This window comes from Solidesulfovibrio magneticus RS-1 (assembly GCF_000010665.1).
GTDB lineage: Bacteria > Desulfobacterota > Desulfovibrionia > Desulfovibrionales > Desulfovibrionaceae > Solidesulfovibrio > Solidesulfovibrio magneticus.
The window spans coordinates 4,986,170-5,211,679 of sequence record NC_012796.1 but is presented as its reverse complement, the minus strand read 5'-3'; the positions used below and the strand labels follow the sequence as shown (position 1 = coordinate 5,211,679).

Genomic DNA, 225,510 nt, shown 5'->3' with positions numbered 1-225,510 from the left:
ACGGGCAGTCCCGTCAGGTCTTCGGCCAGCTGCCCGGGATTGCCGATGGTGGCCGAGGAGAAGACGTAGGCCGGGTCGGTCCCGAACCGGCGGCACACGCGGGTCAGGCGGCGGAACACGTGGGCCATGTGCGAGCCCATCACGCCCCGGTAGGTGTGCATTTCGTCCACCACGACATGGGACAGGCCGGCGAAAAGGGTGCTCCAGTTCTCGTGGTTGGGCAGAAGCGACAGGTGGAGCATCTCGGGGTTGGTGATGAGGATGTGCGGCGGATTGTCGCGGATCTTGCGGCGAAAATGCGGGGACGTGTCGCCGTCGTAGATGGCCGTGGTCGGCCGGGCCGATTCGGGCAGGCTGGCGGCCAGTTCGCGGATGGCCTTTTGCTGGTCCTGGGCCAGGGCTTTTAAGGGATAGAGGAAGATGGCCCGGGAATCGGGGTTGCGGATGACTTCCTCCAGCACGGGCAGCAGATAGGTCATGGTCTTGCCGCTGGCCGTGGGGGTGGCCACGGCCACGTGGCGGCCGGCCCGGGCCAGATCGGTGGCCTTGGCCTGGTGGCTGTAGAGGGCGGGGATGCCCTTGGCGGTCAGAAGGCCGGCGACGGCCCGGGAAAAGGGCCGGGTAGGCTCGGCGAAAACGGCCGGCCTGGCCGGCAGCACGCGGTGGTGGACGACGAGGTGGCCCAGACGCTCGGAAGCGATCAGCGCGGCCACGTAGGCGGCCACATCGCGGCCGTCTTGGTCGTCGTCGGGTATCGGGGGGGGAGGGGTCTCGGACTGCATGGCCTTGCCTGCAACGGTCATGGTCGAAAATCCGGGTTTGCGCAAGGCGGGCGCATTGCCGGACCGGCCGGTTTGGGCTAGACTAGCCGGATTGATTCACTTCATTGGGCCACGACGCTCCTTGTGGGATACAGCGTCGTCCGGCAGGAGTCATGCGACTGAAACGTTGGCTTGGTCTCGACACCCTTCGCGGACTGCTGCGTTTTTATACGCTGCTGTGCGTTTCGTTGCCGCTGCTTTTGGCGGCCGGTTTCTTTTATTTCTTTCAGCGCGGTCAAATCATTGACGATACGCTGTCCGGCATGGCCGAGACGTTGGCCACGGAGCGCAGCGTCTTGCGCTCCTGGATCGACGAGCGGTTCGACGATGCGCGGTTTCTGGCCCTGCTCGACGGGACGCGCACGGGCAACACGGACCTGATGCGCCAGGCTTTCGCCAAGTACGTGCGGACCCATCCCTCGGTTTCGGCCGTGGTTGCCGTGAACCAGGACGGGCACACCCAGGTCGATTCGTCTGGATCGCCCAGCGTCTATGTCGGCGACCGATCCTATTTTCTGGAAGCGCGTCAAGGTCGCGACTCCTTGGTGGCCGGCATCATCGGCCGCGCTTCGGGCAAGCCGATCTGCCTGTTCGCCACGCCTGTGGCGCGCCTGGACGGCACGTTCGGCGGTCTTGTCTTTGCTTCGGTGCAGCTCGACGCCTTGGACGTCTGGCTGCGGCAAACCACGATCCTGGGCCAGGGCAAGGCCGTGCTGTGCGACGCCGAGGGGCGCATCCTGGCCCCCAGCGCGGCGGTGCGCGTCGCCAGCGGCCAGTTGACCGGCCGGATCGCGCCCCAGGCCCTGGGGGCCGGGGAGCGGGGGGCGGTCTACCGCGATGCGGACGGCCGGGAAATGCTGGCCGTGTCGGTGGCCGTGGACCGTGGGGGCCTCAAGCTTGTGCGCCAGGAACCGGCCGCCGTCGCCCTGGTCGGCTACCGCAGCCAGGCCTTATGGGTCGCGGCCGGCGCCCTGGCCGCCATCATCCTCATTTCCCCGCTGGTGTTGCGGTTTTGCCGCAAACTGGAACAGCCTTTGGAGACCCTGTCGCGACATGCCCGGGAGCTGCGTTCCAAGGAGTACGACGAGACATGCCCCCTGGCCGCGCCGCCGGATCTGCCCCGGGAGGTGGAGGAACTGTTCGTCGCCTTTTCGGCAATGGCCTGCGACGTGCGCGGCCATATCGACGCCATCGAACAGTTAAGCGTCCAGGACGAGCTGACCGGCCTGTACAACCGACGATTCTTGTTCTCCAGCGGCCTCAAGCTCGTGGCCGCCGCCCTGCGGGCCGGCCAGCCCTGCTGCTGCCTCATGTTCGACGTGGACCATTTCAAGCGGGTCAACGACACCTTCGGCCATCAGGCCGGGGACCACGTGCTGGCCCACATTGGGACTTTGCTGACCGGGGCCGTACGGCGTTCCGATCTGGCGGCCCGCTACGGCGGCGAGGAATTCGCCGTGCTGCTCGTGGGCGCTGACCTAGCCCAGGGCCTGGAACAGGCCGAGCGCATCCGCCGGGCCATGGCCGAAAAACCGTGTGAAGCGGCCGGCCGCAGCCTGTCGGTGACGGTAAGCGTGGGCGTGGCGGCCGTGCACGACAGCCAGGAATTTGGCGAAGCCGCCTTCGACGACCTGCTGGCCCGGGCCGACGCCGCGCTGTATGCGGCCAAGGCGGCCGGCCGCAACCGGGTGATGGCGGAGTGACGGGATAAAAGAAAAGCTGCCTCCGGCGGCCGGGGGGATGATCCCCCCGGACCCCTGCAACGGGAAACAGTTGCAGGGGGTTGCGGCGCTGGCGGCTTAGTGGCCGGTGAGTTTGTATTTTTTGAGCTTGTATTGCAGCAGGCTCTTGGAAATTTCCAGCATCTCCGCCGCCTTGACCTGGACGAAGTTGGAGCGGGCCAAGGCCCGGCGAATGAGCGCCACTTCGATTTTTTCCAGGGTGTCATTTAAGTTGATGGTCACCGGCAGCAGATCCACGGCGGATTTGTACTGGCTCTCCTCGTCCCGGATTTCCGTGGGCAGATCCTCCACCTGCACCACGTCCGAGGCGGCCAGCACCACGCAGCGTTCCACCACGTTTTGCAGTTGCCGCACGTTGCCGGGCCATTCGTAGGCCGTCAGGTACTCCATGGCTTCCGGGGAAAACCCCTTGAAGACCTTGTTGTTTTCCCCGGAGTAGCGGGTGAGGAAATGGGCGGCCAGGATGGGGATGTCCTCGCGGCGTTCGCGCAAGGGCGGCGTTTCGATGTGGACGACGTTTAAGCGGTAATACAGGTCCTCACGGAAGGTTCCGGCGGCCACGGCCTCGGCCAGATTGCGGTTGGTGGCGGCCAGGATGCGGATGTCCACCTCGATGGGGTCCGAGCCGCCCACCCGCTCGAACTTGCGTTCCTGGAGCACGCGCAAGAGCTTGACCTGGAGCTCGGGCGAGAGTTCGCCGATCTCGTCGAGAAAGATGGTGCCCTGATGGGCCATTTCAAAACGGCCGCGCTTGCGGGCCACCGCGCCGGTAAACGACCCTTTCTCGTGGCCGAACAGTTCCGATTCCAGCACTCCCGAGGCCAAGGCCATGCAGTTGACCGAGATAAAGGCCGCGTCCTTGCGGGGCGAGGCGTAGTGGATGGCCTTGGCGAAAAGCTCCTTGCCGGTGCCGGATTCGCCGGTGATGAGCACGGTCGATTTGGTGGGCGCGGCCTTGGCGATCATCTCCAGCACCCGCTGCATGGCCTTGCCCCGGCCGATGATGTTCTCCGAGGAGAACTTGTCTTCCAGGGACTGGCGCAGCAGCATGTTCTCGCGCTGGGCGGCGGCGAAACGGCTGGCCTTTTCCACGGTCAGCAGCAGCTCGTCGTTGGCGAAGGGCTTGGCGATGTAGTCAAAGGCCCCGATGCGCATGGCCTCCACCGCGCCTTCGATGCTGCCGAACGCGGTCATGATGATGACCGGGATATAGGGATAGTTGCGCTTGACGTGCTCCAGCACCTGCTGGCCCGTGACCTTGGGCATCTTCATGTCCGTGATGACCACGTCCACTTCCGATTCGTCCAGGAAGGCCAGGCCGGTCTCCGGGTCGTCCAGGGCGGTGACGGCATAGCCGGCGTCGCCGAGCATGGTCTCCAGGATGAGGAGATAGTTCTTCTCGTCGTCTAAAATCAAAATCTGGCTGGGCATGGTGGCTCTTCTCGTTGGATGGGGGGTCTGGGGGCCTCAGGCCCCCAGACGCCGGAGGCATCTTCTCTTCAAAACCTAAGCCGCCGTAAACGTCATCGTCACCCGGGCGCCGCCTTCGGGGGCATTGTCCAGGGCCAGGGCGGCATTGTGGCTTTCCACGATGGTGCGCACGATGGCCAGTCCCAGGCCTGTGCCGGCGTCCTTGGTGGTGAAAAACGGGTCCAGCACGCGGTCCTTGTTGTCCGGGCAAAAGCCGGGGCCGGTGTCGGCGATGGTCAGCGTCAGCTCGTCGCCGTCGCGGGTCGCGGCCACGGCCAGGGCCGGGTCGCGAACTTTCTCCTTGTCCTCGGCCATGGCGTCCAGGGCGTTGGAAAGCACGTTGTAGACGGCCCGGTAGAGGAGATCCTTGTCGCCGCGAACGGTGAGCCCCGGGGCGTAGTCGCGGCTGACGACGATGCCGAGTTCCTCGCACTTGGCTTCGAGGAAGGTCAGCGCCTGGTCGCAGATAAGGGCCAGATCGACCTCGTCCTGGCGCGGGTTTTTCGGCCGGGCGTAGTCCAGGAAGTCGCCCACGGTCTTGGACAGGCGCTTGGATTCGTCGAAGATGGCTGAGAGCAGCCGGGCGTTGGCCGGGTCGGCGTCCTTGGCCCGCTTGAGGAGCAGTTCGGCTGTGGAGCGGATGATGCCCAGGGGGTTTCGGATTTCGTGGGCGATGCCGGCCACCATGCGGCCCATGCCGGCGAGCTTTTCCTGTTGCTGGAGTTCGCGTTCCAGGCGCTCCCGGTCGGCGATGCGCTGGGCGTTGATGCGTCCGGCCCGGCTGATGATGATGCGCAGCATGACGAAAAGCAAAAACGAGGACATAAGCGAGGTGGCGATGATGATGCGCTGGAAATCGACGACTTTTTGGTAGTCGTCGGTGATGTCCTGGGTGAATTCCAGCACGCCCATGATGAACCCTTGGGGGTTGCCGGGCACCAGCGACCGTTCGGTGCGCAGGGGATAGATGGTTTTCAGCGTCACCGTGTCGGGCTTGGGCGAAAAATCGAAGATGCCGCCGAACATGCCGGCCCGGGTCACCACCTGGAAGCTCGAGGTGCCCTGTTCCAGGGCTTCGAGGATGGCCGCGCCGGCATAGCCGGACTGGCCGACCAGCTCCTTGTCGGTGGAATAGGACACGCGCTTGTCGTGGTCGTAGATGCGCACTTCGCTGACGTGGAAGCTGTGGATGGTGGACAGCACCGTCTTGTCCAGGCGGTCGTACTGGGCCGGCTGGGACAGTTCCACCCGGCCAAAGCCGATGACCGTGGGCAGGGTGAAGCGCTGGTAGATCTGGTGGTTGAGGTTTTCGGCCAGAAGCAGGGCGAATTCCTTCTGCTTGGCCAGCACGTCCTGGCGGGCGTAGTTGGAAAGAAAGATGGACAGGAACAAGTTGACGAGCAGGATCAGCGCCAGGGAGCTCCAGGACAGGAACTTGACGAACCCCAGGGATTGATCATCGTCTTTACGCAGCTTTGTGGTCACGCCTTGCTCGCGGCGGCCGGTCGCGGGACCGGCCGCCGTCGGGGTTTCGGGCTTGTGCGCCCGGCTAACCGAGGTTTTTGAGGAAATCGCCCATCTTGGTCAGGGCTTTTTCCAGGGTTTCGTCGCTGGTGGCGTAGGACAGACGCACGCAGCGGTCCTCGCCAAAGGCCACGCCCGGGACGGTGGCGATGCCGGCTTCGGTCAAAAGCGCTTCGGACAGGGCCGTGGAATTGGGCACGGCCTCGTTGTAGTAGGCCGAAAGGCTCGGGAACAGGTAGAACGCGCCGGCCGGAACGGGGCAAAAGGCCTTGTCCCAGGTCCTTATGATGGACAGGCACAGGTCGCGGCGGCGGGCAAAGGCCTGGCGCATCTCCTCCACGCAGTCCAGGGGGCCGGTCAGCGCCGCGATGGCCGCCTTTTGCACGATGGAGCAGATGTTGGAGGTGGACTGGCTTTGCAGGGTGGACATGGCCCGGATGACGTCGGGATGGGCAATGCAGTAGCCCATGCGCCAGCCGGTCATGGCGAAGCTCTTGGCCAGGCCGCCGACCACGGCCACGTTGTCCGGGTACATGGCGAAGCAGCCGGCCATGGAGGCGGGCTTGGCCGGCTCGTAGACAAGGCGGTCGTAGATCTCGTCGGAGACGATGTAGATGCCCCGGGAAACGGCCCACGCCATGATGGCGTCGAGTTGTTCGGCGGTGTAATGGGCCCCGGTGGGGTTGGAGGGCGAGTTGAGGACCATGGCCCTGGTGGCCGGGGTGGCCGCCCGGTCAAGGTCTTCCACGGTAACGAGGAAGCCGTTTTCCGGGCTGCTCGGCACGGCCACGGGTTCGCCGCCGGCCAGACGGATCATGTCCGGGTAGCTGACCCAGTAGGGGGCCGGCACCAGCACTTCGTCGCCGGGGTTGAGCACGGCCAGGAAGAGATTATACAGGGCCTGCTTGCCGCCGTTGGTGGCGATGACCGCCTCCTTGGGCACGGGCACGCCGTAGATTTTCTTGTAATACCCGGTGACCGCCTCGCGTAGGGTCGGTATGCCCGGCACCGGCGTATAGCGGGTGAAATTGTCGTCAATGGCCTTTTTGGCGGCGTCCTTGATGTGCTGGGGCGTGTTGAAGTCGGGTTCGCCAGCCGAGAGGTCGAGGATGGCCTTGCCCTGACGGCGCAGATCGGCGGCCTTGGCGGCCATGCCGAGGGTGGCGGACGGGGCGACGAGACGCATACGGAGCGCGGTGCGCATGGCCCGAAATCCTTGGCTTGGGGGTTGATGGCGGGGACCGCGTCGGACGCGGCCGGGTCGGAACTCTAAAGCATAATGCCTGGAAGGTAAATCATGGAGCGAGAACCGACCCGAGTCGTTTTGCCCCACCCCGGCCCCATTCTCGAAGCCCGGTTCGTGCGGCGCTACAAACGGTTTCTCGTCGATGCCGAAGGCCCGGACGGCCCCATCACCGCCCACGCCAACAACACCGGCTCCATGCTGGGGCTGCTGCGCCCGGGCGCGACCATCGGCCTGTCCACGTCCGACAATCCCAAACGGCGGCTGCCCTACACCCTGGAAATGACGAAAGTGCCGGATTTCGCCGGCGATTTCTGGGTCGGGGTCAATACGCTCACCCCCAACCGGCTGCTGCGCCGGGCCGTGGCCGCCCGGGCCATCCCGGAGCTTATAGGCTACGACGCGGCCCGCCCCGAACCGCCCTTTGCCGACGGCCGCCTCGATTTCCTCCTCACCGGCCCGGCCGGACGCTGCTTCGTGGAATGCAAAAACGTGACAATGGTCGAGGACGACGCGGCCATGTTCCCGGACGCCGCCACCGAACGCGGGCGCAAACATCTTATTGAACTCACCCGGCTGGCCCGGGAAGGCCGCGACAAGGCCGCCATCTTCTACTGCGTCCAGCGCCCCGACGGCCGTTGCTTCGCCCCGGCCGCCGTCATCGATCCCGAATACGCCGATCTGCTAGCCGAAGCCGCCGCCGCCGGCGTCCTCGTCCTGCCCTACCGCGCCGCCGTCAGCGCCGCCGGCGTGGCGCTTGGCGAGCGGTTGCCGCTGGCGGCCTGGTAGGGGGCCGCGACGACAGGGCCGGCGACACGGCCGTTTTCGGGTTCCAAGCCTGCCGGTGCGCGCGGCGACAACCGCAATCGGCGGCGCGCAATGCAACACCCCCCCTGCGGCATTGCCGCAGGGGGGGTGCAGTGGATCGACAAATCTTCCGCCGAGGCAGGGCTTTGTCGGCTCCTGGCGGTCCGCCGAAACTAGTTGGCGGGGGTGGTCTTTTTGGTGTTCTTCTTCTTGTCCTTCATGATCTCGACCACGGAGTAGCTGCCGTCCTTGGTAGGCTTCTTGGCCTTTTTCTTGGTGCCGGCGAAAGCCATGGAGGTGGCGAGCAGGCAGGACACGACGGTGAAGATGACGATCTTTTTCATGGTATGGACTCCTTGTAAAAAGGGTAAGCGGTTTCTGGCATCCCCCAACCGACCGGGACGATTCCCTCGGCGCGGGCCCTCCCGTATCGACCGGGGCCGCAGCCGCCGTGTCGATGGCAACGGTCTAGGCCCGTCTTCCTTTCCCGGCGCTTACCCGTTCATTACAGGAGTGAAATTTAAAGTACGATTTCAGTACGTTACATGATCCTTACAGGGCGATTACAGATCTGAAAAAAGCTGGAAAACCGTAGCCCGGCCGGGCGCTGGTCATTATGGGGAGTTCTATGTATACCCCGATGCATCCAGAGCGGCGGCCGGGCAGCCTCGCCCAGGCCGCCAACACCGCAAAGGACGTTCCTGTCATGCGCATCCTCCTCGTCGAGGACGACGAGAAAATCGCCTCCTTCATCCTTGGCGGCCTGCGCCAGAGCGGGTTTGCCGTGGACCATGCGGCAAACGGCCCCGACGGCCTGCATCTGGCCGCCACCGAGCCCTACTGCGTGGCCATCATCGACGTCATGCTGCCCGGCCTGGACGGCTTGCAGGTCATTGAAGAACTGCGCCGCCGCAAAATCATGACCCCCATCATCATCCTTTCGGCCAAGCGGTCGGTGGAGGACCGGGTGCGGGGCCTTGAAACCGGCGGCGACGATTATCTGTCCAAGCCCTTTTCCTTTGCCGAACTCCTGGCCCGGGTCCAGGCGCTGATCCGCCGTTCCACCAGCGCTTCGGAGCCCACCCGCCTGACCGTGGGCGAGCTGTCCATGAACCTGCTCACCCGGGAGGTGTCCCGGGGCGAGACGGCCGTGCAGCTCCAGCCCAGGGAGTTCGCCCTGCTTGAATACTTCATGCGCAATCCCGGCAAGGTGCTGTCCAAGACCATGATCATGGAGCACGTCTGGGACTACCACTTCGATCCCCAGACCAATCTCGTGGACGTCCTCGTCTGCCGACTGCGCAACAAGATCGACCGGGACTACGACCGGAAGATGCTCCATACCCTGCGCGGGGTCGGCTATGTTCTCAAGGAATAGCCGGCCGCTATTGCGCTCCACCACCCTGCGCCTGACGGCGCTGTACTCCTGCATCTTCATCTGCAGCGCCCTGACCCTGTTCGTCCTGGCCTACTCCCTGCTCTCGGGAGCCGTGCGCGAGGGCGACCGGGTGGCCATGGCCCAGAAACTGCGGGAATACGTGTCCGTGAGCCAGAAAAAAGGCCTGGCCGGTCTGCTCGATTTCCTGCGCCTGGAGCAGGAAAACATTGATGTCGAGGAGTATCTGCTACGGGTGGCCGGCCCGGACGGGGCCACCCTGTTCAGCCAGTCGCCCGAGGACTCCGTGCCCCTGCCGGAGGTCCTGCCCCTGGTCCCGGGGCCGTCGGTGCAGTGGGCCTTTGTGCCGGGTCCCGATCCCGACGGGGGACTTACGGAAATCGGCTGCCGGGCGCTTCCCGGCGGGGGGTCGGTGACCATCGGCAAGGATGCCAGCGACCGCGAGGGCTTGCTGGCCCGGTTTCGGGTCATTTTCGCCGGCATCATGCTGCCGGTGGCGCTTTTGGGCCTGGCCGCCGGTTTCGTCCTGGCCCGGCGGGTGCTCACGCCCTTAAAAGACCTCATCGACACGGTGCGGGCCATCGACACCGGCCGCATGGACGCCCGGGTGCCCGAGGTCGGGGCCGGCGACGAACTGAGCGAACTGGCCCGGCTTTTCAACGCCATGCTCGACAAGATCCGCACGCTCATCACCGGGATGCGCGAGGCGCTCGACAACGTGGCCCACGACCTGCGCACCCCGGCCACGCGGACCCTGGCCGCCGTGGAAATGGCCGTGGCCTCAAAAAACGATCCGGCCGAGCTGCGCGAGGCCCTGCTCGACTGCGCCGAGGAAACCCGACGCATGGTCGCCATGCTCGGGGCGCTCATGGACATCTCCGAGGCCGAGACCGGAGCCATGCGCCTGCGTCTGGAAGTGGCCGACATGGCCCGGCTGGCAGCCGAGGCGGCCGAACTCTACGAATACGTGGCCGAGGAAAAGGGCGTGGCCCTTTCCGTGGCCGCCGCCGGCCCCCTGCCCGTTCTGGCCGACCCCAACCGCCTGCGCCAGGTGCTGGCCAACCTCATCGACAACGCCGTCAAGTACACCCCGCCCGGCGGCCGGGTGACGGTGGCCGCCGCCCGGGAAGACCGCTTCGTGGCCGTGCGGGTGGCCGACACCGGCCAGGGCATCGCCGCCGAAGACCAGCCCCGCATTTTCGACCGCCTCTACCGGGCCGACCGCAGCCGCTCCGAACGGGGCCTGGGCCTGGGGCTTTCCCTGGTGCGGGCCGTGCTTTTCGCCCACGGCGTGGCCATAGAGGTGGAAAGCGAGCCGGGACGGGGCTCGGCCTTCGCCTTCCGCCTGCCCCTGGCCGGTGAGGACGTCTGACGCGTTTTCCGCAACGTCGCACCCGCCCCACTGGCGCAACCGAATCCGGCGACGCAGTATTATCCCCTGTTTCTGAAATACGGCCTGGGCAACCCGGCAACGAGCGCGAAAGCCGTTGTCAAACGGCCCAGGCTGGGGCATGTTCGGCAAAAGTCTCGCCATGTCTTGCCGCCCTCCAACCGAGTAACCGCATTGGGGTCGACCATGAGCGACAACGGCCAATCCGGCGCCAGCCCGTTTTTCTTCACCAAGCAGGCCCTGTTCGACGTCAAACGCAAGCTGTGGGGCTACGAGATCCAGGGCGGCGCGGACGCCTGCTCGGCCCTGGCCTGCTTCGCCGACCAGGAGCATCTGGCCGGCTCCCTGGCCTCCACCTCCTATATGGGCGTGCAAAGCGCCGTGGAGCGCGGCAAGAAAGTGGCCGTGCCCTTTGATGAGGTCGGCTTCCTGGCCCAGGCCCCCTATGCCCTGCCGCCGGCCCACGGCGTGGTGAAATTCGTGGGCCAGGCCTCGCGGCCCAGGGAGGTCGTCGAGCTGGCCGCCCGGCTTCGAGCCGACGGCTACAGCCTGGCCGTGGACGTGGGCGCCGGCCAGCCCGATCTGGCCGAACTGGCCGCCCTGGCCGACGTGTGGTGCTTCGATGCGGGCGGCGCCGACGACCCGACCCCCATCGCCGCCCGCAATAAGGGCGGCAAGGCCCTGCTGTGGGCCTCCCGGGTGGGCAGCCTCGATACCTTTGAAAAACTCAAGGCCGCCGGATTCGCCGTGTTCCAGGGCCGTTTTTTCAAGGAACCGGAGCTGGTGTCCGAGCGCAAGCTCACCTCCCACCAGATGAGCCGCTTCCAGCTTTTGCGACTCATCGAATCCGAGGACCCGGACGTGGACGCCCTGGCCGAGGCCATTTCCGCCGACGTGTCCGTGAGCTTTCGGCTGCTGTCCTACCTCAACAGCGCCGCCTTCGGCCTGCCGCAAAAAATCCAGTCCATCAAGCAGGCCATCATGATCCTTGGCAGCATCAAGATCCGCAACTGGCTGCGGGCGGTGCTTTTGGCCGACATGGCCCAGGGCGGCGACATGCCGCGCGAGCTGGCCGAGCTGTCCTTGCAGCGGGCCAGACTCCTGGAGCTTGTCACCACCCGCTACGATTTCTGGGACTTCAACCCGGGAACGCTCTTTCTGCTCGGGCTTTTTTCCCTGCTTGACGCCATCCTGGGCCTGCCCATGCGGCAGGTGGCCGAGCATCTGCCGCTGGATGAAAAGCTCAAGTCGGCCCTACGCCGCGACGCCCAGAACGAATACCAGCCCCTGCTCGACTTGGCCGAGTGCATTGAGGACGCGGATTGGCCGCGCCTGGCCGACCTGACCCGGCAACTTGGGCTGGAACTCGACGCGGTCAAGGTCTGCGCCAGCGAGGCCATGGCCTACAGCAGCGGCTTTTTCGCCACCCAGACCGACGCGCCGCCGCCGACCGGCAAAAAGGCCCGGCAGTAGGCACAGGCCTCACGGAAGCGGGCGGCTCAGGCGAGGCGTCCGGAAGCCTCAGGCCCAGGACGCGAAGCCGGCCCGTCCCCTCCACGCCCGCTTTGGCCGTCCGGCCGACAGCGCGCCACTCCCTGCCAAGCACAATGCCATACGGGCGTCCGGGGGCCTTAGGCCCCCGGACGCTGCGGACGCTTCGCCAGTATCCGCCGCGCCGCGGGATGTTCGATGCAGCGTGCGACAACCAGACCGACGCAAAGGGTGGCGAGAAGGCCGGCGGCCAGGCGGAGCAGGGCTTCGGGCCAGCCTGTTTCCGGCGGGCCGGCAAAGACGCCCAGCGTCCAGGTCTGGACGAGGTAGATCGACAAGCTCGCGGCGCTGACCGCGTCCAGGCGGCGGGCGGACAGAAAGGCCCGGGGCCGGGCGGCCAAGGCCAGGAGCAGGGCGGTCAAAAAAGGCGCGTAGAGCACGTTTTGGGCCACGATCTGGAGAAAGAAGCTGTCCTGGGGCAGGGGCACGACCAGCAGGCCGGCCAGGCTCAGGGCGGCGACGATGTCGAGGTTTGCCGGGGCCTGCGGCTTCAAGAGAAAAAAGCGGGCCGCCGCCGCGCCCATGAGCCACTCGAAAATCCGCAGATACGGACTCGAATAGAAGAGCCACTGAAAGAGCAGGGCGGCCAGTTCGCCGGGCGTGCCGGCCCATTCGGGGTGGCGGGCGGCGTAGGCGGTGAAGAGCTGGGGCCACAGGCGCGCGCCGAGCCCGTCCAGGGCCAGGGCCAGGGCCAAGGCGGCCAGGATAAGGCCCAGGGCCGCCCGGGGCGTGCGCGCCCGGGCTAAGAGCCAAGCCGTGGCCGGGAAAGCCAGGTAGAAAAAGACTTCCACGCTCACGGCCCAGGCCAGGGGAAAAATCTGAGGCCAGCCCGGCACGAGAAACCAGGTCTGGGTGAGGCTGGCAAAGGCCAGCAAATGGCCCGGCCCGCCAAAGGAGCCTGGGCCGTGCTTGAGCAGGGCCAGCCCGGCCGCCAGCCCCAGCGTCAGCAGATAGACCGGATAGAGCCGGGCCAGCCGGGCTATGGCGAAGCGCCCAAAGGGCAGCTCCCCGGCGGCCATGGCCGCGCTGTGGTTGTAGGCCAGCACAAATCCCGACAGCACGAAAAAGGCCGACAGTCCGCACCGGGTGAGTCGGGCGAAGGGTTCATAGAGGTCGGGAGTTTGCGGCAGCGGCGTGAGCCAGGCCACGCCGTGGCCCACCAGCACAGCCAGGGCGGCCAGCCCGCGCAGTCCGCCAAGGCCCGGGAGAAAGGGCGGTCGCCCCGGCGTATTTGACATCGCGCCCCCTACCATGGCCGCTTGCGCCTGGAAAGCGTCGCCGGCCGGCCCTGAACCGGAAGATTCTCGCTTGCCTCATCGAAAGAATCTTGACTTTGTAACAGATGTATCTAGATGAAAGCCATGTGTAACAAAACATGGTTGGTCTTTTCCTTTTCCCAACCGGCCAGCCGGCAGTCCGGCCGGGTGCGGACCCTGCGGCGACTGGCCGGGCTCGGGGCGGCCTCGCTCAAGGGGGGGCTGTACGTGCTGCCCTGGTCGCCGGAACTTCATGAGCAGCTGACCTGGCTGGCCGGCGAAGTGGAGCAGGGCGGCGGCGAAGCGGTGTTTTTCGCCTGTCCCGACATTGCCAACATGGCCCACGAGGCGGTTGTGGCGGTTTTTCGCAAGGCCCGCGACGAGGCCTACGCCCAGCTTGCCGCCGAGGCCCGGGCCGCCCTGGCCGCCGAAACCTTGGACGACAAGGAAACGGCTGCCAAGCTGCGTCGCCTGACCCGGCGGCATGAGGCCGAGCGGGCCATCGACTTTTTCGACGCGCCCGGCGGGCCGGTGGTGGCCGGCTTGCTGGGCGCTCTGGCCGCCCGGCTGGCCGGCGCGGCGGGGTCCGCCTCCGAGGAGACGGCCATCGCGCCTTGCGATCCCGCCGCCTACCGGGGCCGGCTGTGGGTCACCCGGCCGGGGCTGTACGTGGATCGGCTGGCCTCGTTTTGGCTGGTGCGGCGCGGCATCGACCCCGAGGCGGCCATCGCCTACGCCGACACCCTGGACGACCTCCCGCCCCAGGCCGTGGCCTTCGACATGGCCGGCGCGCCCTTCACCCATGTCGGGCCGCGCATCACCTTCGAGGTCATGCGCCAGGCGTTTGGCCTGGAGGCCGTGGCCTGCGACCGGCTGGCCGCCGTCATCCGGGCCGTGGACCTGGGCGACTTCGAGACCGCTCCCCCCGAAACCGCCGGAGTGCGCCGGCTGCTGGACGGCCTGTGCGCCGTTTGCCGCGACGACGCCGAGCGCCTGCGCCGGGGCCTGGACCTGTTCGACGCCCTGGCCGCTTCCTATGCAATCGAAACCCAAGGAGCTTCATGATGGACATGCGTGACGCCGTGCATCAGGCCGCCGGCCTCATGGCCGCCGCCGCCCGCACCGCCCCCAAGGCCGGAGGCAAGGATCATCTGGAAATCGTGGTGGTCACCGACGCGGCCGACCTGGCCCGCATCGCCACGGCCATGCGGACCTATGCCCCACAAAGCACCAACGAGGCCTTCTGGCGGCGCGACGCGGCCAACATCGAACAGGCCCAGGCCCTGCTCCTGGTCGGGCTCAAGACCTCGGCCGCTGCCGGCTACGACTGCGGGGCCTGCGGCTTCGAGACGTGTTCCGCCTTTGCCAAGGGGCGGACCATGACCGACAAGGCCATGGGCTACAGCGGCCCCCACTGCGTCATGCGCATGATGGACATCGGCGTGGCCCTGTCCTCGGCGGCCAAGACGGCCGGGCTGTTGTCCATCGACAACCGGGTGCAGCAGCGCGTGGGCGCGGCGGCCCGGGCCCTGGGCTACATTGACGCCGGCGTGGCCATGGGCATTCCGGTGGGCGTCTACGGCAAGTCGATCTTCTACGACCGCTCGGCCCCCAAGGCCCACTAAGGGCGTCGCCCCCCCTCAAGATCACCAGGCCGGGGCGGCCGTCCGTCCCGGCAGTGAGGCTTTCATGTCCGTTTTCGCCAATCTGTGCCTGGTCAATTTCCTGGCCCGCTTCTCCTACGCCCTGGCCCGCAACCCGGTGCTGCCGCTTTTCGCCTTGTCCCTGGGGGCCGGCCCGGAAGCCGTGGGCTGGGCGGTTGGCGTGTCCACGGTGACGGGCATCTTTTTCAAGCTGCCCTCGGGGTCGCTGTCCGACGTCATCGGCCGACGGCGGGCCATGCTGGCCGGCCTGTTCTTTTTCGGGCTCATGCCCTACGCCTACCTGTGCATCGACAGCTACGCCGCCCTGATCGCCGTGCGTTTCGTCCATGGCTTGGCCACGGCCATCTACGCTCCGGTGGCCATGGCCGTGGTGGCGTCCCTGGCCGGGGAGCGCAAGGGCGAGCTGCTGTCGCTTTTTTCCTCCGTCGCCATCATCGGCACGCTGCTCGGAGCGCCCATGGGCGGCCTGATCCTGCACAACCCCTTCACCGCCGGCGAACCGGGGCTGACGCTGTTCCGGCTGGTCTACCTCCTAAGCGGGCTGACCGGCACGGCCGCCCTGGTCCTGGGGCTGCGCTCCCTGGGGTTTGGCGAGGAAGCTCCGTCCGGGGCCGGCCAAAGCCTGGCCGAGCGGGGCCGGCTGTTCGTCCGGGGACTGCGGGAAGTGGCCGGCGACGGCCGGGTGCTGGCCGCCTCGTCCATGGAGGCGGTGCAAAATTTGGCCATGGGCGCGCTGGAAGCGTTTTTGCCCATCTACGCCGTCACCGTGGCCGGGCTGACCGAGTTCGAGGCCGGCCTGCTGTGGGGTGCGCAGGTGACGGTCATCATGGCGGCCAAGCCGCTCATGGGCCGGGTGTCGGACCGCCGGGGCCGGCGGCCCCTCATTGTGGCCGGCATGGCCCTGTGCGCCGTGCCCCTGGCCGTGGTGCCGCATCTGGCCGGCTTCTGGAGCCTGCTTGCCGTCTGTCTGGCCTTTGGCCTGGGCGAGGCCCTGGTCACCTCGTCCTCGGCGGCCCTGGTGGCCGACGTCAGCCGCTCGCGCCACCTGGGCTCGGCCATGGGCGTGTTCGGGACCATCGCCGACGTGGGCCATGCCGCCGGCCCCATCCTGGCCGGGGCGCTGGTAGGGGGGCTCGGCTACGGCCCGGGCTTCGTCGTCCTGGCCGTGGTCCTTGTCGCGGCCATTCCCTGGTATGTCCGGGTCGCGCCGCGCCAAGGATGACAAACGGCCCGGAAGGCCGTATCTCTCCGGATGGCCGGCGCGCGCCGGCCCTATCCCCAAACGCCCTTCCCAGACGGATTCCATGACCAGAAATCTGACGCCCACGGACCTTCGCGCCTGCTGCGATCCCGCCGCCCTGCCTTTTGCCGACAGCCGGGACATTCCCGACGATCCCGGGGCGCTCGCCCGCACCCAGCCCCGGGCCATGGCCGCCCTGGACCTGGCTTTGGCCATCGGCGGCCGGGAGTACAACGTCTATCTTGCCGGCGAGCCGGCCATGGGGCGCACCCATTTCGCCCGGGCCTTTCTCGATCCGGCCGCCAAGGCCGGGGCCACGCCGCCGGACTGGCTCTATGTCCACAATTTCGACGACCCGGACCGGCCCAGGGTCGTGTCGCTGCCGGCCGGCCAGGGGCGGGGCTTCAAGACCGCCCTGGCCAAGGCCGTCACCGACATGCGCGAGGAGATCCCGGCCCGGTTCGAGCGCGAGGCCTACCTGGCCCAGAAGCAGACCCTCATGCGCGGCTACAACGCCGACCGCGAGACCATGCTCGACGAGATGGAGGAGCGGGCCAAGACCGAGGGCTACAACCTCCTGGTCGACGACCAGGGGGCTTTTACCCTCTATCCGCTGCTCGAAGGCAAGGTGGTCAGCGACGAGGAGTTCGAGCGCCTGGAGCCGGAACTCAAGAAATCCCTCAAGGCCAAGGGCGACCTGCTCCTGGAGGAAATGAGCTCGGCCCTGCGCAAGCTCTCCAAGGAGGAGCGCGGCTACCGCGACCGCGAAAAAGACCTGGAACGCGACGCCGCCGGCGAGGTCTGCGACGCCGCCCTGGCTCCCTTCGCCGATCTGCGCGCCGCCTCCCCGGCCATCGACCAGTTCCTCACGGCCATGCGGGCCGACATCCTGGACAACATCGACGCCTTCATGCCCCAGGCCCAGCCGGCCCCGCCCTCGCCCCACGGCGACCTGAATCTCCCCGAGGACATTTTCTACCGCTACGAGGCCAACCTCTTCGTGGACAACGGCCAGCTCTCGGGCGCGCCGGTGGTGGCCGAGGACCATCCGACCTATTTCAACCTCATGGGCTGCATCGAGCGCGAATCCGAGATGGGCGCGCTCTACACCGACTTCACGCTGATCAAGTCCGGCTCCCTGCACCGGGCCAACGGCGGCTTCCTCATCATCCGGGTGGACGATCTGGCCGCCAATCCCGGGGCCTGGGAGAGCCTGCTTCGGGCCCTGCGTTCGGGCCAGGCCCGGGTGGAGGACCCGGCCGAGGGCGGCGAGCACGTGCGCACCCGCACCATCGAGCCCGAACCCATTCCGTTGGACCTCAAGATCGTGTTGGTCGGGCCGGACGAGGCCTACGAGGCCCTGCTCTACAGCGACGAGCGCTTTGGCAAGCTGTTCAAGCTCAAGGCCCATCTCCAGGAGAACATGGCCCGCAACCCGGAAAACGTCGGCCTCTACCTGACCCTGGCCGGCCAGGCCATCCGTCAGGCGAATTTGCTGCCCTTTGACCGGGCCGCCCTGGCCGCCCTGGTGGACTACGCCTCGGTGCTGGCCGAGGACCAGACCCGGTTGTCGCTGAAAATTCCCTTTGCCCGGGAACTCATGATCGAGGCCGATGCCCTGGCCCGCCGCCAGGAGGCCGAGGCCGTCACCGCCGCCCATCTGGCCCTGGCCCGCAAGGCCCGGGAATTTCGCGTCAATCTCTACGAAGAGGAATATCTTGAAGAGTACGACCGCGAGATGATCAAGGTGGCCACCTCCGGCGAGGCCGTGGGCAAGGCCAACGGGCTGTCCGTGCGCATGTTCGGCGACTACGCCTTCGGCCTGCCCCACCAGATCTCCTGCACCGTGGGCGTGGGCCACGGCGGCATCCTCGACCTGGAGCGCGAGGCTGAGCTTGGCGGCCCCATCCACACCAAGGGCATGATGATCCTCAAAAGCTATCTGGTCAGCCGCTTCGCCCAGGACAAGGGGCTGGTCATGACCGGGTCGCTGTGTTTCGAGCAGAACTACGCCGGCGTCGAGGGCGATTCGGCCTCGGGCGCGGAGTTGGCGGCCCTGCTTTCGGCTCTGGCCGAAGCCCCCATCCGCCTGCGCTACGCCATGACCGGGGCGGTGTCCCAGTCCGGCGAGATCATGGCCGTGGGCGGGGTCAACGAGAAGATTCGCGGCTTTTTCGCGGTTTGCCGCCGCCGGGGCTTGGCCGGCGACCAGGGCGTGCTCCTGCCGGCCGACAACGTGGTCAACCTCATGCTCGACGACGAGGTGATCCAGGCCGTGGCCCAGGGCCGTTTCCACATCCATCCCGTGGCCACCGTCGAGGAGGCCATGGAAATCCTGACCGGCCTGCCGGCGGGCGTGCGCGGGCCGGACGGGACGTTCCCTGAGGGCAGCCTCTACGCCCGGGTCGACGCGCGCCTGGCCCGGCTGGCCCAGCTCGCCCCCCTGGGCGGCGGCTGGCAGGGCTGCGGGCGGGGGTAGAGGCCATGTCGCATACCTGGTTCGAGGAAAAGCGCGACGAATTCTGCCGCGACCTGCTGCGGGACTATTGCCTGTCCGTGGAGACCCTGGAGCGGCTGTTCCAGGACTTCGACCGCTCGGGCAAGGTGGTGTTCGAGGAGCTGCGCGACCTTTTGGGTGAAGAGATGAACAAGGGCCTTTTGTGGCGCTTAAAGGACACGGCCCACCATCTGTTCCGCGAAGGCGGCGCGACCAGCCCGGTGGGGCAGTTTCTCGACTGGTGCATCGGCTACATCTTTCACGAATCCATGAAGCTCAAGGAAGACGCCTACCAGCAGCAAAACTACGCCCCGTGGTTTCGCTCCATGCAGGAGCGCGAGCTGCCCGAACAAGATCTCATCATCAGCCGGGAGCTGTTTCAACTGCTCATGCAGACCGCCGAGAGCATGCAGCGCGAGATACGGCGCATCCGGTTTCTGTTTGGCGAATGCCGCAAGCTGTTTCCCATGTACCTGTCCGACCAGGGCGACAACCATTGGCTGGCCCGGTTCCTGTTCAAGCGCAACGAACTCGTGCGCGAGGTCTTCGGCCAGGGCTACCGGGAGCTGTTGCGCGGCATCTACGGGGCCGCGCCGGAATCCATGTACGTCATGGCCTCGCGCAGCCTGCGCGAGGGCGGCTGGATGCAGCAGGCCGCCGAAGCGGCGGCCAAGGCTTGCGACCTGAACCCGGACAGCGAACCGGCCCGCCGCGAAAAAGAGATCGTCGACACCTGGCGCACGCGGCTGCGGGCGTAATAGTGAACGATATGAGAGAAGAGAGGGGATGCCTCCGGCGGCTGGGGGCCTGAGTCCCCCAGACCCCCCGAAGGGAAGGCAGGTTTCTGCAGACGGCCCCGGGCGAGTGTTCGCCCGGGGCCGTTTGGTTTTTGGGCTACTGGAGAAGTAGCTCCTGCCAGGGCAGCCCCGTTGAGGGCGGGGGCAGGGTCGAAGGCTGGATAAGCAGCGCGTTGGCCGCGCCAAGGTCCGGCAGGCCGTTTCGCAGCCCCAGCAGCATGGACGCGGCCGTGCCCGCCGCGACGCCGATGGTCTTGTCGCGCCCGGCCACCCGCGAGGTGTGCTGGTTGCCGGCCCCGTAAAAAAACCGCACCGCCCCGGACGGATAGAGCCGGGCCGCCACGTTGACCGGCCGGGCGTCGGCCACGGTCTTGGCCTTCCAGACGACGGTCACGGATTGGGCGCTTGAGGATACCGCGATGTCGTCGCCATCGCCGGCCGTGGTCAGCCGGTCCCACAGCGGCGCTACGGCCACGCTGGCGGCCAGGCCGTTGATCGTGTTTTCGCCGCTGGCCGATGGATTGGCGAAATGGATGATGCCGTGGCTCGACACCGAGGCCGAGGTGTAGCTCTGGCCGCCCAGGGGAAAGGCGAAGGGCAGGCTCAGCGGCCAGTACTGGTCCGTTCCCTTCCAGTTCTGGGCCGTGGCCCCGGTGGGGAAGGCGTCGCCGGTCTGGTACTGGGCATAGCCGCCGTAGGTCGGCGCTTTGGCCGTGGGATAGCGCCCTCCAAGGGCGAGTTGTCGGCCCAGATACCAGGGATTGCTGTAGTAGCTTGGATGCTCGCCGTTATTGTCGCCGCCCAGGTCCAGGGTTTCGGCCTGGACGCTGTCCTTGGCCAGCCCGTAGCTGTAGGCCTCTTCCAAGGTCACGACCCCGTCGCCGTTGCTGTCGCCCTTGGTCGGGTCGGCCAGGGCCTGGGTGACGTAGAAGGAAAATTCGTCATAGGTGTAGTCCGGCCCCATGGCATAGGACAACTCCCAGTAACGGGCGGCGGACATGAGCACCCGGTTGGGGGCCTTCAGCGGTTCGATCATGCCCCCGGAAAAGCACTGCTCGAAAATGGCGGCCACCGCCCCGGCCTGGACTTTGTTCACCTCGGCGGCGAATTCGGCGTTGGTGATGTCCTCGCCCCAGAGGTTGAGGACCACGTTGGCGGCGGCGTAGGGCGCGGTGTTGCCGTCAGCCGGGCCGCCGTGGTCGGTGGTGAAGATGTAGAGGATGTCCTGGCTGCCGAGCTTGCCGGCCAGCTCGTTAAAAACGGTGGTGATGTTGGCCTTGGTGGCGCTGTATTTGATGTCCTGGATGGTGTCGTTGTTGAGGTCGGTGTTGGAATTGAGCCCCAGGGAGTTGTCGATGGCCGGGTCCGTGCCGTCGGCGAAAAGCACGTAGATGTTGTTCTGCAGGAAACCGGCGGCTTTCAGCGTGGTGAAGAAATAGGAACAGTCGTTCCAGTAGCGGACGTGGTTGTTTTGTTGGTTGTAGCCGCCGGAGAGGATGACGGCGTAGCGATGGCTGGCGTCGGTGGCGGCCGGAACGTCGATGGCGGCTTTGGCGGCGGCGGCTTTGGCCGTCTCGACGGACGCCGTCGGCAGGGCCGAGGTCTGGGCCGGCTGGGCCGGCGGCCAGACCGTCAGTTCCGTGAAGCCGGCGAGGTCGGCCGGCGGCAGCATGGCCGGGACGACGTGCAGCGTGCCGTCCGTCGCAGCCAGCACGAAGCGGCAGCCGTGTGACCAGTTGGCCTGGGGGACGTCGTCGATGAAAAAGAGCCAGCCCGGCCCGCCGGACAAGCTGACCGAACCCCGCAGCAGCGGCACGGTGATGTCGTCGCTGACGGGGTCGTTGGCGACGTAGACCCGCCGGCCTTGCAGGGAGTGGCCCAGCAGCCGGTCGGTGACGGCGGCGACGGCGGTTTGCCGGTCGGCGATGGGGCCGGTGTCGGCGGCGGCATCGGGCAGGCTGATGGGGGACAGCCCGGCCGGGAGTTCGGTGGTCGGCGCGAAATGGCTGGAGCCGTCGGCGGCCACGAAGGCCACGCGTTTTTCGCCGTCGGGCAGGGTCAGGCCGAAAAGCCAGCCCGGCCCCTGGCCCAGGCGCACGGCCCGGGCGTCCAGGGTGAGGACCACCTCGCCCTGGCGCGGCTCGGCTTCGCCGGAGACGGCGGCCGTGGTCCGCGCGGATGGCGGCATCTGGGCCAGCAGCCGGTCCAGGGCCTTGGCGGCGGTGTCGATGTCGGCGGCCAGGGCCGGCCTGGCGGCGCAAAAAAGGACAAGGCAGGTCAGGACGATCAGGCTGGGGAAGCGGCAACGTGGCATGGCGGCTCCGGGAAGGGGCTGGCACATGTCGGGGGGACCGGCGTGCGGCGCGCGCCGGCTGAAAGAGCCGTTCCGGGCGTGTGCTGCGGCCCGGATACGGGGCCGGGGAGAGACCCCGGCGGACTTACTTCGCAGGCCCGTCAACCGTCGCCGGACAGCGACGCTGAACAGGCGATCAGCCCATGCGCCGAGCGTAGAGCAGGATGTCGGGCTGGGTGAGCACGCCGGCCAGGCGGCCGTCGGCTTCGGTGACGGCCAGACGGCGCACGCCCTTTTGGCGCATGTAGAGTATCACTTTGTAGACCATGGCCTCGGCCGGCACGCTGACCACCGGCCGGCTCATGTAGGCCGAGACGGGATCGGCGAGCCGTTCGGGCTGGCCCATGATGGCCCGCAAGGCGTCGCGTTCGGTGAAGATGCCGGCGGCCTTGCCGTCCGTTACCGCCAGCACCGAGCCGACGCCGGCTTCGCGCATCCGGTCCAGGGCCGCCTGCACGGGCGCTTCCGGGGGCAGGCAGATCGGCTCGGGCCGCATGACGGCCCGGCAATCGACATTTTCCACCATGAAGTCCACGGCCAGGGCGTCCACGAGCTCCTTGTCCGTGACCACGCCAATGAGCGAGCCGCCCACGTCGATGACCGGCAGATGGCGCTCCTTGCGCTCCAGCATGGTCTTGATGGCTTCGTTGGCCGACAGGTCCTTGAGGATGCCGCCGCCCACGGTACGCGACAGGGTTTCGCGCACCGGCGAGGCCGGGTCGAGATCGACGTCCAGGCGACGCACCAGTTCGCGCTCGGTGACAAACCCCACGACCTTGGCCCCGGTGACGGCAGCCAGGCAGCTGACGTCGGCGCGCACCATAAGATCGGCCGCCTGGGTCACGGTGGCGTCCGCCGGCACGATAAGGGGCCTTTTGGCCAGTTCGCCGACCCTGCGTTTGAACATGGGGATTCCTGGTGAGAATGCTCTACAAAATTTATGGTCCGCTGGAGAATGAAAGTCAAGGCTTGCACGGTGTCGTTGCCTGGCCGGCTTGCCGGGGCCAGATGATTGCGCTAGACCGGAAATGAATCCGTTTCCGGGAGCAACCGGCATGACCGTCGACAGCGCCTTTTTCCCCACCGGCGACGCGCCGCCGTTCGTGACGCGGCTGCTAGAGATCGGCGCCGCCCGGCGCGAGGCCCTGCCCGCGCCGCCGCCGGGAGCCGCTCCGGCCGCCTCCCTGGCCCCGGGCAAACGCCGTTCCCTGGCCGACATCAATCCGCCGCCCCTGCCCGAAGCCTATCTGGCCCTGCGCCGCACGGCCGAGAACCCCATGAGTGGCGTGGCCGACGTGGCCAAGGCCGTGTCCCTGGACCCGAGCTTGGCCGCCTACGTGCTGCGCCTGGCCAACAGCCCCATCTACGCTCCAAGGGTCCGGGTGGAGACCGTCAGCCGGGCCGTGGGCCTTATCGGCCTCACTGAGATCGTCAATCTGGCCGCCGGCGCGGTGCTGTCCCGGCTGTTCGACAAGCCGCCCCGGGCCGATCTGCTGTCCATGCCCGATTTCTGGCGTCACGCCGTGGCCGTGGGCATGTTGGCCCGGGGGCTGGCCCGGCGACGCGACGAGGCGGCGGCGGAGCGCTTTTTCGTGGCCGGTCTGCTCCACGACATGGGCCGGCTGGTCCTGGCCGTGGCCGAACCCGATCTGGCCCAGGCGGTGCTGGCCCGGGTGGCCGAGGGGCGCATCCCGTCCGACGCGGCCGAGCGGTTGGAGCTGGGCTTCGACCATGCCGCCCTGGGCGGGCGCATCAGTGACAAGTGGCGGCTGGCCGACACGCTCATCGAAGGCGTGGCCGCTCACCACGATCCGGCCCAATGCCCGGAATCGGTGGTGGCCGCCGCCGTGCATGTGGCCGATTTCATGGCCAATGCCCTGGGCTACCGCGTAACGCCCTGCGGGGCGCTGCCCCGGCTCGACCTGCGCGCCCTGGCCATGTTCCGTCTGGCCGAGGCCGATCCGGCGGAATTTTGCGAACTCCTTGACGAGGGCCTCGCCGCCCTGGCCACCCTGTTCACGCCATGAACGCCGTCGCCGCTTGCCATTCCCCCGGCGCGGCGCTACAGCTCGAAAAAAGGGAGCATCACGCCATGGGCGGTCCGACCATCACCCTCACGCCGCTGACAGGATCGGCCATCAACGACATGGTCCTGGATTACATGGCCCTGTCCGGCGACCGTCGCCGGGCCGAGCTGGCCCATTTTCTGGAAAGCGGCCGCTCCGTGCAAAGCGACATCATGGCCGTGACCCTGCGCGGCATGATCCTGCGCACTTCGGCCTAAAACCTTCTCCCCCCCCTTTCCCCGCATGAAAAAAACGCTGTCTCTGCTGCTGGTCTGTTGTCTTGCCCTGGCCGCCACGCCCGCCCTGGCCAAAAAGGCTCCGCCCGAAAAACACGAAACCAAAAAGGCCGCCGCGCCCCACGAGCCGTCCGGCCCGGCCGAGACCGTGGACACGCCGGGCAAGGTCATCAAGGAGCCCAATGCCTTCAACGGCATCAAATGGGGCACGGCCATGGCCGCCATCCCGGACCTGACCGTGGCCGAACGCGACGGCCAGGCCGCCTACGCCACGGCCGAGGGCGTGGTCTACCGCATCGGCGACGCGTTCCTCTCCGGCGTGGTCTACGGCTTTTGCCAGGACAAGTTCGCGGCCGTGATGGTGGAATACAAGGGCCGCAAAAACCACGAGAGCATCAAGAACTTCCTGGCCGGCAAGTACAGCAAGCCCATCGATCTGGAGGGCAAGGGCGTCGAGCTGGGCTGGCCCGTGGGCAACGTGCTCATCCGGATGCAGTACGCGCCCGAACGTGACGCCGGTACGCTCAGTTATTTCTATGAGCCGCTCTACGCCCCGTGCGGCCAGGCCAAGGCGGCCCAGTGATCCCGGCCCGGCGAACCGTGCTGTTGGCGGCTCTGGCCGCGTTTTGCCTGTGGCCGGCCCTGGCCGCCATGGCCGCCGAGGGCGGACGCAGCCTGGCGTTTAACAAGCAAAACGTGTTCATGTATTTCAAGCAGGTGGAAGACGCCAAGAACAAGCTGCCCGAGAACCTGCATCCCCAGGAGCTGCACGACCGGGAGTGCATGGTCTACGCCACGGTGCTCAAGCAGGGCGGCTACGACTTCGAGGCCACGGTGTTAAGCGCCCTGAGCTTTGCGGAAAAGGGCGGCAACCGCCTGGACGACCCGCGTTTCATGTTCCTGGCCGGCGTGTTCCAGTTCCATCCCGACGAGTTCGTACGCTTAAAACTCATCTCCCAGACCACCCGCGACGCCGTGGTGCGCTACTTCGGCGGCTGATCCCCGGCCGGCGGCGGCTCAGCCGTCGGCGTCGCTTCCCGTCTGCCGCTCCAGGGTCAGCTGACAGACTTCCCGCCACGTGTCCAGGCGGCGCTCGCCCAGCGCCGACGCCTCGCCGTTTTCCCCAAGAGGATGCACGGCATAGTCCGGATGCAGCCTGACCAGTTCATGGTCGAAGCGGTTGGCGGCGGCCACCGCCGCCGCCGGCGAAAACGCTTCCTCGGAAAGGACCTCCGGGTCGTGGTGCCGGCACACCGCCTCCAGCACCGGCTGGGCAAATCCCCACAGGTTGAGCAGATAGCCGCCGATTGCGGCATGGCTGGCGGCCAGGGCGGTTTGCTCGGCCATAAAAAGGGGCAGCCCGTCGGCGCGCACCCGGGCCACCACGGCGGCGTATTCCTGGGTCAGGCCGGTAAGCAGCACAAGCTTGCCCACGTCGTGGAGCATCCCGGCGATGAAACAGTCCTCGCGGGTTTCCTGCCCGGCCCCCTCGGCCTGGGCGATGGCCTTGGCCAGACAGCCGACCCGGAAGCTGTGCTCCCACAGCAGCGGCACGGAAAAGTTCGGGAAATGGCCGGGGTCCAGGGTCGTGAACAGGTGGACGGTCAGAACCAGGGCGCGCAGGGTCTGTTCGCCGAGCAGGTTGACGGCGTGGTGGAGGCTGGCCACGCGTTGGGGCAGCCCGAAAAAAGCCGAGTTGACCAGCCGCAGGATGGTGGCCGCCATGCCGGCGTCCTGACTGATGATGTCGGCGATGCGCGACAGGGGCACGTCTTCCCGGCCCAGGGCTTCTTGCAGCTCCATGTAGCATCGGGGCAGGGCCGGCAGGGATTCCAGCCGGGCCACCATGCGGCGCAGGGCCGTGTCCCCGAGCAGTTCGTCCAGCCTGAGGGCCTTTTCCCGAGTTTCCACGAGTACTTCGCTGCGGCAGGGCTTGCTCAGGTACAGATGGGCCGGCTTGACCGCCTTGAGCACGTTTTCGCTGTCCGCGTAGCCCGACAGGATGACCCTCACGCAATGGGGCTGGAGGCGCTTGGCCTCGCCCAACACCTGGGCCCCGTCCAGGCCCGGCATGCGCATGTCGGTCACGACCACGTTGTAGGTGGTTTTTCCCAGGGATTCCAAGGCGTCCTTGCCCCCCAGGGCGAAATCCATGTTCCACTGTCCGCGCTTGGCGCGCAGGGCCAGGCGCAGGCCGTTTAAAATGCCCTGCTCGTCATCGACGAAAAGGATGTTCGGCTTCATGGGTCAGCCCTTGTGGCCGTTGTCGTCGCCGTCGATGGGCAGGCGCACGAAAAACGTCGTTCCCCGGCCAGGTTCGGAGGTAAAGGTCAGCGAGCCGCCGTGCTTGGCCACCACGATGTCGTAGGCGATGGCCAGCCCCTGGCCCGTGCCCTTGCCCACGTCCTTGGTGGTGAAAAACATGTTGAAGACCTTGTCCCGGATGGCCTCGGGGATGCCCGCCCCGGTGTCGCTGATCGCGATTTCCGCCATGTCGCCGACCCGGCGCAGGCGCAGGCTTATGCGGCCGGGCGCGCCGCCTTCCTGGGTCGCCTCGGCCACGGCGTGGGCGGCGTTGATGACGATGTTGAGCAGCACCTGGCTGATCTCGTCGGCCTGGCAGCGGACCTCGGGCAGGTCGGGATCGCTGTCGAGGTCCGCCTCGGCCACGTACTTCCATTCGTTGCGGGAAATTTCCAGGGTGGCCCTGGCTAGGTCGGCCAGATTGACGGCCTGGGTGCGGTCGCCGGAGGAGTGGGAGAAGCGGCGCATGGCCGCCACGATGGAGGTGATGCGGCTTATGCCGTCAAAGATGTTGTCGATGGCGTCCGGGATCTCGGCGCGCAGGAAGGCGGCGTCGATGTCTTCCAGCAGTTCCCTCATGGCCCGGGCCGGCGCTTCGCCCACGGCCTCGGGCCGGCCGGCGTAGTCCTCGACCAGGGCCAGGACCCGGCGCAAATCCTCAAAGGCGTTTCGCAGGAAGGTCACGCCGTCGCCCACGTACTGGGTCGGGGTGTTGATCTCGTGGGCGATGCCGGCGGCCAGCTGGCCGATGGCCTCCAGCTTGCCCACCCGGGCCAGTTTGATTTCCATCTGCCGCCGCTCGGTGAGGTCCACGTAGATGCAAAGGCCGCCGATGCAGGCGTTGTTGATGTCATACAGGGGCGAGATGTTGGCCAGGATGACCTTGTCGCGGCCCTTGTGGCTTTTGGTGTTGACCTCCACGCCCTGGAAGATCACGCCTTCGGCGATGCTCTTGCCGGCCATGGTCTCATGGGCCGGGTCGCGGTAGTAGACCTCGGCCAGGTGCTTGCCGGTCAGGCCTTCCACCGGGCCGTCGATGTCGAGCATTTCCAGGAAACGCTGGTTGGTCTGGAGCACGCGCTGGCCGGCGTCCACCAGCAGATAGGGGGCCGGAAAGTTGCCGAGGATGCCCTGGAGCAGGTCGGATTCGTGCTGGCGGGTGCGCTCCAGCAGCTCGACGCCGGCCCGGGCCGCGAGCAGGGCCCGGATGATGACGAAAAGAAGCAGGGTGATGGCCAGGCCCGAGGCGGTGATGAAATAGGGCAGCCGGCGGTCCAGGGCGGCTTCGAAGGCGGGCAGGGCGGCGAAGCGGATGGTCCAGGTCCGGCCCAGGATATCCAGGCGTTGGGTGTCGGCGAAAAGGGGCGGGCCGGGCTTGTCGGCGTCGTCGGCCAAGCCTTCGCTGCGGTACAGGAGCGCCGCCTCGGACGGCGCGTCGCCGTCGAAGATCTCGAAGCCCACGTCCTGATGGTCTCCCTGGAGGATGCCGCGCATGAGATTGTACAGGCGAAAGGGCGCGTTGACGTAGCCCTTGATGAGCCGGCGGCGCAGCTCGACGGTGGGCGGCGGGGCCGGGGTGTCGTAGACCGGCATGAACATGATGAAGCCGGGCTGGACGTTGGTGGTTCCTTCCTGGACCAGGGTGATCTTGCCGGTGATGGACGGCTTGGCCGAGTCCCGGGCGCGTTCGATGGCGGCCCGGCGCACGGCTTCGCTGAAGGTGTCGAAGCCGAAGGCCTTCTTGTTGAGGACGGTGTCGGGTTCGAGGTAGACGACCGGCGTGTAGGCGTCGCGGTCGCCGGGTGGGCGGATGGCGTAGTCCGGGAAGCCCTGGGCGCGCATGGCCGCTATGTGGGCTTCCCGGGTGTCCTGGAAGATGGCCGGGGAATAGCCCAGGCCCTGGATGCCGGGATAGTTGGCGTTGAGGTCCATGGTGGCGGCGAAGGCTTGCCACTGTTCCCGGCTGACGTCGCCCACGGCGTTGAACAGGGCCAGCCCGCCGCCCAGGGCCAGTTCGTAGGCCGTGACCCGGTCGCGCAGGGCGGTGAGGATCTCCGAGACCCGGAAGTCGAAGCGCGCCCGGGCATGGGCCGTGACGTCGCCCTGGACCAGCACCCAAGCGTAGCCTGTCAGGGCCAGGCCAAAGGCCAGCTGGCACCAGGCCAGGGTCTTCCACAGGGCCATGCGCCGGTCCGGGGACCAGCCGGGACGCCCCGTCGTCGCCACAGAGGCGGGAGGTGGCTGCATCGGACGCTCCTTGGGATTCCAACTTCCCTATAGGTCAAAGGAGCGGCAAAAGGCAACGCGGACGGGAAGCCTCAGGCGGGAACGCGGAACGCTTTCGGCAGGACGCGGCGGCAATGCGGCGCGGGGGCACGCCCAGCCGTCGAACAGCAAATCGTTGGGGATGAAATAGTCAGCGTCGCGCCGTGTCGCCGTCGGTTCATGCGGCGGCGGAGAACCTGCGCGGGGAGCTTTAGCCCGTAAAGCTCAGGTAGTTCTTGCCCACCCGGTCCATGAGCGCCAGATGGCGGTATTCGCCCTTGATCTGGCCGGCCTCGTAGATGCGATAGGCTTCATCCACACAGTGTTCGCAGGCCCCGATGGGCGCTTCCACGCCCAGGCACAGCGGGTTTCGCGTGGATTCCGTCTCATACTTCACCACGCCCCGGCAGTGGTCGCACAGGCGCACCGACTCGGTCTGGTATTCCGTGATGGCGTCGGTGTCGTAGTAGAGCGTCTTGCGGCGCGAAAACCAGCCGTTCACCGTCTCGCCCTTGCCCGGACCGCGCGGGTGGCGGGCTTCCTTCACGATGTCGCGGCACACGTCCTCGATGTAGCCGGTCACCTTGTCGCTTTGGCGCACCGCCGCCGGGTCGAAGCCGGGTTCGCGCACGTGGCTGTAATCCAGCCCCGCCATGGACAGCACCAGCCCCAGATTGACGTAGGGCAGCGCGCCCTGGATGGCGTAGCCGCCTTCCAGCACGGCGATGTCCGCCCCGAGCAGTTCGGTCAATTGGGCATAGCCCTGGGCCGAGAAGGCCATGTCCGTGATGGGGTCGGAGAAGTGGTTGTCCTGGCCGGCGGAGTTGATGACCAGATCGGGCTTGAAGTCCTCGATGAGCGGCATGACCACTTCGCGCATGGCGAAAAGGAAGCCCTGGTCCGAGGTGCCGGGCGGCAGGGGCACGTTGACCGTGGTCCCAAGCGCTCTTGGCCCGCCGAGTTCCAGGGGAAAGCCGGTGCCGGGATAGAGCGTGCGGCCGTCCTGGTGCAGGGAAATAAAGAGCGTGTCCGGGTCGTTCCAGTAGACGTCCTGGGTGCCGTCGCCATGATGGCAGTCGGTGTCCACGATGGCCACGCGCAGGGGGCCGTAGCGCTCCCGCAGCCATTCCACCATCACCGCTTCGATGTTGATGTTGCAAAACCCGCGCGAGCCGTGGACCACCTTCATGGCGTGGTGTCCGGGCGGCCGCACCAGGGCAAAGGCGCGCTCGGCTTCCTTTTCCATGACCGTGCGGGCGGCCCGGATGGCCCCGCCGGCGGAAATGAGGTGGGAGGTGGTGGTGACGGCCGGCACGTCGGGAAAGCAGAAATGCACCCGGGCCACGTCTTCGGCGGTGGCCAGGTCGGGCTTGAGTTCGGTTATGCCCGGGATGTCGAAGACGCCTTCCTCGCGCAACTGGTCCTGGGTGTAGAGCAGGCGTTCCTGGCGCTCGGGGTGGGTGGGCGAGATGGCCCAGTCGTAGGCCGGGAAAAAGACGATCCCGAGCGGATGGCGGGCTTTCAGCATTGCTTGGACACCGCCTGTTTGTAGGCCCCCGAAACGCCCGGGCGCACCTGGCAGGCCACGCGGATGTTGTGGCCGGCCAGCTCCTGGCCCTCGACCATGGGAAACGACGACAGCTCCACGGTTTCGATGGGCGCGTCGTCGACGTCGGCCCCGATGGAGGCGAGATAGTCGCGCAGGCTGGCCCCGGCCTCGCCCTCGGCCGCCGCCTGGCTGTAGTTGCCGGACACGGACCGGGCCACGCCCAGCGAGGGAATGGTCAGGCGTCCGGCGGCGGTATCGGCGAAAAGCTCCACGGAAAAGGTCGGCCGGGCCAAGGCCGCGCCGATGGCGTTGGCCACGGCAAAGCTCTCGGGCACGATGACTTCCTCGGAAAAGGCGTCCTGGAGCAGGGCGGAAAGGGCGAGGGCCGGCCCGCCCATGACGTAGACCCGGGTGGGGCGTACCTGCCGGCCTTCCAGCAGCTCGAAGATGGTGTAGACCGGGCGGTCGTTAATTTCGCGCACAACGGCCGCCACTTCCGAGCGGATCTGGTTGACGGCATTGAGGATGGCGGCCTCGGCCACTTCCTCGGGATCGAAGCCATGGGGCGTGGCGGCGTCGAGCAGCCCCTGGTAGGAGGCCCGGGGATCGCCCACGGCGATGACGTTTTGGACGTTTAGCGCATCTATAAGCGTCGGAACCTTGCCGCCCAGGGCCATGGGCGGGCCGAAGCGGCGCGGGCCGACCTCGATGGCCAGCCTGGAGACGGTGACGGCCGAATCGCCGCCAACGCCGATGGAGCGGGTGCGCAGGGCGCGCACCAGGGTCGGGCGGCCGTCGATGGCGATGCCTTCGTTTTCGATAAGCGGCGCGCCGGCGGCGAACACGGCGATGTCGGTGGTGGTGCCGCCGATGTCGAGGATGACCGAATCCTCGGCGATGTCGCACACGGCGATGATGCCCATGACCGAGGCGGCCGGGCCGGACAGGATGGACTGCACGGGCTGGGTGCGGGAGACCGACAGCGGCATGGTGCCGCCGTCGGCCTTGAGCACGCTTATGGCGGCGGTCATGCCCAGGTCGGCCACGGACTGTTCCACGGCGTCGCAAAAGCGGTTGTAAACGCGCCACACGGCGCTGTTGAGGCAGGCCGTGGCGATGCGCCGGCCAAAGCCCAGGCGGCCGGAAAATTCGTGCCCCAGCGACACGCAGTCGGCCCGGCCGGCCAGCAAGTCGCGTAGGGCCAGCTCCTGGTCCGGGCAGCGGGTGGAAAATTTGGTGACCGCGGCAAAGGCGCGCAGCCCCTCGGCCAGCCAGGCGTCCACGGCGGCCTTGGCCGCGTCGAGGTCCACGGCGGCGGTTTCGCGGCCCCGGTGGTCGATGGCCCCGGCCAGGACATGGTAATGCCCGCCCTGGCGGTAGGCCTCGGGATCGATGCCTGGGCCGCCGGAGACGAGGACGCCCACGGCGTCGGCCGTGCCTTCGATGATGGCGTTGGTGGTGAGCGTGGTGGACAGCGTCAGGCGATCAATGGCGGCCGGCCCGGCCACGGCCACGATGCTGGAAAGCGCCTCGCGTATGGAGGCGAGGAGATCGTCATGGTTGGTGGGCAGCTTGGCGCAAGCAACGACCCCTTCCGGGCCGATGAGGACCGCGTCCGTGTGCGTGCCGCCGACGTCGATGCCGCAAAGCATTGGATAGCCTTAGCAGCAAGGGCGGCGGCCGTCGAGCCGGGAGTGGGGGGCGGGGGCGGGAGAGGGCGAGGTGAGCGCAAGGCGTCGACGCCCTTGCGGTCCACCACGTCGAGCAGCCGCGGGGATGGGCCGCTGGGTTTTTTGAGGCCCCGTTCCCAGTGCTCGACCGTGGACGGGCCTCTGCGCCTGGGCTGTCAGTATCCGGCTTCTTTTTGGTGGCGCACGGCCAGCACCAGGATAATTTCGGCGTGAACCTCGTAGATCAGCACATACCCGGACGCGCCGAACGGAATAAGCAATTCTCGGTGTTCGGGGTCTAGATCATCAGCCGGACGGCCGGCGTTTGGAAATTTTTCCAGAAGAGCAGCGTATTTCCTGATGGTCCCCACGGCGGCCTGCGCTGCGGCCCTGTCCTTTGCGGCAAGGAAACGGTAGGCCCGCTGAACGCCCAGGAGCGCGGAAGGTGTCCACACCAGTTTTAAATGTGGCATTGAGGCGGCTCGACATCGTTCCCTGCTTCCAGTTCGGCGAGCCAATCGTCCGCTTCTTTGGCCGACACATGCAGACCCGTCAGCATGAATGCCTCATGCGCGGCCAGGGCTTCCTGGCGCAAGGCTTCCCACTGTTCTTCCCTGGTCACATACGTTTCCAGTGCTTGAAGCATGAGGGCGTGAGGCGTGCGTTTTCGAGCCTTTGCGAGATTTTGAAGCCGATCTCGCAATTCGCCGGGAAGTTTAATACTCGTCGGTGTTATGTGCGTTTGCGCCGGCATGATGACGCCCTCCGTTATAGTCCTTCTAACTACCAAGAACTACCGGGTCAAGGCAGAGATTGGCGCCGTGTGCCGCTTGGTGTCGGAGGGGCCTCAGGACTTGATGTCCAGGGCGAGCAGGTTGGCGACGGCCTCGGGCGTGCCGGCCTTGAGCAGTTCCATGAAGGAGACAGGAGCGGTCGGGTTGGCGGAAATGGTGAGCTGGCGCGGGTTTTCCACAAACTGCTTGAGAGCGTTGATAAAGGCCTGGGGCAGGGGCTTTGACGAACGCTGCAATGACGTGTCGAGCTGATCGGCCAATTGCTTCTTGTAGGCCGGCAGATCCAGGCCTTGTTTCGCGGCGTTTTGCTTGAAGATACGCTCGACAAGGGAAGCGTCGGTATAGGCCATTTCCGCCTGCTTCAAGGCGCAGTTGAACAGGCCGGCCATGACCGCCTCGGGCTTGGCGGCGGCAAAGTCCAGATTGCCGAGCACGAAGTCGAGGCGCAAGGAGCCGACGTTCTTGGCCGCATAGACCATGTGGCTCTTGAGTTCCCGCTTTTCAACCAGGCTGTCCATGTCGACGGTCACATCGCACGACCACGGCCCGGCGTAGCCCAGGGCGGCCAGCTCGGCGGCCGCCTCCCTGCCCAGGGCGGACGGCTCCAGTTCGATACCCAGGATATCCATGGAGACGGACGTCGGTTTGGGAGAATCCATCTCCAGGCGGCGCACAATAATTTCCTTGGCAAAGATCGGCGCGGCCATCTTCGGACCCTTGAACGAGACGGCACGGATGACGGTGTTTTGCGTGAAGATGTTGTACGAGACGTTTCCGTAAAGAATTTGTACGAAGGGCCCTTTCTTGGCGATGGCGGCCTCAAGGCGTGTCTTGGCGACGTGGGAGGCGTATTGCGTCAGGCCAAAGTATGCTATGGCGAGGAAAACGATGACGCCGACGGCGATGCCCTGTTTCTTGCTCATGGCTGGTCGATTTTCCTTTGCATTATTGGCGATAAAACGGACGCTCCTGGCAATTGCGCGATTGCCGGGCGCGGTCCTGCCAAGCGAAACGGACCGCAAGACTACCGGTCGCCATATAGTTGATGCCCTTGGACGGCGTCAAGCAAGGGAAATGCTAGACAAGGCCCGTCGCCAACAGCCCGGCCAGGACCAGCAGCATCCAGCCGACCAGCCTGTTTACGCCGTCGAGGGTCATCTTGCCCAGGATGCGTGCCCCGGCGAAGGCTCCGGCAAAGGCGCAGGCCGAGGCGGCCAGGAGTAGGGGGAGGTTGTCGGCCACGCCCGGCGCGGACAGGTGGCCGGCGTAGACGGCCAGCCGGGCGGCGTCCACCAGACAGGCCACGACCACGCCGGTGGCGCAAACCGCGAGAAGGACGGACATGGGGTGAAGCTCCGATGTCTCTGGGCGTTATTGGTGCGTCGTTATGGCGACGTGTTCTTTTTGCAAAGTATCTGGCAAAAATGTTGCCTCGGTTTGTTCTCCATGGTTGCAGCCGGTTCCGTCCACTCCGCAAAATTGATCAATCCATAGGGCCCAAATTCTCGTTTCGCGGATTCTTCATCGTAGAAGAACAGCGTCACGCCATGCGCTGTCTCGAAGGTGTCTTTGCGTAGTTCTTTTCCCTTCCCGTATCTGGCGTCAAGTTTTGATATGGTCAGAAAAATCATGAGTCCATTGGGCGCAAGTTGCTCGTAGCAATTTCTTATCAGATTTGATCGTTCTTTGGCGTCTAATAGGTGTATTAAGGCATAGCAAAATATTCCATCGTACAATTCGGAGTCAAAAGGCATAGCGTCAACGGCGCCGTGGTGAATCTTGAAGCTGTTGCCGTAGTGTTCTTTTGCCAAGCGGATAGCGGTTTCCGAAATCTCAATGCCGGTGACGTCTAGTCCGTTGTCCAGGAATACTTTGGCGTTCCTGCCGTATCCGAAGCCCGGTATTAAGATCTTTTGTGATCCGTTGTGCTTGAATAACTCCAGCGCGACGAGGGCGGAATCCGCAGGCTCCATTCCCCACATTTCTTGCTTGTCTCTGAAGCTTGATTCCCAGAATTCCACGGTGTCGTTCCCTCTGGCGGCGTGCGATTCCGACGTTGTTTACGTTGTCCTGTTGCAGTATTGTCGCTACGCGTCATGCTGCAAAGACGTCGGGCCGCCCCTCCCGGAACGGCCCGCCTTTCTTGTCGTCGTGAGCTTTCCCCGCCTAGCGTCGCGGTTAACAGGCTCATATTGTGATTTTTCTTAAAAAATACTGCCGTATTTTTTAAGGGACATTTCCTACGCCCCCTGGGCCCAGCGAATCAGCCCCAGGCTGTGGGAGTCGAGCAGCAGCGGATGGTGCGGCAACACCCGCACCGTGAAGCCGAAACGCCCGGCCTCGGAGGGCTGCACTTCGCCCATATAGACATGCCAGCCGTCGGCCGTCGTCTCCACCGGCCGCATGTCCACCGTCTCGCGCTGGGCGAACTTGCCTTCCACGTCCAGCCGGCCGGCGTAGATCTGCACCGACACGTCTTGGGGGCGGATGCCGTTTAGATGCACCTCGCAGGTCACCCGCACCGGGTCGCCCACGTGCAGCTGCTCGGGGTCGCCGGCCCGCACGTTGCGGACATCAAGGCCGCCCCACTTGGTCATGATGTCCATGCGCCAGGAGGCCAGGTCCTTGGCCGGGGCGCATTCCTCGCGCGTCAGGCGGGTGTAGTTCTCCAGGGCCGGGATGTAGGCGATGCGGGCGTAGTCCTCCACCATGCGGTGGGAGTTGTAGACCGGTGTGAGCTCGCAAATGGAATCCTTCATCTTGCGAATCCAGTTGCGCGGCAGATTGCCGTGGCCCCGCTCGTAAAAGGTCGGGATGATCTCGTTTTCCAGGATGTTGTAGAGCGTTTGGCTCTCCACGAAGTCCTGGTAGCCGGCGTCCTCGTATTCCTCGCCCATGCCCACGGCCCAGCCCACGCTGTTGTCGGGTTTCCAGGCCTCGGCCCACCAGCCGTCCAGGGTCGAGAAGTTGAGCACGCCGTTGCACATGGCCTTCATGCCGCTGGTGCCGCAGGCCTCCAGCGGCCGGCGCGGCGTGTTGAGCCACACGTCCACGCCCTGGACGAGGTAGCTGGCGATCTCCATGTCGTAGTCTTCGAGAAAAACCATGTTGTAGCGGCAGGTTGGGCTGGTGCACAGCTGCACCAGTTCCTGAATGAGCCGCTTGCCCTCGTTGTCGTGGGGATGGGCCTTGTCGGCGAAAATGAACTGCACCGGACGCTTGGCGTCGGACATGATGCGGATGAGCCGCTCCTTGTCCTGGAGCAGCATGCCGGCCCGCTTGTAGGTGGCGAACCGCCGGGCGAAGCCGATGGTCAGCGCCTGGGGATCGAGGACCTCCTCGGCGGTCTGCAGTTCCTTGCGCTTGGCCCCGCGCGCCAGCAACTGGTCCCGTAAACGCTCGCGCACGTAGCCGATGAGCCGTTCGCGCAGCCGTTCGTGGGTGCGCCACAGCTCGGCGTCGGAGATGAGGTGGGCCTGGGAAAAGACGCGGGTGGTGTCCGGGTCCTCGCGCCAGTTGGCCCCGAGGTAGCGGTCGTAGAGGGCGGCCAGGTCCTGGGCCACCCAGGTCGGCACGTGGACGCCGTTGGTGATGGCCCCGATGGGCACGTCTTCCATGGGATACTGGGTCCAGACCCGGTTCCACATCTTGCGCGAGACCTCGCCGTGGAGCTGGGACACGCCGTTATTAAAGCGCGAGAGCTTGAGCGCCAGCACGGTCATGCAGAAATGCTCGGTGTCGTTTCGCGGGTCCTCGCGGCCAAGGGCCAAGAGCACCTTGAAGGCCAGACCCAGGCGCTTGGCGTAGTCCTCGAAATAGGCCTGGATGAGTTCCGGCGGAAACCGGTCGTTGCCGGCCGGCACCGGGGTGTGGGTGGTGAAGATGGAGCTGGAAGCCACCAGCTCCATGGCCGCCTCGAAGGACAGCTGGTGCTTGTCCATGAAGTTGGCGATGCGCTCCAGGCCGGCGAAGGCCGAATGGCCCTCGTTCATGTGGATGACCTTGGGCTTGAGGCCAAGGACCTCCAGGGCGCGGATGCCGCCGATGCCGAGCAGGTATTCCTGGCGCACCCGGGTTTCCAGGTCGCCGCCGTAGAGGCGGTTGGTGAGCTGGCGCGTGCCGGGCTGATTTTCCGGCACGTTAGTGTCCATGAGATAGAGCGAAACGCGCCCGACTTGCGCCTTCCACAGCTGGGCCGCCACCCGCTCGCCCTTGAGGTCCACATGGACGAGCAACGGATTGCCGGCCTCGTCCTTGCACAAGGTCAGTGGCATCTGCTCGAAGTCGTAGATGGGGTAGCGTTCCTGCTGCCAGCCGTCCGGGGTGAGGTACTGGCGGAAATAGCCCTGCTGGTAGCACAGCCCGATGCCGACCAGGGGCACGCACAGGTCGCTGGCCGATTTGAGATGGTCGCCGGCCAGAATCCCCAGGCCGCCGGAATAGACCGGCAGGCACTGGCTGATGCCGTACTCCAGGCTGAAATAAGCGATGACCGGCGTGCCGTCGCGGTCCGGGAAGGGAATGGACGAGTTCTTGCGGGCCAGATAGGTGGCCAGGCTTTGGCGCAGATCGGCCACGCGCTCCACGAAAAAGTCGTCCTCGGCCAGGGCTTCCAGGGTCTTTTGCGGCAGGCGGTTGAGGAAGCAGACCGGATTGCCGTAGCACTCGCGCCAGATTTTACGATCGACCTGGGCGAAAAGCGACACGATGTCGTCGTTCCAGGAAAAGAGCAGATTATAGGCCAGATCCCAAAGCGGCCGCAGCTTCTCCGGAAGTTTCGGCACCACGCTGTAGACACGTAACGGCTGCATAGGTTCCCCTTGAGTAAGTCCTTGCGGTCGCACGGCGTCGCCGCTGTGCGCCGTCATGCCGGCATCTATCCATAAGGTTCCGCAAAAGGCAAGGCCGCCCCGAAAACGTCGCCGAGATGACGCCGGACGCCGACCGAGCCGGAGACAAAAGCCCGGCCGGGGATTGTGCTTGATCGTCGCCGTCCTTTCGGCGCATACCCGGGAACGCGCGGCCCGGGCCGCCGCCAAGGCGGCCTGCGCCTTGGCCGGGGAGAGCGCTCATGAGCAAGCTGCATCTGAAATTCACCGACCGCGTCGGCGTCGTGGCCGACATTTCCGCCCTGCTGGCCAGCCGGGGCCATAACATCCTGTCCATGGAAGTGGCCCAGGAGCACGGCTGCGCCCATGTCTTCCTGGAGATCGACCACGAACGCGGCGACTGCCCGCGCAAGGACTTGATGTCCATGCTGGCCGCCTGCCCGGGGCTGCTGCGCATCAGCTGCATCGAGGCCATGCCCCACGAAAAGCAGGCCAACCTGCTGCGCACGGTCCTGGACAACGTGGACGAGTCCGTGGTCGCCATCGACGCCAGCGGCTGCGTGACGCTTATCAACAACGTGGCCCGGGAGAACTTCAAATGCGGCCGCGCCGATCCCGTCGGCCGCCACGTGCGGGAACTGCCCCTGCCCGACCACGCCATCCTGGGCTGCCTGGAAGGCCGGCGCTACAACAACGTTCGCAAGAACGTGACGGTTGGGCGCAAGCGCCTGCAATACTTCGCCACCGGCCGCCCCATCCTCGACGCCGAAGGCGGCGTGACCGGGGCCGTGGAGATCGCCAAGGACGCCCAGGAGATCCGCGACCTGGCCAAGTCCATCTACGAGCCGGCCGACGTGGGCTTCAGCGACATCATCGGGGCCAGCGCGGCCATGCGGCAAGTGGTGGCCATGGCCGAAAAAATCGCCTCCTCCGAGGCCATCGTGACCATCCGGGGCGAATCCGGCACCGGCAAGGACATGCTGGCCCAGGCCATGCACGCCGCCAGCGGCCTGCCCGGCCAGTTCGTGGCCATCAACTGCGCGGCCGTGCCCGAAACGCTCATGGAAAGCGAACTGTTCGGCTACGTGGGGGGCGCGTTTTCCGGAGCCCGGCGCGAGGGCAAGCCCGGGCTTTTCGAGCTGGCCAAGGACGGCACCGTGTTTTTCGACGAGATCGCCGAAATGCCCCTGGCCGCCCAGGCCAAGATCCTGCGCCTGATCCAGAACGGCCGCCTGCGCCGCCTGGGCGACAGCCGGGAAACCCAGGCCAACGCCCGCATCATCACGGCCACCAACCGCAATCTGGAGCAGTTCGTGGAAAAGGGGCTTTTCCGCGAGGACCTCTACTACCGCATAAACGTCCTGCCCCTGCACATCCCGCCCCTGCGCGAGCGTCCCGAGGACATTTGCGCCCTGGCCGACCATTTTCTGTTCCAGCTCTCGGCCCGGCTGGGCAAGGAACTGACGGGCTTTGACCCGGCCGCCAGGGACAAGCTTGTGCGCCACGGCTGGCCGGGCAACGTGCGGGAACTCAAAAACGTGGTCGAACGCGCCGCCATCCTGTGCGACCAGCCCGTCATCGGCGAGCGCCACGTGTTGCTGGTCCACGAGCTTGGCCGCGACCCCCTGGCCGGCGGGGGCGCAGTCTCCGACGTCGGCGGCCGGTTGTCCCTGCGAGCGGCCATGGAGCGTTACGAGCGTGACCTGCTGGAAAGCGCGCTCAAAGGGCGCAAGAGCCTGCGCCAGGCCGCCCGGGAACTGGGCCTGTCCCATACGGCCCTCCTGCAGAAGGTCAAGAAGCATCGCTTGGCATGAAATCGGACCGCTGGTCCGTTTTCATGCCATTATTTTTTATCTTTGATTTCAGCTCAATGGTGTGAAGAAGAGGCTTTTTGGAATTTTTTCGTTCCAAGCGGCGGCGGCCGGACCATTTACCCCCGGCCTCGCCGACAGGATTTCTGCCGGGTGCGCCCCGAGAGAGGCGGGCAGGCGTCGCCTCATTGTTTTCTAATGTGCCGCAATTTTACATTTTTTGCATATTTCGCAAAAACGCCGCCTCTGGGCGGCGTTTTTTTCGGCTCCCTGCGGAACCCTGGCAAGGGACTTGCTAACCAAGGGGGACGGCAAGAGAAATTCCCCGACGGCAACCCGTAAACCGGAGTTCGAAATGATCGTTGGCATCCTCAAAGAGATCAAGTCCGAAGAGAATCGCGTGTGCATGACCCCGGCCGGCGTGGAAGTGATGCGCCAAAATGGTCATACCATGCTGGTCGAGAAAAACGCCGGCGCGGGAAGCGGGTTCGATGACGACGCCTACATCGCCGCCGGCGCGGAGATGGTGGCCACGCCCAAGGAAATCTTCGAGCGCGCCGACATGGTCATGCACGTCAAGGAGCCCCTGCCGGCCGAGTACGACCTCATCCGCGAAGGCCAGATCGTCTTCACCTACCTGCATCTGGCCGCCGACGAGCGCCAGACCCATGCGCTGATTAAGAGCAAGTGCGTCGGCATCGCCTACGAAACCATCCAGAAGGCCGACGGTTCCCTGCCCCTGCTGACCCCCATGAGCGAAGTCGCCGGCCGCATGGCTATCCAGCAGGGCGCGAAATATCTCGAAATGGAACACGGCGGCCTGGGCGTGCTGCTCGGTGGCGTCACCGGCGTCGATCCGGCCACGGTGGTGGTCATCGGCGGCGGCGAAGTCGGGGCCAACGCGGCCAAGATGGCCTGCGGCCTGGGTGCCAAGGTCTACATCCTCGACCTCAACCTGGACCGGCTGCGTTACCTCAGCGACATCATGCCCAAGAACTGCTTCCCGCTCATGTCCAGCCCGGCCCTTCTGCGCGACCTGCTCACCCGGGCCGACGTGGTCGTGGGCGCGGTGCTCATCCCCGGCGCCAAGGCCCCCAAGCTCATCACCCGGGAAATGCTCGCCACCATGAAAAAGGGCGCGGTCCTCGTGGACGTGGCCATCGACCAGGGCGGCTGCTTCGAAACCTCCCGCCCCACCACCCACGGCGACCCCATCTACACCGTTGACGGCGTGATCCACTACTGCGTGGCCAACATGCCCGGCGCGGTGGCCAAGACCTCCACCATGGCCCTGACCAACGCCACCTTGCCCTACGCCCTGCAGATCGCCGGCAAGGGCTGGAAAGAGGCTATGAAGGATAGCGCCGAAATCAAGGCCGGGGCCAACGTCGTCCACGGCAAGGTCACCTACAAGGGCGTCTCCGACGCCTTCGGCCTGGAATACACCCCGGTGGACAGCCTGCTGTAGGACCCACGACAGCGGGACGGCCGGATACGGGCCGTCCCGCGCCTGACGCGGACTCTCTCCGCGCGCCATGCCGACGGACGCGGCCGCTGCCGGAAAACCCCTCCCGGCAGCGGCCGTCTCCGGGCGCGTGACCGATAGCCCCCGCCCCGACGCCTCTCCGCTGCTCCCCACGCCTTCCGGTCGCCTTCCTGCCGCGCTCGCGCTTCTTCAGCGACGTCGTTTTCTGATTCGCATCGTTGTTCCGGTCGCCCGGCCATGCCTGCCCATCGGCCCCGTCGTCTTCCGCCCCTCCCGTCCGCCTGGCTCACCCCGCGCCGAAACGCCCTCAAGCGCCGTCTAAAAAATGTAGTATTTCAGTAAATTAAAAAGCGTTTACAAATCCCGTCAAAGGGGTACTTTTACGCCCCTGATTTCCCGACCCGGAGGCGACCATCATGACCGGCCCGACATCCATCCTGCGCGTCAAATTCCTGCGCGACTCCAGCCGCGACAATCCGCCCAGCGTCGGCACCGCCGGCTCGGCCGGACTGGACCTGCGCGCCGACATCGAGGCCGCATCGCTGACCATCGCCCCGGGCCATCGCGCCGCCGTGCCCACCGGCATTGCCATCGCCATCGACATGCCCGGCGTGGCCGGCTTCATCTATTCCCGCTCGGGGCTGGGGGCCAAGCACGGCCTCACCGTGGCCCAGGGCGTGGGCGTTATTGACCCGGACTACCGGGGCGAAATCATCGTCTGGCTGCTCAACACGTCCACCGAGCCCCTGACCATCAATCGCCACGACCGCATCGCCCAGCTCGTGCTGGCCCCCTTTATCCGGCCCATCATCACGCCCGTCGACGACCTCGACGCCACCGCCCGCGGCGCGGGCGGGTTTGGCCATACGGGGAGAGAATAAGAAGGATAAGAGGAAGATGCCTCCGGCGGCCGGGGGGATGATCCCCCCGGACCCCCTCACTAGGGGCAGCGAATCGCCCGGTTTTGGACCGGGGCGCGCCCCGGTCCAAAACCGGGCGATTCGCTGCCCCCAATAAGGGGACCAGAAGGCAGGCTTTACGGTGACCGCAACCCGTTGAAAGTTTTTGGGGGAGGGTGGGGGTCCGGGGGAGGGAACCCCCTTTTTGCAAAAAGGGGGTTCCCTCCCCCGGGAATTCACGTCCCGTAAGGAGGATCGCGATGAGTGAAGCGTTTGACGCGCTGAAAGCGCGGGAGCAGGCGTCCGTCATGAGCACCTATGGCCGGTATCCGTTGGCCGTGGCCTCGGCCGGCGGTTGCCGTATGCGCGATCTCGACGGCCGCGAGTATGTGGACTTGCTGGCCGGCATCGCGGTGTGCAACCTGGGGCATTGTCATCCCGAGGTGGCCGACGTGGTGGCGCAAAAGGCCAGGGAACTCGTGCATGTGAGCAACGTGTTCTACCAGCGCGAGCAGGTCGAGCTGGCCGAGGCCCTCAAGGCCACCTGCCACATGGGCAAGGTGTTTTTCTGCAATTCCGGAGCCGAAGCCAACGAAGGGGCCATCAAGCTGGCCCGGCGCTATATGCGCACGGTGAAAAACCGCGACGCCTACGAGATCATCACCCTGACCAAGTCCTTTCACGGCCGGACGCTGGCGACCCTGACCGCCACCGGCCAGGATAAGATCAAGTTCGGTTTCGATCCCCTGCCCGAGGGTTTCACCACCGTGGAGGCCGGCGACATCGACGCCTTGGGCGCGGCCGTCAGCGACAAGACGGCGGCGGTGCTGCTGGAGTGCATCCAGGGCGAGGGCGGCGTGAAGCCGTTTCCCCGGGAGTATCTGGAGGCGGTCCAGGCCCTGTGCCGCCAGCGCGACATCCTGTTCATGATCGACGAGGTGCAGACCGGCATGTGCCGCACCGGCAGGTTCTGGGCCTTCCAGAACTACGGCCTGACCCCGGATGTCTTCACCTGCTCCAAGGCCCTGGCCAATGGCCTGCCCATGGGCGCGGTGCTGGCCACGGACGAGGTGGCGGCCGGGTTCGTGCCCGGTTCCCACGCCACGACCTTCGGCGGCGGCGCTCTGGTGTCGGCGGCGGCGTCCAAGACCATCGAGATCATGAACCGCGACAAGCTGGCCGAGCGGGCGCAGCGCCTGGGCGATTTCGCCAAGGCCCTGTTTGCCGAGGTGGCCGAGCGCCGGCCGGGCAAGATCGCCGAGATCCGGGGCCTGGGGCTGATGCTCGGCATTGAGCTGACCTTCCCGGGCGCGGACGTCTGGAAGGCGCTTATGGACAAGGGCTTCGTGTGCAACCTGACCCAGGACACGGTGCTGCGTCTGCTGCCGCCGCTGGTGGTCGAGCAGGACGACCTCAAGGCCTTTGCCGAGGCTCTGGAGGCCATCCTGGCCTGAAACGGGCAGGGAACGGACAGATGATTGTTTTGCGAAATTAGCAAAAAACCAAATATCGGCCGGCGGCGAAGCATTTTTTTCGTCGCCTGATCCGCCGTCCGTCCAGGGGGCAAAGGCCTCCCGGGGGGGCGGCGGATTGTTGTTTTTTAGACTTTTTTGTTAAGGATTTCCGAGCGCTTTTTATTCTTGACCACGGTTTGGGGGCATTGCCGGCCCAAGCGGTAACCCAACGGACTCCCTGAAAATTTCCCCTTTTTTTTCTTGTGATTTTTTCGTATAGAGTCAATCCCATGGCCCACCTGTGTCTAACCGATGTCAGTGTCCACTTCGGCGGGCTCCAAGCCCTCACGGAAGTGTCCTTCGATCTGCGTCCCGGCGAGATCGTAAGTCTCATTGGCCCCAATGGGGCCGGCAAGACAACGATATTTAACGTCATAACAGGCGTTTACAAGATTTCCGGCGGGTCCGTGGCCTACGACGGCCAGACCATTTCCGGTCTGCGTCCCCACCATATCCTGGCCCGGGGCATTGCCCGCACGTTTCAGAACATCCGGCTGTTTACCGCCATGACCGCCCTGGAAAACGTCATGGTGGCGCGCCACTGCCGCACCCGCTCCGGGGTGGTCGGCTCGGTGCTGCGCACCAGGCGTCAGCGGGCCGAGGAACGGGCCGTGCGCGAGCGGGCCATGGCCGCCCTGGATTTCGTGGGTCTGGCCAACCATGCCGACGCCGTGGCCAAGAATCTGCCCTACGGCCTCCAGCGCCGCCTGGAGATCGCCCGGGCGTTGGGTTCCGATCCCACCACCATTTTGCTCGACGAGCCGGCCGCCGGACTCAACCCGTCCGAGAGCCGGGATCTTATGGAAATGATCCAGCGCATCGCCAAAACCGGCGTCAACGTGCTGCTGGTCGAGCACGACATGAGCGTGGTCATGAACGTGAGCCATCGGGTGGTGGTCCTGGACCATGGAGTGTGCATCTGCCAGGGCGCGCCGGCCGAGGTCCGGTCCAATCCGGCCGTCATCGAGGCCTACCTCGGCTCCGAGGCCGATTAACGACGTATTTTGGGAAACGATTACGGGATAGTATCGAGAGAATGTCTGTCACGCTTGAGGCTTTTTGAGGCCGTGTCGCGGCAGGTCCGCGCGACAGGGCAAGCAGGCCGCGAAACGCCCGGGGAGGCCGCACGTCGCGGCCGTGAGGGCGACACCATGAGCAAGGAGGTTTGCGGAACATGAGTGCGAAACGTGTCATCCTGACCCTGGTTGCGATGTGTCTGATGGCCGGCACGGCCACGGCCGCCACCCTGAAGATCGGCAGCTTAAGCCCGCTGACCGGCTCCTACGCCGCCGACGGCAACGACATCGCCAACGGCGCCCGCGCCGCCATCGCGGCCATCGAAAAGGAAGGCGGTATCCCCGGCTTCGACAAGATCGAGCTTTTCGCCGAGGACGACGCCTGCGACCCGCGCCAGGCCGTGGCTGCCGCCAACAAGCTGGTCAACGAAAAGGTCGTCGGCGTGGTCGGCGCCTACTGCTCCTCGGCCACCATCCCGGCCTCCGAGACCCTGGCCGAAGCCGACATCCCCATGCTGACCCCGGCCTCCACCTCGGAGAAAGTCACCGAGCGCGGCCTGCCCTACATGTTCCGCGTCTGCGGCCGTGACGACGACCAGTCCATCGCCGCCATGAAGTTCATCAAGGACATGCTGGCCGCCAAGACCATCTACATCGTCGACGACAAGACCACCTACTCCCAGGGGCTGGCCGACAACGTCGAGAAGCTGGCCAACAAGGAAGGCCTCAAGGTCATCGCCCATGACCACGTCAACCAGGGCGACAAGGACTTCTCGGCCGTGCTCACCAAGATCAAGGACGCCAAGCCCGACGTTCTCTACATGAGCCTGCAGAACTCCGCCTCCGGCGCGCTCATGCTCATCCAGGCCAAGCGTGCCGGCGTCACCGCCGCCATCATCGGCCAGGACGCGGTCTACCATCCCCAGCTCATGGAGATCGCCAAGGACGCCGCCGAGGGCATGTACCTGACCTTTGGCTACATCGACGAGGAAACCCCCTCCTACAAGAAGTTCCTGGCCGCCTACGAGAAGTTCGGCAAGCCCGGCGCGTATTCCGCGTATTCCTACGACGCCGCCTACTCGCTGCTTTCCGCCATCAAGGCCGCCAAGAGCACCGATCCGGCCAAGATCAAGGCCGAGCTGATCAAGGGCGAGATGCAGGGCGCTTCCAAGAAGATCAAGTTCCAGGCCAACGGCGAGTCCGGCTCCAACTACATCATCCGTGTGGTCAAGGACGGCAAGTTCGCCAACTTCTGGGACCCCCAGACCGGCAAAAAGTACTAGAACACGATCCTCAAGCAGCAGGGGGGAGGGCCGGCCCTCCCCCCAATGGCGGCCCCGACGCATGGACTATTTTTTCCAGCAGCTCATAAACGGACTGACCCTTGGCGGGGTCTACGCCCTGGTGGCCCTGGGCTACACCATGGTCTACGGCATCATCCAGCTCATCAATTTCGCCCACGGCGAGATCTTCGCCGCCGGCGGCTACCTCGGCGTCATCCTTTTAAGCTACATGGCCTCCCAGGGCCTCATGGACAGCCACCCCTGGTTCGGGCTGGCCTTTGCCCTGATCCTGGCCATGGGCTACTGCGCCATGCTGGCCATGGCCGTGGAAAAGGTCGCCTACAAGCCCCTGCGCCAATCCTCGCGCCTGTCCGTGCTGCTTTCGGCCCTGGGCATGTCGATCTTCCTGCAAAACGGCCTCATGCTCACCCAGGGCGTCTACGACAAGGCCTACCCCACGGAGTTCACCCACGGCGGCTTCGAGTGGTTGGGCGTGCGGGTGAGCTTCATGCAGATCGGCATCCTGCTCGTCACGACCCTGCTTCTGGTGCTGCTCAACACGCTGGTTTTTAGGACCCGCATCGGCAAGGCCATGCGGGCCACGGCCCAGGACAAGGTCATGTCCGCCCTGGTCGGCATCCACTCCGACAAGGTCATCAGCACCACCTTCGCCATCGGCGCGGCGCTCGCCGCCGCCGCCGGCATCATGGTCGGCCTCTACTACGGCTCGGTGCGCTACGACATGGGCTTCGTCCCCGGCATCAAGGCCTTCGCCGCCGCCGTGCTCGGCGGCATCGGCAACATCACCGGAGCCATGATCGGCGGGCTCATCATCGGCATGGTGGAGATCCTGGCCGCCGCCTACATCCCGGCCGGCGGCGAGTACAAGGATGTCTTCGCCTTCGTCATCCTCATCGGGGTGCTCTATTTCATGCCCACTGGCATCATGGGAGAGAATGTCGATGACACGCGGGTCTAGGAAATCCTGGCAGTATTTCGGCCTGGGCCTGGCCTGGTTCTACCTGCTCCTGTGGCCGCTTCTGGGCATCCGTGACGGCGAGCTGCATTTCGCCGACGCCTTTGCCGTCTGGCTGCGGGTGGCCGTGGGCGCGACCATCTGCTTCGTGCTCTACCGCCTGGGCAAGGCCGGCCGCCTCGATGGGGTCCTGAGTCCCCTGGCCGCCGCCCGGGACGCCGTGGGCGACGCCCTGGGTCGCGCGCCGCGCTGGATGCTGCTGGCCCCGGTCATCGTCTTCGCCCTGGCCTATCCCATGCTCACCAACCGCTATGCCCAGGACGTGGCGATCAACGTTCTGGTCTACATCTGCCTGGGCCTGGGCCTCAACGTGGTCGTGGGGCTGTGCGGCCTGCTCGACCTGGGCTACATCGCCTTTTATGGTGTTGGGGCCTACACCTACGCGCTGCTCTCGGTGCACTATTCCGTGCCGTTCTGGGTCTGCCTGCCCATCTGCGCCATCTTTGCCGCCGTGGCCGGCTGTTTCATCGGCTACCCGACGCTGCGGATGCGCGGCGACTATCTGGCCATCGTGACCCTGGGGTTCGGCGAGATCGTGCGCATCGTCATCAACAACTGGATGGCCTTGACCGGCGGCCCCAACGGCATCCTCGGCATCAAGTCCCCGGGTATCTACATCCCGCATTTCGTGGACGGCTCCTTTTCGTTTGAGTACCTGCTGCTGCGCAAGCTCGAATACCTCTACTACATCATCCTGGCCCTGGCCGCGTTTACCATCGTGGCCGTGCACCGCATCAACTTCTCGCGCATCGGCCGGGCCTTCGAGGCCATCCGCGAGGACGAGACCGCGGCCGAACTCATGGGCGTGGACACGTTCCGGTTCAAGCTTTTGGCCTACGCCCTGGGCGCGGTCTTCGGCGGCCTGGCCGGGGCCTTTTTCGCCGCCCGGATGCGCTTTGTCAGCCCCGAGAGCTTCACCTTCATCGAGTCGGCCATGGTGTTGGCCATGGTGGTGCTCGGCGGCATGGGCTCCATTCCCGGGGTCATCCTCGGCGCCCTGGCCCTGGTGGCCCTGCCCGAGGCGTTTCGCGAATTCGAACTCTACCGGATGCTGGCCTTTGGCGGCGCCATGGCCGTCATGATGCTGGTGCGCCCGGCCGGACTCTGGCCGGCGGCGCGCATGGGCAAACGTTCCGACGATACGGAGTAGTCGTGGCCGCTATTTTGGAGCTTGAGGGCGTGTGCGCCCACTACGGCCGCATCCAGGCCCTGCGCGACGTGTCGCTGCGGGTGGAGGAAGGCGAGGTCGTCACCATCATCGGGGCCAACGGCGCGGGCAAGTCCACCACGCTCATGACCATCTGCGGCATCGTGCGGGCCACGGCCGGCGAGGTGCGTTACGCCGGGGAGTCCATCCGCGACAAGCGCCCGGACCAGCTGCCGGCCCTGGGCCTGTGCCAGGTGCCCGAGGGACGCCGCATCTTTCCGCGGCTTACCGTCCAGGAAAACCTCGACATGGGCGCGTTCTTGCGCCGCGACGCCGACGAGATCGAGGCCGATCTAGGCATGGTGTTTCGGCTCTTCCCGGTGCTCCATGAGCGGCGCAAGCAGCACGGCGGGACGCTCTCTGGCGGCGAGCAGCAGATGCTGGCCATCGCCCGGGCGCTCATGGGGAGGCCGCGCATGTTGCTTTTGGACGAGCCGTCCTTGGGGCTGTCGCCCATGATCTCCCAGCATATCTTCCGCATCATCCGCAACGTCAACGAGGAGCGCGGCATGACCGTGCTGCTGGTGGAGCAAAACGCCAACATGGCGCTCAAATTGGCCGACCGGGCCTACGTCATGGAGACCGGCGCGGTGGTCATGGAAGACGACGCGGCGGCGCTGCGGGAAAACGCCGACATCAGAAAGGCCTATCTGGGGCAGTAGCCTCGTCCTCGGGCACAAGCCCGAAGCGCAGGCAAAACCGGAACACGCTGCCCTGTCCGTGTTCGCTGTCCACGGCCAGTTCCCCGCCCATGGCCTCAATGAGCCCCCGGCTGATGGCCAGCCCCAGTCCGGTGCCGCCGAAACGCCGGGTGGACGAGGCGTCCACCTGGGTGAAACGCTCGAAAATCCGCTCCTGATCCGCCTTGGCGATGCCGATGCCGGTGTCGCGCACGGCAAACCCCACTTCCACCGTTTCCCCTTCCGGGCCGGCCAGCACGCACGGCTTGGCGCAGTAGGCCTCGATGGTCACCGAGCCTGCCGGCGTGAACTTCACGGCGTTGCCGCCAAGGTTCAGGAGCGCCTGGCGAAGCTTGCCGCCGTCGCCGTACAAAAGCTCCGGCACGTCTCCGGCGACGGCCGCTGACAGCTCCAGGCCTTTTTCCTGGGCCAAGGGAGCCAGGGTGGCTTCCACGCCCTGAAGGATGGACGACAGGACAAAGGGCTGGTTGTCCAGGGCGAGCTTTTCCGACTCCAGGCGCGACAGGTCGAGAAGATTTTCGACAAGATGCAACAGCGCGCCGGCGGCCTGCTCAATGTCGGCCAGGCATTGGCGCTGGTCCGGGTCGAGGTTTGAGGCGGCCAGCACCTGGCCCATGCCGATGATGCCGTTTAAGGGCGTGCGCAGCTCGTGGCTGACGTTGGCTAAAAAATCGCTCTTGGCCTGACTGGCCGCTTCGGCCGCTTGTCTGGCCTGGATCATGGCCGTGGCGTCGCGGGCGAACAGGGCGGCCCGAGGCAGGGCGTCAGCCGGCGTGGGCAGCGGGGCGGCGATGATGTCGAAGAGGATGCCGGCCCGCTCGTCGGTGAACCGCATCCGCCGGCCGAGTTCCACGGCCCGGCGCAGCTGGGCCAGACGGTTCTCGCCGACCTTGCCCGGGAAAACCTCGGCAAAGGTCTTGCCCACGATGGCCTCGCCGGGCAGCCCGAGGCCGGCGGCCGCGGCGGCGTTGACGGCCAGGACCTGGCCCGAGGCGTCGGCGACCACTACCCGGTCCGAGGCGGCGTCGAGGAGTTCGCGCACGGCGGCGGCGTTGTCCCGGGCGGCGGCCTCGGCCGCCTTGCGGGCGGAGACGTCGGCGATGACGCTGATGAAGAAAAGCGGCGCGCCGTCGTCGTCACGCACCAGGGACACGGTCAGGGTGATCCAGACCAGGGAGCCGTCCTTGCGCACGTAGCGCTTGTCCATGGAGTAGGTGGCCAGCCGTCCGGACAGGAGGTCGCTCACGCGTTCCAGGTCGGCGTCCAGGTCGTCGGGGTAGGTGATGGCAGCGAAATCGAGGCGGTCAAATTCGACTACGTCGTAGCCGGTAATGTCCCGGAACCGGGCGTTGACGCGCAGGAACCGGCCGTCAAGCCCTACATGGGCGATGCCTACGGCGGCCAGTTCGAAGGTGCCCCGAAAGCGGCGTTCCGAGGCGGCCAGTTCGGAGCGGGCCTCGTCGTTGGCCCGGGAGACCCGGGCTGCCCGACGCAGGAGCAGCAGGCTCCCCAGGGCCAGGATGGGCGTGGCCACGGCGATGGCCGCCAGGCCCGTTCGGGCATGTCCGGCCTGGGTGGCCAGCAGGGCGTCCAGACCAGCCTTGACCGACGCCTGGCAGGTGGTCAGGCAAAGATGGAGCTCGGCCAGAAGGCTTTCGTAGTCCCTGCCGTGGAGCATGTCCCAGGCCGCGTCGGTGCGCCCCTGGTCGGCCAGTTCCAGGGCCTGGGCCTGGATGGTCATGAGCTTGGGCAGATGCGCCGCAATGGCGGCAACGTCGGCCAACCCGGGCGAGGCATCGACCAGATGGCGCAATTCCCGAAGGCTTTGGACGGCGATATCGGCTTGTTGGCGGTAGGCTACGGCGGCGGCGTCGTCGCCCCGCGCCGCCACGACCAGGGCCAGGGCGCGCATCTCACCGGCCGCGGCCTGGATGTCGGACACGGCGTTGTCGGCTTCCAGCACCACGTCGCGGATGGCGGCGGCGTTGCGGTTGGCGGCCACCACCAGCCAGCCCAGGACGACGTAGAGGGCCAGGGCCAGGGCAATAAGGGCCAGACCGCGACCGACGGGAAAGGGGCGAAAGGGTTGCTTGGCCGTGGGCATGACGGTTTGGGCGGGTCGAAAGCACCGGTGGTTTGGCGACGCCGCGAAAGCCGTCAGGTTGGGAGATAGGAGGCGTCGCGGGAAAACCCGCCGGGTGAACTGTGAAACTATTTTTAATATAAATTATGAGAAGGGGTTGCCATGCGCAATGGCTGCAAGAACAGTAGCCAAGGCGGCCGGAAAGGGCAAGCATGGTTCCCGTGGCGCGCCCTAGACGGACTTGTCCAGGATGGCCTCGGCGGCAAAGGCCCGAAGCTTGACCACCAGGCGCAGCCATTCTTCGTCGGGGAGTTCACGCAACAGTTTGCCTGTGGCGTCGTCGCGCACCAGGGTCTGGACGATCTGGGTGGCCTCGTCGATGCGCAGGGCGATGCTGCGGTCGGGAAAGGCGGCCTGGATTTCGCGCACCGTGGACGCGGCGGCGTGCTCCTCGATCTTGCGTTCGGCCACAGGAGCCAAGGCCGTCCGTTGCGGGGCGGTCTGGGCCGGGGCAGTCGCCCCAAGAGGGGGAGTGGTCACGCTGTCGCTCATGGCTGCCGTCGCCGCGCGGACGCGGCGGTCCTCCACGCCCTTCCTATCGGTTTTCGGGCCGGCCGTCTTTAGTTTCCGCTCCCCCGGGGCAGGGGGGCGCGCAGCCGCTCGCGCGCGCCGTCCCAGATGGTGGCCAGCACCGAGGCGATGATAAGCGCCGAACCGAGATAGCCGACGACGCCGAAGCGTTCGCCGAAAAGGGCGTAGGCCAAAATCGCGGCCATGACTGGTTCCAGGGTGGCCACCACGGCCGCCCGGGTGGCTTCCAGGCGTTTTAAGCCGGCGTAATAGAGCGAATAGGCCCCGTAGGTGGAGCACAGGGCCAGGACGATGCAGGGCAGCGCCCCGGCCAGGGTCGGGCGGGTGAAGTGGACAAAGGGCAAAAGGGTCAGCGACCCCACGGGCAGGGCGTAAAGAAACAGCGTGGGCGTCTTGTAGCGGCCCAGGTAGTATTTGCCGAAGATGTAGTACAGGGCATAGGTGACGCCCGAAAGCAGGCCGAAGAAAATGGCCCGGCCGTTGACGGCGGAGGTTCCGTCGCCGCAGCTCACCCCGGCCACGCCGACGATGGTGGCGGCCACGGCCGCGATCTTGTAGCCGCCCATGGGTTCCTTGAGAAACAGCCACGACATGACGGCCACCCAGGCCGGGGCGGTGTAGAGCAGCACCGAGGCCAGGGCCGCGCCGCCGGCTTCCACGGCCACGACATAGGCCCCGAAAAGCCCGGCGATGCCGGCCACGCCAAAACCGGCCACGGCCGGCAGGTCCCGGGGCGCGATGCGCGTTTCCCGGGCGCGCAGGGCCTGGGCGGCGAAAAAAAACCAGGCCAGGGTGGTGCGCCAGAAGGCCACTTCCACCGTGTCCATGCCGGCGGCGAACGACAGCTTGGACAGCGGCCCGATCAGCCCCCACAAGGCGGCGGCTCCCAGAACGTAGAGATAGCCCGACATGTCTTAAGCCTCCAGGCCGCGACGGCGACGAGGCTAGGGGCTATCAGAATCCGGCCCGGCGCGAAAGGGAAAACCCCCTGTGTAGGCGGGGAATTGGGGCGTGGCGTGTTGATTGTTTCGCCCGGGCGTACTATGCCTTGGACGGTTTCGCCTTTGCTTTGGGACCCAAGGAGCCTGCCATGCTTTCGCGCCGACTGTTCTGCGTCGCCGACCCGACCCACGCCGATTTCGGCTGGGCGGCCGAGAGTCGCTTTCTGCACATCCGCAAGTACGACGCCTGCGGCAATACGGTCAACGACTGGACCTTCCCGGTGGCCGACACCGCCGCCGGCGAGATCACTTGTACCGTGTGCGGCGCGCCGGCCTATCTGGCCGGCGTCCAGCCCAAGGCCGGCGGTCAGGTCGTGGCCTGCGATTTCCTGGGCCGCTGCCAGGCCGGTCCGGCCGACGCCAACCTGTCCCGCCTGGACGCCCTGTGCCGCAGGCTGGCCGACATTCCCTATCCGGTGGAGCGCGCCCGCATCGCTTCGGCCGTGGCCGCGCTGATCGCCGCCGTGGCCCAAGATCCGGCCGCCGCCGCCGTGCTTGCCGCCCACAAGATCGAAGCCATCTACGCCGCCGGTTGAGCCGGCCGCGACCCACGCCATTTCGGGCCACGCGCCCCGCCACGACAAGGAGGACTCGATGACCAAGACGGATATGACCGCCTTCAACCAAGCCCTGGCCGTTGGCCGCCCGCCCAACGTCAAGACCCTTTTCCCCCATTCCCGGGCGCTTCTCGTCAGCGGCAAAGCCGTGGACCGGGCCATGCTCAAAAAGGGCCAGGCCATGACCATCGCCGCCAACTCCCGCAGCAACGCCGTGCTGCGCGGGGCCTTGCTCGCCGCCCAGAAGGCCGACGCCGCCGTCATCCTGGAGATCGCCCGGTCGGAGTCCACCTACTGCAACGTCACCATGTGGAACATCGCCCGGCAGGCCGACCAGGCCATGAACGAACTGGGCATCACCGTGCCCGTGGCCATCCATGCCGACCACTACGGCATCAAGAAGCCCGGCGACGTGGCCGAGGCCCTGGCCGAAATCCCGACGCTGTTCGAGGCCGGCATCACCTCCATCGCCATTGACGCCTCCCACCTGCCCGACGAGGAGAACCTCCTGGCCAACATCGCCCTGGCTCCCGTGGTCCCGGGCTGGGCCGGCTACGAGACGGAAGTGGGCGAGATCAAGGGCAAGTCCGGCCTGTCCACCCCGGACGAGGCCCTGTTCCTCATCCGGGGGCTCAATGCCAACGGCATCCACCCGGACTGGATTGCGCTGAATAACGGCACCACCCACGGCATCGAGGCCTCGGCCACGGGCATCCAGGTGGAGCTGACCGCCGAGATCCATCAGGCCCTGGCCCCCTACGGCATTTCCGGGGCCCAGCACGGCACCTCGGGCAACTCCTCGGACAAGCTCAAGCAGATCGCCAGCCTAACCCGCACCACCAAGGCCAACGTGGCCACGGCCCTGCAGATGATCGCCTGGGGCGTGGCCGTCAACGACTACGGCAACGCCGTGCTGGACGCGGCCGGGGCCTTCACCAAGGAGCCGGGCAAGGGCCTGGACGAGGCGCTGTGGGCCGAGATGGTGGCCTACGCCGGAGCCAAGGGCATCAAGGCCGGCGACTACAAGAAGCTCAACGCCGTGTTTGAAAACAAGATCCTGGGCCAGCCCAAGGCCATCCGCGACCGCATGGCCGGAGCCGTGGCCGAGTTCGTGGCCTGGCTTTTGACCGACGTCTTTAACGCCGCCGGCACCGCGCCCCTGGCCGTGGAAGCCCTGGTGGCCGCCGGTTCCCATGACCTTGGCCCCAAGGCCGGCGTCATCGAGAATCCGGCCGAATGGACCCGGGAAAAGATCCTGGAGCGGGCCAAGTCCCTGTCCCGCGACAAGGGCCCCGAAGGCGACTTCGACGATTAATGCGTTTTTTTGCGGCGGCCGGCCGGGCGAGTGCCCGGCCGGCCGCCTTCGTTGGCCGCGTCTTTGGCCTCTAAAAAACTACAGGAGTATTTTCCGGGAAAAAGTGCTTTCAAGGGGTTGCCTTGAAGCATCAAGGACTTCTCGAGGACGCGCCAGGCGCGCCCAAGGAGCGCCGATGCCCCAGACGCTGACGCTCACCTCGCCGGCCTTTGCCCATATGGGCCGGATTCCCGACCGCTACGCCGCCGCCGGGGCGGACTTGTCGCCGCCGTTGCTGTTTGCCGGTGTGCCGGCCGGCGCGGCCAGCCTGGCGCTGGTGTGCGACGATCCCGACGCCGTTTCCGGCGTGTTCGACCACTTCGTGCTGTATAATCTCTCGCCGGCCACCCCGGGCCTGCCCGAGGGCCTGCCGGGCGTGCCCCGTCATGCCGACGGCAGCCTGTCCGGGCTCAACGGCTGGGGACGCCTCGGCTACGCCGGGCCGCAACCGCCATCGGGCATCCACCGCTACGTTTTCACCCTCTACGCCCTGGACGCCGTCCTCGCCCTGCCGCCCGGGGTTGCCAAGAAAGATCTCCTGCGCGCCGCCAAGGGCCACATCCTGGCCTCGGCCACCCTCATTGGCCGCTACGGCCGGGAGTAAGGTTCGGCCATCGCCACAGGCGGGCGCTGCCGGTCGCCTGGGCAAAGCGGTCTTGGCCCATGGCCCGCGTGTTCGTCCCCGTCGCGGCAACCGCTTCCGATTTCACTGCAGCGAACAAGCCCGGGCGCAGCGGCTGCGCACGTCGGCTTTGTCCAGCCCCAGGTGGGCGGCCACGCAGGCCTGGCACAGGCTGGGGGGCTGGGACAGGCAGACGCCTTCCTCGCCGGCCCGGGCCAGCACCATGGAAAAGACCGCCTCGGCCAGATCGGCCCGGGCCGGGGCGGCGACCCCTCGTGGGGCGGGCGCGGCCGGGCCGGCCGAGGGCCGATCCAGGACAAACAGCGCGAAAAGCGCGGCGGCGGCCAGGCTGGTGACGACGATTTTCTTGACATTGGACATTGTTTTTTCCTCCATCCGTAACACCCGGCCCGGCCTTTACGACGGGGGCGGGCTGTGCCATAGGCCGAGTGGGGCTTCGGTCGGACCGTAGCCCGCCGCGCCGGTCGCGATCCAATCGCAATGTCCGAAGCGGTGCTTCGGCTTGGCCGAAGACGCGCGACGCCGGGAGGGGCGTTGTGGAATACTATCACCTGCGCACCTTCGTGGCCGTGGCCGAGGAGGAGCATCTCACCCGGGCGGCCGAGCGGCTAAACGCCAGCCTGCCGGCGGTCAGCGCCCACATCCGGGGTCTGGAAGAGGAACTCGGGGTGGCGCTTTTTTCGCGTACGCCCAAGGGGATGCGTCTGACGGCCGAGGGCCGGGCGCTTCTGGAAGAGGCCCGGGAGGCCTTGCGCGGCCTGGAAGCCGTGCGGCGGCGGGCCGGAGCCTTGCGCCAGGACGTGACGGGCGTGGTGCGGCTGGGACTCAATAACGAAGCCGCGCGCCTGCATGTGCCGGAGATTTTGGCCGTCATGACCCGGCGGCATCCGGGGGTAGAGCTGCATCTGGTCAATTCCAGTTCGCCGCGCATCCTCGACAATGTGCGCCTGGGCCGGCTTGATGTCGGTTTCATCTACGACAACATCATTGAGGGCGGCCACGAGGTGGCGGTCACGCCCCTGGAAGAGGTGCCCATGGCCGTGGTGGGGCCGACCTCCTGGTCCGAGCGGGTGCGCCAGGCCGATTGGGACGAACTGGCCGGTCTGCCCTGGGTGTGGTTTTCCGAGCGCTGTCCGTTCCAGTATCTGCTCGAATCCTCGTTTTCACGCCGGGGACTGCCCATCAACAAGGTGATGGTGGGCGACAACGACGCCACGCTGCGCACGTTGGTCGCGGCCGGCGTCGGGTTGACCTTGCTGCGCCGCGACGACGCCCTGGAGGCGGCGGCGGCCGGGGAGGCCTGCGTGTGGCCATGGGAAGGCATGGCCTTGGGACTGGCCCTGGTCCATCGCCGGGAACGGGCGGCGGACCGGTGCATCGAAGCGGTGGCCGAAGCCGTGGCCGAGGTCTGGGGACTCCCGGCCCGGAAACGTTAGGGCCAGCCCCTTAAAAAATACGAACGTATTTTTTAAGAAAATCAATTGGTTTTATTGGCAGTCCACGAGACGCCCAGGCGTTTTCGGGGACGAGACACTCGGCCTAGAGTTTTGAACAAGCGCGGGAGAACTGTTGCATGAGCGAGTCGGCGAAGCCTGACCGGGAACTGCCCTGGCGGGCCGCGTGCGGCGTTACGGTGTTGGTGTTGCTCTTGTCCATGATGGCCCTTGCCCAGGCCAACTACCGGGAGGACGACCCGGGAGCCAACCAAGTGCTTTCGGGCAGCGCCTTCGGCTTTGCCGACCAGCCGGGGCGGCAGGTGCTGGTGCCGGTGGAGCCGGGGCTGGCCCGGGGCATGAAGGGCTTTCGCAAGGCCGTGGCCGCTCCGGGACGGGTGGTCGATCTGGCCTATGCCGGTTCCCAGCGCAGCGAGCTGGACTCCGGGGCGTCGTCCCAGCGTTTCGCCGAAGAGTCGGGCGCGGTCTTCGCGGCCAGCCAGGCCTTTGGCCCGGGCGATCATGTGCTGGTGGCCACCGAGGATTTTCTGGCCGCGCGGCAGGTCCTGGCCGTGACCCCGGCCGCCGGGGAGGTCCCCTGTTCCCCGGCCGTACGGCGGGAGATGGCCGACCGGACCGGGCGCGACGTGGCTTGGTGCCGGGAGATCGGCGCGCTTTCCGACGGCGGCAGGCTGTCCCTGGCCCGGTTTACGCCCCATGGCCGCGACGAACTGGTGACCCTGGGTTGGTCCATGCCCGGCGCGTCCACGGTCTACCTGGACCATGCCGGCACGGCCGAGGCCGGCGGCACATGGCAGGCCGGCGACGGCGGCGAGTTTTCGCCCGAGAGTTACCGACCGCTTTTCGCCTTTGTGAGCGCGTCCGGGCGGGAGCTGGCCGTGCGCTGGTCCGGCCCCGAGGGCGACGCCCTGGATCTCTACCGCCAGGACGGCGACACGCTGGCCCCCTTTGTGGCGGCGGCCTGGGCCAGGCCGGAGTAGCCGGAAGGCGCGCGAATGTTTTGGGCCGTCCGCGACGCGGGCGGCTTTTTTTTGCCCGCCGCCAGCAAGGAGGGAATCGTGTACAGCGATCTGCGCTATATCGCCGTCTTCCTGGCCGGGGTGGCGGCGGCCTTGATCCTGCTGCGGCTGGCGCGTCGGCGCATCGCCTGCCCCTTGAGCCTGTCCCAGCGCAACCTGTTCAGCACCAATTTCGGTTTTTTCACCACCCTGTACACCTTTTTCCTGGGCTTCGCCGTGGTCTCCCTGTGGCAGACCTACAACGGCGCGGACACGGCCATCACCGACGAGACCGACCTGCTGGTGGTGGAGTGCCGCCTATCCCAGTCCCTGCCGGACTCGGACGGTTTCCGCCGGGCCTTGCTGCGCTATACCGAGGCCGTGCGCGATCCGGGCTGGGCCATGATGCGCGACGGCGAGGCGTCGGACGGCGCGGGAAAGCTCTATGACGTGGTCTGGGACGAGTTGCGCGCCCTGGCCCCGGCCCCGGACAGCCACGTTCAGGCTATTTATACGCTCATGTTGTCGCGACTGATCGATTGCAACAAGCTGCGCCACCAGCGGCTGCTGCTCATCGACGGCAGCCTGTATACGCCCATCTGGATCATCATCTACCTCGGCGTGGCCTTCACCCTGATTGGGTTTTATTTCATCGAGACCGGCAACAAGCCGGCCGACCGTTTTTTTATCGCCATGATGCTGGCCATGCTCGTCGGCAATATTTTTCTGCTCTATGAACTCGACACGCCCTTTTCCGGGGTCATCTGCCTGGACCCGGACAAGTTTACCCAGGCCGCCCAGGCCATCCGCGCCCTGGGCGGCCTGTAGGGTCCGGCGCAGCCGCAAGGAGATTCATGCCATGACAACGGAACACGAAACCACGGACACCCCAAAGCCCGTGCCGCGCGAAGTGGCCTGGCTGGTGGAGGAAGGCTATTCGCCCATCCGGGCCTGGCGGGAACACCTGGGCGTGACCCGGGAGGAGCTTGGCCGCCGGCTGGAGGTGTCGCCGGCCGCCGTGACCCAGATGGAGGCCCGCAAAAGCCGGCCGCGCGCGGCGACGCTCAAAAAGATCGCGGCGGTGCTGGCCATCGACTGGGAACTGCTTCGGGCCAAATAGCCGCCCCAGCCGCCGCCGGCGGCGAAGCCTGCCCGGAGAACGGCCGCGCCTGGCCGGCCGGCCGGCTGACTCGACGCTCCCGGCCAGCCTCCCCCTTGGATTTTTGGATGCGGCCGGAGCAGGGCCTTGCCCGCGCCGTCGCCACCCTTGGGGCGCAACGTTGGGTTGCGTCGCGTCCCTTGTCCGCATTCCCCGTCCACATTCCCCAATCTCCCGGCCGTGTCGGCGTTTCAAGTCAAAAGGAACAACCAGGCACGGCTGAGGAACATAAACCGTCCCGAAACGAACCGTTCGGGGCCGGTTTGGCACAGCCGCGCCCGGGATAGGCACAAGGCAAAGCTGGTTAGGAACGGGCAAACACACGCAATGAACAGCCCGTGTTCGTTGTTTTTCCCCGTAATATCATTTGATTGTCGTTGTTAGGCACAGGAGGTTGCGGTTTCATCGTGCCCGGATGCTTGCCGTATTTGCCGGAGCCGCCCGGATGGCCGGCTTGGTGGCAGAGGGCGGACCGTCCGCCATGGCCGGAAACCGCGTCCGGCAAACCAGAAAAGGCCCAGCAAGGCACGGCGAAGAAACGCTCAAGGAACAGCGAAAGCTCGATAAACGAACAGCAGGCGAACAGCGAAAGGGAACGTAAGAATTGCTGAAGAACAAGAAGCGAACAGCGGACGAACAAATAGTGTTCAATTTTCCTTCAGTGATTTTAGTTGGTAAGGCGAGATTTGCACAAAAGGATGCCCGCCCGTCTCGCCTTGGGCCGGATGCAGGCGCAGCACGGTCCCAGGCCTGAAGCGCAATGGGTTGGCCGTGGGTTTCCTCGGACGCCACCTGGGCGGTACGCATCTGCCGGCCGGGAGGCGTCGCATGAAGATCGGGGGAGGCGTGCCCAAGCGATTCTGGGGCAGCATGAGACGCGGGCGTCGCTACGGCTGCTTTGGAACGAAGGCAGGGCTTTACTCGGCCGGAGTGGGGTGTGACCGCTGCGTCGCTGTCCCAGCGCGCGCCGCCACCCTGCTCGGGGTATGTCCCGGACAGGGTGGCGGCAGTAGTGCGGGAGCATGATCAGCAAACCGGAAGCAGCTTTTCCCCCAGCCGCCAGACTGCCCCCCAAAAGACGCCCGCTGTTGTTGTTAAACGGGCCAACCGGCCAAGATGCCGCTGCTTGTCGAGCCGCTGGGCATCCCTGCCCAGCTTAACGTCCAACTCAGCGTCACCTGCGCCGCTAACGCAAACGCCACTTCGACAGAGGGGACCCCAGACCCCGGCATGCCTTGGTTGCAGAGTTTCGCGCTGGCATTGGCAGCATCGAGCGTCGCTGCTCCCTGCAAGACCCCTCCGACAGTTGCCGAAACGACAACGCTCTTGCCGTCAACGGAAATGTACGACAGCGTGGCCCCTCCCCCGATGGTCATAGTGCCAGCATAGGGATTGCTCATGGTAACCGTCCTTTGCTGTTGAGGGTTGGCGATGCCAATTACCCTATATCGATATTTAGATTTCTGGCAAGTCCCGTTACAGGAGCGCAAATAAAAAGCGCCCGGGACAAGCCTTGTCCCGGGCGCTCGCGGAAGCGAAAAATCGTGCCCTAGGGCTGGGGATTGAAGACCTGGAAAGTCTTTTTCACCTGGCTGCCGTCCTCGGCGATGGCCGTCAGCGTCCAGTCGCCGCTGGCCATTTCCCATTCCTTCTGGAAGGTGAACGTGCAGTGGTACTCCTTGCCCGTGGCGATGGTCTCCACGGTCTCGGTGGTGAAGACCACGGCGTTTTTGGCCGGATCGATGATGCCCGGCGTGGTAGTGATGATCTTCACCTTGGACGTGCCGCCCTCGGGCTTGAGGGTCTTAAAGCGCATGCCGAAGGTGGCTCCGAGCTGGCGTGGCACGCTGGTGGTGGCCAGGGACAACGCGCCGTTTTGATAGATGCCGTAATCCACCATGACGATGGTGGGTTCCTGCGGTTTGTCTTCCTTGCCGCCGAAGCCGAAGAAATTCATGGTGGAAGAGCAGGAAGCCAAAAGCAGGCACAGAAGCGGCAACAGGACAAGCAGACGTTTCACGATATCCCTCCATGGCCGGCGGCCATCTGTAGTCGATGCTGCCCACATGCCCCTCAACAGCCATTTGTGTCAAGGGAAGGGGGTGTTGTTCAACTATGCCGGGGCGCGCCAAAAGCCAGGGCGGCCAGTTCGGTCTTGCCGGCGAAAAGCCGGGCCAGCGTCTCCCGTTGCTCCTCGGCCAGGCGCAGCCCGGAGACCGGCAGCGGCCCGGCCTCGCCGCCGTACATGGTCACGGCCCGGTCGATCCACTCGGCCGGCACGAAATCGGCCGGCAGCTTCAGCACCGTGCGCGTGCCGTCCTCGAAGACGCTGATCGGCTTGTCGTAGCGCGCCTTGCCCGGCCCGAGCACGATGTTGCCCGTGCGCAGGAGCGTCTCTTCAACCCGAGACGGCGGCACGGCCGCCCATTTGCCCAGCAGCTCGAAAAAGGCCGGCCGCAGGGCCAGATAGTAAAACGGGTCGATTTTCAGGGCCACGGACACGCCCGGCACGTTTAAAATCGACGGCGAATCGGCGAAATGGCGGCCCAGGGCCTTTTCCAGGCGGTCCAGGGTGTCGGCGTAGTCTACGAGCATGGCCGCGTTCCTCCGGGGTTGTGGGCGCGCGACAGCAGATGGGCGGCCAGCCCCCCGAGGTCCCGGGGAGCCTGGCCCAAGGCGGCGCGCCAGACCTCGTCCGATTCCATACAGCAATAAAGCCCACGCGAAAAGCCGTGTCCGGCCAGCCGACGGGCCATGAAACGCAATTGCCGCACCCGAAGGGGCCGCAAAAGCCGCGTCTTGCCGTCAGGGCCGATGGTGAATTCGCCAAGCATGTAGCGCGGCAGCTCCCGGCCCTCGGCCATAAGCCGTCCGGGCAGCTCGGGCAGGCAGCGAAACGAGCCCAGGCTGATGTAGGCGATGTCGTCCGGGGCGAGATAATCGAAAATCATGTCCACTGTGGCGGCGTACTCCCGCTCCCAACCCTCGAACCAGCAGATGGGGTCGAAGTGCAGGCAGACCCGAAAGCCGGCCCGTACGCAGGCCTTGGCCGCCGACAGCCGGGCTTCAAGCGAGGCCGTGTCGCGCTCCTGGGCGGCCACGATCACCGGGGCGTTAAGCGACCAGGACGGCAGCACCGTTTTCGGGTCCGGGTCGGCTTCCATCCAGCTGAGATCGGCGGTCTTGGACTTGAGCTCCAACACGACGTTGGGGTGGCCGGCCAGAAAGCCCAGCAGTTCCCGGGTGTGGCCGGTGATGGGTTCCAGGGCCAGGGCGTCGGCGAACTGACCGGTGCCGACCCGAAAAAGCCGGCTGGGGTCGCGGCCAAACACCCGGCCCAGTTCGGCGAACATGGCCTCGGTGTTGGCAAAGGCGGTGAGCGTGCGGTCGCGGAAATAGGCCCGCAGGATGCAGTACGAGCAGTCCATGGGGCAGTTCTCGCCGATGTGGATGATCTGGTAGCCGCAGCAGCGGTAATGGCGCGTGGCCGGACAGGGGCGCAGGAACCGGCCGGGATGGGCCTTTATGTGCAGCGCCCGGCCGCCGTCCGGGGCCTGGGGCAGGGGATCGCCCGGGGCCAGCACGGTCACGGCCGCCTCGGGCAGGGCGGCCCTGGCCCGGACGGCCATGGGGGTTTCGGCCACGGCCGCGTCCACGGCCAGGGCCGTGATGTCCCACAGCGGCGCGCTCACGTTTTTTCTCCCGGCTCTTCGGACATTTCCTCCTGGGCCACGGAAAGGAGCCTGGGCAGGGCCGGGGCGGCGGCCATGGCGGCCAGATCGGCGGCGGCCTTGGACAGCTCCTGGCGGTTTTTGACCGTGACCTCGAAGGTGGCGCTGTCGGACTCGAAGCCCTGGCTGGGGCGGATTTTCACCCGGCTGCCCCGCGAGAGTTCCCGGGAAAGCGCCGTGAACCGGGCCTCCAGGGTGGTGACGGCCGGATAGCGCAGCCGCCGCAGCCCGGCGAGCAGGCCGGCGGTCAGGTCGTTTGGCGACAGCCCCCGGCCCGGCAGGTCGAGCAGGCCCGAGCGGGCCAGGGTGGCGGCCGGCGTCTCGCCGGCCAGCCGGGCGGCTTCGGTCAAAAAGGTCAACGCCGCCGAAAGGCTGCCGCGCGACCAGCGCACGGCCCCCAGAAGCGGCATAAAGGCATTGAGATCCTCCGGGGCCAGGGCGGCCAGGCGTTCGCCGGCCCCCAGCGGCACATGGCCCGAGGCAAGCCACGCATCCAGGGCCGGCGGCAGGGTGAGCCAGCGGGCAAGCAGCCGGCCGCGCCGGTCGTCCGGGGCGAAAAGCAGGGGGCCGGCCAGAGCCAGGAAGCCGTCCACGCCGGCCAGGGGGGCGAAATAGCGCCCGGCGGCCACGGCCATGGCGTCGGTGACGGCCCGGCCGAGGTTGGAGGCGAGGTAGATAAGTCCCAGGCGCAGGGGGAGCGGCAGCGGGCCGCCGTCCGGGGCCAGGGCATGGGCCGGGGCGTCGGGGTCGGCCTCGGGCAGGGCCAGGGCGCACAGGCTGCGCCCTTTGATCTCCCGCAGGGCGGCGGCGCGCCTGCTGCCGGCGGCCAGAATGGGCCGGCCGTCGGTTTCGATGACCAGGGCCGGGGTGACCTGCCCCAGGGCGGCCAGGGAATCGGTCAGCGCCGCGTCGGGCGCCGCGCCCCAGAACAGGTGCGGGGCGGACAGGTCGATGTCGCGGGGGTGAAGAAAGAGTGGCTGCACGGTGTCGGTATTCTTGGCTTTTTGCCGTAGAGTTTGTGATTTCAGGAAGTTGTCGTCTTGACAAGGGGTGACGCCTCATCCAATATGCCCAAACTCGCGGAAAAGCCAAGGGCCTGAAAATGCCCGGATTTCCGCCCGATCTCTCTCTCGATTCGCTTCGTCACAAAGCCGGCCCGCCGGCTTTCGATATGGGACAGGAAAAACGCCCCCAGGCGTTTGGACCACGGTGACAACGCCTAGCACAAGGGAGAAGGGAATGTCGGAAAACCTCGCCAGCCAACGCACCTACGCCCTGATCGGCCACGGCGGATGCGGCAAGACCTCTGTGGCCGAAATGCTCCTTTTTACCGCCGGCGCCATCCCGCGACTGGGCAAGATCGAGGAAGGGGTCACCACCCTGGACTACGAGCCCGAGGAAATAAAGCGCCGGGGCAGCACCCAGCCCGGTCTGGCCGCCTTCCAGTTCCAGAAAAACCGTCATTTTCTCCTGGACATCCCGGGCGACGGCAGCTTCAACGGCGATCTGCCCTACCTGCTGCGCGCCGTGGACGGCGTGGTCTTTGTGGTCGACGCCGTGGACGGCGTCAAGCCGCTGACCAAAAAGCTCTGGGGCGAAGTCGCCAAATTGGGCCTGCCCACGCTTTTTTTCATCAACAAAATGGACCGCGACCGAGCCGATTTCGAGATGGCCCTTGCCGGCATCAAGGAAAAGCTGGGCGTCAAGACCTACATCCAAAATCTCCCCATCGGCGAGAAAGAGGCCTTTAAGGGCGTGGTCAACGTCCTTGAGGGCAAGGCCTATTTCTTCGACGACAAGGGCGGGTTCACCGAAGGCCCCATCCCCGACGACATGGCCGACGAGGTCGAGACGCTGCGCGAAACCATGGTCGAGGAAGTGGCCGTGTCCGACGAGCAGCTCATGGAGCGCTACCTCGAAGGCGAGGAGATCGCCGTGGAGGAGCTGCTGGCCGCCGTGCACAAGGCCACGCTGTCCGGGGCGCTGTGTCCGGTGTGCTGCGGCGCGGCGCTTAAGGCCATGGGCGGCGCGCGCCTTTTGGCCGCCATCCAGAACTACCTGCCCGGTCCTCTGGAGGCCGCCGGCGGCGACAAGGTCATCGCCACCGAGACCGGCGAGATCACGGCCAGCGAGTCCGGCCCGGCCGTCGCCTTTGTGGTGAAGACGCTGTTCGATCCCTTCGCCGGCCAGCTCTCCATCGTGCGCGTGCTGACCGGAACCATCGCCACCAACCAGGAACTGTTCAATCCGGCTACCGACACCCTGGAGCGCGCCGGCCAGATCCTCTTGCCCCTGGGCAAGGAAACCGTCATCTCCAAGGAGCCGGCCGGCCCGGGGTCGGTCATCGCCCTGGCCAAGCTCAAGGACACGGCCACCGGCCATACCCTGTGCGACCCCAAAAAGCCCGTGGTCATTCCCGCCCCGGTCCTGGCCCCGCCCATGATTTCCTACGCCCTGGCCCCGGCCGAGAAGGGCGACGAGGACAAGGTCTTCGCGGCCATGTCCAAGCTCCTGGACGAAGACATCACGCTGTCCATCACCCGCGACGAGGAGACCGGCGACATCCTCATCTCCGGCATGGGCCAGACCCATCTGGAAACGGCCGTGGAAAAGGCCAAGCGGCGCTACAAGGTCACGCCCGTGCTCAAGGCCCCGAAGATTCCCTACCGCGAGACGGTCAAGGGCAAGGTCGAGGTCCAGGGCCGCCACAAGAAGCAGACCGGCGGACGCGGCCAGTTCGGCGACTGCTGGATTCGCATGGAAGGCCAGCCGCGCGGCGGCGGCTACGCCTTTGTGGACGCCATCGTCGGCGGCGCCATTCCCCGGCAATACATCCCGGCCGTGGACAAGGGCGTGCAGGAATCGGCCGCGCGCGGCTATCTGGCCGGCTATCCCATGGTCGACTTCAAGGTGACGCTTTTCGACGGCACCTTCCACACCGTGGACTCCTCGGAAATGGCCTTTAAGATCGCCGGCTCCATCGCCTTCAAGGCGGCCTGCGAAAAGCTCAAGATCTCCTTGCTCGAACCCATCGTGCTCGTGTCCGTGAGCTGTCCGGACGAATACATGGGCGACATCATCGGCGACCTGTCCAGCCGGCGCGGCAAGGTGCTGGGGTCCGACTCCACCGGCGGCATCACCGAAATCCAGGCCCACGTGCCCATGGCCGAGATGCAGGAATACGCCAAGACGCTGAGTTCCACCACCGGCGGCCAGGGCGCGTTCACCCTGGCCTTCGACCACTACGAGGAATGCCCGCCGCCCATCGCCGAGAAGGTGGTGGCCGAGAGCAAGAAGAAGGAAGAATAGCGGCAGGGGAGCGTTGGAAGCGGGGCGCTGCCCCGCGCCCCGCCGGGGGCCTTAGGCCCCCGGCCCCCCATCTTGTGGGGCCGGTGTCCGGCCTTCGTCACGGCAATGCGCCTTGACGGGGGCCGGGTGTCGGCCCCACAATGCGTTTGTCCGATTATTCGGAAATGGAATCAGACCCATGGCCCACATTCTCCTCGTCGACGACGACCCCATCCTGCGCGAAACCTTTGGCGCGCTCATGCGCCGCCTGGGCCATACCCTCTATTGGGCCGGCTCCATCGAACAGGGCCGGCTGACCCTGGCCCGGGAACGCCTGGACGTGGTGCTGCTCGACTTGAACCTGCCCGACGGCTACGGCCTGGACCTGCTCCCCGACGTCAAGGCCGCCATGGGCGCGCCCGAGGTCATCATCGTCACCGGCCAGGAAGACCCCGAAGGCGCGGCCATCGCCATCAAGTCCGGGGCCTGGGATTACATCCAAAAGCCGCTGACCCCCAACCGCGTCACCTTGCCCCTGACCCGCGCCCTGGAATACCGGGCCCAGAAGGCCGCCCGCCGCCCGCCGTCGGTGCTCAAGCGCGAGGCCATCATCGGCACGGCCCCGGCCATGGAAGCCTGCCTGGACCTCGTGGCCCAGGCCGCCGATTCCGACGCCGCCGTCCTGGTCACCGGCGAGACCGGCACCGGCAAGGAACTCTTCGCCCGGGCCATTCACGCCAACTCCGCCCGGGCCGTCAGCAATTTCGTGGTGGTGGACTGCGCCGCCCTGCCCGAAAGCCTGGTCGAAAGCGTGCTGTTCGGCCACGTCAAGGGAGCCTTTACCGGCGCGGACCGAGACCGCGACGGGCTTTTCAAGCTGGCCGACGGGGGCACGCTGTTTCTCGATGAAATCGGCGAACTCTCCCCGGCCATCCAAAAAACCTTCCTGCGCGTGCTCCAGGACGGCCGGTTCCGGCCGGTGGGCTCCAAGCGCGAACTGTCCAGCGATTTCCGGCTGGTGGCCGCCACCAACCGCGACCTGGCCGCCATGGCCGCGGCCGGAGCCTTTCGCGACGACCTGCTCTACCGCCTGCGCACCATCGTCATCACCCTGCCCGCCCTGCGGCAGCGCCCGGAAGACATCCGCCAGCTCGCCATCCACCACATGAACCGGCTGTGCAGCCGCTACGGCCTGCCCACCAAGGGCTTTGCCGAGGAGTTCTTCCAGGTGCTGTGCGCCTACTCCTGGCCCGGCAACGTCCGCGACCTGTTCGGCACCCTGGAACGCGTGCTGCTCCAGCATCGCGGCGAACCCGTGCTCTATCCCAAGCATCTGCCCGACGAGATCCGCCTGCAAATGCTGCGGGTGACCGGTCTGTGCGAGCCGGGCGAGGCCCTGCGCCCCGAGACGGCCGACTCGGCCCGGGCTGCCGTCATGCCCTGGAAGGATTACCGCCGCCAGGCCCTGGAGGACGTGGAGCGGCACTACCTGCGCGACCTGCTCGAAGCCAGCCGGGGCAACGTGGTCCGGGCCGCCCAGGCCAGCGGCCTGTCGCCGTCGCGGCTGTATGACCTTTTTCGGAAATACGGCCTGTCGACGCGGCCATAGGCGCGTGGGGAAGGGGAAAAGAGGCCTCCGGCGGCTGGGGGCCTGAGGCTCTCAGACCCCCCAGTTGGAGAAAGGGGTAAAGGGGGTTCGGCGGGGCGTCTGTCTGGCCGGTCGGGGAGGAGGATAGGCTTTTTTGTTGGCGCGCGCCCGCCTGGGGGCGCAGGGCGCGCGCGGATGGTCAGGAGGTTTTAACGCCCAGGCGTTTGGAGGCCGCGTCCAGGAGTTGGCGGGCGTCGGGCGCGACCTGCTCCAGATAGGCCAGATAGCCGGCCTTGGCCTTGGCCGTCAGTTCGGCCGGGGCCGATTTGGGCGAGCCGCAGGCAAAGGGCGGCTCGGGGTCGTATTCCAGGGTGAGCTGGATAGCCTTGGCCGTCTCCTCGCCGCACAGCTTGGCCAGAAGCGTCAGCCCGAAGTCGATCCCCGAGGTCACCCCGGCCCCGGTCAGACGGTTGCGGTCGGCCACCACCCGCTCCCGGGTCGGAATCGCCCCGAAAGCAGCCAGTTCGTCCACCAGGGTCCAGTGCGAGGTGGCTTTGTAGCCGTTTAACAGCCCGGCCGCGCCCAGGATGAACGAGCCGGTGCACACGCTGGTCACCCACGCCGCCTTGGCCCCGACCCGGGCGACCCAGTCGAGAATGTCGGGCTGGCGCAACTGGGCGAATACGTTGCTCGTGCCCGGCACGCACAGGATGTCGGCGCTGGTGGTCTCGGCGAAGGTGGCCGTGGGCACGATGTGCAGCTCGACCGGGGAGCGGCTTTCGGCCCGCACCGGGTTCGTGTCGCGCCAGACATAGTCCATGGTGAACCGGCCCGAAGCGCCGAGCACCGTGGCCGGGCCGATCATGTCCTGGGCCGTTATGCCGTCAAAAAGCAGAAAGGCGATATGGGGCTTGCCGGACTCGCGTTTGGCCGGACCGGATGCTCCCGTCGGGGCGGCGGCCAGGGCCGGGGCCACGCCCGCGCTGGCGGCGGCGGCCAGGCCCAGGCAGGCCAGGGAGAAATGGCGGCGATTCATAAAACCTCCTAGGGTGATCGTTTTCCCCTGATCTACGCCGCCGCCATTTTCCCGAAAGGGGCTTGCCGGCCAATTGCCGCCGGAATATGGTCAAACGCCTGCTGCCCGTGTCCCGACGGAATCAACCATGCCCATATTCCCCACGCCCCATCGGCTGGCCATCCTGGCCCTGCCCGGATTAGTGGCCTTTGATCTGGCCATCCCCCAGGCGCTTTTCGCCCAAATCCGTCTCCCGGACGGGAGCAAGCCTTACGAGGTGTTCCTGTGCGGCCCGGGCGATCCGATCCGCAGCGGCGAGCATGCCCTTGGCGGGGTCGCGCCCCTGGAGAGGCTGCCCGAGGCCGACACCGTGGTCATCCCCGGCATCATGGAGCCGGAGGCCTTTGCCGACGCGGCTGTGGCCCAGGCCTTGCGCCGGGCGGCGACAGGGGGAGCGCGCCTGGCCTCCATCTGCACCGGAGCCTTCGTTTTGGCTGCCGCCGGACTGCTCGACGGCTTGCCGGCCACCACCCATTGGGCCAAGACGGCCGACCTGGCCCGGCTGTACCCGGCGGTTGCCGTGGCGGATGATGTCCTGTTCGTCGATAACGGCGCGGTGCTGACTTCGGCCGGCCTGGCTTCCGGCATCGACTTGTGTCTGCATCTGGTGCGTATGGACTGCGGCGCGGCCGTGGCCGAAGGGTGCGCCGAGTTTTTCGTGCTGCCCCTGGAGCGCCATGGCGGCTGCGCCCAGCGCCTGCGCCGCGTGGCCCCGGGCGCGGACGACAGCCTGGCCGCCTTGCAGGTCTGGCTGCTGGAAAACCTCCATGTCGAGCTCTCCCTGGAAACCATGGCCGCCCAGGCCCGCCTGAGTCCGCGCACGCTGCACCGCCGCTTCCGGGAGCAGCTCGGGGCGGCCCCCATGGACTGGCTGGCCCGGGCCAGGGTGGGCCGGGCCCAGGCGCTGCTGGAAACCACGAACCTGGGCGTGGAGGCGGTGGCGGCTGCCGTGGGCTTTGGTTCGGCCGCCGCGTTTCGGGAGCGCTTTCGCCGGCTGGTGGGAGTATCGCCCACGGCCTGGCGCGAGACCTACGGGACCGACGCGGGGCCGGCGCGGTGCTGACGCGCTGGCCGAGTGTCGCGCTCCCCATTATGTGCGAGAGTATTTTTTAAGAGAAAGCAGTGGTTTTAGTCTTATGTCTGCGGCTACCCGCTGTACTTTTCGTGGACACGACACGAAACGTCTGGCAGGCCTTGCCGCCTGTCGCGGCGGCCGGGGTTTTTCCGGAAACGGACTTGAAATGGCGTTGCTGGGCCGATAGGGTAAAGCGCGGGGTGTTGCGGGCCGAAGAGTTGTCGGTTGCGTTCTGATGAAATGATTTGAGACGATATCATTGCAATAAGACCATAGTTGTCGTTGCAAGGGGCGCGGCTAGATAGTTGTCAGTATTTTTCAATGCTCCAAGGTGTTGTTGCCAGGATTTAGGTCCTTGAGAGAGGCTTGCCGATGCGTTCCAGTCTTCATGTCGTGTTCGCCGGTATCGCGCTGAGTTGTGTCCTGGCCGTGGGCTGCGGCGGCGTGCTGTATCTCTTGCGCTCCGGCCAGATCGAGGAAGCCGGCAAGGATCTGGACCGGCTGTGCTTTGTTCTGGCCAATCAGACCGCCCTGGCCTTTCAGGAGATCAACACCAAACTTTCCGACGCGAAAATGCAGCTGGAAAGCGACTGGACGACCTGGCCGGCCGACGAGGAAAAAATCCACGACATCCTGCGGGCCAACTTTCGCGGCCTGCTCCAGGGGCAGGCGCTGCTCGCCTTTGACGCCGACGGCAAGATGCGCGGCCATTCCCGGGAATGGCCCACGCCCCGGGTCCTGGTGGCCGACCGGGAATATTTCACGGCCCAAAAAGCCGGGGACGGCGATTTCCTGTTTATCTCCGAACCGCTGCGCAACCGGGTCAACAACGCCTGGATGATCAGCCTGTCGCGCCGCATCGACACCCCCTCGGGGGTCTTTGCCGGCGTGCTCATGGCGGCCATCGACGTGCAGTATTTTCTCGACATCTACACCGCCCTGAAGTTGCCCCATGACGCCACCATCGTCCTGCGCCGGGGCGACGGCCTGCCCCTGGCCGCCTATCCCGCCCCCGGCCGGCTGGACGGCCAGGGCGTGTCGTGTCCCATTCCGGGCGAGAGCATCAGCCGGGCCCGGGACGTACCGGGATTTGCCATGTCGGTGTGCCTGTCCCTGCCCCTGGACAGCCTGCTGGCGGGGTGGCGGCGGGTGGCCTGGCTGCTGGGCCTGGGCACGGCGGCGGCCGTGGCCGCCATCCTGGCGCTTTCCGCCGCCCTGGCGGCCCGGCTTCGCCGCGAGTGGGAGGCGGCCCGGCGGCAACAGGCCGAACTGGAAGACCTTGTGACCGCCCGGACCGCGGACCTGCAAGGACTGCTGGAACTCAACACGGCCATCCTGGAAGCCTCGCCCCTGGGGATTGGCGTCTACCGTCGGGACGGACAGTGCCTTTCGGTCAACGCCAGTTTCGCCCACATCGTCGGCGGCGACCGGGAGGCCGTGCAACGCCAGAATTTCAACCAGCTTGAGTCCTGGCGCGTCAGCGGCTTGCTGCCCGAGATACTGGAGACCCTGGACAACGGCCGAACGTTTCACAGCGAAGCCCAGGTGGTGTCCACCTTCGGCAAGCCGATCTGGCTGGAATGGCGGCTGGTCCGTTTCGTGCGGGGGGGGCAAAACCATGCCTTGCTGCTGATCAATGACGCCACCGTTCGCAAACAGGCCGAGGACGAGCTGCGCCAGGCCAAGCATCAGGCCGAGGCGGCCAGCCGGGCCAAATCCGCCTTCCTGGCCAACATGAGCCACGAACTGCGTACGCCCCTTGGCGGCGTGGCCGGAATGCTGGAGCTGCTGCTGACCACCGCCCTGGACGGCGAGCAGCACGAGTACGTGACGGCGGCCCTCAAATCGACCCGGCGCTTAAGTGACCTGCTCTCCGATATCCTGGACCTGTCGCGCATCGAGGCCGGCAAGCTGGACCTGCGTCTGGCCCCCTTCGAGACGGCCAACCTGCGCGCCGCCATTCTGGAAGTCTTTGCCCTGGCGGCCCGGGAGAAAGGGCTGATCCTGGAATTCACGCTGCATCCCGGCCTGCCGGCCCGCATCGAGAGCGACGAGGCCAGACTGTTGCAGATTCTCTTTAATCTTGTCGGCAATGCCGTCAAATTCACGGGCCTGGGCTTTGTCCGGGTGGATCTGTGGAGCCTGCCTGCCCGGCCGGACGGCCGCACGCCGTTGGTGTTTTCCGTGGCCGACTCCGGTGTGGGCATCCCGGACGGACGGTTGGGGGAGATCTTCGAGCCTTTTGCCCAGGGCGACCATCCCCGGCAGCAATCCCGCTTCGGCGTCGGGCTGGGGCTGTCCATCGTCAGCCGCTTGATCGCCCTGCTTGGCGGCGAGTTGGCCGTGGACAATGCCCCGGGCGGCACCACGGTCTACGGCTGCCTGCCGGTGGTCGTCCCGGCCGGCACGGCTGTTCTCGCCGTAGCGCCCGAGGCCGAGGCCGAGGCCGCGCCGTTGCCGCGAAATGGGCGGCAGGACGCGCCGCCCCCTCTGGTCTCGGGAGAGGACAGGGCGGTGGTGCTGCTGGTGGAAGACGACGCCATCAACCGCCTGGCCGCCCGGCAGTATCTGGAGAAACAGGGTTTTGCCGTCCTGACGGCCACGACTGGCCTGGAAGCCTTGGACATCTTGGCCCGCGAGGCCGTGGACGTGGTGCTCATGGACGTCCACATGCCCGAGCTCGACGGGGTGGCGGCCACGCGCCGCATCCGGACCGCGCCGGAGTTCGCCCGGCTGTCTGGCCTGCCCATCGTGGCCATGACCGCCTACGCCATGGCCGGCGACAAGGAAAAGTTCCTGGCGGCGGGCATGGACGGCTACATCGAAAAACCGTTGGACCTGGCCCGGCTGGCCCGGCTGGTGGAAGAGCTGGCGGCGTCGGGCCGGCCGGTCTAGCCCGGAGATCGCCGTTGCGCCACAATCCGCTCCTTGGCGTATTCGACTGGAGTTGGCGGCAACGTAGGGGCGGGTACTCTTCTGTTGGAAGAGGGGCGACAGAGTCCTGTTTTTCAGGAATTCTTGCTATTTTGCCGTAAAACAGGAGGTAATCCCTGAGCCGTGTTTTCGGGCCATTCGATCATGTTGGGCGTAGTAGCCTAAATTGATGAGGAATTTTTAAAAAACCGACAGGGCTTAAGGTCTGGCACGTAATTTGGATAGATTATAATCAAGAGCAAAGTGATACCTCCCTATCATTTTGACCTCTCCTTCATCTCCTGCGCGGGGGCTCATCCGAGCCCCCCTTTTTTTGGGGCAGCACCGACGGGCAAGGCGCAGGCGTTTCGGCCATGGAGGACTGCTCATCCCGTCCCGGGCTGAACTCACGATCTGTCGCCAGGGGCGTTTGCGCGAGGCGGGGCGGCGTCAAATGTCCTCTTGCGGGAGGATGGCAAAGGCAGCGGGCCGAGAAACGTCTGCAGGAAGGACGGCTCGCTTTTGCCGAAGGATCGTGAGCGAGTCAGGCACGCCTTCGGCACGTTCCTGCGGCGGCATTGCCCCGGCGCGGCCCTGGAGCCCCAAGGGCGCCTGAACATCTCGACAATGCCCCCCACTCGCGCACGCGTCGTCAACCGATGGCGTCGTTGACGTACGGGGCGGGAATCCACTGGTATCCCTGGCCGACCTTGGCCACATGGCCGATGCCCGGGAAGGCGATATGGGCCCCGGCCACGAGATGTCCCTCCCGGGCCGCTTCCTCCATAGCCTGCTGCCGCGCCCTGACGGCGGCCTCGTGATCGATGTCGTATTCGATGGCCAGTTCGGGGCAGGGAAATTGGGCTTCGGCCACATGGACCGTGTCTCCCCAGAACACCAGCCGTTGCCCCTGGCTGTCCAGGACGTAGAACGTGTGCCCCGGCGTATGGCCGGTCGAGGGCCGGGAGGCGATCCCCGGGACGACGTCCTGGCCGGCCTCGAACGTCACGAGCCTGCCGGCGGCGGCGTACGGTTCCAGGGATTTTCGGGCCTGGGCGAACATGGGCTTATGGCTGTCCCGGGCCTTGTCCGCGTTGGCGGGGTCCAGCCAGAAGGCCTTTTCCGCGCGGCTGACGTGCACCGTGGCGTTGGGGAAGACCAGGCGGCCCTGCACGGTCAGCCCGCCGGAATGGTCGGCGTGAATGTGGGTCAGCAGGATGTCGGTGATCTGTCCGGGCGCGAACCCGGCGGCGGCCAGGCTTTCGGGCAGCTTGTTGAGTGAAGGGCCGAGCAGATCCCCGGTCCCGGCATCGACGAGGATGCGGCGGTCCCCCAAAACGATCAGTAGGCGTTGACGGACGCGATTGTCGGAACGGGGGCATGGGCTTGGCGCAGCAGGGCGTCCACCTGGCCGGGGGAGTCGTTGAGGAGCTTGGCTCGGCTGCGCAGGGTACCATCGGACAGGGCGAGCACATCGACGTCGCCGACGGAGAACCAGTAATATCCGGCCTGCTTGCGCTTGGTTCCGGTTTTTTTTGGGGCTTCCTGGCCGGCGGCGGCCAGGGCGGGGATGTTGCCGAGCACGGTGGCGGCCAGGGCCGCCTGCATGAAGAACTGGCGTCTGTTCACGGTGGTCTCCCTCGCTTGTCTTTGGCGCGGTTTGGGTCGCCGGGGCGTTTCCCGGGCGCGGGTGGTTGCCTTGTCCGCAGGCAGGCAACGGTGTATGGCCTTGCCTGCTGCCTGAGCCAGGGGCGTTGGCCTCCGGCGCTGTCGTAAGTTCGTTTGTTCCGTTTTTACGAACTATGGTCGGGACTGTCAACGCCAATCCTGGCGTGGATTTCGCCCGCGCCCAGGGAGACCGAGGAAAGGGGACGATGAAGCCGCTGCAGCATCCGGCCATTGAGGACGTGACTGTGGAGGGCATCCTGCATGCCCTGTCCGACCCTGTCCGCGTACAGATTCTCAAGGAAATCATGCGGTCCAGCGCGCCAAAGACGTGTTCGGATTTCTTGAACCTGCCGGATCGCGTGGTGCCGAAGTCCACGCTGTCGCAACATTTTCGGGTGTTGCGCGAGGCGGGTTTGATCCGCAGCGAGCGAAAGGGTGTGGAATTGCGCAACACCCCGCGTTGCGAGGAGTTAAAGCCCCGTTTCGGCCAGCTGATCGGGGCGATTTTGGCGGCCTATGCCGGGGAATACGCCCAAGGCAAGGGCGACTGACTGTGCGCCGTGGGGGAGGGGACGCCGGGGGATGGTTCTAAGGGCGGCAAGGGCTTTGGCCAGGGGCAAAAACTGGCGCGCCCGGAGAGATTCGAACTCCCGGCCTGCGGATTCGAAGTCCGACGCTCTATCCGGCTGAGCTACGGGCGCGCGGGACATTCCTAAATGGATCGCGCCGGATGCGTCAAGATGGCCCGACACGGATGGCCAAGCACGGAGACGGCATGAACGCGATGATTTCCAGGCTGCCGACCACCGTCCGCGTCAGCCAGGCCCTCAAACCAATTTATTCGCAGTTTCTGGAAATCCAGAAGCGGCATCTGGCCGGCATCGCGCCCGCCCTGGCCGTTGGCGACACAGCCGAGGCCCGGCGATTGGCCCACAGCGTCAAAGGCGCGGCCGGCACCTACGAACTCCCGGCCGCCGCCGCCCTGGCCGCCGCCGCCGAGACCGCCATCCACCACGGACGCCAGGAAGAGGCCCTGGCCCTGGCCGCCGAACTGACCAATTACTTCGCAACCCTCAACGTCATTTTCGTCGGGCCGCAACCCCGGAACGACGCCCTTGCCGGGCAGTCCAAAACATCGTAGCTAGCTCCATGTCGTTCGCCTCACCGACATCAGCCGTGCCGTCTCTTGCTCCCATGCGGTTTCTCATCGTCGACGACGACGAGAGCATCATCCTTTTTTTGCGCACGTTCCTGTCGGCCTATGCCGAGTGCATCACCGCCTCCACCGGGCTAGAGGCCGTGGCCGCCTATGAGGCCGCCCTGGACGAGGACCGCCCCTTTACCGCCGTGTTCATGGACATCCTGCTGCCCGGCATGGACGGCAACATGGTGGTGCAGGAGCTGCGGCGCATCGAGGAAACCCGGCCGGGTCGCCGCGAGCCCTTCAAACTCATCATGATTTCCGTGCTGACCGACACCCGCCACGTCAGCGAGTCGTTTTTCCACGGCCGCGCCGACGCCTATCTGCCCAAGCCCCTGCGCCGCGAAACGCTTATCGCCGAACTCGTCAAGCTCGGCCTCATCGAACTCCAGCCCGCCCCCGCCTGACCCCGTCTCTCCAAGTGGGGGGGCCGGGGGCTTCAGGCCCCCGGCTGCCGGAGGCCTCTTCCTCTTCTCTACATTCTCGCCTTTGGCCGGCAGGCTCCCTGGCAGCAGCCGCCGGAGAGGAATTCGCTGTAGGCAAAAAGGATACGGCGTTCCCGGGCCAGCACGTCGCCCGGCAGCGGTTCCATGGGCGCGGCCAGGGCGGCCAGTTCCTCGTAGCGCGGGATGGCTCGCAGGCCTCGGCCGATCTCCCGGCCCGAGGCGACGTCGAGCAGTATGGCCTCGCGGGTGTCGGTGACCAGCGCCAGCGGCACGGGGCCTTTGTCGTAGACCCGGGCGGCGGCCAGGGATTCGCGGACGTAGCTGCCGGGTTCGCCGGAGCAGAAGATGACGAAAAGCAGCGTACGCCCGGCCTCGTCGGTGGCGGCCAGGTCGATCATGCGGGTGTAGTCCTGGCCGTCGGCCGGGAAGCAGACGCCGATCTTGGGGGTCAGGCGCTTTTTGGGAAAACCGCGCTCCTCCACGAGCAGCCTGGCCAGGGCCTGGCGGAACTCCTCGTAGGAGGTCTCGACGACTTCCTCCCCGGTCAGGTAATCGCGGATGACGTTGCCAAGGGATTCCTCGTGCATGGGGGCCTCCTGGCCGCGCGGGCGGCCGGGCACAGCCTAACCGCCCAGGGCCGGTGGGGCAACCGTTGCCGCGCCCCTGGCGCTCGGGCGAGGTTTTTTCGTCCGGCCGGGGATTTTCACGCCGCGTTGGTCCTGCCGCCTCGACGAATCCCGAATCATTTGATACGGAAGTCCACGTTGATTTTCGCCGGGGGGGTGGCATGGAAGACGGCCGGCTGCATGACAGGCTCAACAGCCTGAAGGAACATCTGCAACTGGAGAATCCGCTGCTTGTCGAGGCGGTGGGGAGTTTTCGCAAACTCGACAAGGTCTGCCGGGGGCTGGGACTCATCGGCAACGACCAGTCCACCATCTCCCAGATCGCCTGGTGGCCGCTGATTTCCATCCTGGGGCCGTTTTCGGCCGGCAAGTCCACCTTCATCAACAACTATCTCGACATTCCGGTGCAGCAGACCGGCTCCCACGCCGTGGACGACAAGTTCACGGTCATCTGCTACAACGCCGCCGGCGAATCCCGGGTGCTGCCCGGCACGGCGCTTAACGCCGACCTGCGCTTCCCGTTCTACAAGATGAGCGAGGAGCTGGAAAAGGTCGAGCCGGGCGAGGGCGGCCGCATCGACTCCTACATCCGGCTCAAGACCTGCCCCAGCGACAAGCTGCGCGGGCTTATCCTTATTGATTCGCCGGGCTTTGACGCCGACGCCCAGCGCACCTCGACCTTGCGCATCACCAACCACATCATGGATCTGTCCGATCTGGTGCTGGTGCTTTTCGACGCGCGCCGCCCCGAGCCAGGGGCCATGCGCGACACGCTCACCCATCTCGTGGCGGCCACGATCAACCGCCGCGATTCCAACAAGTTCATCTTCATCCTCAACCAAATGGACATTGCCGCCCGTGAGGACAACCCTGAAGAGGTGGTGGGCGCGTGGCAGCGCGCCCTGGCCCAACAGGGCCTCACGGCCGGCAAGTTTTATCGTATCTATTCGCCCACTTCGGCCGTGCCCATCGACGACCCGGCCCTGCGCCAGCGGTTTGAGGCCAAGCGCGACGCGGACATGGCGAGCATCCACACCCGCATGAACCAAGTGCGGGTGGAGCGGGCCTACCGCATCGTCGGCGAGCTGGAAAAGCTCGCCCGCGAGGTGGAGGACGTGCGTGTGCCGGAGCTGCGCAGCATGATGCAGCGCTGGCGTTCGGGCACGCTGTCCCGTGATTGCGGCATTTTCGGCGCGCTGGGCGTGGTGCTGGCGGCGCTGTATGTGCTGACGGGCCATCCCTTTACCACCGGCGTGGTGCCGGGCTGGCTGGGCTGGGTGTTCGGCGAGGCCTGGAGCACGATTTTATTCCTGCTGGCGAGCCTTGGCCTGGCCGGTTGGCTGCATATGCTGGCGCGCAAGTGGTCGGCGGCGTCGGTGGCCCGGCTGGTGTCCAAGACGTATCCGCACGGACCGCTTCGCGAGGGGCTGTTGCGGGCGTTTTACAAGAACACCGCGCCCTGGCGTTCGATTTTCCGTTCCGAGCCGGCTGGCTGGGGTGTGAAATACCGCAAGATGCTGGTGTCGGTGATCGCCGACAGCGAGCGGTTCATCCAGACGCTTAATGACCGGTACGCCCATCCCTCGGGCGTGACGGCGGCGGCGGTGGTCCCGCCGCCCCCCGACCCCGAGCCGCAAGGCGAGGGGGAGGCCCAGCCTGCCTAGCAGGGAGGGATAGTTGTTGCGACGGCGCGGGCAGCTTTGGCTGCCCGCGCTTTTTGAGTATGCGGCTGATGTGTACTGCAACAGAACAAATGTTGATGAAGCTGCGGGGAGAGGACGTCCTGTTAATCGCAAAAAGTGATCGTAATGGTTGTTTCATTGATTTCGTCGGAAGTTTGCATCTCGATTTTGTATCCAAGTGCATCAGCAATCAGCTTTGCCGAATAAGCGCCCAGCCCGGTTCCGTGTTTCTTCCCGTAAGTTTTGTATTTTTTAAAGAAGTGATCTCTAATGGTTTTGGGGACAACGCCCTTGTTTGTAATGGAAAGGCTCTTTGGGGAGCTGTTTGCGAAGTTAACGATAATGTCGCTTCCGGCCGGAGACGCCTCAATGGCATTGGTCAACAAATTTGACATCATATTGTGAATGTTGGTTTCTTCGGTCTGTATCACAAGTGTGTTGCTGTCATTTGCTACTTTTGCGTTATAATGAAGAATAATTTTGCAATCGTATCTTTTTAAAGAGCTTTGCAGGCTATCGACAACTTCTTTTGTTATGCTGACTAAATCGTTCGGACTCAGGCTGCAGCGGTAACTCCCTTCCTCCATCTTGAATATATCCAAAGAACTGTTGATCATCCTGAGCATTCTCCATCCAGATCTTTCAATGTGGTTTAAGTAGTCACGCTGCTCAAGTGTCAGGTTGCCATCTTCTTTTAATAATTGGGGTAATGACACGATGGCGTTAAGTGGAGTTTTGAGGTCGTGCCGCAAAATTCAATCCACGTCGCCCTTGAGCCTTTCAAGGTCAATTTTTTCTGAAATATCGTTCTTTACCGCTACATAATTAACGACTTTGCCAAACTTGTCAGGAATTGGAGTTATGATTGTCGATTCCCAGAACAGCTCTCCATTTTTGCTTTTATTGCATATCTCGCCCCGCCAAGTTTTTCCGTTGCATATGGAATTCCACATGCATATATAGAACTCCTGGTCGTGGACCCCAGACTTAAACATCCTCATATTCTGGCCGAGCACTTCCTCTTGTAGATATCCAGTGGTTTTGCAAAATGAAGGATTCGCATAACATATGGCACCGCTCGAATCTGTTATCACGATAGATGCCGACGAAGTCTCGATGGATAGGTATAGTTTTTGAAGTTCTTGCTCGTACTTTCTTCGTTCTGTGATGTCAGTAACAAAAGTAACTTTTTTGAAGCTGCCATCGAGGCCTGTGACTCGAACTGCGTCGGCTAAAATCGTGAGACGTTTGCCGCTTTTTGTGACAACATCCCATTCTCCTCGTACCTCTTTAGTGCCATTGATGTATTGGTCATGAAGTTTCTGCAGTACGGCTTTGTGCTCATCAGGGACAATCATTGTAAAATTATTGCCAAGAAGTTCTTTCTGGCCATACTCATACAAGCTGCAATATGACTTGTTGACATACTCAAAAATTCCTTCTGCATTTGTAATGCAAACTCCTGTCGGAGTGTTCTCGACGGCAATTCTGAAAATGTTTTCCCCAAGGGTAATGTCAAAATTCGATTTCTGTTCTGCCATATCTCGCCTCGTGCTTCTTGATGTTCCCAATAGACTAGCAGCAACACGATCTGTTGAAGCTTTTATCGACAGGAAAACAGCTGAAAATACCTGTTCTTGACTTGGATTTTTGCGATGAATGCACCTGCAATGCCCAAATGCCTCGAACCGGGGTCACGCGGAGCAGGGCAAAACGATATATTTGAAAATCGGCAAAAGTCATCTAAAAATTAATCCCGCCAATTCAAAGTATTATCTTGAAAGTGGCGGCACGGGAGAGGCCTTTTCAAATCGCGACGTGCTGGCCTCGTTTCGCGCCCGGCGGAACATGGGCTACGAGACGGCCATAAGCGCCGTGCTGCGAGCTTTCATGGAAAGCTAGGAGCGCGGCAAACGGCCCTAAGCCTCCTGCGACCGCCGCCCCGGCCCAGGCTTGACAAGCTTGTCGTGCCGCCAGTAGGGATACGCCCATGGCTCAAGACCAGTCTCTTGTCGTTGTTGTTCCTTTCTTCAATGAAGAAGAGAACATCGACAACTTTTTCAATCGCCTGGTCGACGGCCTCGGCCATCGTTTGAAAGGGATCGTGGCGGTGGACGACGGCTCCACCGACCAGACCGTCGCCCTCGTCCAAAAGCATATCAACGCCTTGTCCGTGCCCATCCGCCTCGTGCGCCTTTCCCGCAATTTCGGCCATCAATCCGCCTTGCTCGCCGGCTGCGAACAGGGCTGCCGCCTGGCCGAAGAGGTGGGGGCGGACTGGATCGGGACCATCGACGGCGATCTGCAGGATCGGCCCGAAGACTTTGTTTCGCTGCTGGATGTCAGCGACGACCAGGACGTGGTCTACGCCGTGCGGGCCGAACGCCATGACGGCTGGGTCATGCGCGTGTTCGCCCCGAAATTCTACCGGCTGCTCTCCCGCACGTCCCACTTTCCCATTCCGCAAAACGCCGGCACCTTCAGCGTCATACGGACCCCCGTGGCCCGGCAGATCGTCGAATGCGCCGACGCGGACCCCTATTTCCCGGGACTGCGGGCCTGGGTGGGCTACCGCCAGAAGGGCCTGCTCCTGGATCGCCAGGCCCGGGGCGGCGGCACTTCCAAAGTGGCCATTCACGGGCTGATCCGCCTGTCGCTTCGGGCGCTGATCCTGTATTCGGACCTCCCGTCCCGGGTGGTGGTCGGCGCGGCGGGCGTGCTGTTCGCGCTTTTGGCCGTCTTGGCCGCCGTGGTGCTGGCCTTGCGCTTGGCCGGAGTCATTTTGCCCACCGGGGTGACGAGCATCCTGCTGCTGGAAGTGTTCTCCCTGGGCCTGTGCGCGGCCTTTTTTTCCATCCTCACCCTGATGCTGGGGCGTATCAAAACCAATTCCTCCCGACAAAAGCACTGGGTCGTCATGAGCGTCGAACAGGCTGATGCGGGTGCCCGGAACCCATGACCAACGCCGCAAAGACGCCAAAAAAGCCGCTGCAGTCCCGATTCCCCCGCCTTTGGCTGACGGCCCAGTATCTGCTGGCCGGATTTTTTTACCGCGGCCGGGCCATCGTCAAACACCTGGACGGCCGTCGGCGCGTCCTGGAAGTGGGCTGTTCCGTGGGCATCGACAGCGTCCATTTCTCCAAACGCCCCTGCGACTACCTGGGCGTGGACATCGACGCCGACGCCATCGCTTTGGCCGCCGGACGCTACCGCGACAAGGGGCACATGCGCTTTCTCCTAAAGGACGTGCGCACCCTGTCCCCGGCCGACCATGCCTTTGATTTCATCCTCTTTTGCGGCTCCCTGCACCACATGCCCGACGCCGACGCCGTCTCCATCCTCAACCACACGGCCGGGCTGCTGGCCCCGGACGGGATCATGGTGGTCATCGACTACGCCCTGCACGACAACCCGGGCTGGATGGAACGCTTCATCCTGGCCCTGGAAGAGGGCCGCCATGTCCGGGAACAGGAGCCCTTTCTGGCCCTTTTGACCCAAATCCCGGACATGGAGATCGCCGAGCAGGAAATCTTCCGCAATCCGGCCTTCCTGCTGCCCTGGCCCATCATGGCCCACAAGTTCTGCCTCAAGCTGCGCAAACGCCAACCGGCCGGCGGACAGCCGGCGCCATAGCCACAGCCCATGCGCCACGACGTCTTTCGCATTTCCTACCGTCTGCCCCGGTCGGTCCTGGCCGCCCTGCTGGTCTTTGTCGCCGTCCACACCGTCGCCATCTGCAACATGCGCGGCGTGGCCGATCCCCAGGGCTATAACTTCAATTCCAACAAGCCGTTGCCGGTCAACAGCTACGAAGACGACGCCCAGGTCTCCCTCATGCACGCCCTGGGCTACTACGGGCCGACCACCAACACCTTTGACGTGGCCACCAATTTCGGCGGGCCGCTGCTCCACGGCGCGCGGCCGGTCATCTGGGCCGCGGCCAAGCTCGGTTTTGTCCAGCGTTTCGAGGACCGCAGCCTGTACGTGCTGTATCCGGCCGAGATGCTGCGCATCTTCAAGATTTTTTCGTTTTACAAGCTGGCCTTCCTGCTCGCCATTCCCCTGGGCGTGTTCTGGCTGTTGCGCAACCACGTCAGCGAACGGGCCGGGGTGCTGGGGGCCTGGCTCATGGTTTCCGTGCCGTTTCTCACCGGCTTCGAGCTGCGGCTCAAGCCCGACGGCGTGGTTTTCGGCCTGACCATGCTGTCCATGCTCTACCAGCTGGCCTTTGCCCGGGACGGCCGCGCGCGCCACCTGTACGCGGCCGTGGCCTTGCTCGCCGTCTCCTTTGCCATGAAATTCACCATGGCCACGGTGGTCTTTCCCTTCGCGGCCTGTTTGTGGGCCGGGTTGGCCGGCCGGGGGCTGCGGCCGTTTCGGGGGCCGGGCCTGGCGCTCGTCGCCAAGGCCGCCGGCCTGGGCCTTGGGCTGTTCGTCGTGTCCAACCCCCGCATCATCCCCGGGGCCTGGATTTTTTACGACTTCATCGTCCGCTATTCCACGCTCAACAAGAAAACGGCGGTCAAGGGCGATTTCTGGGCCACCATCCTCTTTCGCTTGACCCACTTTGAAGCCTTGCTCGGCAAGGCCCTGGGCCTGGTCGCCATCCCGGCCTTCCTGGCCGCCCTCTGGCGCTCGGCCAGGGAAGGCCGGCGGGTCACGGCCGTCAACTGCCTGACTGCCCTGTACGTGCTCCAGCTCCTGTTTTTGTGGTTCGTGGCCAACGACCACGTGGTCGGCAACATCACCTACTATTATTACGGCCAGTCCTTGCTGACGGCGGTGCTCGCCGCCTTGCTGTTCGACTGGCTGGCCACGCTCGGGGCCGGCTCGCGCCGGGCCGTCCTGGGCCTGGACGTCCTGGCGGCGGGCCTGGTCGTCGCCACCATGGCCGCCAACCTCGACGTGCTGCGTTTTTCGTGCGGCCAGAGCACCCGGCAGATGGCCCAGGGCTGGTTCGACGCCAACGTTCCGGCCGGAGCCTCAGTCGGCATCCCGCTGGCCCCTTCGGCCCATCTGGTTTTCAGCGACCGCTATCTGCTCGATCCCTTCCGCCACCGCATCCTGCTGCTGGGCCAGGACGGCGGGGAAACCGAAACCCTGCGGCCCGACTATGTGTTCTGGGTCCGCTCAAATCCGCTCATGCCGCATTTCGCCAGCCCCGGCTACGAACAGGTGGCCCTGTTTAACGCCGGCCGCGATCTGCCCCGCGAGCCCTACACGTTTTTCCAGGACGACATTTACGCCGTCTACAAGCGCCTTGAAGCGCCGGCGACGCCGCCCGCCGCCGGCCCCACCGACCCGGACGCGGCCTTGGGCGCGGCCCTGGCCGGCGAAGGCGATTGCAACATCGTCGAATATCACGCCTCGGGCATCTTTCCCGTGCAGATGACGGTCTTTATGCGCGCCCGGGGCCAGTATCTGCCCTTGGGGCCGGGATTGTTCTTCGCCGCCCTGCGCGCCCCGGTCTCGCCGCCGGCCTATCCGCACCAGCTCACACCCGAGCTGCTGACTCTGTGGGGCGTCAAATACCTCTACGCCCGCCAGGACGAGGCCGTGGAGCGCCAGACCCTGGCCGATCCCCGGTTCGCCCTGGCCCCGGCCGAGTTGCCCCCCGGCAAGAGCCTGCCCGAGGGGCTTGGGCTTTTCCGCTACGGCGGCTACCAGGGCATGGCCCATTTCCTGCCCAACGCCCCGGCCAGCGAAAAGCTCGCCGTCGCGCCGCGCTGGCAGGGCCTTTTGGCGCGCCACAAGCTTCTGCCCTACGGCCGGCTCTATCCGGCCGGGACCGCCCCAGGGGAGCGCACGCTCCTGCGGGTGCGGATGCGGGTGGCCTGCACCGGCCGCATGGACCTGCTGCTCAAGGGCGCGGGCCAGCCGCTCAGCCTGCTGCTTGGGCCGGGAGACAACGACGTCGACGTGCCGCTGCCCGTTTCGGGCGTGCCCGAGCCGGGCTACGAGCTCAACGCCGCCGAGCCCGGAGCCCAGGGCGAGGTGCGCTCCATCGCCACCGAACCCATGGCCATCCTGCCGGCGACCTGTTTTTCCGCCGATCCCTACAACGCCTTTGCCGCGGTCACGGCCGAGGTGGCCGGCCAGGTGGCCTTTTCCCTGCCCTACCATCCGGCCTGGCGGGCCATGGTGGACGGCGCGCCGGCCCGGCCTGAGCGTGGTCCGGGCAACGTCGTGACGGTCCCTGTCGGTCCGGGACGCCATTTCGTCGCCCTGGAGTTCGACGGCACGCGCAACTGAGGTTTGTGTGCCTGGGCCGTCGCCACACCGGCACGGCTTGCGCCGCAGCATCGACGCCATAAAAAAGCCCCGGTTTCCCGGGGCTTTCGCTTTTCTCGGCGCTCGGCCGACGCGTTCTCATCAGACCAACCTCTCGCTCCCGCTACTGCGACAGCTCCTGGATGGCCTGGGCCACGGGCTTGTTGCCGGGCAGCACGGCCTGGGGGTTTTTCGCGGCCAGGGCTTTGAGCGCCGCCACCGCGCTGGCGCGGTCGTTCTTGTCGTGCTCCAGCACAATGCTCTTGTTGTAGCTGGCGATCACGTGGCCGGCGTTGATGGCCAGGGCCTTGTTGAAGCACTCCAGCGCCTTGTCGAACTTATTCACGTGGCGGTACATGACGCCCAGATCGGTGAGCACGTCGGGGTTGCCCGGCTCCAGGGTCAGCGACTTCTCATAGGCCGGGATGGCCTTTTCGGGCTGGTCGGTGTCGAAATAGAGATTGCCCAGCTCGGTCCAGGCGGCCACGTTGGCCGGTTCGAGCTGGGTCTGTTTTTCCAGGGCCTTGATGCGGTCGAGCAGGGCCGGCGAGGCCTGCTGCGCTTGCTGCTGCTGGGCTTGGGGCGGCGGCATTTGCTGCTGGGCTGCGGGCATGCCGCCTTTGGACGGGCTGTCCATCATGCCGCGAATGGTGAACCCCAGAAAGATGCCGGCCAGAAGGGCCAGTCCGGCCCCGAGGATGGCGGCGCTGCGACCTACCGTCGCCTCGCCGGATTTGTTGGTGCCCATGGGCGCTCCTTTGTGCTGCGTGGTGTCGTGGGGCCGGAACGGTAGCAACGTCGCCGGCAAAAGTCATCGGTTCAAAAGGCCCGAAGCGGCCACGGGGCCGCTTCGGGTTGGGGAAGGAGACAGAGGGTTGTCAACACGGGGGTACGTCTATGGAGTCAACAGGAACTGCCTATCTGTTCCCGTCGGTTGCCGGGGCGGCGACGATTTTGCGCAGCCGGTCGTAGTCTTCGGGGCTTATCGCCCCCTCGGCCAATCGCCGTCGCAGGATGTCCAGGGCGTCGTCGCGGTCGGCGGCCGCGCCGCGTCGCACCGCTTGCCGCCGTTTGTCGTTTCGGGTCCGGGCCAGACCCAGGACGACCACGGCGGCGAGGACAAGGAGCAGCATGGTCAGCCAACCGCCCGGGAAGAAGGGGAAGCCGGGGATCGTGCACATGGCTGCCTCAATGGGGTCGGCTTCGGGGCCGGACGGAGGACTCGCCCGGCCCCGAAGCGTTCGTCGTTATTGGCAGCCGCCGCCGTGGTAGCCGCCCATGCCGGGACAGCCGCCGCCGGCCACACCAGCGCCGACTTCCTTGGACACCTGGATGCGGAACTGGGTGCGCTCGGAGAGCAGCTTGGCCTGCAAGTCGCCGATCTGCTTGGTCACGGCGTCGATCTTGGCCTGGTCCGGGGTGGCAGCCACGGACAGGGCGTTGAGTTCGGCCATCTTGACGCCGAGGTCGGCGCGCAGCTGGGCGGTCTTGGCCGCGAAGGCGTCATGGAGCTTCTGGAAGGCCGCCTGCTTTTCCGGGCTGAGCTGTCCCCAGCCGCCGCCCATGCCGGGGCAGCTGCCCTGGCCGCCTTGGCCGCCGCCCATGCCGCCTCGGGCAAGAGCCAGGGAAGAAGTCAGCGCCAGGATGGCCAGAGCCGAGAGAACGATGTGAAGCGACTTTACGCGCATGAAAAATACCTCCGTAGGGTTGCCGGAAATGTCCGGCGTGGTCGGGTTCCGCTGGGCCGTTGCCCGTGGATGGTTTTCCCAATTGCAGCAGCCGTGCCAACATTGTTTTATCCATAAAATCAGCGTATTATCATATTCTTACCAAGAACGGCAGCCCTTGGTGGTTGTATGCATTGTGCCCAACCAGCAGGCGGCCAAGCCTGGCGGCGTATAGTTTCTATGCAGGCCGATTCAGTGCGAAAGAATGGTAATTCAGCGTGTTAGCCTGGTTTAGGGCGTCCCCTGGTCGGCATTGAACGGCCGCCGGGGCGCAAGTGTCTCGAAAATATCCACCATGGCCGGCCGACGATCCAGGGGCGTGGCGGTGATGGACGACGCGGACCAGGGATCGGCCTCTTCCAGGGGCGCGTTGGCCTCCGGGCGGGTCGGCCAGGTCGGATAGTCGAACATGGGCCGGCCGGCGCTCTCCCGGCCAAGCCGCCAGCCGAGCAGCACAAATCCCGCCGCCCCGGCCAGATGCAGGGCGACATCAAAGGCCAGCCACAAGATGACGGAATCGCTCATGGAACCTCCTCGTCGTTTGGGGGCGGGGCCAACACCGCGTCGATGAGCCGGGCCGCCGGCCGCTTGCCGGCCTCGTCCAGGCTGGTGGCCAGGGGCCGGGCCATGCAGGCGTGGCAGGCCTCGTCGTAGATATGGTCCTCGCCGGTGGTGTCGATGTCCTCGACGTTGCGCCGGTCGGCGGTGAGCAGCGGGATGGTGCGGATGAAATCGCGGCAGGTGTCGTAGACCTGCAGCATGGGCGGCCCGTCGTCCCGGGGGCGCAGGCGTTCGTGGAACTGCCGGATCTTATTTTTACGCGAGGGGTCGCCGGGGGAGAGGAAAACGCCGGCCCCGGCGAACACCTCGGCCGTGCTTGGTCCCTGGCCGCCGCCCCGGTAGTCGGGCTTTTTGGCGAAACAGTCCGGGCCGCAAAGCCGGGTGATCCGCCGGCCACCCAGGCCAAGGGCCTGCTCGCGCTCCAGGATGCCGGCGGCGATCTGCGGATCGGTCAGCCGCAGGCCCTGGTTGGCCGCGCCGCTGGCCCCGTACCATTCGCCCAGGCGGTAAAGCCGGCCGTCGGCGTCCACCCACCACCAGCCCACGGAAAACGGCGCGCCGTAGCCCCAGTCGAAGGTCATGTAAAGCGGCGCGTCGCCCGGGACCGGACGCGGCGGGATCACGTGGAGCCGGCGCTGGAAGGCGAACGCCTGGCCCATGAACACGTCCCAGTCGCCGTCGCGGTAGGCGGTGCGGTAGGGTTCGGGCAGGGCGTCCAGGCGGGCGGCGTAGCCCGGGTCGCGGGCCATGAGGATGGCGTTGTCGCTAAGCCGGCCCGGGATGTGGCAGCGCAGCATCCCGCCCTCGGCCGCCGGGGCGCGGCGGCACACGCCTGGCGGCGCGAAATCGACGAACCGGGCCTTGGCGAAGCCGTGGCCCACGCCGCCGGGGTTGGAGGCGCAGACAATGCCCGGAATCTTGTGGCGCAGTGCCGGCGGCACGTCGAGGGCGCAGCGCAGCCGGCCGCGCAGGTAGTCGTATTGCAACTCCGTGAAGCTCGTCAGTTCGTCGATGCACAGCAGATGGATCTCCACGCCCTGGTAGCGAAACACGTCGCTCTCGCGCTGGCAGCTGCAAAACAGCAGCATGGAGCCGTTGACAAATTCGAAGCGCTGCTTGGCCGCCCGAAACGTGCCGAGCTGCCGGGGAAACTGGGCCAGGGCCGGCAGGATATGGTTGCGCTCCAGCTCGGCCATGGTGCGCCGGAAGAGGTAGGCCCGAAGGCCTGGCAGGCGCAGGCAGGCGAGAAGCGCCTCGAAGCGCAGGGCGTGGCTTTTGCCCGGGCCGGCCGCGCCGCCGAAAAGAATCTCGTTGGCCGGGCAGGCATGGAGCCGGGCCTGGAGCGGCTGAGGCCGGTAGTCGATGGCCACCGCGCCGGGGGGAAGTGCCGAAATGCCGTCAATTGTCCGCAATGCCGGTTTCCTCATGCCGCGCTGCCCGGCGGCAAAGCCGTAATGATTGGAATTATTTTTGGCACGATTCAGGCTTGGACCGGGGCGGACGCGTCAGCCGCGTTCGGAGGAGTCCGCCATGCTGGTCTTGCCGCGCAAACGTCGTCTGGCCATCGCCCTGTTCGCCCTGGCGCTGTTGGCGCTGGCCGTGTGCGCCGTGCCGTCGTTGTCCCAGCCGGCCGCCGCAGGCTATGCCCGGTTGCTGCGTCGCCATGCCGCGCCGCCGCCCACGGCCGTGGCCGATTGCGCCGTGGCGGCCCTGGCGCTGCACGCCGGCAGCCCGGACGCGGCCATCCCCGACGCGGCCTTCGAAGCGCTGTCCGGCCGCTGCCGCCAGGCCGCGCGACCGTCTGCCCGTCAGTCCACGCCTGGCCCGCGGGAAGGCGACGACTGCGAACTCGGCGCGGTCGGCGCGGGGCACGCCGGAGACAAGGAGAAGTATTATTTGTCCTGGCGTTCGCCGTCAGGAGTGTGAGGCTTGTGGGCGCGTGGGAGGGGCCAGAAGTCATGATTTGCAAAGGATGCGCCTTGCCGCCTGCGGCGTCTTGACTTGAACCGGGAATGGATGCACGGGTGAGGCATGACCCTTCTTTTTGACGACTCGAAAAGGCTGGAAAAAGCCCTGGGCGAGGAAGCGGCCGGCGTCCTTATCAGCATCCTGGAAAAGCAGGATGAGGACGCCAAGCGCGAGATCGCCACCAAGCACGATTTGCGCGAAACGGAACTTCGTCTCCTGGCCGAGATGGCCAAGCTCAATGCCGACACCAAGGCGGATATTCTCAAATGGGTGGCCGCCATGTTGATCGGACAGGCCGCGCTGATCGCCGCTCTCATGAAGCTGTTTACCAAGTAGCAGCCCCGTGTTCGCCATCCCCAAGCGGCCATCAGGGCGATTGCCTCAAGGCAAAGCGCAGTGACATGGCGAAACTGCCGCCGTGGCTCACCCGCCTGCCCGGCGTCCGCCGGGGGCCGCCGCCTGCGCCGCTGACCGAAGCCGAGAAACAGGCCTGGGCCATCCGGCATTGCCGCCGCGTGTTGCTGTTCGTCCTGGCGCTTTGTCTGGCGGAAATCCCGTTTCGCTATTACGAGTTTACCGTTTTGGCCTTTCTTCCGGAGTCCTTGGCCGGTTGGACGCCGCCGCTGTTCACGATTGTGCTGGTCGCGACGTTTCTCTATGCGTTTTACCTCGCGGTTCGCTTTATCCGCCTGCCGTGGCTGCAAAGCGTTTATCCGCTCCTGGTCCTGTTGCTGGCGCATCTGCCCTTTGGCGGCGTCCGTCCCGACGCAACGAATCTCCATGCCTATCACGACTGGTTTCGTGAGGAGCGCGAGGCGGTTGTCCAAGCCTTTTGCGACAAGCAACTCTCTTTGCCGCCGCAGGAGACAAGGCATTATTATGTCTTGCCGCGCGAACTGCGGCATCTGTCTGTCGTGGGGGACGGCGCTTATCTGAAGTGCGACTGGAACCGGAATACGGCCGTATTCGCAACGCGCCACGGCTTTTTGGGCTACTGGGAGGGCTTGGTGTACAGTTCGGACGGCGCGTATCCCGATGACGACGCCTTCGAGAAGCCCATCCAGGTCGAGATATTGGGACAGGGGTGGTTTTATGTTCGTCAGTGACTTGCAGGGAGATATTTTTTCTTGTATCTCGTCTAGTCTGTCATATTAATGAGATTTTTTGCGATGATGCTTCCTCCTGGGAAATTGCTTGTTATTGTGTTTGATGCTGCTCGCATTATAGATTCTTTAGATGTTTCCGTGCCCATGTATCTATTGCTGTAGACTTCTTTGTAGTATTGGAATCCGAATTTTTTCATTTTTTGATCCTTGGCATCGTCTCCATATGGTGGCCCTTGGAACGATGTGCCATATGCTAGAATGCTTTTTAATAATTCTCCCTGAGATCGAAGTTTCTGGGCGACGTTTGTGTGAATATGATAAAATCCTGCTGCGCGTAACGCCCATTCTTCTTTGAACCCGAAAGCTAAAGCTGTCGCTCCGTAATTAAAATTTCCAAAGTCTTCGTATTTTTTATCCTTAGTTTTGTAATCCCATGGTTTGTTCTTTGCGACCATGCTAACAAACCAAAGAGGATCGAAGGTTTCTCTAGCCTGTTTGATGTTGGCATCTATGCTGGTGCCAGGAGGTGACGCCGGGATGTATAGCCTTGTCGAGAGAGGGTCATCCTTCACGTCAATATTCGATTTATCAAAAAAACTTCCACTCTTAATTTGTTCAAATTTGTTTAAGATCGCATGGAAACTCGCCAGTTCTACTTTAGTTTCAAATTCCATCTGCTCCCAGCGAAGCCTCTGCTCCGGAGTGCCGTAATCGCTGCTGCCCATGTCGTGTCCTCCGCTCCCCTCGCGATGGGGCGTTTCATGTTGCTCTGACCGCTACCCCTCCCGCCTACTCCCCCGGGCCGTCCTCCGGCTCCTCCGGCGGCGGCGCGTCCGGAAACGGAACCCAGGTGACCACCGTCAGCGGCCGCGCCCCCTCCCCGGACGCCGCGTCCGGCCCGGCGTCGCCGCGCCCGGCCCCCTTGCCGCCGCCCTCGCGCGCCCCCAAGTGCCGCGCCAAGGCGGCCAGCGCCGGCTGCTTGCCGAAAAGCTTCACCCGCACCCCCTTGCCCGGCGTCTCCACAATCTCCGACACGCAGGCCGCCTGATCCTCGGTCAGCTCCTCCGACGGCCGCAGCCGCACGCAGCCGTCCCCCCAACTGGCGAAATCCCGCATGTCGGCAAAAGCCAGCCGCGCCAGCTCCAACACCACCCGGTCCTGACTCACCCCCAGCCGGTCGCTGCGCGCCGCCATGGCCGCCTCCAGCGCCCGCCGCACATGGGGCAGCGCCCGCAGCCGCGTCCCGGCCTGCCTGGCGCTGCGCGCGCTGTAGCCCGCCCGACCGGCCGCCAAGGTGGCGTTGCAGTCCACCAGATACTCCTCCACAAACCGCCGCTGCTGGTCCGTCAACGCCGGTTCGCCAACAACAGGGGGAGCAGCAGAGGAGATGGACGTGGCAGAAGAGGCGGAAGGGGAGGCGGAAGGGGACGTGGCGTTGTCGGACATGGCGACGGCTCCGTGGCGCAAGGCGGCCTGGTTGGCAGGCGGACGGCGAGATTGGTGAACAAAGACAAATACGAAGAGGCCTCCGGCGGCCAAAGGGGGTGACCCCCTTTGGAAACCCCGAATGGGCGCGGACGGGGAAGGGCGTGCTGCGGCGTGAGGTTGGGCGGGAAGACCGCCTGGCGGCGTGCGCCAAGGCGCTGGCGGCTGCGCCGCGTGGGGCATTGGAATTTCCGGGCCGTCGATGCGCCCGGCTGCCGCCGGGTGCTCGACGGCCCGGAAATTCCAACGCCCCGGTTCGCCCGGGAAAGGCAGGAAGCATGAAGAGAACGAGAGATTGCGCCCTTGCCCGATACCCGGCTTGGGGGTCCGGGGGACTAAGTCCCCCGGCGGGCGCGGGCAGAGCCCGCTCTTCGTCTTCCCTCTTCCCTCTTCCCTCTTCCCTCTTGCCTAGTGCAGCCGGCGCGAGGGACCGGACCAGTGCCACAGGGCGAGGATATCGGCCAGGGTGAGGTGGGGATTGAGGGCCAGGAGTTTGTCGAGGGACATGGTGCGGCTCCTTGGGGGTGGTTAGGCGGCCAGATCGCGCTCTTCGAGAATGACGAGGCGGGTGGCGTGGTTGTCGAGGCGTTCGGCCAGGCGCAGGGTTTCCTCGCGGGTGGGGTAGCCCTTGGCCAGTTCCAGGCGGCAGTCGATCTGGGCCTTTTCGTAGGCCCGCATCCGTTCTTCGAGCTTGTCGATGGCCCGGGCCACGTCATTGATCCATTTGCGGGCGAAAAACAGGGCCATGCCGACGAGCAGCGAACTCCAGGCCGGCAGCACCAGGGCGTCGGGATTCATGTCCGGGGCTCCGTGGGCGTTTGGGGTTTGGCCAGCAGCGGCAGGGCTTTTTCGGCCAGATCGATGCCGGCCTGGGAGCCGATGGCCGTGAGCGCAATGTCGGTGATGGCCTGGATCTCGTCCGGGGTCAGCCCCAGGCTGTACTTGCGGCTAAGGGCCACGGCGGCGATGGCCAGGCCGGCGGCCCAGAGCTTGCGCGAGGCGGCGGGGGACGCGGCGTTCATGCCCAGCCCGCCTCGGGCAAGGGCTTTGAGGCCAGCCCCCGGCAGAAGGGACAGGCCGGACCGCCGCCAAAGGCTAGGCGGCTGGCCGAGCCGGTAAAAACGGTGCCGCAGTCCGGGCAATTGCGATGCACCTTGTCCGCGACGTAGCACAATGTGCCGTCTTCGCTGAAAGTGGTGTAGTGGGACAGGACCGCGTTTCGCAGGTCGGCCGGCATGGCCGGCAGGGCCGAATGCGTGTTCATGTTGCACCATCCTTGGTTCCAGAAAGACCATGGAAGGCGGACACGTACCAGTCAGTCTATGTCATAAATCTTTTAATTAGTATTGGCGAATAGTTGTGTCGGTTGGTAAATCGCTTTACACGAAGCCGGCTGTTGGGCAGAGTGTTACGCTGCAACCCTTAACGATTGGAGCGGTCATGGCGGTGCGGACGAGTCTTTTGGCGGCGGTGTTGTTGATGCTTCTGGCGGGCTGCGCCGGGCAGGGCGGCGGGCTGGGCGGCGACAAGCCGCCGGTGATGACGGTGACGGACTATTACGAATATTGTTCGGCCTTGCCCGGGCCAAACGCCTGTCTTTCCGATCCCATCTGCAACCGGTTCAAGCAGGAACTCAGTCAGCCGCCGACGGAGTTGTCGGCCTGTCTGACCATGTGCCGCAAGACCGGCGACGCCTTGTACGTGGCCAATCTGACCAACGGCTGCGCCGGCATCCTGGATCGGGCCATCGATTTGTGCGACCAGTTCTGCCGGCGGCGTGACCGGTCGTAGCCGTTTTTTTCAAGGCCCGTGTTGCGATGGGCCGCCCTTGGGAGTAGGCTCGACGGTACGACAACCCGTTCGCATCGAAGCGTTGGAACGGCGAGGGTTAAATGGCCGGAGACGAAACACGCGCGCCGGATGCAGCGGCAGGCGGCCAACAGGAGGGCGGGAGTCCTCTGGAGAGTTCCTGCGCGAATCAGGCCTCGTCCCGGAACCCGGATGAGGTGGCCAGCCAAGCCGTAGCGGCGCAGGCGCCTCGTCCGACCCTGGCCCAGGCCCTTCGCGAGATGGAGACCATCTTCGAAAACGCCCTGGTCGGCATGGTGCTGGCCCGGGACAACCGGTTCGTCAAGATCAACGCCCGGGGCGCGGAGCTGCTGGGCTGTCCGGGCGAGCAACTCATCGGCCGCACGGCCGAGGCGCTGTTCGATGCTCCCGAGGCCTATCAGGCCTTCGTGCGCCAGGCCTATGACGACATGCGCCAGCACGGCCTGCATGTCGGCGAGCACCAATTCCTGCGCCCCGACGGCACGCGCCTGACCCTTCGCACCGCCGCGCGGCAGATCAGCCCGGGCAACGCGGCCGAGGGCGTGGTCTGGGCTTTTGACGACATCACCGACCAGAAGCGCCTGGCCGAGGAACTGCTGGCCTCCAAGCGCGCGGCCGAGGCGGCCAGCCGGGCCAAGACCCAGTTTCTGGCCAACATCAGCCACGAACTGCGCACCCCCCTAAACGGCATCCTCGGCATTGCCCAGCTCCTGCTCGACAAGGGCGGCGACGAGGAGACCCGGGAGTATCTGGGCGTCATCCGCCAGTCGGCGGCCACGCTGACCAACATCGTGGGCGAGCTGCTCGATCTCTCCAACGTCGAGGCCGGCCGGCTGCGCCTGGCCCCCCGCGAGTTCGAGCTGGCCGCCGAACTCACGCCCCTTTTGCGCAATTTCATGGCCCAAAGTTTGCCGCGTTCGTTTGAGTTTTCCTACTTTTTCGACCCGGGCCTGCCCGAGCGGATCATCGGCGACGCCAACCGCATCAAGCAGATTCTTATTAATCTGGTGGGCAACGCCTTCAAGTACACCCGCCGGGGCCACGTGACGGTGCGCGTCGCGCCGGGGGGCGAGGCCGCCGGCCCGGGGGCGGAGGGCTTTGCCGCGCCCGAGGGACGCGCGCGGCTGCGTCTGGTGGTGGAAGATACCGGCATCGGCATCGAGCCGGGTCGGGAGCGGTCCATCTTCGAGCCTTTCGGCATCGGCGAGGATTACCTGACCAAGAAGTACAGCGGAGCCGGCCTGGGCTTGGCCATCGCCCGCCGGCTGGCCCGGATGATGGGCGGCGACGTGACGTTTGTGTCCGAGCCGGGCCGAGGCAGCACGTTTACGGCCACCCTGGAATGCGGCCTGCCGCTCCCGGCGCAAAAGCCGCGTCGGAGTCGGCCGGCGCGTCGCGGCCCGGAGAGCGAAAAGGCGGCGGAAACGAGCGGCGGGCTGCGCATTCTTCTGGCCGAGGACGAGCCGGTCAACCGCATTTTCACGGTGCGCGCGCTGCAAAAGCTCGGCCATGCCGTGGACGCGGCGGCCGACGGCCGCGAGGCCCTGGCCATGCTGGAGCGCGGCGCTTACGATCTGGTGCTCATGGACATTCAGATGCCGCGCCTAAACGGCCTGGAGGCCACCCGGCGCATCCGCTCGGGCCAGGTGGAGGGCGTCCCCCCGACCATGCCGGTGGTGGCGCTGACGGCCTACGCCATGGAGGGCGACCGCCAAAAGGGCCTGGAGGCGGGCATGGACGAGTACGTAACCAAGCCTTTCGAGCCGGCCGAGCTGACGGCGGCCATGGAGCGGGCCCTGGCCAAGTAGGGGCAGGCCTCCTGCGGCAAAACGAAAAAAACCGGCCCATGAGCCGGTTTTTTTCATGGCCGCGCCGGAGGTGTTTTACCGGCAATGGTCGGTGATGTACCGCTCCAGCCGGGCCAGGCCTTCCTCGATGTTTTCCAGGGAGTTGGCGTAGGAAAACCGCAGATGTCCCTCGCCGCCCGGGCCGAAGTCGATGCCCGGGGTGACGCCCACGTGGGCTTTTTCCAGGATGTCGTAGGCCAGGGCCAGGGAGTTGGGGTGCAGGTGATCGGCCCGCACGAACACGTAAAACGCGCCGGTGGGCTCCACGCGCGGCGAAAGCCCCAGGCGCGACAGGCCGGCCAAAAGGACCTTGCGCCGGGCGTCGTAAGTCTGGCGCATGACCTCGGCCGCGGCCAGCCCGTCCGGGGACAGCGCGGCCAGCCCGGCCCATTGGGCCACGGACGAGGCGCAGATGAACAGGTTTTGCTGAAGCTTTTGCAAAAGCGGCATGAGCGACGGCGGCGCGATGAGATAGCCCAGGCGCAGCCCGGTCATGGCGAAGCGCTTGGAAAAGCCGTTTAACACCAGAGCGTCGTCGGAAAACTGCAGGGCGCTGCGGGCCGGGCCGGCGTAGGTCAGTCCGTGGTAGATTTCGTCGGACACCACCGGCGCGCCGCAGGCGCAGGCGGTCTCCAAGGCGGCCTCGGACAGCAGCGTGCCGGTGGGGTTGGCCGGGGAATTGAGCAGGATGGCGGCGGTGTCCTCGCTGACCGACTCCCAGATACGCTCCGGCGTCCACTGGAAGCCGTCTTCTTCGTCCACGGCCACATAACGCGGCGTCAGTCCGGTAAAGCGCAGGAAATTGGGGTAGCAGGCATAGGCCGGATCGGTGAGCAGCATGTGCTTGCCCGGCCGGGCCAGGACGCCGAAGGCCAGCAGCATGGCCGGCGAGGTGCCGCCGGCGACCAGAATCCGCTCCGGACTGATCTTCACGCCGTATTCGTCGGCGTAAAGGGCGCACAGGGCCTCGCGCAGCTCAAGGATGCCCAGGCTGTGGGTGTAGTGGGTGCGCCCCTCGGCCACGGCCTTTTGCGCCGCGTCCTTGACGCACTCGGGAATGTCGAAATCTGGTTCGCCGATCTCCAGGTGGATGACGCGGTGGCCCGCCGCCTCGATGGCCTGGGCGCGTTCGAGGATGTCCATGACGAGAAACGAGGTGATGTCCTTGCAGGCGGGGTTCATGGCAGTGGTCCGGTTGGTGGTTGAGGCGCGTTCCCGAACGCTTGGCGCGCAGCCGGCCGTTGTTGGCCACGGCCGCGCCGGTTTCGGCCGCATCCAGGCCGGTGAGGAAAAAAGGCGTCGGGGCAGGAAGATGTAGCCCGGGGGCGGGCGGCAGGCAAGGACGGCGGGCGGCGGAAGCCGAAATTACTTCTTGCCGATCAGGGCGATGACGGCCTGGAAGCACTCTTCCAGGCTTTGCCGTTCGGCCACGTCCTGGCGCAGGAAGGTGTTGATGGGGCCGATCATGTCGATGGCTCGGTCGATTTCCGGGTTGGCCCCCCGGGCGTAGGCCCCGATGTTGACCATGTCTTCCACGCGCCGGTAGGTGGCCAGCAGCCGGATGAGCTCGCGCGAGGCGGCAAGGGCGTCTTTGGGCGTCACGTCGGAGCGCAGACGGCTGATGCTTCGCAGCACGTCGATGGCCGGGAAATGCCCCTGGTCGGCCAGGTCGCGGGTCAGGACGATATGCCCGTCAAGGATGGAGCGCACGCTGTCGGCGATGGGTTCGTTGAAATCGTCGCCGTCGACCAGCACGGTGTAGATGCCGGTGATGCTGCCGAGGCCATTGCGGCCGGCCCGCTCCAGGAGCTTGGGCAGCTGGGCGAAGACCGAGGGCGTATAGCCGCGCGTGGTCGGCGGTTCGCCGGCAGCCAGACCGACCTCGCGGCCGGCCATGGCAAAGCGGGTGACGGAGTCCATCATGAGGATGACGTCGTTGCCTTCGTCGCGGAAAAATTCGGCCATGGCCGTGGCGGCGTAGGCGGCCCGCATACGGATGAGCGGACTCTGGTCCGAGGTGGCCACCACCACCACCGACCGGGCCATGCCCTCGGGGCCGAGGTCCTTTTCAATAAATTCCCGCAGCTCGCGGCCGCGTTCGCCCACAAGCCCAATGACGTTGACGTCGGCCACGGTGTTGCGGGCGATCATGCCCATGAGCGTGGATTTGCCCACGCCCGAACCGGCCATGATGCCCACGCGCTGGCCTTTGCCCAGCGTCAGGCAGCCGTTGATGGCCCGCACGCCCACATCCATGGGGTCGCAGATGCGCGGCCGGTCCATGGGCGAGGGGGCCGGGGCGAAAATGGGATTGAAGCGGCGCGGCACGACGGGATCGCCGTTGTCGATGGGGTTGCCGAAGGCGTCGATGACCCGGCCGAGGTAGCGTCGGCCCACCGGAAACAGCGGCGGCGTGCTGGTGTTGCGGATAAGGGTCCCGGGTGCAATGCCGCGCAGGTCGCCGTAGGGCATGAACAGACACGCCCCGTCGCGAAAGCCCACCACCTCGGCCGGCACTTCCGTGCCCGGGGCTTCGCCCTGGGGCAGCATGTGGCACACCGACCCCACCGGCGCGCGGATGCCGCGCCCCTCGGCGATAAGCCCCACGACCTTGGAGACCTTGCCGTAGGTCTTCATGGGCTGCATGGCCGACAGCAGGGAAATGGCCCCGGCGGCGTCAACCGTGGGCATGGCCGTCTCCGGGCGCTCCCGGCGTCAGGTCGCCGGCCGGGGCGGTGTCGGGGGCCGCGTCGCCGCCTTCGCCCGGAGCCGGGGCGGCGGCCAGATGGGCGAAAATCGCTTCGACTTCGGCAAACCGGCTGGCGATGGTGTTGTCCACCAGGCCTTCGGGGTATTCGAGATAGAGGCTGCCGGGAATGAGCCCGGGATTGACGCGTACGGACACCCGGGCCAGGGCCGGGCGTTCGGCCTTGGCCCGCGTGAGCAGTTCGCGCAGGAGGGGTTCGTCCTCGGGGTGGACGGTGAGGGTGGGTTCGGCCTTGGCGTCGATGGCTTCCAGGGCTTCGTGCAGCAGGGCCGCCAGGATCTCTTCGCGCCGGGCGTCGATGGCCACGTTGACGGTGCGCTCCACGGCCAGGCGCAGCAGCGTCAGAAATTCGTCGCGCTGCAGATCCCACACCCGGGCGCGCTCGCCGGTCAGGGCCTCGGCCATGGCCCCGAAAGAGCCGGCCAGATGGGCCAGGGTTGCTTCATATTCGGCGGCGGCGGCGGCGGCGGCTTCGGCGGCGGCCGCGTCGGCGTCGGCCCGGCCCTGGGCGTGGCCGGCGGCGTAGCCTTCCTGGCGGGCCGTCTCGCGCAGGCGCTCGGCCTCGGCCATGGCCTCGGCGAGGATGGTCTGGGCCTTGGCCGTGGCCTTGGCCCGCAGGCGTTCCCAGAATCGGAGCTCGACCTTTTCGAGTTCCTCGGGGGAGCGGTGGGCTTCCAGCTCGGCCACGGTGGTCTCGCCCGGGCCGGCCAGGCCCGGCCCGAGGATGACCCGGCCGGTGAGGACGCTTGCCGCCTCTTCGTCAGACAAAGACATCGCCGCCTCCGCGGCCTATGGCGATCTTGCCCTCGGCCTCCAGGCGCCGCACGGTCTTGACCACGTTTTGCTGGGCGCCTTCGACCTCGGCCAGGCGGATGGGACCCATGATCTCCAGGTCTTCCTGGATCATGTTGGCGGCGCGCTCGGAAAGGTTGCGGAAGAACTTGTCCCGCAGCTCCTCGGAAGCGCCCTTTAAGGCCTGGGTGAGCTCCTCGTTGGAGACTTCCTTGAGCAGTTCGCGGATGGCCCGGTCGTCCAGGGCCTTGATGTCCTCGAAGACGAACATGAGGTTGCGGATGTCTTCGGCCGTCTGGGCGGATTCTTCCTCGATCTCGGAGAGGACTTCCTCTTCGGTGGCCCGGTCCACGGCATTGAGGATTTCGGCCACGGCGGTGATGCCGCCGACCTTCTTGCCTTCCTTGCCGCCCATGGCGATGAGCTGGTTTTGCAGCACCTTGTCCACTTCCATGAGCATGTCCTCGGCCACGGCTTCGAGCTTGGACAAGCGCATGAGCACCTCGGCGCGCACGCCCGAGGGCAGGTTCTGCAGCAGTTCGGCGGCCTGCTCGGGGTGCAGGTGGCCAAGGATCAGGGCCAGGGTCTGGGGATGCTCGTTGCGCAGGATCTGGGCCAGGATGCGCGGCGAGACGTTGCCCAGTTCCTGGAACGGGGTCGGGCCGGTGTCGAGCTCCAGGGTTTCCATGATGTACTTGGCCGTGTCCGAGTCCAGGGTCTTGGAGAGCAGCCGGCGCACCTGGTCCGCGCCGCCCGTGACCATGTCGCGTCCGGTCTGGAGGGCGTCGTTGAACTCGTGGACCACTTCCTCGACCTGTTCCTTGGGCACGGTTTCGATGTCCAACATGGCCTTGGAGATGGCGGCGATTTCGCGCCGATCCAGGCGTTTGAACACCTCCCCGGCGAACTTTTCGCCCAGGGCCAGACAGAGAACGGCGGTCTTTTGCGGACCGGACATCATGGCGGGCATGGGGGATTAGGCCTCCTGCTTAAGCCAGCTCTTGAGCAGCGAGATGGACTGCTCCATGTTTTCTTCGAACAGTTGCAAGGCCAGGTGCTTGGCCAGCTCGAACTGGCGGCCGGGTTCCAGCATGGCCGCCGCCTCTTCGCTTTCCACGGCCTCGGCCAGGGCCAGCCGGGCTTCGCCTTCGGGCAGTCTTTCCAAGGTTTCGATCTCCTCTTCGGTGACCCGCGGACGAATGAGCGCCAGCACCACCGGCCGCACGACCAGGATGAGGAACAGGAAGATGAGCAGGCCGTTGATGAAGGGCTTGCCCAGCCGCTGGGCGTATTCCAGCATGGTCTGCACCAGGCTCGGCTCGGCCGATCCGTCCGGCGCGCCGAACTCGAAGCTCGACACCTGGATCTCGTCGCCGCGCGCCGCGTCCAGGCCGGCGGCCCGGGCCACGATCTGCTTGATGCGTTCCAGTTCCTCGGCCGAGCGGGGCACGAACTTCCAGTTCTTGGTCCCCTCGACCTTCTCATAGGTCCCGTCCACGATAACCGCTATGGACTGGCGCTTCAAGTCGCCAACGGGGGTGACGACGTTTTGCTCTTCCTTGTTGATCTCGTAGTTGGTGGTCTTGTTTTCCCGGTTGGACTTCTGAGTGGACTCGGTGCCGGAATAGCCTTCGCCCCGGAAATTGGTGTTGGGCACGGCCTGTCCGCCGCCGCGCGGGGTGGTGGTGACGCCCGAGGCGTCCACGGCCGCCGTGCCGGAGGTGGATTCCTCGCTTTTCTGTTCGCTGCGCACCACGGTGGCGTTGGGGTCGTAGAGTTCCTTGCGGATGGTGCGCTGGGCAAAGTCGAGCTCGGCGTTGACCTTGGCCAGGGAGCGCCCCGGGCCGAGGATGGGGGTGAGTATCTGTTCGAGGCGGTTTTCGAGGTTGGATTCGAAGGTGTTCTTGTATTCGAACTGGGTAGTGGTCAGACCGTCGAGGCCGCCGTCGCCGCGCGGCTGATACAGGGACTGGCCGGCGGTGTCGGTGACGGTGATGTGGTCGGGGGTAAGGCCTTCCACGGACATGGCCACGAGGTTGACGATGCCCTGGAGCTGCTTGGCGTCAAGTTTTTGGCCCTTGCGCAGGGTCAGCACCACCGAGGCGGTGGCCTTTTTCTGCTCTTCGATAAAAAGGCTCTTGTGGGGCAGCACCAAGTGGACGCGGGCCTTTTCGACCTGGGGAAATTCGGAAATGGTGCGGGCCAGTTCGCCTTGCAGCGCCCGGGTGTAGTTGATGCGCTGGACGAAGTCGGTCTGGCCGACCTTGAGTTCGTCAAACAGTTCGAAGCCGATGCCCTGGCCGCGCATGACGCCTTCGCCGGCCACCTTGAGGCGCTGCTCGTAGACGGCCTCGGCCGGTACCAGCACGGTGGCCCCGTTGTCGCGCAGTTCGTAGGGGGTCTTGGAAGCCTTGAGGAGCTCCACCACCCGGGAGGCGTCTTCCTGGGGCATGTTGGTGTAGAGTACGCGCATGTCGGGCTGGTTGAGAATAAACAGCATGACCACGAAGGCGGCGACCAGGGAAGCGGCCAGTCCGGCCAGCATGATGCGCTGGGCGGCGGAACGGTTGGACCAGTACTGGATGAGCTTCTCGAAGTTTTGCTTGAGGAAGTCGGGCATGGCGGGTCTCCTGGCGGTCTTCGTTTACGGTCGCGCGGGCTAGAACTGGATCTTGACGAGTTCGCGGTAGGCCTCGATGACCTTGCCGCGCACGGCCGTGGTCATCTGCATGGCGGAGCTGGCCTTTTGCAGATTGATCATGAGTTCATGGACGTTTTGGGTCTGGCCCGAGGCAAAGGACTCGACCATGGCGTCCTTGCCGTTTTGCATGTCGTTGACGCGCTTGACGGAGTCGGTGAGCATCTGGCCGAACCCTTCGGCCGGCGCGGCCGGCTTGGCCAGGGAGCGTGACACCTTGGCTTCGATGGCCCCGGACTGGGACAGGGCGTTCTGGTAGGCGGCGAGGGCGAGGGAAGGGATGGCCATGACGCTTCTCCGTTAGCTGCGGCCGATTTCCAGGGCCTTGTTGAACATGTTCTTGACGGTGCCGATCGACGAGCTGGACGCTTCGTAGCTGCGCATGGCCGTGATCATGTTGGCCATTTCCTCGACCACGTTGATGTCGGGATAGGCCACGTAGCCGTCGGCGTTGGCGTCGGGGTGGCCGGGCTCGTACTGCATGCGGAACGGGCGGTTGTCGTTGACCAGGCTCGTGACCTTGACGCCGGCCAGGTCGCGGTCCTGGGCCGACTGCATGGCCTTGGAGAACGGGCTGTCCACCGGAGTCGATTCGAGCATGACGGACTTGCGCACGTAAGGTCCGCCGCCGTTGACCGTTCTGGTGGTCTTGATGTTGGCCAGGTTCATGGAGATGGTGTTCATGGTGGTCCGCTGGGCCGACATGCCCGACGAACCGATGTCCATTGCGGTGAAGAGATCCATGTTACTTGCCTCCGTCCATGATGACCTTTTGCAGGCCTTCGAAACTCTTCTTGGTGATGTCGGTCAGGGCGTTGTACATGAGCGTATTCTTGGCCATGACCGCCATTTCCTTATCCATGTCCACGCTGTCCAGGCCCTGGACGACCCGGGGCTTCCAGCCCATGTCGATGTTGCCCTCGAAGCCGGCGGCATTGAACACCGTGGGCATGTGGCCGCCCTGGGTGCGCGTCATCTTGCCCCGGCCGTCGATATTGAGCGCGGCCTGCAGTTCCTGCTCGAACTCCAGGGTGCGGGCCTTGAAGGCGGGCACGTCCTGGTTGGCCAGGTTGGACATGACGACATTCTGACGCTCCTGATGCAGGTCCATGACCTTGCCGAGAAGCCCGAGATTGCTTGAAAAAATGGTTTTCATGGTCTGTTTCCTCCGCTTGGGAGAGTCGTCTCCGGGCTGGCCGCCCGTTTTCGAAAGCCTATTGGGCAAAAAGCGTTCCAGCCCGATCAGCCCGGCGCGGCCGGGGGCATTTTTTGCCGCCTATTCGTTTCACTTTCTAATAAAGCCGGACGAATTTCCCAAAAGCGTCATGCGTCGCGGGCCTGTGGAGCCGGCCGGCCGGCGCGTTGGGGTTCTTGGCATGAGGATTGCTTGGAGGAAAACGCCCGGCAGCCCTGGCCGTCGGGACCAACGAGCACCAGCTGCGCCGTCAAGGCGCGAACCGGCCAGGCCCGAAACCAGCACCCGACGGGCCGCCAACGGAGGGGATGTCATGAGTGGGCAACTCGACTACGAAATCAACAAGGAACTCGGCGAATGCTATCTGTTCATGGGCGACCTGGACAAGGCCGAGGAATATTACGGCAAGGCCATGACCAGCAACGGCGTGCACCCCGACCCCTATCTGGGGTTGGCCACCATCGCCGTGCAGCGCGGCAAGCTTGACGACGCCATGACGCTGTACCGCAAGGCGTCTTCCATTGAAGCCGACGACCGGTCCCTGTCCGGCATGGCGCTTATTGAGATGGAGCGCGGCCAATCGGCCGAGGCGTTCACCCATTTCAAGGGCGCGCTGTCCAAGAACCCGGAAAACCTGGTGGCCCTGTTCGGCCTGGTCCGTCTGGCCCATGCCGACGACCGCCTGGACGACGTCCTGCCCTACCTGCAGGACTATCTGGCCCTGGATCCGCTCAAGCACGAGGTCCGCTTCACCCTGGCCGGTTGCCTGGTGAGCCTTGGCCGCCATGGCGAAGCCGGGGCGGAGATCGACCAGATCCTGCTCCAGGACCCGGCCAACGACGCCGCCCGGGAACTGGCCGACGAGCTCAAGCGCATCGCGGCCTAGCCGGCGAAGCGGTCCGGGCCCTGGCCGGACAGCCTTGTCCTGACAAATTTCTCCTTGGCCAGGCTTTGCCAGGCTTCAGGGAGACGATGCAAGCCGCGTCGAACCGGCCCATGGACACCCCTGCGCGACGTCCGGCCCGGGCCGCCCAGCCCCGGCCGGACGTCACGGCCCTGCATCCCGTGTCGTGTCCACGTAAGGCGCGCAGGGCGTTTTGCGCCGCGCGCCCCTTGCACCCTTGCCAAGCCGGCCGCCATGTGGCACCTCGCCTGAAAAAGCGAGGTCCAGCATGGATTTTCTGCCTGTCAAACGGGCGCTTTTAAGCGTCACGGACAAGTCCGGCCTGCCCGAACTGGCCCGGTTCCTGTCCGCCGCCGGCGTCGAACTCGTCTCCACCGGCGGCACCCGCAAGATGCTCGTCGAAGCCGGCTTGCCCGTCACCTCCGTCAGCGACGTGACGGGGTTCCCGGAAATTTTAAACGGCCGCGTCAAAACCCTGCACCCCAATGTCCACGGCGGCATCCTGGCCGACAAGGACAACCCCGAACACGTCGCCACCCTGGAGAAGCACGGCATCGCCGCCTTCGACATGGTGGTGGTCAATCTCTACGCCTTCAGCAAGGCCCTGGAAAAGGGACTGCCCCTGCCGGAGATGGTGGAGCAGATCGACATCGGCGGGCCGACGCTGCTTCGCGCCTCGGCGAAAAATTTCGCCTCCATCCTGGTGGTCCCCGACCCGGCCTTCTATCCCGAGGTCATGGACGCCCTGGCCCAAAACGGCATGAAAGCGCCGTTGGCCCTGCGCCAGAAAACCGCCGCCGCCACCTTCCGCCAGACCAGCGCCTACGACGACGCCATCGCCACGTACCTGGCGGGCGCCTAAGTCTCCCGCCATGCTTCGATGGCCGGAAGCTGAAGAGCTTCCGGCCGCCGAAGTCCGCCACGCGCCGCGACCCTGGATAAATCCTCGCGGATTTTCAAGAAAATGCCCGGTTTCCCGATGCTGTCAGCACTACGCGCCAGGGCCTTTCGAGGCCGCGGCGCTTAAGTCGCCGGGTCCGGTGCAGCCGGCCGCAGGTTAAACAGCCCCTGAGTGTCGCCGGGGTCGGCTCAGCCGGCCGGTCGGGAAAGCTCCTGCACGCCGTCCGGGCCGGCGATAAAGGCCGCCTGGGCCAGGCCCACGAAAAGCCCGTGCCCGGCCACGCCGGCCCGGGCGTCGAGCAGCGCCGCCAGCCCGGCCGGATCGGCCAGGGGGCCGAAGGCGCAGTCGCAGATGCAGTTGCCGCGCTGGGTGCGCATGGGGTCGCCGTCAGGGCGACGGCGCAGCGTCGGCGCGCCGCCGATGGCCGCCAGGAAATCGACGGTGGGGGCCAGGGCGAAGGGCGTGACCTCCACGGGCAGGGCATGGCGCGTCCCAAGGGCCGGCGAGCACTTGCCGTCGTCAGCCACCAGCACGAAGCGCTCGGCGGCCTGGGCCACGATCTTCTCGTACAGAAGTGCGCCGCCGCCGCCCTTGATGCAGTCGAGGTTGGGGGCGATCTCGTCGGCTCCGTCGATGGCCAGGGCCAGCCGGGGAAAATCATCAAGACAGGCCACGGGCAGGCCGGCGGCGCGAAGGGCCTGGGCCATGTAGCGCGCCGCCGGCACAAAGGCCGTGCCGGCCAGTTCCCCGCGCCCAGCGCGCGCGGCCAGAAACGGGACCACGGCCACGGCGGTGGAGCCGTGCCCCAGGCCCACGGCCATGCCCGGGCCGACCAGGTGCGCGGCGGCCTGGGCCGCCGCCCGTTTGCGGGCGTCGAAGCTGTCGGCGTTCGTCATGTTTGCCTCCCGAAGCCGTGTCCCGGCCGATTTGTCAGGAAACGGGCTTTGGCCCGTCCGGGACCGCCGCGCCTTGGGCGGACGACGCGATGGTCGCGTTCCTGTTTTCTGCCGTGTTTCCCTCCGCAAGCGCCCCGCGTCAACAGACTGTTTGCCTTTTGTTCGCAAAAGGTGTTTAGTTTCCGTCATTATCTCGTACCGGGGCAAGTTTTGGCCCCGGGCCGGCGGCCCATACTCTTTTTTGCCGCCAGACGAACCAAACTGCTGCGAGGCCCCTATGCGACCCGACACGCTCAAAACGCGCATTTTTCTCGACGGCGCCGATCCCCAGGAAACCCGGCAGGTCATCGCCGCCCTGGGTTTTCTCGACGGCCAGACCACCAACCCGAGCCTTCTGGCCAAGAATCCCGAGGCCGAGGCCCACAAGGTCGACGGCAACAAATTCAGCAGCACGGCCATCTACGACTTTTATAAGGCCCTTTGCCAGGAGCTGTCCGCGCTGTTGCCCAAGGGGTCCATCTCCATCGAGGTCTACGCCGACGCCGACACCACCGTGGCTGACATGCTGACCCATGCCCGGGAGTTCGACGCCTGGATTCCCAACGCCCACATCAAGCTGCCGACCACCACGGCCGGCCTGGAAGCCGCCGCCGTGCTCACCGGCGAAGGCCGGCGCGTCAACATGACCCTGGTCTTCAGCCAGGCCCAGGCCGCCGCCGTCTATGCCGCCACCCGGGGGGCCGGACGCGGCGACGTGTTCCTGTCGCCCTTTGTCGGCCGCCTGGACGACCGGGGCGAAGACGGCATGGACCTGATCAAGAACATCGTGGCGCTGTATGGCCAAAGCGACGGTCATGTGCAGGTGCTCTCGGCCAGCGTACGCACCATGGACCATTTCCTGTGCTCCCTGGCCTACGGCGCGGACATCATCACCGCCCCGGCCAAGGTGCTCCTGGCCTGGGCCGAGGCCGGCAAGCCCATTCCCGGTCCCAAATACGGCTACAACGCCAAGGGGCTGGCCCCCATCCCGGCCGAAGCCCTTTCCCTGAACAAGAACTGGCGCGAGTACGACATCCGCCATCCGCTCACCGACGCGGGACTCAAAAAGTTTGCCGACGACTGGAATTCGCTTATCGACATGAATTCCTAGGCCTGGCTCGACCATAGCGACGGCATCGGGCCACAAGCCCATCTCCGTTGCTCAACGGGGCGGCGGGAAAAAAAGCGACTGCTAACGCCCCGATGCTTCATTGCTTTTGCGGACCGCCGGCGCAATCCGGCGGTCTGTTTGCTTTGGTCGGCATTGACAAAGGGCCGGGGCGGGTCCATGAAAAGCATAGACGGCTTGTTTTCGTTGCCCAAGGAGCTGTGAGCATGATTGCGGCGCGCGTGATGATCGTCGAAGACGAGGCGATAACGGCCATGGCCACGGGGGCCATGCTCAAGCGGCTGGGCCATAAGGTCCTGGCCGCCGTGGGTTCGGGCCAGGAGGCGATAAACGCCTTCCGTCGCCAGCGTCCCGATCTCGTGCTCATGGACATCCGCCTGGACGGCGACCTTGACGGCATCGAGACCGCCAAGCTCCTGCGCCGGGACAGCGACGTGCCGGTGGTGTTTGTCTCGGCCTTTGTCGATGACGGCACCCGCAACCGGGCCGCCGAGGCCAAGCCCTTCGATTTCCTGCCCAAACCATTGGACGAGTACGATTTGCAGGCGCTGCTCAATCGCCTGTTGCCGGAAGCCTCTCGTTGACCGACCCGGGATTTGCCGCCTACGGCCTGGACGGCGATTTCACCGCCGCCTATCTGGCCGCCCGCCGTCTGGCCGATCTGGCCGAGCGCGACCCCGGGGCGCTGTGCCCGGCCTGCCTGACCGCCCTGGAACGCCTGCTCGTCGCCGATCCCCATGCCCGCCGGACTCAGGCCCGCATCCTCTACCGCGACGCCGCCGAGGCCCTGGTGCATGTGCTGGCCAAGGGACCGGCCGATCTGGCCGCCGCTTCCAGGCAGGCCCTGGACAAGGCCCTGGCCACGCCCGGCAAGCCCCGTCTGGCCGCGGCCGAGGCCGTGGGCGCGCTGCCGCTTTCCGGCCTGGGCGGCCGCGAGATCGCCGTGCCCGAACCCGAGGCGGCCCGGGCGTCCTTTGCCGCCTTGAGGCAGGCCGCCGAAGTTTCGGCTCATGCCGAGGCGACCCCGGCCGGGCGCAGCCTGCTTCTGCCGGCCGGCCAGCCCGGCACGCTTCTGGTGATAAAACGCCTGCGCCAGGGCGAATCCCCGCTGGGCCTGGCCCGGGAAGCGGCCTGGATGCGCGCCCTGGCCGACGAACCCTTCCCGGTTCCCTGCCATGTACCGAGGCCGCTTTTTCCCGGCGATGCGCCCTTGTGGGCCGTGCCGGACGCGCCCTGCCCCTTGCCCGGCCTTGACCCGGACGGGCGCTGCCTGGCCTATCTGGCCCGGGCCGACTATTTCGCCTATCCCAACGCCCCGGCCGGGCAGGGGGGGCTTGGTGCCGAGGCCTTTGCCGAGGTCATGTCCCGGGCGGCCCATCTGCTCGGCTGGCTGGCCGGCCGGGGCATTGTCCACGAGGCGGCCATCCCGCTTTTCCACAACCGGGTGCAGCAGGGGCGGCGCGAGGACGGGGGCCTGTATGACTGGCGCTTGCCGGGGCGGCTGGACCGCTGGCTGGCAAGCGCCCTGCATCCCAACTTCGGGGTCTCGGGCCTGCGCGATTTCGAGCATTTCGCCTCGGTGGGCGTCCGGCCGGCCCGGCTCTACCGCCAGATGGGCGACCATTTGATCAGCCTCTACCTCGTGGCCGGCAGCTATTTTCGGATGCGCGACCCCTCGCTTCTTGGCCACGGCCCGGGCGGCGTGCCGGCCGACGCCCGCCATCTTTTCGATGAAGCCTTGCTGGCCCGGGTGGTGGCCGAAACCACGGCCCGCTACCACGAGGGCTTTGCCGGCGCGGCCCCCGGCCATGCGCCTTTTGACGCGGCCGCCTTGGCCCGGCGCATGGTGGAGGAGATGGGCGTGGACCGCCACATGGACGAGCTGCTGCGGGTGGACGACCAGACGGCCATGACCGACGCGGCGTTCCGGGACTTTTTGCTCGGCCGGGGCATGGCCGCCGAAACGGTGGCCTGTCTGACGCGGGGCGAGGCCGATGTGGCCATCGCCACCGGCCCCCATCTCGGGGCCTTCAACGACCGCACCAGCCTGCCCGAGCTTGGCGAATGCACGGCCGCCGCCGTGGCCGCCTGCCTGGCCGCCCGTCACGAACGGGAGAGGGTTGCCGCCTGAGGCGGGCAAGGCTCATAATCCGTTGTTTTAAAAAATACTCTCGTATTTTTTTGGGGGGCCGCCCGTCACGAACGGGAACGGATTGCCGCCTAGGCCGCGCTGTCGCCCTGGCCCCGGCGTTCCCACAGGCGCAGTTCGCGCATCTTCTTGCGGCGCTCGCGCTGCAAGGCCTTGCACACCAGCGGCATGTCCCTGGCGTAGCCCCACTTGGCCCGGTACTCGTCCGGGGTGAGCCCGTACTTGGCCAGATGCTTGCGGGTGAGGATCTTAAACGGCTTGCCCGATTCCAGGCAGGTGATGGTGCGTTCCTTGATGGCCCGCTTGGCGTCGGGCGGCATGCCCGCGCCCGTCGCCGCCGCCAGATCCATATCGCGGATGGTGGCCGACAAGCTGGCCACCATGGCCCGTATCTCGTCCTCTTTCATGTTGCGGACCTTGGCCTGGGCTTTGACGATCTCAATGGCCATCGCCAGATGGTCTTCCATACAGGTTCCTCCAGAATGCTGCATTGCGCCGGTGCAGGGCAAAAGTGCGCCGGCGTCCCGTATGTCGCGCGCCATGGGAAAAAGGTTGCAGGTTCCCTGGCGACAAAATATCCAGACCATAAATCCGACCGCAAAGGACGTTCCATGACCGTGATTCCGCGCCCGGCGATCCGCGTTGCCCTGCTGGCCTTGCTGGCCTTCGGCCTTGGTGGCTGCGGCCCTGTCTATTACAATCCCAACTTGGTCGATCAGTCCGAGTCCAAGGCGCGACTGGCCCAGGACACCACCCTTTGCACCAACGAGGCCAACGCCCAGATACCGCCCACCTACGGCCGGGACCGGTTCGAGACCGATCCCACCATCGAGGCCCAGGCCACGCGCTGGGTGGCCAACGTGGCCGAGGACGACGCCAACCAGGACGTGTTCGCCACCTGCATGCAGGCCCGGGGCTGGGTACTCAAGAAGAAGCAGTAGCCGGGACATGAAAAAAGCCCGGAAGATCGACGCCTTGCCGATCTTCCGGGCCAAAAGGCCTGTTTATTGCCCGAATTAATGCACCGCGCCGCTGCCCGGGGTGGCCGGATTGCCGGCCTGGGCCAGGCTGGCGGCGAAGCGGGCCACGGCCGGGTCCTGCCGCCAGGCGGTAAAAAGTCGTTCCCATTCGGCAAAGGGCAAGGGCTGCGCGTCGAGCATGGCCTCGTGGCCGGACAGCCAGACCGTGAAGAGCTTGAGCAAAAGCCCGAGCTGCGGGCCGTCAAAGGCCTTGCCCACCAGCCCCGGCGGGTACTGGCCGCCTTCCATGGTGCGGAACACGTGTTCGCCCACGGCCCGGCGCGAGGATTCCATGTCGATGCTCTGGCCGTTGACCCCGGCCACGAACTCGGCCAGGCCCGCGTCGTGGGCCTTTACGGCTTCAATGGCTTCGTCCGGCACGTCCAGAAACACCACCTCGCCGTTTTGCATGGCAAAATAGTAGCGCACCCAGTGCTCGGCCATGAACACCCGGAAGATTTCCTGGCTGGCTTTTTCGATGTGGTCCATCGCGATTCTCCTTTTATGTGAGGCGCAGGCAGCGCGCAAAGTGTCCGGGGGCGATCTCGGTGAGCGCCGGCGACTGCTCGGCGCAGCGTGGCTGGACCTGGTCGCAGCGCGGATGAAAGGCGCAGCCCGTGGGCACGGCCGCCGGACTGGGCGTTTCTCCGGCCAGGCCGGCCGGCCGGCGGCGGCCGGGATCAAGCCCGGGCACGGCCGCCAGCAGCGCCCTGGTATACGGATGCGCGGCCCTGGCGTAAAGGGCGGCGGCCGGGGCCAGCTCCACGATGCGTCCGAGGTACATTACGGCCACCCGGTCGCTTAAATGCCCGACCACGGCCAGGTCGTGGGAAATGAACAGATAGGCCAGACCGTGGCGGGCCTTGAGGTCGGCCAGGAGATTTATCACCTGGGCCTGGACCGAAACGTCCAGGGCCGAGACCGGCTCGTCGCAGACAATAAGCTCCGGCGACAGGGCCAAGGCCCGGGCAATGGCCACCCGCTGGCGCTGGCCGCCGGAAAACTGGTGGGGAAAGCGCCGGGCGTGTTCCGGGGCCAGCCCGACCTGGGCCAGAAGCTCGGCCACGCGCTCCCGGCGCTGGCCGGCTGAGAATCCGCCGGCCGCCCGCAGCCCTTCGGCCACGGTCCAGCCCACGGGCAGGCGCGGGTTGAGGGACGAGTAGGGGTCCTGGAAGATCATCTGGGCCAGACGCGGCAGGCGCTTGCGCTCGGCGGCCCCCCCGTCCCAGGGATCGAGCCCGCCCAGGCGCACCGTGCCGGCGCTTGGCGGCAAAAGCCCGATGGCCATGCGGGCCAGGGTCGATTTGCCGCAGCCCGACTCGCCCACCAGCCCCACCGTCTCGCCCGGGGCCACGGCCAGGTCCACCCCGTCCACGGCCCGCACGATCCGCTCGCGGCGGCGAAAGACGCCTTCCCGGGAAACAAACGAGCGGGACAGGCCGGCCAGCTCCAGCACCGGGACGTCGCTACGCGCCATGAAGCCAGCACCTCGCTTGTCCGCCGCCGGGAAGGTCGAACAACGGCGGCGGGTTGTCGGCACAGGGGGCAAAGGCCTGCCCGCAGCGCGGATGGAAATGGCAGCCGGTGGGCAGGGCGGACAGGCTCGGCACCATGCCCGGAACCGGCGTAAGCCGCCGGCCCGGGGCGTCCAGGCGCGGCAGCGAGGCTAAAAGCCCCCGGGAGTAGGGATGGGCCGGCCCCTGGAAAAAGGCGTCCACCGCAGCCTCTTCCACCAGTCGGCCGGCGTACATGACCGCCACCCGGTCGGCGGTCTGGGCCACCACGCCGAGGTTGTGGGTGACCAGCAGGATGGCCGTGCCGGCGTCCCGGGCCAAATCGAGCATGAGCGCCAGGATCTGTCCCTGGACCGTGACGTCCAGGGCCGTGGTCGGCTCGTCGGCGATAAGCAGCTCCGGGCGCAGCATAAGGGCCATGGCGATCATGACCCGCTGGCGCTGGCCGCCGGAAAGCTCGTGGGGATAGCGCCCAAGCTGCCGGCCGGGATCGGGCAGCCCCACCCGGGCCAGCATGGCCTCGGCCGCGGCCAGACTTTCCCGGCGCGAGGCTCCGGCATGGACGCGCAACGGCTCGGCCACCTGCTCGCCGATGGTCAGCACCGGATTGAGCGCCGTCATCGGTTCCTGAAAGATCATGGACGCCCGCTTGCCCCGCACCTGCCGGCGCTGGCTCTCGGGCAAGGCCAGCACGTCGGTGTCGCCGAGCACGGCCCGGCCCGAAACGATGCGCCCCGGTGGCGGCACAAGCCCCAGGATGGACAGGGCCAGCATGGTCTTGCCGCAGCCCGATTCCCCCACCACGGCCACCACTTCGCCGCGCGACACCGTGAGATCCACGCCGTCCACGGCCGTAAGCGGCCCGGCCGGCGTTTCAAAAACCGTGGAAAGCCCTTCCACCCGCAACAGCGTCTGCTCCATGCGTCTCCTGCGTCGCGCCAACGCTGCGCCGGCCCGGTTCCCCTTGCCAGCGGCCTCGCGGCGCGTTATAGACTAGGGATAGTCTACTATTTTTTCCTTGAGGAGGATGCTCATGAGCTACCAATATCGCTCGATGCAGACAACCCAAGCCCGCGTCGAAGTTGTAAACGCCTTCATGCGCGGCGTCTACGGCTGGATGTGCCTGGGCCTGCTGGTCACGGCGGCGGCCTCGGTCTTCGTGGTGTCGAGCCCGGCCCTGATGCAGGCTGTTTTCGGCAACCAGATCCTCTTTTTCGGCCTCATCATCGCCGAACTGGCCCTGGTCGTGGGCCTGTCCGCCGCCATCAACCGCCTGTCGGCCGGCACGGCCAGCGGGCTGTTCATGCTCTATAGCGCCCTAAACGGCGTCACCCTGTCGGCCATCTTCGTGGTCTACGCCCAGGCCACCATCTTCAAGGCCTTTCTGGTCACCGGCGGCATGTTCGGAGCCATGAGCCTGTATGGCCTCCTGACCAAGCGCGACCTGACCGGCATGGGCAGCTTCCTGTTCATGGGCCTTATCGGCATCGTCATCGCCTCCCTGGTCAACATGTTCACCAAGAGCGCCATGGCCGATTTCATCATCTCCTGCGTGGGCGTGCTGGTCTTCACGGGACTGACCGCCTACGACACCCAGAAGCTCAAGGTCATGGGCGAGATGGCCCCGGCCGACGACGCCACGGCCGTGCGGCGGGGAACCATCCTCGGCGCGCTGACCCTCTACCTCGACTTCATCAACCTGTTCCTGATGATGCTGCGCCTTTTCGGCGGCGGCAACAGGGACTAGGCCAGCCTGCCCCAACGGCCCGCCCCCGGCCCCGCCGGCCCGGGGCGGGCCATTTTTTCCGCCATGGCCAATGCCCGTCGCACCCGGCGGCGAAGGATCGAACCTTCGCGCCGCCCCCTCGCTTCGTCGCCGTCGCTGACGCCCAAGGACCTCCTGCGCCGGCTCCTGGCCGGACTGCTCGTCGTGCCCGGCCGGGCCGTGGCCGGCTATCGCCGGCTGGAAGCCCGGGCCTTCGGCCTGGGCCTGGGCAAGGTCTGCCGGCCGGCGGCGGCCACCGTGGCCGTGGGCGGCATGTCCCCGGACTGCCGGGGCCGGGTGATGCTGACCTCGTGGCTCCTGGGCTGGGCCGCCGCCCGGGGCGTGTCCACGGCCGTGGCCGGACCGGTCGGCGACGGCTGCCCGCCGGCCAGCCCGTTTCAGGTATTGCCTGGCTCCAGCCTGGACGAGGCCGGCATCGAGGCGGCGCTTTTGGCCCGCTACAGCCCAAATGGCCGCTTTCTTATCGACGCCGACCCGCGCATCGCCGCCGCCGCCGCCGTGCGCGCCTTTGCTCCGTCCATGCTGGTGCTCCAGGACGCCCTGGGCGAACCCCGGTTGCGCCGCGACCTCGAACTGGCCATCCTCACCCCCGACGACCTCGGCTCCGGCTTCGGCCGTGTTTTCCCGGCCGGTTCCTGGCGGCGCGGCCCCGATGTCCTGTCCCGGGCGGCGGCGTTTATCATCCACGCCGGCCCCCAATCCCTGGATACGGCCATGGTCGCGGCCGAGCGCCGACTGGCCGGCTACGGCAAGCCCATCTTCGGCATGACCTTCTCCCTGTGGCGCTGGCGCGGCCCCGATGGCCCGGCCCCGGCCCCGGCCGGCCAGCCCTATGTCTCCATCCTCGGCGAAACCGACCGCGACAGCCTGCCCGACCTCATCCGGGCCGACCTCGGCGCCCAGCCGCGCATGGCGTTTTTCGTCCACGACCGCCACCGCTTCACCTGCCAGGACTTCGAACATCTGCGCGCCGACGCCGTGCGCCTGCGCACCGCCGTGGCCGTCACCAGCCCCCGCTTCGACCTCAAATTGCGCCAGGGCGGCAGCCAATTAAGTGGCCTGTCCGTGTGGACCTACGACCCCGAAGTGGTCTTCGGCCCGCGCTTGCTCACCGACCAGCCGTTTCTGGCCTGGTGGGAAACCCGCCTGGCCGAGGTGCTGACCGAGCGCCTTGGGGTGTAGCAGGAAGAGGGGGATGCCTCCGGCGGCTGGGGGCCTGAGGCCCCCAGACCCCCCGTCTGGGGAAAGGGTTTAAGGGGATTTGGTCAGGCGGTCAGGGACTGGCGGGCTGTGGCCAGGACATGCAGCGCGGCCGGATCGGCCGGCAGAGCCAGGCCGGCGGGCGTGGCCGCGTCGGGATGTGCGATCAGCCCGGCCTCGATCAGCGCCCGTGTTAGCGCCATGGCCCCGCACTGGCGGCTTACCGCCGCCGCCGACCAGACGCCGTCAGCCACATATTTTCCCGACGTGTAGGCCGTGGTGAAGCTCCACAGATAGCAGCGTGTTGAAAAACTCCGCCAAGTGACCGAGAATCCAGCCATCGCGGTTCCGGAGGTGATCTGATGGGGCTTGGCCGTCAGGGTGATCAGCAGGGGACGATGTATCTGGCCTGGGATGAGATTCCTCGGTCTCGTGGGCACGCTTTTTACGATCGTCTCCAGCAGACTCTCCGGAAAGCCGCCTTCGATGGTTTCGCCGAGAAGCTGTGCAAGCCCTTCTATTCCGACAAGGGGCGTCCCTCCATTCCGCCTGGCCGGTATTTTCGGATGCACCTCGTGGGGTATTTCGAGGGCATCGACAGCGAGCGCGGCATTGAGTGGCGCTGCGCCGATTCGCTTTCCCTCCGGGATTTTCTCCAGCTTTCGCCCAAGGAGTCTGTGCCGGATCATTCCTCGCTCAGTCGGACACGGTCCCGTCTGCCGCTGGCGACCCACCAAGAGGTTTTCACCTGGGTTCTCAAGCTGCTCAGCAAGGATGCCTTGGTCCTTGGAGGCCGCATTGGCGTGGACGCTTCGACCATGGAGGCCAACGCGGCGCTCAAAACCATCGTGCGCCGGGACACGGGTGAGAGCTACCGCAAGATGCTCCTGCGCATGGCTAAGGAGAGCGGCATCGACTCTCCGACGGATGAGGATCTGGCTCGCATGGACCGCAAGCGCGTCGGCAAGACGCTTTCGAACAAGGACTGGCAGTCGCAGGTCGATCCCGAGGCGAAGATCGCCAAGATGAAGGATGGCCGAACGCATCTGGCGTACAAGCCGGAGCACGCGGTGGACCTGGACACCGGCGCGGTCGTGGCGGTCGAGGTGCATGAAGCGGACAAGGGGGACACTTCGACTCTGCAAAAGACGCTGAAAGCCGCTCAAGAAAGTTTGCGACGGGTCACTTCCACACCGCCATGCCCGGACGATCCTGCGGAACTGGTCGCGGACAAGGGCTATTTCTCCCGGGATGTCCTCAAAGACCTGGACGGAGGGCCATGGCGGACGAGAATCGCCGAACCCAAGCGCAACGGCCTGAACTCCTGGCGTGGCGATCATGAGGCGCGGCGCGCCGTGTACAACAACCGAATCCGGATATCGTCGATGGTCGGGAAGGCCATGGGAAAACAGCGGACGGAACTGGTCGAAAGAAGCTTCGAGCATACGCTGGACCGGTCTGGCGGTATGCGCCGGGTCTGGCTCCGGGGACGGGAGAACATCCAGAAACGGTATCTGCTCCATGTGGCCGGTTTCAATCTCGGCCTGCTGATGCGGGTCAAGACCGGCCATGGCACCCCCAGGGGCTGGGCCAGTGCCTGGCTTGCGCTCATTTGGCCCAATCAGCATCCCTCAATGGCCTATTTGGCCATCGTCATGGTGGTCGAAGGACGATGCTGTGGAATCATGCCCATCGCCGTCATCTGCGGGGGAGAATAGCCGGAAACAGCTTTTTGCAACGGCCTGATAGGGGCTAGGCACGGCCGGCCGGCGGCGGCGATAGCCAAAGCCGTTGTAGCCCTCGAACACGTAGGCCGTGCCAGCCAGGCTCCAATCCTCCCAAGCGTCCAGCCCGGCCAGGACCAGCGCGTCCAGGGCGCTTTCCTCCCAGGTAAAAGGCGGCTGCCCGGCCGCCGGGCGGCCCTTGGGCAGGCGCACGGTGCGTCCGGCCAGCGGATCGCCGTTGTGCAGGTGGCGCGTGAAATCCCCGCCCGATTCCAGCAGATGCAGGATGCCGACCACATGCCAGGGCAGGCCAAGGCCTGTCCCCACGGCCGCATAGCGGGCCTTCCGGGCCGTCTCGGCCAGCCGGCGGGCCAGCCGGGCCGTCTCGGCGGCCCGTTCGGGGCGGATGGGGGACGTGCGAAACAGGTCGCGGTACTCGGCGGCCAGGGACGCGGTCAGGGGAAAGCCTTGGGCCATGGGACGCTCCTTGCGTTGCAGGTTCTGCAACACAGGAGTCCACGCAAGCCGGACAACGTCCAGCCACTCCCCGTCCGGGACGGCAGCTTTATAAACCTTTCTTCCAGATGGGGGGTCCGGGGGCCTCAGGCCCCCGGCCGCCGGAGGCATTCTTCATCGGAAAATGCGACGCTAGACGGCCCAGGCCGTGGCCGTGCGGCGGCCGGCTGAGAAGCGCATGGCCATTTCGTAGGCCACGTTGACGTCCTTCATGGCTTCCTCGTCACCGCCGAGGTCGGGGTGGTGCAGGCGGGCCATGTGGCGGTAGGCGTTTTTGATCTCGTCCACCGAACAGGGATAGTCCAGGCAGAGGATCTCGTAGGCGCATTTGAGGTTCATGCCGCTGCGGCGGGCGATCTCCCGGGCGCGGTGTTGGCGGTCGTCGTCGGGTCGAAATCCCTGGGCGGTCCGTTCAGGGCGCGGCCGGGCATGGGGCCGGGAAGGGCCGGCCGTGCGGCTTTGGCCCGACGCGCCCGTGGCGCGGTTCTGTGAGGACGCGCCTGCGGTGCGGTTCTGCGAGGCGTTGCCGGCCGTGCGATGCTGGCCCGACGTGCCGGCCGTGCGCTGTTGCGAGGAGGCTCCGGCCGTGCCTTGTCCGGCCGAGGCTTCCCGGGCCGTGTCTCGGCCGGCGCTGCCGGTGGTGGTTCCGGCAAAGCCTGGCTGCTGGCGGAAATGGGTTCGGGATTCCGTGCGGGCCTCGGCTTGGGGGCCGGCGGCCTGGGTTCGGAAGGTCCCCTCGGGGCGGGGGCGTTCGCGGTGGGCTCCGGCCTGGGCGCGAAACGTGTTTTGGCCGGTCCGGTCCGAACCGGCGCTTGCGGCCCCAGCACGTCCCGCCGCGTTGCCGGTGAAAGCGGCTCCCGGGCCAGCCGTCTGTTCCCGCGAACCGGCTCCGGCAGTCGAAGTGGCGCGTGCCCCGAAACCGCCCTGGCCGGCGTTGTGGGACGCGGACGGGCCGGCGGCCTGGGACGTGGTCTCGTGATGGGGTCGGGTCTTATGCCGGAAACGCTCCGAGGTACCGGCCGCCGAGGCTCCGGCGGCGGACTGGGTGCGACTGGCGGAAAAACGGTCGGACGCCCCGGCGGCCTGGGCCGTCTGGGCGCGAAAACGGGCATGGCCTGCGGCGTTTCCCGGGCGCGAGCCGGCCGAATCCGTCCGGCCGGAGAACCCGGTCGCCCCGGGCCGGGTCGTGCGCAGGCTTTTGAGCACTTCCTGGAGATGGACCAGGATTTCCTGGAGCAGCACGCGGGTGCGACTCAGCTGCAGTTCCAAGGCCTGCCAGTCGGTAACGCCACCGGCAGCCCTGGCCCCGGACGCGCCATATCCCTGGGCGTGCCTAGGCATGGCGCCCTGTCCAGCCTTGGCCCGGGAAGTCGCAGACTGCTGCGGCAGTCGCGCCAAGGTTACGGCAAGCTGTTGGATTTATATACATTTTGGCTATCAAAACAGCACCTTTCCTTATTGAAACTACGCAATCCACTGGTCCCTGGCAAGGCGTATTTCCGCTGGCTTGCCTGCTCCTCTCGCTAGTGACAGGGGCGCGGGTTTTGATGTAATGCCTGAAGCGATACGGATATCGTTGCCGCGCCGACCGCGCGCCATCTGCCCGAAGGCACCCCGAGGACACGCATGAAACCGACCGACGCCGAAGTAGCCAAGCCTTTTGTCGACGCCACCAAGCACGTGCTGACCATGATGGCGCAGCTTGATCCCAAGCCTGGCAAGCCCTATGTCAAAAAAGTGTCGGCTGCTGCCGGCGATGTTTCCGCCGTGGTGGGCCTCACCGGCGACCGCAACGGCAGCATCTCCATCAGCTTCTCCAAGAAGTGTGCCGTTGCCGTGGTGAAAAACATGCTTGGCGACGACATTTCCGACATCATTCAAGACGCCAAGGACGCCGTGGGCGAGATCACCAACATGATTTCCGGCCAGGCCCGGGCGGGTCTGAGCCAGCTTGGCCTCAACCTGTCCTCGTCCACGCCGACGGTCATCTTCGGCGATAACCACACCGTCAGCCACATTACCTCCGGGCCGGTGGTGGCCATTCCCTTTTCCACCGAACATGGGGACTTCACTTTGGAGTTCTGCTTCGAGTGATCACGCGCGCCGCCCGCCGCTCCCGGGGCTTTGGCCCGGGGGACGCGGCGCATCTGGCCGACATGGCAGCAACGAGCGTCCCGGCCTTTGGCCGTCCTGACCAAGCGGTCGCCCCAAGGACCGCATCCCGGCTTCGCTTGCTGGCCTTTCCGACGATGGCCGTTTTTTTGTTGTTGTGCCTGGCCCAGGCCGGGCTGTCCGTCCGGTTGGCCGTCGCTGCCGGCGGCGCGCCGGGCAAGGCGGTCCAGCCTGCCGCCGCGACCCGTTCCCCGGGCAAAGCCGCGCCCTCGCCTGAAACCGCTGTTCCGCAATCCGCCCCGGCCGCCAGCCCGGACGCTGTTGCTTCGCCCGCCCCGTTGGCCGGCGCGCCGTCGCCTAACGCCCCCGCGACGGAGCAGCCCCTGTCGCCGCCCTCAGCCGTCACGCCGGTTGTCGACGCGCCCGACGCGGCCGCGTCGCCGCCGGTCGGCGGCCCGGATGCCGCATCCCAGGAGCAATTGCCGGCCGTTCTGGAAACGGCCCTGTACCGACTGCCCAAGGGCGATCCTTCCGGCCCGATGCTGGCCGTGCTGACCCTGGTTTCCGGCCCGGGCTGGCACGCCTACGCCGTGGGGCCGGCCGAATCCGGGCAATCGGCCCGGGCCGCCCTGGCCGCCGGTGGCGCGGCGGCGGCGGCGCTGTTTCCTCCCGGCGCGCCCACGCCCGATCCCTTGGAACCGGACAAGACCGTGCTGGTCTACGAGGGCCGCACCCCGATTTTCGTGCCTCTTTCGGCCGAAGCGGCGGCCGCGCCGCTGCTGTCCGGCGAGGTGCGGGTCTTTTCCTGCTCGGACACGAGCTGCTGGCCGTCGGCCCTGGCCGTGTCCCTGCCCCTGGCCGGCCCGGACCCGGCCTCCCTGCCGCCGGCCGAGGGCCAGCCCTGGTGGCCGCTGTTTCTGGCCCTGCGAAACGCCTCCCTAGCCTCGCCCTTGACCGCCTGCCCGGACCCGGGGCTCACCGCCTCCCTGCATCCGACGCCGCCGGCCGCCCCGGCCGCCCCGGCCCCGGCCCCGGAAACGCCCAAGCTCGCCCCCCGGTCCTTCACCCCGGCCCTGGAGGTCGGCGGCCTGCTCAAGGCCGCCTTGCTGGCCTTTGCCGCCGGTTTCGTGCTCAACTTCATGCCCTGCGTGCTGCCCGTGGTGAGCCTCAAGCTTTCCGGGCTTCTGGCCATCAGTGGCGAGGAGGGCCGCCAGGAGCGGCGGCGTATCCTGCGTGAGCACAACTTCTTTTTCGCCCTGGGCATCGTCACCTATTTCCTGTGCCTGAGCCTCATCCTCGGGGCTTTTGGCATGGCCTGGGGCGAGATGTTCCAGTCGCCGTCCCTAGCCATTGTGGCCGCCGTGGTGCTGTTCGCCCTGGCGCTCAGCCTTTTCGGGGTGTTCCATCTGCCCGTGGTCGATCTCAAGATCACCTCCGGCGGCCGGGGCCACACCCGGCGCGGGGCCTTTTTGACCGGCGCCCTGGCCACGCTTCTGGCCACGCCGTGCAGCGGCCCGTTTCTTGGCGGCGTCCTGGCCTGGACCCTGCTCCAGCCCCAGCACGTCATCATGACCGTGTTCGCCGCCATTGGCCTGGGCATGGCCTCGCCCTACGGCGTGCTGGCCATCTGGCCCAGGCTCGTGCGTCTCCTGCCGCGCCCCGGAGCCTGGATGCAAAGCCTGGAGCGGGTCATGGCCTTTTTGCTGGCCGGCACCTGTCTCTATTTCCTGGCGCTCCTGCCGCCCGGGCGCATCCTGCCGACCTTGGGCGCGTTTTGGGCCACGGCCATTGGGGCCACGCTGCTTGGCCGCATGCACCATGCCCAATCCGCCTTTCGCGGCCTGGTCATGGGCGTCGCCGCCCTGGCCGTGGCCGGCGGCGGCCTGGCCTTTGCCCTGACCTACGCCCCCCAGGCCGAGGCCGAATGGGTGGCCTACACCCCCGAGACCTTTGCCGCGCACCAGGGCAAGGACAACCTCGTGCTGGACTTCACGGCCGATTGGTGCCCCACCTGCAAGCTCCTGGAGCGCACCGTCCTGACGCCGCCCCGGGTGGCCCAGTGGGGCAAGCGCCACAAGGCCGTCTTCATGAAAGTGGACCTCACCCGCCAGACCCCGCCGGCCATGGCCCTGCTGCGGGCCCTTGGCAGCCAGTCCATCCCCGTGGCCGCCTTCTTCCCGGCCGGCGAGGCCGCCTCCCGCCCCCTGGTCCTTCGCGACCTCTTCACCGCCGGCCAGTTCGAGCAGGCCATGGACGAGGCCTTTGGCCCGCCAAGCGCCCTGCCGACAGCCACTGGCGGCCAGTAGCCGTCGGGTCCGGCCTCGGCCCCGGGTGGGGCAGGGTCCGGGGAGGTGTCGAGGAGTCGCCAATCCGGCGGCATGGATTGACAAAAGCGGACAATTCGCGCAGGCTCGGGCATTCCGGGTGCGTCTTGCCGTTTTGCCTTTTGCCGCTGCGGCAGGGCGTCAAAATCCGTTTTGCCCGAGAGGAATTGCTGCCCTATGGCCATGATCGAATTTCATAATGTTCAGAAGTGGTACGGCGACTACCACGTGCTCAAGGGCATCACGGATTCCGTGGACCAGGGCGAAGTGCTCGTCATCTGCGGCCCGTCCGGGTCCGGCAAATCGACGCTTATCCGCTGCGTCAACCGTCTGGAGGAATACCAGCAGGGACATATCCTGTTCGACGGCCACGACATCCACGGCGACGACGTCGACGTCAACAAGCTGCGCTGCGACATCGGCATCGTGTTCCAGCAGTTCAATCTTTATCCTCACCTGTCGGTGCTCAAAAACATCACCCTGGCCCCCGTCAAGGTCAAAAAGACGCCCCGCAAGGAAGCCGAGGAACTGGCCCTGGCCCTGCTGGAGCGGGTGGGCATCCACGAACAGGCCAAAAAATTTCCGGCCGAACTCTCCGGCGGCCAGCAGCAGCGCGTGGCCATCGCCCGGGCCCTGGCCATGCGGCCCAAGGTCATGCTCTTTGACGAGCCCACCTCGGCCCTGGACCCGGAAATGATCAACGAAGTCTTAAACGTCATGAAGGACCTGGCCCGCGACGGCATGACCATGCTGTGCGTCACCCACGAAATGGGCTTTGCCCGGGAAGTGGCCGACCGGGTGGTCTTCATGGATTATGGCGAAATCGTCGAAAGCGCGCCGCCGTTGGAATTCTTCCGCAATCCCCGGCACGAGCGCACCCGGCTATTCCTCAAGGAAATCCTGTAGTCCGTCCGCGGGCGACGCCCGCAAACCATCAAAACGCCTGAAGGAGGCTTCCATGCGCAAAGCAGCCCGGCTTACCGTTCTCGCCTGCCTGTTCACCCTCGTTGCGGCCATGCCCGCCCTGGCCGGCAAGCTCGACGACATCAAATCCCGCGGCACCCTCGTCGCCGGCGTCAAGGACTCCCAGCGCCCCTTCGGCTTCGTGGATGAAAAGACCAACCAGATCGTGGGCTTTGAAATCGATCTCATGCAGGCCCTGGCTACCCGCTTAAACGCCAAGCTGGAGCTCAAGCCCGTTACCTCCTCCACCCGCATCCCCATGCTCACCCAGGGCGCCGTGGACATCGTGGCCGCCACCATGACCCACAAGAAAGAGCGCGAGGATCAGGTCGACTTCTCCATCACCTATTTCATGACCGGCCAGAAGTTGCTCGTGAAAAAGGACGGCGGCATCAAGTCCGTGGCCGATCTGGCCGGCAAGAAAGTCGGTTCCGTCAAGGGCTCCACCTCCGAGCAGAACGTGAAGAAGGCCCAGCCCGACTGCACCGTGATTTCCTTTGAGACCTACCCCGAGGCCTTCCTGGCCCTGAAGCAGGGCAAGGTCCAGGCCGTGACCACCGACGAGTCCATCCTGGTCGGCATCAAGAACAGCGACGACAAGCCCGAAGCCTGGGACATCGTGGGCGAGTACATTTCCCCCGAGCCCTACGGCCTGGGCGTGGCGGAAAACGACTCCGACTTCCGCGACTTTGTCAACGCCGCCCTCATGGACATGTGGGAAAAGGGCGAATACCAGAAGATCTACGACAAGTGGTTCGGCAAGGACACCAAGGACTATCTGCCCCTGACCTGGAAGATGGAGCTTTGGCCCTAGTCGGCGACACGCGTTTCCTGAGTGACCTGCGGCCGGGAGGAATCCTCCCGGCCGCACTTGCGCCGGGGTCCGCCCCGGCCGCCAAGCGGGGATGAGTCTTTGGCGTATCAATTCGATTTCGGCCAGGTGGTCAGCGGGGAGTACGGCCAGTGGATCCTGTCGGGTCTGGGCGTGACCCTGCAGATTTCCGGCATCTCCATCGTGCTGTCCCTGGCGCTGGGCACGGTGATCGCCGTGTTGCGGCTGTCCAAAGTGAAGCCGCTGGTCTGGTTCGCGGCCTCCTTCACGGAATTTTTCCGCAACACGCCACTGCTCGTACAGATATTTTTCTGGTATTTCGGCTCCTACAGCGTGCTGCCTGAAGCGGTCAACCAGTGGCTCTACGCCCGCGACTTCGAGTTCGCCTGCGGCGTCATCGCGCTTACCGTCTACACCGCCGCCTTTATCGCCGAGGAGATCCGCTCCGGCATCTTTTCCATCCCCAAGAACCAGCTCGAAGCCTCGCGCGCCTGCGGCCTGTCCTTTCTCCAGGCCATGGCCTACGTCATTTTGCCCCAGGCCTTCCGGGTCATCATCCCGCCTTTGATTTCCCAGTTCTTAAACCTCATCAAGAACTCGTCCCTGGTCATGACCATCGGCGTCATGGACCTGACCTACATGGCCCGGCAGATCGAGGCCCACACCTTCCACGGCTTCGAGGCCTTCACCGTGTCCACGCTGATTTACCTGACGATTTCCTTGATCGTGTCCCTGGGCGTCAACCTCTACAACCGCCGCGTGCTGCACGTGCGGTCACGGTAGGAGGCGCGCCATGCATTGGGACATCGTTTTTCGCAATTTCGACTACTTCCTGATCGGGGCCTATCCCAAGGGGCCGCTGGGCGGTCTGGCCATGACCGTCATCCTGGCCGTAGGCGGCATTTTCGGGGCCTTCTGGCTGGGCCTTGGCGTCGGGCTCATGCGCATTTCCAAAAAGCCGTCCCTGCGCTGGCCGGCCATGGGCTTTATCGAGATCATCCGGGGCACGCCGCTTTTGATGGTCGTCTTTTGGTTCTACTTCCTGGCCCCGGTGGTCTTCGGCCACACCCTGCCCGAGGCCGAAAGCGCGCTGATCGCGCTTATCGTCTTCACCAGCGCCTACATCGCCGAGATCGTGCGGGCCGGGGTCGAGGCCCTGCCCAAGGGCCAGATGGAGGCGGCGCGCGGCACGGGCCTGTCCCACTTCCAGGCCATGACCCACATCATCCTGCCCCAGGCGCTGTTCAACATGATCCCGTCTTTCGTCAACCAGTTCGTTTCCTTGACGAAAGACACCTCGCTGGCTTTTATCATCGGCGTCAACGAGCTGACCAAGGCGGCCACCCAGGTCAACAACCGCACGCTGACCGCGCCAACGGAAATCTTCATCACTATCGCGGTGCTCTATTTCGTCATCTGCTACTGTCTGACGGAATTTTCCCGCTACCTGGAGCGACGCATCAACCGCTACCAGGCCCGGGGGCGGTAGCAACCGTCCACGTCTCCCGGAGTTCGCACCCTGGATTTTTCTTGTTGGGAAGGCGCAAAAGCCACGCCCGGCTGCTGCTGACGAGTCCTTCGAAGCAGCAGCCGGGCGTGGCTTTGTGTGCGGTTACAGGCGGGGTACGATGTTTTCAGCAGCGCCGCCACTGTGGAAACCGTTATCCCGGGCGGTCTTGTCCTGTGGCTAAGGGAGTCGAATTAGTCTGGCTCGCATGCGTCGCCTATGTCGAGGGACACGATTTCACCAGTCAGTACTTTTGCTTTGAGCGCAAAAGTCAAATGCACGGCCCAGTGTTTGCTGCTCCAGCGGTAGGACATGTACGAATCTTTGGTCAACGTATCATCGCGCTTGTCGATTATCGGTTTTGTCCCGGTCTTTTGGCTGATCGTTGCGGCGATATTTTCCATGTCCTTGGTTGTGAAGGTCAAGCACACCCTGTTGAGCTTGTTTTGGCAAAACTCATACTTGGTTTCGCTGGTCGGGAAGCCGAAGAAATCGGGGTCGCTTCCGGCAGGACTGGCATACACTTTCCATGGATTGCGCTGTGATTTGGCCGAAGTGGCATCAAAAACCGTATCAGCCAGGACAAAAGTTTTGGGCGGCTTGTCGCCAAAGCGCAACTCTTTGTAGCCGTTTGGGAACTGTTCAGCACCCAGAGCCGTGCCGCAGGTCAAGGCGAGGAGACAGAGGACGAGTAAAGCAGACATGGGGCGCATGATATTATTCCTTATGGAGGTGCGTACACAATGCTGCGTGTAGTGCTTATTTATTCGCGCAGACTTTGCAATATCCCAGGACCTGTTCCTTGGACGAGCTCAGGGGGCCGCCGCAAAGAATGCACAGCCCCTGGGCTTTGCGGCGTTGGCGAAGCGTCTCTACGGAACCGTCGCTGGAGTCCGCCTCGGTCCCGGAGGTCGTATCCTCGGGGAGTACGCCCTCCATGGCCTGAAGAAAGATTTCGTAAGACCTGTCTAAACTGGCTGGGTTTGCAAATTTGATATTGACCGTGGGCAAATTGATGTCAGCAAGATGCAAAAATAATCCGCTGTCGTCGTAAGCATCTCGTGCCATTCTTGCGTTGTGGGCGCTCACGGAAACGCTCGTCGACAGATCTTTTTTTCCATGAACTATGGTTTTACCTGGTGTTACCCAGAGTTTTTTGACCTCGCGGATGGCCGAAATCGGATACTGTAAGGGTATGTCGTTCAAAATCAGGAGAATTTGTTTTTCAGTTATGTTTATGGCGTAGCCTGTGCGATCAAAATAATGGAAATAGCCGAATCCTGTGGGCAGAGTGTGATAATGTGAACGAAATTTCTCTGGATCGGCTGTTTTTGGGATTTTTATTTCACTGAGACGCTTGAGAAGGATCCCAAAAAGTACAATAAGGCCGAAGATTACAACGAATCCTGTTGCTGACATGTGGCGGTGGCTCCTGCTGTTAAATAACGTTGCTGTTTATTTTTGTAGCGCCATGACTTTTGTGTATAATAAATACTGAGAAGCCACGATAAAAATCAGTTTTTTCGCCGGCTGTAGTGTGGCAAAGTGGCCTCGGTTTTTGCGCAAGAATGAATTGGAATAGTCCTCCTGGTGTTGTGATTTTAAGGCTTCTTGTGTCTCAGGAGACTGCGAAGTGTTAGAAAAGTTGCACGAATAAAATTATTACAAAATAAAAGGTAAGCTTGTCAATGAAGACGCTGTAAAAAACAATCGTTACATTACATATTTGTAGTGGGCTGTATTGAATGGGTCAATGGGGTGTTTGCCTTCGATGCCGGGATCAGGCAATCGACGGGAACGGTTCTCCGAGGGGTATTTAGTCCTTGAGCAAGGAGGGTATGTGCGGTCATATGGCCCCATGAAGACAACGGGGATCGCCATGAAAATCGCCGCCGTGGTGGGTCTGGCCGCCATGCTCGCCTACTTGGGCTACTGCGTCATGCTCTATCTGGCCCAGGACGGCATGGTCTTTCCGGGACAGGTGGCCGATCCGGCCCGTGTCGAGGAAATCAAGCGCTATTATCCGCGTCTGGAACCCTTCACGGTGACGGCCGGGGACGGCACGGCGCTTACCGGCTACTACCTGCCGCGCGTGAAGGACGGCAAACCGCTGCCGGCGGTGCTGTATTTCGCCGGCAACCTTGAGGAGCAGACCGGTTTTTTCCTGTGGTCGCCAAATGAGTTGCGGTTCGTGTCCGTTGCCGGTGTGGACTACAGGGGCTACGGCGGCTCGGGGGGCAAGCCCAGCGAAGCAAGCGTCAAGGCCGACGCCCTGGCGGTCTACGACGCCCTGGCCCAAAAACTTGTCCCGGACGGCCACATCGTGGTCATGGGCCGCAGTCTCGGGTCCGGCGTGGCCGCTTACGTCGCGGCCAACCGGCCGGTCGCCGGGGTGATTCTCGTCACGCCCTACGATTCGCTGTTGGCCGTGGGCCAGGAGGGGCATCCCTACGCGCCGGTGCGGCTTCTTATGAAGCATCCCTTCGACACCACGGCGGATGCGCCCAAGGTCTCGGCTCCGACGCTGTTTCTGGTGGCCGGCGACGACACCCTTATCAAGCCCGTCCGGTCCGAGCGTCTGGCCGCCGCCTGGCCCGGCCCCAAGACCTACGAGGTCATCCCCCACGCCACCCACAACAACATCATCGACAATCCGCAGTATTGGAAAGCGATTCGGGAGTTTCTCAAGAGCTGCTTGGCGCAATAAGCGGGCTGCCTCGCCACAACGTTGTCGGGCGGCAAGCACGCCAACGGGCCCAGGCCGCAGGGGCGGGCATGGATACGGCGCTCAGGCGGTCTTGACGTCCTTGACTTCCTTCACCGTGGCCATGGCTGCGCCGATCATCCCGGCGACATCGGCGACGTTGGCCGGCATCAGGATGGTGTTGTTGGTCTTGGCCAGGTTGCCGAAGGCCGTGATGTATTGTTCGGCAAGCCGCATGTTGACCGCCTCCATGCCGCCGGCCTCCTTGAGGGTGAGGGCGACCTTGCGGATGCCTTCGGCCGTGGCTGCGGCGATGAGGTCGATCTTTTTTGCCTCGGCTTCGGCAATCAGGGTCACCTGTTCGGCCTGTCCCGTGGCCTCGTTGATCTTTTTTTGCTTCTCGCCTTCGGACTGGTTGATCATGGCCTGGCGCAAGCCTTCCGACGCGGCGATATCGGCCCGCTTTTGCCGTTCGGCGGTCATTTGCGCTTCCATGGCCCGCTTGACCGACTCCGGGGGCGTAATATCCTTGATCTCGTAGCGCAGGACTTTGACGCCCCAGGTCATGGCCGCTTCGTCGATGGCCGTGACGACTTCCACGTTGATCTTTTCCCGTTCCTCAAAAGTCTTGTCCAGGTCGATCTTGCCGATGGCGGAGCGCAAGGTGGTCTGGGCCATTTGCGTGGCGGCGCGCAGATAGTTGTCGATGCCGTAGGCGGTCTTTTGCGCGTCCTGGATCTCCAGGTACACGATGCCGTCAATCTCCACGCTGACGTTGTCCTTGGTGATGCAGACCTGGGGCGGGATGTCGATGACTTGTTCCTTGAGGCTGAACGTGTAGGCGGCGCGGTCGATAAATGGGATAAGGATATGGAAACCGGCCTCCAGCTTGCGGCTGAATTTTCCGAGGCGTTCGATGATGACCTCGCTCTTTTGCGGCACGATGACCGCGCCTTTGAGCAGGACAATGACGACGAAGATGGCGACGGCGGACAAGGCAAGCAGCGAAGGCGTCATGGGAGAAGCTCCTTTCAAGATGGTTTGAGGACCTTCAGGATAAGGCAAGACTTGTCGGCATGGTCAAAACCCGCAATTTCAACTTCCGTGTTGGCGGTGAGGTGTTCCGTCGCACGGGCTCTCCAGACGGAACCACGATACCGGACTTGGGTCTCCTGGCCTGGGGCAAGGTCTTGGTCGATGACGACCCGGGCCTTGACGAAATTCTGGTCCCGTTCCTCCCCTGGGGCCGCCTCGCTTTTTCCCACGAAGACGCGCATGGCCATTTTGCGCAGGGTCGCCAGGGAAAGTAAGGTGACCACGATGAACGTGGCCACCTGGGCCGCATAGGCGTCGGGAAGGGCGGCCGCGAGGACGGCGGCGCCGAAACATCCCAGGCCAAAGAAAAGGATGACAAAGCCTGGGAGAACCAGCTCCGACAAGGAAACGGCAAGGCCGACCACAAACCAGATGAGCCAGGGAGGGAAGCTTGTCGCCATGGAGGTCCTTTTCAAGCCGCGAGTTGGAAGAGTCCTTTTCTAGGGGGGAGGAGTGCAGCGCTTCGGCGAGTGCTCTGCCCCGGCGTCGTGTCTTACGGCGTTGCGGAAGGCTCGGGAATCCCCTCGTCCGTGGAAGCGTCTTCCGCCCCCTCCGCTCGTCCCACCCGAACCCCCGGCCCACTACGCACCCGGGCCAGTACGGCCTCGGTCAGTTCGGACAGCCCGTCGCGGGTCTTGGCCGACAGGGCGATGGCCTCGGGAAAGAGGTTGCGCAGCTCCCACCGGCGCTCCTCGGACACAGCGTCCCACTTGTTGAGTACAAACAGGCGCGGCGTGTCGCCAAGCTCCATTTCCTGGAGAATGTCGGCCACGGCGGCGGCCTGCGCTTCCACCTCGGGGTGGGAGGCGTCGGCCACGGCCACCAGCAGGTCGGCCGCTTCCAGCTCCTCCAGGGTGGCCCGGAACGCTTCTTTGAGCTCCTTGGGCAGCTCGCGGATAAAGCCCACGGTATCGGTCAGGATGATCTCGTGGTCGCTGGGGAAACGCAGCCGGCGGCTGGTCGGGTCCAGGGTGGCGAAAAGCCGGTTCTCGGCCAGCACGGCGCTGCCGGTCAGGGTATTGAGCAGGGTCGATTTGCCGGCGTTGGTGTAGCCGACAAGCGACACCACCGGCAGCCCGGCCCTGGCCCGGCCGGCCCGGGCGGCGGCCCGGCGCTTGCGCAGTTCTTTCAGTTCGTCCTTGATGCGGCCGATGCGTTCGCGGATGCGCCGCCGGTCCACTTCGAGCTTGGTCTCGCCCGGTCCCCGGCCGCCGATGCCGCCCATGAGCCGCGACATGGCTCGATCCTGGCGCACCAGACGCGGTTGCAGGTATTTGAGCTGGGCCATCTCGACCTGCAGCTTGCCCGAGCGGGTGGCCGCGTGCTGGGCGAAGATGTCCAGGATCAGCTGGGTGCGGTCGATGACCCGCAGCTGGGTCACCTCGGCCAGGTTGCGGATCTGGGAGGGCGAGAGTTCGCCGTCGAAGACGAGCAGTGACGCTCCGGCCCGCAGGGCCACGATCTCGATTTCGGCGAGTTTTCCCTTGCCGAGCAGAAACTTGGGATTGATGGCCGACACGCGCTGCACCACCCGTTCCGGCACGTCCAGCCCGGCCGTGTCGGCCAGGGCGGCCAGCTCGTCGAGAGAAGCGTCCTGCACGGCCTTGGGCGCGGTGGCAACGCTGACCAGCACCGCCTTTTCCCGGCCCGAGGCCGCCTTGCCCGGGGCGTCGATGCGCTCGCCCTCGCGGGCCAGCTCGGCTTCCAGGGCTTCGGCCAGGGCATTGCAATCTTCCTCTACCCGGTCAAAGGGGCGCGGCGGCAGCACGTCATAGGGCGCGTCGCCGGCACCGGGCGGCAGCAAATGGGCCATGTGCAGCGTCGCCGGCTGGGCCATGCCGTCCACTGTCAGGGCGGCCACGGAGTCCAGGCGCAGAAACAGCATGTCGGTAAGGTCTTCTTCGTTTAAGCCCTCGCCGGCCAGGTGGGTGTGGAGCAGGCGCAGCCCGCGAAGTCGCCCGGCGCTTAAGCGCGCCCGGTCGAGTTCGGGGATCAGGATGCCCTTTTGGCTGCCGACGATGATATGGGCCGGCCGGCCCTTGCGGTCGATGAGCAGACCGACCTGCCGGCCGATGCCGTAGGAGATGGCGGCGAGTTCCCGGGCCTGGTCCACGGTGTAGCCGCCGACCGATGGATAGCGGCGGGTGCCCAGGCGTTCCAGGGCTTTGAGCTGGCTGGGCTTGAGCCCGACGATGTTGCCTTCGACTTTGGCGGCGATGGCGGAATCCTTTGGTTAGCGGGGTGAAAGGGCGCGGACGCGACAGGGCGTCCTGTTGACGACATGTAGCGCGGCAGGGAAGGGCGAGGCAAGGGGGAGGGCGCCGGGCACAGCCTTCCGGCACGTGGCGGTTGTTATATGAATTTTAATGAGGCAAGAATCGCTTGTTGCACCTCAAGCGAGGCCCCGAAAGCGTTTCTTCCATCTTCCTCGTCCGGTTCGTAGAGGTCGTCGGGGTAGCGGGAGGCCGTGCCGAAGTAGGTCAGACGGCGGCATGCCGCTTCCAAGGCGGCCAGTTTCGGCGCATGGCCCGTGCACAAGGCCAGCAGCGCGATGCAATCATGGGAGCGCGGCGGCGGCACGTCCTGGGCTACCAGAAAAGCCTTGAGGTATTTTTCCGCTGCTTGCTGGGCATGAAAACACACCGTATCCCAGGGAACCCGGGGCGCATGCAGGTTGTTGCGAATATTGAGGAGATCGTTTTCGGCCTTGGCCAGCCAACGCCGGACGGTGGCGTCACGTTCGTTCATGGAGCACCACGCCTTCGGCCTGGATGCGCGAAAGAAACGACGCCGGTTGTCGCGACAGCCGGGCGGCTTCCTCCGGCGTATGCACCAGCACGTCCATGGACCAGGTGCGCAGCCCGAACAGGGCGGCGATGGCGGCGGCACGAGCCGGCGGGCGCAGATCGGTTTCCATCTCCACGTAGAGGTCGATGTCGCTGTCCGGCTTGGCTTCGCCCCGGGCATGGCTGCCAAAAAGGATGATGCGGCGGGGGGCGAAGGCCCGAACGATGGCGTCGGCGACGGACTGGATTTGCGCGCGTTCCATGCTCGCCAATCAAGCACATGGGGCAAACGCTGTCCAGGGGCCGACAGCGGCCGGCGAGCAACAAAAAACCGCCGGAGACGCGTCCTGCGTCTCCGGCGGTCAAAGCGTTTTCCTTGGTCCGGGAAGCCCCGCGTCCGCTAGCAAATCTCCCCGTACGTCAGCCTCTCCGCATACTCCGCCTGCTTGCCCTTGTTCCACAAGGACACCGGCCGGTAATAGCCCACGATGCGCGTGAACACTTCCGAGGGCGCGCCGCACTGCGGACACTCGAAATGCTCGCCCTTGACGTAGCCGTGCTCCTTGCACACCGAAAACGTCGGCGTGATGGAGAGGTACGGAATCTTCGTCATGGTGAAGGCCTTGACGATAAACGACTTGAGCGCCTCCACGTCGGCCACGGCTTCGCCCAGGTAGGTGTGGAACACTGTGCCGCCGGTGTAGAGCGGCTGGAGCTTGTTTTGATGCTCCAGGGCGGCGAACACGTCGCGCGACAGCCCCACCGGCAGGGTCGTGGAATTGGTGTAGTAGGGCGTGCCGTTGCCCGAGGCCTTGATGTCGGCGTACAGCGCCTTGTCGATTTTCGCCAGCCGGTAGCTTGTGCCCTCGGCCGGCGTGGCCTCGAGGTTGTAGAGGTTGCCGGTCTCTTCCTGAAAGCGCGAGGTCACCTCGCGCAGATGCTCCAGCATACGGGTCATGAGCCGCACCCCGGCCTCGGTCTCGATGCCCTTGCCGAGCAGGTTCAGGCAGGCCTCGTGGCCGCCGACCAAGCCGATGGTGGAGAAGTGGCCCTTGAAGCCGTTTTTGAGGTAGCGCTTGGTCCAGGGGAAAAGCCCCCGCTCCAGATTGTCGCTGATCATCTTGCGCTTGAATTCCAGGGCCGTCTTGGCCAGCTCGGCGTATTCGGCCACAAGATCCAGGAAATCCTCCTCGCCCTGGGCCAGAAACGCCAACTTGGGGAGATTGAGCGTCACCACGCCCACCGACCCGGTCAGGTCGCCGGCCCCGAAGAGCCCGCCCACCTTGTTGCGCAGCTGGCGCAAATCCATCTGCAGCCGGCAGCACATGGAACGCACGTCCTCGGGCGAGAGGTCGGAATTGATGAAGTTCTGGAAATACGGCGCGCCGTATTTGGCCGTCATCTCCAGCAGCAGCGTGCCGATCTCGGAGTCCCAGGGAAAGTCCTTGGTGACGTTGTAGGTCGGGATGGGGAAGGAAAAAATGCGGCCGTCGTAGTCGCCCCCGGCCATGACCTCCAGGAAGGCCTTGTTGATCATCGCCATTTCCGGCCCGAAGTCGCCGTAGACGGCGTCCTGCATTTTGCCGCCGATGATGACGGCCTCATTGGCCAAGTGCTTGGGCGGGGAAAGATCAAAGGTGAGGTTGGTGAACGGGCTTTGGCCGCCCCAGCGCGAGGTGGTGTTGAGGTTGAAGACGAACTTCTGCATGGCCTGCTTGACTTCTTTATAGGTCAGGCCGTCCTGGCGGATGAAGGGGGCCAGGTAGGTGTCGACGTTGTTGAACGCCTGGGCTCCGGCCCATTCGTTTTGCAGGGTGCCCAGAAAATTGACCATCTGCCCCAGGGCCGTGTCGAAGTGGCGGGGCGGTCCGGCGCAGGAGCGGCCGGCGAGGTTGAAGCCTTCGAGCAGGAGGTCGCGCAGGCTCCAGCCGGCGCAGTAGCCGGCCAGGCCAAAGGACAGGTCGTGAATGTGGAAATAGCCGTGCTCGTGGGCGGCGCGCACTTCCTCGGGATATTTTTCCAGGGCGTACCGGGCCTGCACCGTGCCCGACAGGTGGAGCATGAGGCCCTGGAAGCTGTGGTTCATGTTGGCGTTTTCCGCCACCCGCCAGTCGGTCTTGGCGATATAGGTGTCGATGACGTCGGCGATGTCGAGGAAGGCGGCCTTTTGCTCGCGCAGCTCCCGGCGTTTTTCGCGGTAGACGATGTAGCGCCGGGCCACGGCGAAAAGCCGCGACTCCATGAGCACCAGCTCCACCGCGTCCTGGACATGCTCCTGCTCGGGCACGTCGTTGCCGAGTTCCTCAAGCTTGCCCTCGACCTTGCCGGCCAGGCGCGCCGCCAGGATCGGGTCCTGGATGCCGCTGGCCTTGAGTGCTTTGAGGATCGCCTGGGCGATCCGCTGGCTGGACCAGGTTTCCAGGCATCCGTCACGCTTGCGAATTTGCTTGGGCATCGGCCTTCTCCTCCCTGCGGCGCGGCAGCGGTCGAAACGGTTGGATGGTCAACGCGTGTCCGGGCGGCAGCAGCGACTCCACCTCCCTGATGTCGTCGTCCGTCAGTTCGGGCACGCGGGTGGCGCGAAATTGGATGCGCCCGGGATGGGCCGTGGCCAGGGCGAAGACCTCGCCCAGGCGCTTGGCGGCGTCGGAGGCCTCGGCCAGGCCGCCGGTGACCAGCGGGTACTTGGCAAAGGGCGCTTTGACGTCCACGGCCAGGTAAATGTCCGGGTGGCTTTCCAGAAGGCGGGCCAGGACGTCCGGGCGCAGGCCGTTGGAGTCGACCTTGACCGGCAACCCCGAGGCGGCCACGGCGGCGGCCAGGCCGGGCATCCCCGGGGTCAGGGTGGGTTCGCCGCCGGTGATGACCAGCCCGTCGAGCCAGCGGCGTCGTGCTTCGACGAACCGGCGTACGGCCTTTTCGGTCAGGGGCGCGGCGCCGGCTTGCGGCGTCCAGGCCAGGGCGGCGTTATGGCAGTGGGGGCAGCGCAGGTTGCAGCCGCCGAAAAACAGCACGGCGGTCAGTCGCCCCGGCCAATCGCAAAGGGACATGGGCTCGATGCCACGCACGAGCTCCCAGGCGGATGGATAGGTCATTTTTTAACGATGCCAGTATGATAACGAAGTTGCGGACCCCCGCGCGCTCCCCAACGCGCAGGGCAGGGACGACCCCGACACTTCCCCAAGCCGCATCCGTCATACGCCCGGAGCAAACGATTGCAAGGGGGTGTCGCGGGCCGGAAATTGCCCTCCCTCGCCAAGGCCGCGCCAGGCCGTGGGATATTTTTTTCGGGCTGGCGCACGGGCCTCGCCAGCGGCGAGTCGGCCGCGCCGGGGCGTCTTTTGATGGTGAAAATAGCCGCTATTCCAGTGTATTATCAGATGGCTGCAATGGCGTCCGGGATGGGCTGCCGCCAAGGCCTTGTCGGGTTTGGGAAAAGGCTGGGCAGGGTATGGCCGGGCCGACGCAGGAACCGCCGGCCCGGAAGAAACTTGCCGCGTGTCAGTCGGCGAACCACTCCGGCAGGTCCAGGCGCACGGGCATGATAATAAACGGCAGTCCCATGCGGTAGAGTTGGCGCTGGAGGGCGAAGATCACGTAGTTGTGGAGCAGGCGCGTCACGAAGGTTTCCTTCTCGAAGACAAGCTGGCCGCCACAAAAGATCGCCCTGGGAAAGCGTTCGCGCAGGGCCGGGGCCAGCTCCGTGAGTTCGGCCACGATGTCCGTGCCCACGGCCCAGTGGGCCTCGGCGTGGAAGCCGCGCTCGCGCATGACCGCCGCGTAGGATTCCAGGTCGCGCTGCATGCCGGCCTTGAGCCGCGACAGCTCGGCCGCGCCCTGGAACACGGCCGCGTCCACCACCCCGATCTGCACGAACACGTAGTTTTTGATGTCCTTGCCGAAAAGCCGCACCGTGGACAGCAGGGTGTGGATGCCAAGGCCATTGAAGCCGTTGACGAAGATGACGGCCGTGGGCGCGCCAAGATCCGGCTGGCCGGCTGGCTCGGGATTGACGGGAATGGGCGGGGTGTAGGGATTTTGCGGGTCCACAACGGCCCGCAGCACATCGAGTTTCTTGATCTGCCTCCCGACCCGGTCGTAGTGCCGCTTGACGCCCAGGGCGGCTGCGGCCAGCCCCGCCGTGATGAGGATGGTGACCCAGCCGCCCTCGAAGAATTTCACCCAGGTGACCATGACCAGGATGAACAGGGTCAGGGCCAGGCCCAGGCCGTTGAGAAGCAGGCCTTTTTTCCAGGCCACGCGCTGGCCGCGCACCTCCCACCAGTGGCGCACCATGCCGAGCTGGGACAGCACGAAGGTGATGAACACGTTGATGCTGTAAAGGACGATGAGCAGATCCACCGAGCCGTGGGAGACGACCATGAGGACCAAGGCCGAGACGCCCATGAGCAGGATGCCGTTTTGGGTCACCAGACGGTCGGAGAGCAAGGCGAAGCGGGCCGGCAGCCAGCGGTCCAGGGCCATGTTGGACAGCACGCGCGGCCCGTCCACGAAGCCGGCCTGGGCGGCCACGAACAGGAGCAGGGCCTCGGAAACCAGGGTGACCAGCACGAACCCGCCGCCGAGGTCGGGCCCCCAGCCGGCCACCACGTTTTCGAACAGCACGGCGTTGAGGGTCTTGCCGTCCTGGGGCCGCACGTCGAACAGCAGATAGCAGGTGATGATGCCGACCACGGTCAGGGTCAGGGACAGGGCCATGTAGAGCATGGTGCGCTTGCCGGTTTTTTCGCGCGGCTCGCGCAGGATGGGCAGGCCGTTGGATACGGCCTCGATGCCGGTGTAGGTGCCCGCGCCCATGCTGTAGGCGTGCAGCACCAGAAGCAGCATGCCCAGGCCGCCGAGTTCGCTGCGGGCGGCGGTCACGTCCTGGCCCAGGCGGGCGGCCAGGGCCGGCATGTCGGACAGGTGGGCGAACACGCCGTAGCCGATGGCCACGGCATGGGTGGCCACGAAGGTCATGAAAATGGGCACCAGGGTCATGACCGATTCCTTGACCCCGCGCAGATTGAGCACAATGAGCGCCACCACGCCGGCCACGGCCGTGGGTAGGCGGTAGGGCAGGAAGGCGGCCGGCAGGAAGCTGAAGACGGCGTCGGCCCCGCTGGCCACGGACAAGGTAATGGTCAGGACATAGTCAATGAGCAAGGCGCAGCCCGAGACCATGCCGACTTTGGGCGACAACAGCCGCGAGGCCACCACGTAGCCGCCGCCGCCGGTGGGGAAAAGCTCGATGATCTGGGAATAGGCGGCGCTGATGACGCCGATGGTCAGCGCCGTGCCCAGGGCCACGAAGACGGCCAAAAATGTGTGTTGCCCCAGGGCCAGGAAGGCCTCGGCCGGACCGTAGCACGAGGAGGACAGGCCGTCGGCCCCAAGGCCCACCCAGGCGAAAAAGGCCACCAGGGAGAGATTGTGGAAGATGGACTGGTCGCCCAGGTTGATGGATTTGCCAAAAACAATGCGGCGCAGCCGGCTCGTCGGCCGGATGGAATCGTTGGACATGGTTTTCCCTTGCTTTGGGCGCGCCTCTGCCCTGGCGCTCAAGCCGACGTCAGGCGGCAGACGCGCGCGAACCCCGAAAAAACGGGGCATGTTCCCTGGGCCGACGCCGTCCCGCGAGGTATAGCGGGAAACGGCGCGCGGCCGGACCTAGGCCGGGATGGCGGCCTTTCCGGGCGGCTGGGCCTGGGCGCGGGGGCAAGGGAAAAACAGGGCAAAGGACGGCGGGCTGGCCAGACGGCCATGGGCGCGAAAAGACATAGGCATCCCTCCGGACGACCGGTTTTGGGAAACCTGCTTGCGGCAAGCGGTTTCCCCTTCGACGTCTACGAGGTTAGCTGACGGGCTCGGGCCGAAGAGGTTGCCCTACGCCATGCTGGCGATGCGCCCCGGTTGGTTGGTTCCCCCGCTCCCGCCACGGGCGGGACTCGACGTAGGGCGAGGGATAGACCCGGCCCCGGGAGGCGTCAAGGCTTGGCCGGCCGTGCCGCCCGTCTGGAGCCGATTATTGCAGGGTTGTCATGGGGCGGGCGAACGGTTTCCCATGTCGCGATCCTTAAAAATACGAGAGTATTGTTAAGGAAAATAACGATGTTGGTCATTTGCCCGCGCCGCTAAAACAGCGCCGCGTCGCCCAGGGTCCACAGCTGGGCCCGGCGGCCGGTGAGTTCGATTTCCAAGTCAGTCTCCCGGTCGCGCAGCCACGGCGGCACCACCAGTTCGTAGCGGGCGCTGACGGGCGTCCATCGTTCGCCGGTGTTTTGCAGGGCGAACAGGAGTTCGCGCACGCCGTCGGGCCGCAGACCGTAGACCCGGACCATGCCGTCCCGGCCGACCCTCGGGAAAAGCAGCAGCCTGTCCTGCCGGGCTGTGACGGGAAGGCGCAAGACGCCCGGCCGGGACGGATCGGCCGGAGACAGGGCGGTCCAGGCAGCCTCCTGGTGTTCGTTCACCGGAGCGACGTTCTCTCGGACCGCCAGGAGGGCGGCCTGGCCGGTCTCGCTGGGGACGGCGAAGCGTTCTTCCAGGTAGTTGCCGAGCACTGAGGCGGTCAGGTGGCGCTCGGCCGCGTCCAGGCAGGGGCCGGCCGCGTTTGCCGGACAGAAAAAGGCTTCAACGCCGGTTAGCCGCAAGGTCTGGAGATTGCCGCCGGCCAGGGTCGGGGTGCGCGAGGCGCAGCGCAGGATCACCTCAACGTCCATTCTGGCGTAGGGAGCCTCACGTTTCAGGGCAATCTGGCGTTGGCGGGTGGCGTCGTAGCCGGTGGACAAGGGAAAGGTCACGGGCGGCTCAGTGTCGAAACGTATCCGGGCCAGCAGGCGGTTGTCCTGGCCAAAATTGTCGAAAAGCACGTTGATCCGGATTTCCTGGGGCTGGGGCGGGGCGTCGTTGGCAAAGGTCAGGCGCGCCGTGGCGTCGATGTCGTTACGTACGGGAATGAGGGCCGGCCCCAGGGCGTTTTGATGAAAGCGCAAGCCCGAAAGGGCGCTTATTTCGGCAAAAACCCGGTCATAGGCCATGGGCAGGCCGTAGCGGGCCGGCAGGGCCGTGACGCGGCGTACCGGATCGCGGGGGACGGCAAGTTCCAGGAAGGTGGAGGTTTCGATGTCGTGCCGGGCCACGTCCGGTCCGTAGCGGGTGAGGAAGGCCGCCGCATTGGGGGCCAGATAGCCCCAGTGCGCCCCAGCGGCGAAAAGGAGCCGGGCTTCCCGGTCCTCGGGCGTCAGTCGGGGATTGGCCAGGGCCAGGGAAGGCGTATGCTGGTCGAGATACCAGGAAAGGACATTGCCGTAGAAGTCATCACCAAAGGACAGGATCGTTCCCGGCCGGTCCAGGGCGGCGAGGCCTGCGGCGGCCAGCTTGTAGTTGTTGCCGATGACCGGCACCTGATAGCTGGAGACGGCGTAGAACCGGTCGTGATGGACGGCCAGGGGCAGCAGCACGGCCAGGGCCAGGGCGGACAGGGTCACGGCCGGCAGGCGCGGGGCCAGGCGCGGCCAGGCGGCCGCGCCGCCGGCCAGGGCCAGAGCCAGGGGGATGCCCAGGCTCGACAGATGGCGGGCGTACAGTCCGGTGCCTCGGCCCATGGCCAGCAGGACCAGGGGCGGGACGACCGTCAGCAGGGCCAAGACCCGGAAGTTGCGTCGGTCCCGCCGGGCCAGAACGACAAAGGCGGCCAGGGCGGCCGCGCCCACGGCCAGACGCGCCGGCCAGACGTCGAAACTGTAGAGCACGCCGCCCAGGGCCGCCCCGAGGGCTCGGGCCGCGTCGGCCACGGTCTCGTTGGCGTCGGCGATGAGCTGGGGGGTGTGGCTTTGGGCGATAAGGCCGAAGTAGGCGGCGGCGGCGATGCCGGCGCAGCCTGCGCCAAAAAGGCCGGCGGCGGTCAGCCGGCCGGGCCAGCCCGGGCGATTGGCAGGCGCGACGGCGAGCAGGCAAAGGCCCATGGCGGCCAGCAGGGGAAAGGACAGATAGTGGCAGGCCGTCATCAGGGCGGCGGCGGCGAGCATTCCGGCGATGTCGCGTTTACGCCCCCGGCGCAGCCAGCCGGCCAGAAAGTACAAGGCGCACAAGAACAGGAGCAGCCACAGGGAATAGGGCCGGGCCATGCGGGAGAGCAGCAGGTTCTGGGGCATGGCCAGCCAAATGGCGGCCGCCGCCGTGCCGGCTGCCGGTGAAAAAAGCCGCGTTCCCACCGCAGCCAGGAGTCCCACGCAACCCAGTCCGCATAAGGCGGGCAACAGACGCACGGTGAAGTCGTCGTGCCCCAGGCGCAAAAAGCCCTTGAGCAGGATGTAGAACAGCGGCGGATGCTCTTCCAGCGTGCGCGAAAGCGTGATGATGTAGTCCAGGGGGAAGCGGGCGTTAAGCGGCGATGCGGCTTCGTCGAGCCACAGGGACGGCCGGCCGAGGGCGTAAAAGATCAGGCCGGCGGCGAGGCCAAGAAGCGCAAGCCGCGCGAGCGGCACGGACCGGGGCAACAACACGGGCGCTCCTTGACCTGGAACGTTACAGCTTGCCGAAGACCTTAAGTATGGACTGTATGTCTCTGTAATGTCAATATATTGCAGGGTCGTGTTGCGGAAATGTCATGCAGGTCGGCGCAGCGGGCAGGCTGATCGCCCCAGCTCCGTTTCCTTCCCGTTGCCGCCCGGCCCCGCCTCGGCTAGTGTGGCCCTATGCAACGAGCCGGATTTTTCTTTCTCGCCTGCCCGGACCCGGAGATCGTGCGGGAGCGGGTGGAACGCCAGTTGGCCGACAGCGGCCAGCCGTTTTCCCGGGAGGTGTTCTGGGGGGACGAGGAGCTTGGCGCGCCGTTCTGGAGCGCGCTCACCGTGGGCAGCCTGTTCGCCGGCCGCCGGGCCGTGATCTTGCGCCGGGCCGAGGCGGCCCCGCCGGATTTCTGGCCCAAGCTCACCCCGGCGCTGAAGGGTTTTAACGACGCGGTCTGGCCCTTTTTCTGTTTTGAAGGCCCCCTGGATAAAAAAGGCGGCCCCAAATTCCCCAAGACCCTGACCGAGCAGCCCTATTTCACGGTGGCCGAGAAGCGCAAATGGATCTTTGTTTCGCCGGGCCTGACCCGCCGCGACATGGGGCCGCGTCTGGCCGATTGGGCCGGGCGGCGCGGGCTGGTGCTGGAGCCTGGCGTGGCCGAGGCTCTGGCCGCCGCCTTGCCGGCTTCCCTGGCCCATGCCGACAACGAGCTGGCCAAGCTGGAGCTGTCCCTGGGCGACCGCACCAGCCTGGAAATGGCCGATCTGGCCCTTTTGTCCCACCACGAGGGCATGGACGGCTTCGCCTTCCTCAATGCCCTGTCCGAGGGGCGCGATCCGACCAAGGTCTGGCAGGAGATTTTCGACAAGGAACTGGCCGGGGAGGAGATGATCTTTCCCTTTATCGGGCTTTTGCTCTACGAAGCGAGGATGATGTGGCGTCTGGCCGTGGGCGAGGCCGACGACGTGCGCCTGCCGCCCCAGGTGCGCCGCCAGAAGGAAGCCATGGCCCGACGGCTGGGTTCGGCCGGGCTGACCCGGCTTTTCGAGGCGGCCTTTGCCGCCGAAGCCGGCATCAAGACCGGGGCGCGCAAGCCCGACCAGGCCATGGAGTTCCTCACGGCCGAACTTTTCCGGCTTTTTGGCGGCCAGGGACGGCAAACGGGTCGGGTGGGACCGTGATCGGTCCGGTTTTTTGCCCTTGCCGGGCCTTTGCGTCGGAGTATTCCCCCCCAAAAGGCGACAAACGCCTTGCCCGGACCCGAAACCATGCTTAGTAAGAAAGAACCGCCCCATTACCTCGGCCACCGCCGCCGTCTCAAGGACCGGCTTTTGGACGATCCGCGCGCCCTGGCGAAATACGAGGTGCTGGAGCTTGTGCTGGGCTACGTCAACGTGCGGCGCGACAACAAGCCCCTGGCCAAGGAGCTCTTGGCTCGCTTCGGCAGCCTGCGCGGGGTGCTGACCGCCCGTTTCGAGGAGCTCCGGGGCGTGCCCGGGTTCGGCGCGGGAGCCGAGGAGTTCTTGACCCTGTGGCGCGAGGTCTGGGCCAGGTTCCACGAACAGCCCATGCGCGACCGGGCCGTGCTCGGCAGCCCCGACGTGGTGGCCGAGATGGCCCGGGCCAGGATCGGGGTCAAGGAGCACGAGGAGTTCTGGATGGCCCTGGTGGACACCAAGAACCGGCTGGTCGGCTGGGAGCGGGTGAGCAAGGGCACGGTGGACCAGGCCGCGGTTTACCCCCGGGAGGTCATCGCCATGGCCCTGCGCTACAACGCCAGCGGCGTGATCCTCGTCCACAACCACCCCGGGGCCGACCCCAAGCCCTCGGCCGAGGACATGGCCTTTACCCGACGCATCGTGGCCGCGGCCCGGGAAATGGACATCCGGGTGCTCGACCATCTGGTGGTGACGGAAAACCGGTTTTTCAGCTTTCAGGCCGAAGGCATGATCTAGGGTCGCATTCACGAAAAGTGATCCGGTGTTTCTCAGGCAACAGGCGCAAAAGACGAAGTTTCAGCCGCAAAGGCTATCGTATTTGTTACAGGACGCGACACGAGCCAAGGAGGCGGCCATGACGACCGAAAAAGCGACGCCAAGCCTGCACGCCACGGTCTCCGGCAAGGTCCAGGGCGTGTATTTCCGGGCCTGGGTCTACGACCAGGCCGCGAGCCTGGGGCTTCGCGGCTGGGTGCGCAACCTGGCCGACGGCCAGGTCGAGGTGCTGGCCCAGGGCGACCCCGAAGCCCTGGCCGCCCTGAAGGAGCGCCTGCCCCAAGGGTCGCCCCTGTCCCGGGTGGATGCGGTGGCGGCGACAATGATCGACCACGACAAAGCTTACGACGCCTTCGCCATTCGCGGCTAAGGCCGTTTTCGATACCGACAAGGAGCACATGCATCATGGATGACAAGGAACGCGAACTGCTCGCGGCCGCCGACGGCGCGCCGACCGAAGCGGCCCCGGTTTCCGCCGGCGAGGGCGAGGAAGCCGCGCCGCCCGATATCCCGTCCGAACTCCCGGTGTTGCCGGTGCGCGACATCGTGGTCTTCAACTACATGATCCTGCCGCTGTTCGTGGGCCGGGACAAGTCGGTCCAGGCCGTGGACGCGGCGCTTAACGGCTCGCGCTACATCCTGGTCCTGACCCAGAAGGACGAGAAGGTGGACGAGCCCGGTCCCGACGACCTCTACCGGGTCGGCACGGTGGGCATGATCATGCGCATGCTCAAGATGCCCGACGGCCGGCTCAAGGTGCTGGTCCAGGGGCTGACCCGGGCCAGGGTGACGGATTTTTCCTCCGCCGATCCCTATCTGGCGGCCAAGATCGAGGTGCTGGCCGAGCGCGACCCCAAGGAAGCCACCCTGGAGCAGGAAGCCATGATGCGGGCGGCCCGGGAGCAAAGCGAAAAGATCCTGTCGCTGCGCGGCATGGCCTCGGCCGACATCATGGCCGTGCTCAACAGCGTCAACGAACCCGGCCGGCTGGCCGATCTCGTGGCCTCCAACCTGCGCATGCGGGTGGAGGAAGCCCAGCGCCTGCTGGAGTGCGAGGACCCGGTGGAGCGCCTGCGCCTGGTCAACGACCAGCTGGTCAAGGAAGCCGAGGTCGCGGCCATGCAGGCCAAGATCCAGAACATGGCCAAGGAAGGGATGGACAAGGCCCAGAAGGACTTCTTCCTGCGCGAGCAGCTAAAGGCCATCCGCCGGGAGCTGGGCGAGGGCGGCGAGGAGTCCGACGACCTCGACGAACTCAAGGAAGCCCTGGACAAGGCCGGGATGCCCAAGGAAGTCAAAAAGGAAGCGGACAAGCAGCTGAAAAGGCTCGTGTCCATGCATCCCGACTCCTCCGAGGCCGGCGTCATCCGCACCTATCTCGACTGGATGGTGGAGCTGCCCTGGAAAAAGCTGTCCAAGGACCGCCTGGACATCAAGGAAGCCAAGCGCATCCTGGACGAGGACCATTTCGACCTGGAAAAGGTCAAGGAACGCATCCTCGAATACCTGTCCGTGCGCAAGCTCAACCCCGGCATGAAGGGCCCCATCCTGTGCTTCGTCGGCCCTCCGGGCGTGGGCAAGACCTCCCTTGGCCGCTCCATCGCCCGGGCGCTGGGGCGCAAGTTCGTGCGCATGTCCCTGGGCGGGATGCGCGACGAGGCCGAGATTCGCGGCCACCGGCGCACCTACATCGGCTCCATGCCCGGCCGGGTCATCCAGAGCATCAAGCAGGCCGGCACCCGAAACCCGGTCATCATGCTCGACGAGATCGATAAGGTCGGCTCGGATTTCCGGGGCGACCCGTCCTCGGCGCTTTTGGAGGTGCTGGACCCCGAGCAGAACAACACCTTCTCGGACCATTACCTCAACGTGCCCTTTGACCTGTCCAAGGTGATGTTTATTTGCACGGCCAACATCCTGGACACCATTCCGCCGCCGCTTTTGGACCGCATGGAGCTCATCCGCCTGCCCGGCTACACCGAGCAGGAGAAGGTGAAAATCGCCCGGCGCTACATCCTGCCTCGCCAGATCGAGGAAAACGGCCTTGTCGCGGAGGACGTGTCCCTGTCGGATCAGGTGGTGGCCAAGATCATCCGCGACTACACCCGCGAGGCCGGCCTGCGAAACCTCGAGCGTGAGGTCGGGTCGGTGTGCCGCAAGCTGGCCCGGCGCAAGGCCGAGGGGGAGGAGCCGCCTTTTAGGGTCACGGCCTCGTCCCTGGAAAAGCTGCTGGGGCCGGCCCGGTTCATGGACGACGAGCGCGAGGCCGATCTGCCGCCGGGCGTGGCCGTGGGCCTGGCCTGGACGCCGGTTGGCGGAGCCATCCTGCACATCGAGGCGGCCACGCTGCCGGGCAAGGGCGGGTTGCAGCTCACGGGCAAGCTGGGCGAGGTCATGAAGGAGTCGGCCCAGGCCGCGCTCACCTACGCCAAGTCCCGGGCCAAGGAGCTGGGCATCGCGCCGGAGATGTTCGAGAAAAACGACATCCACATCCACGTGCCGGCCGGAGCCACGCCCAAGGACGGCCCGTCGGCCGGCGTGACGCTGGTGACGGCCCTGATCTCGCTTTTGACCAACACGCCGGTGCACAACGACCTGGCTATGACCGGCGAGATCACCCTGCGCGGCCGGGTGCTGCCTGTTGGCGGCATCAAGGAAAAAATCCTGGCCGCCGTGGCCGCCGGCATGAAGCGGGTCATCATCCCGGCCAAGAATATGAAAGACATCCACGACATCCCCAAGGACCTGCGCGGGCGGCTCAAGATCATGCCCGTGGAGCGCATCGACGAGGTCTGGCCCCTGGCCTGCGCCGTGGAAGAGAAAAAGTCCTGAGGCAAGAAGCGGCAATGCCGCAAAGCCGGGGCGGGCGACCGCTCCGGCTTTTTTGATCCCCCTGCCCGCGCCCGGTGGTGGCAATCCGCCCGGATTTGCGGTATCCCCCAAGGTGGGGAGAGGAGGTCTTTCGGCGGTCCGTCGAAAAGCCATCCTGCTGATATTTTTTGGCAAATTTTCAGCCGCCATCTGGCGGCCGCCCTTTTTTCTTGCAATCGAAAACGGTTAGGAAAGCCCGCCTATGACCCATCTGCCACTGCCCGCCGATCTGCCCGAGGCCGACGTCAACGACAACGCCATGGTGGTCTTGTCCAAGCGCTATCTGAAAAAATCCCCCGAGGGCGCGCCCGAGGAAGACGTCCAGGGCCTTTTCTGGCGGGTGGCCGGAGCCATCGCCAGCGAAGAGGCCAAGTACGCCGCCTCGCCCTGGCAGCCCGAGGCCCTGGCCCGCAAATTCTACGACCTCATGGTCGGAATGCGCTTTCTGCCCAATTCGCCAACGCTGATGAACGCCGGCACGCCCCTGGGCCAGTTGGCCGCCTGCTTCGTGCTGCCGGTGGGCGACTCCATGGACGAGATCTTCGACGCTGTGAAGTTCGCCGCGCTGATCCACAAATCCGGCGGCGGCACGGGCTTTTCCTTCTCCCGGCTGCGGCCCAAAAAAAGCCGGGTCGGCTCCACCGGCGGCGTGGCCTCGGGACCGGTCTCCTTCATGCGGATTTTCAACACCGCCACCGAACAGGTCAAACAGGGCGGCACGCGGCGCGGGGCCAACATGGGCATCCTGCGCATCGACCATCCCGACATCCTGGAATTTATCGCCTGCAAGGAGCGCGAGGGCGAGCTGACCAACTTCAACATCTCGGTGGCGCTCACCGAGCGTTTCATGCAGGCCGTAGAAAAGGGCGAGGACTACGACCTCATCGACCCCCGCGACGGCTCCAAGCGGGGCAGCCTGTCCGCGCCCGAGGTCTTTGCGCTGCTCGTGCGCAAGGCCTGGGAATCCGGCGATCCGGGCATCGTCTTTCTCGACCGCATCAACCGCGACAATCCCACCCCGGCCCTGGGAGCCATCGAGTCGACCAACCCGTGCGTCACCGGCGACACCTGGGTCATGACCGCCGACGGCCCCCGGCAGGCCCGGGAACTGACCGGCCGCACCGTGCCCCTGGTGCTCGACGGGGCCGTGCATCCTTCCACCACCGAAGGCTTTTTCGTCACCGGCGTCAAGCCCGTCCATCGCCTGATCACCCGCGAAGGGCACAGCCTGCGCCTGACCGGCGACCACAAGATGCTGCGGGCCGCCGGCGAAACCGGCCGCCTCGGCGCGACCTGGGTCGAAGCCGCCAGCCTCGCCCCCGGCGACAAGCTGGTCCTTGGCGATCATCGCGGCCTGGCCGCCTGGCCCGGCAAGTACGGTCTGGCCGAGGGCTATCTGGTCGGCCTGCTCCTGGGCGACGGCACGCTCAAGCAGGACAAGGCCGTCCTGTCCTTCTGGACCCGGGCCGAAGTTGCCAACGGCGACCCGTTCCCCCGAAGCGGCGTCATGGAGGCGGCTTTCGCCTTTGCCAAGACCCAGCCCCACCGCAGCGACTTCACCGGCTGGGCGGGCGTCGCCGGCCGCGACGAATGGCGCATGAGCCTTGGGGCGCTCAAATCCATCTGCCACGATCTGGGCATGTCGCCGGGCAACAAGCGCCTGACTCCCGAGGTGGAACGCTGCTCCAGCGAATTTTCCCGGGGTTTTCTCGGCGGCCTGTTCGATGCCGACGGCTCGGTCCAGGGCACGCGCCAAAAGGGCGTCAGCATCCGCCTGTCCCAGTCCGACCTGGCCACCCTTGAGGCCGTGCAGCGCATGTTGCTGCGCCACGGCATCGCCTCGACCATCTACCGCAATCGCCGCGAGGCCGGGCAGTCCCTGCTCCCCGACGGCAAGGGCGGCGTGAAGGCCTATGCCGTCAAAAGCCAGCACGAACTGGTCATCGCCGGCGAGAACATGGCCCGCTTCCGCGAGGTGGTGGGTTTCCGCGACGAGGACAAGGCCGCTCGCCTGGAAGCCCTCCTGGCCGGCTACAAGCGCCGGCTCAACCGCGAGACCTTCCTGGCCACGGTGGAGGCGCTCGTTCCCGACGGCGAGGAAACCGTCTACGATGTGCAAGTGCCCGGCGAAAACCGCTTCGACGCCTGCGGCCTGGTGGCCCACAACTGCGGCGAACAGCCGTTGCTCCCCTACGAGGCCTGCAACCTCGGCTCCATCAACCTGTCGGTCTTTTACGACCCCTCGGCCCCGGACGGCATCGATTGGGCCGGCCTGGCCGAGACCGTGCATCTGGCCGTGCGCTTCCTCGACAACGTCATCGACGCCTCGCGCTATCCCCTGGACCAGATCACCGAGATGGTCCGGGCCAACCGCAAGATCGGCCTGGGCGTCATGGGATTTGCCGACCTGCTCTATCTGCTGCGCATCCCCTACGACAGCACCGAGGCCCTGACCCTGGCCGAAAAGCTCATGGAGACCGTCCAGGCCGAGGCCCGCAGCGCCTCCAAGACCCTGGCCGCCGAGCGCGGGGCTTTCCCGGCCTATCCCGAGTCCATCTACGGCAAGCGCAACCTCGGCCCCTACCGCAACGCCACCACCACCACCATCGCTCCCACCGGCACGCTGTCCATCATCGCCGGCTGCTCCTCGGGCATCGAACCGCTGTTCGCCCTGTCGTTCGCCCGCCACGTCATGGACGGCGAAAAGCTCGTGGAGGCCAACCCCCACTTCGTCACCGCCCTGCGCGAGGCCGGGGCGCACTCCGACGCCCTCATGGAAGAGGTCACCCGCAAAGGCTCCATCGCCCACATCGGCCTTTTGCCCGAGGCCCTGCGCGAGGTCTTCGTCACGGCCATGGACATCGAACCGGTCTGGCACCTCAAGATGCAGGCCGCCTTCCAGAAATACACCGACAACGCCGTGTCCAAGACCGTCAATCTGCCAAACAGCGCCACCAAGGAAGAGATCCGCGAGATCTACTGGCTGGCCTACGAACTGGGCTGCAAGGGCGTGACCGTCTACCGCGACGGCTGCAAGTCCAACCAGGTGCTGTGCACCGGCGACGGCGCGCCGGTCGATCCGGCCAAGCCCCAAAGCAAGGTGCGCAACCGCCCGGACATCGTTTTCGGCTTCACCCAGAAGGTCAAGACGGGCCTGGGCGAACTCTACCTCACCGTCAACGAGATCGACGGCAAGCCCTTCGAGGTCTTCGCCACCATCGGCAAATCCGGCCGCTCGGTCACGGCCAAGGCCGAAGCCATCGGACGGCTCGTCTCCCTGGCCCTACGTTCGGGCGTCGAGGTGGCCGACATCGTGGGCCAGCTCAAGGGCATCGGCGGCGAAAACCCGGTGTTCCAGAAAAAGGGCCTGCTGCTGTCCATTCCCGATGCCGTGTCCTGGGTGCTGGAGAATCGCTACCTCCAAGGCCAGACCGTGCGCGACGAAACCGGCAACCTGTCCCATCCCCAATGCCCGGACTGCGGAGCCGACCTCGTCTTCGAGGAAGGCTGCCACGTCTGCAAGGGCTGCGGCTACACCAAGTGCGGCTAATGCGGCTGCGCGCGTCGTCAGGGGCTTGTCCCCTGACGACGCGCGGGACCGTTTCACCCGTCGCCAACCCCTTCACGAGGTCCCCTTGAGCAAGATCGAGGACATCATCGCCCGCATGGAGGCCCTGGAAAAGGAACTCGCCGCAGAGTTCGAACAGGTCGGCGCCGAGGCGCGCTACACCATCGAACGCAAAAAAGTCCATTTCACTCGGGAAATCATCCGCCAGCATAAGCTGCTGGCCAAGAAATGGTCGGCTTACGTCTACGAATCCGGGTTCCTCATGATCCTCACCATCCCGGTCATCTGGGGCGCGGTCATACCGGCCCTGCTCATGGACCTCACCGTCTCCCTCTACCAGCTCGTGTGCTTTCCCATCTACGGCATCCCAAGGGTGCGGCGCGGCGACTACATCGTCATCGACCGCTACGCCCTGTCCTATCTCAACTGGATCGAAAAGCTCAATTGCGTCTACTGCAGCTACTTCAACGGCCTGCTCGGCTTCGTGCGCGAAGTGGCCGCCCGCACCGAACAATACTGGTGCCCGGTGCGCCACGCCCGCACCCCCAAGGCCACCCACTCGCGCTACCACCGGTTCCTGGAATACGGCGACGCGGAAAGCTACCGCCGCCGCCTGGAAACCGTCCGCCGCCAGTTCGACGACCTGCGGGGGAGGCAGGGGTAGTCGTGAGGCGGAAGCGGAAGGCGAAAGGCGGAAGAGTGCCGGCGGCTGGGGGCCGCAGGCCCCCAGACCCCCCGAATGGGGAAAGGGTTAAAGGGGGGCGCGGGCGAGGCGCTGAAGGTCTTTAAGGGCGCGAGACGCGCCCTATGCAGGCGGCCTGGACTGGGGTTCCGGCCGCCTTTGTCGTTTTTTTGGGGGTGGAATTACGAGGCCGTCCGGGCTTCGCCGCGCCGGGCGTCGAGGTAATACAACACCGGCACCACCATGCGCGAAAAAATGGTGGCCGCCACCTCGCCGGCCATGAGCGAAATGGCCAGCCCCTGGAAGATGGGATCGAAAAGGATCACGAAGGCCCCGCCGACCACGCTCACGGCCGTGAGCAACATGGGCCGAAACCGCACCGCCCCGGCCTCCTCCACAGCCTTGGCCAGGGGAATGCCCTCGGCCCGGCGCATCTCGATGAAATCCACCAGGATAATCGAGTTGCGCACAACAATTCCCGCCCCGGCGATGAACCCGATCATGGACGTGGCCGTGAAAAAGGCCCCGGCCAGGGCGTGGGCCGGCACGATGCCGATGAGCGACAGCGGAATGGGGGCCATGATGGCAATGGGCACGGTGTAGGAGCCGAACCAGCCCACGGTCAGCAGATAAATAAGCCCCATGACCACGGCAAAGGCCAGGCCCATGTCGCGGAACACCTCGTAGGTGATCTGCCATTCCCCGTCCCATTTGAGGCTCAGGTCAAACGTCTGGTCGGGCGTGCCGTTCCACAGGATGGGCAGGGTCTGCTGTCCGGCCGCGTTCCAGGCCCCCTGGCCCGCCGCGCCCAGGGACGCCAGGGAATCGTTTATCCGGTTTATGGCGTAGATCGGGCTTTCCTCGCGCCCGGCCACGTCGGCCGTGACGTAGACCACGGGCAGCAGGTTCTTGTGATAGAGCCGGCTGGGCTGGATCACGGTCTGGATGGAAGCGATCTGGGCCAGGGACACGAGCCTGCCGCCGTCGCCGGCCACGGCCACGGCCTCCAGGCTGGCCGCGTCGGGCCGGAAAGCCGCCGGCAGCCGCACCACGATGGGCGCGTCCTCCCGGGCGGCGGCGTCGTGGAGCAGCCCGGCCGTCGTGCCGTCAAAGGCGGCGGCCACGTCGGCCAAGGCCCGGGCCGGGTCGATGCCGGCGGCCAGGGCCTTGTCGCGCTCGATGCGGATGACGCGCTCGGGGCGGGGATCGTCTACGTACCAGTCCACGTCCACCACGTCGGGGGTGGCCAGCATCACCTCGCGCACCTGGGTCGCCAGGGCCAGGCGCGAGGCGTCGGTGGGGCCGTAGAGCTCGGCCACCAGCGTCTGCAGCACCGGCGGCCCGGGCGGGGCCTCGGCCACCTTGATACGCGCCCCGTGCCGGGCGGCGATGGGGGCAAGGGTCTCGCGCACGGCCTTGGCGATGGCGTGGCTTTGGAGCTTGCGCTCGCCCTTGGGCAGGAGGTTCACGGCGATCTCGGCTTCGTTCTGGCCACTTCGCAGGTAGTAGTGGCGGATAAGCCCATTGAACGTCATGGGCGCGGCCGTGCCGGCGTAGATGACGGCGTCGGTGGCTTCGGGACGGGTCAGCGCCGCCCCGGCCAGCTCCCGGGCCACGGCGGCAGTGCGCTCAAGCGTCGTGCCGCGGGGCATGTCCAGGACAACGGAAAATTCGCTCTTGTTGTCAAAGGGCAGCATCTTGACCAGCACGGCCTTGGCCGGAAAAAGGGCGCAGGCCCCGAGAAACAGCGCCCCGACCAGGGAGAGGAACCCCCAGCGCCAGACCGGGCGGGTCAGTAGCCGGTCCATAAGCCAGAGATACAGCCGCGTGCCGGCGTCGTCCGGGATGGCGGCGTGGGGCGTGGGTACAGGCTTCAGCGCCCGCTTGGCCGTCCAGGGAGTGATGAGAAAAGACACCACCATGGACAGCAGCATGGCCACCGACGCGCCAACCGGCATGGGCCGCATGTAGGGGCCCATGAGGCCGCCCACGTAGGCCATGGGCGCGATGGCGGCGATGACCGTGAAGGTGGCCAGCACCAGCGGCGCGCGCACTTCGCTGACGGCGTCGACAATGACGTCGGACAGCCGCCGGCCCTTGGCGTCCGGCAGGCCCAGGCGGCGCACGATGTTCTCCACGTCCACGATGGGATCATCGACCAGGATGCCGATGCAAAAAATCAGCGCAAAAAGGGTCACGCGGTTGAGGGTGTAGCCCATGAGCCAGTAGGTGGCGAGCGTCACGGCCAAGGTCACGGGCACGGCCACCATGACCACGAGACTGGCCCGAAGCCCGAGAAACAGCGCCACCACCCCGCCCACGGTGACGGCGGCCAGGATGAGGTGTTCAAGCAGCTCGTCCACCTTGTGCCTGGCCGTGGCTCCGAGATTGCGGGTGACGGTGGTTTCCAGGTCGGCCGGCAGCACGTAGCCGCGAAGGCCCTCGATGCGTGATAGCGCCGCGTCGGCGATGCGCGAGGCGTTTTCGCCCAGGCGCTTGGCCACGGAGAGCGTCACGGCCGGATGGGCCTCGCCAGGTCTGGGCGCTTCCCGGCCGGGAGCCGCTTCCATGGCCGGGCCGGGAACGAAGAAGACGTAGTCGTCCGGGTCGTTCGCCCCGTCGCGCACGGTGGCCACATCGGCCAGATAGACCGGTCGGCCCTCGCGCACGGCCACCACGGCCCGTTCCAGCTCCTTTTGACTGCGAAAGAAATTGTCCAGCCGCACGGCCACGGCCGCGCCGGCCTCGTAGGTTTCGCCCACGGCCCGGGCGGTGTTCTGCCGGCCCAGGGCGTCCAGCACGTCGGCCATGTCCAGGCCCCGGGCGCGCAGCCGATCGGGGTCGGGCTCCACCATGACCGCCCGCTTGCGCCCGCCGGCGACGACCGTTTCGCCCACGCCCGGGATGCGGCGCACCTCGTCGTTGACGGCGTTGGCCATGGCCCGCAGCTGGCGACCGTCGTAGGGGCCGCCCCAGAAGGTGACGGCCAGCACCGGCACGTCGTCGATGGAGCGCGGTTTCAGGATGGGCCGCTCGCAGCCCGGCGGAATCCAGTCCAGATGCTGGTAGAGCCGGGCGTAGGCGGAAACCACGCTGCGTTCCACGTCGGAGCCGACCTTGAAGCGCACGACGGTAAGCGCCTCGCCGTCGCCGGCCGTGGAATAGAGGTACTCCACGCCCGGGATTTCCCAGAGAATGCGCTCCATGGGCGCGATGACCCGGTTCTCCATCTCCTTGGGCGTGGCCCCGGGCATGGACACGTGGACGTCGATCATGGGTACGACGATCTGCGGTTCCTCTTCGCTGGGCGTGGCCCATACGGCCAGCACCCCGGCGCACAGGGCGGCGACGATGATCAGCGGCGCGAGCTTGGCGTCGACGAAATGGGCGGTCAGCCGGTGCAGCCAGTCGCCGTGGCGGCCCGGATGTTCCTGCCCGCTCACTGGCCGGCTCCGGGAGCCAGCCGGTCACCGTCGCGCAGGGTCGCCCCGGTCGGGCAGGCCACCCGGTCGCCGTCGGCCAGACCGCTTATGATCTCCACGAACCGGTCGTCGCCGGCCTGGCCCTCGAAGGCTTCGGAATCGGTCAGATAGGTGGCGCCGGCAAAAGCCACGGCGACGAAGCTGCCGCCGGTCTTGACCACGCGCAGGTTAAGCGTCCCGTCCGGCCCGGCCACGGCGGCCATGGGCAGGTCGCCGCGAAGGCTCAGGCAGACGGCCGGCAGCAGGAGTTTTTGGGCGGTGCGGGCCGGCACATAGACCCGGCCGAACATGCCGGCCCGGGGCGGGCCGCTCGCTTCGGGCACGGCCTCGGGCAAGGTGCATTTGATCTTGAACGACCGGCTGGCCGGGTCGATGCGGCCGACCACGGCGGCCACGGTGACGGGAAAGGGCTTGGGGGCCAGCCCCGGCACGGCGGCCAGGATGGTCTGGCCCTGGCGCAGGGCCGGGAGCAGGGTTTCGTCCACCTGGGCGGCCAGATCGAAACGGCCGGTGGTGGCGTCGAGCAGGGCCAGGGGCGCGCCGGCAGCCACGAAGGCCCCCTTGTCGACATAGCGCCGGGCCAGGATGCCCTCGAAGGGCGCGGTGACCGTGGCATAGCCGCGCAGCACGGCCAGTTCGGCCATGCGGGAGGCCACGGCCTGTTCCTTGGCGGCGGTGGCGTCGATCTGGCGGGCCAGGGCGTCGGCCTCGGCCCGGGCCTTGTCGTAGTCCTCCTGGCTCACGGCCTTTTGGCCGAGCAGCCGAGAGACGCGCTCCAGGGTGGTCCGGGCCAGGGCGGCCCGGGCGGCCAGGGCTTCCTTCTCGCGCCGGGCCTGGTCGCGTTCGGCGGAAAGGGCCTGTTCCTGGCCGGCCAGCTCGCGCTCGTCCAGGCGCAAGATGGGCGCGCCGGCCTTGAGCTTCTGCCCTTCCTCGGCCATGACGGCCACCACGGTGCCGGTGGCCTTGCTGGACAGGGTGACGCTTTGTTCGGACTCCACCTGGGCGGGAAACGAGCGGCATTCCACCGCGTCGGCCCGGGCTGCGACGCGAACAGGCACGTCGACCGTGCGGCCTTCGGCCTTTCTGAGCGGTTTTTCGCCGGAACACCCGACCAGAACGGCGGCCATGACGCAGGAAATGACAAGCAGATTTCGCATGTTCCAGGGCATTGCATCGCCTGGAACGCTTGTCAACGGCGGTTTCTGGTTTTTTTGATGTGTCGCCGCGTCCTGCTGCGACGCGTTTCATAGCAAGACAATGGGAAATACAGCGTCGCTGCTCCCATGCCCCGCGTTCCTTCGTCCCCTTCCACCCTCCCCAGGTGGGGTTTCCAAAGGGGCTCAGCCCCTTTGGCCGCCGGAGGCATCTTCCTCTTCTTCAAGGTCCTATAAACCGCCACGGCAGCGTCGGGGCGAGGTTGACGGCATCGACGCGCCAGCAGTCCGGGGAGAGGTCGAGGAGATTGAGGCGGCAGTAGTCCTGGCCCAGGCGGAACAGCCGCGTCAGGTCCAGGCCCAGGGCGTGGCACAGGATGGTGCGGTTGACGCCGCCGTGGGCCACGACCAGGACATTGCCGCACAGCGGGGCCAGTTCGGCCAGGGCGGCCACGGCCCGGGTCTGGACGTCGGCGAAGCTTTCGCCGCCTTGGGGGGTGAACCCGGCGATGTCGCAGCCCCGGCGTTCGTAGGCTCCGGGGAAACGCTCGCGCACTTCGTCCACGGTGAGGCCTTCGAAGGCGCCCAGGGCGATTTCGCGCAGGCGCGGTTCGGGGCGCACCATGAGGTCGCGGCCGCCGAGCACGATGGCGGCGGTTTCGCGGCAGCGGGACAGGTCGGAGGAGACGGCGGCGGTGAAGGGCACGTCGGCCAGGGCCTCGCGCCACAGGGCGGCCTGGGCCCGGCCTTCGTCGGTGAGCGGATGGTCGGTCTGGCCGACGAACCGGCGGGGGTGGCTTTGGACGATGGCCCCGTGGCGCATGAGATAGAGCGTACTCATGGGAGGACCTCCCAGGTCAGGCCCGTGTCGGCCAGGATGTCGGGGAGCGGCCGGGACAGGCCGGCCTCGACCCGGGCGAGCACGGTGAGCGCGTTTTGGCGGCGGCGGGTGATGGCGGCCACGGCCTGCGGGTCGTGGGCGAACAGGTCGAGTTTTTGGCCGAAGCGCACGGGCACGGGCACGAGCCAGCGGCCGTGGACGAACTTGTCGGCCAGATAGACGATCTCGCGTTCGGTGACCGGGGCGTCGGGAGCCAGGGCGATGTCGCGGTGGGCGGCGACGATGGCGGCGGCCACCTCGAACCCGAGGGCAAAAAGCAGTTCGCCGCCGGCTTGCTCGTGTTTGGGCCGGCCCTTGGCCACGTCGTGGAGCAGCGCGGCCGCCTCGACCAACTCCAGGTCCAGGGCCGCGCCGGCATCGTTTAAGCTTCGGGCCAGGCCCAGGGCCACGGCGGCCACGCCCCGGGCGTGGGCCAGCCCCTGGGGCGGCACGGCCTCGACGGCGAGCAGCGCCTCGGCTTCGGCCACGGAGGGGATGCCGAGGCGGGCGGCCCGGGCATCCAGCCTGGCGTAGTCGGCCGGGGTATCCATGTCGGCCAGGATCAGCTCGTCGGGCACGGCCACCCCGGCCTGGGGAAACGGGTCCAGGGCGGCGCGCAGGCCGTCGTCGCCGCCGTAGGCCAGGACGGCCGGCAAGAGCGCCGCGTCAAGACAGGGCGGATGGCCGGGCTGCCCGCCAAAGGTCGGATAGAGCACGGGCGGCGCGTCCGGGGCCTCGGCCCGGGCCAGCAGCCGGGCCACCGTGGCCGGGCGAAAGAGCGGGATGTCGGCCGGGGTGAGCAGCAACCGGCGGCAGCTCTTGGGCACGGCGGCCAGGGCGGCCTTGACCGTGGAGAACATGCCGGTCTCGTAATAGGGATTAAAGACGAAGCGCAGGCCCAGGCGCTCGGCCTCGGCCGCGACCTCGGCCTGACGATGGCCGCCGGCCACGAGGATGTCGGTAAGGCCAGCCTGGCGAAAGGTGCCGGCCAGCCGGGAAAGCGGCGTTTCGCCGGCCAGGGGGAGCACCGGTTTGAGCGGCCCGGCCATGCGCGAGGACAGGCCGGCGGCCAGGATCACGGCGCAGGCGTCGGGGCGGGGGACGGCGCTGTTCGGGCCGGGATGGCCGTCCGGCCGGACAGCGGGAGCTGAGCAGCAGGTCGGCTGGGCGTCGGCAAAGCCCGGTTCGGGCCGGTTGGCGTCGGGAAGATCAGGCATGTCGGGTAGTGTGGGAGCGACGGGGGGCGCGCGTCAAGTCCTGCCGGCAGTCGGGAAGGTGAGACTGAAGACCGCGCCGTGCTCGTTGCGGGCCGTGACCTGGCCGCCGAGCTGGCGGGCGAGGTTGCCGACGAGCTGCATGCCCAGGGTGCCGGTGCTTTCCACGGCGAAATCCGGGGCCAGACCGGGACCGTTGTCGGCCACGTCGATTTCCACGAACCCGTCCCGCACGGCCAGGGTCACGTCGAGGCGGGCTTGCTCGTTGTCCCGAAAGGCGTGCTTGTGGGCGTTGGTGAGCAGTTCGTTGACCACAAGGCCGGCCGGCACGGCCTGTTCGATGGGCACGGTGACCGGGTCGAGGCGGCAGTCCACGGCAACGGGCGCGCCCTGGCCGACCTGGCCGAAGATTTTGGGCAGCAAGTCCCGGATGTAGTTGTCGAGGCGGATGCGGGCCAGGTCGGCGGAGCGGTAGATTTCCTCGTGGACCAGGGCCATGGAGGCGATGCGGTTGCGGCTGACGCGAAAGCTCTCCAGGGCCACGGGATCGTCCACCTGCTCGGCCTGGAGATAGAGCAGGCTGGAGATGATCTGGAGGTTGTTTTTGACCCTATGGTGGACTTCCTTGAGCAAAATCTCCTTTTCGGCCAACGAGGCGCGCACGGCCCTGTCTGTCTCGACCCACTTGGTGACGTCCTTGGACACGCCGCGGTAGCCGCGAAACGTGCCGTCCTCGTCGTGCCAGGGCACGGCGTTGCACATGAGGCAGCGGCGCGTGCCGTCGGCCGCGATGCGCCAGTTGATGAGATCGCGGATAGGCAGACAGTTTTCCCTGGCCTTGGCCACGATCGGACGCATGGTTTCTTCCTCGCCCGGGGCCAGACCATCGAAAACGCTGCGGCCAAGGAGTTCTGACGGCTCATACCCAAGGGCGTCCTTCACTTTTTCGCCCATATAGACGTAGCGCCCATCGGTGTCGGTCTCCCAGATCCAGTCGGGCATGGAGGCGGTGATATGAGCCAGGCGCTGCTGGCTGGCCCGCAGGGCGGCCAAGGCCCGGTCGCGCTCGGCGTCGCTGGCGGCGAGCTGGTCGGCCATGGCGTCGAGGCTGGCGGCGACCTGCCCCAGGCCCGAGACGTCGTGAGGCAGGCCGGTGCGGGCTTGGCGGTCGCCCTGGCCGATGCGGGCGGCGGTGTCGGCAATGCGCGCCAGCTGCCGGGTAATGATGGGGCCGCCGACAATCCAGGCCACGCCCAGGGCCAGGGCGGCGGCGGCGGCCAGCAGGCCGAGGTTCTCGGCCAGCGCCCGGTTGGCCGGGGCCAGGACAACGTTTTCGGGCAGTCCGACGACAAGGCTCATGTAGGGCGGCGCGGTCGGGGACAGGCGCAGCTTGCGAAAGGCGTAGTAGCGCAGGACGCCATCGGAGCCGGGCAGCAAGGCCAAGCCTTCGTCGCCGCCGGCCTGGATGGCGTCGTAGACTGCCGGCCGGATGGGGCTGCCCACGGGATTGGCCGGATTAAACGGCCGGTAAAAAAGCCGGATGCCGTTGCGGTCGGCCAGCCCCAGGTTGGCTGCGCCAGGCATGTGCAACCTGGCGAAGACGGCGTCGAAGGAATCGAGCTTGACGGCGGCGATCAACACGCCGACGGCCTGTCCGGTCTCGTCGAGGATGGGTAGGGCAAAGGGAAAGGACGGCGTGCCGGTGGTGCGGCTGACGATGTATTCGCCGGCCACGAACTGGCGGGTGGCCATGGCGTCACGAAAATATTTGCGGTCACTGAAGTTGAGAAGGGCAAACGGCAGGCCGGAGGCGAACATGTCGCCGCTGGCGTCCGTGGCCAGGATATTGGTATAGAGAGGGTTTTTGTCCAGGAGCGTGGCGAACAGGGCGGAACAGGCGGCGGCGTCCCTGGCGCGCAGTTCAGGCATGGCGGCCAGAGCGGTGAGCAGCAGGCGCGTGCTGTCGGTGATGCTTTCTTGGACTTCGGCCATGGCGGCGGCGGCCCGGAAGACTTCGGCTTTGGCCTCGGTTTCCAGATGGTGGCGATGCTCCAACCCGGTGGCCAATTGCAAGGCCAGGGCCGGCAACACGGCCAGCAGGGCGGTCAGCACCAGGCCGCTGCGGATCGACAGGCTGGAAAACAGTCGCACATGCCGCTCCTTGCCGCCCCGGGCGTCAGCTCAGCGTCCGGCGAGGCGGGAGAAAAACCATCTGGCCAGGCCAATGCCCAGCCGCACATCGTCAAAGCCCCGGCGCAGACCGTCGCGGGCCATGGCCGATTCCAGCCGCACCAGGCGGCGGGAGAGTTCGATGCGCAGGCTGAGGTCCTGGCGCGCCCGGGCCAGTTCGCGCAGTTTGCCGTCTAGAAACATGCCCGGTCCTTTTTGAGTTCGGCCACGGACTGGGAAAAGGCCAGGGGCAACCGGGCCAGCCGGCGGCGCAGGACGAGAAGGGCGCAGGCTCCAAGCAGCAGCAGCAACGCCCCGCCGCCGGCGGCCAGCCACAACCGCCACTGGGGCGGCAGGGCTAAAAACAGGGCCACCACGGCCAGGCCCAGGCCCATCAGGAACAGCGCCGCGCCGAAAACGGCCAACAGGAGCATCTGGACCAGCCGGACCTTGACCTCCCGGGCTTCCAGGCCCAAAAGCTCCAGCCGGTCGATGACGATATCCAGGGCCAGCCCGGCCATGCGGCCGGCGGCGGCCATGAGCTCCGACAAGGCGGCAAAGGTGTCGGCCACTATTTGCGGCTCATGAACCACCCCAGCAGCAGCCCCAACAGAAAGGAGCCGCCCACGGCATGGTAGGGCTTGTCGTGGACGAGACGGTCGGCGGCCTCGATTTTGCGGTCCAGGAGGTCATCGAGGTCGGCGTACTTGCTTTTGGCGGCGTCCAGGCGTTTTTCCAGCAGCTCGCGGACCTTTTGGACCCGTTCGTCGGCTTCGTCGGCGGTGGCGTCCACCAGAGCGCCGGCGTGGCGGATGATTTCACGCAGTTCAGCGGCCATGGCGTCGTTGTGAGAGGAGCGGGCGGCCATGCGGCGTCTCCTTGGCGAGGTTGGGGAATCAGTGTCCAGTGTAGCCCGAATCGTCGGACGCTGTCCATGCCTGGGACGACGCGGCTGTTACCAGGGAGCCTTCGCCCAGCAGGCGGCCCACAGCGGCCAGGAAGACGTTTTTCTGGATAGGCTTGGTGAGCAGGTCCGATGCGCCGGCTTCGGCGGCCCGGCCGCTTTCCTCGCGGAAGGCGAAGGCCGTGACCACGAGGATGGGGCAAGGCGGCCGGCCGGCGGCGGCTTCGCGGCGGCGGATCTCCTGAATGACCGTCAGCCCGTCGATGTCCGGGAGCTGGATGTCCATGATTATGGCGTCGTACATGCCGCGCTCGCTGCGCTCCAGGGCCTGGGTTCCGGTGTGGGCATAGGTGACGGCCAGGGGCAGGTCTTCGAGAAAGGCTTCGTAGATCTGGCGGTTGGGCTCGCTGTCCTCGACGATGAGCAGCCGACGGCCGGCGGGAGGCCGGGCCTGGACGGCCCGGGCCGGGGCCGGGGCGGGCGTCGGGCGGGCGATGCCGGCGTCACGTGGCAGGGCGCAATAAAAAACGCTGCCCGCACCAGGCTCGGATTCCAGCCACAGCCGGCCGTTCATGCCGTCCACCAGCAGGGCGCAGATGGCCAGGCCAAGTCCGGTGCCGCCGTAGGCCCGGGTGGTGGAGGAGTCCACCTGAGTGAAAGGCTTGAAAATAGCCTCGCGCTTCTCGGGCGGGATGCCGATGCCAGTATCGGATACGGCAAAGAGCAGCTCCTCGCGGGACAGCCGGGCCGGCAGCAGGGACAGCTTGAGGGCCACTTCGCCCGCGGCCGTGAACTTGATGGCGTTGCCCACGAGATTGATCAGGATCTGGCGGATACGGTCGGGATCGCCCACAGCCTGCCTGGGGGCGTCCTTGCCGGCCTCCAGGCGGAGCGTAAGGCCCTTGGCCTGGGCCTGGGGCGAAAGCAGGGCCACGACCTGGCCAGCCAGTTCCAGGGGGTCGTAGGCGGCTTCGGCCAGTTCCAGCACGCCGGATTCGATTTTCGACAGTTCCAGAATGTCGGTCAAAAGGGCCATGAGGGATTCGCCGGCCACTTCCAGGGTGCGCAGGAATTCCTGCTGCCGCCCGGAGAGTTCCGTGCCGCGCAGCACGTCCACCATGCCGAGGATGGTGTTCATGGGCGTACGGATTTCGTGGCTCATGGTGGACAGGAAGCGGCTTTTGGCCTTGTTGGCGGCTTCGGCCGACTCCTTGGCCAGACGCAGGGCCTCTTCCATGGTCTTGCGGCCGCTGATGTCCACCAGAACCGAGAGCAGGCAATGCCGGCCGTAAGCTTCCATGGGCGTGCAGGAAAGCAGGAAGGTGGCCAGCCGGCCGTCGCGCATGCGCATGGACAGCTCAAGGTTGCGCACCTGGCCGTCGCGTTCCACGGCCCGGAAGATGCGGTCACGGTCGCCGGGATGGGCCCACAGTCCCAGTTCGGTCGGGGTGCGGTCGATAACCTCTTCCCGGGAAAAACCCGAGTAGGCGCTAAACGCCTCATTGACGTCGAGGAGACGGCCGTCGGGCAGGGTGGTGACGGTGACGATCACGGGGGAGAGGCGGAAGATGTTGGCCAGGCGCTCCTGGCTTTGGCGCACGGCCTGGTCGGCGGCGATTTGCTCGGTGACGTCGCGGGCGTAGATGGCCAGCCTTGGCCGGTCTCCGGCCAAGGCCGGTATGGGATAGATGGTGTTTTCGTAGACGCGGCCGGCGCGCTTGTCGGTAAAGCGCACCGGACGTCCGGTGGCCTGGGCCTGGCGGTAATGCTGGCGTCGGCTGGCGGCCACGGGCGCGTCGGTGAGCTCCAGGATGCCCTGGCCAAGCATGGCTTCCACGGCCAGGCCGAAGCGCTCGGCCCCGGTGCGGTTGACCATGACCACGTGATAAGCTTCGTCGAGGACCAAAATGGCGTCGGTGGTGGCGTTGAGCACGGCCTCCAGGGTTTCCCGGTGCCGGCAGAGATCGCGTTCGGTGGCCTCGCGGCGGGCAACCTCCCGGCGTAGCCGCCGCCACCACCAGACGCACAGGGCGACCAGGGCGACCGCGCCTGCGGCGAGCCACAGCTGGATCGGCCTGACGTAACTTTTGGCCGGCAGGGGCCCGGCGTCATACCAGCGGGCGGCCAGGGCGATCCTGCGGTCCACCGGAATGGCGTCCAGGGCCTTTTGGATGATGCCGGCCAGGACCGGGTCGGGCGAGGCCATGCACAAGGCGTTGTCGGGCCAGGCCATGACGGCTGTTATGCGCAGGTTGGTCAGGCCGTATTCCCGGATGATGCTCGTGGCGGCGACGACATTGAGGAAACAGGCGTCGGCCTGGCCATCGGCCACGGCCTGCAAGGTTTCCGGGGCGTTGCGCTTGAATTCGAAACGGGCGCGCAGGGCGGGGTATTCCTGCTGCAGGCGCTCGTAGGCGACATACGAAGGGGATACGGCCACGACCCGGCCGGCCAGATCGGGCACGCTCCACACGGCGTCCGAGCCGGCCCGGGTGATCATGGCATAGGGCTGGCTGGCGTAGGGGGTGGTCATGTGCAGGTAGGCCCGGCGGGCCGGGGTGTCGGAGATGCAGGCAAAAAGATCGATGCCGCCGGTTTGGGCCAGTTCCAAGGCCCGGGCGTAGGAGATGCCGAAGCTTGGCTCCAGGGCGACGCCAAGCATGGCGGAGAGGGTTTCGAGATAATCGGCGGCCAACCCCACATAGCGGGGGTGGCCCTGGGGCGAGGTGACCACGTCCTGAAAGGGGATCTGGCCTTGGCCGACGCCCACGCGCAGCACCGGGCGAGCGGCCAGATAGGCCAGCTCGGCTTCGGTCAGCGCCGGACGCGGCAGGGCCGGAGCCGGTTCCCTGGCCCAGGCCGGCTGGCCCAGGGCCAGGACGGCCAACACGAGGCCCAACCACAGGACGGCGCGCGTCATGGGGCCGGCCTCCGGGCGAGGGGGCTACATGAAGGCGTAGGCGCCCTCGCCGTGCTGGCGGCGCACCCGGTCGATAACGGCCGCCCGTTCGGGCGAGGCGCGGCCGGCGGGGCTGGTGGCGCAGACGAGTTCGGCCGGGCTGAAGCGGTAACCCTGCAACACGATGAAACGGCGGCGTTCCCACTGATCGCGGCATTCGCCAAGAGACCAACGAAACTGGGCATCTTCGCGCAGTCTGGCCACAAAGGCCTGGGCGCTTTCCAGGGACATGGCGGTTTCCTCCCGAAAAAAACGGGCGAAAACCTTGCACGGGCCGTGCCGACCCAGGACGGTGTTTGAATTTTTTGTGAAAAAACCATTACTTTCAAACAATTAGCCTTGATAAGACAGCTTGCGGCAGAGCCATGGGCCCCGGTGCGGCGTTGCATTTTTTCATAAAATGCTGTCCTGCATCGCCGCTCGTCAAACAGCCAAAACGCCTTTCGAGGTCATTGGGGATAGTTGCCGAGACAGTAGCGGCGGCACCAGCTCGCGCCGCTGGCCACCACCGGCATGCAGCCGTTGAACTGGTTGTCGGCGGTGAGGTTGTCGGCCACGGCGTCGCAGGCCTTGGAGCAGTCCTCCCGCGAGGCGTGCTTGACGGACAGGACCGAGGAATCGAAAACGTTGCACAGGGAAATGGAATCGCAGGAGGCATGGCGGCCGCCGCCGGAGGTGTAGCAAAAGCCCCGGAACTCCGCATCAGTGACGGGTTTGGGCGTGCAGGCCGCGCCAAGGGCGGCCAGGACCAGGCCAAGGCCGGCAAGGAGAAACAAGCGCATGGGTCTTCTCCTGGGAAAAGGGTGGATCGGCCGGGCGAAATCGCCCACTGCCCAGCACAAATACACCGCAGCACAAGGCTTTGCAAAGGGTTGGGCCGCATTGTCCGGGGTGGCGTGAAAAATTTTGTACCAACCTGCCGCCGCTTGCCGGGCCGGGTACAAGATCCTGTACCCCCTTGGCACGCCATGGCAGTTGTTACGGGAGGCTGCCATGGAGTAAATAGCAAGTTATTACAAGGTGATGATATCTCGCCGAAGGCAGCCTGGAGCATTGGCACGGCAGTTGCTATATTAAAATCATCCTTCCTCCAAGAACGGAATTTTAGAAAAAGGACTTCAGGGATGGCGACCCAGAAGTCCTTTTTCATTTGGCGCGTCTGGAGAGCGGCGTGCCCAGCCCTCGCGGCTTTGTGCGGCCCCAGTCGGCGGCAACCGGCTGGGGCCGCCTCTTTGAGCCGCGTGCAAATTCCTTGACGCCCCTGCCCTGTCCCAAAACAAACGGCGCGCGTCCGCGGACGCGCGCCGTACAATTTTTTGGTCCCGGCCGGATTGTCCGGCTGTCGAAGCGAGGGCGGTTCCCGTCTTCGGCTTCCGGCCATCAGCCGACCGCATCACCGCCGGGCGGCCCCCCCTTTTAACCCTTTTCCTAGGCGGGGGGGTCTGGGGGCCTCAGGCCCCCAGCCGCCGGAGGCCTCCCCCCGTACTACGCGCTCGTGTCGCATCCACGAAATGCGCATAGGGAATTCGCATGGAAAATGCTAAAATAATGAGTTTTTTAAAAAATACTCTCGTATTTTTTAAGGGACGCTGCGCTACCGCGCGGCCTTGGCCCAGGAATCCTTGAGGGCCACCGAGCGGTTGAAGACGCGCTTTTGGGGCGTCGAGTCCTTGTCCACGCAGAAGTAGCCCAGGCGTTCGAACTGGACGTTCTCGCCCACAGGGATGTCGGCCAGGGCCGGTTCGATCAGCGCGTTTTCGATCACTTCCAGGGAGTGGGGATTCAAATGGTCCATGAAATCACCCTTGCCCTCGGTCGGGTTCTCCTTGGTGAAAAGGCGATCATAGAGGCGCACTTCGGCCGGCAGGGCGTGGGCGGCGGACACCCAGTGGATGGTGCCCTTGACCTTGCGGCCGTCGCTGGACCAGCCGCCCTTGGTGGCCGGGTCGTGGACGCAGCGCAGCTCGACCACCTCGCCCGTGGTCGGGTCTTTTATGACCTCGGTGCAGGTGACGTAGTAGGCGTGGCGCAGCCGCACCTCGGCCCCGGGGGCGAGACGGAACCACTTCTTGGCCGGCACTTCCATGAAATCGTCGCGCTCGACGTAGAGTTCGCGGCTAAAGGGCACTTTGCGCGCGCCCATGGCCGTATCCTCGGGATGGTAGGGGAAGTGGATGTCCTCCACCTGGCCTTCGGGATAGTTGGTGATGACGAGCCTAAGCGGCCGCAGCACGCCCATGAGGCGCTTGGCCCGGGCGTTTAAGTCCTCGCGCAGGCAGTGCTCAAGCAGCGCCATGTCCACCTGGCTGTCGGCCTTGGACACGCCGATGCGCTCGCAAAAGTCGCGCATGGCTTCCGGGGTGTAGCCCCGGCGGCGGATGCCGCTCAGGGTTGGCAGGCGCGGATCGTCCCAGCCCGAGACGACTTTTTCGGTGACAAGCTGGATGAGCTTGCGTTTGCTTAAGACCGTGTAGGACAAGTTCAGACGAGCGAACTCGATCTGCTGGGGATGGCCGGGCACGGGCAGCTGGTTGAGGACCCAGTCGTAGAGCGGCCGGTTGTTTTCGAACTCCAGGGAGCAGATGGAGTGGGTGATGCCTTCCAGGGCGTCGGAAATGCAGTGGGTGTAGTCGTACATCGGGTAGATGCACCAGGCGTTTCCCGTACGGTGGTGCTCGACGTGCTTGATGCGGTAGATGACCGGATCGCGCAGCACCACGTTGGGGCTTTGCATGTCGATCTTAAGCCGCAGCACCTTGGTCCCGTCCGGGAATTCGCCGGCCCGCATCCGCCGGAAGAGCTCAAGGTTTTCCTCGGGCGAACGGTCGCGGTAGGGGCTGTCCTTGCCGGGTTCGGTCAGCGTGCCCCGGTAGGCCCGGATCTCTTCCTGGCTCAGGTCATCGACGTAGGCCAAGCCTTTCTCGATGAGCTGTTCGGCGTAGGCGTAGAGCTTTTCGAAGTAGTCCGAGGCGTAAAACATCCGGTCGTCCCAGGAAAAGCCGAGCCAGCGCACGTCTTCCTGGATGGCGTCGACGTATTCCACCTCTTCCTTGGCCGGGTTGGTGTCGTCGAAGCGCAGGTTGCACAGCCCGCCGAACTCCTTGGCCAGGCCGAAGTTGAGACAGATGGACTTGGCGTGGCCGATGTGCAGGTAGCCGTTGGGTTCGGGCGGGAAGCGGGTGTGGACGCGGCCGCCCCATTTGCCGACGCGGTTGTCCTCGTCGACGATCTGGCGAATGAAATCACGGGCAGGAGCCGGGCCGGACTTGGCCGGAACTTCCGCGTCGGGTGCGGTCATGGCGGAACCTCGTTTGCGTTGGATGGCGGCGTGGCCGCGAGAAACCGGAAAAATAGGCAAAAAGGGGCAAAGGGTCAAATGGCGTCGGTGCGGTGGCCCGGCTGCAAAAATGTCGCCCTATTGCCAAAAATGTCGGCCCATTGCGGTCGTTGCCCTGCGAATCATTAAACATTTCCAAGTATTGACACATTGGAATCGCTTTTGCTACATGCCCGTCACTTTTGCTTAAGGCGGTCGTCATGACAGATTCGTCTGCCGCGCTTCCGGAAGACGTCTACCGGCGCATCTTCGAGAGCTCCCCCAACGCGGCCCTGGTGCGCGACGCGAGCGGCGTGGTGCTGGCCGTCAACGCCTCCTTCGAGGCGCTTTTCGGCCTGGACGCGGCCGAGGTCGTGGGCCGCGACCTGCGCCAGGTGGTGCGGCCGGCCGACGACGGCGAAACGGCCGGCGGCGACTGGAGCCTGGGCGGCGCGGCCTTTTCCCGGCGCACCCGCTGGACGGCCGGCGACGGCGTCACCGTGGACGCCTGCCCCTGCCAGTTCCCGGCGGGCCAGGTGGACGGCAAGCCCGTGTCCTGCGTCATCTTCCGCGACATCTCCGGGCGACGCCGGGCCGAGGAACAACTCGACGCGGCCGAACGCAAATACCGGGCGATTTTCGAAAACGCCGTGGAAGGCATTTTCCAGACCACCCCCGGCGGCCGCTACCTGGAAGTCAACCGCACCCTGGCCCGCATCTACGGCTTTGATTCCGTGGACGAGATGACCGAGCACTTCCGGGACATCAAAAACCAGCTGTATGTCGAGCCCAAGCGCCGCGACGACTTCGTGCGCGAGCTCTCGGCCCACGACCAGGTCCGCAACTTCGAGTCGGCCATCCACAAAAAAGACGGCAGCGTCATCTGGATTTCCGAAAACGCCCGGGTCGTGCGCGACGCCGACGGGGCCGTGGCCTACTACGAAGGCACGGTGGTGGACATCACCGACCGCAAGCGGGCCGAGGAACAGCTCGCCGCCCAGCGCGCCTATTTCGACCAGCTGTTCGCCAATTCGCCCCAGGCCATCGCGCTTATCGACATGCGGCGCAACATCGTGGACGTCAACCATGCCTTCGAGGACCTGTTCGGCTTCAAGGCGGCCGAGATCAAGGGCTACGGCATGCGCGCCTACATCGTGCCCAAGCACCTGCTTGGGGAATGCGAGAGCACGCGCGGAGCCATCCTGTCCGGCAAGCCCATGGTGCGCGAAACCTTCCGCCAGCATCGCGACGGCCGCCTCATCCCGGTCTCCATGATCGGCTTCCCCATCGAATTCGGCGGCCAGCCCCAGGGCATCGTCTACATCTACCAGGACATTTCCGAGCGCAAGGCCTTCGAGGAGCAGATCACCCACCAAGCCTTCCACGACGCCCTGACCGGGCTGCCCAACCGCAGCCTTTTTGCCGACCGCCTGGACCGGGCGCTGACCCGCGCCCGGCGGCGCGGCGACTACCAGTACGCCGTGCTCATGATCGACCTCAACAAGTTCAAGGGCATAAACGACACCCTGGGCCACCAGGCCGGGGACCAGCTCCTGGTCGAGGTGTCGCGGCGGCTTATGGCCTGCGTGCGCTCCATGGACACCGTGGCCCGGCTTGGCGGCGACGAATTCGCCGTGATCCTTGAAGAGCTCAAGTCGAAAAAGGAAGTCATGGCCGTGGTGGACCGCATCGGCGCGGCGCTTGGCAAGCCCTGCATGTTGTGCGGCACAACGGTCACTCCCGGGGCCAGCGTCGGCATCGTGCTGCGCACCCGGGACTACCAGTCGCCCGAGGACATTTTGCGCGACGCCGACATCGCCATGTACCGGGCCAAGGAGTCCGGCCGGCCCTCCATGATCTTCGACCGGCGGATGCACCAGGAGATCCTCGACGCCATCAACCTGGAGGCCGACCTGCGCGCCGCCCTGGATCGCGGCGAGCTGTTGCTGCACTACCAGCCCATCGTGGACGTGCAGACCGGGCGCATCGAGGGCTTCGAGGCCCTGGTGCGCTGGGACCACCCCGACCGGGGGCTGGTGCCGCCGGTGCAGTTCATTCCCCTGGCCGAGGAAACCGGCCTGATCCAGCCGCTCGGGCGGTTCGTCATCGCCGAGGCCTGCCGCCAGCTGCGTGCGTGGCAGCTGGAACTGCCCGAGGCCGAACAGCTTTCGGTGAGCGTCAACGTGTCCTGCCACCAGTTCGTGAAAGAGGGCCTGGTGGACCATGTGGCCGGGGTGCTGGAGACGACCGGCCTGGACCCGGCCTGTCTCAAGCTCGAAATCACCGAATCCGTGCTCATGCACGACGCCCAGCACACGGCCGGGGAGCTGAGCCGCCTCAAAGCCCTGGGCGTCAAGATCGCCATCGACGACTTCGGCACCGGCTACTCCTCCCTGTCCTACCTGCGCCAGCTGCCCATCGACCACCTCAAGATCGACCGGTCGTTTATCAGCGGCGACGACGTCAACGGCGAAAGCCAGGAGATCGTCAAATCCATCATCGCCCTGGCCCGCAGCCTGGGGCTGACCGTCATCGCCGAGGGCGTGGAGCACCAGGACCAGCTCGACAAGCTGCGCAACGCCGACTGCGACAAGGCCCAAGGCTTCATGTTCTCGCGCCCGGTGGACAAGGACGCGGCCCTGGCCCTGCTGCACGCGGCCTTTGGCTGCGGCTGCGGTCCGGCCTAAGGCCTGCCCGCGCCCTCCCCATCTTCCCCAACCGGCCCGCGTCGCCCGACGCTGACCGCGCCCGACCAGTCCGACTGCGGCCCGACAGGCCGTGGCGCTCCCTCGACGCGCGTTGAAAACCGGTTGCCGTTGTAACCGGCTTCGCCGCGCCAGCGTCTTAGTTATAAGAGCCTGCCGCTGTCCGGGATACCCGGACGATACGGTGACACCCCCTTATTCTACAAGACCGAGACGTAATGAGCACTATGCTGACGCAGTGCTCTTATTGTATTTGTACTGTTCGCCCGTCGATATACGCAATGTCTTCGCAAAAGATACAAAATCTTCTCAAAATATATTTTACAACAAATGGCATTATGACCTAAACCTGCACATTTTACGTCCGATAGGTGGACATACACAAGGAGGTTGCCATGGCCGCCATAGACACCAGCCTAACGCTTTATGCCAATACGACGCAAACGGCGTCAGGATCGAGCCTCACTGCCACGACGAAAACGAGCGCCAGCGCTTCGACCGCATCGGCCACCGCCAGCGGCGACACCGTGACCATTTCCGACGAGGCCAAATCCCTGGCCGCCGCCCTGGCTTCTGGCCAGACCGCCAGCAACGCCGGGACCGCCGCCACCACGGGCGCGGCGGCGGCCACTGAAACCGAGGAAGCCTCCACCGCTGCCGCCGGCGGCCAGGCCCAGTCCGCCGGCGCGGCCCAGGGCGGCGGGGCCATGCAGGCCGGCTCGGCCGGTTCCTCCGGCTCGTCCGACGACGAGGAAGACGACGACGAGGACGACGCCGACGAGCTGGTGGAAAGCCTCAAGGAGCAGATCCAGCAGCTCCAGCAGGAAATCGAGAAGGTCGAAAGCGAGGCTATTTCCGAGGAAGAAAAGGACACCAAGAAGATGCAGTTGCAAAACGAGCTGGCCCAGCTGCAGACCCAGTACGCCCAGGCCTTGCAGGAGCAAAGCGAGTCGAGCTCGTCGTCGAGCAGCAACGGCAACACCGCTTCCACGGCCTACGGCGGGGCCTCCTGAGGCCGCCCGGCTTCCGGCGGCGGCAGCCTGACGCGTTGACCCGCCGCCGCCGGAGCGACGGCGAGAGACGATCCGGCCACCGCCGCCTCGGCGCTTTGTGCCGCTGCGAACAGCCCAGCCCAGCCAGGAGCAATCCCTTGGCGCGCCCAGGCCACGCCTGACGCCGTAAGGGTCTGACGCAAGGCGTTGGGGGCGTTTTCCCCAACGCGCGCCGTGCGAGACGCCGTCGTGCGGCGGCCTTGCGCTTGGCTGGCGCGCCATCGCCGGCCGTCATGTCGCTTTGCCATGTTAAGTTTTCCGATGCGCCGCCGATACGCCTGAGAACAAGGGGGTCGGTTGCCATGGATACCATTCTGCCTTCCCTGATCGACACCGCCGCCAGCCTGGGCCAGTCCGGGTCGGCCGCCGCCGGTCCCGGCGTGGCCGCGTCTTCCGTGGCCGAGACAGCCGGAGCCGCCGCGCCTGCATCCGCCCGGGGCGATACCGTGACTTTTTCCGCCGAAGGCCTGGCCAAGGCCGCCGCCATGGCCAGCAACGCCGGCGCCACCGGCCCCGCCGCCACGGCCAGCAACGCCGGAGCCGGCATCGACGCCAAGGGAAAGACCCTGGACGCGGACGGGACGTCCAAGGCCCAAAAGCAGGCCGAGGACGACAGTGACGCGACCTTGCAGGCGCTCAAGGCTCAGATCGAACGGATTCAGGCGGAGATCAAGGCCACGGAGGAGGACGACGCGCCCCGCGAGGAACGCGACGCCAAGCTGGCCGAGCTGCGCCTGTCCCTGCTTGAAGCCTAGACGGCCTATTACAAGGCCAAGCAGCAGGCCGGAAATGACCAGGGCGGCAGCGCCAGCCAGACAGCGGCGGCCATGGCCGGCCTGGCCTAGGGGCGCGTTCACGAAACGCGCAGAGGGCATTTCGTAAGCAACATCTTAAAATAATAAATTTTTCTTAAAAAATACTCTCGTATTTTTCAAGGGCCGCCACACGAGGGGCCAGGCCCTAACCCTTTTCTTCCGTCGGGGGGTCTGGGGGCCTCAGGCCCCCAGCCGCCGGAGGCTTCTTTTCTTACTGGCTGCCGCAGCAGCGGGCGGTGTGGAAGCTTGAGCAGGGCAGCGGATCGATGATGACCTGAACGCAGCCGGCGGCGTAATCCTTGACGATGCGCCCCGAGGGCATGCGGCCGTGCCAGACGCGGCTGGAAAAAACGGCCAGGTCGCCGTTTAACTGCACGTAGAAGTCGGCGAATCCCTTGGCGTAGTGGCTGTTGAACACGTAGACGCCGTCACGCACGCCCAGAAAGCTGTACTTGTCGGGCGTCTTGCAGGTGAGCATGGCCAGGGCCTGGCGGAAGGCGCAGATCATGACGGACTGTTCGTCAAAGGCCGCCGCCCGGCCGGGCAGGCCGGCCAGGACCAGCGCCGCGAGGAGGATAAGGGGGATAAGCCGTTTCATGCGCGCCTCCAGGGCCTGGATAAGAAACCCTCGCCATCCCTTCGGCCGTTCTGGTCGCGACTTAAGGGCCGGCGGTTTCGGACCTGTTGCCCTCCTTGTCGCGCAATCGTCGTCCGGCGTCTACCGGCCGGACACGAGGCGGGTCCATATCCCTGCAAAACTTGGAGGGATATGCTCATGGACCTGTCATTTGACCGTCGGGCGTTTCTGCGCCTTGGTCTGGCCGTCGGCGGCGTGGCCGTGGCCCGGGCCGCTTTTCCGACCCTGGCCCGGGCCGCCGCTTCCGGCCCCGCGGCTCTTGCCGCCGTCGCGGCCATGACGCCGCTGGAGATGGCCGACGCCTCGCCGCTGGTGGGAGCCTCCTGGCAATACCTGCGCGATGTGACCGCGACCATCGCCAACCCGGAGCTTCGGGCCAAGGTCGAGGCCGTTCTCGACAATCCCGCTCCGACCCTGGCCGCCAGGCTGGCCGATCCCAAGCACCGGGCCGCCGTGGCCGAGGAGCTGGCCGCCAAGGGGTGGCTCAAGGGCCAGACCGCCGACACCCTGCTGCCGCCCGTGGCCGATCCGGCCGCCTCGCCCCAGCCCTTTCGCAGCGCCCCGGGCAGCGGCTACCAGAGCCACCACGCCTATCCCGGCGGCCTGCCCGTGCACGTGGCCGCCAACATGCGCATCACCCTGGCGATTTTTGACGCCTACAAGGACGTCTACGGCTTTTCCCTGGACCGCGACACGGTGGTCGTCTCCCAGATGCTCCACGACCTGCACAAGCCCTGGGTCTTTGCCTGGAGCGAATCCGGCGCGTCGCGGCCCGAGCAGACCCTGGCCGGCACGGGCGAGCACCATGTGCTGAGCCTGGCCGAATCCATGGCGCGCGGCATCCCGGCCGAGGTCGTGGTGGCCCAGGCCTGCGCCCACAATCACCCCGGCTCGGAAAAAGACGAGGCCGAACCCGTGGCCTGGCTCAAGGCGGCGGCCATCCTGGCCGGCGTCGATGCGGTCAAGGCCGGGATCATCGCCCCTTCGGGCGACACGCTGCCCCTGCCCCGGCGCATGGAGGGGTTTGTCTGCCACTTGGGCGACCACGACTGGGTGCTGTCCGTGCCGGCCGGCAAATGGTCCATCGCCGCTCTGGCCGAGCTGGCCCGGGAACGCTACGGCATCGTCGACGACAAGTCGTCCCGGTTCAACGCGTTTCGCAACTACGTGTTTTCCCAGGCGACCATGATGGAACTCTACCAGACCCTGGCGGTTTCGGGCAAAGACGGCTTGGCCCGGGCCGTGGCGGCTATCGTGGTCCCGGCCTGACCGCCGGCGAGCCGTGGCGGCCGGGAGAGAGCCTGCCTCTCCCGGTCGCCGGGCTGCTCCACTGCCCGTCAGGCGCGGCTCCGAGCAGCATGGAGTCGCCCGGCAGGGCAAACGACGCCATTCAAGCGCTTTCGGCGACGACCTGGCCGTTGGCGGCATCGGTGGAAACGTCCTTGCCGTTGATGGCGACAAGCCGGCGGAGCTGGTCATGGGCCGCTGCGAGCGCCTGGGGCTCGTTATCGGGGCTGAGGCCTTGCCTCCAGCGAGACGCGCCTTGGCCGAAATCCTCGACCACAACAAAGGGGCGGCTCCCGTAAGCCGCCCCTGCGTGTTTCTCGTGAGGAAAAAGACCGGGGTTGGCCCGGCCCTTGGGTTAATACCGCTCGAACCGGCTGTCGCCCGGGTCCTCCTCGTCCAGACTGATCAGCGAACCGCCGGTCTTGCCGCCGCTCTGGCGCGGCAGGGCCTTGCCGGCCGTGGTCGGCGGCATGAAGGCGCGCCGGCTGGATGCGGCGGCCGGAAGGGAGGTTTCCTCGTCCCCGTCGCGTTCCACCCGGAAAAAGGCGCTGGTCTGCTGGAGTTGGGCGGCCTGGGCCGAAAGCTCCTCCGAGGTGGAGGCGATTTCCTCGGCGGCGGCGGCGTTTTGCTGGATGACCTGGTCGAGCTGCTGCAGGGCCTGGTTGACCTGGCTGGCTCCCTGGCTCTGCTCCTGGCTGGCGGCGTTTATTTCCTGGACCAGCTCGGCCGTGCGCTGGATGTCGGGCACGAGCTTTTCCAGCAGTTGGCCGGCGGTTTCGGCGATGTCGGTGGAGGTGGCGGCCAGATTGGTGATCTCGGCGGCGGCGGCCTGGCTGCGCTCGGCCAGCTTGCGCACCTCCGAGGCCACCACGGCGAAGCCGCGTCCGTGTTCGCCGGCCCGGGCCGCTTCCACGGCGGCGTTTAAGGCGAGCAGGTCGGTTTGCCGGGCGATCTCCTCGATGATGGAAATCTTGCCGGTGATGGCCTTCATGGCGGACTTGGTCTGGACCACGGCCTCGCCCGAGGCCTTGGCGTCCCGGGCAGCCTTGACGGCGATGGCCTCGGTCTGCTTGGCGTTGTCGGCGGTCTGGCCGATGCTGGAGGCCATCTGCTCCATGGCCGAGGAGGATTCCTCAATGGCGGCGGCCTGTTCGGTGGAGCCCTGGGACAGGGCCGAGGACGAGGCCGAGAGCTGTTCGCTGCCCGAGGCCACGTTCACCGAGCCGTCCTGGACTTCGCGGATGACGGCGCTGACCCGGGTGATCATGCCGCGCAGGGAATGGAGCAGCCGGTCGGCCGGGTCGCGCGGCGTGACGGCCACGGCCAGCTCGCCCTTGCTTAAGCGGCCCATGATGGCGGCGATGTCCTTTTCAGCGGCCACCAGCCGCTCGATGGCGGCCAACAGGCGGTCGTTTTCCGAACGTTTGGACACGGCCACGTCCAGGTCGCCCAGGGCCAGCTTGCCGGCCAGATCGGCGATGTCCTTTTCGGCGGCAATCAGCGTGGCCAGGGAGCGCATGAGGCCGTCGGCCTCGCAGCGCGGCGCGATGTTCACGTCCAGGTCGCCCTGGGCCAGCTTGGCCACGGCCTGGGCCACCTCGGCCGAGGAGGCCACCATGGCCCGCATGGCCGCGTAGATGCTCTGGGGATGCGCCCCGTCGTGGAAAGTCAGCGACAGGTCGCCCACGGCCACCTGGCGGGCCATGGCCGCGATCTCCTCGGGCTCGCCGCCAAGGCGGCGCAACAGTCCGCGCGTGATGAGCAGGCCGGTGATGGCGGCAAACAGGATCATGGCCCCGGTAAGAGAGGCGATGATCAGCTCGGTCTTTTCATACAACGCTTTGGACTCGGCGTTGCGGACCTCGGCGTAATTCAAATCGAGTTCGGTCAGTTTGTTGATGAACTCCCGCATGAATTCGAACTGCTCGTCGGCCTGGCCCATGGACAGGGCCATGGCCTCGGCCTTGGACGCCTCGGTGTCGGCCAGCCGGGCCTTGACCACCTTGGCGGAAGTCGCCTCCCACTTGGCCAGGGCCTGGTCGAACTGGCCGGCGAACTGTTTTTCCTCGGGCGTGGTCATGAGCGACTTGAATACGGCGAAGCGTTCCTTGGTCTGCTTGAGATTGTCGTCGTAAGCCTTCTGGAGTTTCTTGAAGCGCTCGTCGCCGGTGTCCGTAAAGAGCATGGAGCGTTCGGCCACAAGCAACTGGTGTAGATCGCGGTCGGCCTCAATGAGTTTGTCGATGCTCGGCAACAGCCGGGTAAAAAGCGTCTCCAGATTGCCGCTGATGACCTTGGCCGCGTAGTAGCCGGTAAAGCCCACCGCAACCAGGGCGACGACCAGCACGATGTAGCTGATCGACAGCTTGACGCTGACCCGTTGGAAAAATTTTGTGGTGTTCGCCATGACGCCTCTCCTTCAAGCTGCATGTCGCCGTCACACAAGCCCGACCTTGGCCGCCGCGCCACGCGCGCGTCCGCCTGTTGCCGCCGCGTCGCCCCTGCAAACGTCGACGCCTGTTCAGCCGCCTGCAACGCCGTGGCTGGGAATTGCTGGAGATTAATACAAACAGAACATGCTGAAAAGGTTTTTTGGGCTTTCAGCGCCAGACAAATCCTGAGGTCGCAACGCGTCGGCGACCCGCCGCGACGATTCGCCGGCCGATACGGCATGAAAAGCAGCGCGTGGCATCAGGCCCACGGGCTTTATCAAACACTGCTCTTCGGAACACGCGGCAAGCCCGCCCAGGCGGGACGAATCGGGCGGCCGGGGCGTTAATCCGGCAACATGCGATGCAACGTGTCCCGGCCGCCGTAGCTGTGCCAGACCGCGCCGTCCTTGACCACGTAACTGCTCGGTTCCGTGCCGCTTATGAGTTTATCCCCGTCGATGGTGAAGGCCATCCAGCCCTTGTGTTCCTCGCCGGACTTGCCGTCGCGCCAGTCATAGTACACGGCCCACTTGCCCTTTTTCTCCACCAGGCAATACCGGTAGCTGTTGGGCCGGGTGTATTCCGAAGGCCGCGAGCGCATGAAGCAGCCCACGAGCACGGGGTTTGGCGGCGAGACCACATCGGCGTAGACCGTGGGCGCGCCGGCCAGTTCCGGGCGCTGGGCCGCCTTGCCGGCGCAGCCGGCCAAAAGCAGCACGGCCAGGACAAGCGGGATGAGACGGGACATGAACACTCCTTGTTGCACGCATTTCAAGGACAGCCGCATGAGCCGGCCAAGCCTTCCTGCCCCGCCCGGTCTGGCCGCGGCAGGAAGGCTGCTGTCAGGAACGCGGCCTTAGCGGCCCGGCCGCCCCGGTCCAGGCCCCATGCCCGGACCAGGCCCCACCGGACCGATGGGCCCAACGGGGCCAATGGGCCCGACCGGCCCGGGACGCGGCCCGGGGCCAAACCCCGGCCCGGGCAGCGGGACCGGCGGCGGCCCCACCGGACGCGGCCCCGGCCCCGGACCGACGATGAACGGCCAGGGATTGATGACGATGCCCGGCCCCGGAGCCACGGGGGGCGGCGGCGGATACGGGTAGGGATACGGATAGGGGTAGGCGGGATAGCCTGGATAGGCCGGATAGTAGCCTGGGGGATAGACCACCACCGGCGGCGGTTGGGCCGCAGCCTCGCGGACCGCCAAACCGAGAGCCAGGCAACAGCACAGGGCGGCAAGCGCCAGAATGGCTCGATGACCGCGCATGGTTCGCCTCCTTGCCGGACATTGCCGACCATGCCACTGTGTCCCATTCCCGGAGCGATGACAAGGGGCGTAATTCATCATATGGTTTCATGACGGAGGCCCGGCCCATGCCGCATCATCCCAGTCCGCCAAGCGCTCCTTCCCGCCGTCTCACGGCCCTGGTGGCCGAGGCCGACCCGGCCGTGGCCGCGCTTTTGGCCGAGGCCCTTGGCCCCAGGTCCGCCCTGGTCACGGCCCGGACCCTGGCCGAGGCCAAAGCCGCCCTGGCCCTGGGCCGGCCCGATCTGGCCGTGGTGGCCGCGCGGCTGCCCGACGGCCCGTCGGCTCCGCTTCTGGCCTCCCTGGTCGGCGGCGAGCATCCGCCGGCCGTATTCCTGGCCGGCACGCCCGGGGACATTGCGGCGGTGCTGGCCGCCGTGGCCCTGCCGGGGCTGCGCCTGCTGCCCCTGCCGCTGTCGCCGGGGCTGGCCGAGGCCGCCCTGGACGAGGCCGCCGCCGACATCGCTGCCCGCCGCCACGCCGAGGACGGTTGGCGTCTGGCCAAGCGGCTTTTGGACGAAATCCCCCATCTTTCGGCCATCTTCGCCGGCGGCGAACTCCTTGGCCTCAACCGCTCCTTCCTGCGCTTTCTCGGCGTGGGGAGCCTTGGCGAATTCAAGGCCAAGGGGACGCCCCTGGAACGTTTCCTGGCCGAGCCGCCGGCCGAAGGCCTGGCCGCCTGGGCCGGCCGGCTGCCCGACGACGCCCTGGACCGCGACCACCGCCTGTACCTGGTGCATCCCGACCGGCCCGACGCCGCGCCCCACGTCTACCAGGCGGCCGTCAGCCGCCTGCCGGGACGTGCCCGCTGCCTGCTCATGCTGGCCGACGTCACCGAACTGGAGCTGGAGCGCCGGGAACTGCTCGACCTGGCCAACCGCGATCCCCTGACCCGCACCCTTAACCGGCGCAAGCTCGGCGACGTCCTGGAGGCCGAGACCGCCCGGGCCGCCCGCTATGCCACGCCGTTCTCCCTGGCCCTGCTGGACATCGACCACTTCAAGCACATAAACGATAGCCACGGCCACGACGCCGGCGACGCCGTGCTGGTGGAGCTGGCCCGACGCATCACGGCCAGCCTGCGCCAGGTGGACCGGCTGGCCCGGTTCGGCGGCGAGGAATTCGTGGTGGCCGCGCCCGGCATCGATCTGGCCGGCGCGGCCGAGCTGGCCGAGCGCCTGCGCCGGGCCGTGGCCGACGAACCCTTTGCCGGGGTCGGCCGGGTCACGGCCAGCTTCGGCCTAGCCGCCTGGCGGCCGGGCGACAAGCCCGAAGACCTCATCAAACGCGCCGACGCGGCCCTGTACCGGGCCAAGGACGGCGGACGCAACCGGGTGGAGCGCGAAACGCCCCCGCAAACCGAAGTACGGTAACCATGGACGCCACCGACAAGCGCATTCTCGACCTCATCCAGACCGGATTCCCCATTGCCCCGCGCCCCTATGCCGCCATTGGCGAACAGGTGGGCCTGACCGAAGCCGAAACCCTGGCCCGGGTGCGGGCGCTGCGGGCCTCGGGCATCATCCGCCGCATCGGGGCCAACTTCCAGTCGGCAAAAATCGGCTTCAAATCCACCCTGTGCGCCGCCTCGGTGCCCGAGGACAAGTTCGAGGCCTTCACCAAGGCCGTCAACGACCACCCCGGCGTCACCCACAACTACCTGCGCGCCCATGGCTACAACATCTGGTTCACCATGATCGGCGCTTCCCGGGAACAAATCCGCCAGGACCTGGCCGCCATCACCGACCAAACCGGCGTGGCCATCCTCAACCTGCCCGCCGACCGGCTGTTTAAAATCCGCGTGGACTTCGCCATGAGCGATTAGGCCGCCAGGGCTCTTGCTAACACGCGAGGCCGCATTATTTGTCTGGTTGGACGGGAGCTTAGCGAACACCCCAAGCCCCTGCCGGAGGACGCCATGTCTGAAGCCGACGCCATCCATGCCGTGTGCCCGGCCTGCCGGGCCGTCAATCGGGTGCAGACCGGCCGCCTGGACAGCGGGCCGGTCTGCGGCAAATGCCGCGCGCCCATCCTGTCGCCCCATCCCGTGACCCTGACTTCGGCCAACTTCGACGTGTTTCTGGCCAAGTCCGACCTGCCGGTGGTGGTGGATTTCTGGGCCCCCTGGTGCGGCCCCTGCCGGGGCATGGCTCCGGCCTTTGACCAGGCCGCGGCCATGCTCCACCCCCGGGTGATCCTGGCCAAGTGCGACACTGAGGCCGAGCCGGCCATCGCCTCGCGCCTGCGCATCCAGGGCGTGCCGACCCTGGCCCTGTTCCAGGGCGGCCGCGAAAAGGCCCGCATCTCCGGAGCGCGAAGCGCCGCCGACATTGTCGCCTGGGTGCGTCACAACGCCTGAGCCGGCGCGCCGCCGGCCCTGCCCCCGGGCCGGCGGCGGCATTGGTCCGCTCAGGCCCGGGCCAGACGTCGACCGCCCCCCCAAAGCAGCATGGCCCGTGGGCCGATGCATCACCGGTTTTCGCAAGCTTAGGCGTTGTGTCCTTGCCGGGACGCAACGCCAGCCCCTCCCACTGCCAGACCGCCGGAGCGCCGTTCCCGGCCCGGTGTTGTTGGTTCTCCGCCAGAATACAACGCCGCGCCACGGTTAGCCCTGGTTTGGCGACGGCCAAACCTTGGCGGTCTCGTCACAGCACCGCAAAATATTCAGACCATAATCGCGTCATGGGTCTTGGACAAAGCGCACATTTTCATTACCGTGCAGGAAACTGTTTCCTTCCTCTCGTTTTTCCGGTCCTGTTTTGCACAACGCCTGAGGCCCTTCGTCAGCCCGCAAGTCTCAAGGAGGCGGCATGTTTAAAAACGTCTGAGTCGGCTATAAGTTATGCGGCGGTTTTGCCCTGGTCATCGCCATTTTCATCGCCTTGGCCCTGCAACAGGCCCAGACCATGGAGCATCTGGGCGTGATCCAGGACGAGGGCGCGCAGCGCGCCAAGGACAGCAAGGCCGTCATGGACGTGTCCCTGCGGGTGAGCAATCTCTACGCCGTCATCGGCGACGCCCAGATCAACCGCGACCTGGCCGCCACCCGCCAGGACTTCGCCAAGGCCAGGGAACAGGGCAAAGCCGACATCCGCGCCGTCACGGCCCTGGTGGACACGCCCGAGGAACGGGAACTGGCTGCCCAGTTCTCGGAGAGTTACAAAGAATACCTCGATATTTTTGAAAGAAAGATGCTTCCTCGCCTGGAAGCCATCGTCCTGGCCCAGGCCAAAAACGAGCCTGTCGCAGCCCTGGAAACCGAAGTGCGCGAGCTTGACCATCAGGCGGACGAGTTGCGCGAGGCCACCCTCAAACCCCTGGGCGCCATCGCCGACTCCCTGGCCAAGGAAAATCTGGCCGGCGACGCGGCCTTTGACGCCGAACGCGCCATGTCCACCCGCGTGCTGATCGGCCTGACCGCCCTGGGGACCGTGCTTGCGCTCATCGTCTCCGTGCTGACCGCCCGGGGCATCACCAAGCCCCTGGCCGCCGGCATCGCCTATGCCCAGGCCCTGGCCCAGGGCGATCTGGAACAAAGCCTGGAGGTGCGCCAGCGCGACGAACTCGGCCGGCTGGCCGACGCCCTGCGGCTGGTGGCCGACTCCGAACGTCAAGTGGCCGAACAGGCCGGGCACATGGCCCGGGGCGACCTCTCGGCCGATCTTTCCCCGCGCGGACCCAAGGACAGCCTGCTCCTCTCCATGGCCAAGCTGGCCGCCTCGGAACGGGAAGTGGCCGAACAGGCCGGCCGCATCGCCGACGGCGACCTGCGGGTGGCCGTGGCCAAACGCTCGGAAAACGACATCCTGCTCGAAGCCTTCGGCAAAATGATCGACGCCCTGACCGGCATCGCCATCGACCTGCAAGCCGGGGCCGACAACGTGGCCGCCGGCAGCGAGGAACTCTCGGCCTCGGCCGAGGCCATTTCCCAAGGGGCCACCGAACAGGCCGCCGCCGTGGAACAGTCGTCCTCGTCCATGGAGGAAATGAGCGCCGGCATCCAGCAAAACGCCGAAAACGCCCGCCAGACCGAAGCCATCGCCGCCGCCGCCGCCCGCGATGCCAAAGCCTCGGGCGAAGCCATGACCCAGACCATGGCCGCCATGAAGGAAATTGCCGGCAAGATCAATATTATTGAGGAAATCGCCCGTCAGACCGATCTCTTGGCCTTAAACGCCGCCGTGGAAGCGGCCCGGGCCGGCGAACACGGACGCGGCTTCGCCGTGGTGGCCGCCGAGGTGCGCAAGCTGGCCGAACGCAGCCAGCAGGCCGCCTCGGAAATCACCAACCTGGCCAAGGACAGCACCGAGGTGGCCGTGGCCGCCAATGGGCTTTTAGCCCAACTCGTGCCCAACATCCAGCGCACCGCCGATCTGGTCCAGGAAATCAGCGCCGCCAGCCAGGAACAAAGCGCCGGCGTGGTCCAGATCAACAAAGCCTTGCAGCAGCTCGACCAGACCGTGCAGCAAAACGCCAGCTCCTCCGAGGAACTGGCCTCCACCGCCGAGGAGCTTTCCGGCCAGGCCGAACAGCTCCGGGCCACCATCGCCTTTTTCCAGATCGACCTGCCTCGGCATGCTCCGCCCGCGTCGTCGCGCCGGGCCATGCCGGGCCGGGCCAGGCCTGCCCTGGCTCCGGGCAAGAAAGCCACCCAGGGCGCGCGCATCGAACTGGCCGAGAAAGGCGAGGACAGCGATTTCGAGAGCTTCTAAACACGTGGGCCGGCCTGACGTCAACGTCAGGCCGGCCCGTGAGGGAAACGAAAGGGGTGGCCGGACCGCCCGGCGCTACAGCCGTTTCCCCGGCTCGCAGCACGACGATTTGTCCGGCCCCGCCCCGCCACCGCCGGAGCAGCCGCCGCCGGAACAGCCGCAACCGCACGAACCGCCCTTTTTCCCGAAAAACTTCCGCACCACGTACCAGGCCGCTACGGCCACGATCACGACAACAATCAACGTATCCATCAGCCTTCTCCTTGAGGTTGATAATCAACCTCGCAGAGGAGAATATCCCCTTTTCAAGCCGGCGCAAGATGTTTTATGCCATAAATCATAACCGCCCGTGTGTTTTGCACAAACCGGAGCACTGGAAACGGCTTTCGGGACGGGAAGGCAACACGCCGCAATCATGACGGGATTCCATGGGCCGCTCGCCCTCGTCACCGTCGGCGGACGCCTCCGGCCGTTTTGGCGCAACCCGCATCCCACGGGACATCTCGCCCAGGGGGCCAGGCCATGGACAAACATCTGCTGGTGACCGTCAGCGACGAGTACCACACGTCGCAAAGCCTGCGTTTCGTGCATAATTTCTTCACCAACCGCAGCGAACTCAAGCTGACGCTGTTCTACGTCGTGCCGCGCAAACCCGATTGGCGACTTGACCCCATCGACCTTGAGGCCAATCCCGAAGCCATCGTGCACATCGAGCACGACAAGGCCGTCCACGGCGTGCCGGCCATGGCCAAGGCCAAGGAATGGCTGCGCTCCATGGGATTTCGCGATGATCAGGTGGCGGTGAAATTTTCCAACGGCAAGCTCGGCACGGTCAAGGAGATCGTGCGCGAATCCGAGGAAGGCCTCTATGACGCGGCCGTGCTCGGCCGGCGCGGCCTGTCCTGGTTCGAGGAGATGGTCACGGATTCCATCTCCCATCGCATTTTGTGGGAATCGCTGACCTTCCCCATCTGGATCTGCCGCAATCCCGAACGGGGCCGCAAGAACGTGCTGGTGTGCGTGGACGGCTCCGAGGAGTGCATGCGCGTGGCCGACCACGCCGGCTTCATGGTCCGCAACGAACCCGACCACAACATTACCCTGCTCCATGTCTGCGGCGATGACCGTTGCATCGACGCCGAACAGATCTTCGGCCGCGCCCTGGCCGAGATCAAGGCCAACGGCGTGGACGACGGTCGCATTGCCCTCAAGGTGATGACGTCCGCCAACCCGGCCCGCACCATCCTGCACGAAGCAAACGAAGGCAAATACGCCGCCGTGGCCATCGGCCGCACCAGCCACAAGCCGTCGTCCCTGGAACACATCTTCGCCACCACCAGCCTCAAGATCCTGCGCGGCATCGACCGCGCCGCTTTATGGCTGTGCAAGTAGATGATGCGGGGGAGGAAACCCCTTTTTGAAAAAAGGGGTTTCCTCCCCCGCGCCTCCTCCTTCCCCAAAAACTTTCCATGGGGGCTCCCCCGGCTACAGATTGGCGCATGACAATAAAAATGGCCCCGCTTCGGGGCCATTTTTGGCGAGTTGGCGGCTGGAATCAGGCTTGGTCTTGGGGCGGCTTCCGCCCCAAGACCAAGCCTGATTCCAGCCGCCCTATTCTTCCGCCCGCCGACGCGGCACCACCCGACCGACCGCGCCCAGCCAAGGGGTCCGGGGGGCTTAGCCCCCCGGCCGCCGGAGGCATCTTTTCTCTTCGTCCTTGCCTTAATCCAGTTCGTATTCCCCGCGCCAGTCGCCGGATTCGGCGTATTCGGGCTGGTCGTCCTTGCCAAACAGGCAGTCGCCGACCACGAGGTAGTCCATTTCGGTGCGCATGAAGCAGCGGTAGGCGTCCTCGGGGGTGCAGACGATGGGTTCGCCGCGCACGTTGAAGCTGGTGTTGACCACCACCGGGCAGCCGTGGCGGTCGCGGAAGGTTTCGATGAGGCGGTGGTAGCGGGGATTGGTGTCCTTGTGCACGGTCTGGATGCGGGCCGAGAAGTCCACGTGGGTGATGGCCGGCAGGGTCGAGCGGTTGACGTAGAGCCGGTCGAACATGGGCTTTTGCCAGTAACCGTCAGGCAGGGGATGGCGCAGGGCCTGCGCTATCGGGGCCACCAGCAGCATGTAGGGCGAGGGGCGGTCCTGGATGAAGCATTCGGACACGGCCTCGGCCAGCACCGACGGGGCAAAGGGCCGGAAGCCTTCGCGGTATTTGATTTTGAGGTTGAGCTTTTTCTGCATCTCGGGATTGCGCGGATCGCCCAGGATGGAGCGGCCGCCAAGGGCCCGGGGGCCGTATTCCATACGGCCCTGGAACCAGCCCACGACCTTGCCGTCGGCCAGCAGGTCGGCGACCTGGGCGCACAGGGCGTCGAAGTCCTCGTAGAGCATGTGGGGCGCTTCGCGACGGGCGGCCAGGCGCAGGGCGTCGGCCCGGGTGAACTGCGGCCCGAGGTAGGAGCCTTCCATGCGGTCGCGGCAGCCGGCCGGCAGCGGCGTGCGCTCGTGGCCGCCCTGGATGTGCCAGGCGGCCAGGGCCGCGCCAAGCGCTCCGCCGGCGTCGCCGGCGGCCGGCTGAATCCAGACGTCGTCGAAGATGTTCTCGCGCAGCAGCTTGCCGTTGGCCACGCAGTTAAGGGCCACGCCGCCGGCCATGACGAGGTTTTTGCAGCCGGTGAGCGTGCGGGCGGTTTTGGCCAGGCGCAGGACCACTTCTTCGGTGACCTGCTGGATGGCCAGGGCCATGTCCATGTGCTCCTGGCCGAGTTCGGTCTCGGCGGCCCGGCGGGGCAGGCCGAAAAGCGCCTCCCACTTGCGGTCGCGGCACATGGTCAGGCCGGTGGCGTAATTGAAATAGGCCATGTTGAGGAGCAGCGAGCCGTCCTCGCGCAGGTCCACCAGTTCGCCAAGGATCTTGGCCTTGTAGTCCTCGACCCTCTCCGAGCCTTCGATGCCGTAGGGGGCCAGGCCCATGAGCTTGTATTCGCCGGAATTGACCTTGAAGCCGCAGTAGTAGGTAAAGGCCGAGTAGAGCAGGCCCACGGAATGGGGGAAATCGAGCTCACGCAGGAAGGTGATGTCCTTGCCGCGCCCGACGCCGATGGTGGTGGTGGACCATTCGCCCACGCCGTCGATGGTGAGGATGGCGGCCTCGTCAAAGGGCGAGGGGTAGAAGGCCGAGGCGGCGTGGGACAGGTGGTGTTCGGGAAAAAGCAGACGCGGCTTGCCCGGACCGAGTTCGGCCAGCTCCTCGCGCAGCATCTTTTTCATGAACAGCTTTTCCTTGATCCACACCGGAATGGCCGAAAGGAAGCTGCGCAGGCCGCTTGGGGCAAAGCCGTGGTAGGTTTCGAGCAGGCGCTCGAACTTGAGATAGGGCTTGTCGTAAAAAGCCACGGCCGACAGGTCGGCCAGATCGATACCGGCCTCGGCCAGCACGTAGGCGGCGGCTTGGCGTGGAAAATCCGCGTCGTGCTTCTTGCGGGTGAACCGCTCTTCGTGGGCGGCGGCGACCACCACGCCGTCGCGCAACAGCGCCGCGGCGGAGTCGTGGTAATAGGCGGATAAACCCAGGATGTATTCGGCCATGTGCTGTCCCGGCGGGGTTGCGTCCCCTGGGGCGGCCAGGCGGCCCAGGGGGGTGAAAGAGGCGCGGGGAAGGGCCGGGCGCGGTTGGCGCGCGACCCTTTCCGGGGCTCTTGTCGCGTTGTCGATAAACGCCTGAGGCGCTTTGCGGGCAGCAAGCGGCCTGCGTTCTTGCGCCAGGGGCGCGGCCTAGAAGAGCGTATAGATGAACGGGGCAACGGCCGAGCCGCTGGTCAGGACCACCAGCACGCCAAACAGCAGCAGCACCAGGATGATGGGCAGCAGCCAGAATTTTTTGCGCACCCGCAAAAAGCCCCAGAGTTCACGCAGAAATTCCATATCGCCTCCAAGTGGACCCGCGCGGGGCGCGGGAGTGATGTCAGAGCGGCCTTGGGCCGATGGTTAAAACGGCTGTTCGACGTCGGCGGCCGTGAAGGTGTGGTCGCGGACCCGGAACACGGAGTCCGTGCCCTGCTTGAACTGGCGCACCCGCATGGGGTCCTTGCCGAGCAGGGAACGCAGCAGGCCCATGGGCGTGAGCACCACAAAAAACGTCAGGGTCAGGATCACCTTGGACATGACCGTGCCAAGCACATGGGACAGGCCGAACCAGACCTTGGCCAGGGGCTTGAAAAAGGACGGCCAGATCATGTCCAGCAACAGGATGGCCGTGGCGATGGTCACGTAGCGGATTTCCCGGGTGACGAAAAAGACGATGAGCGCGACCAGGGTCAGGGCCATGCCGGTGTCGCGAGCTTGGTCGCGGCTGGCGGACAGCCAAAAAGAGGATTTCTGGCGCTTGTGTTCCAGTGAGGACATGCGGGGGTGCTCCGGATCAGGCGTTTGGCGGCGCTGCCGCCATGGCGGAAGTCTGGCTTCCCCTAGCCCAGGGCGCGGCCGGGCGTCAAGGCGCGAGGGTGAGGGAGGTGGTTCAGTCGCCGAGGTCCCGGCGCTGGCGCTTGCGTTCGCCTTGGCGCTTCTTGTCGTCCAGGCGGCGCAGTTTCGAGGCCAGGGTGGCCCGGGTCTTGCGGCGGGGCGGCCGGGGGGTCAGCGCCTCGCGCAGCAGCGCGGCGAAGCGTTCCAGGGCGATTTCCTTGTTGGCGAACTGGCTGCGGCTGGTCTGGGAAACCACGCGCAGCACGCCGTCCTTGCCGATGCGGCCGGTAAGCGCCTCGCGGATACGCGCCTTGTCGGCCTCGGTGAGGCTTGGCGAAGCGTCGAGGTCAAACAGCAGCGTCACCTTGGAGCTGGTGGTGTTGACGTGCTGGCCGCCGGGACCGCCGCTGCGGGCGGCGATATAATCAATCTCCGCCAGGGGGATGCTCACCCTTGAAGTCACAAACAGATCGTCCACATCCTTCTCCCGCTCATCCCTTACCCCCATTTGGGGGGTCCGGGGGCCTCAGACCCCGGCCGCCGGAGGCATCCCCCGCCCTCTCCTAAACTCTTGTCGTAATAGTCAAACGCGGCGCGGCGGCCTGGAGGCGGGCGACGAGGTCGGTCGGGAACACGGCCGGCCCGGCGGCGGCCAGATCAGCGTCGGCGCAGCCGTCGGGGCGGAAGGCCTGGATGACCCAGCGGCCGGCGTCGGCGGCAGCCAGTTCCCCGGCCAGGGTGGTCAGCTCGTCTTCGGTCAACAGCCCGGGATGCCAGGTGGTGCGGGTCTCGAAGGGCACGCGGCTTTTGAGGATGAGCGCCAGGCTTTCGAAGGCGGCCTCGCCGCCGCCGGCCACCCCGGCGATGCGGTCATAGGCGGCGCGGGGGGCTTTGACGTCGAGGCCAACCCAGTCGCACAGGGGCAGCACGGCGGAAAGCGCCTTGGGGAACATGCCGGTGGTGTGCAGGCCGGTGTGGAAGCCCATGGCGCGCACGGCGGCCAGCATGTCGGCCAGCCCGTCCTGGAGCGTGGGTTCGCCGCCGGAGAAGACGACGGCGTCGAGCAGGCCCTTGCGGCCTTCGAGCCAGGCCAGCACCGAGGCGCTGTCGTGCTCCACGGCGTCGGTGATTTCGCGCAGCGGTTCGTTGTGGCAGTAGGGGCAGCCCCAGGGGCAGCCCTGGCAGTAGATGACCGCGGCCAGGGCGTCGGGAAAGTCGAGGGTGGAGAGCGGCGTGACGCCGCCGATGATAAGACCGTTCATGTCGCGTCCCTTAGCCCTGTCGGCGGCGGCGCGCAAGGCCGGGCCAACGCAAACGGCGCGGCCATGGCCCATCGCCACAACCGCGCCGTCACGTGATCCCTCCTGTCGGGAGGGTCCGGGAGGGGGTGCCCCCCTCCCGGCCGCCGGAGGCATCTTGGTCTTATTCTTAATGATCCTTCGGTTCCTTAAAACAAACCCGCTCGTCGTACTCGCCCTGCTTGCCGACGTTGAACGCCGACTTGGGCCGGTAGTAGCCCATGACGCGGGTCCAGATTTCGCAGGCCTGGGTGCGGCCTTCGGCGGCGCAGGTCGGGCAGGTCTCGTGTTCGCCGGTCAGGTAGCCGTGGACGTCGCAGATGGAGAACGTCGGCGTCACGGTGACGTAGGGCAGGGCGAAGCCGGACAGCGACCGTTTGACGAGCTTCTTGCAGGCCTCGGCGCTGGTTACGCGCTCGCCGAGGTAGAGGTGGAGCACCGTGCCGCCGGTGTATTTGCGCTGGAGCTCTTCCTGGCGGGAGAGGGCTTCGAAGGGATCGTCGGTGAAGCCCACGGGCAGCTGGGAGGAGTTGGTGTAGTAGGGCTTCTCTGCCGGGCCGGCCTGAAGGATGCGCGGGTAGCGCTTTTTGTCCTCGCGGGCGAAGCGGTAGGTGGTGCCTTCGGCCGGGGTGGCTTCGAGGTTGTAGAGGTGGCCGGTCTGCTCCTGGAACTCGGTCATGCGGGCGCGCACGTGGTCGAGCAGGCGCACGGCCATGGCGTGGCCGGCCTCGGTGGCGATGTTCTCGGCATCGTTCGTGAAGTTGCGGATCATTTCGTTCACGCCGTTCACGCCGATGGTCGAGAAGTGGTTGCGTAGCGACCCCAGGTAGCGCTTGGTGTAGGGGAAAAGCCCGGCGTCCATGCGGCGGGTGATCTCCTTGCGCTTGATCTCAAGGGTGGTGCGGGCAATCTCCAGCAGCGCGTCGAGGCGGGCGAGCAGGGCGGTCTCGTCGCCGCGATGGGTGAAGCCCAGGCGGGCGCAGTTGATGGTGACCACGCCCACGGACCCGGTCTGCTCGGCGCTGCCGAAAAGCCCGTTGCCGCGCTTGAGCAGCTCGCGCAGGTCGAGCTGAAGCCGGCAGCACATGGAGCGCACCATGCCCGGGGTCAGGTCGGAATTGAGGAAGTTTTGGAAGTAGGGCAGCCCGTACTTGGCCGTCATCTCGAACAGGATGTCCACGTTGGGCGATTCCCAGGGGAAATCCTTGGTGATGTTGTAGGTCGGGATGGGGAAGGTGAACACGCGGCCCTTGGCGTCGCCGGCGGTCATGACCTCGATGTAGGCCCGGTTGATCATGTCCATTTCGGCTTGCAGTTCGCCGTAGGTAAACGGCATCTCCTCGCCGCCGATGACCGGATGGTCGCCGGCCAGATCCTCGGGGCAGGTCCAGTCGAAGGTGAGGTTGGTAAACGGCGTCTGGGTACCCCAGCGCGACGGGACGTTTAAGTTATAGATCAGCTCCTGGATGCACTGGCGCACTTCCTCATAGCCCAGGTTGTCCTTGCGGATAAACGGAGCCATGTAGGTGTCGAAGGAGGAAAAAGCCTGGGCGCCGGCCCATTCGTTTTGCAGCGTGCCGAGGAAATTGACGATCTGGCCCACGGCGCTGGAGAGGTGCTTGGGCGGCTTGGCTTCCACCTTGCCGGGCACGCCGTTAAGGCCTTCGCTCAAGAGCATCCGCAGGGACCAGCCGGCGCAGTAGCCCGAAAGCATGTCGAGATCGTGGATATGGAGATCGCCGTCGCGGTGGGCCGCGCCGGCTTCGGGCGGGTAGACGTGGGAGAGCCAGTAGTTGGCCACGACCTTGCCCGAGACGTTCAGGATAAGCCCGCCCAGGGAATAGCCCTGGTTGGCATTGGCGGCCACGCGCCAGTCCTGGCGGTCGAGGTATTCGTTGATGGAAGCGGCCACGTCCACCACGGTCTTTTTGTCTTCGCGAAGGCGGGCGCGCTGTTCGCGGTAGACGGAGTAGGCGCGCAGCGTCCGGAAATGGTTGGCCGAGACGAAAGCCTGCTCGACGATGTCCTGGATGCGTTCGATGTCCGGGATCTGGCCGATGAAGCGGTGGGAGAGGACCTTGACCACCTGGGCGGTCAACAGCCAGGCCTCGTCCTCGCCGAATTCGCCGGTGGCGGCTCCGGCGCGGCGGACGGCGGACAGGATCTTGTCGGCGTCAAAGGTGACGATCTGGCCGTCGCGCTTGCGGATGCGCGAGGGGATGGCGGCCACTACGGGCTGGTCGACGGCGGCGTCGACGGCGTCGTGGCGGTCGGAGGTGGGGGTAAGGGCCAAATTGCCGTGTTCCATCGGCTCGGACATGCGTTTCTCCCTGGGCAGGACTGTCGTCGGGCAGGGGAGGGGCGACGGCGGCCGCAAAACGCGTGGCGCGAAACGGCAGGCCGGGCAGCCCTCCCGCGAGGCTCCCTGGTTCATGCGCCGGACGGGTGCGTCCGGCGGGCGTCGGCAGGTGTTCGGACTTGCGAACGCGTCGGCCCGGTGTGGGCCGGTTTCCTAGTTCCCGCGGCTTCCCGGGCGGATGTCGCCCAGTGCCTGGTTGCGGGGTTCGTTTTCGCTTACCGCTGCGGGGCAGTTCCGGACTTGCACCGGATTCCCTCTTACGGCTGCCCGCCGCCGCCTGGAGCGGGGCGGGCCAACGCCAACGTCGCAGCATATATGCGAGGATGCGGCCAAAGAGTCAATCGAGGCAAAAAGAAGTGAGATACGGGGGGCTTGAGGGAATTAGGAACGTTCCAAGGAGGCTTCTGGTCAACCGCGCATGGCAAAAATATCTGATATTATTGATCTTTTTTCGAGGCTCTTGCGGCGGCGCAATGAAAATTTCCGGTCCAAGGGTTGTGGTTCGTTGCCGGATGGGCTGCTTCGCTGGCGGCGTACGAAACGACGACGTTCGCTTGCACCTGGACAGCGACGCCTGTCGGGGGAGACCGCCAGGACCGCTGGGGCGCTCGATAGGCTGGCGTTATGCCAGCCTGTATCGGCATAGGGTTTTCCGGCTAGGCCATGGCGCGTCACTGGGCCGGAATAACGACGCTGTCGTCGTCGAAGCGGGCGCTTGCCGCCCCTGGGTGACAGGCGATGCAATTGGCCAGGGAATTTATGCTGTTGCGCGAGAACACCGCCGGGGAAATGCCCTGATGCTTGTGGAGGATGTAGGGAATCGCTCGGATTTGCAGCGGTGCGACGCCGTTGAGGCTGCGCATGATTTTTCGGCCGAGTTTCAGGGATGTCGCATCCGCTGCGTTTGCCGACAAATATCCGGACAGAACGCTTTTGTCCTGCGGCGACAGGGCGAGCGCATTGCCGAAGTGATCCTCCGACTGGGCCAGGATGGTTTCCCAAGACGCACGAGGCAGGAGTTGCGGCACGTAGGCCCAATGACACCCGCCGCAGGCCGCGACATACGTGTCGTTCGCAACAAACGCCTCGGCGCGGCCACCCTGATGGCGTTTCCCGTGTTTGGGGGACCAGTCCTGGGACTGTCCGTATCCGTTGCCATTTTCAAAATGGCGACCGGCCAGAGAAAACGTTGGGTTGAGGAACATGGTTGCAACACAGACTAGATGGATCATAACGCTTCTGATAACCATGGGGCAAGCCTCGTGCTTTTTACCGCCTGCTTCATACCTTTTGCGGTGGCCTTGTTACGTCGTCGACCATTTTTCCAAACACTGCTTCAAGAACATTTGACAATAATTCCCGAACGATCTCCTCCACGATCCTCGGGATCGTTTCTGCCACATAGGTCAGCGCTCCGGTCACGCTCGTAAAACCTTTGATGCCGTCGTTCTCCTGGAGCTTGGTGGGCGATGGCCAAAGCCTGTAGATGGCAAGCGATTTGTCCGTCAGATAGGCAAAAGTGTTTTTGTCAAAAAGATCGGTATATTGCTGTTCGATGCAGACGGAGACTTGACAGAGTTGGGTGCGCTCGTCCTTGGCTGCCCGGATTTTGCCGATGGGTGTGCCATTTGTTGTGACGGGGTAACTGTCAAGGCTGCAATCCTTCACGGAATCAATACGATACAATTTACATGAATCCTGCGCCTCTGCCCGGCCAGCGCACAGGAGGCAAGCGATGAGAAAAAAGGCTAGGCCCAAGAAAGCATGAATTGATTTCACAATGGCCCTTCTCGTTCATGTTTACAGGAAATGATGATTTTCAAGCTCTACATCTTCTCTTCGTATACGCAAGAAAAATATTATTATGCCAATGACATTCAAAATCATTGAAGATGATGCAGGTGATTGTCAGTTTCATTTTAGCGTGTGTGAATTTTGCGGCCGCTGTATTTTGTCTTTGAAGTGAGAATGAGCCGCGGCAAGGACATGAAACAATTTCTCCAGGCCAGTGTTCGGAGGCGCTGTTGGAGGCGTCCGGTCGTCGGATCGACTGCGCGCTACGACAGTCTGTTGGAGGCGGAATTGGCTGTTGCCGGCGGTCCGGGAGGTGAAGGCCGGCTCGGCAGTCCCGGGCCGAGGGAACGGAACAGACCGTAGTGCGACGCGGTGACCGCCGGCAGGTTCGGCGTGACGGCCAGGGAGAGGGGCCGGCCGCGGATGACCCGCTGGCTGCGGGCTTCAGGACCGCAGCAGCAACGCGGAGACACAGACGAGAACGGGGAGCCCCGTTTCCGCGGCTCCCCGTTCGTTGCGTCGAAATCTGGCGTTGGCGCTAATCGTCTAAGCAGTTGTGCCCGTGGGCCATGCACAGTTCGTCGCGGTCCTTGAGGGTTCCGGCGAGATAGGCCGCCGCCGCCTCATGGACCGGGCCGGACGCGCCGCGCACCACGGTCATGCCGGACTGGCGCAGCTTGTTGACCGCGCCCTGGCCCATGTTGCCGGCGACAAGCGCCGTGACGCCCATGGCGAGCAGGTCGTTGACCAGATTGGACTTGCAGCCGCACTCGGCCGGCGGGGAAAAGGTCTCCTCGGCGACGACGGCCTTGTCCGGGCCGATGGTCAGCACCGTGAAATAGCCGCAGTGGCCGAAATGCTCGTCCACCTGCCCGTCGCGGGAGGGAATGGCGATCTTGGTCATGTTCGTGACTCCTTGGGAAACTCCGGCCCAGGGCCGCAGGAATTTACCCCCGCCTCGTACCGGAAATAGCCAGGGCTGGGAAGCCCCGGCCGGGCCGGCGAACGCGCCGGCCCAGGGCCCGGCGTCAGCTCCATGGGCCGCGTCCGAGTGGCCGGGGCCATATTGAGTCGGTCCGCCGCGCCTGCGCTCAAGGGCGTCAGGAATCACGCGTCGGCGGCTGTCCCCTGAATCCGGGCGGCGGGCCTCAGCCCTCGCCGCCGAGGCAGACGGCGGCGAAACCGCCCATGGCCTCCAGCTCCCGGGCCGTGGAGGCCGCGTCGCGGTGGACCACGCCGCGAACGCCCAGGGTTGCGGCCACTTCCACGAAAAGCGCCCGGTCGTCGATGTAGACCGCGTCGGCCGGGTCGCACTGGGCCACGTCCAGGGCCAGGCGGAAAATGCCGGCGTCAGGCTTGCGCATGCCCACAAAGCACGAGGACACAAAGGCGTCGACAAAACAGCCCAGGCCGAAGGCCCGGATGCGGTACTCGTTGAGTTCGCGGCCTTCGTTGTTGACGACGACAATGCGGATGCCGTGCCTGGCCTTGAGTCCGCGCACATAGGCCAGCATGTCGGACAGCGGCGCAGAGCGCGACAGCATGAAATCCCGGAAGGTCGCCTTGTCAAAGGCACGCGGCGCGTAAAACACCGTGCGGTCGAGATACTCGTCCAGGGAGAGCTTGCCCTCTTCGTAGGCGTCGAAGGTGAGGTGGTGGCGTTCGTCGGTCTCGGCCGCGTCCAGGCCGAAGCGCTTGGCCGCCTCGGCCCGGGCCTGCCGGTCCCAGCCGTTGGTGAGCATGACGCCGCCGACGTCGCACAAAAGCGTGGTGATGGGTCGTTTCACGGACATTCCCCCTGGCTTGCGGATGGGGCCGCCGGTTGCGGACCCTCATCCTTTATAGACGCGGCCGGGGAGGCGGCGTCAAGCCACGGGCGGATTGCGGCGGCGAAACAGGCCATGGTCGCGCACGGGGACGGTGCGCCAGTTGCGGGTGATGGCCAGCACACGCAGCAAAAAGGTGAAGGCGATGGTGACCAGGGCCGAGGTGAGCGGCGGCAGGCCGAAGGTCTGGCGCAGGAAGGGGTAAGTCAGGCAGCCGAGCAGGGCGGCCAGGCCGTAGAACTGGCCCGGGCGAAACACCATGGGCTCCTCGCGCATGAGCACGTCGCGCAGGATGCCGCCGCCGCAGGCGTTGACCGTGCCCACCAGCACGGCCGGGGCGAAATCTAGGCCAAAGGCCAGGGATTTTTCCATGCCGACCACGGCGTAAGCCCCCAGGGCGGCGGCGTCGACCAGGGCCACGAACCGCTCGGACAACACCGCCCGGCGGCCGAAGATGAGGCAAGCCACGGCAGCAGCCGCCACGGCGTAGAGATAGTCCTGATTGCGCACCACGGCCGGCACGCCGGCCTGGAGGAAGATGCCGTCGCGTATAAGCGCCCCGCCCACGCCCGTGGCAAAGGACAGGCCGAGCAGGCCCACGAGGTCAAACTCGCGGCGGATGGCCTCGATGGCCCCGGTGGCGGCCATGAGGAACACGGCGAACAGGTCGAGGTAGATGGGCAGGGCAAACGTCTGGTCCATGGCGGCGGACCTCCTGGCGGCGGTTCCCGCCCCGGAGGGCTGCTCCGGGGCGGGCGGGTTCCATAGGGCCGGGCCGGCCCGGCGTCAAGAGGCGCTGTGGCGCGCGGGGCGGACAAGGGCCAGCAGGTGGCGGCCGGTGCGCGGCAGCATGAGGGCGAAGACCCCGATGTACAGGAAGGTGAAGAGGAAGTGTACTTCGTTGCCGTCGAGGTGGCCCGGGAAGAGGTTCCAGAAGGCCTCCGGCACGGCCGGGGCCAGGAACTGGCCGAGGAACAGGCCGAAAAGGAGCAGCGCGCCCCGGATGTCCAGGCGCAGGCCGGCCAGCAGGCCCACGGCCAGCAGGGACTGGGCGGCGGTCAGCATGATCTCGTGCATCTGCACGCCGTCCAAGGGAATGGGCACGGCAAAGCTGCCCGACGACACGCCGTAGACGCCGGGGATCATGCCGACCAAGAGCGTCCATTGGTTGAGCTTGGAGGAAATAAGGCTCCCCAGGGCCAGCCCGCCCATGCCGCGCAGGGCGAACATGACCGCCACGATGACCTCCGGGGCTTCCGAGGCGATGGGGGCTAGCCACTGGACGAGCAGGAATTCGTTGACCCCGAAGATGCGGCCGGTGGCGACGAGGCCCTCGCTAAAGGCCTCGGCATTGGCCACAATGACGCCGGCGGCGAAAAGAAACAGGGCGAGCGTCGAGAGGCGGCGAAGGCCCTTGGGCAGCGCGCCGATGACGCAGGCCACGCCCTCAAGCTCGGGTTCCTCGCATTCGCGCCGGGCGACAATGGCGATGTAGACGACGTAGAGGCCGATAAGCACCGCGCCGTCCACCCAGGTCAGCGACCCGGACAGGGGAATGGTGATGGCGTAGGCCGTGGCCAGGCCCAGGAACAGCACGTCGGTGCGGCGTTCGCCCTCCAGGATGACGGGCTTCCGCGTACGCCACCAGATCAGGAAAGCGACCAGGCTCCAGGCCACGCCGATCAGCAGCCGATTGGCCCCGGTCATGTTGGCGATGGCGAAGTGGGCGTAGTCGGAATCCGGGTTCTTGCCGGCCATCCAGGTGAAGTACATGTCCACGGCGTATTCGGGCAAAACGGCGATGAGCGCCACAACGGCCAGGGCCAGGGCTTGCGGGATGTCGTTTTGGGCCACGTCGCAGGCCCACAGGAGCAGAAACGACGCGCCCAGGATGGCCGCGCCGGCGATGGCGGCGGTGGCCGGCGGTGAGGGGTGGACGGAAAGCAGGAAGCAGAAAAGCCCCGGCAGGGTGGCGGCCACGGCAATGTAGAGAGGAAGCAGTTTTTTCATGGAATCTCCTCGGTGTTGACGCGGCCAAAAAAAAGACCTTGGCACGCGTAGGCATGCCAAAGGTCTCGCCGATCGGTTCCGAGGGACCGACGACAGGGCCAGGCGGCTGACGTGCCGCAGTGATGTTGACCCTGCCCGAAACAGCTACTCCCCTTTGGGAAGGCCACCATAGTCACGGGAGCCGGGGGGCGTCAAGGGCTTGCTAGCCCGTCTCTCCGGTCAGCTGCAGCTGTATTTTCTCGGAGAAGATATACAGTGCGTCGATGACGAAGGCGTATTCCGGCGCTTCCTCGCGCCACAGGACCATGAGGTCCTTGATCTGGGTCCGCGCCGCCGCCAGCTCGGCCGGGTTCTCGGCGTTGTTGACCGCCGCCAGGGCTTCCAAATATTCGTCGCTCAAAAAGGCCGTGACCATGGCCTTGGCCACCCGGTCCTTGTCGAGGCCATCCCACACGCCTGCCGCCATATCGCCCTCCTTGCCGGCCCTTCCGCCCGTTTGAAATCCACCAACCTCCCTCACCCCATACGGGGTTTCCAAAGGGGCTCAGCCCCTTTGGCCGCCGGAGGCATTCTTCCCTCTTCGTCTTCCATCTCAACTACATTCTATCCATCGGCACATTGGCGTACACTTCGTCCATGTCGTCGCCGAGCTGGGCGGCGAAGCGGGCCGGATCGTGGCGTTTGCCGCAGCCCCGGCAGGCCAGCATGACGGCCAGGCAGGAGCGTTCGAAGACCAGGACGCCGCCGCAGTCCGGGCAGGTGACGCCCTTGACCGGGGCGGCCTCGAATTTGATGCGCGAGAAAAAGGCCATGCCGTCTCCTTACACCATTTTGGCGTCGCTTAAGATGAGCACCAGCCGCTTGAAGGCGTCCATATCGAAGTGGTTGGACATCTCCTCGCGCATGAGGCGCAGCGCCTGGAAGGGCGGCAGGGCCTCGGCGTAGGGCCGTTTGCTGGTGAGCGCGTCGTAGACGTCGGCCACGGTCAGCACCTTGACGTGGTCGGGGATAAGCGTGTCGGTGAGGCCGCCGGGGTAGCCCGAGCCGTCCACCCGCTCGTGGTGCAGGAGGATGCCCTGCATGGCCGTGGGGGTCAGCCCGGCGTCCTGGCACAGGGCCACGCCCTTGACCGGGTGGGTGTTGATGACCAGCCGTTCGTCCGGGGTCAGGGGACCGGGTTTGGACAGGATTTCGTTGGGCACCCGGGTCTTGCCGATGTCGTGGAGCAGCGCGCCGATGCCGGCCTGGACCATGGTGTATTCGTCGACCTTCATGGTTTGCAGCATGGCGGCGGTGTAGACGAAGACCTGCACGTTGTGGGTATGCACCGAATAGTCGTGGGAGGTCAGGGCGGCGATGGCCCGCAGGGATTCGTTGGAGGCCAGAAATTCCAGGGCGCGTTCCACCAGGCTGACGACCCGGGAGTATTCGCGCTTGCCCAGGCCCTTGGGCAGGCGGGTTTCGAACACGTCGCGCACCACGGATTCGGCCGTGCCGTAGAGCACCTTGGCCCGCTCGGGCACGGGTATTTTTTCGTCGGTGAGGATTTGCGGCAGGTGCTTTTCGATATAGTGGTTGAAATCCGGGCGCTGCTCGCCCCGGATGTAGACTTCGGTCACGCCGGCGTCGTGGAGCTTTTGGCGATGGCGCGGAGTGAATTGTTCGTTTTCGGCGGCGTAGAGCACGAACCGGCCGGCCTGGCGGATGTAGACCCGAAACCGGCCCAGGGTCTGGGGGAAGATCATCATGGGCGAGACAGCGAAAAACTGCTCTTCCTGCATCGACGCCTTGCTCAACATGCCGTGTGTGCTCCTGTGCGCCCGGTCTTTTCCGTGACGGCGTCCGTACTGCTTTATCCGACCGTCGCGGTTAGGCTTGGGCCGGCATGTCGGGCTTGTCCGGGACGGGCGGCGCGTCGCGGCGCGTGAGCGTCAGCCGGCCGTTGTCGTCGCGCACGGCTTCGATGAAAAAGTCGAAGGCGTCAAGGGTCAGGCACAGGTCGAAATCGGCTTCGGGCACGATGGCCGTGTCGCCAAAAAATATTTCGGCGCTGGCCGTGCCGCGCAAAAATTTGGGGATGGCGGCAAAGGCGTTGGGCACGTCCTGGAGCAGGTTGGCCAGGTACATGCCGCACAACTTGTCTTCCGGGGCCGGGGCCAGGCCGGCCTTGCCCATGGCCACGATGGAGACGACCTCGGGGTTGGCCGCCGCGATGGCCCGGGCCGTGGCTCCCATGTTGGCGAACGAACAGGTGATGACCCGGTCCGCGCTGCCCATGGCCGCGACGATGCCCCGCGTGCCGGCGCTGGTGGCGTGGATGACCGTGCGCCCGGCCAGGTCGAAGGCGGCCAGTTCGCTGGGCGAGTTGCCGCAGTCAAAGCCGGCGGGCTTTATGCACTGCCGCTCCCCGGCCAAAATGGCCTCGGGAAGGGCAGCCTTTAGCGCCAGGGCTTCCTCGATGCTGTCCACGGGAAGAATGCGCGCCGCGCCGCCGCCCAGGGCGTGGCAGGCCACGGTGCAGGCCCGAAACACGTCGATGACCACGGCCAGGCCCGAAGCCTCGGCCGCGCCGGTCAAAAGCTCCAACATCCGTATGCGCACGACAAATCCTCCCGGCCCAAGCTCTAGCAGCGCCGGCCCGGTTTGAAAAGCGGCCCGGCCCCGCCTTGCCGGGGGGCGGGCGAGGTTGTAGAAGAGAGCAACGCCCCAAGGCAGGGAGCCGCCCCATGGCCGACACGCCCAAGCCGTTGCCGCCCCTTTTGCCCGTGATCCCCGAGTACAAGCCCTGGCTTGACCGGGTGATCAAGGAGACCGCCGCCGACGCCGGCGCGGCCGACGCCACTTTTGCCGCCCGCCACGGGGCGGCCAGCGGTCCCGAGGGAGCGGCCCGGGCGCGGGTGGATGCCCAGGTCGAGCTGGCGCGCGGCGTCATTGCCGATGAAAAGGCCTGAAAGTCGTAACCAACAAGGCGACGCGCCGCGTCGTCATTCCCCGGCGGGCAGCCCCGCCAGCCAAGCGAGAAGGAGGGCCCATGGCCCAGAGCGACTGGCGCGAGAAGCGCCGGCAAGTCATGTCCCAGGCCCGCCGGGTGGTCATCAAGGTCGGCAGCGCCGTCCTGGCCGGCCCGGATGGCGTGGAATCCCTGGTCATTGCCTCCCTGGCCCGCCAGATCGCCGAACTGGTGGCCTCGGGGCGCGAAGTGCTGCTGGTCTCCAGCGGCGCGGTGGCCGCCGGCCGGGCCGTGCTGGCCGGGCGCTACGATCCGTCGTTTCTGCCCCACCGGCAGGCCGCCTCGGCCATCGGCCAAAGCCGCATCATGCACGCCTATGACCAGGAATTCTCCCGCCACGGCCGAATCGCCGCCCAGGTGCTCCTCACCCGCGACGACCTGGACAACCGCGAGCGCTACCTCAACTTGCGCAACACCCTGTCCACGCTGTTCGATCTCGGCGCGGTGCCGGTCATCAACGAAAACGACTCCGTGGCCATCTCCGAACTGGTCTACGGCGACAACGATTGCCTGGCCGGCCTGCTCGTCGGCACGGTGGGGGCCGATCTCTTCGTCAACCTGACCTCGGCCCGGGGCGTGTTCGCCGAAAACCCGGACGAGAACCCGGCAGCCAAGCCCATGGAATGCATCGACAACATCGCCGACCTCGACCTTGACGCCATGTGCGGGGCCAAGACCACGCTGGGCACCGGCGGCATGTATTCCAAGCTGCTCTCGGCCCGGCGCGTGGCCCAGCTCGGCGTGCCGACGCTGATCCTGGCCGGCCGCGAGGACGGGGCGCTCACCCAGGCCTTTGGCGACGAGGGCGTGGGCACCTTTATCGTCTCGGGCTGCAAGCCCATCACCAGGCGCAAGTTCTGGCTGGCCTACCACCATGAGCCCCAAGGCACGCTCACCGTGGACGACGGCGCGGTGCGGGCGCTCAAGGACAAGGGCAAAAGCCTGCTGCCGGCCGGCATCGTGGACGTGGCCGGGGAGTTCCCGGTGGGCTCCATGGTGCGGGTGGCGGCGGTGTCCGGCGAAGTCGTGGCCCTGGGGCTGTGCAACTACGCTTCCGGCGATCTGCGCAAAATCATGGGCCTCAAAAGCACGCGCATCGCCCAGGTGCTCGGCGAAGCCGCCTACGAAGAAGCCGTGCACCGCGACAACCTGCTTCTCGACCCGGCCATCTAGTGGCGCGCCCCTTAAAAAATACGAGAGTATTTTTTAAGAAAAAGTAATGGTTTTAGTTCGTTGTCTGCGAAGTGCCAGATGCGCTTTTCGTGGACGCGACACGAGCAGAACGCTGCCAGGGCGCTGCCCTGGACCCGCCGGGGGGATTATCCCCCCGGCCCCCCTGGCTGTCTGTGGCGGGCGGGGGCGCCACAAGCGGGGGAAAGGATTGAGCGAGGACGGCAGGCGAGGGAATGCGTCGGCTGAACCGGCGCGAGGGAGAAACGCCATGGACGCGGAAGCCAAATGCCGGGAATGGAATGTCTTCGAGACCGACGGGTTGTGCTCGGTCTGCGGTCAGAAGGCGGTTTTTTCGCCGATCAAGCCCGGTTTCAGCCTGCGCGAAACGCGCTGCTCGTCCTGCCGGGCCAGCCGCCGCACCCGCGACCTGGCCCGGGTGGTGGCCCAGCTGGCCGCCGGCGAGCCGGCCCGGCGGCTGCCCGAGGCCCTGCCGGCCATGATGGGCTGGCGGGTGTTCGAGGCCCAGGCGGCCGGCCCGCTCCATGACCGCTTGCGCTGCCTGCCGGGCTATGTCTGTTCGGAATACGTGCCCGAGCTGGCCCAGCCCGGGTCCTGCGACCAGTCGGGGCTACGCTGCGAGGACCTGGAGCGCCTGAGCTTTCCCGACGCGTCCTTCGATCTGGTCGTCACCCAGGACGTGTTCGAACATGTGGCCGATCCCTGGCGGGCTTTCGCCGAGGTCTGGCGGGTGCTGGCTCCGGGCGGTCGCCATGTCTTCACCGTGCCCTTAAACGAGGGCCACCCCACCACCGCGCGGGTGCGCTTTAGCGCGTCGGGCCGGGTGGACGTGCTGCCGCCGGTGCACCACGGCGATCCGGTGCACCAGGGAGGGTCGCTTGTGGTGACGGATTTCGGCGACGACCTGCCGCAATTGCTGACCGGACGCGGCCAGCCCACCATCGTGGCCAGCCATGTGGCCTTCTACAAGCCCTCCGAGATGCCGGGCATCATCGACGGCGACCTCCACGCCCTCTACGAAGCGGCCTGGAAAGCCGGCGAAAAGGGCGGCTTTTTGCGCTATAATTCCGTGGTGTTCCTGACGCAAAAGCCGGTCTGACAAACGGCGTTTCCCCGCTGCCAGACCGGCCCGTGAAGCGATTGCGCGGCTAAATCGCTTCAGAGGATGAAGCGATTAACCGGAGCTTAAAACAGACTCAGCCCCATCTCGTTGCCCCGGGCGGCGCATTCCTCGGCGTGGGCGGTCAAAAACGCCTCTTCCCAGCGGAACACGTGGGCCACCACGTTGTGCAGGATCTTGGGCAGGATGTCCGGAAAACGCTCGGCCGTTTTCAAAAACTTCTCCTTGGACAGGGTGAGGCACTGGGTCGGCGCGGCCGCGCGAACCGTGTACAGGGCCTTGGCCGAGGCCAGGAGCCCCAGGCCCCCGAAGAAAAAGCCCGGGCCGCGCGTCAGCATGGGCGCGTCGCAGCCCTCGACGTGGCGCAGCACGTGCACCTCGCCGCACAGCACGTAAAACGACCGGTCGAGCGCCTCGCCCTGGTCGCACAGCGATTCGCCGGCCGAAAAGCTTTCGGCCGTGGACAGGTAGGCCAGCACCTTCACCACGTCCAAGGGCACGCCGTTATAGATCGGCAACTCCCGCAACAGGTCCAGATGGTCGTTGAACCCGCAGGCCGCCAGGTTAGGCCCTTGCGGCCGCTCCGTAGACGAGCTCATAGAGCATCCCCTTTTTGTCCATGAGATCGGCGTAGGAACCGACCTCGACGATGCGGCCGGCCTTCATGACCGCCACCTTGTCGTAGTTCTTGATGGTGTCCAGCCGGTGCACCACGGCGATGACCGTGGAGCGCCCCCGCCACTTGTTTTCCAGCAGGTTCTGGATGCGGGCCTGGGAGGCGTTGTCCAGGGCCGCCGTGGCCTCGTCGAGAATGAGCACCGGCGGTTCCTTGAGAAACGCCCGGGCCAGGGCCACCTTCTGGCGCTGGCCGCCGGACAGGCGGTCGCCCATGGATCCGACCTGGAAGTCGAGGCCGATTTCCAACACCCGCTCCAGCATGTCCTCTTCGATGAGCAGGCTGACGATGGTCTTCTGGATCTGGTCCACCACCTTGGCGCTGGTGGTTTTCAGGCGGCCAAACAGGATGTTGTCCATGACGGTCATGGAATAGAGATAATCCTTGCGGCGCAGGAACGTCACCGCGCCCGGCAGGTCCGAGGCCACGCGCTCGGCGAACATGGCCCGGCCCTGGAGCAGCAGGCCCTCCAGGATGTGGGACAGCCCGACGATGGTGTGTTTGCCCGGGGTGAAACGCAGGGCCAGGGTGAGGAGCAGCCGCTCGTCCTCGGGGGAGAGCTTGTGCAGCCGCACTCGGCCCAGCCGCCCGGCCAGATCGCGGTAGGCCTCGAACTCGTCCACGGTGATGGGCGATTGCTCGAAAAAGGTGGCGTCCGGGGAGGGCACGTCTTTCAAGATGTCCACGGTGCGGGCGGCCAGCTCGGCCCCGGTCTGGACCAGCAGCATCTTCAGGCCCGCGTCGTGGAGGAAGCCGATGAAAAACGGATTGGCCGGCAGATTCTCCGGGGCCAGATCGTCCCGGTTGGGCGTGCCGAAGACGATGTTCTCGGCCACGCTGCTGTAGTAGAGGTATTGGGTGGGATCGAAAAATTCGACCCAGTCGGCCAGACTCTCGGCGTGGCCGGCATGGTAGGCCTCGCGCACCCGCACCACCTTCTTGACGAGATTTTCCTTTTTGCCTTCCTTGAAGACCGAATTGAGGCCAAAACGCAGGATGTCGGCAAAAAGCCCGACCTGCTGCACCACGGCGATGATCTCGTCCACCGTGGGCAGGCCGTCCTCGCCCGTGACGCCGTGGGCCTCGCGCCGGGCGTTGATGGAATAGAGCAGATTGGCCCGGATGGTGCCTTCGAAGATGAAGGGATGCTGGGACACCACGCCCATGTTGTCGGCGATGTCGGACTTGGGCAGGGCGTCGATGTCGTTGCCGTCAAAGGTGGCCTGGCCGCCGGTGTATTTGAGGTTCTGGCACAGGCAAAGGGCCAGGGTGGACTTGCCCGAGCCGGAAAAACCGACCAGGGCCGTGAGTTCGCCCGGCGCGATGTCCAGGGACACGCCCTTTAAGAGTTGGATGCCGCCCGGCACTTCCATCACCAGATTGTTGGCCGAAAACGCCCCGGCCAGGACCAGGGGCGGGCGCGGGTCGGCCGGTTCTTCGATGAACTCCGGGTCGCCCTGGAAATATTCCATGATGCGCTCGTAGCTGACCGAGGCGTCCTGGTAGGTCTGGTAGAAATCCATCAGCTCCTTCCAGGGATCGTAGAGCTTCTCGTTGGCCGAGAGAAAAGCCACCAGCGCGCCGAGGTCGAAGCGGCCGTTTATGGCCAGATAGCCGCCCACGAGAAACAGCACGAAGGGGCCGAGGTTCTGGAAAAAGTTGTTGGAGACCTTGATGGCGAACTTATACAGGTTCCAGACCACGCGCACCTTGAAGAGCTTGTCGGCCATGGCCCCAAAGCGCTTGTTTTCCAGGCGGAAGCTGGCGTTGGCGTGGACTTCGTGGATGCCGGAAACGGTTTCGCTGATGAGCGTCGAGAGCTGGCGGCCGGTGTCCACCCGCTGCTTGTTGGCGGCGTTGGCCCGTTTTTGCAGGGCCGGGATGACCAGGATGGCGATGGGATAAAGCGCCATGCTGATGACGGCCATGAGGGGGTTCAAATAGAAGAGGTAGCCGGCGAAAGCGAACAGCGTCAGCACGTTGGTGACGGGCACGGCAATGGCCTGGCCCACGAATTCACCGGTGTTGGCCACCTCGGCAATGAGCGAGGAGACCACCATGCCGGGCGAGGCCTTGCGGAAAAACGACATGGGGAGTTTTAAGATGTGGGCGTAGAGCTGCTTGCGCAGGTCGGTGAGCGACTGTTGGCCGATGTAGTTCTGCAGGGCGTTTATGGCGAGCTTAAGCCCCGAGGCGGCCACCACGCAGGCCAGATAGTAGCCGCAGTACATGAGGAGCAGATCCAGGCGCTTGAGCGATATTGCCTGGTTGATGATCTTTTTTTGCATCTCCAGGGGCAGCACCCGCACGGCCACGGTGACCACGATGATGATGAGCAGGATGCCCTGGAGCTTCAAATTGCTGGTCCAGACCCAGGAGAACAGCGACCGTTTGTACAGGGCGTCTGGAATGTCGGGGCGCAGCTTCATGCGACGGTCCGCCTTGGCTCGGATATTTGGAGGACTGTGCCCCGGTTTGCCGGTGAAGGCAATCTAGTCGGCCAGGGTGCGGCGCTTTTCGATCAACTCCATGGCCAGTCGGGCTAGGTCGCCGAACTGGGGCTTGGAGATCTGTTCGTCGGCTCCGACCGACTGTCCCTTGTGGCGCAGTTCGTCGGTGATGAGCGAGGAGAACAGGATGACCGGCAGCCGGGCCAGGGCCGGCGTCTCGCGGATGTGTCGGGTCAGGGTATAGCCGTCCAGACGCGGCATTTCGATGTCCGAGATGACGATGTCCGGGCGCACGCCCTCCGGGTCCAGAAGCAGGTCCAGGGCCTGCTGGCCGTCGCCGACCAGCGCCGTCTCGAAATTGGCGGCTTCCAGGCGCTCGCGGATCATGTGGCGCATGATGCCGGAATCCTCGGCCACCAGGGCCCGTAGGCGTTTTGCCGAGGGCGGCGGGGCGTCGTCGTCCTGGGGCAGGCCGGCGTCGAGTTCGAAGATAATCTTTTCGAGGTCCAAAAGCAGGATGAAGCGGCCTTCGTGGCGCACAAGCCCGGTGACGGCGTTGGTGGCCAGGGCGGAAATGGCCTGATGGGGCGGTTCCACGTCGCGCCAGTGGAAGCGGTGGATGTTGGTGACGCCGGTGGCCAGGAAGCCGGTGGTGCGGCTGTTGAACCGGGTGACCAGAATGATTTCGTGGGGGCGGCGCACCCGGGGCAGGCCCAGCCACACGGCCAGGTCCAGCACCGGCAGCACGATGTCGCGAAGCGGAATGGCCCCCATGAAGCAGGGATGCGGCGCGCCGGGCAACGGTTCCAGTCCCGGCGATTCGATGACTTCCAGCACCTTGGCCACGTTGACGCCGTAGTTGGTGAGGCCGCGCTCGGGTCCTTCATCAATGAAGAATTCGATGATTTCGAGTTCGTTGGTTCCGGCTTCGAGCAGAATATCGGACTGGGCCATGGCGGCTCCCGGCGTAGGCAAGAGGTTGGCGGCGAGCTTTTGACGATAGACAAGACGCGGCAGCCTGTAAATCAAATCCGCCCCGGCCCGGGCTGCCCTTGGTTGACAGCGGCTGAGGGCATCTTATAGCCAAAGTAGAAGCCGGCACATGCCGGATCGGCCCCGGGCGCGGCAAAGCCCGGCGGCAAGGAGGAGTCGTCATGCGTCTTTGCGCCCTAATCCTGGCCGTGTCCCTGCTCCCGGCTCCGGCCATGGCCGCCTCGTGGAGCTTTTCCACTCCCTACGGCTCGACCTCGGGTTCCCTGGACCCCAATGCCGTGACCGTGAGCAGCACCGGCAGCTTGTCCTTGTCCTCCACCGCGCTTGATTGGAGTTTTTCCCTGGACAAGCCCACCACCAGCCTGTCCGGGTCGGCCACGGTCAACGGCCAGGCCTATTCCGGTTCCTTTGACTGGAGCGACCTGTTCGCCTGGCTCTTTGGCTAGCCGCGCCCCGTTCTTGCCGTCCCCTCGCTCCCCCATCCAGGGGGTCCGGGGGGCTTAGCCCCCCGGCCGCCGGAGGCATCTTCGTCTTTTCTCTTTCGCCCCATGCTCGAACGCGAACTCGAAATATTCCTCCACGGCCCGGGCGGCATCCGTCGGCTGTTCATCTATCGGCGCTGGATGTTTCTCGCCCCGGCCCTGGTCCTTTTGACCCTGGCCTCGGCCGGGGCCTGGCTGTGGCGGTTCGAGGCCGGCTACGAGACCCTGGCCGCCCGGCGTCAGGCCGCCTTGGGGCGGCTTGTGGCCCAGAAGGCGGCGGCCATGCGCCTGCGCGAACGGATGCGGCTTTTGGGGGAGGAGGCCGGACGCATCGCGTCCTTTAACGCCAAGCTCGGCATCATGCTCGACCAGCCGGCGAGCGACCCCGGCACCATGGGCGAGACCCGTGCCCCCCGGCTGCCGGGCACGGCCATGGGCGAGGCGCTGGGGCGGCGGCTGTTCGATTTCCTGGAGGCCTTAAGCGGGCGCATGGCTCGGGAGGAGGCGGCCCAGCAGGAACTGGCCCGAAGCCTGATCGACCGCAAGCTGGAGTTTCTGGCCAAGCCCACCCTGTGGCCGGCCCGGGGGTATGTCACTTCCGGTTTCGGCTCGCGGCGCTCGCCCTTTGGCCGAGGCGGCGATTTCCACAACGGCGTGGACATCAAGGTGCCCCTGGGCAGCCCGGTCTATGCCGCCGGGGCCGGGCGGGTGGTCGAGGCCGGGACCGTGGCCGGCTATGGCTTCATCGTCATCATCGCCCACGATTACGGCCTGGAGACGGTCTACGCCCACCTCAAGAAGTTCGACGTCAAGGTCGGCCAGGAAGTCAAGCGCGGCCAGTTAATCGCCCAGTCCGGCAACTCCGGCCGCAGCACCGGCGCGCACCTGCACTACGAAGTCCGGGCCGGCGGCACGCCGATCAATCCCCGGCAGTATCTCCTCGACTAATCGGCAAGTCGCTGGCGTACCGCGGCAAAGGCCGTGGCCAGGGAGGCCCAGGCCAGGTCCAGGTCGCGCCCGGCGGCTTGTTCCATGGCCTGCCGGGAGAAAAGCCCGTCGAGCTTGGCGCGCGCGCCCAGGAGTTGGCCCACGGCGGCGGCGCTTTTGGCCTGGCCCGGCCCGGCGTGCTGGCGATGGGCTACGGCGACGGTTCCAACATAGACGGCCCGGCACCCGGCCATGAAGCCGGTCAGATCCCGGGCCAGATCGTCGAACTGGCTGGGCGAGAAGCGGATGTCGAAGGGCGCGGCCGGCCCGGTGAGGGCGCGGGAACGCAGCAGGTGGCAGCAGCCGGAAACCGAGGCGCAGGGACGAACGACCGCCAAAAGGCCAAGGTCCGGTCCTGGTCCGGCATTGACCAGCGGGCGCACGGCGTGGGCCTTGTCCGGGGGCAAAAGCCGTACGTCGGCGGCCTGGGCGACCCGGGCCGCGCCGGGCGCGTCGGCTACCACCCGGGCGCCGGCCACGTCGGCCTCGGGATCGGCGGCCAAGGCCCCGGCGAGCTGTTCCAGCCAGTCCGGCGCGACCAGGGCGTCGTCGTCAAGATAGGCGGCCAGATCGTTTGGCCTAAGGCCAGCCGCGCGGGCCAGCCAGTTGCGGGCGGCCGGCGCGCCGATGTTGACGGGCAGGGGCAAGCAGGCAAACCGCCCCGGGGCGAAGCGTTCGGCCATGGCCCGGCACACCGCCGCCGTGTCGTCGGTTCCGCCGTTGTCCAGCACCGTGACCCGGGCCGGCCCCAGGCGGCTGCCTGCCAGCCGCTCCAGGGTCGGGCGCAGCAGGGTGGCCCGGTTCCAGGTATAGACGAAGACGTGGAGCGCCCCGGGCAGGGCGTCAAGGTCGGCGGCCGGCGGCGGGGCCAGGAGCGCGGCCAGCCGGGCCGTGAGATCGGGATGCCAGTTGTCCTCGCGCCACAGCGTCGCCAGGACCTCGGCCGCTGCGTTGGGCTGGCCGGTCTCGGCCAGCAGATGGGCCTGGGCCAGGGCGGCGTAACGCGGGAAGCAGTCCCGGTCCAGGCGGGAAAGGGCCTCCGACCAGGCGGCCGGGCCGTCCCAGGCCAGGGCGGCTTCCAGGGCCAGACGCGCGCCAAGGGGCGTCAAGGCGGAATCGGCCAGAAGCGGGGCGACGGCCTGCCGGGCCAGCTCCGGCAGCCCACGGACCAGGGCCAGGGCAAAGGCCTTGCCGCGCCAGTAGAGGCCATGCCGGGGATCGTCCATGGCGGCAGCCAGAAAGGCCAGGGCCGGGCCGGGGTCCGGGGCCTGGGCCAGTGGGGCCAGAGCCGGGGCGTTGGCCGGCCGGATCAGTCGCCGGGCCAGTTCCCGGGTGAGCGCCCGGCGGGCCGGTGCGTCGTCCAGGGGCCGTCCGGCCTCGCGGGCGGCGGCGGCCAGGGCCGGGTCCAGGGGCGCGCGCTCGAAGCCCCAGGCGGCCAGCCTGGCGGACAGGAGCGAAAATTTGGGCGCGCCGGCGGCCAGGGCGGCCAGACCGGCGGCCTGATGGCGCAGGAGCCAGTCGCCTTCCAGGCCGTAAGCCCACAGCGGCAGATGGGGCCGTAGGCCGGCGGCGGGCGGATGGGGCGCGAGGCGGTGCTTCATGGCGTCCGGTGCTGGCAAGTTTTGGCGGTTTGACGAAAGGCGCGTTACAGGGCATGTAACGCTCGCTTCCCGACATGAAAAGGCCTGGCCCGGAAACGGACCCGCCAGGGCATGAGGACCCGAGATGCTTCGAGGAACACCCACGGTCATTCTGCTTGTCGCCCTTGCGGGCGCGGCTCTCGGCCTGACGGCCGGGTGCAGCAAATACGACGGGCTTGAACGCAATATGCAGTACGTGTCCGACGACTTGGCGCGCAAGGACGCGGCCCTTGCCTGGCAGCAGGTCACGGCCGCCCACGCCGCCTGGCAAAAAGCCGGTCAGAGCCACGATCCGGCCGACGCCGCTTTTGCCGCCTATCAGGACGCGTATGCCCGCTATGCCGTGACCTACAACGAATTGCTGGACCGCACCAACGCGCCCGGCGGGTTTTCCAGTCGGCTGCGCAGCCCCACCGACACCCTGCCGCCGCCTCCTCCGGGCGTGTCCATGCCGTCGGCCCAGGCCTCGCCGGCCCCGGCCCCGGAGATGGGGCCGGCCGGCCGCGAACTGACCGACACGACGCCTGCCCGTCCCCTGGCCGGAGGCGCGGCCACACCCGCTCCGACGCCGACCCCGACCGCCGTCGTCCCGGCGGCTCCGGCTCCGGCCGTGACGCCGACCGCCGCACCGGTCCCCGGCAAGGCCAAGGTCGTGCCGGCCGGACCGGGTTCCTACATCATTCAGCCCGGGGATACGCTGTATTCCATCGCCAAACGCCACGGCCTGAGCGAAAAGCGGCTGGCCGAGGCCAACGGCATCACCGATCCGACCAAGATCGCCGTGGGCAAGGCCCTGACCATCCCGGCCCCGTAGACCCCGACGCCCACTTCTTCCGCCAAGCCAAGGCCTTCGGTTATCCGCCGAAGGCCTTTTTCATGGCCAAGGCCAGCTTGGCCAGACGGTGTTCGTAGGTGTGCTCGGCCAGGATGCGTTCCCGGGCCGCCTGGCTCACGCGCTCACGTTCGGCCGGATGGGCCAAGTAATGCCGGGCCAGTGCCTCGATCTCGCCGGGTTCGGCGTAGACGGCCGCCTCGCAGCCGGGCGTGAACAGCGCCGCCAACTGCTCCCGGGCGTCGGTGAGGACAAAGCCGCCGGCCGCCGGCACGTCGAAAACCCGCTGGTTGACCGCGCCCTTCATCTGCAGGCTGGTGGCGTTGAGGCTGACGTCGCTTTGGGGGTAAAATAGCGGCAGATCGTCGTAATAATCCAGGGGCGGCAACCGATTCCAGGCCGTGCCGCAGCCCGGGTAGACCGTTTCCCAGCCGTCGTCCCCGGCAATGAGCGGCCTAAGTGGCAGCAGGCGCGACACGCAGTCCTGGCGGTAGCGCCGGGTGGCCTCCCAGGTCAGGGCCAGTTCGGCCTCCAGGCGTTTTTCGCTGTTTTCCAGATCGACGAACAGGGCGGCCGTGGCCGGATGGCCGGCCAGGAAGCGCCCGGCGTCGCGCTCGGGCGAGGCGGCAAAGGCGTCGGCCGCCGCCGCGACCCCCCGGGCCAGGGCAGGGGACAGCCGGGCCAGGGACTGGGCCGCTTGACCGTTCATGGAGGCGCCGACGAAAGACGCCGCCGCCCGCCAGGGATGGCCGGGAGTCGGGGCGCGCAGGGCGAAACGGGCCGGGTCCGTGGCCAGGGGCAGCCAGGCGGTGTGGGCAAATCCTTGCTCGGCCATGGCGTCGGCCAAGTCGGCGTCGTAGGAAAAAAGCATGACCCCGGGGCCGGCCAGACCGGCGAAATCGTGGAGCACCAGGCGCGGGCTGTCCACGAACCAGGAGGCCAGGGGCAGCCCGATCTCGGCCAGCAGGGCGGTCAGCCGGCCTTCCCGGTCCAGGCCGAGGTGGTTGACGGTCAGCGCGAAGTCGGGCCGAAACCGGGCCACGGCGGCGAGAAGCCCCTCGACCACGGCGGTCTCGCCGCGCTGGCCCCGGCCCATGTCCAGGCGTTCGTGGGGCATGTCCAGGCGGTCAAGCGCCGTTTCGATCTCGCGGTAGAGGAAATAGGGCCGCCACAGGAGCAGGATGCGCGGCTTGGGCGAGGCAAACTTTTTGTAGCCGATCTCCCGGCGCAGGGCTTCGTAGCGGGCGCAACCGGCGGCCACGCCGGCCTGCCAGTCCGGGTCCAGGCGCGGATAGGCCGGGTGGACGACGAGGCACAGCCGGGCGAATCCGGCCGCCCGGGCGGCGTCGGCGGCGGCTGCGGCAGCGGCCAGGGGATCGGCGTCGTCCCGGAAGACGACCCTCGGTTCATCGGCAAACCGTTCCCGCACGCCGGTGGCTTCCTGGATGGCGGCCTGTCGGTCAAGGACATAGACGGCCGGACAGCCGGCCTCAAGAGCGGCCACGATGCCGTGTCCCAGGCCCGCGCCAAAAAGGACGGCCACCGGCGGCCGGTTGTCGGTCCCATCGGGGGCGGGAGCGGCCAAGGCGGCCCGCACCCGGGCGGCCTCGGCCTGGCCGCCGCCCCGGCCGGCCAGATGCCGGACCTTGCCGTCGGCCTCCAAGCACACATCGACCACCGTGCCGTCCAGAGCGGTCAGGGCCGTGGCCCGGTAGGCCGGGGGCTTGGGCGGCGCGGGCGGCATGGGTCAGCGTCCGGGCAAGTTGAGGATGCGGGTGACGGCCCGGCCGGGGATGCTGAAAAAGCCCTGGAGCACCCGGTAGACCACGTCGCCGATGATGCGGCTGCGGTCGATGGTGACCTTGGGGCCGTCCAGGGGGCCGATGATGGTGGCCGGCACCTGGCTGCCGCTGGGCAGGGTGGCCATGAGGTTCAAGTCGATGGTCTCGTGGCGCAGGTCGCATTCGCCCCGGCCGGCCACCACCATGCGCGGGCTTTCGATGCGGAAATCGTCGCTGTGGGCCACGCCGCCCTTGGCGTTCCAGCTGGAGGAAAACATCTCGAAGGGCAGGCGCTCTTCCTGGGGCTTGCCGTTCACGAGCTTGTCCGGGTCGCGGACCTTGATCTCGCCGCGCGTGATCTGCAAGTGGCCGGTGCCGGTCAGGTTGCCGCGCAGTTCCTCTTCGGTGGCCCCGCTGGTGCGGGCGGCCACCACGAAGGTGCAGGCCCCGGAGGCCAGGGTGTCGCCCTCGGCCCAGTCGTGCAGGAATCGGGCGATTTCGATGCCTTCGAGCTTGAGTTCGATGGCGGTTTTGAGCGCCGTGTCCCGGGCGTCGCCGCGCACCTCCACGAACAGCCGGCCGGCGTAGAAGCGCGGCGATTCCTGGCGAAAGGTGAAAAGTCCGTTTTTGGCGTTAAACGAGGCCGTGCCGGCGTCGAAGGTCACGTTGCCCTTTTTGAGCCAGCCGAAATGGAGCTTGAGGTCCAAGGCGGCCTCGCGCAGGCCCTTGAAGTCGATCCTCTGGCGTCGTTCGGCCAGGGGCGGCGGGCCGGCGGCCGGCTTGTGCGGGGCGTAGGCGTCAAGGTCGAGGCGGTCCACCGTGAACTCCCACTTGCCCCGGGCCGGATCGAAACGCTCGAAGCTGCCGTGGCCGGTCACATGGGTCTCGTCCAGGCTGGCGGCCAGTTTCGAGACGACCACGCCCTTGTCGTCCACGGCTGCGGCCACGGCCAGGGAGGCCTTGGCCAGAAGCGTGGCCGGGGCTTGGGCCGGCAGGGAAAAGCCCAGGGCCGGCAGCACCTGGCGCGGCGAAAACGTGCCCGTCTCCAGGCTGCACTGCACCGGCGCGGCCTCGCCGCCTTTGCGCCAGACCCGGGCCGTGGCCGAGGCCCCGGCAAAGCCCAGGGACAGTTCGCCCAGGGAAAAGGCGCCGCCGGACTCGGCCGCTACCGGTCCGGAAAGGGTGAGCCGCGACTCGCCGCCGCCGGACAGCCGGGCCAGGGCCGAGGCCTCCAGTTTGGCCTGGAAGGCCTCGCGCAGCCGGCCTTCGCGGTCCAGGGCCATGGGGCCGGCCAGGGCCGCCCGCAGGTCGCGCAGATTCGGGCCGTCCGGTCCGCCGTCAAAGGACGCGGCGGCCAGGCTGGCGTTTGCCTCGCCCTCAAGGCCGTCGGCTCCGTCCGTGCCCTTGAAGGTCAGGTTGGCCTTGGGCGTGGTCAGGGTCTGGCGCGAACCGGCCCGGCCCAGGGCCAGCCGGGGCGCTTCGGCTTCCACGGCGGCGCTGACCGCGCCAAACCGGCCCTTGGGGCCGCCGGCCGCTTCCAGACCGAGCTTGGCGGCAATGGGCCCGGACAGGCCCGATTTGGGGAGCAGCTTGCCGGCTTCTGCTCCGGCCAGCTGCAAGGCCCCGGTCAGACGGCCGGTGGTCTGGCGTTCCAGGGAGCCGGAGAGTCGCCCGCCCCAGGCCTCGGCGGTTTCCACGGCGGCGGTGATCCCTTTTTCCCCCAGAGAAAGATCAAGAACGGCGTTTTTGAGGTCCAGGCCCCGCCCGGTAACCTGCTCCAGGCGCAGCCGGCCCTTGGCCCGGGGCAGGGAGGCGGCCGGCCCCGAAGGGCCTGATTGCCCCGGCTGGCCGGCTGGGCCGGTCAGGCCGGCCAGACGGTCGAGGTCCAGGTGGTCCACGGCGAGATCGAAGCCCAGGCCCGGCCCGCCGCCCGGGGCGGGGCCGATCTGGCCGCGAAGGACCAGCCCCCCGGCCTTGGCCTCCAGGCCCGAAAGCTGCCATTTGCCCGAGGGTTCGGCCAAAAGCGTGAGCTGGCCCTTGGCCGCCACCGGCCCGGCCGGCAGGCTGCCCAGGCCCAAGGCCTTGGCAGCCGCCGCCGCGTCCGGGCTGGCCAGGGTCCAGGAGCCGGCCGCGCCCGTGGCGTCCAGGCGGCCGGAAAAGCGGGTGGTAAGCCCCAGGGGTTCCAGGGCGGCCTGGATGTCGTAGCCCGGGCCGCCGTCCGGGCCGCCGTTGGGCGAGAGCCGGGCGTCCAGGCTGGCCACCTGGCCGCCGGGCAGCACGGCCGTGGCCGGCCCCAGGCGCACCAGCCCGGGTGCGCCGCGCAGGGTGGCGGCGGCTTCGGCCAAGGTCAGGCCGCCGACGACGCAGCGGGAGCAGGCGACTTGCGCGTCGAGATCAAGGCCGAAGATCCACGGCCCGGGCACGGGCCAGCCGCCCCCGCCGCCAAGGTCCAGGGCGTCGAAATCGACGTCCTCGGCTTTGATCTGCCCGGACAGGGCCGGTCGGTCGCCGGGAACGAGCCGGGCCGATCCGTGGGCCGTGCCCCGGGGCAGGCGGGCTGTGAGATCGGTCAGATGCAAACCGTCCTTGTCCCCGGCCAGGGTCAGGGCGGCCGTGAGGCGATTGGGCAGGGGGGCGGTCAGCGCGGCATCGGCCGGAGTGGATGAGCCGGCCGGAGACGTGGCCGGGGCTTGGGGCTCTTGCGGAGCGGCCACCAGGCTTTCCGGGCTTCCGGGCTTGGCCAACCCTAAAATGGCCCGCCAGCCGCCGAGCAGATCGGCGTCCAGGGTCAGCTTGGCGGCCAGACGCGGCGCGCCGGGCAGGTCGGAGACCCCGGCCGTGCCGGTGAGCCGCAGCCCGTCGGCCCGGGCGTCGATGTCGGACAGGGTCAGCGCGGCGGCGGACGCGTCGTAATCAAGGATGAGGCGCGAGACCACCCGGGTCGGCACGGCCCCGCCGGGGACCAGGGGCGCGTCGATGACAAGCCCGCTCTCCACCCGCACGCCGTGCAGCCCCAGCCGGCCGGAGCCGGGGTCGAAGGAGGCCCGGCCCTGGAGGTGGCACTGGAGTTGGCCGTTCGGCACAAGGCCCATGGCCTCGAAGCTGGCCGCGAAATCAAAGGGCTGGCCCAGGCCCGTGCGCAGCCGCGCGCCGGTGACGGAAAGGACCTTGCCCGTGGCCGCGTCGTCGTAGCGCACGGCGACGTTGTCCAGGTGCACGGCCCGGGGCTGGGGCACGACGGTCCAGCCCGAGCCGGCCTGGGCGTCCTGGGGCGCGGCCAGGTCGTCCCAGTTGGTCCGGCCGTCGGCGGCCCGGGCCAGATGCACGGTCACGTCCCTGGCCCGCACCGAACCCGGCGAGATGACCTTGGCCAACAGCGGGGCCATGCGGATGGTCATCTCCACCTTGCGGGCGGCGAACATGGGGTCGTCGCCAAAACCCGGGGCCTGGGCCACGGCCACCGGCCCCATGGAAAGCCCAAGCCAGGGCGTGAGCGTGATGGAGACGTCGCCGGACAGCACGGTGTCCCGGCCCAAGGCGTCGGTAAGGGCTTTTTGGGCCATTTCCCGTAGCCGCTGCGGGCCGATGATCTGCTGGGCCAGGGGCGGCAGGGCCAGGACCACAAGGAGCAGGGCCACGGCCAGGGCGGCGGCCAGTTTGAGCAGGCGGCGCTTGGCCGGCGGGGCGACGGGGTTGTCCATAGGGCGGGAAGCGGGAGTCCTACAGCGTGACGTTTAGGCCCGTGCGGCCGGGCAGGCCGCGCTGGGCTTCCACGGTGAGGCGGCGGCCGTTTTTGACGGCCAGCAGAAACGACGCGCCGTCGGTGACGTCGTTGACTTCGACCTTCCAGCCGCGCGACGTGACGTCCTTGGCGTAAAAGGCGCTGACTTCGGCCGGGCTGGCTCCGGTTTCAAAGATGACCGTGGCCGCCTTGGGAAAGCGGATCACGCGCTTGAATTCCGCCCCCGGGAACACCCCGGCCTCGTTGCCGAGCACGGCCCGGTAGTCATCCTGGGCGGCTGCCGAGGCGGCAATGAGGGCGAAACAACAGGCAAAAAAGAGCAAGCGCGCCCAAACGGTCCTGGCCACGGCCAACCTCCTTTGGAATCGGGCTTCCTTGTGCTACGAGACCGGCCCGAAGTCAAAGGCGGCCGGGGTTGCCGTTTTGGCCGATCCGTGAAAAAAAGCGCCGAGAACTTTTCAGCAAGGAAACGCACATGCCAAGGACACTCCGGGCCGCTCTGGCCCTGGCGGCGCTGGCCGTCGCCCTGACCGGCTGCAACCGCGACACCGGCGGCGGCGAAGCCAAATATCTGCATCTGTTCAATACCGCCTGGGCCAAGACCAGCAGCTTTGGGCTGTACGAGGTCAAGGTGGCCTCGGTTATGCCCCTGCCCGACGGCATGAAGGTCGTGACTGTCAATTACCTCTTTAATAACGGCATGGTGCCGGACCAGGGCCGGGCCGCCATGCTCGTGTCGCCGGAAAACCGGCTGGCCGATCCCTGCGTGGTCGATCTGGAGATCGACCAGTGCCTGGGCGGCGGCGCGCCGATCTGGCACGCCAAACCGTAGCCGCGCGACCCGTAAAAAATACGAGAGTATTTTTTAAAAAAGAGAATGGTTTTCGCTTGTTGTCGGTGAAACGGCTTGGTGCTTTTCCCAGGCGGCACATGCCCGATCCGTTTCATGGGAGACAAGCGGCCTGGAGCGCGCCGTCCGCATGATGGGCGGACGCGGATCGTCAAAATGCAAGGCCAGGGAGTCCGGGGCGCGGCGTCGCTTGTAAGGCCGGCCGCTTTCCGGCAGGCCCCCGGGCCGAAATGATACTGCCAACCACCAAAGGCGGGTGCATGTCCAAAGTCTATCTCATCGGCGCCGGGCCGGGCGATCCGGGCCTTTTGACCCTTCGCGCCAAGGAACTCCTCGAAACGGCCGACGTCGTGGTCTACGACTATCTGGCCAACAAGGCCTTCCTGGATTTCTGCCGCAAGGACGCGGAAATCTACTACGTCGGCAAGAAGGGCGGCGACCACACCCTGCCCCAGGACAAGATCAACGACCTGCTGGTGGACATGGCCAAGGCCGGCAAGGTGGTGGCCCGCCTCAAAGGCGGCGATCCCTTTGTCTTCGGCCGTGGCGGCGAGGAAGCCGAGGAGCTCATCGCCGCCGGCTGCGACTTCGAGGTCGTGCCCGGCGTCACCTCGGCCGTGGCCGCGCCGGCCTATGCCGGCATCCCCATCACCCACCGCTCGTTCACCTCGTCGGTGTCGTTTATCACCGGCCACGAGGACCCGACCAAGACCGAAAGCTCGCTCAATTGGGAAGCTTTCGCCAAGTCCGGCTCCACCCTGGTCTTTTTCATGGGTGTGAAAAACCTGCCGCACATCACCGAAAATCTCATGAAAGCCGGGATGCCCGGCGACACCCCGGCCGCCCTGGTGCGCTGGGGCACCACCTGCCGCCATCGCAGCCTGGTGGCCACCGTGGCCACCATGCCCGAGGAAGCCCAGAAACACGGCTTCGCCCCGCCGTCGCTTTTCGTGGTCGGCGGCGTGGCCACGCTGCACGACAAGCTGGCCTGGTACGAAAAGCGCGCGCTTTTGGGTAAGGGCGTGGTCGTCACCCGTAGCCGCGAGCAGGCCAGTGATTTGACCCGCCTGCTGGGGGCCGAAGGGGCCTGCTGCTACGAGTTCCCGGCCATCGAGATCGCGCCGCTCACCGACGTCGCCCCGGTGGACGCGGCCATCGACAGCCTCTACGACAACGACTGGGTCGTCTTCACCTCGGCCAACGGCGTGGACTGCTTTTTCGAGCGTATTGACGCCAAGGGCCTGGACGCCCGGGCCTTCGCCGGCATCCGCATCGCCGCCATCGGGCCGGCCACGGCCAAAAAGCTCGCCGAACGGGGGCTTCGGGCCGATTTCATCCCCGAGCGCTTCGTGGCCGAATCCGTGGTCGAAGGCCTGCTCGCCCAGGACGTGGCCGGCAAGAAGGTGCTCATCCCCCGCGCCCGCGAAGCCCGGGATGTGCTGCCCGAGAAGCTGGCCGAAGCCGGTTGCACGGTCACCGTGCTGCCGGTCTACGACACCCGGCCCGTGGACCAGGACCCGGCCGAGATCATCCAGGCCGTGAAAAATGGCGAGATCCACTACGTCACCTTCACCTCGTCCTCGACGGTGAAGAACTTCTTCGCCCAGATTCCGCCCGAGGTGCTCAAGGCCTCGGCCGTCAAGACCGCCTGCATCGGCCCCATCACGGCCGCCACCCTGGCCGAATACGGGTTCACGCCGGACGTCAACGCCGCCGCCTACACCGTGCCGGCCCTGGCCCAGGCCGTCATCGACGACGCGAGGCGCGGCGCGTGACGCTCCCCCTTGCCATCCTCGCGTCCGGCGGCGGGTCCAACCTGCAAGCCATCATCGACCGCATCGAGGAAGGCAAGATCGCGGCCCGCATCACGGCCGTGGTATCCAACAAACCCCAGGCGCGGGCGCTTTCGCGCGCCCGCGCCCACGGCATCCCGGCCATCGCCCTGCCCCAGGACGACTACCCGGACCGGGCCGCCTACGACGCGGCGCTTTTGGCCGCCGTTCAGGACTCCGGGGCCCAGGCCGTCGTCCTGGCCGGCTACCTGCGCCTGCTTGCGCCGCCCTTTATCGCCGCTTTTAAAAACCGCATCCTCAACATCCACCCGGCGCTTTTGCCAAGCTTCCCCGGCCTGCGCGTCCAGGCCGCCGCCGCCGCCTACGGCGTCACCATCGCCGGGGCCACCGTGCATTTCGTGGACGAGGAAATGGACAACGGCCCCATCGTCATCCAGGCCGCCGTGCCGGCCGGCCCAGACGATGACGGCGAAAGCCTCGCCGCGCGCATCCTGACCCTGGAACACCGCATCTATCCCCAGGCCGTAGCCTGGCTGGCCGCCGGCCGGCTGGCCATCGCCGGCCGCAAGACGCGCCTGGCCCCGTCCTCCCTGCCGCCCGCCGACCTGGCCTTGGTGTCGCCATGCCTGGTGAACCCGATGCTGGAAGAAGGCTTTTAGTGAGGGAGGGAGGCGGATTGGGAGAGGGAGAGGAAGAGGGAAGATGCCTCCGGCGGCTGGGGGCCTGAGGCCCCCAGACCCCCCATATGGGGAAAAGTTTAAAGGGGTTGGGTGAGGGCACGCCAGAGTGTGGCGACAAGACGATTTCGATCTGAACAACGACTCGCATGACAAAATGTAATACGAACCAGCCCCTCCCCCCGTCCAGGGGGTCCGGGGGGGATGATCCCCCCCGGCGGGTCCAGGGCAGAGCCCTGGTCTTCCTCTTTCTTATCCCCCTTGCCGTCGTCGCGGCCTTCGCGCTGCTCTCCTGGCGCGGCATCCTCTGGACGCCGGGACACGTCTACCAGAACTGGGACCGGGTGCCGACGCCCTACGCCGAGGAGATGCGCCAGGTCGCCGACATCTCCAAGCACGCCTGGGCCTCCAAGTACGACATGGGCGCACCGGGCGCGTTTTCCGGCATCACCCGCTGGTTCGACCTCGTCACCCGCGACGCCGGGTCGTACCTGGGCGGGCCGTTTATCGTGCGCTGGGAAGGGCCGGTCTACGCCGTGGTCGGAGCCGGCGGCGTGGCCGCCTTGTGCCGCCTCATGGGCCTGGGGCTGTGCCCCACGGTCTTGGCCGCCATGGTCTTTGCCTTCAATCCGCGCCAGTTTTCCATGGCCGTGGCCGGCCATGTGGAAGAGAGCGGTTTTGCCCTGGCCATCGTCCCTTGGGTGCTGGCCTTGCTCTTTCGGGCGGCGGCCGATCCGTCCGCGCGCCGGTTTCTCGCCTGTACGCTTGCGGCCGGCCTGCTCGGAGCCTTGGCCTGCTCGGCCTCGCCCTTTGGCATCGTGTTTTACGGCTCGTTCACCGCGCTTTTCACCCTAGGCCAGACCGTTGCCCGGCGAAGCGTCCGTCCGGCCCTGGCCTTTGCCCTGGCCGGGGGCGTGGCGCTTTTCCTGCATCTGCACTGGCTGGTTCCGGCGGCCAGCTCCATCATCCACGCCGCCGATTTCAAGCACCACCAGACCAAGGAAGAGATCAACGACCATTACCAGGGCATCTACCGCCGCTATTCCGCGCCGCTGCGCCAAGCCATGCTCGGCCACACCGACAATTACGGCATGGGCACGGAATACGCCTATCCGGTGACCATAAAGGACAATCCCGAATGGGTGGCCGCGGCCCTGGCCTTGCTCGGGCTGGCGATTCTGGGCGGCTTCGGCCGGGTTTCGAACCGGGGCATCAAATATTTCGCTGCCTTGTGCCTGTTCATGGGGTTCATCTGCCTGGCCGGCAACAAGACGCTCGCCGGCGCGGTGTTTTACGAGAAGTTTTTAAACCGCGTGCCCATCCTGTTTTTCCAAATGGCCCGGCCGGCCCGTTGGCTGCCGGTCTATTATTTCGGCCTGTCGTTGCTGGCCGGCCTGGGGCTGGCCCGCTTGCTCGAATGGAGCAAGGGCAGCCGCCTCAACCAGGCGACGACCATGGCCTTTGCCGCCGCCGTCCTGGCCGTCTACCTGCACCCCTACTGGACCGGCCAGTTGACCCGGCCCCAAAACGCCACCTCCCAGACCATGGCCATGGTGCCCCAGCCGCTGTCCCCGGCCGAGGGCACCCTCTCGAAATATTTCACCAATGACCCCGACGACTACCGGGTCACGGTCTGGCCCACCATCGCCGGCCCCACCGGCGACGTGCCCGATCCGCCGACCAACGGCCTGACCCGCAATTTCGCCCTGCTCGGCAAGGACGGCATCATCGGCCCCACCTACATCGGCGAACCCTACAGCATGTACCTGCTGGGGCTGTTGCACCGGCCCTGGCCGGTCACCGACGCCTTTGGCCGGCTGCTCGGGCTGGCCGCCGTCAAGCGGGTCATCTACAACCAGACCAACCCCTACCTGTCCTACGGCTCGTTCGGCTGGATGCCGACCACCAAGCGCGGGCCGGAAACGCTGTTCGACCCGGGCGATATTATCGGCCCCTTCATCGCCGCCCAGCGCGACCTGGTGGTCGATCCCGATCTGGCCGCGCCGCCCGAGGCGGTTTACCGCAACACCGACTTCCTGCCGCGCCTGCGTCTGACGAAAGGGGCGCGTCTGGCCGCCGGCGGCTTTCCGCTGCTGCTGTCCCTGGCCAACGCCAGCCGGCCCGACTGGGCCGACGAGGCGCTGTTGTTCGGGGCTGACGTCGCCGAGGCCGAACTCAAAACGCTGGGGCCGGGCTTGGGCGGCCTGACCGTGGCCGGCGGGGCCACGCCCGAACTGCTGCTGCCCTTCCTGCCGGCCGACGCCTACCAGGGCGCAACGGCCGCCACCCTGGAAGGCTCCTTTGGGCCGTTGGCCCCGCGCCAGCTCGACGATCCCCGCCATGGCGGCTCGGTGCTGGAAAAGGCCGCCCGCATAAGCGAAGGTCCGGGCGTGGTCCGGTTTGCGCGCATCGGCCATGGGACCATGCGCCTGTTCCTGCGGGCCGGGGCCGAGAGCTTTGCCGGCACGGCCAAGGTGAGCCTGGACGGCGCGCCCGTGGCCGAGCTGGCCGCCGGTCCGCTGGGGCGCGGCATCGACTGGATCGACTGCGGCACGGCCACCTTCGAGCCGGGCCCGCCCCATGAGCTGGCCGTGGAAATTCCCGGCCGGGGCGTTATCGTTTCGGGGCTGCTGGCCGTGCCCGAGGAAGCTTACGCTGCCGCCCGGGACCAGTTGGCCGCCCTGGCCGGCGGCAAGGTCCGGGTGGTGGCCGAGGCCGAGGAAGCGGCCATCGCGCCGGTCTCGCCCATGGCCCCCAAGCTCTACGTGCCGCTTTTGGCCCAGGGCGCGGACGTGACCGTGGCCAGCGAAAACGCCCGTCTCGATCTCGCCGATTCGCGCGGGGCCGGGGTGGTGGCCGTGGAAGGCGACGCCCCGGGCGAGGTGGTCTATACCGTGCGCTTCCCCGAGCCGGTTGTGGGCCTGACGCTCGAAAGCTATCCCCGCCTTTTTGGCGACAAGGTCGAGACCTCCTACGTGGCCGTTTCGGCCTCGGTGGACGGCGGCCCGTCCAAGCTTCTCTACCGCGTGGAGGGGAGCCACGACGACCGCTGGGAGGACGTCTACAAGCGCCGCATGGTTTCCGAGATCAAGGGGCCGGCGACTACCGTCACCATTCGTTTCGCCATGCGTCAGGCCCAGCTGTCCTCCCAGGTCAATTCCCCCAACCAGCCCATGCGGCTGGTGGCCGACACCCCCGTGCCCGGCCGGGCCGTGCTGTCCTTTGGCGCGGCGGCCCGGCTGCCGGCCACCTTGGCCGTGGCCGTGCCCGTGGCCGGGGACTACGCCGCCACCTTGCGGCTGGTGGGCAAGGCCGGGGACACGGTCAAACTGCCGGAGGGCCGTTCGGTGGTCCTGGCCAGGGACGGCCGCAATAACGTCTCGGCCGGGACGGTACGCCCTGGGGACGATGGCCTGATCCGTCTGGCCCTGGACGGCCCGGCCGCCGTGGCCTGCGACGCCGTGGAGCTGACCCTGGGCGAGGCGGGCGGCCCGGTTGCCGGCGCGGACGTCGCCTACAAGCGCCAAAACGCCGGCCGCTACGACCTGACCCTGCCGGAGGGCGGCGGCTTCCTGGTCTTTTCCGAAGCCTTCCATCCTGGTTGGGGGCTGGCCGTCGGCGGCAAGACGCTGACGCCGCTCAAGGGTCTGGGATTCATCAATGTCTACAACCTGCCGCCCGGCGCGTCCGGCTCGGCCGAGCTGCTCTACCGTGACGAGGCCATCATGGCCAGGCTCGTGCCCGTCATGAACGCCGGCTGGATCGTGCTGACGCTTGTAACCCTGGCCCTTTTCGCGCCAGACCTGCTGCCCGGCCGGCGAAAGGCCCCCCGGGCCGATTGAAGCCCGGGGCGATCCCGGCTATGGTCCGGCCTCCCGGCGAGGCCGGTTGGAGCGCTATGCCGAAAACCACGTCGCGGACCGCCGCCTACTTGAAGCTGGCCCGGCCGCACCAGTACGTCAAAAACGCCTTTGTCTTCCTGCCGCTGTTTTTTGGCTGGAAGCTCACCGACCCGGCGGCGCTGTGGAGCGCCTGCTTGGCCTTTGCCGCGTTCTGTCTGGCCGCCAGCGCCGTTTACGTCATAAATGACCTAAAAGACGTCGAGGAAGACCGGGCCCACCCCACCAAGCGCAACCGCCCCCTGGCCTCGGGCGCGTTGACCCCGGCCCAAGGCCTGCGGTTCGCCGGGGCGCTGCTTGGCGGCGCGTCCGTGCTGACCCTCGTGCTCGGCTCGAGCGGCTTTGCCGTCATCCTGGCCGGCTATCTCGTCATTAACGCCCTCTACAGCTTTGGCCTCAAGCACAAGGCGCTCATTGATCTGGCCTGCATCGCCGTGGGCTTCGTGCTGCGGGTGTTTGCCGGCGGCGTGGTCACGGCCGTGACCCCCAGCCACTGGATCGTGCTCATGACCTTCCTGCTGGCGCTGTTTCTCGGCTTCGCCAAGCGCCGCGACGATCTGCTGCTGTCCGCCGCCGGCTGCGAGAAAACGCGGCGGTCGCTGGACGGCTACAACCTGGAGTTCGTCTCGGCCTCCATGATCATCATGGCGGCGGTTGTCATCGTCAGCTACATCCTCTACACGCTTTCCCCCGAGGTCATCGCCAAGCATGGCTCGGACAAGCTGTATCTGACCGCCATTTTCGTCATCCTCGGCGTCCTGCGCTACTTGCAGATTACCCTGGTCGAGTGCAAAAGCGGTTCACCGACGTTGGTGCTTTTGCGTGACGGCTTCATCCAGGCCTCCCTGGGGCTGTGGATTGTCAGCTTTTACCTTATCCTCTATGTGGAGCGTGTCCGGAATCCATGAAGAAAATCATGCTGTTCTATCCGCCGGGGCGGTTTTACCAACGCGGCGAGGACCGTTCCCAGGGCAACGTGGAGCAGTCCACGGCCACGTCCATGCGCGCGCCCAACGACCTGGGCTACGCCGCCGCCACCCTCAAGCAGGAAGGGTTCGCCGTTTTCCTGCGCGACTACCAGACCGAGCGCTGCGCCCCGGCCGATCTGCTGGCCGATTTCGACCGCGAGGCCCCGGACGGCATCTTCGTCAGCATCACCAACTCCACGATTTTCAACGATCTGACCCTGGTGCGGCAGCTGAGGGCCAAAAAGCCCGATCTCTTGGTCATGCTCAAGGGCGCGATCTTTTTCGATCCCGACGAGGCGCTCCTGGCCCAGCTTGATCTGGCCGACGTCACCTATTTGATCGGCCTGGAATCCGACTTCATCGTCGGCAAGCTCGCCAAGGCCCATTTCGACGATCCGTCCGGCGTGCCGGCCATTCGCGGCATCCTCTACAAAAAGGACGGCGTCTGGACCAAGACCGACTTCGCCTCCTGGGAGACCGACCTCGACAGCCTGCCGTTTCCCGACCGCAGCCTGATCAAAAACGCCCTCTACGTGCGCCCCGACACCGGCGAACCCCAGGCCACCATCGCCACCTCGCGCGGCTGCCCCTCAGCCTGCATCTTCTGCATGACGCCGAAGATTTCCGGCAAAAAGCTACGCCTGCGCTCGCCGGAAAACATCCTGGCCGAACTCACCGACTGCTACGCCAACCACGGCATCCGCGACTTCTTCTTCAAGTCCGACACCTTCACCTTTGATCCGGCCTGGACCCAGGCCGTGTGCCAGGCCATTCTCGCTTCCCCCCTGGCCGGCAAGATCCGCTGGGTGGCCAACTCCAAGGTCAAACCCCTGGACAAGGACACGCTGGTCCTCATGAAAAAGGCCGGTTGCTGGCTGGTGGCCTTTGGCTACGAGTCGGGCAGCCCGGAGACGCTGTCGCGCATCCGCAAGAACACAACAATCCACGACAACATCCAGGCCACCAAATGGGCCAAGGAAGCGGGGCTCCTCACCTTCGGCTTCTTCCTCATCGGCCTGCCCTGGGAAACCAGGGAACACCTCGAAGCCACGCGCAAGCACATCTTCGAGCTGGACAACGATTTCCTGGAACTCCACATTGCCATTCCCTATTACGGCACCCGGCTCAACGAAATCGCCCGCGAGGAAGGGCTTTTGCCCGGTTCGGTCCTGGGCAAGGACTATTTCAACGCCCCAACCGTCGGCACCAGCACCCTGTCCATGGAAGAAATCGAGGCCTTCCGCAAAAAAACGCTCCTCGATTTCCACCTGCGCCCGTCCTACATCACCCGCAAGCTCGTCCAGGCCGGCGGCAACCCCAAAATCATCGCCAACTACGCCCGCTTCGGCCTGCGGCTGCTCAAAAACACCCTCATGCCGCCCAAACGCCCGCGCGCTTTGACCCCGGACGGCGCGCCGCCCCACGTTGCCATTCTCGGCGCCAATTCCGACATCGCCCTGGCCCTGGCCCGCCAGTTGGCCGCGCAGGACCACGCCTCCCTGGTGCTGGCCTCCCGCGACCAGGATCGGCTCAATGTCGCCGCCGTGGATCTGGCCAAGGACTGCGACACGGACGTCAGCGTGCGCCATTTCGACGCCCTGGATTTCGCCGGCCACGCCGCCTTTTTCGATTCCCTGGACCCCATGCCCGATGTCCTCGTCCTGGCCTTCGGGCTGCTCGGCGACCAGGCAGCCGGCCAGCGCGATTTCGCCGCCGCCCGCACGGTCATCGACACCAACTTCACCGCCGCCGTCTCCATCCTGGAAATCGCCGCCGACCGCTTCGCCAAGCGCGGCCACGGAACCATCGTGGGGCTGACTTCCCCGGCCGGCGAGCGCGGCCGCAAGAGCAACTACCTCTACGGCGCGGCCAAGGCCGGGCTGACCACGCTGCTTTCCGGCCTGCGCCACCGCCTGGCCGGCACGAGCGTGCGCGTCGTCACCGTCATCCCCGGCTGGACCAAGACCCGCATGACCGCCGCCGCGCCCACCCCCGCGCGCCTCACCGCCTCGCCCGAGCGCGTGGCCGGCGACATCCGCAAAGCCCTTAACGGCAAGGCTGACGTCCTCTATACCCCGTGGTTCTGGCGGCCCATCATGGCCCTGGTGCGCGCGCTCCCCGAAAAACTCTTCGTCAAAACGAATCTCTAATGAACATACTCTTCCTCAATCACAATCCCGAGCGCTACGGCACCTACTTCCGCTGCTACCACCTGGGGCGGCATCTGGCCGATCGCGGCCACAACGTGACGCTGGTGTGCGCCTCCCGCGAGGCCACCCTGCGCACCACCGAACGCAAGGAAGGCGGCCTGCGCATCCGCTTCCTGCCGCGCGTCAACCTGGCTACCTACCACACCGGCCATACCCTGCGGATGCTGCTCAATACCCACGAATGCCTGCGCACGCCCATGGACATCCTGCACAGCTTCGCCTTTCCGCTGCATCCCATCAGCTTCCCCACCCTGGTGACCAGCCTCCTCAAGCCCCAGGTCAAGATCGTGCTGGACCACGACGACATGTGGAAAGGCGGCTTCATCGATCAGCATCCCGGACCGGTAAGGCTGCTCTACAATTACACCGAGGACCACCTGCCGCGCATCGCCGACCAGGCCACCGCCGCCAGCGACATCCTCATCGGCAAATTCCGCGGCGCCGGCCTGCCAGCGGACAAAATCCACTATATCCCCAACTGCCCGACCATCCGCCTGGACATGCCGCCCAAGCACGAGGCCCGGGCCGCCCTGGGGCTGGCCCCGGACGACAAGGTGCTGCTCTCCATGGGCCACACCTACACCGAATCGCTTTTTGCGCTGCTCGACGCCTACGCCGCCGCCCGCGACACCCTGCCGGGCCTCAAGCTCCTGTTCCTCGGCAAGATGCACATTTCCGACGACTTCAAGGCCCGCATGAAGCCCTACGAGGAACGCTTCGCCCCGGACATCGTCAAGATCGGCGAAAAACCGCCCACCGACGTGCCGCGCTATCTGGCCGCCGCCGACGCGCTGCTGTTGCCCATGGACGACGATCCCATCGAAAAGGCCCGCTTCCCCATCCGCTTCGGCGACTATCTCGCCTCGGGCGTGCCCGTCGTCTCCAACGCCGTGGGCGAAATCAAACGCATCATGGAGTCCCGCGACTGCGGCTACACCGCGCCCGTGGGCAACGCCGCCGCCTTCGGCCGGGCCATCGTCACCGCCCTCACCGACGAGGCCGGCCGGCAGCGCAAACGCGAAAACGCCAGACGCCTCATCGCCGAGGAACTCAACTGGCCCGCCGTGGCCGCGCGCCTCGAAGCCGTCTACGAAAAGACGTTAAGCGAATAACCCGGTCCAGGGCGCTGCCCTGGACCCGCACGGGCGCGGCCAGTGACCCGGCAGGGCGCTGCCCTGCACCCGCTGGGACGCTGTCCCAGACCCTGCCAGGGCGCTGCCCTGGACCCGCCGGGGGGATAATCCCCCCGGACCCCCTGATCGTCTGCGGCGGGCGGGGGAGCCGGCAGGGAGGCCGGGCGGCAGGCGGACGCCGAAGAAGGGGCCGGAATCGCGCCCGGCGATGCCGCCGCTGGCGCGGCAGGCTCGCCGGACCCGATTCCGGCCCCTACCACGCCACGGCCCCCAAAGCGGGGCCGTAAGGATAGATTTTCTGCTGACAGGATAGGGTTGCCCGGCGTGAACAGATACCTTGGATGAAATGGGCCGTCGGCACATCCCGTGAAAAGTTTTTGGGGAAGGAGGGGGCTCGGGGGAGGAAACCCCTTTTTTCAAAAAGGGGTTTCTTCCCCCGATTCCTCTTCTCTCCATCTTCTCCAAAAGGACAACCATATGCGTATATTTGTGCCGGCGATGGGGCGGGTGAACACGAAGAACCGGGACGGCAGCGAGGTCAGGTTCGCCGAGATCGCCAAGCGGTGGCTGGCGGAGGGCGTGACGCTGGAGATGTTGTTGCCGCGCCGGGAGATCGGCGTGCTGGAGTCTCAGGGCGTGCGCGCCTCCTGGCACGTGCATTGGGAGCCGTTCACCAGCGAATCCGACCGGCTGTGGAACGTGCTGGCAGTGTATTTGTGGCGGATGCTGACCTGTCCGCTGGCCCGGTATCCCAAGGGCGTGGACGCGGTCTACGCGCCATCGGACTTTTTGTTCGATCTGCTGCCGGCCCTCTTGTGCCGTTGGAAAAATCCGGCGGCCAGGCTCGTCGTGTGCGTGTTTCTCATCGCCCCGAACCCCTTTAAGGGCTACGAGAACGTCTTTGGCGGCAAGTGGAAGCTGCCGTCGGTGCGCGGGGTGCTCTATTACTGCGCCCAGTGGCTGAGCGTCTGGCTGGCCCGCAAGGCCGGCGCGACCCTGCTCGTGCTCAATTCCCTGGACAAGGATTCGCTGATCGCCATGGGCGCGGACCCGGCCACGGTCCATGTAGTGACCATGGGCGTGGACGCCGGCTTTTTCGACGGCGTGGACGTGGCGGCCGACACGCCGCGTTATGACGGCATCTTTCTGGGGCGGCTGCATCCGCAAAAGGGGCTTTTCGATCTGGTGCGCATCTGGAAGCGGGTAAGCGAAAAGCGTCCCGGCAGCCGGCTGGGCGTCATCGGCGGCGGCAGCGACTGGTGGTTCGGCAAGCTCAAGCAGGAGATCGCCGCAGCCGGGCTGACCGGCCAGGTCGATCTGCTCGGCTTTCGCCAGGGCGAGGACAAGGTGCGGCTGCTCAAGGCCGCCGGCGTGTTTTTGATGCCCAGCCACTACGAGAGCTTCGGCCAGGTGGCCGTGGAGGCCATGGCCAGCGGCTTGCCGGTTGTCGCCTACGATCTGCCCATTTATCGAGAGATTTTCCCCACCGGCATGATCAAGACCGCCCTTGAGGACGAGGCGACCTTCGCCGCCGAGGTGCTGTCCCTGCTGGAGGACCCGGCCCGCCGCGAGCGTGCTGTGGCCGAGGCTCGCGCCCGCGCCGCCGTCTTCGACTGGGCGGCCATCGCCGAGCGCGAAATGGGGTTTGTGACGCAGCGGTAGGGCGATTGGCGACCGGTCACGACTCGCGTCTCAGGGATGCGTGATTTTTTAAGAAAATTGGTGTGTTAAATTCTTTGCCTGGGAAAAGCCCTAAGCGCTTTTCGCGGATGCGGCACTAACGGGCGTCGTCGATGAGCCGGTAGCGGTTGCCCGTTTTACAGATCAGCCCGAGGCGTTCCAGATTCTTGATGTCGCGCCGGATCGTTTTGTCGCTCACCTGCCGATAGAGCAGCTTGAAGGGGTTGGTCTGCCTGAGGTCATGGCTGTCGAACGCCGTGTCGCCTGCGGCCAACAACAGTTCGACGAGCTGATGCTGGCGCGGGGAAAGCTCTCGGGCCTGGTTCTTGAGATACGCGACATAGTCTCGATACAGCAGCGGTTTGACGCCCTCGACGATTCGTGCCCTGAACTCTTCCAGGGAAGCATTCAATGATTTGAAAAAGAACTCCAGAAACGGCTGCACGCTGTCGTCAGCGTTGTTTTCCGATTTCGAAAACGCGATGTAGTAGGCGTGCATGTCCCGATAGTAGGCGTTCCACAGCGTGCTCGGGATAAGCCGATAGCCGGCCGCCGCCAGAATCATGGCCTCGATCATGCGGGCCGTGCGCCCGTTGCCGTCCCGAAAGGGATGGATTTTCGCCAGATGATAATGCGCCAGGGCCGCCCGGATGACCGGGTCGGTCCGCAGCAGTGCATCGCTGTTTATCCAATCCACGAACGCCGCCATGAGCGTCTTGATGTCTTCCAGGATTTTTGGGGGCACATACGTGCCGCCATGCTCCGGGTTGCCGACCTGCACGGGCGTGTTGCGATAAAGACCCGGCGAGATGGCCGCGTCGTTGACGCCGATAGTGATGGCGGCGTGGACGGCCTTGATAAGATCCTCGCTGAGCAGAAGGGGTTTGGCGTCCTTGGCTTTATTGGCAGCGAGGATAAACTTGTCGTGGGTAGCCTTGAGGTTGAGGATTTCCCGCTCGAAATCGTTGGCGGCCGTTGCCGGGCCTTCTCTTCCCAGCAAGGCGCCCACAGCCTTTTCGTCCAGGGGATTGCCTTCCAGCGCCGCCGTGCTGAAGATGGACTTGCGGATCAGGTCGGCGTCGAGAAACGCCGCCAGATG

205 protein-coding genes, 1 tRNA gene and 2 riboswitches (2 of these 208 only partly in view) are annotated in these 225,510 nt (G+C 66.2%); of the genes, 92 read left to right on the top strand and 114 right to left on the bottom strand.

The genetic code is table 11. The annotated features are described in order from the left end of the window. A protein-coding gene (locus DMR_RS21725; RefSeq protein ID WP_043601353.1) for a DEAD/DEAH box helicase crosses the window boundary here: on the bottom strand, positions 1-803 show its beginning. The gene continues 2,161 nt to the left of window position 1, outside the view; the window shows 803 of its 2,964 coding nt (coding positions 1-803); its start codon is at positions 801-803; the stop codon falls past the left edge of the window. Positions 804-934: 131 nt separating this feature from the next. On the opposite strand from DMR_RS21725, the gene DMR_RS21720 reads away from it, so the two are divergent. Further along, complete coding sequence (locus tag DMR_RS21720; protein WP_015863201.1) at positions 935-2,524, top strand: sensor domain-containing diguanylate cyclase; 1,590 nt, start codon at positions 935-937, stop codon at positions 2,522-2,524. Positions 2,525-2,620: 96 nt separating this feature from the next. Here DMR_RS21720 and DMR_RS21715 read toward each other — a convergent pair whose 3' ends face one another. The 3 genes from DMR_RS21715 to DMR_RS21705 all read right to left on the bottom strand — a co-directional run bounded on the left by DMR_RS21715 (position 2,621) and on the right by DMR_RS21705 (position 6,761). Beyond that, on the bottom strand, positions 2,621-3,994 hold the full coding sequence (locus DMR_RS21715; protein WP_015863200.1) for a sigma-54-dependent transcriptional regulator: 1,374 nt from the start codon (positions 3,992-3,994) through the stop codon (positions 2,621-2,623). A gap of 75 nt (positions 3,995-4,069) precedes the next feature. Continuing rightward, entirely contained in the window at positions 4,070-5,518 is a 1,449-nt protein-coding gene (locus DMR_RS21710; protein WP_015863199.1) for a sensor histidine kinase, read from the bottom strand. A 64-nt stretch (positions 5,519-5,582) separates the two neighbouring features. Beyond that, positions 5,583-6,761: a pyridoxal phosphate-dependent aminotransferase gene (locus DMR_RS21705; RefSeq protein WP_015863198.1), complete on the bottom strand. Its 1,179-nt coding sequence runs from the start codon at positions 6,759-6,761 to the stop codon at positions 5,583-5,585. 93 nt (positions 6,762-6,854) lie between these two features. Here DMR_RS21705 and sfsA point away from each other — a divergent pair, with 93 nt between their 5' ends. Further along, entirely contained in the window at positions 6,855-7,589 is a 735-nt protein-coding gene (gene sfsA, locus DMR_RS21700) for a DNA/RNA nuclease SfsA (RefSeq protein ID WP_015863197.1), read from the top strand. Between the two features lie 191 nt (positions 7,590-7,780). Here the strand turns inward: sfsA and DMR_RS25125 are convergent, their stop codons facing one another. Next, positions 7,781-7,951 carry a hypothetical protein gene (locus tag DMR_RS25125; RefSeq protein ID WP_015863196.1) on the bottom strand — a complete coding sequence of 57 codons (171 nt, stop codon included), beginning with the start codon at positions 7,949-7,951 and terminating at the stop codon, positions 7,781-7,783. A gap of 362 nt (positions 7,952-8,313) precedes the next feature. Between DMR_RS25125 and DMR_RS21695 the strand changes: the two genes are divergently transcribed. The 3 genes from DMR_RS21695 (at position 8,314) to DMR_RS21685 (ending at position 11,866) form a co-directional block, all read left to right on the top strand. Beyond that, positions 8,314-8,985 (top strand): winged helix-turn-helix domain-containing protein, encoded by a 672-nt coding sequence (locus DMR_RS21695; RefSeq protein WP_006920460.1) that lies wholly within the window; start codon positions 8,314-8,316, stop codon positions 8,983-8,985. Then, complete coding sequence (locus DMR_RS21690) at positions 8,969-10,375, top strand: sensor histidine kinase (RefSeq protein WP_015863195.1); 1,407 nt, start codon at positions 8,969-8,971, stop codon at positions 10,373-10,375. The genes DMR_RS21695 and DMR_RS21690 overlap by 17 nt, the downstream gene beginning before the upstream one ends. Positions 10,376-10,579: 204 nt before the next feature. Further along, positions 10,580-11,866: an EAL and HDOD domain-containing protein gene (locus DMR_RS21685; RefSeq protein ID WP_015863194.1), complete on the top strand. Its 1,287-nt coding sequence runs from the start codon at positions 10,580-10,582 to the stop codon at positions 11,864-11,866. A 158-nt stretch (positions 11,867-12,024) separates the two neighbouring features. Here DMR_RS21685 and DMR_RS21680 read toward each other — a convergent pair whose 3' ends face one another. After that, positions 12,025-13,182: an acyltransferase family protein gene (locus DMR_RS21680; protein WP_173362489.1), complete on the bottom strand. Its 1,158-nt coding sequence runs from the start codon at positions 13,180-13,182 to the stop codon at positions 12,025-12,027. A gap of 114 nt (positions 13,183-13,296) precedes the next feature. On the opposite strand from DMR_RS21680, the gene DMR_RS21675 reads away from it, so the two are divergent. From DMR_RS21675 to DMR_RS21655, 5 genes are all read left to right on the top strand, one after another. Next, positions 13,297-14,265 carry a chromate resistance protein ChrB domain-containing protein gene (locus DMR_RS21675; RefSeq protein WP_015863192.1) on the top strand — a complete coding sequence of 323 codons (969 nt, stop codon included), beginning with the start codon at positions 13,297-13,299 and terminating at the stop codon, positions 14,263-14,265. Beyond that, positions 14,262-14,825: a DUF2148 domain-containing protein gene (locus DMR_RS21670; protein WP_015863191.1), complete on the top strand. Its 564-nt coding sequence runs from the start codon at positions 14,262-14,264 to the stop codon at positions 14,823-14,825. The genes DMR_RS21675 and DMR_RS21670 overlap by 4 nt, the downstream gene beginning before the upstream one ends. Before the next feature lie 64 nt (positions 14,826-14,889). Beyond that, a complete protein-coding gene (locus tag DMR_RS21665; protein WP_015863190.1) occupies positions 14,890-16,086 on the top strand; it encodes an MFS transporter in 1,197 nt (398 codons plus the stop codon). 82 nt (positions 16,087-16,168) lie between these two features. Next, on the top strand, positions 16,169-18,583 hold the full coding sequence (locus DMR_RS21660) for a Lon protease family protein (RefSeq protein ID WP_015863189.1): 2,415 nt from the start codon (positions 16,169-16,171) through the stop codon (positions 18,581-18,583). Between the two features lie 5 nt (positions 18,584-18,588). Then, entirely contained in the window at positions 18,589-19,359 is a 771-nt protein-coding gene (locus DMR_RS21655) for a hypothetical protein (RefSeq protein WP_015863188.1), read from the top strand. Between the two features lie 136 nt (positions 19,360-19,495). Here DMR_RS21655 and DMR_RS21650 read toward each other — a convergent pair whose 3' ends face one another. Both DMR_RS21650 and DMR_RS21645 read right to left on the bottom strand, forming a co-directional pair. After that, positions 19,496-21,712 (bottom strand): C13 family peptidase, encoded by a 2,217-nt coding sequence (locus DMR_RS21650; RefSeq protein ID WP_015863187.1) that lies wholly within the window; start codon positions 21,710-21,712, stop codon positions 19,496-19,498. Positions 21,713-21,887: 175 nt separating this feature from the next. Continuing rightward, positions 21,888-22,658, bottom strand: a complete 771-nt coding sequence (locus DMR_RS21645) for a CBS domain-containing protein (protein WP_015863186.1) — start codon at positions 22,656-22,658, stop codon at positions 21,888-21,890. Positions 22,659-22,806: 148 nt separating this feature from the next. Here DMR_RS21645 and DMR_RS21640 point away from each other — a divergent pair, with 148 nt between their 5' ends. The 4 genes from DMR_RS21640 (at position 22,807) to DMR_RS21625 (ending at position 25,052) form a co-directional block, all read left to right on the top strand. After that, on the top strand, positions 22,807-23,778 hold the full coding sequence (locus DMR_RS21640; RefSeq protein WP_043601350.1) for an HDOD domain-containing protein: 972 nt from the start codon (positions 22,807-22,809) through the stop codon (positions 23,776-23,778). Positions 23,779-23,843: 65 nt separating this feature from the next. Beyond that, entirely contained in the window at positions 23,844-24,035 is a 192-nt protein-coding gene (locus tag DMR_RS21635; RefSeq protein WP_015863184.1) for a hypothetical protein, read from the top strand. A 25-nt stretch (positions 24,036-24,060) separates the two neighbouring features. Then, complete coding sequence (locus DMR_RS21630) at positions 24,061-24,636, top strand: hypothetical protein (protein ID WP_015863183.1); 576 nt, start codon at positions 24,061-24,063, stop codon at positions 24,634-24,636. Continuing rightward, positions 24,633-25,052, top strand: a complete 420-nt coding sequence (locus tag DMR_RS21625) for a hypothetical protein (RefSeq protein WP_015863182.1) — start codon at positions 24,633-24,635, stop codon at positions 25,050-25,052. The genes DMR_RS21630 and DMR_RS21625 overlap by 4 nt, the downstream gene beginning before the upstream one ends. 18 nt (positions 25,053-25,070) lie before the next feature. Here the strand turns inward: DMR_RS21625 and DMR_RS21620 are convergent, their stop codons facing one another. The 10 genes from DMR_RS21620 to glgP all read right to left on the bottom strand — a co-directional run bounded on the left by DMR_RS21620 (position 25,071) and on the right by glgP (position 37,446). Next, entirely contained in the window at positions 25,071-26,297 is a 1,227-nt protein-coding gene (locus tag DMR_RS21620; protein ID WP_015863181.1) for a response regulator, read from the bottom strand. A 3-nt stretch (positions 26,298-26,300) separates the two neighbouring features. Continuing rightward, positions 26,301-28,604, bottom strand: a complete 2,304-nt coding sequence (locus DMR_RS22700; protein WP_015863180.1) for a sensor histidine kinase — start codon at positions 28,602-28,604, stop codon at positions 26,301-26,303. 229 nt (positions 28,605-28,833) lie between these two features. After that, positions 28,834-30,150 carry a histone deacetylase family protein gene (locus tag DMR_RS21610; protein ID WP_015863179.1) on the bottom strand — a complete coding sequence of 439 codons (1,317 nt, stop codon included), beginning with the start codon at positions 30,148-30,150 and terminating at the stop codon, positions 28,834-28,836. Next, positions 30,144-31,823, bottom strand: a complete 1,680-nt coding sequence (locus DMR_RS21605) for a hydantoinase/oxoprolinase family protein (protein WP_015863178.1) — start codon at positions 31,821-31,823, stop codon at positions 30,144-30,146. The genes DMR_RS21610 and DMR_RS21605 overlap by 7 nt, the downstream gene beginning before the upstream one ends. 194 nt (positions 31,824-32,017) lie before the next feature. Continuing rightward, positions 32,018-32,314, bottom strand: coding sequence for a type II toxin-antitoxin system RelE/ParE family toxin (locus DMR_RS21600; RefSeq protein ID WP_015863177.1), 297 nt, complete (start codon positions 32,312-32,314; stop codon positions 32,018-32,020). Then, positions 32,302-32,595 carry a CopG family ribbon-helix-helix protein gene (locus tag DMR_RS21595; RefSeq protein ID WP_015863176.1) on the bottom strand — a complete coding sequence of 98 codons (294 nt, stop codon included), beginning with the start codon at positions 32,593-32,595 and terminating at the stop codon, positions 32,302-32,304. Before DMR_RS21595 ends, DMR_RS21600 begins: the two co-directional genes overlap by 13 nt. A 93-nt stretch (positions 32,596-32,688) precedes the next feature. After that, the gene (locus tag DMR_RS21590) at positions 32,689-33,558 is read right to left on the bottom strand and encodes a hypothetical protein (protein WP_015863175.1); all 870 of its coding nucleotides are present in this window, start codon (positions 33,556-33,558) and stop codon (positions 32,689-32,691) included. A 154-nt stretch (positions 33,559-33,712) separates the two neighbouring features. Next, positions 33,713-33,979 (bottom strand): hypothetical protein, encoded by a 267-nt coding sequence (locus tag DMR_RS21585; RefSeq protein WP_015863174.1) that lies wholly within the window; start codon positions 33,977-33,979, stop codon positions 33,713-33,715. Between the two features lie 41 nt (positions 33,980-34,020). Further along, positions 34,021-34,656: a class I SAM-dependent methyltransferase gene (locus DMR_RS21580; RefSeq protein WP_015863173.1), complete on the bottom strand. Its 636-nt coding sequence runs from the start codon at positions 34,654-34,656 to the stop codon at positions 34,021-34,023. A gap of 219 nt (positions 34,657-34,875) precedes the next feature. Further along, the gene (gene glgP, locus DMR_RS21575) at positions 34,876-37,446 is read right to left on the bottom strand and encodes an alpha-glucan family phosphorylase (protein WP_015863172.1); all 2,571 of its coding nucleotides are present in this window, start codon (positions 37,444-37,446) and stop codon (positions 34,876-34,878) included. Between the two features lie 260 nt (positions 37,447-37,706). Here glgP and DMR_RS21570 point away from each other — a divergent pair, with 260 nt between their 5' ends. From DMR_RS21570 to DMR_RS21530, 9 genes are all read left to right on the top strand, one after another. Then, positions 37,707-39,278, top strand: coding sequence for a sigma 54-interacting transcriptional regulator (locus DMR_RS21570; protein ID WP_015863171.1), 1,572 nt, complete (start codon positions 37,707-37,709; stop codon positions 39,276-39,278). Positions 39,279-39,630: 352 nt separating this feature from the next. Next, positions 39,631-40,743, top strand: coding sequence for an alanine dehydrogenase (gene ald, locus DMR_RS21565; RefSeq protein WP_015863170.1), 1,113 nt, complete (start codon positions 39,631-39,633; stop codon positions 40,741-40,743). Positions 40,744-41,177: 434 nt separating this feature from the next. Next, a complete protein-coding gene (gene dut, locus DMR_RS21560) occupies positions 41,178-41,642 on the top strand; it encodes a dUTP diphosphatase (RefSeq protein ID WP_015863169.1) in 465 nt (154 codons plus the stop codon). 278 nt (positions 41,643-41,920) lie between these two features. Next, a complete protein-coding gene (locus DMR_RS21555) occupies positions 41,921-43,114 on the top strand; it encodes an aspartate aminotransferase family protein (protein ID WP_015863168.1) in 1,194 nt (397 codons plus the stop codon). A 290-nt stretch (positions 43,115-43,404) separates the two neighbouring features. Further along, positions 43,405-44,169: an ABC transporter ATP-binding protein gene (locus DMR_RS21550; RefSeq protein WP_015863167.1), complete on the top strand. Its 765-nt coding sequence runs from the start codon at positions 43,405-43,407 to the stop codon at positions 44,167-44,169. A gap of 179 nt (positions 44,170-44,348) precedes the next feature. Continuing rightward, positions 44,349-45,473, top strand: coding sequence for a branched-chain amino acid ABC transporter substrate-binding protein (locus tag DMR_RS21545; RefSeq protein WP_015863166.1), 1,125 nt, complete (start codon positions 44,349-44,351; stop codon positions 45,471-45,473). A gap of 61 nt (positions 45,474-45,534) precedes the next feature. Further along, the gene (locus DMR_RS21540) at positions 45,535-46,452 is read left to right on the top strand and encodes a branched-chain amino acid ABC transporter permease (protein WP_015863165.1); all 918 of its coding nucleotides are present in this window, start codon (positions 45,535-45,537) and stop codon (positions 46,450-46,452) included. Continuing rightward, the gene (locus DMR_RS21535) at positions 46,436-47,659 is read left to right on the top strand and encodes an ABC transporter permease subunit (protein WP_043601346.1); all 1,224 of its coding nucleotides are present in this window, start codon (positions 46,436-46,438) and stop codon (positions 47,657-47,659) included. Before DMR_RS21540 ends, DMR_RS21535 begins: the two co-directional genes overlap by 17 nt. A 2-nt stretch (positions 47,660-47,661) precedes the next feature. Beyond that, a complete protein-coding gene (locus tag DMR_RS21530) occupies positions 47,662-48,378 on the top strand; it encodes an ABC transporter ATP-binding protein (RefSeq protein WP_015863163.1) in 717 nt (238 codons plus the stop codon). On the opposite strand, the gene DMR_RS21525 is transcribed toward DMR_RS21530, so the two are convergent. From DMR_RS21525 to DMR_RS21515, 3 genes are all read right to left on the bottom strand, one after another. Beyond that, a complete protein-coding gene (locus DMR_RS21525; RefSeq protein WP_015863162.1) occupies positions 48,353-50,521 on the bottom strand; it encodes a sensor histidine kinase in 2,169 nt (722 codons plus the stop codon). The two genes, DMR_RS21530 and DMR_RS21525, sit on opposite strands and share 26 nt — an antisense overlap. Positions 50,522-50,731: 210 nt before the next feature. Then, positions 50,732-51,052 carry a flagellar protein FlaG gene (locus DMR_RS21520; protein ID WP_232502853.1) on the bottom strand — a complete coding sequence of 107 codons (321 nt, stop codon included), beginning with the start codon at positions 51,050-51,052 and terminating at the stop codon, positions 50,732-50,734. Positions 51,053-51,120: 68 nt separating this feature from the next. Beyond that, positions 51,121-52,002 carry a DMT family transporter gene (locus DMR_RS21515; RefSeq protein WP_015863160.1) on the bottom strand — a complete coding sequence of 294 codons (882 nt, stop codon included), beginning with the start codon at positions 52,000-52,002 and terminating at the stop codon, positions 51,121-51,123. Positions 52,003-52,181: 179 nt separating this feature from the next. On the opposite strand from DMR_RS21515, the gene DMR_RS21510 reads away from it, so the two are divergent. The 3 genes from DMR_RS21510 to DMR_RS21500 all read left to right on the top strand — a co-directional run bounded on the left by DMR_RS21510 (position 52,182) and on the right by DMR_RS21500 (position 54,607). Next, positions 52,182-52,628: a hypothetical protein gene (locus tag DMR_RS21510; protein ID WP_015863159.1), complete on the top strand. Its 447-nt coding sequence runs from the start codon at positions 52,182-52,184 to the stop codon at positions 52,626-52,628. Positions 52,629-52,686: 58 nt separating this feature from the next. Next, on the top strand, positions 52,687-53,964 hold the full coding sequence (locus tag DMR_RS21505) for a class II fructose-bisphosphate aldolase (RefSeq protein ID WP_015863158.1): 1,278 nt from the start codon (positions 52,687-52,689) through the stop codon (positions 53,962-53,964). Between the two features lie 175 nt (positions 53,965-54,139). Further along, positions 54,140-54,607, top strand: a complete 468-nt coding sequence (locus DMR_RS21500; RefSeq protein ID WP_043601343.1) for a YbhB/YbcL family Raf kinase inhibitor-like protein — start codon at positions 54,140-54,142, stop codon at positions 54,605-54,607. A gap of 102 nt (positions 54,608-54,709) precedes the next feature. Here the strand turns inward: DMR_RS21500 and DMR_RS21495 are convergent, their stop codons facing one another. Beyond that, positions 54,710-55,006 (bottom strand): hypothetical protein, encoded by a 297-nt coding sequence (locus DMR_RS21495; RefSeq protein WP_015863156.1) that lies wholly within the window; start codon positions 55,004-55,006, stop codon positions 54,710-54,712. A 176-nt stretch (positions 55,007-55,182) separates the two neighbouring features. Between DMR_RS21495 and DMR_RS21490 the strand changes: the two genes are divergently transcribed. From DMR_RS21490 to DMR_RS21475, 4 genes are all read left to right on the top strand, one after another. After that, complete coding sequence (locus DMR_RS21490) at positions 55,183-56,082, top strand: LysR family transcriptional regulator (protein ID WP_015863155.1); 900 nt, start codon at positions 55,183-55,185, stop codon at positions 56,080-56,082. Between the two features lie 137 nt (positions 56,083-56,219). After that, positions 56,220-57,080, top strand: coding sequence for a hypothetical protein (locus DMR_RS21485; protein ID WP_015863154.1), 861 nt, complete (start codon positions 56,220-56,222; stop codon positions 57,078-57,080). 78 nt (positions 57,081-57,158) lie between these two features. After that, the gene (locus DMR_RS21480; RefSeq protein ID WP_015863153.1) at positions 57,159-57,926 is read left to right on the top strand and encodes a DUF4239 domain-containing protein; all 768 of its coding nucleotides are present in this window, start codon (positions 57,159-57,161) and stop codon (positions 57,924-57,926) included. A gap of 31 nt (positions 57,927-57,957) precedes the next feature. Then, on the top strand, positions 57,958-58,218 hold the full coding sequence (locus DMR_RS21475; RefSeq protein ID WP_015863152.1) for a helix-turn-helix domain-containing protein: 261 nt from the start codon (positions 57,958-57,960) through the stop codon (positions 58,216-58,218). 343 nt (positions 58,219-58,561) lie between these two features. Here DMR_RS21475 and DMR_RS24815 read toward each other — a convergent pair whose 3' ends face one another. From DMR_RS24815 to DMR_RS21450, 6 genes are all read right to left on the bottom strand, one after another. Next, complete coding sequence (locus DMR_RS24815) at positions 58,562-58,897, bottom strand: hypothetical protein (RefSeq protein ID WP_015863151.1); 336 nt, start codon at positions 58,895-58,897, stop codon at positions 58,562-58,564. Between the two features lie 454 nt (positions 58,898-59,351). Beyond that, the gene (locus tag DMR_RS21470) at positions 59,352-59,657 is read right to left on the bottom strand and encodes a hypothetical protein (RefSeq protein WP_043601340.1); all 306 of its coding nucleotides are present in this window, start codon (positions 59,655-59,657) and stop codon (positions 59,352-59,354) included. A 149-nt stretch (positions 59,658-59,806) separates the two neighbouring features. Next, the gene (locus DMR_RS21465; RefSeq protein ID WP_015863150.1) at positions 59,807-60,277 is read right to left on the bottom strand and encodes a DUF3859 domain-containing protein; all 471 of its coding nucleotides are present in this window, start codon (positions 60,275-60,277) and stop codon (positions 59,807-59,809) included. Between the two features lie 89 nt (positions 60,278-60,366). Beyond that, positions 60,367-60,852: a hypothetical protein gene (locus DMR_RS21460; protein ID WP_015863149.1), complete on the bottom strand. Its 486-nt coding sequence runs from the start codon at positions 60,850-60,852 to the stop codon at positions 60,367-60,369. Then, the gene (locus DMR_RS21455) at positions 60,843-61,949 is read right to left on the bottom strand and encodes an SPL family radical SAM protein (RefSeq protein ID WP_015863148.1); all 1,107 of its coding nucleotides are present in this window, start codon (positions 61,947-61,949) and stop codon (positions 60,843-60,845) included. The genes DMR_RS21460 and DMR_RS21455 overlap by 10 nt, the downstream gene beginning before the upstream one ends. Then, positions 61,946-62,971: a ParB-like nuclease domain-containing protein gene (locus DMR_RS21450; protein ID WP_015863147.1), complete on the bottom strand. Its 1,026-nt coding sequence runs from the start codon at positions 62,969-62,971 to the stop codon at positions 61,946-61,948. The genes DMR_RS21455 and DMR_RS21450 overlap by 4 nt, the downstream gene beginning before the upstream one ends. A 256-nt stretch (positions 62,972-63,227) precedes the next feature. Between DMR_RS21450 and DMR_RS21445 the strand changes: the two genes are divergently transcribed. Both DMR_RS21445 and DMR_RS21440 read left to right on the top strand, forming a co-directional pair. After that, positions 63,228-65,297 (top strand): elongation factor G, encoded by a 2,070-nt coding sequence (locus DMR_RS21445; RefSeq protein WP_015863146.1) that lies wholly within the window; start codon positions 63,228-63,230, stop codon positions 65,295-65,297. 178 nt (positions 65,298-65,475) lie between these two features. Next, positions 65,476-66,885 (top strand): sigma-54-dependent transcriptional regulator, encoded by a 1,410-nt coding sequence (locus tag DMR_RS21440; protein WP_015863145.1) that lies wholly within the window; start codon positions 65,476-65,478, stop codon positions 66,883-66,885. 178 nt (positions 66,886-67,063) lie between these two features. Here the strand turns inward: DMR_RS21440 and DMR_RS21435 are convergent, their stop codons facing one another. Next, the gene (locus DMR_RS21435) at positions 67,064-67,900 is read right to left on the bottom strand and encodes a DJ-1/PfpI family protein (protein WP_015863144.1); all 837 of its coding nucleotides are present in this window, start codon (positions 67,898-67,900) and stop codon (positions 67,064-67,066) included. A gap of 127 nt (positions 67,901-68,027) precedes the next feature. On the opposite strand from DMR_RS21435, the gene DMR_RS21430 reads away from it, so the two are divergent. Then, complete coding sequence (locus tag DMR_RS21430; RefSeq protein WP_015863143.1) at positions 68,028-69,002, top strand: GlxA family transcriptional regulator; 975 nt, start codon at positions 68,028-68,030, stop codon at positions 69,000-69,002. Positions 69,003-69,386: 384 nt separating this feature from the next. Further along, a complete protein-coding gene (locus DMR_RS21425) occupies positions 69,387-71,909 on the top strand; it encodes a response regulator (RefSeq protein WP_015863142.1) in 2,523 nt (840 codons plus the stop codon). A gap of 670 nt (positions 71,910-72,579) precedes the next feature. Here the strand turns inward: DMR_RS21425 and DMR_RS24990 are convergent. Both DMR_RS24990 and DMR_RS24985 read right to left on the bottom strand, forming a co-directional pair. Then, positions 72,580-73,263: an MBL fold metallo-hydrolase gene (locus tag DMR_RS24990; protein WP_052279046.1), complete on the bottom strand. Its 684-nt coding sequence runs from the start codon at positions 73,261-73,263 to the stop codon at positions 72,580-72,582. Positions 73,264-73,268: 5 nt separating this feature from the next. Next, the gene (locus DMR_RS24985) at positions 73,269-73,556 is read right to left on the bottom strand and encodes a hypothetical protein (RefSeq protein WP_052279045.1); all 288 of its coding nucleotides are present in this window, start codon (positions 73,554-73,556) and stop codon (positions 73,269-73,271) included. Between the two features lie 245 nt (positions 73,557-73,801). Between DMR_RS24985 and DMR_RS21415 the strand changes: the two genes are divergently transcribed. Continuing rightward, positions 73,802-74,146 carry an ArsR/SmtB family transcription factor gene (locus DMR_RS21415; protein WP_015863140.1) on the top strand — a complete coding sequence of 115 codons (345 nt, stop codon included), beginning with the start codon at positions 73,802-73,804 and terminating at the stop codon, positions 74,144-74,146. A 73-nt stretch (positions 74,147-74,219) separates the two neighbouring features. Here the strand turns inward: DMR_RS21415 and DMR_RS21410 are convergent. Then, positions 74,220-74,296: transfer RNA gene (locus tag DMR_RS21410), tRNA-Arg, on the bottom strand. Between the two features lie 74 nt (positions 74,297-74,370). Between DMR_RS21410 and DMR_RS21405 the strand changes: the two genes are divergently transcribed. Together DMR_RS21405 and DMR_RS21400 are read left to right on the top strand one after the other, a co-directional pair. Then, entirely contained in the window at positions 74,371-74,736 is a 366-nt protein-coding gene (locus tag DMR_RS21405) for an Hpt domain-containing protein (RefSeq protein WP_043601337.1), read from the top strand. Between the two features lie 35 nt (positions 74,737-74,771). Further along, on the top strand, positions 74,772-75,203 hold the full coding sequence (locus tag DMR_RS21400; RefSeq protein WP_232502852.1) for a response regulator: 432 nt from the start codon (positions 74,772-74,774) through the stop codon (positions 75,201-75,203). A 68-nt stretch (positions 75,204-75,271) separates the two neighbouring features. On the opposite strand, the gene DMR_RS21395 is transcribed toward DMR_RS21400, so the two are convergent. After that, positions 75,272-75,829 carry a type I restriction enzyme HsdR N-terminal domain-containing protein gene (locus DMR_RS21395; protein WP_015863137.1) on the bottom strand — a complete coding sequence of 186 codons (558 nt, stop codon included), beginning with the start codon at positions 75,827-75,829 and terminating at the stop codon, positions 75,272-75,274. Positions 75,830-76,029: 200 nt separating this feature from the next. On the opposite strand from DMR_RS21395, the gene DMR_RS21390 reads away from it, so the two are divergent. Further along, the gene (locus tag DMR_RS21390) at positions 76,030-77,532 is read left to right on the top strand and encodes a dynamin family protein (protein WP_043601335.1); all 1,503 of its coding nucleotides are present in this window, start codon (positions 76,030-76,032) and stop codon (positions 77,530-77,532) included. A 122-nt stretch (positions 77,533-77,654) separates the two neighbouring features. Here DMR_RS21390 and DMR_RS21385 read toward each other — a convergent pair whose 3' ends face one another. Together DMR_RS21385 and DMR_RS22690 are read right to left on the bottom strand one after the other, a co-directional pair. Continuing rightward, positions 77,655-78,302 (bottom strand): sensor histidine kinase, encoded by a 648-nt coding sequence (locus tag DMR_RS21385; RefSeq protein WP_015863135.1) that lies wholly within the window; start codon positions 78,300-78,302, stop codon positions 77,655-77,657. A gap of 3 nt (positions 78,303-78,305) precedes the next feature. Next, complete coding sequence (locus DMR_RS22690) at positions 78,306-79,091, bottom strand: PAS domain-containing protein (protein WP_015863134.1); 786 nt, start codon at positions 79,089-79,091, stop codon at positions 78,306-78,308. A gap of 118 nt (positions 79,092-79,209) precedes the next feature. Between DMR_RS22690 and DMR_RS21380 the strand changes: the two genes are divergently transcribed. The 4 genes from DMR_RS21380 to DMR_RS21365 all read left to right on the top strand — a co-directional run bounded on the left by DMR_RS21380 (position 79,210) and on the right by DMR_RS21365 (position 83,802). Then, a complete protein-coding gene (locus tag DMR_RS21380; protein ID WP_148208503.1) occupies positions 79,210-79,452 on the top strand; it encodes a hypothetical protein in 243 nt (80 codons plus the stop codon). An 88-nt stretch (positions 79,453-79,540) separates the two neighbouring features. Next, positions 79,541-80,509: a glycosyltransferase family 2 protein gene (locus DMR_RS21375; RefSeq protein ID WP_015863132.1), complete on the top strand. Its 969-nt coding sequence runs from the start codon at positions 79,541-79,543 to the stop codon at positions 80,507-80,509. Continuing rightward, positions 80,506-81,183 carry a class I SAM-dependent methyltransferase gene (locus tag DMR_RS21370; RefSeq protein WP_015863131.1) on the top strand — a complete coding sequence of 226 codons (678 nt, stop codon included), beginning with the start codon at positions 80,506-80,508 and terminating at the stop codon, positions 81,181-81,183. The genes DMR_RS21375 and DMR_RS21370 overlap by 4 nt, the downstream gene beginning before the upstream one ends. 9 nt (positions 81,184-81,192) lie before the next feature. Further along, a complete protein-coding gene (locus tag DMR_RS21365; protein ID WP_015863130.1) occupies positions 81,193-83,802 on the top strand; it encodes an ArnT family glycosyltransferase in 2,610 nt (869 codons plus the stop codon). Positions 83,803-83,944: 142 nt separating this feature from the next. Here the strand turns inward: DMR_RS21365 and DMR_RS21360 are convergent, their stop codons facing one another. The 5 genes from DMR_RS21360 to DMR_RS21340 all read right to left on the bottom strand — a co-directional run bounded on the left by DMR_RS21360 (position 83,945) and on the right by DMR_RS21340 (position 87,520). Then, on the bottom strand, positions 83,945-84,568 hold the full coding sequence (locus DMR_RS21360) for a tetratricopeptide repeat protein (RefSeq protein ID WP_015863129.1): 624 nt from the start codon (positions 84,566-84,568) through the stop codon (positions 83,945-83,947). A 169-nt stretch (positions 84,569-84,737) separates the two neighbouring features. After that, complete coding sequence (locus DMR_RS21355; RefSeq protein ID WP_015863128.1) at positions 84,738-85,001, bottom strand: SHOCT domain-containing protein; 264 nt, start codon at positions 84,999-85,001, stop codon at positions 84,738-84,740. 66 nt (positions 85,002-85,067) lie between these two features. Then, positions 85,068-85,508 (bottom strand): periplasmic heavy metal sensor, encoded by a 441-nt coding sequence (locus tag DMR_RS21350; RefSeq protein ID WP_015863127.1) that lies wholly within the window; start codon positions 85,506-85,508, stop codon positions 85,068-85,070. Between the two features lie 270 nt (positions 85,509-85,778). Further along, positions 85,779-86,072 (bottom strand): hypothetical protein, encoded by a 294-nt coding sequence (locus tag DMR_RS21345; protein WP_015863126.1) that lies wholly within the window; start codon positions 86,070-86,072, stop codon positions 85,779-85,781. After that, the gene (locus tag DMR_RS21340; RefSeq protein WP_232502851.1) at positions 86,069-87,520 is read right to left on the bottom strand and encodes a terminase family protein; all 1,452 of its coding nucleotides are present in this window, start codon (positions 87,518-87,520) and stop codon (positions 86,069-86,071) included. Before DMR_RS21340 ends, DMR_RS21345 begins: the two co-directional genes overlap by 4 nt. 118 nt (positions 87,521-87,638) lie before the next feature. On the opposite strand from DMR_RS21340, the gene DMR_RS21335 reads away from it, so the two are divergent. From DMR_RS21335 to DMR_RS21325, 3 genes are all read left to right on the top strand, one after another. Next, positions 87,639-88,034, top strand: a complete 396-nt coding sequence (locus DMR_RS21335; protein ID WP_015863124.1) for a hypothetical protein — start codon at positions 87,639-87,641, stop codon at positions 88,032-88,034. A gap of 105 nt (positions 88,035-88,139) precedes the next feature. Continuing rightward, positions 88,140-88,412 (top strand): hypothetical protein, encoded by a 273-nt coding sequence (locus tag DMR_RS21330; protein WP_015863123.1) that lies wholly within the window; start codon positions 88,140-88,142, stop codon positions 88,410-88,412. A 65-nt stretch (positions 88,413-88,477) separates the two neighbouring features. Beyond that, the gene (locus DMR_RS21325) at positions 88,478-89,182 is read left to right on the top strand and encodes a hypothetical protein (RefSeq protein ID WP_015863122.1); all 705 of its coding nucleotides are present in this window, start codon (positions 88,478-88,480) and stop codon (positions 89,180-89,182) included. Between the two features lie 32 nt (positions 89,183-89,214). Here the strand turns inward: DMR_RS21325 and DMR_RS24015 are convergent, their stop codons facing one another. The 5 genes from DMR_RS24015 to DMR_RS21305 all read right to left on the bottom strand — a co-directional run bounded on the left by DMR_RS24015 (position 89,215) and on the right by DMR_RS21305 (position 91,931). Further along, positions 89,215-89,907: a polymorphic toxin type 44 domain-containing protein gene (locus DMR_RS24015; RefSeq protein ID WP_081429661.1), complete on the bottom strand. Its 693-nt coding sequence runs from the start codon at positions 89,905-89,907 to the stop codon at positions 89,215-89,217. Positions 89,908-89,971: 64 nt separating this feature from the next. Continuing rightward, positions 89,972-90,628, bottom strand: coding sequence for a terminase small subunit (locus DMR_RS21320; protein WP_148208502.1), 657 nt, complete (start codon positions 90,626-90,628; stop codon positions 89,972-89,974). A gap of 567 nt (positions 90,629-91,195) precedes the next feature. After that, positions 91,196-91,465, bottom strand: a complete 270-nt coding sequence (locus DMR_RS21315; protein ID WP_015863120.1) for a hypothetical protein — start codon at positions 91,463-91,465, stop codon at positions 91,196-91,198. Beyond that, a complete protein-coding gene (locus tag DMR_RS21310) occupies positions 91,462-91,689 on the bottom strand; it encodes a hypothetical protein (protein WP_015863119.1) in 228 nt (75 codons plus the stop codon). The genes DMR_RS21315 and DMR_RS21310 overlap by 4 nt, the downstream gene beginning before the upstream one ends. After that, entirely contained in the window at positions 91,686-91,931 is a 246-nt protein-coding gene (locus tag DMR_RS21305) for a hypothetical protein (protein ID WP_015863118.1), read from the bottom strand. The genes DMR_RS21310 and DMR_RS21305 overlap by 4 nt, the downstream gene beginning before the upstream one ends. Positions 91,932-92,107: 176 nt before the next feature. Between DMR_RS21305 and DMR_RS21300 the strand changes: the two genes are divergently transcribed. Together DMR_RS21300 and DMR_RS21295 are read left to right on the top strand one after the other, a co-directional pair. Beyond that, positions 92,108-92,458, top strand: coding sequence for a hypothetical protein (locus tag DMR_RS21300; RefSeq protein ID WP_015863117.1), 351 nt, complete (start codon positions 92,108-92,110; stop codon positions 92,456-92,458). Between the two features lie 215 nt (positions 92,459-92,673). After that, positions 92,674-94,305, top strand: coding sequence for a response regulator (locus tag DMR_RS21295; protein ID WP_232502850.1), 1,632 nt, complete (start codon positions 92,674-92,676; stop codon positions 94,303-94,305). Between the two features lie 75 nt (positions 94,306-94,380). On the opposite strand, the gene DMR_RS21290 is transcribed toward DMR_RS21295, so the two are convergent. The 8 genes from DMR_RS21290 to flgB all read right to left on the bottom strand — a co-directional run bounded on the left by DMR_RS21290 (position 94,381) and on the right by flgB (position 101,757). Then, on the bottom strand, positions 94,381-95,526 hold the full coding sequence (locus DMR_RS21290; RefSeq protein WP_015863115.1) for a pyridoxal phosphate-dependent aminotransferase: 1,146 nt from the start codon (positions 95,524-95,526) through the stop codon (positions 94,381-94,383). A 183-nt stretch (positions 95,527-95,709) separates the two neighbouring features. Next, a complete protein-coding gene (locus tag DMR_RS21285; RefSeq protein ID WP_015863114.1) occupies positions 95,710-97,035 on the bottom strand; it encodes a FliI/YscN family ATPase in 1,326 nt (441 codons plus the stop codon). Further along, positions 97,022-97,885 (bottom strand): FliH/SctL family protein, encoded by an 864-nt coding sequence (locus tag DMR_RS21280; RefSeq protein WP_015863113.1) that lies wholly within the window; start codon positions 97,883-97,885, stop codon positions 97,022-97,024. Before DMR_RS21280 ends, DMR_RS21285 begins: the two co-directional genes overlap by 14 nt. Next, entirely contained in the window at positions 97,872-98,873 is a 1,002-nt protein-coding gene (gene fliG, locus DMR_RS21275) for a flagellar motor switch protein FliG (protein ID WP_015863112.1), read from the bottom strand. The genes DMR_RS21280 and fliG overlap by 14 nt, the downstream gene beginning before the upstream one ends. Before the next feature lie 6 nt (positions 98,874-98,879). Continuing rightward, on the bottom strand, positions 98,880-100,523 hold the full coding sequence (gene fliF, locus DMR_RS21270) for a flagellar basal-body MS-ring/collar protein FliF (protein ID WP_015863111.1): 1,644 nt from the start codon (positions 100,521-100,523) through the stop codon (positions 98,880-98,882). A gap of 39 nt (positions 100,524-100,562) precedes the next feature. Then, positions 100,563-100,889 carry a flagellar hook-basal body complex protein FliE gene (fliE, locus tag DMR_RS21265; RefSeq protein WP_015863110.1) on the bottom strand — a complete coding sequence of 109 codons (327 nt, stop codon included), beginning with the start codon at positions 100,887-100,889 and terminating at the stop codon, positions 100,563-100,565. 12 nt (positions 100,890-100,901) lie between these two features. Continuing rightward, complete coding sequence (flgC, locus tag DMR_RS21260) at positions 100,902-101,345, bottom strand: flagellar basal body rod protein FlgC (protein WP_015863109.1); 444 nt, start codon at positions 101,343-101,345, stop codon at positions 100,902-100,904. 1 nt (position 101,346) lies between these two features. After that, positions 101,347-101,757 carry a flagellar basal body rod protein FlgB gene (gene flgB, locus DMR_RS21255; protein WP_015863108.1) on the bottom strand — a complete coding sequence of 137 codons (411 nt, stop codon included), beginning with the start codon at positions 101,755-101,757 and terminating at the stop codon, positions 101,347-101,349. A gap of 352 nt (positions 101,758-102,109) precedes the next feature. Between flgB and DMR_RS21250 the strand changes: the two genes are divergently transcribed. After that, on the top strand, positions 102,110-102,682 hold the full coding sequence (locus DMR_RS21250) for a tetratricopeptide repeat protein (protein ID WP_015863107.1): 573 nt from the start codon (positions 102,110-102,112) through the stop codon (positions 102,680-102,682). Positions 102,683-102,968: 286 nt separating this feature from the next. After that, complete coding sequence (locus DMR_RS21245; protein ID WP_015863106.1) at positions 102,969-103,562, top strand: IMP cyclohydrolase; 594 nt, start codon at positions 102,969-102,971, stop codon at positions 103,560-103,562. Positions 103,563-103,789: 227 nt separating this feature from the next. Here DMR_RS21245 and rpiA read toward each other — a convergent pair whose 3' ends face one another. Further along, positions 103,790-104,497 carry a ribose-5-phosphate isomerase RpiA gene (rpiA, locus tag DMR_RS21240; protein WP_015863105.1) on the bottom strand — a complete coding sequence of 236 codons (708 nt, stop codon included), beginning with the start codon at positions 104,495-104,497 and terminating at the stop codon, positions 103,790-103,792. 277 nt (positions 104,498-104,774) lie between these two features. Between rpiA and DMR_RS21235 the strand changes: the two genes are divergently transcribed. The 3 genes from DMR_RS21235 to DMR_RS21225 all read left to right on the top strand — a co-directional run bounded on the left by DMR_RS21235 (position 104,775) and on the right by DMR_RS21225 (position 107,796). Beyond that, complete coding sequence (locus tag DMR_RS21235) at positions 104,775-105,647, top strand: transaldolase family protein (protein ID WP_015863104.1); 873 nt, start codon at positions 104,775-104,777, stop codon at positions 105,645-105,647. Positions 105,648-105,871: 224 nt separating this feature from the next. Then, positions 105,872-106,249, top strand: a complete 378-nt coding sequence (locus tag DMR_RS21230) for a response regulator (RefSeq protein ID WP_015863103.1) — start codon at positions 105,872-105,874, stop codon at positions 106,247-106,249. Beyond that, positions 106,246-107,796 (top strand): SidJ-related pseudokinase, encoded by a 1,551-nt coding sequence (locus DMR_RS21225; RefSeq protein WP_015863102.1) that lies wholly within the window; start codon positions 106,246-106,248, stop codon positions 107,794-107,796. Before DMR_RS21230 ends, DMR_RS21225 begins: the two co-directional genes overlap by 4 nt. 89 nt (positions 107,797-107,885) lie before the next feature. Here the strand turns inward: DMR_RS21225 and DMR_RS21220 are convergent, their stop codons facing one another. Further along, the gene (locus DMR_RS21220; RefSeq protein WP_015863101.1) at positions 107,886-108,281 is read right to left on the bottom strand and encodes a MucR family transcriptional regulator; all 396 of its coding nucleotides are present in this window, start codon (positions 108,279-108,281) and stop codon (positions 107,886-107,888) included. A 144-nt stretch (positions 108,282-108,425) separates the two neighbouring features. Here DMR_RS21220 and DMR_RS21215 point away from each other — a divergent pair, with 144 nt between their 5' ends. After that, positions 108,426-108,755, top strand: a complete 330-nt coding sequence (locus DMR_RS21215; RefSeq protein ID WP_043601331.1) for a hypothetical protein — start codon at positions 108,426-108,428, stop codon at positions 108,753-108,755. A gap of 75 nt (positions 108,756-108,830) precedes the next feature. Here the strand turns inward: DMR_RS21215 and DMR_RS21210 are convergent, their stop codons facing one another. Genes DMR_RS21210 through DMR_RS21200 form a run of 3 tightly spaced genes read right to left on the bottom strand, consistent with a single transcriptional unit; the run spans position 108,831 to position 111,268 of the window. Beyond that, the gene (locus DMR_RS21210) at positions 108,831-109,322 is read right to left on the bottom strand and encodes a hypothetical protein (RefSeq protein ID WP_015863099.1); all 492 of its coding nucleotides are present in this window, start codon (positions 109,320-109,322) and stop codon (positions 108,831-108,833) included. 13 nt (positions 109,323-109,335) lie between these two features. Further along, positions 109,336-110,310 carry an ABC transporter ATP-binding protein gene (locus tag DMR_RS21205; RefSeq protein ID WP_015863098.1) on the bottom strand — a complete coding sequence of 325 codons (975 nt, stop codon included), beginning with the start codon at positions 110,308-110,310 and terminating at the stop codon, positions 109,336-109,338. Further along, the gene (locus tag DMR_RS21200) at positions 110,300-111,268 is read right to left on the bottom strand and encodes an ABC transporter ATP-binding protein (RefSeq protein WP_015863097.1); all 969 of its coding nucleotides are present in this window, start codon (positions 111,266-111,268) and stop codon (positions 110,300-110,302) included. Before DMR_RS21200 ends, DMR_RS21205 begins: the two co-directional genes overlap by 11 nt. A gap of 112 nt (positions 111,269-111,380) precedes the next feature. Here DMR_RS21200 and DMR_RS21195 point away from each other — a divergent pair, with 112 nt between their 5' ends. Both DMR_RS21195 and DMR_RS21190 read left to right on the top strand, forming a co-directional pair. Next, the gene (locus DMR_RS21195; RefSeq protein WP_043601328.1) at positions 111,381-112,094 is read left to right on the top strand and encodes a Bax inhibitor-1/YccA family protein; all 714 of its coding nucleotides are present in this window, start codon (positions 111,381-111,383) and stop codon (positions 112,092-112,094) included. 63 nt (positions 112,095-112,157) lie between these two features. After that, the gene (locus DMR_RS21190; RefSeq protein ID WP_015863095.1) at positions 112,158-113,315 is read left to right on the top strand and encodes a tetraacyldisaccharide 4'-kinase; all 1,158 of its coding nucleotides are present in this window, start codon (positions 112,158-112,160) and stop codon (positions 113,313-113,315) included. Positions 113,316-113,398: 83 nt separating this feature from the next. Here DMR_RS21190 and DMR_RS24010 read toward each other — a convergent pair whose 3' ends face one another. Next, a complete protein-coding gene (locus tag DMR_RS24010) occupies positions 113,399-113,674 on the bottom strand; it encodes a hypothetical protein (protein ID WP_015863094.1) in 276 nt (91 codons plus the stop codon). Between the two features lie 21 nt (positions 113,675-113,695). Between DMR_RS24010 and DMR_RS24005 the strand changes: the two genes are divergently transcribed. Then, the gene (locus DMR_RS24005; protein WP_012749736.1) at positions 113,696-115,051 is read left to right on the top strand and encodes a transposase; all 1,356 of its coding nucleotides are present in this window, start codon (positions 113,696-113,698) and stop codon (positions 115,049-115,051) included. On the opposite strand, the gene DMR_RS21180 is transcribed toward DMR_RS24005, so the two are convergent. Together DMR_RS21180 and DMR_RS21175 are read right to left on the bottom strand one after the other, a co-directional pair. Continuing rightward, positions 114,965-115,534 carry a hypothetical protein gene (locus tag DMR_RS21180; RefSeq protein ID WP_193763665.1) on the bottom strand — a complete coding sequence of 190 codons (570 nt, stop codon included), beginning with the start codon at positions 115,532-115,534 and terminating at the stop codon, positions 114,965-114,967. The genes DMR_RS24005 and DMR_RS21180 overlap by 87 nt on opposite strands. 171 nt (positions 115,535-115,705) lie before the next feature. Continuing rightward, positions 115,706-116,914 carry a DnaJ domain-containing protein gene (locus DMR_RS21175; RefSeq protein WP_043601322.1) on the bottom strand — a complete coding sequence of 403 codons (1,209 nt, stop codon included), beginning with the start codon at positions 116,912-116,914 and terminating at the stop codon, positions 115,706-115,708. Between the two features lie 285 nt (positions 116,915-117,199). Here DMR_RS21175 and DMR_RS21170 point away from each other — a divergent pair, with 285 nt between their 5' ends. From DMR_RS21170 to DMR_RS21145, 6 genes are all read left to right on the top strand, one after another. After that, positions 117,200-117,667 carry a chemotaxis protein CheX gene (locus DMR_RS21170; protein WP_006922406.1) on the top strand — a complete coding sequence of 156 codons (468 nt, stop codon included), beginning with the start codon at positions 117,200-117,202 and terminating at the stop codon, positions 117,665-117,667. A gap of 155 nt (positions 117,668-117,822) precedes the next feature. Further along, positions 117,823-119,991, top strand: coding sequence for a protein-disulfide reductase DsbD family protein (locus DMR_RS21165; protein ID WP_232502849.1), 2,169 nt, complete (start codon positions 117,823-117,825; stop codon positions 119,989-119,991). Between the two features lie 195 nt (positions 119,992-120,186). Beyond that, entirely contained in the window at positions 120,187-120,915 is a 729-nt protein-coding gene (locus DMR_RS21160) for an amino acid ABC transporter ATP-binding protein (protein ID WP_015863091.1), read from the top strand. Positions 120,916-120,967: 52 nt separating this feature from the next. Continuing rightward, entirely contained in the window at positions 120,968-121,786 is an 819-nt protein-coding gene (locus DMR_RS21155) for an ABC transporter substrate-binding protein (protein WP_015863090.1), read from the top strand. A 99-nt stretch (positions 121,787-121,885) separates the two neighbouring features. Beyond that, positions 121,886-122,587, top strand: a complete 702-nt coding sequence (locus DMR_RS21150; RefSeq protein ID WP_043602113.1) for an amino acid ABC transporter permease — start codon at positions 121,886-121,888, stop codon at positions 122,585-122,587. Positions 122,588-122,597: 10 nt separating this feature from the next. Further along, a complete protein-coding gene (locus DMR_RS21145) occupies positions 122,598-123,293 on the top strand; it encodes an amino acid ABC transporter permease (protein ID WP_015863088.1) in 696 nt (231 codons plus the stop codon). A 212-nt stretch (positions 123,294-123,505) separates the two neighbouring features. Here the strand turns inward: DMR_RS21145 and DMR_RS21140 are convergent, their stop codons facing one another. Beyond that, positions 123,506-124,024, bottom strand: a complete 519-nt coding sequence (locus DMR_RS21140; RefSeq protein ID WP_015863087.1) for a hypothetical protein — start codon at positions 124,022-124,024, stop codon at positions 123,506-123,508. A 46-nt stretch (positions 124,025-124,070) separates the two neighbouring features. Beyond that, positions 124,071-124,730, bottom strand: coding sequence for a DUF4755 domain-containing protein (locus tag DMR_RS21135; RefSeq protein WP_043601320.1), 660 nt, complete (start codon positions 124,728-124,730; stop codon positions 124,071-124,073). A gap of 460 nt (positions 124,731-125,190) precedes the next feature. On the opposite strand from DMR_RS21135, the gene DMR_RS21130 reads away from it, so the two are divergent. Continuing rightward, positions 125,191-126,018 carry an alpha/beta hydrolase gene (locus DMR_RS21130; RefSeq protein ID WP_043602110.1) on the top strand — a complete coding sequence of 276 codons (828 nt, stop codon included), beginning with the start codon at positions 125,191-125,193 and terminating at the stop codon, positions 126,016-126,018. Between the two features lie 81 nt (positions 126,019-126,099). On the opposite strand, the gene DMR_RS21125 is transcribed toward DMR_RS21130, so the two are convergent. The 9 genes from DMR_RS21125 to DMR_RS21085 all read right to left on the bottom strand — a co-directional run bounded on the left by DMR_RS21125 (position 126,100) and on the right by DMR_RS21085 (position 138,403). Next, a complete protein-coding gene (locus DMR_RS21125) occupies positions 126,100-127,032 on the bottom strand; it encodes an SPFH domain-containing protein (RefSeq protein WP_015863085.1) in 933 nt (310 codons plus the stop codon). A gap of 14 nt (positions 127,033-127,046) precedes the next feature. Further along, positions 127,047-127,475, bottom strand: a complete 429-nt coding sequence (locus tag DMR_RS21120; RefSeq protein ID WP_232502848.1) for an NfeD family protein — start codon at positions 127,473-127,475, stop codon at positions 127,047-127,049. Positions 127,476-127,603: 128 nt separating this feature from the next. Beyond that, positions 127,604-129,223, bottom strand: coding sequence for a GTPase HflX (gene hflX / locus DMR_RS21115; RefSeq protein WP_015863083.1), 1,620 nt, complete (start codon positions 129,221-129,223; stop codon positions 127,604-127,606). Between the two features lie 239 nt (positions 129,224-129,462). Next, positions 129,463-129,858 (bottom strand): HEPN domain-containing protein, encoded by a 396-nt coding sequence (locus DMR_RS21110; protein ID WP_015863082.1) that lies wholly within the window; start codon positions 129,856-129,858, stop codon positions 129,463-129,465. Beyond that, a complete protein-coding gene (locus DMR_RS21105; RefSeq protein ID WP_015863081.1) occupies positions 129,845-130,159 on the bottom strand; it encodes a nucleotidyltransferase domain-containing protein in 315 nt (104 codons plus the stop codon). Before DMR_RS21105 ends, DMR_RS21110 begins: the two co-directional genes overlap by 14 nt. 137 nt (positions 130,160-130,296) lie before the next feature. Next, positions 130,297-132,351, bottom strand: coding sequence for a ribonucleoside triphosphate reductase (locus tag DMR_RS21100; RefSeq protein WP_015863080.1), 2,055 nt, complete (start codon positions 132,349-132,351; stop codon positions 130,297-130,299). After that, positions 132,326-132,991: an anaerobic ribonucleoside-triphosphate reductase activating protein gene (locus DMR_RS21095; RefSeq protein WP_015863079.1), complete on the bottom strand. Its 666-nt coding sequence runs from the start codon at positions 132,989-132,991 to the stop codon at positions 132,326-132,328. The genes DMR_RS21100 and DMR_RS21095 overlap by 26 nt, the downstream gene beginning before the upstream one ends. A gap of 406 nt (positions 132,992-133,397) precedes the next feature. After that, on the bottom strand, positions 133,398-135,419 hold the full coding sequence (locus DMR_RS21090) for an APC family permease (RefSeq protein ID WP_015863078.1): 2,022 nt from the start codon (positions 135,417-135,419) through the stop codon (positions 133,398-133,400). A 305-nt stretch (positions 135,420-135,724) separates the two neighbouring features. Then, a riboswitch (cyclic di-AMP (ydaO/yuaA leader) is annotated at positions 135,725-135,860 on the bottom strand. A 170-nt stretch (positions 135,861-136,030) separates the two neighbouring features. Further along, positions 136,031-138,403: a glycosyltransferase family 39 protein gene (locus DMR_RS21085; RefSeq protein ID WP_015863077.1), complete on the bottom strand. Its 2,373-nt coding sequence runs from the start codon at positions 138,401-138,403 to the stop codon at positions 136,031-136,033. A 192-nt stretch (positions 138,404-138,595) separates the two neighbouring features. Here DMR_RS21085 and DMR_RS21080 point away from each other — a divergent pair, with 192 nt between their 5' ends. The 6 genes from DMR_RS21080 to DMR_RS21055 all read left to right on the top strand — a co-directional run bounded on the left by DMR_RS21080 (position 138,596) and on the right by DMR_RS21055 (position 147,507). Then, positions 138,596-139,591, top strand: coding sequence for a DNA polymerase III subunit delta (locus tag DMR_RS21080; RefSeq protein ID WP_015863076.1), 996 nt, complete (start codon positions 138,596-138,598; stop codon positions 139,589-139,591). A gap of 87 nt (positions 139,592-139,678) precedes the next feature. Continuing rightward, positions 139,679-140,365 (top strand): RadC family protein, encoded by a 687-nt coding sequence (gene radC, locus DMR_RS21075; protein WP_015863075.1) that lies wholly within the window; start codon positions 139,679-139,681, stop codon positions 140,363-140,365. 118 nt (positions 140,366-140,483) lie between these two features. Next, positions 140,484-140,774, top strand: coding sequence for an acylphosphatase (locus tag DMR_RS21070; RefSeq protein WP_015863074.1), 291 nt, complete (start codon positions 140,484-140,486; stop codon positions 140,772-140,774). 35 nt (positions 140,775-140,809) lie between these two features. Beyond that, positions 140,810-143,236, top strand: coding sequence for an endopeptidase La (gene lon, locus DMR_RS21065; protein ID WP_015863073.1), 2,427 nt, complete (start codon positions 140,810-140,812; stop codon positions 143,234-143,236). Positions 143,237-143,477: 241 nt separating this feature from the next. Next, entirely contained in the window at positions 143,478-146,825 is a 3,348-nt protein-coding gene (locus DMR_RS21060; RefSeq protein ID WP_043601316.1) for an LAGLIDADG family homing endonuclease, read from the top strand. An 85-nt stretch (positions 146,826-146,910) separates the two neighbouring features. Beyond that, complete coding sequence (locus DMR_RS21055) at positions 146,911-147,507, top strand: hypothetical protein (RefSeq protein WP_043601314.1); 597 nt, start codon at positions 146,911-146,913, stop codon at positions 147,505-147,507. A 200-nt stretch (positions 147,508-147,707) separates the two neighbouring features. Here DMR_RS21055 and DMR_RS21050 read toward each other — a convergent pair whose 3' ends face one another. The 12 genes from DMR_RS21050 to DMR_RS20995 form a co-directional block, all read right to left on the bottom strand. Continuing rightward, a complete protein-coding gene (locus DMR_RS21050; RefSeq protein WP_015863070.1) occupies positions 147,708-150,968 on the bottom strand; it encodes an efflux RND transporter permease subunit in 3,261 nt (1,086 codons plus the stop codon). Next, entirely contained in the window at positions 150,965-152,176 is a 1,212-nt protein-coding gene (locus tag DMR_RS21045; RefSeq protein WP_015863069.1) for an efflux RND transporter periplasmic adaptor subunit, read from the bottom strand. Before DMR_RS21045 ends, DMR_RS21050 begins: the two co-directional genes overlap by 4 nt. A 208-nt stretch (positions 152,177-152,384) precedes the next feature. Further along, positions 152,385-153,002, bottom strand: a complete 618-nt coding sequence (locus tag DMR_RS21040) for a histidine phosphatase family protein (protein ID WP_015863068.1) — start codon at positions 153,000-153,002, stop codon at positions 152,385-152,387. Next, the gene (locus tag DMR_RS21035; RefSeq protein ID WP_015863067.1) at positions 152,999-154,258 is read right to left on the bottom strand and encodes a DVU_1551 family NTP transferase; all 1,260 of its coding nucleotides are present in this window, start codon (positions 154,256-154,258) and stop codon (positions 152,999-153,001) included. Before DMR_RS21035 ends, DMR_RS21040 begins: the two co-directional genes overlap by 4 nt. A gap of 33 nt (positions 154,259-154,291) precedes the next feature. Next, positions 154,292-156,406, bottom strand: a complete 2,115-nt coding sequence (locus DMR_RS21030) for a sensor histidine kinase (RefSeq protein ID WP_015863066.1) — start codon at positions 156,404-156,406, stop codon at positions 154,292-154,294. A 30-nt stretch (positions 156,407-156,436) separates the two neighbouring features. Beyond that, complete coding sequence (locus DMR_RS21025; RefSeq protein ID WP_015863065.1) at positions 156,437-156,628, bottom strand: hypothetical protein; 192 nt, start codon at positions 156,626-156,628, stop codon at positions 156,437-156,439. After that, on the bottom strand, positions 156,619-156,996 hold the full coding sequence (locus tag DMR_RS21020) for a phage holin family protein (RefSeq protein ID WP_148208501.1): 378 nt from the start codon (positions 156,994-156,996) through the stop codon (positions 156,619-156,621). Before DMR_RS21020 ends, DMR_RS21025 begins: the two co-directional genes overlap by 10 nt. After that, complete coding sequence (locus DMR_RS21015) at positions 156,996-157,292, bottom strand: DUF883 family protein (RefSeq protein WP_015863063.1); 297 nt, start codon at positions 157,290-157,292, stop codon at positions 156,996-156,998. Before DMR_RS21015 ends, DMR_RS21020 begins: the two co-directional genes overlap by 1 nt. A gap of 28 nt (positions 157,293-157,320) precedes the next feature. Continuing rightward, the gene (locus tag DMR_RS22685; protein ID WP_015863062.1) at positions 157,321-160,248 is read right to left on the bottom strand and encodes an ATP-binding protein; all 2,928 of its coding nucleotides are present in this window, start codon (positions 160,246-160,248) and stop codon (positions 157,321-157,323) included. A 24-nt stretch (positions 160,249-160,272) separates the two neighbouring features. Beyond that, positions 160,273-160,518 carry a Nif11-like leader peptide family natural product precursor gene (locus DMR_RS21005; protein ID WP_043602096.1) on the bottom strand — a complete coding sequence of 82 codons (246 nt, stop codon included), beginning with the start codon at positions 160,516-160,518 and terminating at the stop codon, positions 160,273-160,275. Positions 160,519-160,736: 218 nt separating this feature from the next. Beyond that, entirely contained in the window at positions 160,737-161,069 is a 333-nt protein-coding gene (locus tag DMR_RS21000) for a hypothetical protein (RefSeq protein ID WP_015863060.1), read from the bottom strand. Between the two features lie 812 nt (positions 161,070-161,881). After that, a complete protein-coding gene (locus tag DMR_RS20995; protein ID WP_015863059.1) occupies positions 161,882-163,585 on the bottom strand; it encodes a glutamine--tRNA ligase/YqeY domain fusion protein in 1,704 nt (567 codons plus the stop codon). A 239-nt stretch (positions 163,586-163,824) separates the two neighbouring features. Between DMR_RS20995 and DMR_RS20990 the strand changes: the two genes are divergently transcribed. The 3 genes from DMR_RS20990 to DMR_RS20980 all read left to right on the top strand — a co-directional run bounded on the left by DMR_RS20990 (position 163,825) and on the right by DMR_RS20980 (position 168,115). Then, positions 163,825-166,290: a sensor domain-containing protein gene (locus tag DMR_RS20990; protein WP_015863058.1), complete on the top strand. Its 2,466-nt coding sequence runs from the start codon at positions 163,825-163,827 to the stop codon at positions 166,288-166,290. Positions 166,291-166,703: 413 nt separating this feature from the next. Continuing rightward, positions 166,704-167,321, top strand: coding sequence for a hypothetical protein (locus tag DMR_RS20985; RefSeq protein WP_015863057.1), 618 nt, complete (start codon positions 166,704-166,706; stop codon positions 167,319-167,321). Positions 167,322-167,662: 341 nt separating this feature from the next. Further along, positions 167,663-168,115 (top strand): hypothetical protein, encoded by a 453-nt coding sequence (locus DMR_RS20980; protein WP_015863056.1) that lies wholly within the window; start codon positions 167,663-167,665, stop codon positions 168,113-168,115. Between the two features lie 271 nt (positions 168,116-168,386). Here the strand turns inward: DMR_RS20980 and DMR_RS20975 are convergent, their stop codons facing one another. Further along, a complete protein-coding gene (locus tag DMR_RS20975; protein WP_015863055.1) occupies positions 168,387-168,773 on the bottom strand; it encodes a hypothetical protein in 387 nt (128 codons plus the stop codon). 177 nt (positions 168,774-168,950) lie between these two features. Between DMR_RS20975 and DMR_RS20970 the strand changes: the two genes are divergently transcribed. Next, positions 168,951-170,081: a hypothetical protein gene (locus DMR_RS20970; protein WP_043602094.1), complete on the top strand. Its 1,131-nt coding sequence runs from the start codon at positions 168,951-168,953 to the stop codon at positions 170,079-170,081. 121 nt (positions 170,082-170,202) lie between these two features. On the opposite strand, the gene DMR_RS24980 is transcribed toward DMR_RS20970, so the two are convergent. The 4 genes from DMR_RS24980 to DMR_RS25120 form a co-directional block, all read right to left on the bottom strand. Beyond that, complete coding sequence (locus DMR_RS24980; protein WP_158304267.1) at positions 170,203-170,376, bottom strand: hypothetical protein; 174 nt, start codon at positions 170,374-170,376, stop codon at positions 170,203-170,205. 78 nt (positions 170,377-170,454) lie between these two features. Further along, on the bottom strand, positions 170,455-172,506 hold the full coding sequence (locus DMR_RS25715; protein ID WP_015863053.1) for a HAMP domain-containing methyl-accepting chemotaxis protein: 2,052 nt from the start codon (positions 172,504-172,506) through the stop codon (positions 170,455-170,457). 368 nt (positions 172,507-172,874) lie between these two features. Next, positions 172,875-173,279, bottom strand: a complete 405-nt coding sequence (locus DMR_RS20960; RefSeq protein WP_043601311.1) for a hypothetical protein — start codon at positions 173,277-173,279, stop codon at positions 172,875-172,877. A gap of 108 nt (positions 173,280-173,387) precedes the next feature. Continuing rightward, positions 173,388-173,798, bottom strand: coding sequence for a hypothetical protein (locus DMR_RS25120; protein WP_052279043.1), 411 nt, complete (start codon positions 173,796-173,798; stop codon positions 173,388-173,390). Between the two features lie 107 nt (positions 173,799-173,905). Here DMR_RS25120 and DMR_RS20950 point away from each other — a divergent pair, with 107 nt between their 5' ends. The 4 genes from DMR_RS20950 to DMR_RS20935 all read left to right on the top strand — a co-directional run bounded on the left by DMR_RS20950 (position 173,906) and on the right by DMR_RS20935 (position 178,549). After that, complete coding sequence (locus DMR_RS20950; RefSeq protein ID WP_015863051.1) at positions 173,906-175,210, top strand: GGDEF domain-containing protein; 1,305 nt, start codon at positions 173,906-173,908, stop codon at positions 175,208-175,210. Positions 175,211-175,212: 2 nt separating this feature from the next. Beyond that, the gene (locus DMR_RS20945) at positions 175,213-175,662 is read left to right on the top strand and encodes a siroheme decarboxylase subunit alpha (protein WP_015863050.1); all 450 of its coding nucleotides are present in this window, start codon (positions 175,213-175,215) and stop codon (positions 175,660-175,662) included. Positions 175,663-175,755: 93 nt separating this feature from the next. Continuing rightward, positions 175,756-176,196, top strand: a complete 441-nt coding sequence (gene trxC, locus DMR_RS20940) for a thioredoxin TrxC (RefSeq protein WP_015863049.1) — start codon at positions 175,756-175,758, stop codon at positions 176,194-176,196. A 547-nt stretch (positions 176,197-176,743) separates the two neighbouring features. Beyond that, positions 176,744-178,549: a methyl-accepting chemotaxis protein gene (locus DMR_RS20935; RefSeq protein WP_052279042.1), complete on the top strand. Its 1,806-nt coding sequence runs from the start codon at positions 176,744-176,746 to the stop codon at positions 178,547-178,549. Positions 178,550-178,624: 75 nt separating this feature from the next. Here DMR_RS20935 and DMR_RS23995 read toward each other — a convergent pair whose 3' ends face one another. After that, a complete protein-coding gene (locus DMR_RS23995) occupies positions 178,625-178,801 on the bottom strand; it encodes a FeoB-associated Cys-rich membrane protein (RefSeq protein WP_015863047.1) in 177 nt (58 codons plus the stop codon). Positions 178,802-179,071: 270 nt separating this feature from the next. Between DMR_RS23995 and DMR_RS20930 the strand changes: the two genes are divergently transcribed. Then, entirely contained in the window at positions 179,072-179,941 is an 870-nt protein-coding gene (locus tag DMR_RS20930) for a universal stress protein (protein ID WP_015863046.1), read from the top strand. A 330-nt stretch (positions 179,942-180,271) separates the two neighbouring features. On the opposite strand, the gene DMR_RS20925 is transcribed toward DMR_RS20930, so the two are convergent. The 16 genes from DMR_RS20925 to DMR_RS20855 all read right to left on the bottom strand — a co-directional run bounded on the left by DMR_RS20925 (position 180,272) and on the right by DMR_RS20855 (position 194,898). After that, a complete protein-coding gene (locus DMR_RS20925; RefSeq protein WP_015863045.1) occupies positions 180,272-182,137 on the bottom strand; it encodes a carbamoyltransferase family protein in 1,866 nt (621 codons plus the stop codon). Between the two features lie 186 nt (positions 182,138-182,323). Further along, a complete protein-coding gene (locus DMR_RS25115; protein WP_006922045.1) occupies positions 182,324-182,473 on the bottom strand; it encodes a DUF5989 family protein in 150 nt (49 codons plus the stop codon). A gap of 63 nt (positions 182,474-182,536) precedes the next feature. Further along, the gene (locus DMR_RS20920; protein ID WP_015863044.1) at positions 182,537-182,953 is read right to left on the bottom strand and encodes an SxtJ family membrane protein; all 417 of its coding nucleotides are present in this window, start codon (positions 182,951-182,953) and stop codon (positions 182,537-182,539) included. 112 nt (positions 182,954-183,065) lie between these two features. Then, positions 183,066-183,518 carry an alternative ribosome rescue aminoacyl-tRNA hydrolase ArfB gene (gene arfB / locus DMR_RS20915; protein WP_015863043.1) on the bottom strand — a complete coding sequence of 151 codons (453 nt, stop codon included), beginning with the start codon at positions 183,516-183,518 and terminating at the stop codon, positions 183,066-183,068. Positions 183,519-183,573: 55 nt separating this feature from the next. Further along, positions 183,574-184,272, bottom strand: coding sequence for an anaerobic ribonucleoside-triphosphate reductase activating protein (locus DMR_RS20910; protein ID WP_043602087.1), 699 nt, complete (start codon positions 184,270-184,272; stop codon positions 183,574-183,576). A gap of 166 nt (positions 184,273-184,438) precedes the next feature. Further along, positions 184,439-186,628: a ribonucleoside triphosphate reductase gene (locus DMR_RS20905; protein ID WP_043601306.1), complete on the bottom strand. Its 2,190-nt coding sequence runs from the start codon at positions 186,626-186,628 to the stop codon at positions 184,439-184,441. Positions 186,629-186,774: 146 nt separating this feature from the next. After that, a riboswitch (cobalamin riboswitch) is annotated at positions 186,775-186,927 on the bottom strand. A gap of 411 nt (positions 186,928-187,338) precedes the next feature. After that, positions 187,339-187,917: a dihem cytochrome c gene (locus DMR_RS20900; RefSeq protein WP_043601304.1), complete on the bottom strand. Its 579-nt coding sequence runs from the start codon at positions 187,915-187,917 to the stop codon at positions 187,339-187,341. A 31-nt stretch (positions 187,918-187,948) separates the two neighbouring features. Next, positions 187,949-188,446 carry a hypothetical protein gene (locus DMR_RS20895; RefSeq protein ID WP_015863039.1) on the bottom strand — a complete coding sequence of 166 codons (498 nt, stop codon included), beginning with the start codon at positions 188,444-188,446 and terminating at the stop codon, positions 187,949-187,951. Positions 188,447-188,999: 553 nt separating this feature from the next. Then, entirely contained in the window at positions 189,000-189,365 is a 366-nt protein-coding gene (locus DMR_RS20890) for a NifB/NifX family molybdenum-iron cluster-binding protein (RefSeq protein ID WP_015863038.1), read from the bottom strand. A 244-nt stretch (positions 189,366-189,609) separates the two neighbouring features. Next, the gene (locus tag DMR_RS20885; RefSeq protein ID WP_015863037.1) at positions 189,610-190,254 is read right to left on the bottom strand and encodes an HAD family hydrolase; all 645 of its coding nucleotides are present in this window, start codon (positions 190,252-190,254) and stop codon (positions 189,610-189,612) included. A 72-nt stretch (positions 190,255-190,326) separates the two neighbouring features. After that, positions 190,327-190,989, bottom strand: a complete 663-nt coding sequence (locus tag DMR_RS20880; protein WP_015863036.1) for a trimeric intracellular cation channel family protein — start codon at positions 190,987-190,989, stop codon at positions 190,327-190,329. 84 nt (positions 190,990-191,073) lie between these two features. Next, the gene (locus DMR_RS20875; protein ID WP_015863035.1) at positions 191,074-192,297 is read right to left on the bottom strand and encodes a sodium:calcium antiporter; all 1,224 of its coding nucleotides are present in this window, start codon (positions 192,295-192,297) and stop codon (positions 191,074-191,076) included. Positions 192,298-192,499: 202 nt separating this feature from the next. Continuing rightward, entirely contained in the window at positions 192,500-192,763 is a 264-nt protein-coding gene (locus DMR_RS20870; RefSeq protein ID WP_015863034.1) for a hypothetical protein, read from the bottom strand. A gap of 130 nt (positions 192,764-192,893) precedes the next feature. Then, positions 192,894-193,109, bottom strand: coding sequence for a dual CXXC motif small (seleno)protein (locus DMR_RS20865; protein WP_015863033.1), 216 nt, complete (start codon positions 193,107-193,109; stop codon positions 192,894-192,896). Between the two features lie 9 nt (positions 193,110-193,118). Further along, positions 193,119-194,096, bottom strand: a complete 978-nt coding sequence (locus DMR_RS20860; RefSeq protein WP_015863032.1) for an HD-GYP domain-containing protein — start codon at positions 194,094-194,096, stop codon at positions 193,119-193,121. 70 nt (positions 194,097-194,166) lie between these two features. Next, the gene (locus DMR_RS20855) at positions 194,167-194,898 is read right to left on the bottom strand and encodes a 2-phosphosulfolactate phosphatase (protein ID WP_015863031.1); all 732 of its coding nucleotides are present in this window, start codon (positions 194,896-194,898) and stop codon (positions 194,167-194,169) included. A 125-nt stretch (positions 194,899-195,023) separates the two neighbouring features. Between DMR_RS20855 and DMR_RS20850 the strand changes: the two genes are divergently transcribed. From DMR_RS20850 to DMR_RS20840, 3 genes are all read left to right on the top strand, one after another. Beyond that, positions 195,024-195,248 carry a hypothetical protein gene (locus DMR_RS20850; RefSeq protein WP_043601302.1) on the top strand — a complete coding sequence of 75 codons (225 nt, stop codon included), beginning with the start codon at positions 195,024-195,026 and terminating at the stop codon, positions 195,246-195,248. A gap of 80 nt (positions 195,249-195,328) precedes the next feature. Then, a complete protein-coding gene (proB, locus tag DMR_RS20845; RefSeq protein WP_015863029.1) occupies positions 195,329-196,480 on the top strand; it encodes a glutamate 5-kinase in 1,152 nt (383 codons plus the stop codon). A gap of 268 nt (positions 196,481-196,748) precedes the next feature. Next, positions 196,749-197,597 (top strand): class I SAM-dependent methyltransferase, encoded by an 849-nt coding sequence (locus DMR_RS20840; RefSeq protein WP_015863028.1) that lies wholly within the window; start codon positions 196,749-196,751, stop codon positions 197,595-197,597. Positions 197,598-197,683: 86 nt separating this feature from the next. Here DMR_RS20840 and DMR_RS20835 read toward each other — a convergent pair whose 3' ends face one another. The 3 genes from DMR_RS20835 to DMR_RS20825 all read right to left on the bottom strand — a co-directional run bounded on the left by DMR_RS20835 (position 197,684) and on the right by DMR_RS20825 (position 201,698). Next, positions 197,684-198,217 (bottom strand): cyclic nucleotide-binding domain-containing protein, encoded by a 534-nt coding sequence (locus DMR_RS20835; RefSeq protein WP_015863027.1) that lies wholly within the window; start codon positions 198,215-198,217, stop codon positions 197,684-197,686. After that, complete coding sequence (locus DMR_RS20830) at positions 198,183-200,723, bottom strand: ABC transporter ATP-binding protein/permease (RefSeq protein WP_015863026.1); 2,541 nt, start codon at positions 200,721-200,723, stop codon at positions 198,183-198,185. The genes DMR_RS20835 and DMR_RS20830 overlap by 35 nt, the downstream gene beginning before the upstream one ends. 63 nt (positions 200,724-200,786) lie before the next feature. Then, entirely contained in the window at positions 200,787-201,698 is a 912-nt protein-coding gene (locus DMR_RS20825; RefSeq protein WP_015863025.1) for a chemotaxis protein, read from the bottom strand. Positions 201,699-201,898: 200 nt separating this feature from the next. Between DMR_RS20825 and DMR_RS20820 the strand changes: the two genes are divergently transcribed. Both DMR_RS20820 and DMR_RS20815 read left to right on the top strand, forming a co-directional pair. Beyond that, positions 201,899-202,183: a hypothetical protein gene (locus tag DMR_RS20820; protein ID WP_015863024.1), complete on the top strand. Its 285-nt coding sequence runs from the start codon at positions 201,899-201,901 to the stop codon at positions 202,181-202,183. 102 nt (positions 202,184-202,285) lie between these two features. Next, complete coding sequence (locus DMR_RS20815) at positions 202,286-203,167, top strand: M23 family metallopeptidase (RefSeq protein ID WP_043601299.1); 882 nt, start codon at positions 202,286-202,288, stop codon at positions 203,165-203,167. On the opposite strand, the gene DMR_RS20810 is transcribed toward DMR_RS20815, so the two are convergent. Further along, complete coding sequence (locus DMR_RS20810) at positions 203,164-204,807, bottom strand: glycosyltransferase family A protein (protein WP_015863022.1); 1,644 nt, start codon at positions 204,805-204,807, stop codon at positions 203,164-203,166. The genes DMR_RS20815 and DMR_RS20810 overlap by 4 nt on opposite strands. A gap of 124 nt (positions 204,808-204,931) precedes the next feature. On the opposite strand from DMR_RS20810, the gene DMR_RS20805 reads away from it, so the two are divergent. After that, a complete protein-coding gene (locus tag DMR_RS20805; RefSeq protein WP_015863021.1) occupies positions 204,932-205,660 on the top strand; it encodes a LysM peptidoglycan-binding domain-containing protein in 729 nt (242 codons plus the stop codon). A 40-nt stretch (positions 205,661-205,700) separates the two neighbouring features. Here DMR_RS20805 and DMR_RS20800 read toward each other — a convergent pair whose 3' ends face one another. From DMR_RS20800 to DMR_RS20790, 3 genes are read right to left on the bottom strand one after another with little or no spacing between them, the layout of a single operon-like run. Further along, positions 205,701-207,422 (bottom strand): CgeB family protein, encoded by a 1,722-nt coding sequence (locus DMR_RS20800; protein ID WP_015863020.1) that lies wholly within the window; start codon positions 207,420-207,422, stop codon positions 205,701-205,703. A gap of 3 nt (positions 207,423-207,425) precedes the next feature. Further along, positions 207,426-211,160, bottom strand: coding sequence for an AsmA family protein (locus tag DMR_RS20795; RefSeq protein ID WP_015863019.1), 3,735 nt, complete (start codon positions 211,158-211,160; stop codon positions 207,426-207,428). Positions 211,161-211,179: 19 nt separating this feature from the next. Then, a complete protein-coding gene (locus tag DMR_RS20790) occupies positions 211,180-211,548 on the bottom strand; it encodes a hypothetical protein (protein ID WP_148208500.1) in 369 nt (122 codons plus the stop codon). A 128-nt stretch (positions 211,549-211,676) separates the two neighbouring features. On the opposite strand from DMR_RS20790, the gene DMR_RS20785 reads away from it, so the two are divergent. The 8 genes from DMR_RS20785 to DMR_RS20750 all read left to right on the top strand — a co-directional run bounded on the left by DMR_RS20785 (position 211,677) and on the right by DMR_RS20750 (position 224,393). After that, entirely contained in the window at positions 211,677-212,033 is a 357-nt protein-coding gene (locus DMR_RS20785) for a hypothetical protein (protein WP_043602085.1), read from the top strand. Between the two features lie 278 nt (positions 212,034-212,311). Continuing rightward, entirely contained in the window at positions 212,312-213,826 is a 1,515-nt protein-coding gene (cobA, locus tag DMR_RS20780; RefSeq protein ID WP_043601296.1) for a uroporphyrinogen-III C-methyltransferase, read from the top strand. Beyond that, entirely contained in the window at positions 213,823-214,503 is a 681-nt protein-coding gene (gene purN / locus DMR_RS20775) for a phosphoribosylglycinamide formyltransferase (protein WP_015863015.1), read from the top strand. Before cobA ends, purN begins: the two co-directional genes overlap by 4 nt. 167 nt (positions 214,504-214,670) lie before the next feature. Next, positions 214,671-218,363 carry a hypothetical protein gene (locus tag DMR_RS20770; RefSeq protein ID WP_015863014.1) on the top strand — a complete coding sequence of 1,231 codons (3,693 nt, stop codon included), beginning with the start codon at positions 214,671-214,673 and terminating at the stop codon, positions 218,361-218,363. Positions 218,364-218,419: 56 nt separating this feature from the next. After that, on the top strand, positions 218,420-219,328 hold the full coding sequence (locus tag DMR_RS20765; protein ID WP_043601292.1) for a decaprenyl-phosphate phosphoribosyltransferase: 909 nt from the start codon (positions 218,420-218,422) through the stop codon (positions 219,326-219,328). Next, a complete protein-coding gene (locus DMR_RS20760) occupies positions 219,325-221,538 on the top strand; it encodes an SDR family oxidoreductase (protein ID WP_015863012.1) in 2,214 nt (737 codons plus the stop codon). The genes DMR_RS20765 and DMR_RS20760 overlap by 4 nt, the downstream gene beginning before the upstream one ends. After that, on the top strand, positions 221,538-222,710 hold the full coding sequence (locus DMR_RS20755; RefSeq protein ID WP_015863011.1) for a glycosyltransferase family 4 protein: 1,173 nt from the start codon (positions 221,538-221,540) through the stop codon (positions 222,708-222,710). The genes DMR_RS20760 and DMR_RS20755 overlap by 1 nt, the downstream gene beginning before the upstream one ends. Positions 222,711-223,208: 498 nt before the next feature. Beyond that, positions 223,209-224,393 carry a glycosyltransferase family 4 protein gene (locus DMR_RS20750; protein ID WP_015863010.1) on the top strand — a complete coding sequence of 395 codons (1,185 nt, stop codon included), beginning with the start codon at positions 223,209-223,211 and terminating at the stop codon, positions 224,391-224,393. Positions 224,394-224,508: 115 nt separating this feature from the next. Here the strand turns inward: DMR_RS20750 and DMR_RS20745 are convergent, their stop codons facing one another. Further along, a protein-coding gene (locus tag DMR_RS20745; protein WP_015863009.1) for a Fic family protein crosses the window boundary here: on the bottom strand, positions 224,509-225,510 show its 3' portion. It continues 153 nt past the right edge of the window; the window shows 1,002 of its 1,155 coding nt (coding positions 154-1,155); its start codon lies off the right edge, out of view; the stop codon is at positions 224,509-224,511.

What these genes read in the sequence shown, in the direction of transcription:
- DMR_RS20890 (WP_015863038.1), bottom strand. Translation starts at nt 189,365, where the DNA reads ATGACCAAGATCGCCATTCCCTCCCGCGACGGGCAGGTGGACGAGCAT.
- DMR_RS21125 (WP_015863085.1), bottom strand. Translation starts at nt 127,032, where the DNA reads ATGACGCCTTCGCTGCTTGCCTTGTCCGCCGTCGCCATCTTCGTCGTC.
- DMR_RS20810 (WP_015863022.1), bottom strand. Translation starts at nt 204,807, where the DNA reads ATGAAGCACCGCCTCGCGCCCCATCCGCCCGCCGCCGGCCTACGGCCC.
- DMR_RS20970 (WP_043602094.1), top strand. Translation starts at nt 168,951, where the DNA reads ATGGACCTGTCATTTGACCGTCGGGCGTTTCTGCGCCTTGGTCTGGCC.
- DMR_RS21215 (WP_043601331.1), top strand. Translation starts at nt 108,426, where the DNA reads ATGACCGTGATTCCGCGCCCGGCGATCCGCGTTGCCCTGCTGGCCTTG.
- DMR_RS21140 (WP_015863087.1), bottom strand. Translation starts at nt 124,024, where the DNA reads ATGCGCCCCATGTCTGCTTTACTCGTCCTCTGTCTCCTCGCCTTGACC.
- DMR_RS20875 (WP_015863035.1), bottom strand. Translation starts at nt 192,297, where the DNA reads ATGAAAAAACTGCTTCCTCTCTACATTGCCGTGGCCGCCACCCTGCCG.
- DMR_RS21100 (WP_015863080.1), bottom strand. Translation starts at nt 132,351, where the DNA reads ATGCCCAAGCAAATTCGCAAGCGTGACGGATGCCTGGAAACCTGGTCC.
- DMR_RS20950 (WP_015863051.1), top strand. Translation starts at nt 173,906, where the DNA reads ATGCCGCATCATCCCAGTCCGCCAAGCGCTCCTTCCCGCCGTCTCACG.
- DMR_RS21250 (WP_015863107.1), top strand. Translation starts at nt 102,110, where the DNA reads ATGAGTGGGCAACTCGACTACGAAATCAACAAGGAACTCGGCGAATGC.
- DMR_RS21190 (WP_015863095.1), top strand. Translation starts at nt 112,158, where the DNA reads ATGGCCAATGCCCGTCGCACCCGGCGGCGAAGGATCGAACCTTCGCGC.
- DMR_RS21235 (WP_015863104.1), top strand. Translation starts at nt 104,775, where the DNA reads ATGCGACCCGACACGCTCAAAACGCGCATTTTTCTCGACGGCGCCGAT.
- DMR_RS21005 (WP_043602096.1), bottom strand. Translation starts at nt 160,518, where the DNA reads ATGTCCCTGGAAAGCGCCCAGGCCTTTGTGGCCAGACTGCGCGAAGAT.
- DMR_RS20905 (WP_043601306.1), bottom strand. Translation starts at nt 186,628, where the DNA reads ATGTCCGAGCCGATGGAACACGGCAATTTGGCCCTTACCCCCACCTCC.
- DMR_RS21370 (WP_015863131.1), top strand. Translation starts at nt 80,506, where the DNA reads ATGACCAACGCCGCAAAGACGCCAAAAAAGCCGCTGCAGTCCCGATTC.
- DMR_RS20870 (WP_015863034.1), bottom strand. Translation starts at nt 192,763, where the DNA reads ATGGCGGCAGGCGTGTGGGATGGCCTCGACAAGGACCGGGTGGCCAAG.
- DMR_RS21130 (WP_043602110.1), top strand. Translation starts at nt 125,191, where the DNA reads ATGAAAATCGCCGCCGTGGTGGGTCTGGCCGCCATGCTCGCCTACTTG.
- DMR_RS21230 (WP_015863103.1), top strand. Translation starts at nt 105,872, where the DNA reads ATGATTGCGGCGCGCGTGATGATCGTCGAAGACGAGGCGATAACGGCC.
- DMR_RS21045 (WP_015863069.1), bottom strand. Translation starts at nt 152,176, where the DNA reads ATGCCCTGGAACATGCGAAATCTGCTTGTCATTTCCTGCGTCATGGCC.
- DMR_RS21650 (WP_015863187.1), bottom strand. Translation starts at nt 21,712, where the DNA reads ATGCCACGTTGCCGCTTCCCCAGCCTGATCGTCCTGACCTGCCTTGTC.
- DMR_RS25120 (WP_052279043.1), bottom strand. Translation starts at nt 173,798, where the DNA reads ATGCGCGGTCATCGAGCCATTCTGGCGCTTGCCGCCCTGTGCTGTTGC.
- radC (WP_015863075.1), top strand. Translation starts at nt 139,679, where the DNA reads ATGCTTAGTAAGAAAGAACCGCCCCATTACCTCGGCCACCGCCGCCGT.
- DMR_RS21035 (WP_015863067.1), bottom strand. Translation starts at nt 154,258, where the DNA reads ATGCCTGATCTTCCCGACGCCAACCGGCCCGAACCGGGCTTTGCCGAC.
- DMR_RS21435 (WP_015863144.1), bottom strand. Translation starts at nt 67,900, where the DNA reads ATGAATCGCCGCCATTTCTCCCTGGCCTGCCTGGGCCTGGCCGCCGCC.
- DMR_RS21155 (WP_015863090.1), top strand. Translation starts at nt 120,968, where the DNA reads ATGCGCAAAGCAGCCCGGCTTACCGTTCTCGCCTGCCTGTTCACCCTC.
- DMR_RS22690 (WP_015863134.1), bottom strand. Translation starts at nt 79,091, where the DNA reads ATGGCAGAACAGAAATCGAATTTTGACATTACCCTTGGGGAAAACATT.
- DMR_RS20995 (WP_015863059.1), bottom strand. Translation starts at nt 163,585, where the DNA reads ATGACCGCACCCGACGCGGAAGTTCCGGCCAAGTCCGGCCCGGCTCCT.
- DMR_RS21220 (WP_015863101.1), bottom strand. Translation starts at nt 108,281, where the DNA reads ATGGAAGACCATCTGGCGATGGCCATTGAGATCGTCAAAGCCCAGGCC.
- DMR_RS21090 (WP_015863078.1), bottom strand. Translation starts at nt 135,419, where the DNA reads ATGTCCAACGATTCCATCCGGCCGACGAGCCGGCTGCGCCGCATTGTT.
- DMR_RS20900 (WP_043601304.1), bottom strand. Translation starts at nt 187,917, where the DNA reads ATGGTTATCAGAAGCGTTATGATCCATCTAGTCTGTGTTGCAACCATG.
- DMR_RS21675 (WP_015863192.1), top strand. Translation starts at nt 13,297, where the DNA reads ATGAAAGCCATGTGTAACAAAACATGGTTGGTCTTTTCCTTTTCCCAA.
- trxC (WP_015863049.1), top strand. Translation starts at nt 175,756, where the DNA reads ATGTCTGAAGCCGACGCCATCCATGCCGTGTGCCCGGCCTGCCGGGCC.
- arfB (WP_015863043.1), bottom strand. Translation starts at nt 183,518, where the DNA reads ATGGGGGTAAGGGATGAGCGGGAGAAGGATGTGGACGATCTGTTTGTG.
- DMR_RS21355 (WP_015863128.1), bottom strand. Translation starts at nt 85,001, where the DNA reads ATGTGCACGATCCCCGGCTTCCCCTTCTTCCCGGGCGGTTGGCTGACC.
- fliE (WP_015863110.1), bottom strand. Translation starts at nt 100,889, where the DNA reads ATGGCCATCCCTTCCCTCGCCCTCGCCGCCTACCAGAACGCCCTGTCC.
- DMR_RS21360 (WP_015863129.1), bottom strand. Translation starts at nt 84,568, where the DNA reads ATGGGCACCAACAAATCCGGCGAGGCGACGGTAGGTCGCAGCGCCGCC.
- DMR_RS24015 (WP_081429661.1), bottom strand. Translation starts at nt 89,907, where the DNA reads ATGGGCAGCAGCGATTACGGCACTCCGGAGCAGAGGCTTCGCTGGGAG.
- DMR_RS21630 (WP_015863183.1), top strand. Translation starts at nt 24,061, where the DNA reads ATGAAAAAAACGCTGTCTCTGCTGCTGGTCTGTTGTCTTGCCCTGGCC.
- DMR_RS20920 (WP_015863044.1), bottom strand. Translation starts at nt 182,953, where the DNA reads ATGTCCTCACTGGAACACAAGCGCCAGAAATCCTCTTTTTGGCTGTCC.
- DMR_RS21105 (WP_015863081.1), bottom strand. Translation starts at nt 130,159, where the DNA reads ATGGAACGCGCGCAAATCCAGTCCGTCGCCGACGCCATCGTTCGGGCC.
- DMR_RS21500 (WP_043601343.1), top strand. Translation starts at nt 54,140, where the DNA reads ATGCCCCAGACGCTGACGCTCACCTCGCCGGCCTTTGCCCATATGGGC.
- DMR_RS21160 (WP_015863091.1), top strand. Translation starts at nt 120,187, where the DNA reads ATGGCCATGATCGAATTTCATAATGTTCAGAAGTGGTACGGCGACTAC.
- DMR_RS21280 (WP_015863113.1), bottom strand. Translation starts at nt 97,885, where the DNA reads ATGTCTTTGTCTGACGAAGAGGCGGCAAGCGTCCTCACCGGCCGGGTC.
- DMR_RS21600 (WP_015863177.1), bottom strand. Translation starts at nt 32,314, where the DNA reads ATGCCACATTTAAAACTGGTGTGGACACCTTCCGCGCTCCTGGGCGTT.
- DMR_RS21390 (WP_043601335.1), top strand. Translation starts at nt 76,030, where the DNA reads ATGGAAGACGGCCGGCTGCATGACAGGCTCAACAGCCTGAAGGAACAT.
- DMR_RS21475 (WP_015863152.1), top strand. Translation starts at nt 57,958, where the DNA reads ATGACAACGGAACACGAAACCACGGACACCCCAAAGCCCGTGCCGCGC.
- DMR_RS20750 (WP_015863010.1), top strand. Translation starts at nt 223,209, where the DNA reads ATGCGTATATTTGTGCCGGCGATGGGGCGGGTGAACACGAAGAACCGG.
- DMR_RS21060 (WP_043601316.1), top strand. Translation starts at nt 143,478, where the DNA reads ATGACCCATCTGCCACTGCCCGCCGATCTGCCCGAGGCCGACGTCAAC.
- DMR_RS25715 (WP_015863053.1), bottom strand. Translation starts at nt 172,506, where the DNA reads ATGGCGAACACCACAAAATTTTTCCAACGGGTCAGCGTCAAGCTGTCG.
- DMR_RS20830 (WP_015863026.1), bottom strand. Translation starts at nt 200,723, where the DNA reads ATGAAGCTGCGCCCCGACATTCCAGACGCCCTGTACAAACGGTCGCTG.
- DMR_RS21685 (WP_015863194.1), top strand. Translation starts at nt 10,580, where the DNA reads ATGAGCGACAACGGCCAATCCGGCGCCAGCCCGTTTTTCTTCACCAAG.
- glgP (WP_015863172.1), bottom strand. Translation starts at nt 37,446, where the DNA reads ATGCAGCCGTTACGTGTCTACAGCGTGGTGCCGAAACTTCCGGAGAAG.
- DMR_RS21300 (WP_015863117.1), top strand. Translation starts at nt 92,108, where the DNA reads ATGGCGGTGCGGACGAGTCTTTTGGCGGCGGTGTTGTTGATGCTTCTG.
- DMR_RS20910 (WP_043602087.1), bottom strand. Translation starts at nt 184,272, where the DNA reads ATGAACGGTCTTATCATCGGCGGCGTCACGCCGCTCTCCACCCTCGAC.
- sfsA (WP_015863197.1), top strand. Translation starts at nt 6,855, where the DNA reads ATGGAGCGAGAACCGACCCGAGTCGTTTTGCCCCACCCCGGCCCCATT.
- DMR_RS21525 (WP_015863162.1), bottom strand. Translation starts at nt 50,521, where the DNA reads ATGCCCACGGCCAAGCAACCCTTTCGCCCCTTTCCCGTCGGTCGCGGT.
- DMR_RS21605 (WP_015863178.1), bottom strand. Translation starts at nt 31,823, where the DNA reads ATGCTTTGCGGCATCGACGTCGGCGGCACGCACACGGACGCGGTCCTC.
- DMR_RS20770 (WP_015863014.1), top strand. Translation starts at nt 214,671, where the DNA reads ATGACAAAATGTAATACGAACCAGCCCCTCCCCCCGTCCAGGGGGTCC.
- DMR_RS20860 (WP_015863032.1), bottom strand. Translation starts at nt 194,096, where the DNA reads ATGTTGAGCAAGGCGTCGATGCAGGAAGAGCAGTTTTTCGCTGTCTCG.
- lon (WP_015863073.1), top strand. Translation starts at nt 140,810, where the DNA reads ATGGATGACAAGGAACGCGAACTGCTCGCGGCCGCCGACGGCGCGCCG.
- DMR_RS21195 (WP_043601328.1), top strand. Translation starts at nt 111,381, where the DNA reads ATGAGCTACCAATATCGCTCGATGCAGACAACCCAAGCCCGCGTCGAA.
- DMR_RS21505 (WP_015863158.1), top strand. Translation starts at nt 52,687, where the DNA reads ATGACCAAGACGGATATGACCGCCTTCAACCAAGCCCTGGCCGTTGGC.
- DMR_RS21175 (WP_043601322.1), bottom strand. Translation starts at nt 116,914, where the DNA reads ATGCCTAGGCACGCCCAGGGATATGGCGCGTCCGGGGCCAGGGCTGCC.
- DMR_RS20785 (WP_043602085.1), top strand. Translation starts at nt 211,677, where the DNA reads ATGCCAAGGACACTCCGGGCCGCTCTGGCCCTGGCGGCGCTGGCCGTC.
- DMR_RS21590 (WP_015863175.1), bottom strand. Translation starts at nt 33,558, where the DNA reads ATGAGCAAGAAACAGGGCATCGCCGTCGGCGTCATCGTTTTCCTCGCC.
- flgC (WP_015863109.1), bottom strand. Translation starts at nt 101,345, where the DNA reads ATGGATCTCTTCACCGCAATGGACATCGGTTCGTCGGGCATGTCGGCC.
- DMR_RS21380 (WP_148208503.1), top strand. Translation starts at nt 79,210, where the DNA reads ATGCACCTGCAATGCCCAAATGCCTCGAACCGGGGTCACGCGGAGCAG.
- DMR_RS21570 (WP_015863171.1), top strand. Translation starts at nt 37,707, where the DNA reads ATGAGCAAGCTGCATCTGAAATTCACCGACCGCGTCGGCGTCGTGGCC.
- DMR_RS21040 (WP_015863068.1), bottom strand. Translation starts at nt 153,002, where the DNA reads ATGAGTACGCTCTATCTCATGCGCCACGGGGCCATCGTCCAAAGCCAC.
- DMR_RS21325 (WP_015863122.1), top strand. Translation starts at nt 88,478, where the DNA reads ATGGCGAAACTGCCGCCGTGGCTCACCCGCCTGCCCGGCGTCCGCCGG.
- DMR_RS21095 (WP_015863079.1), bottom strand. Translation starts at nt 132,991, where the DNA reads ATGACCTATCCATCCGCCTGGGAGCTCGTGCGTGGCATCGAGCCCATG.
- DMR_RS20975 (WP_015863055.1), bottom strand. Translation starts at nt 168,773, where the DNA reads ATGAAACGGCTTATCCCCCTTATCCTCCTCGCGGCGCTGGTCCTGGCC.
- DMR_RS21335 (WP_015863124.1), top strand. Translation starts at nt 87,639, where the DNA reads ATGCTGGTCTTGCCGCGCAAACGTCGTCTGGCCATCGCCCTGTTCGCC.
- DMR_RS20925 (WP_015863045.1), bottom strand. Translation starts at nt 182,137, where the DNA reads ATGGCCGAATACATCCTGGGTTTATCCGCCTATTACCACGACTCCGCC.
- DMR_RS21405 (WP_043601337.1), top strand. Translation starts at nt 74,371, where the DNA reads ATGAACGCGATGATTTCCAGGCTGCCGACCACCGTCCGCGTCAGCCAG.
- DMR_RS21645 (WP_015863186.1), bottom strand. Translation starts at nt 22,658, where the DNA reads ATGTTCAAACGCAGGGTCGGCGAACTGGCCAAAAGGCCCCTTATCGTG.
- DMR_RS20800 (WP_015863020.1), bottom strand. Translation starts at nt 207,422, where the DNA reads ATGCCGCCCGCGCCGCCCAAGCCCCCGGCCTACCGGGCCACGGCCCTG.
- DMR_RS23995 (WP_015863047.1), bottom strand. Translation starts at nt 178,801, where the DNA reads ATGGATACGTTGATTGTTGTCGTGATCGTGGCCGTAGCGGCCTGGTAC.
- DMR_RS20985 (WP_015863057.1), top strand. Translation starts at nt 166,704, where the DNA reads ATGGCCGCCATAGACACCAGCCTAACGCTTTATGCCAATACGACGCAA.
- DMR_RS20960 (WP_043601311.1), bottom strand. Translation starts at nt 173,279, where the DNA reads ATGTCCCGTCTCATCCCGCTTGTCCTGGCCGTGCTGCTTTTGGCCGGC.
- DMR_RS21655 (WP_015863188.1), top strand. Translation starts at nt 18,589, where the DNA reads ATGTCGCATACCTGGTTCGAGGAAAAGCGCGACGAATTCTGCCGCGAC.
- DMR_RS21145 (WP_015863088.1), top strand. Translation starts at nt 122,598, where the DNA reads ATGCATTGGGACATCGTTTTTCGCAATTTCGACTACTTCCTGATCGGG.
- DMR_RS21535 (WP_043601346.1), top strand. Translation starts at nt 46,436, where the DNA reads ATGACACGCGGGTCTAGGAAATCCTGGCAGTATTTCGGCCTGGGCCTG.
- DMR_RS21660 (WP_015863189.1), top strand. Translation starts at nt 16,169, where the DNA reads ATGACCAGAAATCTGACGCCCACGGACCTTCGCGCCTGCTGCGATCCC.
- DMR_RS21290 (WP_015863115.1), bottom strand. Translation starts at nt 95,526, where the DNA reads ATGAACCCCGCCTGCAAGGACATCACCTCGTTTCTCGTCATGGACATC.
- DMR_RS21715 (WP_015863200.1), bottom strand. Translation starts at nt 3,994, where the DNA reads ATGCCCAGCCAGATTTTGATTTTAGACGACGAGAAGAACTATCTCCTC.
- DMR_RS20980 (WP_015863056.1), top strand. Translation starts at nt 167,663, where the DNA reads ATGGATACCATTCTGCCTTCCCTGATCGACACCGCCGCCAGCCTGGGC.
- ald (WP_015863170.1), top strand. Translation starts at nt 39,631, where the DNA reads ATGATCGTTGGCATCCTCAAAGAGATCAAGTCCGAAGAGAATCGCGTG.
- DMR_RS24010 (WP_015863094.1), bottom strand. Translation starts at nt 113,674, where the DNA reads ATGGCTGGATTCTCGGTCACTTGGCGGAGTTTTTCAACACGCTGCTAT.
- DMR_RS21670 (WP_015863191.1), top strand. Translation starts at nt 14,262, where the DNA reads ATGATGGACATGCGTGACGCCGTGCATCAGGCCGCCGGCCTCATGGCC.
- DMR_RS21595 (WP_015863176.1), bottom strand. Translation starts at nt 32,595, where the DNA reads ATGCCGGCGCAAACGCACATAACACCGACGAGTATTAAACTTCCCGGC.
- cobA (WP_043601296.1), top strand. Translation starts at nt 212,312, where the DNA reads ATGTCCAAAGTCTATCTCATCGGCGCCGGGCCGGGCGATCCGGGCCTT.
- proB (WP_015863029.1), top strand. Translation starts at nt 195,329, where the DNA reads ATGGCCCAGAGCGACTGGCGCGAGAAGCGCCGGCAAGTCATGTCCCAG.
- DMR_RS21695 (WP_006920460.1), top strand. Translation starts at nt 8,314, where the DNA reads ATGCGCATCCTCCTCGTCGAGGACGACGAGAAAATCGCCTCCTTCATC.
- DMR_RS21680 (WP_173362489.1), bottom strand. Translation starts at nt 13,182, where the DNA reads ATGTCAAATACGCCGGGGCGACCGCCCTTTCTCCCGGGCCTTGGCGGA.
- DMR_RS21165 (WP_232502849.1), top strand. Translation starts at nt 117,823, where the DNA reads ATGGCCGTTTTTTTGTTGTTGTGCCTGGCCCAGGCCGGGCTGTCCGTC.
- DMR_RS21375 (WP_015863132.1), top strand. Translation starts at nt 79,541, where the DNA reads ATGGCTCAAGACCAGTCTCTTGTCGTTGTTGTTCCTTTCTTCAATGAA.
- DMR_RS20850 (WP_043601302.1), top strand. Translation starts at nt 195,024, where the DNA reads ATGGCCGACACGCCCAAGCCGTTGCCGCCCCTTTTGCCCGTGATCCCC.
- DMR_RS21720 (WP_015863201.1), top strand. Translation starts at nt 935, where the DNA reads ATGCGACTGAAACGTTGGCTTGGTCTCGACACCCTTCGCGGACTGCTG.
- DMR_RS20835 (WP_015863027.1), bottom strand. Translation starts at nt 198,217, where the DNA reads ATGAGCTCGTCTACGGAGCGGCCGCAAGGGCCTAACCTGGCGGCCTGC.
- DMR_RS20815 (WP_043601299.1), top strand. Translation starts at nt 202,286, where the DNA reads ATGCTCGAACGCGAACTCGAAATATTCCTCCACGGCCCGGGCGGCATC.
- DMR_RS21200 (WP_015863097.1), bottom strand. Translation starts at nt 111,268, where the DNA reads ATGGAGCAGACGCTGTTGCGGGTGGAAGGGCTTTCCACGGTTTTTGAA.
- DMR_RS20755 (WP_015863011.1), top strand. Translation starts at nt 221,538, where the DNA reads ATGAACATACTCTTCCTCAATCACAATCCCGAGCGCTACGGCACCTAC.
- DMR_RS21520 (WP_232502853.1), bottom strand. Translation starts at nt 51,052, where the DNA reads ATGAGCGACAGCGTGACCACTCCCCCTCTTGGGGCGACTGCCCCGGCC.
- DMR_RS20930 (WP_015863046.1), top strand. Translation starts at nt 179,072, where the DNA reads ATGGACAAACATCTGCTGGTGACCGTCAGCGACGAGTACCACACGTCG.
- DMR_RS21170 (WP_006922406.1), top strand. Translation starts at nt 117,200, where the DNA reads ATGAAACCGACCGACGCCGAAGTAGCCAAGCCTTTTGTCGACGCCACC.
- DMR_RS21540 (WP_015863165.1), top strand. Translation starts at nt 45,535, where the DNA reads ATGGACTATTTTTTCCAGCAGCTCATAAACGGACTGACCCTTGGCGGG.
- DMR_RS20945 (WP_015863050.1), top strand. Translation starts at nt 175,213, where the DNA reads ATGGACGCCACCGACAAGCGCATTCTCGACCTCATCCAGACCGGATTC.
- DMR_RS21180 (WP_193763665.1), bottom strand. Translation starts at nt 115,534, where the DNA reads ATGGCCCAAGGCTTTCCCCTGACCGCGTCCCTGGCCGCCGAGTACCGC.
- DMR_RS20820 (WP_015863024.1), top strand. Translation starts at nt 201,899, where the DNA reads ATGCGTCTTTGCGCCCTAATCCTGGCCGTGTCCCTGCTCCCGGCTCCG.
- DMR_RS21310 (WP_015863119.1), bottom strand. Translation starts at nt 91,689, where the DNA reads ATGAACGCCGCGTCCCCCGCCGCCTCGCGCAAGCTCTGGGCCGCCGGC.
- DMR_RS21640 (WP_043601350.1), top strand. Translation starts at nt 22,807, where the DNA reads ATGACCGTCGACAGCGCCTTTTTCCCCACCGGCGACGCGCCGCCGTTC.
- DMR_RS21705 (WP_015863198.1), bottom strand. Translation starts at nt 6,761, where the DNA reads ATGCGCACCGCGCTCCGTATGCGTCTCGTCGCCCCGTCCGCCACCCTC.
- flgB (WP_015863108.1), bottom strand. Translation starts at nt 101,757, where the DNA reads ATGAAAACCATTTTTTCAAGCAATCTCGGGCTTCTCGGCAAGGTCATG.
- fliF (WP_015863111.1), bottom strand. Translation starts at nt 100,523, where the DNA reads ATGCCCGACTTCCTCAAGCAAAACTTCGAGAAGCTCATCCAGTACTGG.
- DMR_RS21445 (WP_015863146.1), top strand. Translation starts at nt 63,228, where the DNA reads ATGTCGGAAAACCTCGCCAGCCAACGCACCTACGCCCTGATCGGCCAC.
- DMR_RS21610 (WP_015863179.1), bottom strand. Translation starts at nt 30,150, where the DNA reads ATGCTGAAAGCCCGCCATCCGCTCGGGATCGTCTTTTTCCCGGCCTAC.
- DMR_RS20865 (WP_015863033.1), bottom strand. Translation starts at nt 193,109, where the DNA reads ATGGCCTTTTTCTCGCGCATCAAATTCGAGGCCGCCCCGGTCAAGGGC.
- DMR_RS21460 (WP_015863149.1), bottom strand. Translation starts at nt 60,852, where the DNA reads ATGCTCGTAGACTACGCCGACACCCTGGACCGCCTGGAAAAGGCCCTG.
- DMR_RS20840 (WP_015863028.1), top strand. Translation starts at nt 196,749, where the DNA reads ATGGACGCGGAAGCCAAATGCCGGGAATGGAATGTCTTCGAGACCGAC.
- DMR_RS21495 (WP_015863156.1), bottom strand. Translation starts at nt 55,006, where the DNA reads ATGTCCAATGTCAAGAAAATCGTCGTCACCAGCCTGGCCGCCGCCGCG.
- DMR_RS20885 (WP_015863037.1), bottom strand. Translation starts at nt 190,254, where the DNA reads ATGTCCGTGAAACGACCCATCACCACGCTTTTGTGCGACGTCGGCGGC.
- DMR_RS20825 (WP_015863025.1), bottom strand. Translation starts at nt 201,698, where the DNA reads ATGGCCCAGTCCGATATTCTGCTCGAAGCCGGAACCAACGAACTCGAA.
- DMR_RS21690 (WP_015863195.1), top strand. Translation starts at nt 8,969, where the DNA reads ATGTTCTCAAGGAATAGCCGGCCGCTATTGCGCTCCACCACCCTGCGC.
- DMR_RS21330 (WP_015863123.1), top strand. Translation starts at nt 88,140, where the DNA reads ATGACCCTTCTTTTTGACGACTCGAAAAGGCTGGAAAAAGCCCTGGGC.
- DMR_RS21210 (WP_015863099.1), bottom strand. Translation starts at nt 109,322, where the DNA reads ATGGACCACATCGAAAAAGCCAGCCAGGAAATCTTCCGGGTGTTCATG.
- DMR_RS21555 (WP_015863168.1), top strand. Translation starts at nt 41,921, where the DNA reads ATGAGTGAAGCGTTTGACGCGCTGAAAGCGCGGGAGCAGGCGTCCGTC.
- DMR_RS21425 (WP_015863142.1), top strand. Translation starts at nt 69,387, where the DNA reads ATGCGTTCCAGTCTTCATGTCGTGTTCGCCGGTATCGCGCTGAGTTGT.
- DMR_RS21000 (WP_015863060.1), bottom strand. Translation starts at nt 161,069, where the DNA reads ATGCGCTTGTTTCTCCTTGCCGGCCTTGGCCTGGTCCTGGCCGCCCTT.
- DMR_RS21585 (WP_015863174.1), bottom strand. Translation starts at nt 33,979, where the DNA reads ATGTCCGTCCTTCTCGCGGTTTGCGCCACCGGCGTGGTCGTGGCCTGT.
- DMR_RS21350 (WP_015863127.1), bottom strand. Translation starts at nt 85,508, where the DNA reads ATGCGCGTAAAGTCGCTTCACATCGTTCTCTCGGCTCTGGCCATCCTG.
- DMR_RS21110 (WP_015863082.1), bottom strand. Translation starts at nt 129,858, where the DNA reads ATGAACGAACGTGACGCCACCGTCCGGCGTTGGCTGGCCAAGGCCGAA.
- DMR_RS20795 (WP_015863019.1), bottom strand. Translation starts at nt 211,160, where the DNA reads ATGGACAACCCCGTCGCCCCGCCGGCCAAGCGCCGCCTGCTCAAACTG.
- DMR_RS21550 (WP_015863167.1), top strand. Translation starts at nt 43,405, where the DNA reads ATGGCCCACCTGTGTCTAACCGATGTCAGTGTCCACTTCGGCGGGCTC.
- DMR_RS21025 (WP_015863065.1), bottom strand. Translation starts at nt 156,628, where the DNA reads ATGTTTCTAGACGGCAAACTGCGCGAACTGGCCCGGGCGCGCCAGGAC.
- DMR_RS21305 (WP_015863118.1), bottom strand. Translation starts at nt 91,931, where the DNA reads ATGAACACGCATTCGGCCCTGCCGGCCATGCCGGCCGACCTGCGAAAC.
- dut (WP_015863169.1), top strand. Translation starts at nt 41,178, where the DNA reads ATGACCGGCCCGACATCCATCCTGCGCGTCAAATTCCTGCGCGACTCC.
- DMR_RS24005 (WP_012749736.1), top strand. Translation starts at nt 113,696, where the DNA reads ATGGGGCTTGGCCGTCAGGGTGATCAGCAGGGGACGATGTATCTGGCC.
- DMR_RS21135 (WP_043601320.1), bottom strand. Translation starts at nt 124,730, where the DNA reads ATGTCAGCAACAGGATTCGTTGTAATCTTCGGCCTTATTGTACTTTTT.
- DMR_RS21415 (WP_015863140.1), top strand. Translation starts at nt 73,802, where the DNA reads ATGAAGCCGCTGCAGCATCCGGCCATTGAGGACGTGACTGTGGAGGGC.
- DMR_RS20760 (WP_015863012.1), top strand. Translation starts at nt 219,325, where the DNA reads ATGAAGAAAATCATGCTGTTCTATCCGCCGGGGCGGTTTTACCAACGC.
- DMR_RS21320 (WP_148208502.1), bottom strand. Translation starts at nt 90,628, where the DNA reads ATGTCCGACAACGCCACGTCCCCTTCCGCCTCCCCTTCCGCCTCTTCT.
- DMR_RS21545 (WP_015863166.1), top strand. Translation starts at nt 44,349, where the DNA reads ATGAGTGCGAAACGTGTCATCCTGACCCTGGTTGCGATGTGTCTGATG.
- DMR_RS21620 (WP_015863181.1), bottom strand. Translation starts at nt 26,297, where the DNA reads ATGAAGCCGAACATCCTTTTCGTCGATGACGAGCAGGGCATTTTAAAC.
- DMR_RS21515 (WP_015863160.1), bottom strand. Translation starts at nt 52,002, where the DNA reads ATGTCGGGCTATCTCTACGTTCTGGGAGCCGCCGCCTTGTGGGGGCTG.
- DMR_RS22700 (WP_015863180.1), bottom strand. Translation starts at nt 28,604, where the DNA reads ATGCAGCCACCTCCCGCCTCTGTGGCGACGACGGGGCGTCCCGGCTGG.
- DMR_RS21510 (WP_015863159.1), top strand. Translation starts at nt 52,182, where the DNA reads ATGCTTTCGCGCCGACTGTTCTGCGTCGCCGACCCGACCCACGCCGAT.
- DMR_RS21080 (WP_015863076.1), top strand. Translation starts at nt 138,596, where the DNA reads ATGCAACGAGCCGGATTTTTCTTTCTCGCCTGCCCGGACCCGGAGATC.
- DMR_RS25115 (WP_006922045.1), bottom strand. Translation starts at nt 182,473, where the DNA reads ATGGAATTTCTGCGTGAACTCTGGGGCTTTTTGCGGGTGCGCAAAAAA.
- fliG (WP_015863112.1), bottom strand. Translation starts at nt 98,873, where the DNA reads ATGCCCGCCATGATGTCCGGTCCGCAAAAGACCGCCGTTCTCTGTCTG.
- DMR_RS21365 (WP_015863130.1), top strand. Translation starts at nt 81,193, where the DNA reads ATGCGCCACGACGTCTTTCGCATTTCCTACCGTCTGCCCCGGTCGGTC.
- rpiA (WP_015863105.1), bottom strand. Translation starts at nt 104,497, where the DNA reads ATGACGAACGCCGACAGCTTCGACGCCCGCAAACGGGCGGCGGCCCAG.
- DMR_RS20805 (WP_015863021.1), top strand. Translation starts at nt 204,932, where the DNA reads ATGCTTCGAGGAACACCCACGGTCATTCTGCTTGTCGCCCTTGCGGGC.
- DMR_RS25125 (WP_015863196.1), bottom strand. Translation starts at nt 7,951, where the DNA reads ATGAAAAAGATCGTCATCTTCACCGTCGTGTCCTGCCTGCTCGCCACC.
- DMR_RS21205 (WP_015863098.1), bottom strand. Translation starts at nt 110,310, where the DNA reads ATGGCGCGTAGCGACGTCCCGGTGCTGGAGCTGGCCGGCCTGTCCCGC.
- DMR_RS20935 (WP_052279042.1), top strand. Translation starts at nt 176,744, where the DNA reads ATGGAGCATCTGGGCGTGATCCAGGACGAGGGCGCGCAGCGCGCCAAG.
- DMR_RS21315 (WP_015863120.1), bottom strand. Translation starts at nt 91,465, where the DNA reads ATGAATCCCGACGCCCTGGTGCTGCCGGCCTGGAGTTCGCTGCTCGTC.
- DMR_RS20990 (WP_015863058.1), top strand. Translation starts at nt 163,825, where the DNA reads ATGACAGATTCGTCTGCCGCGCTTCCGGAAGACGTCTACCGGCGCATC.
- DMR_RS22685 (WP_015863062.1), bottom strand. Translation starts at nt 160,248, where the DNA reads ATGACGCGCGCCGTCCTGTGGTTGGGCCTCGTGTTGGCCGTCCTGGCC.
- DMR_RS21345 (WP_015863126.1), bottom strand. Translation starts at nt 86,072, where the DNA reads ATGAGCGATTCCGTCATCTTGTGGCTGGCCTTTGATGTCGCCCTGCAT.
- DMR_RS20765 (WP_043601292.1), top strand. Translation starts at nt 218,420, where the DNA reads ATGCCGAAAACCACGTCGCGGACCGCCGCCTACTTGAAGCTGGCCCGG.
- DMR_RS20880 (WP_015863036.1), bottom strand. Translation starts at nt 190,989, where the DNA reads ATGGACCAGACGTTTGCCCTGCCCATCTACCTCGACCTGTTCGCCGTG.
- DMR_RS21430 (WP_015863143.1), top strand. Translation starts at nt 68,028, where the DNA reads ATGCCCATATTCCCCACGCCCCATCGGCTGGCCATCCTGGCCCTGCCC.
- DMR_RS21015 (WP_015863063.1), bottom strand. Translation starts at nt 157,292, where the DNA reads ATGGCCGCCCGCTCCTCTCACAACGACGCCATGGCCGCTGAACTGCGT.
- DMR_RS21635 (WP_015863184.1), top strand. Translation starts at nt 23,844, where the DNA reads ATGGGCGGTCCGACCATCACCCTCACGCCGCTGACAGGATCGGCCATC.
- DMR_RS21485 (WP_015863154.1), top strand. Translation starts at nt 56,220, where the DNA reads ATGAGCGAGTCGGCGAAGCCTGACCGGGAACTGCCCTGGCGGGCCGCG.
- DMR_RS21285 (WP_015863114.1), bottom strand. Translation starts at nt 97,035, where the DNA reads ATGCCCACGGTTGACGCCGCCGGGGCCATTTCCCTGCTGTCGGCCATG.
- DMR_RS21440 (WP_015863145.1), top strand. Translation starts at nt 65,476, where the DNA reads ATGGCCCACATTCTCCTCGTCGACGACGACCCCATCCTGCGCGAAACC.
- DMR_RS21470 (WP_043601340.1), bottom strand. Translation starts at nt 59,657, where the DNA reads ATGAGCAATCCCTATGCTGGCACTATGACCATCGGGGGAGGGGCCACG.
- DMR_RS21665 (WP_015863190.1), top strand. Translation starts at nt 14,890, where the DNA reads ATGTCCGTTTTCGCCAATCTGTGCCTGGTCAATTTCCTGGCCCGCTTC.
- DMR_RS21070 (WP_015863074.1), top strand. Translation starts at nt 140,484, where the DNA reads ATGACGACCGAAAAAGCGACGCCAAGCCTGCACGCCACGGTCTCCGGC.
- DMR_RS21395 (WP_015863137.1), bottom strand. Translation starts at nt 75,829, where the DNA reads ATGCACGAGGAATCCCTTGGCAACGTCATCCGCGATTACCTGACCGGG.
- DMR_RS21245 (WP_015863106.1), top strand. Translation starts at nt 102,969, where the DNA reads ATGGATTTTCTGCCTGTCAAACGGGCGCTTTTAAGCGTCACGGACAAG.